Raw genomic sequence first — 221909 nt, forward strand, 5'->3', positions numbered from 1 at the left:
GCGTGGTGCCCTGGCAGCTGATGAAGCCGGCGCTCAACGGCAGCACCGTGGGCGTGATCGTCGGCCTGGTGCTGCTCACCTGGCTCAGCGGCGGCGCGGTGGAATGGCTGCGGGGCTTGCTGGGCGTGTCGATCCTGGCCTGCGCGGCGCTGCTGGTGCTGCAGGGGCGGCCATTGGCCGCGGTGTCGGGCCCCGCGAGCTTCGCCGTCATCGGCGGGTTGTCGGGCGTGCTGGGCGGGTTGTTCTCCAGCTCGGGGCCGCCCATCGTCTTTCACATGTACCGCCAGCCGCTGGAGCGCGAACTCGTGCGCCGCGCGCTGCTGCTGATGTTCGGGTTCAACTCGCTGGTGCGGCTCGTGATCGTGGTGCCGACGGGGCATTTCTCGGCGCATTCGGCGCTGCTCGCCGCGTGCGCGATGCCGGTCGTCTACGGCGCGACCCGGCTGCACCACCGGCTGCCGAACAAGTTGCGCCCGCACACGCTGAAGTGGCTGGTCGGCGGGTTGCTGGCAGCCGCGGGCACGACGCTGATCGCCACCGCCTGGGTTGCCATCGCGCACGCCTGACCTCCGCGCCTGCCGCAGGGCTTGGCCCGGGAATTGCAGCACCGCCCAAGGGTTTTTCCGTACGTGGCATACCGGCCCCCACATACGCTGTATGGGCGACCCCGTATGCACGACGCCGAACAAGCCGCTAACGTCCATGACTGACCCACGACGGGTCGCCCACGAGCCCCAAAAAAGCATGAGCACCGAGAGCAGCAGCCCCTCCCTTCCGCCGGTCCAGCCGATCCGCTTCTTCCATCGCGGAAAGATCGTCGACGTGTCCGGCGTCCACCCGACCCGTTCCGTGCTCGACTGGCTGCGCGACGACGCCCGCTGCACCGGCACCAAGGAAGGCTGCAACGAGGGCGACTGCGGCGCCTGCACCGTCGTCATCGGCGAGCTGGCCACCGACCCCGGCGCGCCGGGCGTGGTCGGCGGGCTGAACCTGCAGACGGTCAACGCCTGCATCCAGTTTCTTCCCACGCTGCACGGCAAGGCACTGTTCACGGTCGAAGACCTCAAGGGCCAGTTCAAGGCCAGCGCCGCCGGCAAGACCGACAAGGCCACCGAGAACGCCGCAGACAAGAAGCACCACGCCGTCCACACGCTGCACCCGGTGCAACAGGCCATGGTCGACTGCCACGGTTCGCAATGCGGCTTCTGCACCCCCGGTTTCGTGATGTCGCTGTGGTCCACCTACGAGCACCACCAGGCCGAAGGCACCCAGCCCACGCGCCAGCAGCTGGCCGACGACCTGTCGGGCAACCTGTGCCGCTGCACCGGCTACCGGCCCATCCTGGACGCCGGCCAGCGCATGTTCGACCTGCCTTCGGTGCGCCTGGACACGAAGCCCGTGGTCGCCGCGCTCGCCGCCCTGCAGAACGACGGCCTGGACTATGCCGCTCCCCTGGGCGCCCGCATCGACCACTTCCACGCCCCCAGGACCCTGGCCCAGCTCGCCGCGCTGCGCGAGCGCAAGCCCCGCGCCCAGCTGCTGGCCGGCTCCACCGACGTGGGCCTGTGGGTCAACAAGCAGTTCCGCGACCTGGGCGACATCATCTACGTGGGCGACGTGGCCGAAATGAAGACCATCGAAGACCGCGAGAACGATGCGGGCGGGGAGCTCTACATCGGGGCCGGCGCCTCGCTCGAATCGGCCTTCGCCACGCTGGTGGCGCGCGTGCCCAGCCTGGCCGACGTGTGGCTGCGCTTCGCCTCGCCGCCCATCCGCCATGCCGGCACCATGGGCGGCAACGTGGCCAACGGCTCGCCCATCGGCGATTCGCCGCCGGTGCTGATGTCGCTCGACGCGCAGATCGAACTGCGCCGCGGCGACGCGGTGCGCCGCATGCCGCTGAGCGAGTTCTACCTGGACTACATGAAGAACCAGCTGCAGCCGGGCGAGTTCGTCCAGGGGCTGGCGGTGCCGCATGCGGCACTGAAGCGCCAGGTACGCGCCTACAAGATCAGCAAGCGCTTCGACTGCGACATCTCGGCGCTGTGCGCGGGCTTCGCCATCGAGTTCGAAGCCGGCGGTGACACGGTCAAGGCCGTGCGGCTGGCCTTCGGCGGCATGGCCGCCACCGTGCGGCGCGCGGCCAACGCCGAGGCCGCCATCCTCGGCAAGCCCTGGACGCAGGCCAGCGTGGCCACCGCCAAGCTGGCGCTGGCACAGGACTTCAAGCCGCTGTCGGACATGCGCGCCTCGGCCGACTACCGGCTGCTGGTGGCGCAGAACCTCATCCAGCGCCTGTGGCTGGAAACCCGCGCCGACGACGCCCTGTCGCTGGAAGAAACCAGCGTCTGGAGCGTGATGCCCCATGCCCCGGCCAAAGCGGCTGCCGAAGGAGTCTGACCATGAACAAACCCATCGACGCCCGCCTGCTGCAGCCCGCCGAGGCCTTTGCCGACTACCTGACCAACACCGCCGCGCGCATCGACGTGGGCGCCGAGGCGCTGGCGCACGATCGCGGCATGCGCGTGGGCATCAGCCGCCCGCATGAATCGGCGCACCTGCACGTGGCCGGCGAGGCCACCTACATCGACGACATTCCCGAGCTGGCCGGCACGCTGCACTGCGCGCTGGGGCTGTCGCCGGCCGCCGCCGGCCGCGTCACGGCCCTGTCGCTGGACGCCATCCGCGCCATGCCGGGCGTGGTCGCGGTGCTCACGGCCGACGACATTCCGGGCACCAACGACTGCGGCTCGATCATTCACGACGACCCGATCCTGCTGCCCGTGAACGACGGCGGCCAGATCCGCTACCTCGGCCAGCCGGTGTTCGCCGTGATCGCCGAGACGCGCGACGCCGCCCGCCGCGCCGCCGCGAAGGCGAAGGACGCGCTGACCATCGAGGCGCAGCCGCCCGTCATCACGCCGCAGGACGCCCATGCGCGCGGCCAGTACGTGGTGCCGCCGATGCACATCGTGCGCAGCGGCGGCGCCGCCAACGAGGGTGACGAGGCGGCCGTGCGCGCCGCCATCGCCCAGGCGCCGCACCGCCACACCGCCACGCTGGACGTGGGCGGGCAGGAGCAGTTCTACCTGGAGGGCCAGATCAGCTACGCCATTCCCAAGGAAGGCGGCGCGCTGCACATCCACTGCTCCACGCAGCACCCGAGCGAAATGCAGCACCTGGTGGCGCATGCGCTGCACCTGCAGTCGAACGAGGTGCATGTGGAATGCAGGCGCATGGGCGGCGGCTTCGGCGGCAAGGAGTCGCAGTCGGCCATCTTCGCCTGCGTGGCGGCCGTGGCGGCGCGCCAGCTGCAGCGCCCGGTGAAGCTGCGGCTGGACCGGGACGACGACTTCATGATCACCGGCCGGCGCCACTGCTTCTGGTACGAATACGACGTGGGCTACGACGACGAGGGCCGCATCCTCGGCGCGGAGATCACCATGGTCTCGCGCGCCGGCCACTCGGCCGACCTGTCGGGACCGGTGATGACCCGCGCGCTGTGCCACTTCGACAACGCCTACTGGCTGCCCAACGTGGCCATGCACGGCTTCTCGGGCAAGACCAACACGCAGAGCAACACCGCGTTTCGCGGCTTCGGCGGTCCGCAGGGCGCCATCGCCATCGAGAACATCATGGACTCGGTGGCGCGCGAATTGAAGCGCGACCCGCTCGACGTGCGGCGCGTCAACTTCTACGGCAAGACGCAGAACAACGTCACGCCGTACCGCCAGACCGTGACCGACAACATCGTCCACGAACTCGTGGCCGAACTCGAAGCATCGAGCGACTACCGCGTGCGGCGCGAAGACATCGCGGCCTTCAACAGGAAGAGCGCCGTGCTCAAGCGCGGCCTGGCGCTGGCGCCGCTGAAGTTCGGCATCTCGTTCAATGTGAAGCACTTCAACCAGGCCGGCGCGCTGGTGCACGTGTACACCGACGGCTCTATCCTCGTGAACCACGGCGGCACCGAGATGGGCCAGGGCCTCAACACCAAGGTGGCGCAGGTGGTGGCGCACGAACTGGGCGTGAGCTTCGAGCGCGTGCGCGTCACCGCCACCGACACCACCAAGGTGGCCAACACCTCGGCCACCGCCGCATCGACCGGCGCCGACCTGAACGGTAAGGCCGCGCAGGACGCCGCCCGCCAGATCCGCGAGCGCCTGGCCGACTGCGCCGCCGAACGCCACGGCGGCACGGCGAGCGAGGTGCGCTTCGCGAACGACAAGGTCGAGGTCAACGGCCGCACGCTGGCCTTCAGCACCGTGGTGGGCGAGGCCTACCTGGACCGCAAGCAGCTGTGGTCCGACGGCTTCTACGCCACGCCGGGCCTGAGCTGGGACAAGGACAAGATGCAGGGCCGGCCGTTCTACTACTACGCCTACGGCGCGGCGGTGAGCGAGGTGATCGTGGACACGCTCACCGGCGAATGGAAGCTGCTGCGCGCCGACATCCTGCACGACGCGGGCAAGTCGCTGAACCCTGCCGTGGACATCGGCCAGGTGGAAGGCGCCTTCATCCAGGGCATGGGCTGGCTCACCACCGAAGAGCTGGTGTGGCACCCGCAAAGCGGCAAGCTCACCACGCACGCGCCCAGCACCTACAAGATTCCGACGGCCAACGACTGCCCGCCGGTGTTCAACGTGCGCCTGTTCGAGGGCCAGAACTTCGAGGACTCCATCCACCGCAGCAAGGCCGTGGGCGAGCCGCCGCTCTTGCTGCCGTTCTCGGTGTTCTTCGCGATCCGCGACGCGGTGTCCGCGGCCGGCGACCACAAGGTCGATCCGCCGCTGAAGGCGCCGGCCACGAGCGAGTCGATCCTGCGCGCCATCACGGCGGTGCAGGGCGCAACGGCCGAATGACAACGGGCCGTGCTCGCACGGTCCGAGCTTCCTTTTCACACCCGGTCTTGCCCAATGTCGCGCTGTATAACTGTTCGCACAGACAAGAAAGGTGTGAACAGCCATGAGAGACCAAGCGCTTTTCGACAAGATCGACCTGCATCTGATCCGCGTGTTGCACACCGTGCTGACCGACCGCAGCGTCTCGCGCGCCGCCATTCGCCTGGGGATGTACCAGCCGGCGGTGTCGGCCGCGCTCAAGCGGCTGCGCGAGCTGTCGGGCGACCCGCTGCTGGTGCGCTCTGGCTCGGGCATGGTGCCCACCGACGCGGGGCTGCGCATGGTCGAGCCAGCCGCGAGCATTCTTCGCGCGGCCGAGATGCTGTTCTCCGACGCACGCGGGTTCGATCCGCAGTCGGCGGCCACCACCTTCCGCATTGCCGCCAGCGACTACATGGACCCGCTGTTCCTGCCCATGCTGGTGGCGCAGGTCAAGCGCGACGCGCCGCTGTGCCAGATCGAGATCCACGCGCTCTCGCCCGACTCCGACTACCACGGGCACCTGGCGCTCGGCCAGGTCGACCTGGTGATCGGCAACTGGCTCAAGCCGCCGGAAGACCTGCACATGGCGCGGCTCTTCGGCGACGAGGTGGTGTCGCTGGTCAACAAGGACCATCCGGCGGTGCGCCGCGGCTGGGACCTGGAGACCTGGCTGGCGGCCGAGCACATCGCGCCCACGCCCATGCACCCGGGCGGGCGCGGCATCATCGACCAGATGCTCGACGAGCTGGGGCGGCAGCGCAACATCACGGCGCGCTGCGCGCACTTCGGCCTCATTCCGGACATGGTGGCCTCCAGCCTGCTGGTGCTGACCACCGGGCGCCAGTACTGCGAGCGCTTTGCCGCGCGGCTGCCGCTGAAGATCCTCGACTGCCCGGTGGCGCTGCCGCGCCTCATGTACTACCAGCTCTGGCACGAACGCACCCATTCGTCGAGCTCCGCGCGCTGGCTGCGCGAATGCATCAAGGACGTGGCGGCGTCGCTGCGTCCGCCGGTGTCGGCGCTGCCCGTGGCACCCGGCCGCCCGCCTGCCGATCCTGAGACTTCCGATCCCTGAGAGATCCCCGCTTGCGCCGGCGTCGTGAGCGGGGGCAACGATGAAGCAACCGCCACTACAACAGCTGGAGACAAGCGAAATGAGTACGTTGGAACAGGCGCCCAAAGGCGCCGAGCCCCGCATCCCGGGGCATGTCGAGTCCGCACGTCCGCGTGCGGCTGTGGGCGGCGCAAGCGGCTCGGGCCTGCTGGAGCGCGTGTTCAAGCTCAGCGAGCACAACACCACCGTGCGCATCGAGCTGGTGGCGGGCCTGACCACCTTTCTCACGATGGCCTACATCATCTTCGTGAACCCGAGCATCCTCGGCGACGCGGGCATGCCCAAGGGCGCAGTGTTCGTGGCCACCTGCATCATCGCGGCGCTGGGCACGCTGATCATGGGGCTGTACGCCAACTACCCGATCGCCATGGCGCCGGGCATGGGGCTGAACGCCTACTTCTCCTACGTGGTGGTGCTGGGCATGGGCTACACATGGCAGGTGGCGCTGGGCGCGGTGTTCATCTCAGGCTGCCTGTTCCTGGTGGTGACCGTGACGGGGCTGCGCAAGCTGATCATCGACGGCATACCGCATTCGCTGCGAACGGCGATCACCGTGGGCATCGGCATGTTCCTGGCGCTGGTGGCGCTCAAGAGCGCGGGCGTGGTGGCGGCCTCGCCGGCCACCTTCGTCACGCTGGGCGACCTGCACACGCCGCCGGTCATCCTGGCCACGCTGGGCTTCTTCGTCATCGTCGTCCTCGACCGGCTCAAGGTGCGCGGCGCCATCCTCATCGGCATCCTGGCGGTGACGGTGCTGTCGTTCTTCGTGGCCGACAACAAGTTCCATGGCGTGTTCGCGGCGCCGCCGTCGGTGGCGCCCACCTTCATGCAGCTGGACGTGATGGGCGCGCTCAAGGGCGGCATCCTGAACGTGGTGCTGGTGTTCTTCCTGGTCGAGATGTTCGACGCCACCGGCACGCTGATGGGCGTGGCCAAGCGCGCGGGCCTGCTGGTGCCCGGCAAGATGGAGCGCATGAACAAGGCGCTGCTGGCCGACAGCGGCGCGATCTTCGCGGGCTCGCTGCTCGGCACCTCGAGCACCACGGCCTATGTGGAGAGCGCGGCCGGCGTGCAGGCGGGCGGGCGCACCGGCCTCACGGCGGTGGTGGTGGCGCTGCTGTTCCTGGCCTGCCTGATGATCTCGCCGCTGGCGGGCTCGGTGCCGGCCTATGCCACGGCACCGGCGCTGTTCTTCGTGGGCTGCCTGATGCTGCGCGACCTGGTCGAGCTCGACTGGGACGACACCACCGAGGTGATTCCGGCCGCGCTCACCGCGCTGGCCATGCCGTTCACCTACTCGATTGCCACGGGGCTGGCCTTCGGTTTCATCTCGTACGCGGTGCTCAAGCTGTTCACCGGACGGGCACGGGAAGTGCATGTGTCGGTGTGGATCATCGCGGCGGTGTTCCTGTTCAAGTTCGCCTACGTCGGCGCCCACTGAGGCGCTTGTCACCGTGGCCGCCCCTGGGGCCACGGCCGGGGAAAACCGGGAAAGCCGGGGTGAGCGGGCGACGGTCACGCTATTAAACTTATAGCTGTACACCGCCTTGTCGATGTTGAACGAGACAACCCACGAAGAACCGGCATGACAACCCCCAGACTCCAGCTCGCGCACATCACCAAGCGGTATCCCGCGGTGGTGGCCAACAGCGACATCTCCCTGGCCGTGCAGCCCGGCGAAATCCACGCCGTGCTCGGCGAGAACGGGGCCGGCAAGTCGACCCTGATGAAGATCATCTACGGGTCGGTCAAGCCCGACGAAGGCACCGTCACGTTCGACGGGCAGGCCGTCAACCTGCGCAACCCGCAGCAGGCGAGGGCGCTGGGCATCAGCATGGTGTTCCAGCACTTCAGCCTGTTCGACACGCTCACCGTGGCCGAGAACGTGTGGCTGGGCCTGGACAAGTCGCTGCAGCTGGCCGAGGTGGCGCGCAGCATCACCGCCAAGGCCAGCGAGTACGGCCTGGACATCGACCCGGCGCGCCCGGTGCACACGCTGTCGGTGGGCGAGATGCAGCGCGTGGAGATCATTCGCGCGCTGCTCACCAACCCCAAGCTGCTGATCCTGGACGAACCGACCTCGGTGCTGACGCCCCAGGCCGTAGTCAAGCTGTTCAACGTGCTGAAGAAGCTGTCGTCCGAGGGCTGCAGCATTCTCTACATCAGCCACAAGCTGCACGAGATCCAGGAGCTGTGCAGCGCCTGCACCGTGCTGCGCGGCGGCAAGGTCACAGGCGTGTGCAACCCGCAGAACGAAAGCACCCAGTCGCTGTCGCGGCTGATGATCGGCAGCGAACCGCCGCCGCTGCAGCACCGGCCGGTGCACGCGGGTGCGGTGGCCCTGCGCGTGAAGGCACTCACGCTGGCGCGCGAAGACCAGTTCGGCGTGGACCTCGACGGCATTTCGTTCGACGTGCGCGCGGGCGAAATCGTCGGCATTGCCGGTGTCTCGGGCAACGGCCAGCGGGAGCTGCTGTACACGCTGTCGGGCGAGGACGTGCGCGCCGAGGCGTCGATGGTCCAGGTGTTCGACAAGCCGGCCGGCCGGCTGCGCCCGCGCTCGCGTCGCGCGCTGGGCCTGCACTTCGTGCCCGAGGAGCGGCTGGGCCGGGGGGCCGTGCCCACGCTGGGGCTCGCGCACAACCTGCTGCTCACGCGCAGCGACGCGGTGGGCCGGGGCGGGTGGATCCGCACCGGCGCGCTGGAGCGCCAGGCCCGGGGCATCATCGAGCGCTTCAAGGTGAAGGCGGGCGGACCCCGCGCAGCGGCGCGTTCGCTCTCGGGCGGCAACCTGCAGAAATTCATCGTCGGCCGCGAGATCGACGCCAACCCCAAGCTCTTCATCGTCTCGCAGCCGACCTGGGGCGTGGACGTGGGCGCCGCGGCGCTCATCCATGCCGAAATCCTGGCGCTGCGCGACGCCGGCTGCGCCGTGCTGGTCATCAGCGAGGAGCTCGACGAGCTGTTCAACATCTGCGACCGCCTGCACGTGATCGCCAAGGGCCGGCTGTCGCCGTCCATCGACCGCGCCGCGGCCACATTGCCGCAGATCGGCGAATGGATGAGCGGCCTGTGGGACACCACCGCCGCCAAGGAAGCTGCCCATGTTTAAGCTCGAACCCCGCCCGGAGCTCTCGCGCTTCTGGAGCTATGCCTCGCCGATCCTGGCGCTGCTGATCACCGTGCTCATCGGCGTGGCGCTGTTCGCCGCGCTCGGCAAGGACCCGGTGAAGGGCCTGCTGGTGTTCTTCTACGAGCCCATCAAGAACGGCTATGCCATCGGCGAGCTGATGGTCAAGGCCACGCCGCTGCTCATCATCGCGCTGGGGCTGGCCGTGTGCTTTCGCTCGAACGTGTGGAACATCGGCGCCGAAGGGCAGTTCGTGTTCGGCGCCATCGCAGCGGGCGGCGTGGCGTTGCTCGCCGACAAGACCACGGGGCAGTGGATCGTGGTGGTCATCCTGCTGGCCGGCACGCTGGGCGGCATGGTGTGGGCGGGCATCGTGGCGTTCCTGCGCGACAAGTGCAACGCCAACGAAATCCTGGTGAGCCTGATGCTGGTCTACGTGGCCACGCTGCTGCTGGGCTACATGGTCTTCGGGCCGTGGAAAGACCCGAACGGCTACAACTTTCCGCAGTCCAAGACCTTCGAGGCGGTCACGCAGATTCCCCGGCTCTTCAAGGGCTCGCGCGTGACCATCGGGCTGGTGATCGCGCTCGTCGGCGCGGGCGCGCTGTGGGTGTTCCTGTTCCGCACGCGGGCGGGCTTCGCACAGCAGGTCGGCGGCCTTGCGCCGGCGGCCTCGCGCTATGCGGGTTTCTCGGCGCGGCGCGCGGTGTGGATCGCGCTGCTGACCTCGGGCGGCGCGGCCGGCCTGGCCGGTGCGCTCGAAGTGGCCGGCCCGCTGGGCCAGCTCACGCCGTACGTGCCCGCGGGCTACGGCTTCGCGGCCATCATCGTGGCCTTCGTGGGGCGGCTGCACCCGGTGGGCATGATCTTCTCGGCCATCCTGATGAGCATGTTCTACATCGGTGGCGAACTCGCGCAGTCGCGCCTGGGCCTGCCGAAGTCGCTCACCGGCGTGTTCCAGGGCCTGCTGCTGTTCACGCTGCTGGCCTGCGACACCTTCATTGCCTACCGCATCCGGCGCAAGGCCTCGGCCAAGGCCGCCACGCTGACGACAAGCTCGCTGCAGGCCAGCACACCGCTGACGGCGCCGATCGCAGGCGCCACCGAAGGGAGCCATTGACATGGACAGCTACGCACTTCTGCTGGGTTCCACGCTGAGCGCGGGCACCGTGCTCGCCATCGCGGCGCTGGGCCTGCTCATCAACGAAAAGGCCGGCATCGTCAACCTCGGCGCCGAGGGCCTGATGCTGTGCGCCGCCATCGCCGGTTTCGCCACGGTGGTCACCACGCACAACCCCTGGCTCGGCTTCCTCGCCGGCATGGCCGCGGGCGCCTTGCTGGCGGCCTTCTTCGGCGTGCTGGTGATCTGGCTCAACACCAACCAGTACGCCACCGGGCTCGCGCTGAGCCTGTTCGGCGTGGGTTTCTCGGCCTTTGCCGGCATCAACTTCGTACAGGCCAAGCTGCCGGAAAGCGTGTCGTACGCCATTCCCGTGCTGGGCGACATTCCGCTCCTCGGCCCCGCGCTGTTCCGCCACCACCCGATGGTGTACTTCGCGGTGGTGCTGACCTTTGCGCTGATCTGGTTCCTGTACCGCACGCGCGCCGGCCTCGTGCTGCGCTCGGTCGGTGAATCGCCCGAGTCGGCGCACGCGCTGGGCTACCCCGTGCGGCGCATCCGCTTCATGGCGGTGATCGCGGGCGGCGCGCTGTGCGGGCTGGCGGGCGCCTACCTGTCGACCGTGTACACGCCGCTGTGGGTCGAAGGCATGGTGGCTGGCCGCGGCTGGATCGCGCTGGCGCTCACCACCTTCGCCACCTGGCGCCCGATGCGCGTGCTGCTGGGCGCCTACCTGTTCGGCGGCGTGTCGATGCTGGGCTTTCACCTGCAGAGCAGCGGTGTCGACGTGCCGGCGCAGTTTCTCAGCATGCTGCAGTACATCGCGCCCATCGTGGTGCTGGCGCTGATCTCGCGAAACCCGACTTTCATTCGGGTCAACATGCCGGCTTCCATCGGGAAACCGTTCTACCCCGGCTCATAATCGCGTTTTTCGTTTTCCCGCCAACCCGTCCTTTTCTGAGGATTTCCGACAATGAATGATCTGAACAAGCGCTCCCTGCTCAAGCTGGCTGCCCTCACGGCGGTTGCTTCGGCCGCCCTGATCGGCTGCGGCAAGAAAGAAGAAGCGGCAGCACCGGCAGCGGCCCCCGCGCCTGCACCGGCACCCGCCGCAGCCGCGCCGGCACCGGCGGCGCCACTGAACATCGCGTTCGCCTACATCGGCCCGGTCGGCGACGGCGGCTGGACCTTCGCGCACGACAACGCCCGCAAGGCGCTCGAGAAGGAATTCGGCGACAAGATCAAGACCACCTTCGTCGAAAGCGTGCCCGAAGGCGCCGACGCCGAGCGCGTGTTCCGCGACATGGTCGGCCAGGGCAACAAGCTCATTTTCGGCACCACCTTCGGCTACATGGAACCCATGCTCAAGGTTGCGGCCGACAGCAAGGACGTGAAGTTCGAGCATGCCACCGGCTACAAGACCTCGGACAACATGCGCACCTACGACAGCCGCACGTACGAAGGCGCGTACATGGCCGGCGTCATCGCCGGGGCCATGACCAAGAGCAACACGCTGGGCGTGGTCGGCTCGGTGCCGATTCCCGAAGTGCTGCGCAACATCAACAGCTTCACGCTGGGCGCGCAGTCGGTCAACCCGAAGATCACGACCAAGGTCGTGTGGGTGAACGAGTGGTTCAGCCCGCCCAAGGAAACCGAAGCCGCCACCGCCCTCATCAACGGCGGCGCCGACGTGCTGTTCCAGAACACCGACTCGCCAGCCGTGCTCAAGACCGCGCAGGAAAAAGGCAAGCGCGCCTTCGGCTGGGATTCGGACATGACCGCCTACGGTCCCAAGGCCCACCTGGCCTCGGCCACCATCAACTGGGCTCCGTACTACATCAAGGCCACCCAGGAAGCCCTGGACGGCAAGTGGACCACCGGCCAGGCGTGGTGGGGCGTGAAGGAAGGCGCCATCGACCTCGTGTCGATCGCCGACGACGTGCCGGCCGAAACCAAGGCCAAGGTCGAGGAAGTGAAGAAGGGCCTGAAGGACGGCAGCTTCGTGATCTGGAAGGGCCCGATCCTGGGCCAGGACGGCAAGGAAGTGGTCGCCAAGGACGCCGTGGCCGACGACAAGTTCCTGTCGGGTGTGAACTTCTACGTCAAGGGCGTCGAAGGCAAGGTGCCGGGCGGCGACAAGAAGTAAGGCTCGCCCCCCGGACCATCGAGGCCGCCGCAAGGCGGCCTTTTTCATTGGCGAACGGGCGCCGATGACCCGTGTCGTCACGGGGCAAGCCTGGCGGCATAACATGCGCCCGATGCTGCCCACCACCTGCCACGACACCCGCTTCGGCCAACGCCTGGCCAGGCAGTACGGGGTCGATGCGGTGCCCTCGCTGGTCACCACCTCGCGCTGGGGCTCGGAGCTCGGCATTGCGCGCATGCACTACGACCAGCCGCATCTGTTCGTGCTGCCCCCGTTGCCGAGCGAAGACGCCTTTCTGCTGCGCGTGGAAATCGCCTCGGGCGGCAGCCGGCGCATCTGCAAGGGCGGCACCACGCAGCAACTCGGCCTGCAGCAGGAGGGGGCCTTCCACATCACCGACCTGTCGGAGTGCGCCTCGGCCTATGTGTGCAGCCCCTTCAGTTCGATGCTGTTCCACATGCCGCGCGCCACCATCGACGCCTTCGCGCAAGAGATGGACGTGCCGCGCGTCGGCGCGCTGCGTTGCGAGGCCGGCACCGTCGACACGGTGGTGGCCAGCCTCGGTCGCGCCATGCTGCCGGCGCTGATGCAGCCCGAGGCGGCGAGCACCTTGTTCGTCGACCACCTCACGCTGGCGCTGAAGGCCCACGTGCTGCATGCCTACGGCGGGGCAGCGGGCGCGGTGAGTGCCGAGCCGCGCGGCCTCGCGCCGTGGCAGGAGCGCCGCGCCAAGGCGTTCCTGCTGGCGCATCTGGCCGGCGACGTGTCGCTGGCCGAGGTGGCGCGCGAGTGCGCGCTGTCGCGCAGCCATTTCAGCAAGGCCTTCAAGCAGAGCACCGGCCAGACGCCGCACGCCTGGCTGGTGGCGCAGCGCGTCGCGGCGGCGCGCCGCCTGCTGGGCCAGGCCGACCTGCCGATCGCGGAGATCGCCGCGGCCTGCGGCTTTTCGGACCAGAGCCACCTGACGCGGGTGTTCTCCGCGCAGGTGGGCACGTCGCCGGCGCGCTGGCGGCGGCTGAACGCGGGCTGATCAGTAGGCGATCTGGCCGGCCTGCGCGGACCTGCTCCGGTCCTGGAACCGCGCTGCCGCCGCTTCGGCGCCGCGCGCCAGTATCTGCAGGTCCATCGCCACCGCCACGAAGAGCGCGCCCAGGTCCAGGCATTCGCGTGCCCGCGCTTCGTCCAGCATCAGGATGCCGGGCGCCTTGCCCCTGGCGCGGATGCGGCGGATCGCGTCGTCGATGGCGCTGCGGACCTCGGGGTGCCCCGGGTCGCCCGGATGCCCCAGGCTCGCCGAGAGGTCGGCCGGGCCGATGAAGACGCCGTCCACGCCGTCCACCGCCAGGATCTCGTCGAGATGGTCGAGCGCCTCGCGCGTTTCCACCTGCACCAGCACGCAGAGTTCGTCTTGCGCGCTGCTCACGTAGTCGCGAATGCGCCCGAAGTTCGATGCCCGCATCGACCCGCCCATGCCGCGCAGGCCTTGCGGGGCATAGCGCGTGGCGCGCACCGCGGCCTGCGCCTCGGCCGCGCTCTGCACGAAGGGCAGCAGCAGGCTCTGCGCGCCGATGTCCAGGTAGCGCTTGATGAGCACCGTGTCGTTCCAGTCGGGCCGCACCACGGCCGACGTGCGCCGCGCCGTGTCGGCCGGCGCCGCGGCGCCCACCGCCTGCAGCTGGTGCAGCATGTGCGGCACGTCGGTCGGCGTGTGCTCGGTGTCCAGCAGCACCCAGTCGAAACCGGCGCCCGCGACGATCTCGGACACATACGGGTCGGGCAGCGTCGACCACAGGCCGATCTGCGGCACGCCGGCGGCGAGCGCACGCTTGAAATGGTTGGGTGGCACCGGCATGGCGTTCACCCGAAATGGCACGACACGGTGCCGAAGCTGCCGTAGTCGGCCACCACCGTGTCGCCCTTGGCGACCTCGATCGGCCGGATGAACGAGCCCGCCAGAATGACCTGACCGGCCTGCAGCGTCACGCCGAAGCGGTGCAGCCGGTTGGCCAGCCACGCCACGCCGTAGCCCGGGTGGTTGAGCACGCCGGCGGCCAGGCCGGTTTCCTCGACCTCGCCGTTGCGGCTCACGATGGCGCCGATGCGCCGCATGTCCGCATCGACCAGCGCCGGCTTGAAGGGCCGGCCGCCCAGCACCAGCGCGGCGTTGGCCGCGTTGTCGGAGATGGTGTCGAACACGTTGCGCGTGCGCCCGGTTTCCGGGTCGATGCGCTGGATGCGCGCATCGAGGATCTCGAGCGCAGGCGTCACGTAGGCCGTGGCGTCGAGCACGTCGAACAGCGTGCAGTCGGGTCCCGACAGCGGCCGGGCCAGCACGAATGCCAGCTCGGCCTCGATCTTCAGCTGCAGGAAGCGCTCGGTCGGAATCACCGCGCCGTCGCGGTGGAACATGTCGTCCAGCAGCGTGCCGTAGTCGGGCTCGGCGATGTTCACCGCGCGCTGCATCGCCTTGGACGTGAGGCCGATCTTGTGGCCCTTCACCGTGCGGCCGTTGCGCAGCTTGAGCTGCATCCAGGCATGCTGGATCGCGTAGGCGTCGTCGATGGTCATGTCCGGGTAGTCCAGCGAGAACTGGCGGCATGCCACGCGCGTGTGCTGCGCCTGTTCCAGCCGCTCGGCGGCCTGCGAGAGGGTGCTGGCGTCGAGGCTCATGCGGTGGCCTCTTCAGCGCGCACCACGTTGCGCAGCACGCCCACGCCGTCGACCTCGACCTCGACCACGTCGCCCGGCTGCAGGAACCGGGGCGGTTCGAAGCGGATGCCGGCGCCGGTCGGCGTGCCCGTGGCGATGATGTCGCCGGGCTCCAGCGTGGTGAAGGTCGACAGGTAGCCGATGAGGTACGCAAAGTCGAACATCAGGTGCGCGGTGGTGTCGTCCTGGCGCGGCTCGCCGTTGACGCGCGTGCGCACGCGCAGATTGCCGTAGCCCTGCGGGAACTCGTCGGCCGTGACGATCCACGGCCCGATGGCACCGGACGCATTGAAGTTCTTGCCCTGCGTCACGTTGAACTTGGCGTGATGCACCCAGTCGCGGATCGTGCCCTCGTTCATGCATGTGAGGCCGGCGATGCAGGCGAGCGCCTCGTCGCCCTTCACGCGGCGCGCGCGCCGGCCGATGACGATGGCGATCTCGCCTTCGTAGTCGAGCTGCGTCGATTCGAGCGGCTGCTGCAGCGGCTCGGCGTGCCCCACGAACGATTCGGCCACGCGCATGAAGATGCTCGGGTACTTGGGCAGGTCGCTGCCGTCCTTGTACTCGGCGTTGCGGTGCGCGTAGTTCACGCCGATGCAGAACACGCGGCGCGGCCGCGCGATGGGCAACTCGAAGCGAACGTCGGCCAGCGCATGGTCTGGCGCGGCGCCCTCGGCCGCTTGGCGGGCCTGGGCCAGCGCGGCCTCGCCGCCTTCCAGCAGCGCGGACACCGAGGCGAAGGCGGGCAGGCGCCGCCCCAGGTCGACGGCGCCGATGCCGTTGTCGGTGACGCAGCCCCAGTGCGAGGCCCCGCCGTGCAGGTAGCTGATGAGTTTCATGCGGTCTCGAATCCAAAGAAGCGGGCGGGGTTGTCGACAAGAATCTTCTGGCGCACGGCGGCGTCGGGCGCGAAGCGGTAGAGCAGCTCGAGCAGCGCGCCCTCGTTGGGCGGCTGCTTCACGGAGATGGGGTGCGGCCAGTCGCTGCCCCACACGCAGCGCTCGGGCGCGGCCGCGATCAGCCGCTGCGCCAGCGGCACCACGTCGTCCCACGGCGCGCCGGTCTTCGAGATTTTTTCGGACAGCGACAGCATCACCCAGAAGTTGCCGCGTTCGAACAGCGCGAGCATGCGCGCGAGGCTCGCGTCGGCGTCGCCGCGCGACGGGTCGGCGCGGCCCATGTGGTCCAGCAGCACCGGCACGTCGAGCGACTCGAAGGCCGCGAGCTGCTCGGCGATGCCTTGGGGTTCGGGCTGCACCTTCACGTACCAGCCCAGCTCCTTGACGCGCGCGAAGGCGCGCGCCTGTTCTGCCGCGCTCAGGCTGATGCCCAGGCCGCCGCGGGTGAAGCGCGCGCCGCGCACGCCGGCGTCGTGCAGCCTGTGCAGGTAGGCGTCGTCGCGCTCGGTGAGCACGGCGGCGTTGGCGCACGCCATGTAGCGGCGCGGGCCGCCGCCGGCGTTCAGGCCTTCCAGCGCGTCGAGCACCACCGTGTGGTCGGCGCCGTAGGTGGTGGCCTGCACGATCACGCCGCGCTGTATGCCCAGCGTGGCATGGAGCTTCTGCGCGACCTGCCAGGTGGCGCTGGGCATTTCATAGGCGGCGTTGGGCCGCACCGGGTATTGCTCGCGCGGGCCGAACACGTGGAACTGACTGTCGCACGACAGCGGCGGCGGCAGTGGCGCGGGCGCGCGCGGATGGGGGTCGAAGGGGAGGTAGTCGGGCATGGTGTCGGGGTGGTTGTGTGTGTGCGTTCGTGTGGGGCGCCGGTCAGGCGATCCAGGCGGTGAAGCTGCACTCGACGAGCTTTCCCATGTCGAGCTCGGGCGCGACGATCGCGTGGCGCGCGGGCCGCGAGGCGGCGTCGGGGAACATCTCCAGCCAGGGCACGTTGAGCGCGGGGCGCTGGCTGCGGTCCTTCATCCAGACGGTGAGCTTCACGATGTCCCGCGTGCCGCCGCCCGCCGCTTCCACGATGCGGCGCACGTTGTCGAGCATGAAGCGGCACTGCGCCTCGATGGTCTCTGCAGGCTTGCCCGTGGCCGGGTCGTTGCCCTGGATGCTGCCGCTCTCCAGCAGCGGGCCGATGCGGCAGGCCGCCGGAATGGGGTTCTTGTGGCCGAAGCCGTCGATGTAGACGCTGGTGCGCGCGGCGGGCGCGGCGCGCCCCAGCAGGGGGGTGGTCGGGGTGCTCATTCGGCGGAAATGTTGGCTTGCTTGATGACCGGCATCCACCGTGCGTCTTCTTTGGTCAGGAACTGGGTGAACTGCGCGGGGGTGCTGCCGCGGGCCTCGGAGCCCAGCGTCTGAAAGCGGGCCTGCACGGCCTTGTCGGCAAGGATCTTCTGCAGCGCCTCGGACAGGCGCGTGACGATTTCCTTGGGCGTGGCGCGAGGCGCGAGGATGCCGGTGAAGGTCTCGGTGCTGAAGTCCTTGAAGCCGGCCTCCTGCAGCGTCGGCACGTCGGGCAGCTGCGGCAGCCGCTTGGGCGAGGTGACCGCGAGCGCGCGCGTGCGGCCTTGCTGGATGAAGGGCCCGGCCACGGAGATCTGGTCGAAGTTGAACTGCACCTGGCCGCCCAGCAGGTCGGTGGTGGCGGGTGCGTTGCCCTTGTAGTGCACCGTGGTCCAGTGCGCGCCGCTTTCGCGCTGCAGGTACTCGCTGACCAGGTGGTTCTGCGTGCCCGCGCCGGGCGAGGCCATGGTCAGCGTGTTGCCGGGCTTCTTGCCTTCGGCCACGAGGTCGGCCACGGTCTTGTAGGGCGTGGACGGATGCACCTGCAGCACCAGCGGCGTGAACGACACCGAGCTGACCGGCGCGAAGTCCTTCTTCCAGTCGTAGGCGTTGCGCTTGAAGATGGTCGGCGAGAACAGGATCGGCCCGTTCGCGCCCATGAAGAAGGTGTAGCCGTCGGGCGCGGCCTTGGCCGCGTACTCCGCCGCGATCATGCCGCCGGCGCCGGGGCGGTTGTCCACGATGAAAGGCTGCTTGAACACCGCCTGCAGCTGCTCGCTGATGATGCGCGCGGCGCCGTCCACGTTGCCGCCCGGCGGGTAGGGCAGCACCAGCTTCACGGGTTTGTCGGGCCAATCGGCCTGCGCCATGGCGGGCAGTGCGGCCAGGGTCGTGCATGCGGCCACGGCGGCGGTGGCGATGAGTGTCTTCAAGTCATGTCTCCTGAATTCGGCGCCGGCACCGCAAGTTGGCTGCGGTTTGATCGGCGACCCGTCCACTCTAAGAATCCGGCGCCGGATGCTGCAATGCAATATCCTCCGGTTGTTCCATATCGTGGACGTTTTGGAAAAGTCGGCGCCCGGTGCCGCAGCAGCGCTGCCGACAATCGAGGCCCAGCCAACCCACAAGGCCCTCCCATGTTTCTCGATGCCGGCGATCTTTCGCCCGAAGCCACCTACCGCCTGATGAGCGGCATCGTCGTGCCGCGCCCGATCGCCTGGATCACCACCGTGTCGGAAGCCGGCGTGGTCAATCTCGCCCCGTTCTCCTGCTTCACCTTCGTGTCGAACAAGCCGCCGCTGCTGGGCGTGAACATCGGGCGCAAGGCGGGCCGGCGCAAGGACACGGGCGCCAACATCCATGCGCTGGGCGAGTTCGTCGTGAACATCGGCGACGCCTCGCAGATGGTCGCCATCCACGAGAGCAGCGCCGAGCACGCCCCCGACGTGAGCGAGACCGAACTGCTCGGCCTGGGCACCTTGCCCTGCAGCACGGTGCGGGTGCCGCGCCTGGCGGACGCGCCGGTGAGCATGGAGTGCAGGCTGGAGCGCGTGATCGCCTTCGGCGACACGGGCGCGGAGTTCTTCGTCGGCGAAGTCACGGCCTTCCACCTGCGCGACGGCCTGATGCGCGAGGGCAAGGTCGACACGCGCGCGCTCGACCCCGTGTGCCGCATCGGCGGGCCGAACTACGCGACGCTCGGCGAGATCGTCACGCTGCGCGGCATGCAGCAGACGCCCAAGGCGGTGATGGATGGCCGCGGCGGCGGATAAGGACACCTGCGCCGCCACCGCCGGCGCGCAGAGCGTGCGCCGCGCGCTCGCCGTGCTGCGCGTGCTGGCCACCGGCCAGGAGCGCGGCGTGCGCCTGACCGACGTGGTGAGCCACACCGGCCTGAACCGGCCCACGGTGCACCGGCTGCTGCGCGTGCTGGTGGAAGAAGGCGCGGTGGAGCAGGACGCGTCCACCCGACGCTACCTGGTCGGCGGCGAGGTCTCGCTGCTCGGCCTGGCGCGCGCGAGCCGCTTCCCCATCCAGGCCATTGCCGAGCCGCACCTGCGCCACCTGAGCGAGAGCCTGGGCGACACGGCCTTCCTCACCATCCGCAACGGCACCGACTCGGTGTGCATCGACCGGCGGCCCGGCAGCTTTCCGGTGAAGGTGCTGTCGATCGAGATCGGCGCGCGGCGCCCGCTGGGCGTGGGCGTGAGCGGCCTCGTGCTGCTGGCGTCGCTGCCGGCCGACGAGGCGGCGGATGTGGTGCGGCGCAACGCGCGGCGGCTCGCGGCCCTGCATGTGGACCCGGCCGACCTGCTGGCGCGCGCGGTGCGCACCCGCGCGCAGGGCTATGCCTACGCCCCGGTCGGCGTGGTGCCGGGTTCGCGCGCGGTCGCGGTGCCGGTCTGCCTGGCCGACGGCCGCACCGTCGCCGGACTGGCGATCGCCACCATCACCGAGCGGCTGCCCGATGCGCGGGTCGAGAGCGTCGTCGCACAGATGCGCGAGAGGGCCCGGCTGATCGGCGCGCAGGCGGCGGAACTGGCGCGCAGGAAGTCGGCGCGGCGCGAGTAAGAAATGATCTACCGCTCCAGCCAAGGATTGACGAGCATTGCGCCCGTTTTGACAAATCCACCGGTGTCTCGCGACACGATGGCCAGCCCGTGATGCAGGGCCGTAGCGGCAATGATGAGATCAGGCTGCGGAAAGGTGTGGCCGGATTTGCGTCCTTCCTCGACCAGCAGCCGCCACTTGAACATGATGTCTTCGCTGACCGGCAGAACGCGGTTTTCGAACATCGGACGCAGTTGCAGATTCAGCCAGTCTTTGAGGGACGCGCGTTTGTGCATGTCCTCGATCAGTTCGATGCCGAACCGGATTTCTGCAAAGGTGACCGCACTTACGAACAGGCTGTCGAGCGGCTGCGCGCTGATGAAGGCAACGACCTTCGGCTCCGGTCGAGCACGCCGCAGCTCGGACAGGATGTTGGTATCGAGCAGCCAGCCTTTCACAACTGCACGTCCCGAACCGGAGAGGTTTCGGACGGCGCGAGAACCAGATCGATGTCGCGATGCGGCGAGGCTTGCAGCGCATCCACCAAGGCTTTGCCTGTTTGCGCTCCTTGCAGGCGCCGAAACTCTTCGGCGGCGATGACGACGACTTCATCGCGACCGTGAACGGTCACGTGCTGCGGCCCCTCGCTGCGAACCAGCCGCACCAGCTCGCTGAAGCGTGCCTTGGCATCTTGGAGCAACCAGTATCCCGGCGGAGGCGCTGGCCGTTTGGGTGGTGGATTTCCCGGTTGATTAAATCTAGTCATAACGACCAGATTAGCAGGGCGGGTTGGTCGATGCAAGAAAATCCGGCATTCACACCGACCGCGGCAACAACGCCGGCACCAGCTGCCGGTTCAACTGCTTCACCCACCACTTCAGCGCCTGCCCCATGACGCCGGTCTTCCAGCCCAGCCAGAACGCCTCGGGCGCGCGGGGCTCCTCGGTCTGCAGCTCGACCAGCGTGCCGCGCGCCAGCTCGCCCGCGATGCAGGCGCGCGGCAGGAAGCCGTGCCCGAGGCCGGCCACCTGGCAGGCGATCTTCGCGGGCATGGAGGGCACCGCGATGCGCGGCTGGCCCGCGAGCAGGCCCACGGTGCGGTCCGACAGCGTGCGGGCGCTGTCGCTCACCACGATGGCGTTGTGCTCCAGCAGGTCGCCGCGCTGCAGCGGGTGCCTCGCGCGGGCCAGCGCATGCGTGGGCGCGACGCAGAAGGCGAAGTCGAGGCTGCCCACCATCACGGCCTGGTAGCCGCCGCCGGCGGGCCCTTCGCCCGCGGCGATGACCACGTCGGCGCGGCCCTCGCGCAGCGCCTCCCAGCTGCCGGTGAGCGCCTCGCAGCCGATGCGCAGCCGCGTGCCGCAGCGCAGGTCTTCGAAGGCGCGCACGTCGTCGATAAGCGCCTGTGTGGGAATGAGCGAGTCGTGCACCAGCCGCAGCTCCGACTCGAAGCCGGTGGCGATCTGCCGCATGCGCGATTCCAGGTCGCTCGCGGCGCTCAGCAGCCAGCGCCCCTCCTTGAGCATTTCGCTGCCGGCGGCGGTGAGCGTCACGCGCGGGCCGTTGCGCTCGAACAGCTGCATGCCCAGCTGTTCCTCGAGCTTGCCGACGGCATACGAGATGGTGGAGGGCACCTTGTTCAGGCGCGCGGCGGCGGCCGCGAACGAGCCGTGGCGGTCGATGGCGTCGACCACCTCGATGGCTTCCAGGCTGAGTTTGAGCACGTGTGGTTCCTTCGAAAAAGCCGGGCCGGATCAATGATCGAAAAATTCGATCATAGACGGCAAAAGGTTTCGCCAACAGGCCCAGCGTGAAGCCCGAAGATTCATCCCATGCCTCGGAAATACCTTCGACGCCAATTGTGAATTCAATCGAATTCAAACACTGCCAAGGAGTGAATCATGTTGGACATTCGCAGCGCCGCCGACCGTGGGATCGCAGACTTCGGCTGGCTCAAGTCGCGCCACACCTTCTCGTTCGGCCATTACCACGACCCGAAGCAGGAAGGCTTCTCCGACCTGCTGGTGATCAACGACGACCGCGTCGCGCCCGGCCGCGGTTTCGGCACCCACCCGCACCGCGACATGGAAATCTTCTCGTACGTGCTCGACGGCGCGCTCGAGCACAAGGACTCGATGGGCACGGGCTCGGTCATCCGCCCCGGCGACGTGCAGATGATGAGCGCCGGCACCGGCGTGCGCCACAGCGAGTTCAACTCGTCGGCCACCGAGCCGCTGCACTTCCTGCAGATCTGGATCGTGCCGGGCGCCAAGGGCGTGGCACCGCGCTACCAGCAGGTGCACTTCGCGCCTGAAGACAAGCGCGGCCGCCTGCGCCTGATCATTTCGCCGGACGGCACCGACGGCTCGCTCGCGGTGCACCAGGACGCCCGCGTGTACGCAGGCCTGTTCGACGGCAACGAGACCGCCTCGCTGGCCTTCGGCCCCGAACGCAACGCCTATGTGCACGTCGCGCGCGGCAGCGTCGAGGTCAACGGGCAGCGCATGTCCGAAGGCGACGGCGCACGGGTGCGCAACGCGCAGCAGATCGAACTGGCGCGCGGCGAAGGAGCCGAGGTGCTGGTGTTCGACCTGCGCCCGAACGAGCTGCCCGCGTTCTGAGCGGCGGCAAATGTCCAAACGGCCTCATTAATCGACAAGACATGCACCCTCGCTGAAACGAGGATGCACGCCAGAGGCCAGCAACGGTTTTCACGGGGCCACGCCCCACTTTTTTCTCGCTTTCACCTCAACCTCGTCACGGAGTCAGCTCATGTCCATCAAAGCCACCCCCACCGCCGGCGCCAAGCTCCTCACCCCCAAGGACCACACGCTGGTCATGATCGACTTCCAGTCGCAGATGGCCTTCGCCACGCACTCGATCGAAGCCATCACGCTGCGCAACAACGCCGCGCTCGTGGCCAACGCGGCCGCCGGCTTCGGCGTGCCGACCGTGCTCACCACCGTGGCCGAGAAGAGCTTCTCGGGCCCGATGTTCAGCGAGATCACCGACGCCTTTCCGGGCCAGAAGATGCTCGACCGCACCTCCATGAACACCTGGGAAGACGCGGCCGTCATCGCCCGCATCAACGAGATCGGCAAGCCGCGCATCGTGCTGTCGGGCCTGTGGACCGGCGTGTGCATCGTCGGCCCGGCGCTCTCGGCCATCGACCAGGGCTTCGAGGTGTTCGTGATCGCCGACGCCTGCGGCGACGTGTCGGCCGAGGCGCACAACCGCGCGATGGACCGCATGGTGCAGGCCGGCGCGCAGCCCATGACCTCGCTGCAGTACCTGCTCGAGCTGCAACGCGACTGGGCCCGCACCGACACCTACGAGATGACCACCGGCATCGCGAAGAAGTTCGGCGGCGCCTACGGCCTGGGCGTGACCTACGCCAAGACCATGTTCGGCGCGCACGAAGGCTGAACCCGGCGGTGACGAAGATGAAGCCCTATGTTCTGTCGCTCGCGCTCGGCCTGCTGGTCGGTGTGATCTACGCACTGTTCCAGGTGCGCTCGCCGGCCCCGCCGGTCATCGCCCTCGTGGGGCTTCTGGGCATCCTGCTCGGCGAGCAGTTGCCGCCGCTCATCAAGAGCGTGCTCAAGCCGCAGGCCACCGCGACCTCGTGGTTGCAGCACCAGGTCAAGCCCCACGTGTTCGGCGAGTTGCCGCAATGCACCGCCGCCACGGCGGCCAAGGAATCGAAGGAACCCCGCCATGGCTGATGCATCGCATCCCGACCTCATCCTGCACAACGGCCGCTTCACCACGCTGGACCGCGCCAACCCCACGGCCAGTGCCGTGGCCATCAAGGACGGCCGCTTCCTGCGCGTGGGCCGCGGCGAAGACGTGCTGCCGCTGGCCGGCAGCGCCACCCGCGTGGTCGACCTGCAGGGCAAGACCGTGCTGCCGGGTCTGATCGACAACCACCTGCACATCATTCGCGGCGGGCTGAACTACAACCTCGAGCTGCGCTGGGACGGCGTGCGCAGCCTGGCCGATGCCATGGGCATGCTCAAGCGCCAGGTCGCCATCACGCCCGCGCCGCAGTGGGTGCGCGTGGTGGGCGGTTTCACCGAGCACCAGTTCGTGGAAAAGCGCCTGCCGACCATCGAAGAGCTGAACGCCGTGGCGCCCGACACGCCGGTGTTCATCCTGCACCTGTACGACCGCGCGCTGCTCAACGGCGCCGCCCTGCGCGCCGTGGGCTACACCCGGGACACGCCCGCGCCGCCCGGCGGCGAGATCGTGCGCGACGGCGCCGGCAACCCCACCGGCCTGCTGCTGGCCAAGCCCAATGCGTCCATCCTCTACGCCACGCTGGCCAAGGGCCCGAAGCTGCCGCTGGACTACCAGGTCAACTCCACGCGCCACTTCATGCGCGACCTGAACCGCCTGGGCGTGACCGGCGCCATCGACGCGGGCGGCGGCTTCCAGAACTACCCCGAGGACTACCAGGTGATCCAGCAGCTGGCCGACGCCGGCCAGCTGACCATTCGCTTGGCCTACAACCTGTTCACGCAGAAGCCCAAGCAGGAAAAGCAGGACTTCCTGAACTGGACCGCCACCTCCAGATACAAGCAGGGCGACGACTACTTCCGCCACAACGGCGCGGGCGAAATGCTCGTGTTCTCGGCCGCCGACTTCGAAGACTTTCGCCAGCCGCGCCCCGACATGGCGCCCGAGATGGAAGGCGAGCTCGAAGAGGTGGTGCGCGTGCTGGCGCAGAACCGCTGGCCCTGGCGCCTGCATGCCACGTACGACGAGACCATCGAGCGCGCGCTCGACGTGTTCGAGAAGGTCAACCAGGACACGCCGCTGGCCGGCCTGAACTGGTTCTTCGACCATTGCGAAACCATTTCGGAGAAGTCGATCGACCGCATCGCGGCGCTGGGCGGCGGCATTGCCGTGCAGCACCGCATGGCCTACCAGGGCGAGTACTTCGTGGAGCGCTACGGCGCCGGTGCGGCCGAGGCCACGCCGCCTGTGAAGCGCATGCTGGAGAAGGGCGTGAACGTGTCCGCCGGCACCGACGCCACGCGCGTGGCCTCGTACAACCCGTGGGTGTCGCTGTCGTGGCTGGTCACGGGGCGCACCGTGGGCGGCATGCAGCTGTACCCGCAGCGCAACTGCGTGGACCGCGAGACCGCGCTGCGCATGTGGACTGAGAAGGTGACCTGGTTCTCCAACGAGGTCGGCAAGAAGGGCCGCATCGAGGCCGGCCAGCTGGCCGACCTGATGGTGCCCGACCGCGACTTCTTCGGCTGCGCCGAATCGGACATCGCCGACACCACCGCGCTGCTGACGATGGTCGGCGGCAAGGTGGTCTACGGCGCCGGCCCGTTCGCGCCGCTGGACGAAGGCACGCCGCCCGCGGCCATGCCCGACTGGTCGCCCGCGCGCACCTTCGGCGGCTACGGCGGCTGGGCCGACACGAAGGAAGGTGCGCCGCTGCAGAAGGTGTTGCGCAACGCGGCAGCGGCCTGCGCCTGCGCGAACGACTGCAACGTGCACGGCCACCAGCACGCTACGGCCTGGAGCAGCAAGCTGCCCATTGCGGACCTGAAGAGCTTCTGGGGCGCGCTGGGTTGCGCCTGCTGGGCGGTATGAACATGCGCTGGGTCCCCTCTTTCGTGACCGCTCCCGCGCTGCGCTGGATCGCCTTGCTGCTGCTGTGCGCCGCCTACCTGCAGGGCGGCCTGAACAAGGCGCTGGACTTCACCTCGGCCATCGCCGAGATGAACCACTTCGGCGTGTCGCCCGCGGCGCCCATGGCGGCGGCGGTGATCGTGCTGGAGCTGGGCGCCTCGGTGCTCATCCTCACGGGCTTCCACCGCTGGCTGGGCGCCCTGGCGCTGGGCGCGTTCACGCTGTTCGCCACCTTCGTGGCGCTGCGCTTCTGGCAGATGCCGGTGGGGCAGGAGCGCTTCATGGCCGCGAACTCGTTTTTCGAGCACCTCGGGCTGGTCGGCGGCTTCGTGCTGGTGGCCTGGCACGACCTGAAGGGGCGCGCGCATGGCTGAGGCCGCCACGACCGCAAAGACCAAAAAAGCCGAAAAGGCCGAAAAGGCCGAAAAGGCCGAAAAGGCCGGCGGCAGCTTCGCGCCGCTGCGCCAGCCGGTCTTCGCCGTGCTGTGGGCCGCCACCGTGCTGGGCAACATCGGCAGCTTCATGCGCGACGTGGCCAGCTCGTGGCTGGTGACCGACCTGTCGGCCAGCCCCACGGCCGTGGCGCTGATTCAGACGGCGGCCACGCTGCCGATCTTTCTGCTCGCCATTCCGGCGGGCGTGCTGTCGGACATCCTCGACCGCCGGCGCTTCCTGATCTTCGTGCAACTGGTGCTGGCCAGTGTCAGCGGCACGCTGCTCGTGCTGTCGCACACCGGCGCGCTCACCGTCGAATACCTGATCGGGCTGACCTTCGTCGGCGGCATCGGCGCGGCGCTGATGGGGCCGACCTGGCAGTCGATCGTGCCCGAGCTGGTGCCCAGGTCCGACCTGAAGAGCGCCGTGGCGCTGAACTCGCTGGGCATCAACATCGCGCGCTCCATCGGCCCGGCCGCGGGCGGGCTGATTCTGGCGAGCTTCGGCGCGGCCATGACCTATGGCGCCGACGTGCTGAGCTATGTGTTCGTCATCGCGGCGCTGCTGTGGTGGAAGCGCCCGGCCGCGGTGGACAGCGGCCTGTCGGAGAACTTCCTGGGCGCCTTCCGCGCCGGCCTGCGCTACACGCGCGCCAGCAAGGAGCTGCACCGCGTGATGCTGCGCGCGGCCGTGTTCTTCCTGTTCGCCAGTTCGGTGTGGGCGCTGCTGCCGTTGGTGGCGCGCCAGATGCTGGGCGGCACGGCCGGTTTCTACGGTGTGCTGCTGGGCGCGGTGGGCGCGGGCGCCATCGCCGGTGCGCTTGTCATGCCGCGGCTGCGCGCGCGGCTGGACGCCGACGGGCTGGTGCTGCTGGCCTCGGTGATCACCGCCGCCGTGATGGCCGCGCTGGTGTTCGCGCCGCCCAAGTGGCTGGCCGTGCTGCTGCTGTTGCTGCTGGGCCTGGGCTGGATCATTGCGCTGACCACGCTCAACGGCGTGGCGCAGGCCATCCTGCCGAACTGGGTGCGCGGGCGCGGGCTGGCGGTGTATCTCACCGTGTTCAACGGCGCCATGGCGGCCGGCAGCCTGGGCTGGGGCCTCGTTGCGCAGGAAATCGGCGTGCCCTCTACGCTGGTGGCCGGCGCCGTCGGCCTTGTCATCGTGGCGCTGCTGTTCCATCGCGCACGGTTGCCCACGGGCGAGTCGGACCTGCAGGCCTCCAACCACTGGCCCGAGCCGCTGGTGGCCGAACCCATCGCGCACGACCGCGGCCCGGTGATGGTGCAGGTCGAGTACCGCATCCGCAAGGAAGACCGCCCGGCGTTCCTCGACGCCATGAAGCGCCTGTCGCTGGAGCGCCGCCGCGACGGCGCCTACGCCTGGGGCGTGACCGAGCACACCGGCGACGCCGAGCGCGTGATGGAGTGGTTCCTCGTGGAGTCGTGGGCCGAGCACCTGCGCCAGCACCACCGCGTGTCGCATGCCGACGCCGACCTGCAGGGCGAGGCCGTGCGCTTCCACATCGGGCCGGGGAAGCCCGTGGTGCATCACTTTCTTTCTCTCTGAAACCCCAGGAACTCCAAGGAACAACCTCATGGCCACCTCCAAACCCGTCAAGACCGCCAGGTCCGTCAAGGCACTGGCCGGCAGCACCAAGGCACGCCGCACCGCGTCGCTGCACACGCCCAGCGACCTCGGCGCCGATGCCACGCGCGACATTTCCGCGGCGCTCAACGTGCTGCTGGCCGATGTGTTCGCGCTGTACTTCAAGACCAAGAACTTCCACTGGCACATGTCGGGCCCGTCGTTTCGCGACTACCACCTGCTGCTCGACGAACAGGCCGACCAGATCTTCGCCACGGTCGACCCCATTGCCGAGCGCGTGCGCAAGGTGGGCGGCACCACGCTGCGCTCCACCGGCCATGCCGCGCGGCTGCAGCGCCTGTCCGACAACGACGCCGACTTCGTGACCCCCATCGGCATGCTGGCCGAGCTGCGCGAGGACAACCAGCGCCTGGCCGGTTTCATGCGCGCCACGCACACGGTGTGCGACGAGTACGGCGACGTGGCCACCGCCAGCGTGCTGGAGAACTGGATCGACGAGGCCGAGCGGCGCACCTGGTTCCTGTTCGAGTCGGTGCGCCAGGGCTGAGAAGATCCGAGGCGGCCGTCTTCCCCGATGCACGCGACAGGCGCTTACGGCGACCTGCTGGGACGGTACTTCGAAGTGCCGTGCGCGCCCGCGCTCGTCATGTTGCCGACGGCATCCGCGGCGCCGTTCGTCGCCACGCGCATCACCTGCCTGCCCGACCAGCTGGGCATGAAGCAGGAGATTCCGCCCGAAGACGCTTTCGCGGTCACGCTGCACCTCGTCGGTGTGGCGCACCACGAACTCTGGGTGCGCGGGCGGCCTTCGGTGGTGCGCGGCTATGCGCCCGGCGCGATCAGCATCGTCGACCTGCGCGACGAGGTGGCGAGCTACCTGGGCACGCCGCTGGACGCGCTGCAGTTCTATGTGCCGCGCGCGCTGGTGCGCGGCGTGGCCGACGCGGCGGGCCTGGCGCGCGTGAGCGGCCTGGCCTGCGCGCCGGGCCTGGTCGATCCGGTGATGTGCAACCTGGGCGCGGCCGTGCTGGCCCTGTTCGAGCGGCGCGAGCCCGAAGGCTCGGCCGTGCAGCAACACCTGGCCCTGGCCATCTGCGCCCATCTGGTGCACCGGTTCGGAAACAATGCCGACACCGGAACCACAGCGCCTCAGGCCGCGCGGCAACTGCCGCATCTGCATTGAAGCGCCCCTATCGAGAACCCTTCATGACCACTTCTTCCACGCCCTCTTCGGTTCAGGACAACCCCGCGAAGCACCGCTTCGAATACGCGTCGCAGGGCGAACGCGCGGTTGCCATCTATTCGCTGGACGGCGACGTCATCACCTTCATCCACACGCTGGTGCCCGAGGCGCTGCAAGGGCAGGGCATTGCGAAGCAGCTGGTGCTCGCGGGCCTGGCCTCGGCGCGCGAGCGCGGGCTGCACGTGATTCCGCAGTGCCCGGTGTTCGCCGCCTACATGCGTGCGCACCCCGAGACGCACGACCTGTTGGCCGGCGAGGGCCGCACACTGCTCGGCCTTTGACAAGGAGCGCGCGCATGACCGCCGACGACCGCCACCCCGAGCTGCGCACCGCCACGCTGGACCAGATTGCCGGGCGCGCGCTGCCCGGCGCCGAAACCGTCACCGCCGTGATCCAGCAGACGGTCAGGCGCGAGGCCGTGGCCGCCTACGAGCAATGGCTGAAGAAGGTGGTGCCTATCGCCGCACGCTTTCCGGGGCACCGCGGCGTGAACGTCATTCACCCGGCGGCCGGCGGCCTGCAGTACACCATCACCATCCGCTTCGATTCGCTCGCGCATGCGCAGGACTGGTTCGCCTCCGGGGCGCGCCGGGAATTGGTCGAAGAGGTGGCTCCGTTGCTCGACGCCGACGAGAAGGTCGAAACGCGCACCGGCCTCGAGTTCTGGTTTCACCCGTCCGCCGGGCAACCGCCGGCCAAGCGCTACAAGCAGTTCCTGCTGACGCTGTCGGTGATCTACCCGTTGACCGTGGCGGTGCCGGCGGTGTTTCACCGGCTGCTGGCGCAAGTGCCGGTGGTGTCGAACTACTGGGTCGAACACCTGATTGCATCGGCGGCCATCGTCGGGCTGATGGTGTATGTCGTCATGCCGAGGTACACGCGCCTGATGGCGCGCTGGCTCTACAAGTGACCGGGTGAGGCCTTGAGTGCAGGCGCCGCCGGTGGCGCGGTGGGGTCGCCTTCATGCGTGCTGCGCTGGAGCACCACCGACAGCGCGGCCAGCACGGGCGGCACCGCAAAGCACCACATGTTCCATCGCGCGTAGATCAGCGCCGCCGCCGCGCAGCCGGCGGCGAACCAGGCCACGGCCAGCGCCATGCGTCGCATGCGCGTGCGTGCGGCGGCGGCTTCTTCGGGCGCCTGTACGCCCCGCAGCAGGTCGGCCAGGTCGACCATCACCTGCGTGGTGGTGCCGGTCATCAGGGTGGTCGGCGGCGCGCTGCCCAGGTGGATGCGGTGCACCGCGTTCTGGATGGCCATGGCCGACACCAGCACCAGGCCCGTGAGCATCGCGGTGGCGCTGTCGCCGTCGGCGAACGGGCCGTAGTGGATGGCGAGGATGCCGCCGGCCAGCAGCAGCGCGGCCTTCAGGATCAGCATCGTGCGCAGCACCGGCAGGCCGAACCCGGGCAGGCCGTAGCTCAGCCAGCGCGCGAGCATCACCACCACGCAGAACACCGGCAGCGCCAGCAGCTTGGTCAGCGCGCCCGAGGTGCCGTGCACCAGCGCCGCACCGATGGTCACGAAGTTGCCCGTCACGTGCGCGGTGAACAGGCCGTGCAGCGCCAGGAAGCCCGCGGTGTCGACGAAGCCGCCGTTGAGGCTCATGAGTTGGGGCAGGGTGGGTTTCATGGAAGACCTTCACGTGAGGGCGACGCGCAAGTTCGCAGCGCGCAGTGTGAATGGTGCGCCATGGCGCCGGTGCGGTCTTGTCGTGTTGGCTTGCGCTTTGCACATTTGCGGCGTCGCGCGCGCAAACGAAAGGGCTCGCTCTACCGCACATTCAGCTTGGTTCGCTCTCCGCTCGCAGCGTTGACCAGCTGAACGTCCTCCCCATCCTTCACGGTGTAGTAGCAGATACGACTCCAGCCGGGCACGTTGAACGTCGCGCACATGGTGTCGTCTCGCACCTCCCAGGAGCCCCATGCGGTCGACATGGCGTTCCTTGCAAAGATGCGGCCGGCTGAAAACGTCAACTCGACGGTGCCGAAGGTCGCTGGATCGCGCGGATGCCGATACGCCCAGGTCTTGCCGAGCAGCATCGGCATCTCCAGGTGCAACCTGGGTGAACCTGGCACGTCGGGACGCGCCGGGCCTTGCTGCACCACCGGGGGCGTGCTTGACGGCTTGTTGTACGCCGCCAAGGCGAGGCGGCCCCGCTCGGGCAGGTCGAAAATCCAATCGGCCGGTCGTGCGAAGTTGAGATTCTGAGCCGTGCCTGTGATGCCCGAGGTCGTGATTCCCACCAGTCGGCCTTGTTCATCGAACAAGCCGCCGCCGCTCGAGCCGGGCGAAATCGGTGCGGAGATCTGGATGTACTCGATGGCTCCGCTGCTGTTTCGCCGCAGGGAGGAGACCAGGCCGTCGCTCATGGTTTGCTCGAGCAGGCGCGGGGTGCCGATTGTGTAGATCTTCTGCCCCACTCTCAGCGTGGCCACGGACGCCGTCGTGACGGCAGGCGCCGTGAAATTGTCGACCTTGACCGAACACAGGTCGCGTTCCGTGTCGGGATATTCGAGTTGCGCCTGGAACGTCACGTTCTCGTGTTTCACCATGATCGCCCCGGCTTTCGCGAGTACGTGGCAGTTCGTGACAAGCCTTCCTCGTTCGATCACGACGCCGGTCCCAGTGCTGAGCGGCTTGCCTTGAGGATCGAGCGTGCTGATGACCCAGATCGATGGTGACGCGCGTTGGAACAGGTCCTCCGCCGACATGGCATGGGAGACCGCCGGCGCGCTGGCGAGGACGCCCACTCCAAGCATGGCCCAGGTCACGGTGCCGCAGGCAGCGGCCACGACGTTTTGCCTAAGGGATGCAGCGCGACGGTTGCGAGAGGCTGCCTTCTTCCCGGCACTGGGCAAACGACGACTCATGATCTTGATGGCGGTCCGCGAAAAGCACAAAAGGTGGCACTGCGACGCAGACGGCCGCACTCGAAATTAGTTTGCGGATGCTTACCGCATGCTGACCGGGCGATGGCCGCGCGCGAGATGCTGCTCGCATGGCTTGCCCTGCCTTGCTGAGAAGCGCCCCGGCCACGGCATTCAACCCGCGCGACTCTTCTTCAAGACGCGCCGGCCGCCCCGGGGTACACATCGCCACGGGCATCTGCCCCGAGCCACCGACCCAAGCCCATCCCATGCCCCCCGAAAGCAGCAGGCCGCCCACCCTGACCACCACCGGCGGCGCGCCCGTGGCGAACAGCCAACACTCGATCACCGCGGGTCCGCGCGGGCCGATCCTGCTGCAGGACTACCAGATGGCCGAGAAGCTCGCCTACCTGGCGCGCGAGCGCATTCCCGAGCGGGTGCTGCACGCCAAGGGCGCGGCCGCCTTCGGCACGCTGCGCATCACCGGGGACATTGCGCGCCACACCCGTGCGAGCGTGTTGCAGCCGGGCCAGCACACGCCGGTGCTGGTGCGCTTCTCGGGCCTCACGGGCGAGCGCGGCAGCGCGGATGCGGAGCGCGACATGCGCGGTTTTGCGTTGAAGGCCTACACGCAGGAAGGCAACTGGGACTTGGTCGGCAGCCACCTGCCGGTGGCCTGCATCCGCGACCCGCAGAAGTTTCCCGACCTGGTGCGCGCGCTGAAGCGCCACCCCGTCAGCCACCTGCGCTCGCCCACCGCCATCTGGGACTTCTGGTCGCTCTCCCCGGAAAGCATGCACCAGATCGTCATGCTGTTCTCCGACCGCGGCCTGCCGCTGAGCTACCGCCACATGCACGGCTACGGCGCGCACGCCTTCGGGCTGATCAGCGCGGCCAACGAGCGCACCTGGGTCAAGTTCCACCTGAAGACGCAGCAGGGCATTCGCCACCTGACCAACGCGCAGGCGCGCGAAGCCATCGCCGACGACCGCGAGAGCGCGCAGCGCGACCTGTTCGAGGCCATCGAGCGCGGCGAGCATCCGCGCTGGGCGCTGCACGTGCAGCTGATGAGCGAGGCGCAGGCGCAGAGCCTGCCCTTCAACCCCTTCGACCCCACCAAGGTGTGGCCGCAGGACGCGTTTCCGCTGGTCGAGCTCGGCCTGCTCACGCTGGACGCCAACCCCGACAACTACTTCGCGCAGGTGGAGCAGGCCACCTTCGACCCGGCGCACCTGGTGCCGGGCATCTGCATCTCGCCCGACAAGCTGCTGCAGGGACGTCTGCTGGCCTATGCCGACGCGCAGCGCTACCGCGTGGGCACGCACCACGCGGCGCTGCCGGTGAACCGGCCGAGGTCCGAGGTGCACACCTACCACGCCGACGGCGCCATGCGCATGGACGTGCCGGCGCGCACCGACGCCTACTACGAGCCAAACTCCTTCGGCGGCCCGCGCCCCGACCGCCGGCTGGCGGAGCCCGCGCTGTCGCTGAGCGGCGATGCCGCGCGCTTCGACGACCGGCAGGGGCTGGGCGACTACGCGCAGGCGGCCGCGCTGTACCGGCGCATGGACGACGGCGAGCGGCAGCGCCTGGCCGCCAACATCGCGGCGTCGATGGACGGCGTGCCCGAGAGCATCCAGCGGCGGCAGGTGGCGCACTTCCATCTGGTGGATGCGGCCTTGGGCGAGGACGTGGCGACGCACCTGCTGCGCTGAATGGCCGGCCTTCGGACGGCCTTCAGACGGCGTTCAGACGGCCTTCAAACGGCTGAGACGGCGGCCGTCGCCGTGCCAGCACCCTGGCAGATCGGCGGTGTCTTGACGATCGACGTCAGCGCAGGCTCGGCCGCGCGCAACGCCGACAGGTCGGGCCTTGGACGGCGCAACTGCGCATGCGCCGAGAAGGCCGCTTCCATGGCCCGCGCCGCGCCCAGCACCTGGTGGTCCGCCCTGAAGCCGCCCACCACCTGCAGCCCGAACGGCATGCCCGCATGGTCGAGCCCGCAGGGCAGCGAAATGGCGGGGTGCGTGGTCAGCGTGACCACATAGGTCAGCGCCAGCCAGCGGTAGTAGTTGGCCTGCGGCTCGCCGTTGATGTGGCTGGCGTACGGCTGCGTCCAGGGAAAGGGCGTGACCGGCGTGGTGGGCGACAGCACCAGGTCGTAGTCGGCGAAGGTGGCCTGGAAGCGCTTGAGCAGGCGCGTCTGCTCGGCCTGCGCCCAGGCGCTGTCGAGCAGGCTCATGCGCGCGCCCATCTCGTAGTTGGCGCGCGGGTTCGCGCCCAGGCTGTCGGGGTCGCGCTCGTAGGCCGCGTGCATGCCGGCCACGAAGGCCTCGGCGCGCAGCACGTCGAAGCAGCGGTGCGCCTCGCCCAGGTCGAACTCGACCTTGTCGCAGCGGCGGAACAGGTGCCGCATGGCCTCGATCTTCTGGCGGAAGGCGGCGCGGATGCCGTCGTCCACGGCGCAGGTGCCGAAGTCTTCGGTCCATGCCACGCGCAGGGTGGCCAGGTCGACGTGCGCCGGCGCCAGGAAGGACAGCGGGTCCAGCGGATAGGTGAGCGGGTCGCCGGCGTGCATGCCGGCGGACGCGGCCAGTTGCAGGCAGGCATCGTCCACGGTGCGGCCCATGGGGCCGACCACCGAGATGGGCGTCCAGCCCAGCGGCTTGCGCACGCTGGGCACGACCCCGGGCGAGGGCCGAAAGCCCACCACGCCGCACTTGGCCGCCGGAATGCGCAGCGACCCGCCGGTGTCCGAGCCGGTGCACACCGGCAGCATGTCGCACGCCAGCGCGGCCGCCGAGCCGCCGGACGACCCGCCAGCGTTGAGGTTCGGGTCGAAGGGGTTGCCGGTGGCGCCCCACACCTCGTTGCGCGAGTTGGCGCCGGCGCCCATCTCGGGCACGTTGGTCTTGCCCGCCACGATGGCGCCCGCGCGGCGCAGGCGTGCCACGAGCTCGATGTCTTCGGTCGGCACGTGGTCGCGGTAGATGGCCGAGCCCCAGGTCGTGAGCAGGCCCTCGGTGGGTTCCAGGTCCTTCACGCCCAGCGGCAGGCCGTGCAGCAGGCCGAGCGTGTCGCCGCGCATGACGGCGCTTTCCGCGGCAGCGGCTTCGGTGCGCGCACGCTCGAAGCAGGTGGCGGTGACCGCGTTGACGAAGGGGTTCACGCGCTCGATGCGCGCGATGCAGGCCTCCAGCAGTTCGACGGGCGAGACCTGCTTGGTGCCGATCAGGCGGCGCAACTCGACGGCGGATTTTTCGACGAGCTCGGTGCCCGCTGCGCCTGAGCCGTGCGATGTGTTCGTCGGGTTCATCAGTCGGCCGTGATGTTCGCGCGCGCCGCCACGGCGCGCATCACCGGCAGCTCGCGGTTGATGAGCTCGCTCGTCGCGGCGGCGTTGCTGTAGGCCGGCTCCAGGCCCTGGGCCAGCAGCTTGGCGCGCGTGTCGGGGTCGGCAATGGTCACGGCCAGCGCCTTCTCGAGCTTTGCCTTCACGTCGGCGGGCAGGCCCTTGGGGGCCACCAGCGCCAGCCAGGTGTCCATGTCGATGCCGGGGTAGCCGCTCTCGGCCATGGTGGGCACGTTGGGCAGCAGCGCGGAGCGCTTGGCGGTGGTGAGCGCAATGGCCTTGATCTTGCCGCTCTTGAGCTGCGGAATCGCCGCGCTCACGGTGTCGATGCTGAACGGAATCTGCCCGCCCATCAGGTCGGTCATGGCCGGGGCGCTGCCCTTGTAGGGCACATGCGTCATCTTCAGGCCGGCGGCATGCAGCACGCTTTCGCCGGCGAACTGCGCGGTGGTGCCGGTGCCGAAGGAGCCGTATGAGTACTTGCCGGGCGAGGCCTTCACGTAGTCGACGAACTGCTGCACGGTCTTGACCGGCACGTCGCTGTTGGCCAGCAGGATCAGGCCGGTGCGCCCGGCGATGCCGATCGGCTCGAAGCCCTTCACCGGGTCGTACGGCAGGTTGGGGCGGATGGCGGGGTTCACGGTGAAGGTGGTGCCCGAGCTGACCAGCAGCGTGTAGCCGTCGGGTGCCGCCTTCGACACGTAGCTCGCGCCGATCACGGTGCCCGCGCCGGCGCGGTTCTCGATGACCACGGGCTGGCCCAGCTCCTTGCCGAGCCGCTGCGCGATGACGCGGCCGTTGACGTCGGTCGCGCCCCCGGGCGGAAACGGAATGACCAGCGTGATCGGGCGCGTGGGAAAGGCCGTCTCGGCGGCGGCGGCGGTCAGCGGCAGGGCGCCGAGTTCAAGGCCGCACAACAGTGCCATGCCAGCCATGAGCGGGAGACGGTTCATCGTTTAACTCCTGGGAATCGAGGGAAGGGCAAGGCCATCCTAGGAGTCGCAGGCAGCTGCCACAAGCGCAATGTTTAGAATCTTGCGTTGCCGAATCGGCAATCGACACGGGTCGCTGCGGGCCCTGCACACAGGAGAGTTCATGTCGCTTCGCGCCTTGCAGGAAACCGCCGTGCGCTACTTTCTAGAGGTGGTGAAAACCGGCTCCGTGAAGGACGCCGCGCTCAGGCTCAATGTCGCGCCTTCGGCCGTGAGCCGGCAGGTGGCGCGGCTGGAGCGCGAGCTCGACACGCTGCTGTTCGACCGCCACGCGCGCGGCATGGTGCCCAATGCCGCGGGCGAGCTGCTGGCCGCGCATGCCAGGCGGGCGCAGCACGACATCGAGCGGGTCGCCAACGACATCGCCGGCCTGCGCGGCCTGCGCAGCGGGCATGTGCGCGTGGCGAGCACCGAGGGCTTCGCGTTCGACTTCATCCCCACGCTGATCGCGCGCTTCAGGTGCAAGCACGAGGGCATCCGCTTTCACCTGGAGGTGTGCTCTCCGGGTGACATTTCCAGGCGGGTGCGCGACGGCGAGTCCGACGTGGGCATCACCCTGAGTGCGGCGCCCGAGCCCGGCATCGAGATCGAGCTGCGGCACCCCAGCCCCATCCTGGCCGTGATGGCCAAGGACCATCCGCTGGCCGCGCAGCGGCAGCTGGCGCTGCGCCAGGTGGTGGCCTACCCGCTGGGGCTGCCGCAGGAAGACAGCTCGATACGGCGCCTGCTCGACGCCAGCTGCGCCCGGCAGGGGCTGCGCTATGCGCAGGCCATGTCCAGCAACCATGCGAATGCGCTGCTGAGCTTCGCGGCGGCCGGCGGCGGCAGCATCGCGTTCTATGGTGCGCTGTCGATGCGCACGCTGTTGCAGAGCAAGGCGCTGGTGGCCATTCCCCTGAAAGACCGCGAGATGAACGAGCGCCACCTGGAGATCGAGACCATGGCCGGCCGGCCGCTGCCCGATGCGGGCAAGGCCTTCGTGCGGTACCTGGTGGACGCGGTGAAGGCGACCTGAGCCGGCGGGCTACTTCAGCGCGCGTTCCACTGCGTCGCGCAGCTGCTGCAGCCCGAAGGACACGTCCGTGAAGGTGCCGTTCACATAGAAGGTGGGGGTGGCGCGCACGGTCAGCCGGCGCCCGATTTCCATCTGCTCCTGCACGCGCTGGCGGTACACGCTGTCTTTCAGCTCGTTGTCGAAGCGCGGCATGTCCAGGCCCAGCTGCTTCGCATAGGCGTCCAGGTGGCTGGCGTCCAGATGGCTCTGGTGGTTGAACAGCAGCTCGGCGTACGGCCAGAACTTGCCTTGCGCACCGGCCGCCTCGGAGGCTTCGGCGGCCAGCTCCGCGTGCGGATGCACCTCGCGCAGCGGAAAGTGCCTGAACACGAAGCGCACCTGGTGCGCGAAGTGCGACAGCAGCAGCTGCACGGCCGGGTGCGCCTGCCGGCACGAGGGGCATTCGAAGTCGCCGAACTCGATGACGGTGACCGGGGCCGAGTCGGGCCCGAGGATGTGCTCGGTGGCCCGGTCGGGCACGAGAAGGGGGTTCGCGTGGGGCAGTGCGCTCATCAAAGCCTCGCAGGGTGAGAGTGTGGGTGGGTGGGAAGAAAGGCCGTCTATCGCTCGACCCGCATCTTGCGCCTCCAAGTGCCCGGCGGCGTGCCCGTGTACTGCGAAAAGACGCGCGTGAAGTGGCTCTGGTCCGCGAAGCCGCAGGCCGCGGCCACGTCCGCCAGCGGGCGCTCGAAGTCCATCAGCAGCGCCTGCGCGCGCTCCAGCCGCTGCGCGATCAGCCACTGGTGCGGCGTCTGGCCGGTGGTTTCGCGGAAGGCGTGGATGAAGTAGCTGCGCGACAGGTTGCAGGCGTCCGCAATCTCGGCGATGGAGATGGTGCCGTCGATCTTGTCGCGCAGCATCTCCTTGGCGCGTGCCTCGTGCGAGCGCGAAAGCACCCGCTGGGTGCGGGGCTCGGCGGCCGGCGGCGCGTGGCCGTGCGCATCGACCAGGTGGCTGGTCATGGCGAGGCAGACCTGGTCGACGAACAGCAGGCTGGCCTGCGCGGGGTGTTCGAGCGCGGGCGCCAGCGCGAGCGCGAGATGGGCGAGCACCTCGTCCCGCACGGCCGTGACCGCCGCGAGGCCGCCTGCGCGCGGGCCCGGCTTGTCGTCGATGGCGCGCTCCAGCGCCGGGTGCGAGATCTCGAGCAGCACGAAGTCGAAGCCGCTGTGCATGTCCGCGCGGTAGCGGTCGCAGAAGTCGCGGATGTAGATGGTGCCCTTGGCAAAGTCGTGCACCGCGGCATGGTGCTCATGCAGGATGCGCCGGCGGTGGCCGTCGCGCAGCGAAATGCCCACCAGCACGCCGCGCCCGCTCGCGGCGGTTTCCACCTGCTGGCGCGCGGGGCTGTCCACCGTCTTGCGGTACACCCGCACGCCGTTGGCCGCGAGGTCCTGGTCCGCCTTCAGGCTGGTGGACATGCAGCCCAGCGTGTCCTTGGGCGGGGCGGTGGGAGTGAGCGGGCAGGCGGGCAACCCGGCTGGCTGGGCAAGCGGATGTCTTGCAGCGAGGGGGGTGCTTTCTACGTGCATGGAAAGACGGGAAACAGAGAGGGCGGGAGAAAACTGGACACTTGCCCGATTGGCGTCGCTGCGCCGGATTCTAGATAGAAGCTTTGCGCGCTTTCTTGAAGGTTCTCCCGCCGCCGCGCGGAACTTTGCGACCTGTCGCTCTCAGGCCAGCCGGTCCAGCAGGCTGTACCAGGCCACCCCGCCGGCCACGTAGAAGCGCTGCAGGCCGTGCAGCGGAATGGGCGCGATGGGCGTCACCGGGTACGGGAAATCCGCCTGCGCGCCGGCCAGCCGCGCCGCCACGTGCTTGCCCATGCTCGTGGCCAGCGCAATGCCGCGCCCGTTGTAGCCCAGCGCCACCGTCACGCCGGGCGCGGGGGTGTGCACATGCGGCATGAAGTCGCGCGTGACCGCGATGCGGCCGGCCCAGCGGTAGTCGTAGCGCAGCGGGCCGAGCTGCGGAAACAGCAGCTCGAGCGAGCGTTCGAGGTGTGCGAAATCTGCCGGCCCGCCGGGGTCGGCGAAGTGGCCGCGCCCGCCCATCAGCAGGCGGCCCTGCGCGTCCTTGCGGAAGTAGAGCAGCAGCCGCTGCGAGGTCGAGGCGGTCTCGCCGCCCGGCAGGATGGCGTCGGCCGCCGCGCCCTTCAGCGGCGCGGTCGCGACGATGAAGCTGTTGGCCGCCAGCACCGTGCGCGAGAGCTTGGGCCACAGCGCGCCGGTGTAGCCGTTGGTGGCAATCAGCACCTGGTCGGCCGTGACGCTGGCGCCGGTGGAGGTGCGGGCATGCCATTGCGTGCCGCGCCGCTCCAGCGCCGTGACCTCGGTGCCGCCGTGCACCGCCGCGCCCGCGGCCTGCGCGGCGCGCACCAGCCCGCGCGTGTAGGCCAGCGGCTGGATGCTGCCGGCCCGCCCGTCGAGCCAGCCGCCGGCAAAGGCCTCGGTGCCCAGCCGCGCGCTCACGGCGGCGCGGTCAAGCGGGCGCGCCGGCTCGCCCAGCCGGGCCCACTGCGCGGCGCGCGCGTGCAGGCCGGCCACGTCCTTCGGCGCGTAGGCCACCTGCAGCCAGCCGTTGCGCACCGGCTGGCAGTCGATGCGGTGGCGTTCGATCAGCTCGAACACCAGGTCGGCCGAGCGCGAGACCGCGTCGATCAGCCGCGCGCCGCGCTCCGCGCCGTGAATGCGCAACAGCTCGTCGGGGTCGTGCTTGAGCGAGGGGTTCACCTGCCCGCCGTTGCGCCCCGAGGCACCCCAGCCGGGCTCGTGCGCCTCGAGCACGCAGGCCTGCACACCGGCCTCGGCCAGGTGCAGCGCAGCCGACAGGCCGGTGAAACCGCCGCCGACGATCAGCACGTCGGCCTTGCGCGGCTCGGCCAGCGGGGGTGTCGGCGGTGCGGGGGGCGCGGTGTCGGCCCAGAGCGAGGGGGGCAATGTGCGACCGCTCACGTGCGCACCTCCGCGGACGCCGCGGCACCGGAGGGCTGCAGCACGCGGCGCAGGAAGTCTTGCGTGCGCGCCTGGCGCGGTGCGCCCAGCACCTGCGCGGAGGGACCTTCCTCCACGATGCTGCCGCTGTGCAGGAAGCACACGCGGTCGGCCACCTCGCGGGCAAAGCCCATCTCGTGCGTGACCACGATCATCGTCATGCCTTCGTCGGCCAGCGCGCGCATCACGCCGAGCACGTCGCCCACCAGCTCGGGGTCGAGCGCGGAGGTGGGCTCGTCGAACAGCATGGCCTCGGGCTTCATGGCGAGCGCGCGGGCAATGGCCACGCGCTGCTGCTGGCCGCCCGAGAGCTGCGCCGGCCAGGCCTGCGCCTTCTCGGCGAGGCCCACCTTGGCCAGCAGCGCCAGCGCCTCTTCGCGCGAGCGCGCCGGGTCCTGGCGCAGCACGTGCACCGGGCCTTCCATCACGTTCTCCAGCACGGTGCGGTGCGGGAACAGGTTGAAGCGCTGGAACACCATGCCCATGCGGCTGCGCAGCCGGTGGATGGCGGGCGAGTTGCGGTCCACCCGCTCGCCGAAGGCGCGCACTTCGCCGCCTTCGTAAGACTCCAGTCCGTTGATGCAGCGAAGCACGGTCGACTTGCCCGAGCCCGAGGGCCCGATCAGGCACACCACCTCGCCCTTGTTCACATGCAGGCTCACGCCTTGCAGCACGCGGTGCGTGCCGAAGCGTTTTTCCAGTCCCTCGACGTGGATCATGGTTGTTTTCTCCCGGCGGCAAAGCGCCGTTCGAGCCGGCGCAGGCCGTACACCAGCGGCAGGCTCATCAGCAGGTAGAGCAGGGCGACCAGCGTGTAGACCGTCATGTTCTGGAAGGTCGACGAGGCTATGAGCTGGCCCGCGCGCGTCATCTCGGCCACGGTGATGGTGGAGACCAGCGAGGAGTCTTTCAGCATCATCACCAGCGTGTTGCCGTAGGGCGGCAGCGCAATGCGAAAGGCCTGCGGCAGGATCACGCGGCGCATGATCAGCGCGGAGCGCATGCCCATGGCCTGCGCCGCCTCGCGCTGGCCCGGGTCGACCGCCTCGATGCCGGCGCGGAAGTTCTCCGCCTGGTAGGCCGAGTAGGCAATGCCCAGCCCGATCACCCCGGCCTGGAAGGCCGAGAGCTGCACGCCGAACTCGGGCAGCACGAAGTAGATGTAGAACAGCTGCACGATGATCGGCAGCCCGCGAATCACGTTGATGGCCACCGTGGCCGCCCACGAGAGCGCGCGCACCGGCGACAGCTTCATGAGCGCCAGCGCCAGGCCGAGCGCGCTGCTCAGCAGGAAGGCGAGCACCGTGACCTGCACGGTCACCACCGCGCCCTGCAGGAGGATCGGCAGGAAGTCCTGCGCGTTCTGGAGGAAAGTAGGGGCAGCCATGGTTCAGCGCGCGCTCAGATGCCCCACTTCTGGACGATCCTGGCGAGCGTGCCGTCGGCCTTCACCGCCGCAATGGCCTTGTTCAGGCGGGCCAGCGTCTCGGTGTCGCCCTTGCGCACCACCAGGCACACGTCGCCCACGTTCACCGGCTTGTAGCTGTCGACCAGCTTCACGCCGGGGAAGGTGTTCTGGCGGATCTGGTAGGCCATGATGGGTTGGTCGCCCAGGCCCGCCTTGATGCGGCCGAGCGAGAGGTCGCGCGTCATGTCGGCCACGGAGTCGTAGCTGCGCACCTCCTTGAAGATGCCCTTCTTGGTGAGCATGTCGAGGAACACGGTGCCCACCTGCGCACCCACGATCTCGCCCTTGAGTTCGTCCAGCGACACGTAGGCGCGGGTGTCGTCGCCCTTCACCAGCAGGCCTTCGCCGTACGAGTACACCGGGTCGCTGAAGTCGACCACCTCCTGGCGCGCGGGCGTCTTCAGCATGGCGGCCGAGACGATGTCGACCTTGCGCGCCGTGAGCGAGGGAATGAGCGCGGAGAACACCGTCTGCTGCACGTTCACGCTGAAGCCGCCCGCCTTGCCCACGGCGGTGACGGTGTCCACCATCATTCCCTGGATGCTGTTGGTCTTCACGTCCAGGAAGGTGAAGGGCACGCCCGTGGCCGTGGCGCCCACGTTGTAGCTCGCGGGGGCTGCGCCCTGGGCGCTGGCCAGTGCGACGGCACCGGCAAGGGCAACGCCGGCGGCAAGTCGGTGGAGGTGACGGACGACTCGGTTCATGAAGGCACTCCTGGGGATGAAAGGGTTGAAAAGCGGTCTGGGGGCCGATGCAACATGCGTGCCAATAGTCGATTCAATTGAATCTATATTCAATTAATGAAAACCACTAGTCGCCTTTATAGAATCGATATACGATTCAAAAGGGCGATGTCGCTATACTTCGACCCCATGGACGCCCCCTTCGAATCCGCCGCCCCGCAGGACGACAGCCCCAGCCTGCTGTTCAACCAGTCGCTGGAGAAGGGCCTGGCCGTGCTGCGCGCCTTCAGCGCCCGCCGCCGCACCATGACCCTGGCCGACGTGGCCGAGGCCACCGACATCACCAAGAGCTCGGCCCAGCGCATGGTCTTCACGCTGGAGAAGCTGGGCTACGTGCGCAAGCATCCCAAGACGCGGCGCTACCAGCTCACGCCGCGGGTGATGGAAATCGGCTTCAATTACCTGGCGGCCCACTCGCTGATCGACGTGGCCAACCCGTTCCTGTCGGAGCTGACCAAGGTGACGACCGAGACGTCTTGCCTCACCGAGCCCGATGGGCTCGACATGGTCTACGTGGCGCGCTTCGTCAGCGCACAGTTCGTGCCGGTGCACATGCCCATCGGCAGCCGCATCCCGATGTACTGCACGGCCTCGGGCCGCGCCTACCTGAGCGCGCTGCCCGAGCAAGAGGCGCGTGCGCTCATCGAGGCCTCCGACCGCGTGGCCCACACCATGCACACCTGCACCGACGTGGACGACATCCTCCAGGCGCTGCGCCAGGCGCGGCAGCAGGGCTTTGCCACCAATGCGGAAGAACTGTTCCTGGGCGACATGACCATCGCCGCGCCCGTGCTGGGCAGCCAGGGCCGCCCGGTGGCCTCGGTGCACGTGGTTGCGCCGACCAGCCGCTGGACGATGGACGAGGCCGTGCGCAAGCTGGCGCCCACCTTGCTGCTGTGCGCGCGCTCGCTGACGAGCTCGGCGCGCAGCATCGACTGACGGCCCATCGCGTCCATACGGTTTCGCGCATCGCGCGGGCGGCGGCAGCCTTTATGCTTTGCGGGATCACAACGCAGCAGCACCCGCCGCTCCCCACCATGACTGATTTCCGCCCCACCTACGACACGCGCTTCGACCGCATCACAGCCGAGCGCCTGCCTGAGTTGCTGTGCGCCATGCCCAAGGCCGAGCTGCACATGCACATCGAAGGCTCGCTCGAACCCGAGCTCATCTTCGCGCTCGCACAGCGCAACGGCGTGTCCATTCCCTACGCCAGCGTGGAAGAACTGCGCAAGGCCTACGCCTTCACCAACCTGCAGAGCTTCCTGGACATCTACTACGCCGGGGCCAGCGTGCTGCTGAAGGAGCAGGACTTCTACGACATGGCCTGGGCCTACCTGGAGCGCGCCGCGGCCGACCACGTGGTGCACACCGAGATGTTCTTCGACCCGCAGACGCACACCGCGCGCGGCGTGCCGATGGAAACGGTGGTCAACGGCCTGCATCGCGCCTGCGTCGATGCGCAGCCCAAGCTGGGTGTGAGCGCCTCGCTCATCCTGTGCTTCCTGCGCCACCTGAGCGAGGAAGAAGCCTTCGAGACGCTGGAACAGGCGCTGCCGTTTCGCGACAAGTTCATCGGCGTGGGGCTCGACTCCAGCGAAGTGGGCCACCCGCCCGAGAAGTTCGCGCGCGTGTTCGCGCGCTGCCGCGAGCTGGGCCTGCACCTCGTCGCGCATGCGGGCGAAGAGGGGCCGCCCGAATACGTGTGGAGCGCGCTCGACGTGCTCAAGGTCGAGCGCGTCGACCACGGCGTGCAGAGCGCGAAAGACCCGGCGCTGATGGCGCGGCTCGCGCAAGACCGCATTCCGCTCACCGTGTGCCCGCTGTCCAACCTCAAGCTCTGCGTGTTCCCCGACCTGTCGCAGCACAACCTGGGAACGCTGCTCGACGCGGGCCTGGTCGCCACCGTGAACTCGGACGACCCGGCCTACTTCGGCGGCTACATGAACCAGAATTTTCTCGAGACCTTCGCTGCCACCGGCCTGAGCGTGCGGCACGCCTGGCAGCTTGCGGCCAACAGCTTCGAAGGCAGCTTCATCGACGAGGCCGCCAAGCGGTCTTACGTCGACCGGCTGAACGCGGTCTTCGCGAGCTTCTGATCTGAAGAGACGTCCGTGGCAACGGGCCGCGGCACCAGCAGCGGCATCGCCACCAGCGCGCACGCGCTTGCCGCGAGCCACACCAGCGCCCAGCCCTGCAGCGCCAGCAGGTGGGGAATGGAAAAGGGCGTGACGAAGCACACCAGGAACACGCTGGTGTTGGCCATGCCCAGCGCGGTGCCCGCACGTGCCGCGCCGGCCAGCGTCGCGAGCTCGGTGTAGGCCACGCCGTGCCAGGCCGACACGCACACGCCGCTCAACCCCAGCAGCACGACCAGCGCGATGCGCAGCGCCTGTGAATCGGCGGCGCTGCTGTTCGCATGGCCCGCGGCCAGCACCAGCACCGCGAGCCCGGCGAACAGCAGCACGCTGAGTGCGCTGCACGCGCGCAGGTAGGCGGGGCGGTTGCGCCGGCGGTCGGTCCAGCGGCCGCTCCACACGCGCATCACCATCGCACCGACCTGCGTGAAGACCATGGTGGCGGTGATCGTCGCCAGCCCCGCATGGCCGAAGTCGTGCAGGAACACGGTGCCGAAGGACAGCACCGCGAACTGCGGCGCACAGAGAATGCCGATGCCCGCCACGATGCGCCACACGCGTGCGTCGCGCAGCGGGCCGCTCTTCGGTGCCGCGGCTTCCACGGTCTTGCCGGTGCGGGGCGCGACAGGCGGCTCGTGCACCCAGGCCCAGCTCATCGCCGCGCTCAGCACGCACAGCAGCGCCAGCAGGCCGTACAGCGCGGCGAAACCGAAGTGCAGTGCCACGAAGGGCAGCACCAGCGCGCCGATGCCGCCGCCCATCGGCACGGCCGTCTGGCGGATGCTCATTGCCAGGCCGCGCTCGCTGGCGTCGAACCACGTCATCACCGCCCGCCCGCTCGCACCGTTCACGCTGCCGCCCAGCAGGCCCACCAGCAGCAGCCCCGCGGCCAGCCAGCCCAGGCCCGGAATGTGCCCCGCCACCGGCGCGGCCCACAGCGCCATCGCCACCAGCGCCAGCGCCGTGCTGCCCAGCCCCATGAGCAGCACCGGCCGGTCGCCCCAGCGGTCGGTCAGCAGGCCCCAGGGCAGCTCGCTCACCGCGATGCCCAGGCCCATGAGGCCCAGCACCAGGCCGAGCGTGGCGTTGTCGAGCCGGTAGCCGGTGCGCATGAGCACGGCGGTCATCGGGATGCCGCTGAAGGCCACGGAAAACGCTGCGTTGGCGGCCACGCCGGCGGCCAGCACCTTCCAGCGGTGGCGCGGCGATGGCGATAAGGAAGAGGGCGAATTTGTCATGTTGCGGTGCAGTGTCCGCTGGCGCAAAGCTTTTGAAAATCAGAAAATAATGCGTCTATCGTCCTGAAAATCAGGACGATCAAACAGGCCCCTCCAAGCCCCTCCAAGGACACGACATGAGCCAGGTGATGTTCGATCTCGACGTGCTGCGCACCTTCTCCACCGGCATCGCGCTCGGCAGCTATGCGCGCGCCGCCGACCGGCTGGGCCGTTCGACCTCGGCCGTGAGCGCGCAGCTGAAGAAGCTGGAGGCGCAGGCCGGCACCGTGCTGTTCCGCAAGGAGGGGCGCGGCCTGGCGCTCACCGATGCCGGCGAAACGCTGCTGACCTATGCGCACCGCATGCTCGAACTCAACGAAGAGGCCGGCGCCGCCATGCGCGGCGCCGACCTGCAGGGCTGGGTGCGGCTGGGCCTGCAGGAAGACTTCGGCGAGACGCTGCTGCCGGCCGTGCTCGGCCGTTTTGCGCGCGCCCACCCCAAGGTGCGCATCGAGGCCTGCGTGGCGCGCAGCGGCGAGCTGCGCGAGCGGCTCGAGCTCGGCCAGCTCGACCTGGCGCTGGCGTGGGACGTGGGCGACCAGCCGCTGTCGCCGCATGCCGAGCGCGTGGCGCAGCTGCCGCTCCTGTGGATCGGCCCGACGGCGCCCGAGCGGGTCGACGCCCCCTGGTGGACGGAGCGCGAGCACCGCGGCCCCGGCGCGCGGCAGCCCAAGAGCAAGGAGCCCCTGCCGCTGGTCATGCTCGACGCCCCGTGCCCGCTGCGCGAGATCGTCATCACCGCGCTCGACCGCGCCGGCCTGCCCTGGCGCCGGGCCTTCGGCAGCGCCAGCCTGGCCGCGCTGTGGGCCGCCACCTCGGCCGGGCTGGGCCTGACCGTGCGCACGCCGTTCGGGCTGCCCTCGCATGTGCGCACGCTCGACCGCTCGGTGCTGTCATTGCCGGCGCTGCCGCAGATCTCGCTCGTGCTGTACCGCGCGCAGGCGCACGCCGAGGCGCCGGCCAGCCGGCTTGCCACATTGCTGCTGGAGGCGGTGCGCCAGCATGTGCAGCCCGTGGCGGTGCCGATGCGTGAGAATCCGCCGCTGGAGACAAAGACAAAAGCAACGACAGAAGCGAGACCGCATGGCAACGCACAACTTCCTGCATCTGTGGGATGACCGGTTCCTCTACATCACGCCGGCGATCCAGTCGGGCCTGACGGCCCGCTCGTCGGCCACCTTGCTGGCTTCGGTCAGCGGCCACCCGTTCACCCTGGAGGCGGTCGACGGCACGCGCGTGCGCTGCACCGCCGCGCTGGTGGCGCCGCACGTGTCGCGCCGGCTCGACGTCGACGGCTGCGGGCTGCTCTCGCTCAACCTCGACCCGGCCTCCGTCGCCTACCGCATGCTCGCCAGGCGCATGGGCGGCCACGGCATCCAGCCGCTGGACGCGCGGCGCTTCGGCCGCCTGCGCGACGACTTCGCGCAGGCGCAGTGCGGTGCCCTGGCCGACGAGCGCTTGCAGATGCTCAGCGCGAAGATGGTCGAGGCCATCACCGAAGGGCCCGAGTGCGAGGCGCCCGTCGACCCGCGCATCGAACGGGTGCTGCGGGCCATTCGCGCGCACGCGGGGCAGATCGCGCTGCGCGAGCTGGCGGCCGTGGCATGCCTGTCGCCCGACCGGCTGACGCACCTGTTCGCCCGGCAGGTGGGCGTGTCGGTCAAGCGCTATGCGCTGTGGACCAAGGTGCGCCGCACGGTGCAGCAGTTCACCGGGCAGCGCGCGCTGACCGACGTGGCGCTGGTCAGCGGCTTCACCGACGCGGCGCACATGAGCCGGACCTTTCAGCGCTACTTCGGCTTGGCGCCGTCCTTCCTGGCGAGCCAGGTGCGCGTGACGGCGGATGCGCAGGCTTCGCACGCCTGGGGACAGCACGCGTTGCACTGAGGCTTTGGGCGCCGGCTGCGGCGCTGTCGCCTGAACAAAAGCGCAGCCAGAACGTCAGCAGGCATGCGCGCCAAATTTTCGTGCGGCCTTCGGCCGCTTTCTCTCGTGTCCGTTGTCCTGGCCCTCGCGGCATGCGCGGCTATCGACGATCGTCCGGCGCCCGCGCCCCATGGCGCCTACAAGGCCGAGATTCGCCGCACCGCCATGGGCGTGCCGCACATCAAAGCCGACGACTGGGCCGGTGCAGGCTACGGCTATGGCTACGCGCAGGCGCACGACAACCTCTGCACCTTGGCCGACGCCTTCCTTAGCTACGGCGGGGAACGCTCGCGGTTCTTCGGCGCCGAGGCCCAGGTGCCGGCCAGGAGCACCATCGGCCAGCCGAAGAACATCGATGCAGATTTCTTCCACAGGCACGTGCTCGACGCCGAGCACGTCGATGCCATGGCCCGCGCGCAACCCGCCAGCATCCAGCGCCTGGTCGAAGGTTTTGCCGCCGGCTACAACCGCTATCTGCGCGACCTGAAAACCGATGCCCATGCGCACGACGCCTGCCGCAACGAGGCATGGGTGCGGCCCGTGACTGCCCGCGACATCTACCGCCGCATGTACGCCACCAACCTGGCGGCGGGCTACAGCAACTTCGTCGCCAACATCGCGACCGCGGTGCCGCCCGGCGCCCAGGTGTCGTCGCACGGCCTGAGCGGCACGGCACCGCGGCAGTTGGCGATGGAAGTCGGCGGCACCGCCGGCGTGGGCAGCAACATGATCGGCTTCGGCACCGCGGCCACCGGCGACGCGAGCCCGCTGCTGTTCGGCAACCCGCACTGGTACTGGCGCGGGCCCGACCGCTTCTACCAGGCGCAGATCACCATTCCGGGGCAGATCGACGTGAGCGGCACGTCTTTCCTGGGTGTGCCGGTGATCCTCATCGGCTTCAACGAGAACGTGGCGTGGAGCCACACGGTGTCGGCGGCGCGGCGCTTCGGCCTGTACCAGTTGCAGCTCACGCCCGGCGACGCCACCAGCTACCTGCGCGACGGCCGGCCGGTGAAGATGCAGGCCCGCGTCATCACGGTGCAGGTGAAGCAGCCCTCGGGCGCGGTCGAGCCCGTGACGCGCACGCTCTACACCTCGGCCTACGGCCCGCTGGTGAACCTGGGCGCGATCGACCCGGCGCTGGCCTGGAACGCGGCCACGGCATTCGCCATCCGCGACATCAACGCCGACAACTACCGCACCTTCCGCACCTGGCTGCGCTGGGGGCAGGCGAAGTCGCTCGACGAGCTGATTTCGGTGCAGCGCGAAGAAGCCGCCATTCCCTGGGTCAACACCGTGGCCGTGGGCCGCGGCAGCGCTCAGGCCTGGTACGCCGACATCGGCGCGGTGCCCAACGTGCCGGGCGCGCAGGTGAAGGACTGCACCCCGCCCGCCGGCCAGGCCCTCGGCGCCGCGATGCCGCGCGTGCCCGTGTTCGACGGCTCGCGCAGCGCCTGCGACTGGCAAAGCGATGCCGACTCGGTGCAGCAGGGCGCCGTCGGCCCTTCGCGCATGCCCGGCCTGCTGCGCGACGACTACGTCGCGAACATGAACGACAGCCACTGGCTCGCCAACCCGAAGGCGCCGCTCACGGGCTACCCGGACATCTTCGGGCCGGCCGGCAGCGATGCGCAGACCTTCCGCACGCGGCTGGGCCATCTGCTCGCGCAGGGGCTGGCGCTTGACGGCGCAACGGTCGACGGCGTGAAGCGGGCTGCGCTGAACAGCCGCGCCTACACCGCCGAGCTGTTCAAGGCCCGCGCGCTGGCCATGGTGTGCAACGTGCGCCGCATCGCGGTCAAGGCCGACCCGCAGACCGGCGAGGCGTTCTCGCCGCCGCGCAGCGTCGATACCGGCCCCGCCTGCGCGGTGCTGAAGGCGTGGAACGACACCGGCACGGCGTCGGCGCGCGGCGCCCACGTGTGGGACGAGTTCTGGGCGCGCGCCGAGCGGCTGCCCGCGGCCCGGCTCTACGCCGTCCCCTTCAGCGCGAGCGACCCGCTCGGCACGCCGCGCGGCCTTCAGGCATCGGCCGCCGAAGACCTGCGCCAGGCCTTCGGCGCGGCGGTGCTGCGCGTGCAGGCGAGCGGCTACGCGCTGGACGCCCCGCGCGGCGACACCCTGTTCGTGACGCGCAACGGCCGGAAGATTCCGCTGTCGGGCGGCTGCGACGACCAGGGCTACTTCACCATCGTGTGTTCGGAAAACCGCCTCGACCGGGGCGGCTACGGCATGGACGGCAACCCGAACGGCAACAGCTACATGCAGATCGTGCGGTTCCCGCAAGGCGGTGTGGAAGCCCACACCTTCCTGACTTTCTCGCTGTCGGACGACCCCGCCTCGGCGCACCACGCCGACTACACGCGCGCCTACAGCGCGGGGCAGTGGCTGCGCGTGCCGTTCTCGCAGGCGCAGATCGAGGCCGACGCGGCCTACCGCAGCGTGACGATCCGCGAGTAGCTGCGCGCGCCGCCCGCTGTCTCGCCATCTCGCCATCTCGCTATGGCTGACGCCGCTTGGCCAGCCAGTTCCACCCGGCGCCCGCGGCCATCAGCACGCAGGTGCCGAGGAACACGGCGCGCATGCCGATGTGCCCGCCCACGAAGCCGCCCAGCAGCGGCCCCGCGACCTGGCCGGTGTACTGCGCCGAGGTCGAGTAGCCCAGCATGTTGCCGGCCACGCGCTCGGGCACGTTGTGGCGGATCACGCTGGCAATGCACGGCAGCAGCCCGCCGAGCGACAGGCCCATCAGGAAGCGCAGCACCACCAGCTGCCAGCCCGCGGTGACGAAGGCCTGCGGCACCAGCAGCAGCGCCGACACCGCCAGGCAGCCGACGATCACGTTCCAGTGCCCCACGCGGTCGGCCAGCTTGCCCAGCCGCGAGGCCGAAAGAATGCTGCCGAGCGCGGCGGCCGACATCACCAGGCCCGCCATCATCGTCACGCGGTTCGGGTCGTCGACCAGCGTGGCCACGTACACGGTGATGATCGGCTCGATCGACATGTTGGCGAGCATCAGCAGCATGCCGGTGAACAGCATGGCGACGAGCGGGCGCTTGTCCGCAACGGCGGCCCAGCCGCTGTCGGTGGCGTGCGGCTGCTTCTTGCCGGCCGGCGTCTTCCTGTCTTCGCGAATGAGGAAGGCCGTCGCCAGGAAGGCCACGAAGATCATCGCGCCCGCCGCGAAGAAGGTCGCGCGAATGCCGATGAGCGGCGGCAGCACGCCGCCCACCAGCGGCCCCACCAGGTTGCCCGCCATGATGGCCGAGGACATGGTGCCCAGCGCCCAGCCGGTGCGCTCCTTGGGTGTTTGGGTAGCCACAAGCACCATCGAGCCCGAGGCGTAGCCGCCCAGCAGGCCGGCCAGCAGCCGCAGCCCCACGAGCTGCCACACGTTGCCTGCGAGGCCGATCAGCGCCATCGCCACCGACATGCCCAGGCTCGCGCGAATGAGCATGGGCTTGCGCCCGTAGCGGTCGGCCAGCCGGCCCCACAGCGGCGCCACCAGCGCGGCACTCAGAAAGGTCGCGCCATAGGCCGCGCCCGACCACTGCACGATGGCCGCATGGTCCTTCACGCCCAGCTGCTCGACGTACAGCGGCAGGAAGGGCAGCAGCAGCGTCATCGCGATGATGGTGGTGAAGGAGCCGAACATGCACACGGCGAGGTTGCGCTGCCAGTGGATGTGGGTGTGGATGTGAGGGGTGGTGGCCGCTGCGGCTTCAGCCGCGGGCGCGTTCGTTGGGGTCGGGTGCGTCATGGGGAGCGGCCATTGTGTGACGCGGCGGCCCGGTTGGCGCCTGCCGGATGGCGGCGGCACCCATCGCGGGGGGCGGGGGCCTCGGTCTGCAGCCCAGGGCGCAGATGCGAAGGCCGGAACATCCAGTTCAATTTCCGGTGGGTCTGCCGCCCTCCATGGACATGCCCGCCGCTTCAGCCGGCCGGCACATCACTGCATCTCCCCGCCGCAAGAGCCCGCCCCGCAGCACCCGCGCCGTCAGCCCGCCGTGCCCGCGCACCGCGTTGTAGCCGCCGGGCCCGAGCGCTTCTTCCATGCGCGAGCAGGGCTCGCACGGTCCGCTGATTTCCAGCAGCACCTCGGCGCCGATGCACAGCACCAGCGGCTGGTCGCGAAACAGCGAGCGCGCGGCGATCAGGTTCAGGCCCGACACCACCAGGTTGCGGCGCAGCACGTCCGCCCCGACCTCGGCCCGCGCGCACAGCGCTGCAATCACCGGCAGGTGCTCCGCCTGCAGCAGCGTGACCTGCCGGCGCCCGCCAGGCTGCGCCGCACCGCTGCTGCGGTCGCCCTGCAGGCCCCGGCCTTCGAGCGCGACCGCTTCATCCACCGATTGCACGGGCGCACGGCGTGCGGGCCGCAGCAGCACGGCGTCGAGCCGGCCGGGGCGGGGAAACTGGCGGGTCAATTCGCGGAGATCGGGCATGCGGCCATTGTGCGCAAGCCCGCTTCGCATGGCCCTGCCGCCGGCCCGGTCGGGCGGCAAGGCTTACCCTCTCGTCTCGAATGACAGACAACCCTCTTTTCAGGACATGGCCATGAAACGCATCGGCGTGCTCGTCTTCCCCGGTTTCCAGATCCTCGACCTTGCGGCCATCGCGGCGTTCGAGCTGGCCAACATGCATGCGGGCAAGACCCTCTACAAGGTCGAGTTGCTGTCGGAAGAGGGCGGCCTCGTGGCCAGCTCGTCGGGCGTGTCGACCGACAGCAAGCGCTTCACCGCGGCCCGGTTCGACACGCTGCTGATGACCGGCGCGCTCACCATCAAACCCACCTCCGAGAAGATGTGCCGCTTCCTGCGCGCGGGCCTGCGCCACGCGCGCCGCGTGGCCAGCATCTGCACGGGCGCCTTCGGGCTGGCCGACGCGGGGCTGCTCGACGGGCGCCGCGCCACCACGCACTGGGCCTTTGCGCAGGAGCTGCAGAAGCGCCATCCGGCGATCAAGGTGCAGCCCGACCGCATCTTCATCAACGACGGGCCGGTGTGGACCTCCGCCGGCATGACGGCGGGCATCGACCTGGTGCTGGCGCTGGTGGAGGAAGACCTGGGCGTGGAGGCGGCGCGGTTCATTGCGAAGAAGCTGGTCGTGTACCACCGCCGTGCGGGCGGGCAGTCGCAGTACTCGGCGCTGCTGGCGCTGGAACCCCGCTCCGACCGCATCCAGCAGACGCTGGTGCATGCGCGCGCCAACCTGCGCGACGCGCTGTCGGTGGAAGAACTGGCCGAGGTGGCGCACCTGAGCCCGCGCCAGTTCAGCCGCGCCTTCAAGGCCGAGACGGGGCAGTCGCCCGCGCACGCCGTGGAAAACCTGCGGGTGGAAGCTGCGCGTGCGCTGATCGACGAAGGCAGCCTCGCGCTGGGCGTGGTGGCGCTCGAGACCGGCTTCGGCGACCCCGAGCGCATGCGCCGCGCCTTCCTGCGCACGCTGGGCCAGCCGCCGCAGAGCGTGCGCCGCGTGGCGCGCCTGCAGGGGGCCGAGGCCTGAAACGCCCGATGTCCTGAAAGGTGGCTTATATGACATTTACGCCATCGCCTCGAAGGAAGAAACTTCCCCCACGGCCGCACCACCGTGTGGCGACAAAGGAAGTTTTCATGACTGCATCGACAAAGGGCACCGCCCTCATCACCGGCGCATCGTCGGGCATTGGCGCCGTGTACGCCGACCGCCTGGCACGCCGCGGCTACGACCTGGTCCTGGTGGCGCGCAACCGCGAACGCCTGGGCGCGCTGGCGGACCGGCTCGCGGGCGAGACCGGGCGCAAGGTCGAGGTTTTGCCCGCGGACCTCATGAGCAAGGGCGACATCGCGCGCGTCGAGGCCGTGCTGCGCACGCGCAGCGACATCACGCTGCTGGTGAACAACGCCGGCGTGGGCGCCACCGCACCGCTGCTCGCGTCCGATGTCGACAAGATGGAAGACATGATTGCGCTCAACGTGAACGTGCTCACGCGGCTCACGTATGCGGCGGTGCCGGGCTTCGTGGGGCGCGGCGCGGGCACGCTGGTGAACATCGCCTCCACCGTGGCCGTCTCGCCCGAAACGCTCAACGGCGTGTACGGCGGCAGCAAGGCCTTCGTGCTGGCACTGAGCCAGTCGCTGCAGCACGAGCTGGCCGGCAAGGGCGTGCGCGTGCAGGCGGTGCTGCCGGGCGCCACGGCCACCGAGTTCTGGGGCATCGCCGGCCTGCCGGTGCAGCACCTGCCGAACGAGATCGTGATGACGGCCGAGAACATGGTCGATGCGGCGCTCGCGGGGCTCGACCTGGGCGAGCAGGTCACGATTCCCGCGCTGCCGGACCAGGACGAGTGGAACGCCTTCGAGGCGGCGCGCCGCGCGATGTCGGCACGGCTGTCGCGCACCGCGCCCGCGGCGCGCTACGGCGTGCGTGCGAGCGCAGGCGTGGCCGTCCCAGGGTAAGCCTGTCCCCATCGCGGCAGACAGACGCCGCGTCGCCGCCTGCTTACGCTCCCGTCAGACATTTGCCCGGCAACGGGTCACCCCTGACTTGGGAGCGCGCGTTTGAGAGCAGCAACTGGCATCGGCAGCCTGGAAGACATCCGGCGGATCGAACACGCACCCTATGCGGACTTCATGCCGCATGCGGACGTGCTCGATGCGCTGGAGGACGCGGCGCGGCGGCACCCCGAGCGGCCCGCCATCACCTACATCCGCAGTGCCGACCCCTCGGTGCCGCCCGCGCGCTGGACGCATGCGGAACTGGTGGCGCAGGTGCGCCGCGCGGCCCGTGCGTTCACCGCGCTGTGCGGCGACGCCGAGCCTCGGGTCGCCTTCCTGCTGCCCGCCATTCCCGAGGCCTACTTCACCCTGTGGGGTGCCGAGGCGGCCGGCGTGGCCTGCCCCATCAATTACCTGCTGGGCGAGGAACACATCGCCGAGCTGATCGACGCCGCGCAGGTCAACGTGCTGGTCGCGCTGGGGCCGAACCCCGAACTGGACATCTGGCGCCGCGTGCCCGGCCTGCGCCGCCGCTGCAGGTCGCTGGCGCATGTGATCGCGGTCGGCGGCGCGGAAGGTGCGGAAGGTGCGGCAGGGGCGCAAGGAACGCTCGACTTCGATGCGCTGCTGGCCTCCCACCCGGACGCGCCGCTGCAGCGCACGCGCCAACCCGATGCCCACCGCATCGCCGCGCTGTTCCACACCGGCGGCACCACGGGCCGGCCCAAGCTCGCGCAGCACACGCACGGCAACCAGCTGCATGCGGCGTGGGGCGCGGCGCGCATGTACGGCACCACGGCAAACGACGTGGTGCTCAACGGTTTCCCGCTGTTCCATGTGGCGGGCTCCTTCGTTTACGGCCTGTCGACCCTGCTTTCAGGCGGCGAGGTGGTGCTGCCCACGCTGCTGGGCCTGCGCAACACGGCCTTCATGCAGGCCTACTGGCAGTTCGTGGCGCTGAACCGCGTCACGCTGCTGGCGGCGGTGCCGACCGTGATGTCCACGCTGCTGGGCGTGCCGCGCAACGGCGAAGACCTGTCGCGCGTGCGCTGCCTGCTCACGGGCGGCTCGCCGCTGCCGTCGGACCTGGCCGAGGCCTTCGAGCAGCGGCTCGGCATTGCGGTGCGCAACATCCTGGGCATGACCGAGTGCGGCGGCGTGATCGCCATCGAGCCGGTGGCCGCGCCGCGCGTGGCGGGCTCGGTCGGCTGGCCGCTGCCGTTCACCCGTGTGCGCGTGGCCGATGAAACCGGCGCGCCGCTGGCGACTGGCGAGGAAGGTGAAGAGGGCATCCTGCAGATACAAGGCCCGAACGTGGGGCCGGGCTACACCGATGCGGACAACAACGCCGGCGTGCTCGCCGAGGGTGGCTGGCTGGTGACCGGCGACGTCGGCCGCATCGATGCGCAGGGGCGGGTGTTCGTCACCGGGCGCTCGAAGGACCTGATCATCCGCAGCAGCCACAACATCGACCCCGTGGTGATCGAGGACGCGCTCATGGCCCACCCCGACGTGCTGCTGGCCGCGGCCGTCGGCGCGCCCGACGAGTACGCGGGCGAGGTGCCGGTGGCCTATGTGTCGCTGCGCCCGGGCCGCACGGTCGGCAGCGAGCAGCTGGCCGCGTTCGCGCAGGCGCGCATTCCCGAGCGGCCCGCGTTTCCGAAAGCCATCTTCATCCTCGACGCGCTGCCCGTCACCGCGATCGGCAAGCTCTACAAGCCCACGCTGCGCGCCATGGCGATCCGCTGGGTGGTGGAAGACCGGCTCGCGCGCAGCGCGCTGGCGTCGAAGGTGCAAGTCGACGTGCGCGCCGAGGGCAAGGGGCTGGTGGTGCATTGCACGCTCGCCGGCGACGACCCCGGCACCGCCGCGCAGGTGCGCAGACTGCTCGGCGTGTTCGCGCTGAACTGCCGTGTCGGCACCGCCGAAGGAGCCGAGGCATGAGCGCCGCGCCGGGCCGCCCCGAGCAAGCGCGCGGCGCGGAGGTCGTCGAATGAACGATGACATCCGCTATGAGAAGAACGGCCACGTTGCCACCATCACGCTCGACCGGCCGCAGGCGCGCAATGCGCTCACGCCGCGCATGCTGTGCCTGCTGGCCGACGCCTTCGTCGACTTTCGCGCCGACGCGGCCCTGCGCGTGGCCATCCTCACCGGCGCGGGCGAGCTGGCCTTCTGCGCGGGCGGCGACCTGGCGACCACGCTGCCGCTGATGACCGGCGACCGCGCGCCGGCCGATGCCTTCGAGCACCGCATGCTCGCCGACCCGCTGGTGCTGGCGGCCTCGTCGCTGCGCGACTTCGCGCTGCACAAGCCGGTGATCGCGGCCATCAACGGCGCCTGCATGGCCGCGGGCTTCGAGACCATGCTGGGCACCGACATCCGCATTGCCGCCGCGCATGCGAGCTTCGGGCTGCCCGAAGTGCAGCGCGCGTTGATTCCCTTCGCGGGCTCGATGGTGCGGCTGCCGCGGCAGATCGGGCATGCGCGGGCGATGGAATTCATGCTCACCGGTAGGCCCATGAACGCAGAGGTCGCCTTGCAGTGCGGGCTGGTCAACCACGTGGTTCCTGCGGACCGGCTCATGGCCAAGGCGAACGAGATCGCGCAGCAGATCGCCGCCAACGGGCCGCTCGCGGTGCAAGCCGTCAAGCAGACGGTGATGGAAGCCAACGGCGTGCCGCTGGATGTCGGCTACCGGCTCGAAGACCGCGCGAAGAAGGCGGTGTTCGCCAGCGCCGACGCACGCGAAGGACCGCGCGCCTTCATGGAAAAGCGCAGCCCCGACTACAAGGGCCGGTGAGCCGGGCCCTTCGAGCACATTCGATTCAAGAACCAACGGAGACAAACCGATGAACCCCAAGCAGATGTCCAGAAGAGCGTGCCTCACCGCGGGCGCCGCGGCGTCCCTGGCGCTGGCCTGCCCGCAGCTTGCCTTTGCCCAGAGCGCGCAAGCCTACCCGTCGCGTTCGGTGCGGCTCGCCGTCGGCTTTGCGCCCGGCACGGGCCCCGACGTGCTCACGCGCGTGCTCGGCCAGCGCCTGGGCGAGACCATCGGCCAGCCGATGGTCATCGAGAACCGTGCCGGCGCGGGCGGGCAGATTGCCGCGCAGTTCGTCGCCAAGAGCCCGGCCGACGGCTACACGCTGCTGATCGCCGACGTGAGCGCCATCAGCATCGCGCCGGCCGCGTTCTCCAAGCTGCCCTACGACCCGGCACGCGAACTGGTACCGGTGTCGGAGGTGGTGCGCACCGACTTCGTCCTGGTGGTGCCGAACTCGTCGCCCGCGAAAACGGTGGCCGACTTCGTGAATATGGCCAAGGCGGACAAGGACAAGGTCAACTTCGGCACCTTCGGCGCGGGCACGCCCGGCCATTTCGGCGCGGAGATGTTCGCGGAGCAGGGCGGCTTCAAGGTGGGAGCCGGTGCACTTTCGCGCGACCGGCGATGCGGTGACGGCCATCATCGCGGGCGACGTGCAGGCGGCCTTCGTGTCGACCGCGCTGGCCATGGCGCAGGTCAAGGGCGAGAAGATGCGCGCGCTGGCCACCACCGCGCCGCAGCGTTCGCCGCTGCTGCCGGCGGTGCCCACGTTCACCGAATCGGGTTTTCCCAAGGCCGATTTCTCGGCGTGGTTCGCGCTGTTCGTGCCCGTGGGCACACCGCAGGCGGTGATCGACAAGCTCAATGCGCAGGTGGTGGCGGCCGTGCAGTCGCCCGAGGTGCGCCGCCGGCTGGAGGAGGCCGGGTTCAGCATCGCGGGCACCAGCGCGGCGGACACGCGCCGCATGATCGCCACCGAGACGGTGCGCTGGCAGAAGGTGGTGGCGGCCACCGGCTTCAAGGGAGACTGAGCATGCGCACGCACCTTCTCGCGGCCGGTGTGCTGCTGTTGGCGGGTTGCTCGGGCATCGACACGGGCGGGTCCGCATCCACGGGCGCGTCGAACGCGCCGCTGGCCTGCGCACGGCTGGCCTCCGCAGTGCCCACAGGTACGCGCCTCACGCTCAGCGAGACGGTGCCCGCAGGCGACATCCAGCTCACCGGCGTGCAGCCCGGCGCGCCCGGTTCCACGGCGCCGGTGCCCGCGCATTGCCATGTGCAGGGCAAGATCAACGAGCGCACCGGCATCGACGGCAAGCCCTACGCCATTGGCTTCGACCTGCGGATGCCCGCGGCCTGGAACGGCCGCTTCTTCTTCCAGGGCGGCGGCGGCACCGACGGCACCTTGCGCGACGCGGTCGGCCAGCTCACCGGCGGGGGCAACACCAGCAACGCCTTGCTGCAGGGCTATGCGGTGGTGTTCACCGACACGGGCCACATCGACGAGCCCGGTCCCGACGGGCCGTACCGCTTCGGCCTCGATCCGCAGGCGCGGCTGGACAACGGCTACAACTCGATGGCGCAGACCGGCCTCGTGGCCAAGGCGCTGATTGCCGCGCACTACGCGAAGGCGCCCGAGCATTCCTATTTTGTGGGCTGCTCCAACGGCGGGCGGCAGGCCCTGATGATGGCGCAGCGCTACCCCGACATGTTCGACGGCGTGATCGCCTCCGCGCCGGCCTACCGCGTGCCGCTGGCCTCGGTGCAGGCGGTGTACGACACGCAGCTCTACGCCAGGGCCGCCGCTGAAAATGCGCCCCTGGTGAACGGCCGCCCGGTGCTCTCGGCCGCGTTCTCGCCGGCCGACATGAAGCTGGTGACGACCGAGGTGCTCAAGCAGTGCGACGCGCTCGACGGCCTGCGCGACGGCATCGTCGACAACTGGCCCGCCTGCAAGTTCAAGCCCGAGGCGCTGCGCTGCACCGGCGGCAAGACCGCGCAGTGCCTGAGCGGCACGCAGGTCGATGCGCTCGCGAAGTCCTTCGCGGGCCCGAAGGACGCGGACGGCCGCGCGATCTACAGCGACTGGACCTTCGACGCCGGCCTGCACTCGCAGGAGTGGACGCGCTGGAAGTTCGGCGACGCGCCCGGCGCCGTGCCGAACGCGCGCAACATCACGCTCATGACCGGCGCGCTGGCCATGGTCTTCAGCACGCCGCCCACGGTCACGGCCGATTTCTACGGCCATGCGCTGGGTTACGACGTGGCACGCGACAGCGCCAAGGTGCGTGCGTCGAACGCCACCTTCACGCAGTCGGCCATTCAGTGGGAGGTGCCCGATTCGCCGAACGTCGACGCCTATGCGCGGCACGGCGGAAAGATGCTCTTCTTCCACGGCGTGAGCGACCCGGTGTTCTCGGTGAAGGACACGGTGCGCTACCTGGGCCAGCTGCGCGAGCGCTACGGCGACAAGACCGACGCCATGGCCCGCCTGTTCACCGTGCCCAACATGGCGCACTGCGCGGGCGGCCCGGCCACCGACCAGTACGACGGCCTGGGCGCGTTGGTGAACTGGGTCGAGAACGGCCAGCCGCCCGAGCGCATCGTGGCGCGCGCCCGGCCCGAGAACCGCGATGTGACCACGCCGGGCCGCACGCGTCCGTTGTGCGCATGGCCGAAGCAGTCGCGCTACACGGGCAGCGGCAGCATCGAGGACGCGGCCAGCTTCAGCTGCCAATGAGGTCCACCGAAGCAGGCCGGAACAGGGTCAATCCCGATGGAAGAACGCGCGGCACGCGCTAGCTTGGCCCCATGGACCTGATACCCCTCAAGCATCGACCGGCGCCCGCGCCCCTCGCGACCGCGTCGGAGCGCGCGAGCCTGGCGCTGGCCGGCGTCATCGGCTGCACCGGCCAGCCCGATTTCAGCGCCAAGGCGCTGATCGAGCTCAACCGCATGCTGCCGATGTGCTGGATGTCGATCTACAAGCTGTTTCCCGATGCACCGCCCCAGAGCTACGGCGGCGGAGCCTTCGGCATCGCCGACGGCACGCGCGATTCATGGCGCGTGTACCGCCAGGGCCTCTACAGCCGCGACCGCACCTTTCTTGCGGCCCGCGAGGTCACCGAGGGCGGCGACGCCGTGGTCACGCGCTGGCATGCGCGCGAAATTCCGCTGGAGCACCGCAAGGCGATCTACATCCGCCACGGCCTGCGCGAGCGCGTGTCGCTGGTGGCGGGCGATGCGCTCGGCGGCGGCGGCGCAGGCGGCGTGCTGGCGGTGAACCTCTACCGCGGCATGGAACAGTCGTCGTTCCGCGACGACGAGGTCGACCTGCTGTGCAGCCTGGCACCGCCGCTGCTGGCCACGGTGCAACTGCACCTGCGGCTCACGGCGCCGCAGCACCTGGGAGAAATGCAGGCACCCCATGACGTCACGCTCAACCCCGAACCCGCCGCGCTGGCCGACCTGCCGCGCCGCGAGCGCGAGGTGTGCCAGCGGCTGCTGCGCGGCTGGACCTACGACGGCATCGCCGCCGACCTCGGCATTTCCGCGGGCACGGTGAAGACCTACCGCAACCGCGCCTTCGAACGCATGGGGCTGCACCACCGCAACGAACTGTTCGCCAGGGCGCTGGCCGAGGCGGCGGCCGCGCCGGCGGCCGTGTAGGACCGCGGCGCGGGTTGCGATCGCCGGGCGCTGCCCGGGGCGTGCGCGCCTATGATGGTTCGAGACCATGCGCAACTCACTCGACTTCAGTTCCTGGCAAGGCCTGCTGACCACGCTGCTCGGCCTTGTGGTCGTCTCCCTGGTGGCTGTGGGCATCCGCCTCGCCGTGATGCACAGCGTGCAGCAGCGGCGCGAACGCGCCAACCGCCAGATCAACGAGCGGCTCAAGACGCTCATCGCTGCCTACAAGGTGCTGGGCGGCTCTTTCACCGGGGACCTGTCGGTGGACCCCAGCCACCTGCGCGAGTTGCGCACGCGCGAGGGCTCCGAGGCGGCGGCCCTTGCCGCGTCGGACCGGCGCCGGCGCACCCGGGACACGGTCGAGGCGGCGCTGTCCGACGTGATCCTGCTGGGCACCGAGACGCAGGTGCGCCTTGCCGCAAGCGCGGCCAACGACATGGTGGCGGGACGGCCCGTGGAAACGGCTGAACTGGTGGTGTCGCTGCGCCTTTTCATTCGCGACGTGCTCGACCTCGACCCGATTCCGCCGGAACTCGGCATCCCAAAGCAGGGGCCGGTACGTGCCAAGGGAACGCCTGCGCGCGAAGGCGCGGGCGGGTCCAAGGGGGGGGCGCGGGAAGTGCGGGAAAAGGCGGCGACGGGGGCGGGGGTGGCCCCGGAATGGGCATGGGCGTGCACGGAGACGCCGCGCACGACCCGGCAGCTTCCTAGATCCGGCTAGACCCGGTTGGTGCGCCGCGCGTAGAACAGCGCCAGCGCAATCCCTGTCACCGCAGCACCGCCCCAGGCAGCGGCGGGGCTTCGAAGCGCGCGCATCAGGCGTGCGCGCTTGCCCAAGGGGCCATCGTCGGCATTCGCCGCGCTCTGCGCGGCCTGTTCCTTCAGGCTGAGCGGTCGCACGACGTTAGGGTTTTCCTCACCCTCCAGCACGGCTTGGGAGATGTCGAGCGGAGTCATCGATTCGTCGGCGATCGATGCAGGCATGGTGGTGGAAGCAGCGGTCATGGGCTGGCCTTTCTTTTTTCTCTGAGGGAATGATCTGGCCTGCAAGGCTGGCGCGGCACTGCGCCCGCCGCGTACAGCGAAGCGCCGACATTGAAGTAGGTCGATGCCCCGGTCTCGCCGCCCGGCCGCCGCAATGCAATCAAACGCCTGACTTTGTAAGCAATTTTGCAAATTCATGAAACAATTCGGGCCGCCTTACCCGGCGGGTGCGGCGTATCTCGCCACACTCAAGGCACTCAATCAGGCAGGCGTTGACAAATCAGATGATTTCCGACTCAGAGTTTCTTGCACAGGCGTTGATGGCGCACGGCGCATCCGCCGTGTGCAGCTACGACGCTTCGGAGCAGGTCACCTTCTGGAACGAGCGCTACCTGGCCTTCTTTCCGGAGGTGGTGCCCTTTCTGCGGGTCGGAACCACCTACCTCGAGACGCTGGAGCCCTTCCTGGCGGTGCAGCACCCCCACGCCTCCCCGCAGGAGCGCGCCGACGCCGTGCGCAACGCACTGCACCGGCACGCCCACGAGGAGGGCCCGCTCCAGTACCAGCGCGCCGACGGCCGCTGGCTGGAAATGCGCATGTTTCCCCGGCCCGGGGGCGGCCGCCTCAAGATGTGGACCGACGTGTCCGCGCAGAAGGCGCCCGGCACGGAGGGCAACCTGCTGCAGGGGCTGATGGCGGTCGTCAATGTGGGCCTGATCGTTCACGACGCGGCGGGGAGCCTGCGCTACGTCAACTCCCGGTTCTTCTCGGAGCATTTCCTCAGCCTCATCGAGCGGGTGCCGTCCATCGAGCGGCGCGATGCCGGGCAGGGTGCCTACTGGCAGAAGTTCGAGGACATCTTCGGCGGCGACGACGCCTTCGCCGAGCTGTGCCGCAGCACCGACGCCGGCCCGCTCCGGGCCCCGCTCACGATGCGCGCGCGTACCGGGCGCTTCTACCGGGTGCAGGAGCAAGCCTGGGACATGGGCGGCATCGCCTGCGTGTGGACCGACGTGACCGAGCTGGTCCAGCGCGAGGACGCCCTGCTCGCCGCGCACCGCGAACTCTCGCTGCTCAACCGGCGCCTGGTCGACCTGTCGGAGACGGATGCCCTGACCGGGCTGCCCAACCGTCGCCGTTTCAACGACGTGCTGCAGGCGGCGCAGGCGGCCGTGCAGGGCGGCTCGCAAGGGGCCGTGGCCATCGTCGACCTGGACTATTTCAAATCGGTCAACGACCGCTTCGGCCATGACGCGGGCGACGTTGCGCTGGTGGAGGTCGCCAGGCGGCTGAGCGCGCTGGTCCCGGGCACTGCCTCCATCGCGCGGCTGGGAGGGGAGGAGTTCGGCTTGGTCTTCGAGGCGATGCCGCTTGCGCAGGCGCATGCCTGCACCGAAGCCATCCGCGCGGCCTTCTCCGACCATTTGTTCTCCGTCGATTCGGAAACGATCCCGCTCACCTTGTCGATCGGCATCGCGCCATTGACGGCCACGCGCGACGCGAGCACGTCGCTCAAGGAGGCGGACATGGCGCTCCTGCGGGCCAAGGCAAGGGGCCGCGACTGCGTGGTGCTCGCGGGCCGCAACGCCGCCATTCCGCTGGACACCACGCCCGCCGAAACCCCGGCGCCGAGCGAAACGCTTGTTTTGCTGGACGCCTTCGCGGGCGACATCGACCTGAGCGCGGCCGACCTGGGCGACAAGTACGGCACCGCGAACGAGCACCCCGCCTTCGCCCGCGCCAGCTGGAAAAAGGCCATGGAGGACGGCGCGACCTTCGACCACTACTGGGGCTGGGTCGAGTACCAGATCTCCGCGAGCCTGCAGTCGCCGGAAACCGAATAGGCCGGCCATCGAGGGTCGAAACGGCCCGCTTAAAATCGTTCCCCCCGCAGCAGGGCGTCCCGGCCGGCTGCGGGTTTTTGCTTTTCCGGGGCCATGTAGAGGACCACCATGTACAAAAACCTCGCGGGCCGCGCCGTTCTGGCGTGGGTTGCCGCTTGCTGTTTGTCTCCCGCTTTTTCCCAGACGCCGCAGCCGCCGCCCAAGGTGGCGCTGACTGCGCCGCTGAAGATCGGCTTCGTCTACGTCACGCCCGTCACCGATGCGGGCTGGGTGCGCCAGCATGAAGAGGGCCGCCAGGCCGTCGCAACGGCGCTGGGCGACAGGGTGAAGACCACCTATGTCGAGAACGTGGCCGAGGGCGCCGATGCCGAGCGCGTCATTCGCGACCTCGCGCAGCAGGGCAACACCCTCATCTTCACGCCGAGCTTCGGCTACATGGAGCCGACGCTGAAAGTGGCGAAGGACTTTCCCGACGTGAAGTTCGAATCCGTCACCGGCTACAAGACCGCGCCCAATGTGGCGACCGCGAACGCGCGCTACTACGAAGGCCGCTACCTCGCGGGCATCGCGGCCGGCCGCATGACGAAGAGCAACGTGGCCGGCTACGTGGCGGGCTTCCCGATTCCCGAGGTGCTGCAGGGCATCAACGCGTTCACGCTCGGCATGCGTTCGGTGAACCCCGACGCCAAGGTGATCGTGGTGTGGCTCAACGAATGGTTCGATCCGCCGAAGGAGCGCGACGCGGCGATGGCGCTGTTCAACCAGAACGCCGACGTGGTCGCCTTCCACACCGGCTCCACGGCCGTGATGGCGGCCGCGCAGGAGCGCGGCAAGATGGCCATCGCCTACCACTCCGACATGCGAAAGATCGCGCCCGACGCGCAGCTCGTCGCCGTCACCCACCAATGGGGCGGCTACTACACGCAGCGCGCGAAGGCGGTGCTCGACGGCAGTTGGAAGAGCGGCAACGTCTGGGGTGGCGTGAAGGAAGGAATGATCCGCGTCGGCGACTTCGGCACCCGCGTGCCCAAGGCGGTGCAGGACGAGGTGCTCGCGCGGCAGCAGGACATCGCCGCCGGCAAGCTGCAGCCGTTCCGCGCAGTGAACAGCGATGTGCGCGACAACGAAGGCCGCGTCACGATCGCCAAGGGCACGCAGCTGGGCGACGAGCAGATCCTGAAGATGAACTGGCTCGTGCAAGGCGTGCAGGGGCGCGTGTCCGGCCCCAGGGCGCCTGCTCCCGTCAGGTAGTGCGCGCCTCTTCGCGCATCGACGCAGCGTTCCGCTGAACAGGCCCTACTTCAGCGCCGAGATCTCCCGGCTCTTGATCAATCGGGAGCGCAGCACGTTGCGGCTGATGCCCAGCAGCTTGGCCGCCTGCACCTGGTTGCGGTGGCAGAACTCGAAGGCCGTGCGCATCACGGTCTCCTCGATCTTCTCGAACAACTGCTCGTCGGGTTCGTTGAAGAGCTCGCGCAGCACGGTTTCCAGCGCCTGCTGCGGCGTGGCCCCGGCCGGCGCCTCGCCTTCGGCCGCGCGTCGCTGGACGTGGAGCGACGACAGGTGCAGGTGCTCCTCGCCGAGCACGTGGTGCTGGCAGATCAGCAGTGCATGGTGGATCACGTTCTCCAACTCGCGGATGTTGCCGGGCCAGCCGTGTTCGGTGAGCTTGCGCTCGGCGCCGGCGTCCAGCCGCACCGGGCCGTAGCCCAGGCGCTGGCGGTATTCCTCGATGAAGTGGCGTGCCAGCGGCAGGATGTCGCCGGGCCGCTCGCGCAGCGTGGGCAGCGCCAGGTGCACCACATGCAGCCGGTAGAACAGGTCTTCGCGAAAGTGGCCCGCGGCCACCGCGTCCTGCAGCCGCACGTTGGTGGCCGCCACCACGCGCACGTCGATGGGCACGCTCCTGCGCGAGCCCAGGCGCACCACCTCGCGCTCCTGCAGCACGCGCAGCAGCTTCACCTGGATGGACAGCGGCAGGTCGCCGATCTCGTCGAGAAACAGCGTGCCGCCGTTGGCCGCCTCGAACCAGCCGGTCTTGGACGAGAACGCACCGGTGAAGGCGCCTTTCTCGTGGCCGAACAGCTCGCTCTCGACCAGGCTCTCGGAGAAGGCGCCGCAGTTCACGGCCACGAAGGGCTTGCCGCTGCGCCGGCTCAGGTCGTGCACATGGCGCGCGATCAGCTCCTTGCCGGTGCCGGTCTCTCCGATGATGAGCACGTTGGCATCGCTGGGCGCGACCATGCGCACGCGTTCAAGCAGCGCCGCCGAGCGCGGGTCCTGGAACACCTGCGCGGTGGCGCGGATCGAGGTGGTCAGCTTGCGCGGGTTGGGCAGCGTGAGCAGCGTGGGCGCGTCCCACTCCGGCTCGCAGGCATCGGCTGGCGGCAGCACGCCGAGGGGCTGGGTGAAGGCGTTCATGAGTAGAAGGTCGGTACGGGGTATTGCTGCTTGAGGGCCCACTCGCCGAGCTCGCGCACCTTGTAGGCCACGGGGTCGTGCAGGGTCTGGGTGCGCAGGTTGCGCCAGTGACGGTCCAGGCGCAGGCCGCCGTGCGTGGCGCGCGCGCCGGCCACGTCGAACATGCGCGTACAGATGTCCAGCCCGGTGTGGGTGGCCGCGACCTTCGCGGTGGCCACGGCCACGGCGACTTCGCCACGTTCTTCCTCGGTCAGCGCCGGGCCGCGCCGCCAGGCCGCATCGAGCCGGTCGGCCGCGCGGTCGGCCAGCACGCGCACGCTTTCCAGGCCGACCCAGAACTCGCCGTACTGGCTCAGCACGTACGGGTCGTCCTGCATCTGCGCCACCTTGGCCGCATGCCAGGGGCGCGACTCGTGCAGCGTGTAGTGGCGGGCGTCGTTGAATGCCGCCTCGGCAATGCCGAGGTAGATGTTGGCCAGCACCAGCTGCGAGACCAGCGGGCGCAGGCAGGCGAACGGCGTGGACAGCGGGCCGGGGTCGGCCAGCACCTCGTGCTGCTCCACGCGCACCTTCTCGAAGGTGACGCTGCCGCTGTCGGTCTGGCGCTGGCCGATGTTGTTCCAGTCGGGGGCCACGAAGATGCCTGAACGGCCGGTGGGCACGGCCGCCACGATGAAGGCGCCGTTGCCTTCCTCGCGCGCCGAAGCGATCAGCATCTCGGAGTCGAGCGCGCCCGAGCAGAAGCTCTTCTGCCCGGTGAATTCGCGCCAGCCCGCGTGCACGCTGGACACGGTGCGGTCGTCCAGCGGGTTGAGCGCGTTGCCCCAGAACCAGCGGCGGCGCGCGGTCTGCTCGAACCACGGTTCCCACTGCGCGGGCTGCGCGAACAGGCGCACCGTTGCCAGCATCAGGTGATGAAAACCGAACACGTGCGCGATGGAGCTGTCGGCCTGCGCAAGCAGGCGCACCACGTCGAGCGTTTCGCGCCAGTCGGCGCCGCCGCCGCCGAACTCGGTGGGAATGCTGAGCGCCAGCAGTCCGCTCGCGCGCAGCGCGTCGCGCTCGGCCTTGGGCGTGCCGCCGCGCTCGTCGCGCTCCGCAGCCGTGGCGGCAAAGCGCCGCATGAGGCTGCGCGCAACGTCGTGCGGCGATTCGGAAACCGGAATGAAAGGCGCTGAAAGAACGGAACTCACAACGAAAAGCCTCGGTGGTGTGCAGGCAGCACGGTTGCTGCGCCAGCAGCATGTTGAGGGCAGCGGTGCACCGGGCCAACGACGCGATCCGTATATGCAATCTTGTTTTGCTTCCATGGCAGCAGCGCGGGCGCGGCGATGCGCCGCGTGCAGCAGATGTGGTGTTCGGCTGCTGCTGCAGCAGCAGAAATTGCATGCTTCACCGCGTTTGCGCAGGCAGGGCGACTGGCACGCTAACTGCTGAACCGCCCCATGCAAATCTTCTGGTTTCTCCCCACGCACGGCGACAGCCGCTACCTCGGCACATCGCACGGCGCCCGCACCGTGAGCCACCGCTACCTGCGCCAGGTGGCGCAGGCCGCCGACGAACTGGGCTACGAGGGCGTGCTCATTCCCACCGGCCGTTCGTGCGAAGACTCGTGGGTGGTCGCGTCGTCGCTCGCGGCGCAGACCGAGCGGCTCAAGTTCCTGGTGGCCATTCGCCCCGGCATCATCTCCCCGACCGTGTCTGCGCGGCAGGCCGCCACGCTCGACCGTTTCAGCGACGGGCGCCTGCTCATCAACGTGGTCACCGGCGGCGACCCCGACGAGCAGCACGGCGACGGCAGCTTCCTCACGCATGCAGAGCGCTACGAAGTGACCGACGAGTTCCTGCGCATCTGGCGCGGCGTGGCCGCCGGCGAAACGGTCAACTTCTCGGGCAAGCACCTGCGCGTGGAGAACGCGAAGACGCTGTATCCACCGGTGCAGCAGCCTTATCCGCCGTTGTGGTTCGGCGGCTCGTCGGAGGCCGCCATTGCGCTGGCCGGCGAGCAGGTCGACGTGTACCTCACCTGGGGCGAGCCGCCGGCCGACGTGGCCGACAAGATCGCGAAGGCGCGCGCCGCCGCCGCCCGACACGGGCGCACGTTGCGCTTCGGCATCCGTCTGCATGTGATCGTGCGCGAGACCAGCGAGGCGGCCTGGCGCGCAGCGGACGAGCTCATCTCCTATGTGACCGACGACACCATCGCGGCGGCGCAGAAGGCCTTCGCGCGCTTCGACTCGGTGGGCCAGCAGCGCATGGCCGCCTTGCACGGCGGGCGGCGCGACAGGCTGGAGGTGTCGCCCAACCTGTGGGCCGGCGTGGGGCTGGTGCGCGGCGGCGCGGGCACGGCACTGGTGGGCAGCCCCGAAGAAGTGGCGGCGCGCATCCAGGAGTACGCGGCACTGGGCGTGGAGACCTTCATCTTCTCGGGCTACCCGCATCTGGAAGAGGCGTACCGCGTGGCCGAACTGCTGTTTCCGTTGCTGCCGCTGGACCATGTGCGGCCCGCGGGGCAGGCCAACATCACGGGGCCGTTCGGCGAGGTGATTGCGAACGACATCGTGCCGCCTTCTTCACAGCCTGCGCAGCCGTCGTCGCGCACCAAGGTCGCCGCATGAAGAACTTTTCGGCCGAGGCCGGCGACGAGGCCGTGCCGTGGCACGCAGCCGCGCAGCGCGTCACGCAGGCGCTGGCGGCAACCGCCGTCGAACGCGACCTGCGCGGCGGCACGCCCAAGGCCGAGCGCGACCTGCTGCGCGACAGCGGGCTGCTGATGCTCAGCGTGCCGTCGGAGCTCGGCGGGCTGGGTGCGAACTGGCGGCAGACACTGGACGTGGTGCGCGGCCTGGCGCGCGTCGACAGCTCGGTGGCGCACCTGTTCGCCTTTCACCACCTGCTGCTGGCCACCACGCAGCTCTTTGCGCAGCCTGCGCAGTGGCAGCCGTGGATCGAGCAGACCCGCACGCAGCGCTGGTTCTGGGGCAATGCGCTGAACCCGCTCGACAAGTCCACGCGCGCGCAGGCTGTGGACGGGGGCCATGTGTTCTCCGGCCGCAAGAGCTTCTGCTCGGGCGCGAGCGACTCCGACATGCTGCTCGCCTCGGCGCTCGACGCGAACGACCGCCTGCTGATCGGGGTGGTGCCCACGCGGCGCGCCGGCATCACCGTGCTCGGCGACTGGGACAACATGGGGCAGCGCCAGACCGACAGCGGCAGCGTGCTGTTCGAGGGCGTGCGGGTCGACGCGAACGAACTGCTGCTCGACCCCGGTCCGCTGTCCACGCCGTTCGCGTGCCTGCGCCCGCTGCTCGCGCAACTGATCCTCGCGAACATCTACCTGGGCCTGGGCGAAGGCGCCCTCGCGGAGGCCAAGGCCTTCACGCTGCAGCAGGGCCGGCCATGGTTGTTCTCGACGGCATCGTCCGCGAACGAAGACCCGTACGTGCTCACGCACTACGGCGACTTCTGGCTGGCGTTGGAAGGCTCGCGCAGCCTGTTGGACAGTGCCGCCACCGCCTTCGACCAGGCCTGGCTGCGCGGCAGCGCGCTCGACGAACGAGAGCGCGGGCAGGTCGCCGTCGCGGTGGCCGCGGCCAAGGTCGCGAGCACGCGCGCCAGCCTCGAGGTGGCGCACCGCATGTTCGAGGTGACCGGCGCACGCGCGACCACGGCCGCGCTGCGCCTGGACCGCTACTGGCGCAACCTGCGCGTACACACGCTGCACGACCCGGTCGACTACAAGGTGCGCGAGCTGGGCGAATGGGCACTCAACGACCGGTTGCCGCCGCCCAGCTTCTATTCCTGACGGCCGGGTACGGCACCGATCGGCGAAGGGCCTGCGACGTGATGTCGCAGGCCCTTTTCCATTGCAGTGACAGCTGCGCGACCTGCTGCCTGAGAAGCACTTTTCGAGGCGGGTTGCTGCCTGGCGTTCATTCGGTGCGCGCATACCGATGTACCCCGAACGACTAAGCCCGGAAAGCTGCTGTTGCATCAGCAACCGAGCCGCAGCCTGCTGCCGGTTCAGCATGTGACGGAGAGGCGTTTTTTCGCTAACTCATTGATTCATAAAGAAAAAGAACATGGCACGCCAATCGCATATATCCAGCGTGCCGCGAATTGCTTGCGGCTTCTGAACTGAGGTCATATCAACATGAGTCGAAAACTGAAAGTCGTGGCCGTCTCCGGCAGCCTGCAACGTCCCTCGCGCACGCTGGTGCTGGTCGATCAACTGCTGGCCGCGCTCGGCGACGAGATCGCCATCGATGCGCGCGTGATCTCGCTCGGCGAGATCGGCCCGCATTTCGCCGGCGTGCTGTACCGCAACCAGCTGCCTGCCGTGGTGGAAGAAAGCATCGCGGCCATCGAGTCGGCCGACCTGCTGCTGGTGGCCAGCCCGGTGTACCGCGGTTCGTACACGGGCCTGTTCAAGCACCTGTTCGACTTCGTGCACCACGAGGCGCTGACCGACAAGCCGGTGCTGCTCGCCGCCACGGGCGGCAGCGACCGGCACGCGCTGGTCATCGACCACCAGCTGCGCCCGCTCTTCGCCTTCTTCCAGGCGCGCACGCTGCCCATCGGCGTGTACGCGGTCGAGAAGGACTTCGAGGGCTACGAAATTGCCAACCCCGCGCTGCGCGAGCGCATTGCGCTGGCCGTGGCGCGTGCCTTGCCGCAGCTGTCTGGTGCCGCGCCCGCCGCTGTCCCCGTTCCATCCGAGTCCCGCCAGCCCGCGCCCGTCGCGCTGGCGGCCTGAAACACAACCGATCCGACCGTTCACCGAGGAACCCTGCCATGAGCCAACCGTCTTCCACCTCCGCCCCCGTCAAGTTCGCCTACTGGGTGCCCAACGTCAGCGGCGGCCTGGTGGTCAGCACCATCGAGCAGCGCACCGACTGGAGCCTCGACTACAACCAGCGCCTCGCGCTCACGGCCGAGAAGGCCGGATTCGAATACGCGCTGACCCAGATCCGCTTCACCGCCGGCTACGGCGCGGAGTACCAGCACGAGTCGGTGTCCTTCAGCCAGGCGCTGCTGCATGCCACCACCAAGCTGAAGGTGCTGGCCGCGATCCTGCCCGGTCCGTGGAGCCCGGCGGTGGTGGCCAAGCAGATCGCCACCATCGACCACATCTCCAACGGCCGCATCGCCATCAACGTGGTGAGCGGCTGGTTCAAGGGCGAGTTCCAGGCCATCGGCGAGCCGTGGCTGGAGCATGACGAGCGCTACCGCCGTTCCAACGAATTCATCCGTGCGCTCAAGGGCATCTGGACGCAGGACAACTTCACCTTCAAGGGCGACTTCTACCGCTTCACCGACTACACGCTGAGCCCGAAGCCGGTGCAGAAGCCGCATCCGGAAATCTTCCAGGGCGGGAGCTCGCGCGCCGCACGCGACAACGCGGCCAGCGTGTCGGACTGGTACTTCACCAACGGCAACACGCCCGAAGGCCTGAAGGCGCAGATCGACGACATCCAGGCCAAGGCGGCGCACAACGGCCACACGGTGCGCATCGGCGTGAACGCCTTCGTCATCGCGCGGGACACCGAGGAAGAAGCCAAGGCGGTGCTCGCCGACATCATCAAGCACGCGCACGTCGAGGCGGTGAACGCCTTCGGCGATGCGGCGAAGCAGGCGGGCAAGGCCTCGCCCGAAGGCGAAGGCAACTGGGCCAAGTCGACCTTCGAAGACCTCGTGCAATACAACGACGGCTTTCGCACCAACCTCATCGGCACGCCGCAGCAGATTGCCGAGCGCATCGTGGCGCTCAGGGCCATCGGCGTCGACCTGGTGCTGGCGGGCTTCCTGCACTTCATCGAGGAGGTGGCGTACTTCGGCGAGAAGGTGCTGCCGCTGGTTCGCAAGCTCGAGGAAGAGCAGGCCGCCAGGGACGCCCGAGCGGCCACGCCGGCGCTGGAAACCGTCGCGTGAGCCTGGGCGTGCGCGACTTTCTCTTCGATGCGGGGCCGGTCTCGCTCGGCGTGGACCCGGTGTCCGCGGTGGCGGCCTTCGTGCCTGCCGAGCGCGCGGCGCCGCGGGCCGATAACGGCGAGGCCGTGCTGCGGCTGGAGGGCATCGACCTGTCCTTCGGCGGCGTCACCGCGCTGGCCGGTGTGGACCTGTCGATCGCCAGGGGCGAGATCCGCGCCGTCATCGGCCCGAACGGCGCCGGCAAGAGTTCACTGGTCAATGTGATCAGCGGCCTGTACCGGCCCGACCGCGGCCGCGTGTGGATCGGTGGGCGCGGCTTCGCGCAGGTGCCGACGGCGCGGCTGGCACGCCTGGGCGTGGCGCGCACCTTCCAGAACCTGGCGCTCTTCCAGGGCCTGAGCGTGCGCGACAACGTGGTGCTGGGCCGCGTCGATGCGGCACGCGCCACCTTCGTCGAGCAGCTCGTCGGGCTGGGCCGCGCACGCCGCGAGCGTGAAGACGCGCGTGCGCGCGCCGACGCGATCATCGGCTTCCTGGGCCTTGGCGCGGTGAGCGAGCGGCTGGCCGGCACGCTGGCCTACGGCCTGCAGAAGCGCGTGGAGCTGGCGCGCGCGCTGGTCGCCGCGCCCCAGTTGTTGTTGCTGGACGAGCCCATGGCCGGCATGACGGTGACCGAGAAGCGCGAGATGGCGCATTTCGTGCGCGCCGCGCGCGACGAGTTCGGCACCACCATCCTCTTGATCGAGCACGACATCGGCGTGGTGCTGGGCCTGTCCGACCGCGTGGCGGTGCTGGACTACGGCCGCAAGATCGCCGACGGCACGCCGGCCGAAGTACGCCGCGACCCGGCGGTGATCGACGCCTACCTGGGCGTTGCGCACGACGCGCATGCCGTGCACGGGGGGCCGGCCTGATGGACACCGGTGACCTGAGCTTCTTCGCCGAGGTGCTCATCGGCGGCCTGCTGTCGGGCGTGATGTATTCGCTCGTGGCCATCGGCTTCGTGCTGATCTACAAGACCTCGGGCGTGCTCAATTTCGCGCAGGGTGCGCAGCTGCTGTTCGCGGCGCTCACTTTCGTGAGCCTGGTCGAGCGCGGCGTGCCCTTTGCGCTGGCATTGCTGCTGACCTTCGCGCTGATGGTGCTGCTGGGGCTGACCATCGAGCGCACGGTGCTGCGCCCGCTGGTGAACCAGCCGCCCATCACGCTGTTCATGGCGACGCTCGGCCTGTCGTATGTGATCGAAGGCGTCGCCCAGTTGCTGTGGGGCACGCAGGTGCATGCGCTGGAGCTGGGCATTGCGGACGAGCCGCTGCAGTTCCTGGGCATCATGGTCTCGACCTTCGACCTGTTCGCCGCCGCCACCGCCGGAGTGATGGTGGCATTGCTGTCCGCCTTCTTTCGATACACCCGCGTGGGCCTGGCGTTCCGCGCGGTGGCCGACGACACCTACGCGGCCATCGCGGTGGGCCTGCGCCTGCCGCGCATCTGGGCGACGGTGTGGGCTGCGGCCGGGGTCATCGCGCTGGTGGCCGGGTTGTTGTGGGGTGCCAGGCTGGGCGTGCAGTTCTCGCTTTCTCTGGTGGTGCTGAAGGCGCTGCCGGTGCTGGTGCTCGGCGGCTTCGATTCCATCCTCGGTGCGATCGTCGGCGGCCTGGTGATCGGTGCGCTCGAAAAGCTGGCCGAGGTGTACATCGGGCCGCTGGTGGGCGGCGGCATAGAGAGCTGGTTCGCCTATGTGGCGGCACTGGCCTTCCTTCTGAGCCGGCCCAGCGGTCTGTTCGGGCAGAAGCTCGTGGAAAGGGCCTGAACCATGCGCGCAACATTCCTGCCCGATCGCTGGCCGGCATTCACCTGGCCGCTGGCCGTTCTGGTCGTCGCGTTCGGTGTGGTGCCCTTTGTCGCGTCGGGCTATGTGTTCGATGCGTTGCTCATCCCGTTCCTCGCACTGTCTTTGGCGGCGGTCGGGCTCAATCTGCTGACTGGCTATGCGGGCCAGCTGTCGCTGGGTACTGCGGCCTTCATGGCAGTCGGGGCTTTTGCGGCCTACAACTTCAGCCTGCGCGTGGAAGGCTTGCCGCTGCTTGCGAGCATCGGGCTCGCGGGGCTGACCGCGACGGCCGTCGGCCTGGTGTTCGGGCTGCCGAGCCTCAGGTTGCGCGGCTTCTACCTGGCGGTGTCGACGCTCGCCGCGCAGTTCTTCGTGCAATGGGCGCTCACCAAGTTCAGCTGGTTCAGCAACGACAACGCCTCCGGCGTGATCGATGCGCCCGCACTCGAAGTCGCGGGCATCGTGTTCGACACGCCGGTGGGCCGCTACCTGTTCTCGCTCATCGTCGTGACCGTGCTCACCGCGCTCGCCTGGCGGCTGGTGCGCACGCAAACAGGCCACCACTTCATTGCCGTGCGCGACAACGAACTGGCCGCGCGCGTCATCGGCGTGCCGGTGCTGCGTACCAAGCTGCTCGCGTTCGCGGTGTCGTCGTTCATCGTCGGCGTGGCGGGCGTGCTGTGGGGCTTCGTGTACCTGCGCACCGTGGAGCCGGCGGGCTTCAACCTCGACCGCTCGTTCCAGATCCTGTTCATCGTGATCATCGGCGGCCTCGCAACCATCCGCGGCGCCTTCTTCGGCGCGGCGCTGATCGTGGTGTTTCCGCTGCTGCTCTCGCGTGCCGGCGCCTTCCTGCTCGGCGCTCGCTTCGACTCGGGCGTGCTCGACATGAGCCAGCGCATCGTGCTGGGCGCCCTGATCATTTTCTTTCTTGCCGTGGAGCCGAAGGGGCTGGTCGCCCTCTGGGACCGGGCAAGGACGCGGCTTTTTTCCTGACCCCTTTTTTTCGCTTCCACAGAGTCATTTCGCACCATGTCCTTCATCAAGCACCTGAAAACCGCGGCCATCGCCGCGACCCTGGCCTCCGGGCTGAACATGATCGGCCTGCAGGCGGCGCACGCCGATGCCAACGAGCAGTTCTTCCCGCTGCAGAGCTACCGCGTCGGCCCGTACGCCGCGGGCGGCACCGGCTTCTTCGGCGGCTTCATCGACTACCTGAACCTCGTCAACACGCGCGACGGCGGCGTGGGCGGCGTCAAGCTGACCTGGGAGGAGGGCGAGACCCAGTACGAGGTGGAGCGCGGCGTGGAGGTGTACGAACGCCTCAAGCAACGTCCCGGCATCGCGGCCTGGAACCCGCTGTCGGTCGGCATTGCATACGCGCTGATCGACCGCGTCACGGCGGACAAGGTGCCGCTGCTCACCATCAACCACGGCCGCACCGACACCACCGACGGACGCGTGTTCAAGTACGTCTTTCCGCTGCTGCTCAACCCGTACAGCGAGACCTCGGGCATCGTGAACTACATCGCGGGCAAGGAGGGCGGCACCGACAAGCTCAAGGGCAAGAAGATCGTGGTGCTGTACCACGGCTCGCCGTACGGCAAGGAGACGATTCCGGTCTACGAACTGCTTGCGAAGAAGTACGGCTTCACGGTGCAGCAGATTGAGGTGCCGCACCCGGGCAACGAGCAGCAGTCGCAGTGGCTCACCATCCGGCGCGTGAAGCCCGACTACGTGGTGCTGCGCGGCTGGGGCGTGATGAACCCGGTGGCGCTCAAGACGGCGCAGAAGACGGGCTTTCCGGTCGACCACATCGTGGGCAACGTGTGGTCGAACTCCGAGGAAGACGTGATTCCCGCCGGCGACGCCGCCAAGGGCTACGTGGCCATCACCACCGTGGCCGCCGGCGCGCAGTACCCGGTGCTGCAGGACATCACAAAGATCGTCTATGGCGCAGGCAAGGGCAACCTGCAGGACCCGAAACGCATCGGCAGCGTCTATCACAACCTGGGCGTGCTCAACGGCATCCTGAACGTGGAGGCGATCCGTATCGCGCAGGCGAAGTTCGGCAAGCGCACGCTCACCGGCGACGAGATCCGCTGGGGCCTGGAGAACCTGAAGATCGACGAGGCGCGCGCCGCCGCGCTCGGCGCCAAGGGCCTGTTCCATTCGATCAACGTGACCTGGGACAACCACGAAGGCGACGGCCGGGTGGCATTCCAGCAATGGGACGGCAGCAAGTGGAACGTGGTGTCCGACTGGATCGCGCCCGACTGGAAGCTGCTGCGCCCGATCATCGAGAAGTCGTCGCTGGCCTATGCGAAAGAGAAGAACGTCAAGGTGCGCAAGAGCATCGACGACTGAGCCGCACGCACACATTCCTGAAAGGCAACCCCATGTCCGCTGTTCTTCAACCCTCCGCATCCGCACCGGCCGCAGCCAACGACCCGGTGCCCGGCCTGCCGCTGTCCGACACGCCCGCGCATGTGATCCGCGACGACGCCGAGGCAATTGCCGTGGCGCATGCGATCGCCGCAAAGCTGCTCGTCGGCGCCTCCGAGCGCGATCGCCTGCGCCGCTGGCCGGTCGAGGAGATCGACGTCTACTCGCAAAGCGGCCTGTGGGCCATCAACGTGCCCAGGGCCTTCGGCGGTGCGGAGGTGTCGTACGCGACGCTGGCCGAGGTGATTGCCATCATCTCGGCGGCCGACCCGTCGCTGGGCCAGATCACGCAGAACCACCTGGGCTTTGTCGCGGCGGTGCGCACGGTGTCCGACGCGGCGCAGAAGAAGCTGTTCTTCGCCGATTTCCTGCGCGGCGTGCGCTGGGGCAATGCGTTTTCCGAATCGGGCTCGAAGCGCGCGGCAGACTTCGAGACGCGCTTCACCGACGCGGGCGACCATGTGGTGGTCACGGGCAAGAAGTTCTATTCGACCGGCGCGCTGCTCGCGCACTACGTGCCCATCGTGGCCAACGACGAACAGGGCAACACCTGGTACGTGGTGGCCGAGCGCAATGCGCCGGGCCTCACGGTGATCGACGACTGGTCGGCCTTCGGCCAGCGCACCACGCTCAGCGGCACGGTGGTCATCGACCATGTGAAGGTGCCAAAGACGCACCTGATCCCGGCCTACAAGGGCTACGACACGCCTTCGGCCGACGGCGCGATCTTCCAGATCATCCAGGCGGCGGTCGACGTGGGCATTGCGCGCGGCACCATCGCGGAGACGGTCGACTTCATCCGCACCAAGACGCGTCCGTGGATCGACAGCCAGCGCGACCACGCGTGGGAAGACCCGTACTCGATCCAGGCCGTGGGCGACCTGCAGATCCGCCTGCACGCCAGCGAGGCCTTGCTGGAGCGCGCCGGCCGTGCCATCGACCGCGCGGTGGCCGCGCCCGACGCCGACAACGTGGCGGCGGCGCAGATCGCGACGGCCGAGGCGAAGGTGCTCTCCACCGAAATCGCGATCCTGGCCACCAACAAGCTGTTTGAACTGGCCGGCACGCGCTCCACGCTGGGCCAGTACAACCTCGACCGGCACTGGCGCAATGCGCGCACGCACACGCTGCACGACCCGGTGCGCTGGAAGTACGCCATCGTGGGGAACTACTTCCTCAACGGCGTGAAGCCGCCGTTTCATGCGTGGAGCTGAGGTGACGGCCCCCCTGCTGCGCATCGAGGCCGTCGAGGCCGCGTACCAGCGCTCGATCGTCGCGTTGCACGGCGTGAGCCTCGACGTCCACGCCGGTGAGATCCATGCGCTGCTCGGCGCCAACGGCGCGGGCAAGTCGACCACGCTCAAGGCCGTGTCGAACCTGCTGCCGGCCGAACGCGGGCAGGTCACGGCCGGGCGCATCGTGTTCGACGGGCACGACGTGGGGCGCACCTCCACGGCCGACCTCGTGCGGATGGGGCTGGTGCAGGTGCTCGAGGGGCGTCATTGCTTTCGCTCGCTCACGCTCGAAGAGAACCTGCTCACCGGCGCGCTCGGGCGCAGCGCGCGGCGCGCCGAAGCCGCCGAAGACCTCGCACGGGTCTACGAGATCTTTCCGCGCCTGAAGACCCAGCGCCGCGTGCTCGCGGGCCTGAGCTCGGGCGGCGAGCAACAGATGACGGCCATCGGCCGCGCGCTCATGTCGCGGCCCCGGCTGCTGGTGCTCGACGAACCGTCGATGGGACTGGCGCCGCTGGTGGTGCGCGGCATCTTCGAACAGCTGCGCAAGCTGAACCGCGAGCAGGGCCTGTCGATCCTCGTCGCGGAACAGAACTCGACCGTGGCCCTGCAGTACGCCGACCGCGCCACCGTGCTCGACGCCGGCATTGCCGTGCTCGGTGGGGACGCTCAGGCGCTGCGCCAGCGCGCCGACATCCAGTCTTTCTATTTCGGCGAGGGCGTGGCGGGCAACGACGCCGTGGCCGAAGCCGCTGCCTGAACCCTTTCATCGATTTTTCAACCGAGGAGTCCGCACCATGAGTCTCACGCTCGAGCAAGCGCTCAAGAACTCGCCCTGGCAGGGCAAGCCGCGTCCCGCCGACGCATCGCAATGGCTGGCCCGCGCGGGCGAAGTGGCGGCCATCCTCGCGCGCGACCAGGTGGCGCGCGACCGCCGCCAGGCCGTGCCCAAGGCCGAGGTGCAACTGCTGAAGAACGCGGGCCTCACCACGCTCCTGGGCCCCGTGGCGCATGGCGGCGCCGGGCAGTCCTGGGACACGGCCTACAAGGTCATTCGCGCCGTGGCCTCGGGCGACGGCTCCGTCGGGCAACTGCTGGGCTACCACTACCTGTGGGCCTGGGCGGTGCACCTGGTGGGCACGCCGGGGCAGATCGAGGCGGTGGAGGCGCTCTACACGGCCAACGACCTGTTCTTCGGCGGGGCGGTGAACCCGCGCGACGGCGACCTGGGCATCACCGAGGTCGACGGGCAGCTGGTCTACAACGGCCGCAAGTCGTTCTCGACCGGCTCCAAGGTGTCGGACCTCACGGTGCTCGAAGGGGTGCTGCAGGGCACCGACAAGCACATCTTCGCCATCGTGCCGTCAAAGCAGGAAGGCATCGTGTATCACGACGACTGGGACCACCTGGGCCAGCGCCTCAGCGAATCGGGCGGCGTGACGATCAAGGACGTGCGCATCGACTGGGCCAGTGCCGCCGGCTATGTCGACAAGGTCTACCAGAGCCGCACCTACGAGACGCTGAACCTGCCGGCCATCCAGCTGGTGTTCGCCAACTTCTACCTCGGCATCGCCGAAGGCGCGCTGAAGACCGCCGCGCGCTACACGCGCGAGACGACGCGCGCCTGGCCCTACGGCGGTGACAACAAGGATGCCGCCAGCGACGAGTGGTACATCCTGGAGGCCTACGGTACGCTGCAGTCGCGGCTGTGGGCCGCCGAGGAGCTGGCCAACTCGGCGGGCGCTGAAATATCGGCGCTGCTGCATGCCGAGCGCGATGCGCTCACGCCCGAGGCGCGCGGCCGCGTGGCGGTGCGCATTGCCGCGGCCAAGCAGGCGGCGGTGGACATCGGGCTGGAGATCAGCACCAAGGTATTCGAGGTGACGGGCGCGCGCGCCACGGCCAACGCGGTGGGGCTGGACATCTTCTGGCGCAACATCCGCACGCACTCGCTGCACGACCCCATCGCCTACAAGCGGCGCGAGGTGGGCGCCTATGCGTTGCGCGGGCAGATTCCGCAGCCGACCTGGTACACCTGAGCGCTCGCCGGGTGGGCGGGGCGCTTCAGGCAGCCGCACGACTGAAGGTACTAGCCGTCGGCGAAGGCCTCGCCGCCGATCATGGACTGCACCCTGGCGGCAAGCTGCGTGCGGTTTTCGACATGCAGCTTGCGAAACGCATTGCCCAGGTGGAAGCGCACCGTGGGCAGTCCCACGGCCATGCGCTTGGCGATGAGCTTGTCTGGGCATCCCGAGACCACCAGCGCCGCCGCCTCGGCCTCGCGCTGGCTCAAAGCGGACTTGCGCTGCAGCAGCTCGGTGACGCCTTCGTGCGCGCGCATCGACGAGGTCGGCCCCGCCTGCCATTTGAAGCGCGCCAGCGCGCCTGCGAAGGCGGGCTCGACCAGGCGCAGCGCCTCGATCTCGTTCGCGTCGAAGTTGCCGCGTTCGCGGTGGCGCCAGATGCGCATGTCGCCGGTGCATTCGCCGTCGGCGAAGACATAGACGTTCACGCCCCAGTGCATGCGGTCGCGTTTCAGGAAGTCGTTGAAGAACTCGGTGCGCGACAGGTCCTGCTGGCAGAGGATCTGCGTGGCCAGCGTGGGGTGGCGACGTTCCATCATCGGAAAGGTCAGCGGGTCGACGAAGCGGTAGTACTCGTCCCAGCTGCGCAGGTTCTCCACCGACATGTTCAGCGCCTTCACGCGCGCGAAGCACTGCGCGGCGGCGTCCCAGGTGAAGGACACGTAGGTGTCGGCGTGCAGCAGGTCGAGCATGGGCAAGGCCAGGTCGGCGCGCAGGGCGTCGGGGTCGCTCGCTTCGGCCAGCAGCCGCATGACGTCGCCCAGGGCGCGCGTCTGTGTCGTGGAGAGGTGCATGGCAGGGGTCAAGCAAAGACCGTGCGAACTTCAGTGCTGGCGATGCTAGCCCCGGCAATGGGCGCCGGTATCGGGGCCGACCCGTAGGCCCCCCTATCTATCGTGCTAGGTGTGAGCGGCTGCTGCGATTCCTAGCATCGGGCCATCGTTACGGGAACTCACATGAACCTCACACAACTGGGCGTCGCGCAACTGCGGCGCGAACTGCGGTCGGGCGCGGTGCGCAGCATCGACGTGGCCGACGCGCTCATCGCGCGCACCGAGGCGCACGCTGCGCTGAACGGCTACGTCGCCTTCGACCCCGAGGGCCTGCGTACCCAGGCCAGGGACGCCGATGCGCGCATGGCGGCAGGCGAAGACCTGCCGCTGCTGGGCGTGCCGGTGGCGCTGAAAGACAACATCGACGCGGTCGGGCTGCCCAGTTCGGCGGGCACGGGCGCGCTGCTCGGCCTGCACCCCCCGCAGGACGCCGAACTGGTGCAGCGGCTGCGCAAGGCCGGTGCGCTCATCGCCGGCAAGGCGAACATGCACGAGCTGGCGATGGGCATCACCACCAACAACAGCGTGACCGGCGCCGCACGCAACCCATGGGATGCATCGCGCATTCCGGGCGGCAGCAGCGGCGGCTCGGGCGTGGTGGTGGCGGCCGGCCTGGTGCCCGCGGCCATCGGCACGGACACCGGCGGTTCTGTGCGCGTGCCTGCCGCGCTGTGCGGCGTGGTCGGCCTGCGCCCGACGACCGGGCGGGTGCCGGGCCGGGGCATCGCGCCCATTTCGCTGACCCGCGATGCCGCCGGACCCCTTGCGCGCAGCGTCGAAGACTGCGCCTTGCTCGACGGCGTGCTCAGCGGCAATGCGCAAGCGCTGGTGCCCGTGTCGCTGCAAGGCGTGCGGCTGGGCCTGCCGGGGCCGGGCTTCTGGGAAGGGCTGGAGCCTGGCGTGCACAGCGTCGCGCATGAAGCCATCGAGCGCCTGCGCACGGCCGGCGCGCAGTTGGTCGAGGTGCCGCTGCCCGCGCTGGCGGGTTTCAACGAGGCGGCGGGTTTTCCGATTGCGCTGTACGAATTCGTCAGGGACATGGGCGACTACCTGCAGTACGCGCAGCGCGGCGTGAGCCTGCGGCAACTGGTCGACGCCATCGGCAGCCCCGACGTGGCGGCCATCGTGCAGCCGCTGCTGGGCGAAGGCGCGGTGCCCGAGGCCGTGTATGCGCAGGCACTGCAGGCGCGGCGCGGGCTGCAGGCCGTCTATGCCGAAGCCTTCGCCGCGCATGGCGTGCGGGCGCTGCTGTTCCCCACCACGCCGCTGACCGCCGCGCCGGTGGGCCACGACGTGACCGTGCAGCTGAACGGCGAAGCGCTGCCGACCTTTGCCGCCTTCATCCGCAACACCGACCCGGGCAGCAACGCCGGCATTCCCGGCGTGACGCTGCCCGCCGGCCTAGCGGGCGGGTTGCCGGTGGGGCTGGGCCTGGACGCTCCGGCGGGCAGCGACCGCGGCCTGCTGGCGCTGGCCGCCGCCGTCGAGGCGGTGCTGCCGCCCTTGCCATCCGCGCCCTGGATGCGCTGAGCGCGCCCCGCCCGATTCCGTCTTTCTTCATTGCAACCAGGAGTTCTCATGGACCGTCGTACCTTTCTCCACGGCATTGCAGCCGCAGCGGCCGCCAGTTCGGCGGGCGTGCGCGCGGCCTCACCGCTCAACGTGGCCGTGATGCTGCCGATGAGCGGGCCGGCCGGACTCTTCGGCCCCTCGGCCAAGGCCTGCGCCGAGCTGGCCGTGCAGACGATCAACGCGCGCGGCGGCGTGCTGGGCCGCACCATCAACCCGCTGTTCGGCGATGCCGGGCTGCCGCCCGCCGAGGCCTCGCAGACCGCGCTGAAGCTCTGGAAAGGGCAGGGCGCGCAGGCGGTCATCGGCATGCACGACAGCGCGGTGCGCGGCGCGCTGGTGGGGCTCTTCAAGGGGCAGGTACCGTACTTCTACACGCCGGTGTACGAAGGCGGCGAGTGTGCGCGCGGCACCTATGTGAACGGCGAAACGCCGGCGCAGCAGCTCGCACCGGTCATTCCCTGGCTCGCGGCGGAACGCAAGCCGAAGAAGTGGTACCTGATCGGCAACGACTACGTCTGGGGCCGCAACACCAACGCCGCGGCCAAGGGCTACATCGCCCAGACCGGCGCGCAGGTGGTGGGCGACGAGTACCTGCCTTTCACGGCCGACAACTTCGACTCCAGCCTCGCGCGCATCCGCGACAGCGGGGCCGATGCGGTGCTGGTGTCGCTGGTGGGCGGTGCCTCCGTCACCTTCAACAAGGCCTTTGCGAGCTTCGGCCTGGCCGACAAGGCGATCCGCCTGGGTTCGCTGCTCGAGGAGAACACGCTCGCCGGCATCGGCCTGGCCAATGCGCGCAACCTGTATTCGAGCGCGGGCTATTTCGCCAACATCGAGACGCCCGCGGCCAAGGCCTTTTCGGACGCGTACTTCAAGCGCTTCGGTGCGCAGGCGCCCGCGCTCAACGGCCTGGCCGAGTCGGTGTACGAAGGATTTCTGATGCTGGAGGCCATTGCCGCGCGCGCCAAGTCGCTCGACGTGGCGAAGATGGAGCCCGCCAGCGAAGGCGCGAGCTACAGCGGCCCGCGGGGCGCAGTGACCATGCACGCGCGCCACGTCGACCAGGACATCTACCTCGCCGACGTGGGTGAGAAGGGCTTTCGCGTGGTGAAGACCTTTCCGCACATCGCGTCCGGCCAGACCTGCAAGGTGTGACGCCGCCATGGACACCAGCTGGTTGCTGCACGCGCTGAACCTCGCCTACGCGCTGGCGACGCTGGGCCTCACCACGCTCGGGCTGGCGGTGGTGTTCGGCCTGCTCGGCGTGATGAACATGGCGCACGGCGAGTTCGTGATGCTGGGCGCCTATGCGGTCGTCACCGTGCAGTCGTGGGGCTGGCCCATCGCCACGGCCATGCCGCTGGCCATGCTGGTGTGCGGCGTGCTGGGCTATGCGGTGGAACGCTGGCTGATCCGCCCGCTGTATGCGCGGCCCTTCGACACGCTGCTGGCCACCTGGGGCCTGGCGATGGTCATGCGCAAGACGGTCGAGGCGGTGTACGGGCGCGGCTACCGCAACATCGAAAGCACGCTGGGCGCGCCGGTGTCTCTGGGCGGCGTGCAGTACCCGGGCTACCGGCTGGCGCTGATCGCGCTGGCGGTGGTGCTCATGATTGCGCTGGCGCTCTGGTACCGGCGCAGCACCATGGGGCTGCGGGTGCGGGCGATGACGGGCAACCCCGTGCTCGCGCAGGCGCTGGGCATCGACACGCGCCGGCTCGCGTCGCAGACCTTCGTCATCGGCGTGGTGCTGGCCGGAGCGGCGGGCGTGCTGCTGGCGCCGCTGGTGCGCATCGAGCCCGGCATCGGCGTCGACTACCTGCTCGATTCCTTCTTCGTGCTGGTGGTCGGCGGGCTGGGCACGCTCGGCGGCTTCGGCGGCGGCGTGGGCGTGATCGGCGGCACGCAGTCCGTCGTGAGCAGCCTCTCGGGCCAGACCAGCGGCTACGCGGTGGTGCTGGTGTTGTCGATCCTCTTTCTCTGGTTGAAACCGAATGGACTCTTTGGACGCCGTTGATTCTTCGCTGGCGGCGCGGACGCTCGTCGCGCCCGCGCGGCGCTGGCGCCTGCCGGTGCCCGGACCTGGACCCGGACCGTGGCTGCTGGGCGCAGGGCTGGTGGCGCTGCCGTTCGCGTCGAACGACTTCATCGCGTACCAGATCGCGCTGTTCCTCATCTACGGCATTGCGACGCAAGGCGTGGCGCTGTGCTGGGGGCGGCTGGGCTTCCTGCCGCTGGGGCATGCGCTGTTCTTCGGCTTGGGCGCCTACCTGGCCGGTGGCACGCTCAAGGCGGCGCAGCAGCAGCCGGCGTGGTTCGCGGCCCTGCCGCTGGCGTTGCTGCTGCCTGCGGCGCTGGCCTACCTGACGGCGCGGCTGGTGTTCGCGCGCAGCCACCGCAGCGGGCCGTTCTTCTCGCTCATCACGCTGGCGATGACGATGCTCGGCTTCCTGGCTGCGCAGCAGTGGAGCGCGGTCACGGGCGGCTTCAACGGCATGGCCGACATTCCCGAATTGCCCGGCACCGAGCGCTACAGCAGCTTCTACTGGGTGGTGGCCGCGTGCGCGCTGTGCACCACGCTGCTGCTGGCCGGCGTGTTGCGTCGGCCGCTGGGCCTGCTGTGGAGCGCGCTGGCGCAGAACGAAGAGCGCCTGCAGCTCTTCGGCTACGCCACCGACCGCATCAAGGCGGTGGCCTTCGCGTTCTCCGCGATGTTGGCGGCGCTGGCCGGTGCGCTGTTCGCGATGCACCAGGGCATCGTCACGCCGCTGACCATGGGCTTCGTGCTGTCGACGGAGTTCGTCATCTGGGCGGCGGTCGGCGGCAAGGCAAGCCCGCTGGGCGCGCTGCTGGGGGCGGTGTTCGTGGGCTATGCGTCTTCGGAGTTGCGCGACCTCTTCGCCTACTGGGAAGTGGCGGTCGGCGCGATCTTCATCGCGGTCGTGCGTTTCCTGCCCGATGGACTGGCGGGGCTTGCCGCGATGGGGCGCCGGTTTTCCGGGCGCAGCGACGATGCGCACGCGCTGCCCAGAACGCCGGCACCGCCGGTGCAGGCGCAGGCGCAGGCCGGCAACGTGAGCCTCGCGTTCGAGCAGGTCGCCTGCGCGCAGGGCGGCGTGCGCATCCTCGACGGCCTTGCGTTCGACCTGCAGGGCCCCGGCCTGCGCTGCGTGATCGGCCCCAACGGCGCGGGCAAGACGTCTGCCTTCAACGTGATGACCGGCCGCCTGCCGCTGCGCGCCGGGCGCATCCTGCTCGACGGCGTCGACATTTCGGGCGCCACCGCATGGCGCGTGGCGCGGCAGGGCGTGGGCCGCAAGCTGCAGATTCCGTCGGTATTCCCCGGCCTGAGCGTGAGCCAGAACCTCGACGTCGCGTTGTGGGCCGGACGCCTGCGGCCGGCCGCAACCCTGCAGCGCGGCCCACTCGCCTGGGACAGCGCCTTGCGCGGCGAGCTGCTCGACCTGTTTCCCTCGCTTGCCAGGCAACTGCATGCACCGGCGGGCAGCCTGTCGCAGGGCGAGCGCCAGGCGCTGGAGTTCGTGATGACCATGCTGCCGCAGCCGCGCCTCGTGCTGCTCGACGAGCCGTGCGCGGGCCTTTCTCCCGGCGAGACGCACCACATGATCGAGGCCATCAAGACAGCGACCGGGCGCCTGGGCGCGGCCGCGCTGGTCATCGAGCACGACATCAGCGCGGTGGCTTCCATCGGCGGCGAGGTGTATGTGCTGCACCAGGGCAAGCTGCTGGCGCGCGGACCGCTGGCGCAGATCCAGGCCGACCCGGCCGTGCGCGCGGTCTATGCGGGAGCACGCAAATGAGCGCGAACCTGCTCGACTTTTCCGACGTGGTCTGCGGCTACGGAGACACCATGGTGCTGCGTGGCCTGAGCGGCGCCGTCGGCCCTGGCCGCGTGCTGGGCGTGCTCGGGCGCAACGGGGTGGGCAAGACCACGCTGATGCGCGCGCTCACCGGCTTCCTGCCGCTGAAACAGGGCCGCGTCGCGCTCGCCGGGCGCGATCTGGCGCGCGTGGCGCCGCAGCAGCGCCTGGCCGCGGGCATGGCCTATGCGCCGCAGGAGGACGTGGTCTTCGGCGACCTCAGCGTCAGCGAGAACCTGTGGCTGCACCTGCGCGGGCGAGACCCGGCACGCTATGCCGATGGCCTTGCCGCATTTCCGCGGCTGGCCGAGCGCATGGGCCAGCGCGCCGGCTCGCTCAGCGGCGGCGAGCGCAAGCTGCTGTCGTTCACCCGAACCCTCGGGTTGCGCGCATCGCTCGCCATCCTCGACGAACCGACCGAGGGCGTGCAGCCCGAGAACATCGAGCGCATGGCCACACTGGTGCGTGCGCGCAAGGCCGAGGGCGCCGCGTTCGTCATCGTCGAGCAGAACCTCGAATTCCTGCTGCAGGTGGCCGACGACATCCTGGCCATCGACCACGGCGAATGCTCGCTCGCGGGCGCCGCCGCCGACCTGCCGCGCGAGACGCTGGAGCGGCACCTCGTGGTTTGACCTCTCGCAGGCGCGCGCAAGCGTCGAGCGTTCGGCGGCCTAGAAGCAAGGCATCGCGCCCAGCGCCTTGGCGGAGCGGGCCAGCCCTTCGAGGATCCTGCCGGACACCGCCGCCGGAAAGTGCGGCGGCAAGCGCGCGCCGACCCGGTCGATCACGCCCGGCGTTGCAGCGAGCACGCGCTGGATGAGGTTTTCTGCGTCCGGGCCGTAATGGCATTTTTTTGCCATGGCGTTGAAGTGGCGGCGCTGGACGGTCTTGAAGGGATAGTGCTTGTTCTTGCCGATCAAGGCCATGGCGAGCTTGGCCTCGTGCCTGGAAAACTGGTTGGGCCCGTTGCCTTCCACGGGCCAGATGGACATCACGTCGTAGATGGGCGTCAGCCTGTAGCGGCCCATCGGGAGCCACGCGATGCTGAAGTTCTTTGCGTGGCCGTCGGGCGCGCCGAGCATCCAGAAGAGCAACTGCACGGTGAGCAGCGTGGCCAGGTCTTTCTGTGCATCGACCGAGCTCCGAAGCACGTCCGCCAGGTCGATCAGGCCGGGCCCCCCGTCGGCCTCGTACTTCAGGTGCGACGGCTTGCCCAGGGCCTGGCAGAAGTCTTCCTGCGGCAGGCGCAGCCACCAGTTGCCGGACGAGTGCAGCCGGCGGTCGAAGCGCTCGACGGCCAGCACCTTTTGCGACCCGAAGCGCAGCATGGCCGTCAGCGGCACGGGAATGCCGTATTCCTGCAGGATGTTCAGGCAGAGCCACTCGTTCTCGACCGAGGTGCTGAAGTCGGCCTTGCGATGGCCGACCAGGCCCAGCGGCAACTTCAGGATGTGCGTGGTGGGGGTCGAGCCGTGCGGGCGCACCCACTGGCCCTGGTGCCACAGGAGCGCAGTCTTTTCCTGCGCACCGGCCAGGGAGATGCGCAGCTCGCCTTCGGGCGCGGATTGCCCTGCGAACCTGCCGGGGTCTACCGTTTGCTGAAGCAGCTTCTCGACGTCGGCCTCGGTCATCGGCTCGCCTTCGATGTGCTCTGCATGCGATGGGCCGTCGTCCTTGCCCAGCAACTGGATGGCGCCGACGCAATCGCGTCCGATGGCCTGCAAGAGGTCGAACGGCTGTGCGGTTCGCGTCCTGAATCGGCTTGCAATGCGCTCGCGAATGGGCTGGCTGTCGGGCAGCAGGTTGTCGAAGTAGTTCTGGACGACCGCACCCTTGTGGGTGAAGCCTCCAACCAGCGGCAACGACAGCGAGAGGGGGCGTCCTGCCTGCGAGCCGACCCAGGCTTCGTCGTAGAGCAACTCGTCCGCCCCGCGCTCGGGAATGCGCCAGATGCCGACGCGCTCGCCGTTGGCCCAGATGGAAAGCGCGGGGGTGTTCGATGTGCGCGCCACGCTCACCATTCCGAAGCAGGCGGAGGCTCGTTGGCGACATGCCTTGGGCCTGGATGGTCGGCGCCTGTCGCGTAGGTCGAGAGCCTTGCCGGGTTCTTCGAGCCGACCAGAATCTCGAGGCCCAGCACGCTGAAGAGGGCCAGCAGTTGCTCCAGGCTCACCGAGCCGGGGTTGAGCTCCATGTGGGACATGCGGCTTTGGCTGATGCCGAGGCGCTCGGCCAGCTTCACCTGGGAAATGCCCGACTCCTTGCGGGCGGCCTTGAGCAGTACGCCGAGCTGTGAGGGGACCGAAAGAACTTGCTGCATGGGGGTTACCGATGAGGTGGGTAACCAAGAGATTACCGATTTGATGGGTATTTGTCAAAATACCCATCAAATGGGTAATAAGAAGAATACCCATCAAATGGGTAAATTGACCTTCCCCGGCGCCTCACCCCAGCGCGACTTCGAACAACGCGCGAATCAACGGCCGGTCCTGGCGCACCGACAAGCAGCACAGCGAATAGCCGATCGACAACTCGTCGTCGTCGATCATCACCGCGGCGAGGCCCGGCAACGGAATGAACTCGACCTGCGTCACGAAGCCGATGCCCATGCCGTTGACCACCGCATGCAGGATGGCCTCGCGGCTGTTGATTTCCATGACGCAGTTCAGGCGCACGCTCTTCTCCTGGCACGCCCGCTCGACGCGATGGCGGGTCTTCGAGCCGGGCTCGCGCAGGATGACCATCTCGCCCTCGATGTCGTTGGTGGAGATCGAGGTGCGCCGGGTCCACGGATGGTTCTCGGGCACCACCGCCACGATGCGTTCGTCGCGGTAGGGCGCCACATGCAGCCCCTCGACGGCAGCCGGCTCGGCCAGGATGCCCACGTCGATGTCGAAGTCCTGCAGGCCGCGCAGCGTCGAGGCCTCGGAGCCGATGGACACCGTGAGCTCCAGCGACGGGTGCGCCTGCCGGAAGTGGCGCGCCAGCTCCAGCGCAATGGGCGGGGACACGGCGCCCACGCGCACCAGGCCGACCTTCAGCTTGTGCGCGCTCTGCAGGAACTGCATTGCTTCCTCTTCCTGTCCGAACAGGCCCTGGGTGATGGCATAGAGCCGTTCACCCGCCGAGGTAAGCCGCACGCTGCGGCCCGTGCGAAGAAAGAGCTCGACGCTGAAGCGCGTCTCCAACGCCTTGACCTGGTCGGTCACCGTGGGCTGGCCGATGTGCAGGTACTGCGCGGCCGCGGTGAAGCCGCCTGTCTTCGCCACGGCGTGGAAGCATCGGATCGATTTGTAGTACTGGTGAAACATGAGGGCCGCCCTCGTGGGGCGAGGTCTTCGGGGCCGGCCAAGGCTCTCACAGGCGCGCCCGTGTGTGCATGCGCGCTTTCCCCTGTAGCGATGCGCGGCGGTGGCGATCCATCGGTTTTTGACCATGCGGACACCGGAAATGCGATTGGACGCGATGGCATGCGACTTCGACACTGCCACCCAGGCACACACACAAACAGCAGGAGACAACCCCGATGCCCCACGCGTTCCACAACCCCGTTGCCGTTCACTGCGGCCGAGGCAGCCTCGCGCAGCTGCCCTCGATCCTCGCCGGCCGCCGCGTTGTCGTCGTCACCTTTCCCGAAGCCCGCGAGCTGGGCCTGATCGCCCGCCTGCGGGCGCTCCTGAAGGACTCGCTGCTCGGCGTGATCGACGACGTGCGGCCGAACCCCGACGTGGCGCACCTGGCCGCCCTGTACAACCGCTTCTGGCAGTCGGCCGATGCGTGCGACGCCATCGTCGCGGTAGGCGGCGGCAGCGCCATCGACACCGCCAAGGCGCTGATGGTGGGCACGGCCAGCGGGCAGTTCGACGAGCTTGTCGGCCTGCTCGCCTCCGGCAAGCCCTTCGTGCCGGCCAGCGCCAAGCCGCTGATCGCCGTGCCGACGACGGCCGGCACCGGCAGCGAGGTGACGCCGTGGGCCACGATCTGGGACGCAGCCAACCAGAAGAAGTACTCGCTGCACCTGGACGCCACCTGGCCCGAGGCGGCCATCGTCGACCCCGAGCTGATGCTCTCGGTGCCGGCGGGCACCACCGTCTCGACGGGGCTCGACGCGCTTTCGCACGCGCTGGAGTCTGTGTGGAACGTCAACGCGAACCCCATCTCCGACACCTTTGCGATCTCCGCGGTGCAGGACATCTTCGAATGCCTGCCGGCGCTGCGGGCCGACCTGGGCAACATCGAGCTGCGCGAGCGCATGGCGCTCGCCGCGCTCAAGGCCGGCCTGGCGTTCTCCAACACGAAGACCGCGCTGGCGCACTCGATCTCGTACGAGATGACGCTGCGCCACGGGCTGCCCCACGGCATCGCGTGCTCCTTCACCTTGCCGCTGGTGCTCGAAAAGGCCTGGGCCCGGTCGCCCGACCGCGACCGCACCCTGCAGCGCCTGTTCGGCGCGGACCTGTCGGTCGGTGCCGGGCGCTTGCGCGACTTTCTCCAGGGCCTGGGCGTGAAGACCGAGTTCGCGGACTACGGCGTGGCGGACGGCGAAGCCGCGGCCATGATCGCGCGCGCCATGGAAGGCGCGCGCGGCAAGAACTTCATCGGGGCGGTGTCCGCCGGGTGACCTGAAGCGTCAGAGCGTTGAAAGAAGATGCCGGTCATCGAGCCGGTCCCACGGACCCACGTCCGTCAAGAACAGGAGACAAACATGCAATTGGCAAACCAAGGCCTGCAGGCCGGCACCTATGCGCCGCCTCTCGAACAGACATTCAGGCGCGCGCAGTGGCGAATGCTGCTGGCCGCCATGTTCTGCTATTTCTTCTTCTACACCGGGCGGCAGACCTTCGGCTTCGCCATTCCGGGGTTGCAGAAGGAGTTCGGGCTGTCGAAGGAGGTGCTGGGCTGGGCATCGGCCAGCCTGCTGTGGTGCTACGCCATCGGGCAGGCCATCAACGGCAACCTGGCCGACAAGTTCGGCGGGCGCCGCGTGATGACGGCCGGCGCCATCCTGTCGTGCGCGGCCAACTGGGTGGTGAGCTTTGCGGTCGGCTTCAAGAGCCTGGCGATTCCCTGGGGCGTGAACGGCTACTTCCAGGCGCTCGGCTGGGCGCCGGGAAGCCGGCTGCTGTCGAACTGGTGGGGCGCGCAAGAGCGCGGCAAGGTGTTCGGTTGCTACACGTTTGCCGCCGGGTGTGCGTCGGTCCTGTCCTTCGTCACGTCGATCATCGTGGTCAACGTGCTGCACCTGGACTGGCGCTGGATCTTCCGGCTGCCCGTGCTGCTGATGCTCGTGGGCGGCATCGCGTTCTACCTGATTGCACGGGAACGCCCGGAAGACCTGGGCTTCAAGTCGCCCGACACCGGCATCGCCAATGCGCAAGACGCCGAGGCCGCGAAAGCCGCAGCCATGCAGCAGGCCGCCGACGAAAGCTCCTGGTCGCGCTACAAGGCGGTGCTCGGCAACCCCAAGCTGCTGATCGCGGCGCTGGCCATCGGCTTCCAGAATGCCGCGCGCTACGGCCTGATCGTGTGGGTGCCGGTGCACTTCCTGGGCAAGGACTGGAGCAAGATGGCCGACGGCATGATCGACCCGGCATGGATCTCGGTGGCGCTGCCGGTGGGCATGGCCTTCGGCGCGCTCACCAATGGTTGGATCTCCGACCGGGTCTTCGGCTCGAAGCGCTACAAGGCCATCGTGCTGTACATGCTGCTCGGCGCGCTCGCTTCCATGGGCATGTACCTGCTGCCCACCAGCATCGGCGGCCTGGCGCTGCTCTTCCTTGCGGGCTTCTTCGTGTACGGGCCCGCCTCCTCGTTCTGGGCCCTGTGCCCGGACCTCGTCGGCGCCAAGCGCTCGGGCACGGCCACCGGCGTCATGAACTTCTTCTCGTACCTGCTGGCAGGCCTGGGCGAGCCGCTCATCGGCCGGATGCTGGACCACTCGGGCAACACGTCGATCGTCTTTCCGATCGTCGCCGCCAGCTGCCTCATCAGCGCCAGCATCGCGGTCTTCATCCGCCGCTGAAGGACTTCACCAAGACCAGGACCTGTTCGCTGCGCTCGTGAGGCGTGGCGGACGGAGAACAAAAAAAGGGACGCGGCGCGTCCCTTTTCTGCTTGTCGCCGCTGTCGTGATACTTGCGACAGCGGCGCGGCAACGGCCCTGTCAGGCGGCCACCGTCGCGGCTCCTTGCCGGATGTCCATGGCCTTCAGCGTCTGCGCGATCGCCTCCACGGCACCGGGAATGCCTGCTTCGCCGAAGTGGCCCATGCAACCGACGCGGAAGGTCTCGACCTGGGTCAGCTTGCCCGGGTAGAGGATGTAGCCCCGCTTCTTGACCTCCTGGTAGAAAGTCTTGAAGTCGTAGTTCGCGTCGTCGGGGGCGTGGAAGGTGACGATGATCGGCGCCTGGATCGACGGGTCCAGAAAGCTGCGCAGGCCGAGAGCGGCCAGGCCGTCGACCAGCGCCTTGCAGTTGCGCGCATAGCGGCCGCCGCGCGCCGCGAGGCCGCCTTCCTCGACGTACTGCGCAATGGCTTCGTCGAGCGCGGCGACCACGTGGGTCGGCGGCGTGAAGCGCCATTGCGTGGTCTTCTCCATGTACACCCACTGGTCGTACAGGTCCATGCTCAGCGAGTGGCAGTTGCCTTCGCACTTTTCGAGCACGGCACGCCGCGCGACGACGAAGCCCATGCCCGGCACGCCTTCCAGGCACTTGCCGGAGGCCGCGATCACGGCATCGAACGGGGTCTTGCGCGCATCGATCTCGAGCGCGCCGAAGGAGCTCATGGCGTCCACGATCAGGCCGCGTCCGTGCCGGGCCACGACCTGCGCGATGTCGTGCAGCGGGTTCAGCACGCCGGCGCCGGTTTCGCAGTGCACCACCGCCACGTGCGTGATGCCCGGGTCGGCGGCGAGGGCGCGTTCCACGTCGGCGGGCTGCACCTGCTTGTCCTCGGTGTAGTCGATGGTGGTCACCTTGCGGCCCAGCACACGGCAGATCTTCGCAAGGCGCTGGCAGTAGGCACCGTTGCTCGGCACCAGCACATGTCCGTTGCGCGGCACGAGGGTGCCGATGGCGGCCTCCACCGAGAAGGTGCCGCTGCCCTGCATCGGCACGCATTCGTGCGTGCCTTTTCCGTGCACGATGTCGAGCACGCGCTCGCGGATGCGCGCGGTGATCTTGTTGAAGTCGCTGTCCCACGAGCCCCAGTCGCGCAGCATCGCCTGACGCGTGCGGTCCGAGGTGGTGAGCGGGCCTGGGGTGAGCAGGATGGGGCTGGGGGTCGAACTCATCGTGATGTCTCCGTACAAGTGAGAGGCCGGGGAAAGACTGCGGGATCGAAATCAGGTGCGCCCGAGCAGGCGCCAGGCCTGCGTGCGCGACAGCAGCACGCGCGTGAGCAGCGAATAGACGATGCACACGAGCGTGGAGGTGACGACGATCAGGCTGGCCAGCGCGGCGGCCGGGCCGATGTCGCCTGCGTCGTCCATGTGCATGATCGCGACCGAAGCCAGGATGGTGTCGGGCGTGTAGAGAAAGATGGCGCACGACAGGCTGGCCATCGACACCACGAAGAAGTAGCGGCCGATGTCCAGGATGGCAGGCAGGCACACCGGCACCGTCACGCGGAAGAAGGTCTTGATGAACGGCACCTTCAGCGAGGCGGAAACGGCCTCGAACTCGTTGTCGATCTGCTTGAGCGCCGTCACCGCGGTGAGGTGGCTGGAGGTGTAGTAGTGCACCACCATCGAGATGACCAGGATCGCCATCGTCTGGTACAGGAAGCCCAGCGGGTTGGCCGGATGGTTGAAGAACATCACGTAGCCCAGGCCGAGCACCAGGCCCGGCACGGCCATCGACAGCACCGCCATCATGTGCATCGTGCGGCGCATCATGCCCAGGTTGCGCGTCTTCTCGATCAGGTAGGCGCCCACGAAGACGATGAACGAGCCGGCCACGGCAGTGATGGCGGCCACCGTCAGGCTGTTGAAGTAGGCCGCGGCCATGTCGCTTTCGAGCAGCACGAAGTGGTAGTGCTTGAGCGTGAGCGACAGGTCGTAGGGCCACAGCGTGATCAGCGAGGTGTAGACCGCCATGCCGATGGTGGCCAGCAGCAGGCCGCACACGCCCGTGCAGAACAGCAGCAGCATGGTGTCGGCCACCTTGCGCGGCTTGGGGCTGTAGGGCACCGAGCGGGCCGTGAGCTGCGCCTTGAGCTTGCGGCGCACCACGTAGTCGATGGCGAAGGAAATGACCGAGGGCAGCAGCAGCAGCATGCCGACCACCGCACCGATGGAGAAGTTGTGCTGCCCCACCACCTGCTTGAACACGTCGACCGACAGCACGTTGAAGTTGCCGCCGATCACCTTGGGTGCACCGAAGTCGCTCACCACGTAAGTGAAGACCACGGTCGACGCACTGATGAGGCCGTACTTGCAGGACGGCAGCGTGATGGTCATGAACTGGCGCAGGGGCCGGGTGCGCAGCGCGGTGGCCGCCTCGTACAGCCGGCCGTCGGCCAGCGACAGCGCGGTGACCAGGATCATCAGCGCATGCGGAAAGGTGTTGTAGACCTCGGCCAGGATGATGCCGGGCGCGCCGTAGATCGACATGCCGCCCAACAGGAACTTGAGCGAGCCCTGGTTGCCGAACCACTGCACGAAGGAAATGGCCGACAGCAGCGAGGGCGCCAGCAGCGGAATGAGCGCAATCAGGCGGAACGTGGCCTTGAGCCAGGTCGGCATGCAGCTGCGCGTGAGGGCGTAGGCGAACACGAAGGCCGTGGGCACTGCGATGGCGACGACGGCGGCGGAGACCCACACCGAATTCCAGGCCGCGCGCAGCAGGCTCGGTGTCTGGAAGTAGGTGATGAAGTGCGCCAGGCCGACGAAGCGGCCGTCCTTGTCCTGCACTGCATGCGCCAGGATGGTCACCAGCGGCGCGACCAGGAACACGAACAGCATGGCCATCACCGCGAGCAGCACGGCGCGCGCGATGATCTCGTCACGGCTCCAACGCATGCCCTGGCGGCGGAAGACGGTACGGGGCGCCATGGTGGTGGGCGTGTGCGCCAGCGTGTTCATGCGACGGCCCGCGCGGCGGGTGCCGCAAAAGCGCGAATGCGGTTGGCCCGCAGCGCGATCTCGATGGTGTTGCCCTCGCGGATGTCGAGGTCGTGCAACTGGTTGAGCGAGAAGTGCAGGCCCAGCGTCTGGCCGTGCAGCGCCTGCGCCGTGACTTCGGCGATGCACAGCCCGCCCAGGAACTCGACCTTGCTCACGAGCACGTTCATGCGGTTGGCGGTGTCCTCGCGCAGGTTCTCGGCCATGCGGTCTTCGGGCCGCAGGTAGAGGTTGACGGCATCGCCCGGCGCGAAGGCGCCGTCGCAGGCGTCGCACTGCAGCTCCAGGTCTCCGACCTTGAAGCGCTGCTGGCCGAGCGCCACCGCGCGCAGCACGTTGACCTTGCCCACGAAGTCGGCCACGAAGGGCGTGGCCGGCTGCTCGTAGATGTCCAGCGGGGTGCCGACCTGCTCGATCACGCCGTGGTTCATGACCACGATGCGGTCGGCCATCGACAGCGCCTCTTCCTGGTCGTGCGTGACCATGATGGTGGTGATGCCCACCTGCTTCTGCAGCCGGCGGATCTCGCCGCGCAGGCGCACGCGCTCGATCGCGTCGAGTGCCGACAGCGGCTCGTCGAGCAGCAGCAGGCCCGGCCGGGTGGCGAGCGCGCGGGCGAGGGCCACGCGCTGCTGCTGGCCGCCGGAGAGCTGGCTCGGGTATTTGTGGCCCGAGGTCGGCAGCCCCACCAGCTTGAGCAACTCGTCGACGCGCGCCTTGATCTCGGCCTTGCGGGCGCGTGAGTTCACCAGGCCGTAGCCCACGTTGTCGGCGATGCTCAGGTTGGGAAACAGCGCGTACGACTGGAACACGATGCCGTAGTCGCGCCGGTCCGGCGGCAGCCAGGAAACATCTTTGCCGTTCTGCAGGATCTGCCCGGCGGTCTGCGTCTCCAGCCCCGCGATGATGCGCAGCAGCGTGGTCTTGCCGCAGCCCGAGGGGCCGAGAAAGCACAGCATTTCTCCGGCATTCACGCGCAGGTGAATGTCGCGCAGCGCGCTGAAGGTTTCGAAGTCCTTGCGGACGCCGACGATCTCCAGCGCGGCGGCGCGGGCCTGTTCGGCGATGTATTTGCCAGCGGTCATGTCCATGGTTCGCACTCGGTGAGACGAACGCCGCGGAGCGCGGCGTCGCAGGTTGGAGAAGCCTCTTCGCAGCTGGGGGCGAGCTTTTTACTTGGGTTCGGCCTTGCCTTCGTAGCGCTTGCTCCACTCCGCGAGGATTCGCTCGCGGTTCTTGGCGGCCCAGTTCAGGTCGTTCTTGGCCAGCAGCTTTTCGTAGTTGTCGGGAATGCCCTCGAGCTTCGACGCCACGCCGGGGTACGCCACCACGGCCCACCAGTTCGCCGTGATCTGGTTGGCCTCCTTGCTGGCCATCCAGTCGGAGAAGCGCTTGGCTTGTTCCATCTTCTTGCTCGTCTTCATGATGCTGGTGGCCTCGATGTCCCAGCCCAGGCCTTCCTTCGGAAAGATCAGGTCGACGGGCGCGCCCGACTTCTTGACCTGGTGCGCACGGAACTCGAAGGAAATGCCGATCGGGAACTCGCCCGCGCCCGCCTGCTTGCATGGCTTGGAGCCCGAATGCACGTACTGGGCTACGTTCTGGTGCAGTGCGTCCATGTACTTCCAGCCCTCGGTGTCGCCCATGTTCTGCAGCCAGGACGACACGTCCAGATAGCCCGTGCCGCTGGAAGCCGGGTGGGGCATGGTGATCGTTCCCTTGTAGACGGGCTTGGCCAGGTCCTGCCAGGTTTCAGGCTTGGGCAGGCCCAGCTTCTTGGCCTCGACGCGGTTGAAGCAGATGGTGGCGGCCCACACGTCCATGCCCACCCAGGCCGGCGGACGGGCGGCATCGGAGTAGGCCGGGTTCAGCTCCTTGAAGCCCTTGGGCTCGTAGGGCAGCAACATGCCTTCCTGCTGCAGCAGCGCCAGGCTGCTGGCGGCCAGGCCGGCCACCACGTCGGCCTGCGGGTTGGCCTTTTCGGCCAGCAGCTTGGCGGTGACGATGCCGGTCGAGTCGCGCACCCACTTCACCTCGATGTCGGGATTGGCCTTCTCGAAGCTGTCCTTGTAGAGCTTCATGGCGTCGGTCTCGAGCGCCGTGTAGACCAGCAGCGGCGTGCGCTGCTGCGCGAGGGCGAGGCCGCTCGCGGCAAGGCCCACGGCTGCGGTGACTGCGATGGAGAGGGCCGTCGTGAGGCGGCGCGCGCTTCGGATCATCGTCATCTTCAACTCCTGTTCAGCTGGCTGTCGAACCCCGTGCAGGGGTGGGTTGGCGGGCTCCCAAGCACGAAAGTCCGGGGTGCGGCCGTGTCGGGGTGAGGGCAATGTAGATTGTGAACTGAGGACTGTCAATAAAAAATTGTTGACAGTTTTCAATTCGAAGCCAAAATAGCGGACATGGCAACGCACAACTCCACCTCCGCCCTGGCCTTTCTTCAGTCGAGCTCGCTGCCGATGCTCATGCAGGAAGAAATCGAGCGACTCATCATGAACGGCGAGCTCGCCGTGGGCAGCCGCATCAACGAGAGCGAGTTGTCGCAGCGCTTCAACACCAGCCGCGGGCCGATCCGCGAGGCGCTGCGCGCGCTGGAGGAGGCGGGCCTCGTGCGCAACGAGAAGAACCGGGGCGTGTTCGTGCGAGAGATCTCGTTCGAGGAAGCCGACGAGATCTACGAGCTGCGCGAGGCGCTGGAAGAAATCATCGGCCGACGCGTGGCCGCGAGCATGCAGCCCGACGCGCTCGAACGCCTGGGCGCCATGATCGAGCCGATGCGCGAAGCCGCGCTGGCGCAGAACGTGGAGCAGTACGCGCAGCTGAACCTGCAGTTCCACGACATCCTGCTGGACACCGCCGGCAGCCGCAAGCTCACCGAGACCTACAAGCGCCTCGTGAAGGAGCTGCACCTCTTTCGCATGCGCGCACTCGACACCGGCGGCGGCCTGCGCGTGTCGGCCGACGAACACCGCGAGATCGTCGACGCCATCGCCAGCCGAGACCCCGAGGCCGCCGGCCAGGTGCTGCGCCGGCACGTCGCCGGCAGCCGCGCCCGCATGCACAAGGCGATGGGCCGCCCCGACAGCACGCCCGCTCCCCACCTGCAGAACACCCCGCAGAACAACCTGACCCGCAAGGAGACCTGAGATGACTGTGAAGACGCTGGAAGTGAACGCCCGAAGCTACCGCTGGATGAGCCGACCCGTCGTGGTCGTGTGCGTCGACGGCTGCGAGCCTGCCTACCTGGACGCGGCCATCGCGGCCGGCGTGGCCCCGTACATCGAACGCATGCGCAAGTCCGGCGCCGACCTGCTGGCCGACTGCGTGGTGCCCTCGTTCACCAACCCGAACAACCTGTCGATCGTGACCGGCGCGCCGCCCGCGGTGCACGGCATCTGCGGCAACTACTTCTTCGACCGCGAGCTCGGGCAGGAAGTGATGATGAACGACCCGAAGTACCTGCGCGCCGGTACCGTGCTTGCGGCCTTCGCCGATGCGGGCGCCAAGCTCGCGGTGGTCACCGCGAAGGACAAGCTGCGCAAGCTGCTGGGTCACCGCATGAAGGGCATCTGCTTTTCTTCGGAGAAGGCCGACCAGGCGAGCGTCGAAGAGAACGGGATCGATGGTGTCGTGGAGATGGTCGGCATGCCCGTTCCGTCGGTGTACAGCGCGGAGCTGTCGGAGTTCGTGTTCGCCGCGGGCGTGAAGCTGATGGAATCGCGCCGCCCCGACCTGATGTACCTGTCGACCACCGACTACGTGCAGCACAAGGCGGCCCCCGGCAGCCCGGCAGCCAATGCCTTCTACGCCATGATGGACGGCTACCTTGCGCAGCTCGACGCCCTCGGCGCCACCATCGTGCTCACGGCCGACCACGGCATGAACGACAAGCACAACGCCGACGGCTCGCCGCAGGTGATCTACCTGCAGGACGTGCTCGACGGCTGGTACGGCAAGGACGAGGCACGTGTCATCCTGCCGATCACCGACCCGTATGTGGTGCACCACGGCGCGCTCGGCTCGTTCGCCACGGTCTATGCGCCCGACGAAGCCCGCGTGCCCGGCTGGATCGACCGCATCAAGGGCGTGCCCGGCATGGAGCTGGTGCTCTCGCGCAAGGAAGCGGCCGAGCGCTTCGAGCTCCCGCCCGACCGCATCGGCGACATCGTGGTCGTGAGCGAGCAGAGCACCGTCATCGGCACCTCGGCCAGCCGGCACGACCTGTCGGCGCTCGAAGTGCCGCTGCGCTCGCACGGCGGCGTGTCCGAACAGCGCGTGCCGCTGATCTGCAATCGCCCCGTCACAGGCATTGCCGCCAACCGCCGCCTGCGCAACTTCGACGCGCTTGACCTCGCCCTGAACCACGCCCAGTAATCCCGGAGCACCCCATGAGCCAAGCCACGTTGAAGCCAGGCACCGTCCACAAGGAAGCGCTGCGCATCGCCGGAGAAAAAATCCATCGCGACCGCACCATCGAGGTCACCTACCCCTACACCGGCGAAGTGATCGCCACCGTGCCCAAGGCCACGCTGGAAGACGTGCGGCTGGCCTACCGCATCGCGCGCGACTACAAGCCCACCCTCACGCGCTACGAGCGCTACAAGATCCTGATGCGCGCGGGCGAGATCATCGCCTCGCGGCTGGACGAGATCTCGCGCGTCATCACGCTCGAATCGGGTCTCTCGCGCAAGGACTCGCTCTACGAAGTGGGCCGCGCGTCCGACGTGCTGCTGTTCGCGGCCAACCAGGCATTGGTCGATGACGGCCAGGTGTTCTCGTGCGACCTCACGCACCACGGCAAGAGCCGCAAGGTGTACACGCTGCGCGAGCCGCTGCAGGGTGTCATTACCGCCATCACGCCGTTCAACCACCCGTTGAACCAGGTGATCCACAAGGTGGCGCCGTCCATCGCCACCAACAACCGACTGGTGCTCAAGCCGAGCGAGAAGACGCCGCTCACGGCCTACATCCTGGCCGACATCCTGTACGAGGCGGGCCTGCCGCCGCCGATGCTGTCGGTCATTACCGGCGACCCGCGCGAGATTGCCGACGAGATGCTCACGCATGCCGACGTCGACCTCGTCACCTTCACGGGCGGCGTGCCCATCGGCAAGTACATCGCGGGCAAGGCGGTGTACAAGCGGCAGATCCTGGAGCTGGGCGGCAACGACCCGATCATCGTGATGGACGACGCCGACATCGAGGAGGCGGCCACGCTCGCGGCCAGCGGCTCGTACAAGAACTCGGGCCAGCGCTGCACGGCCATCAAGCGCATGCTGGTGCAGGAATCGGTGGCCGACCGCTTCGTGGAACTGCTGGTCGAGAAGACCCGGGCACTGAAGCACGGCGACCCGATGGACCCCGCCACCGATGTAGGCACCGTCATCGACGAAGCGGCCGCGAAGGAGTTCGAGGCGGTGGTCAACCAGGCCATTGCGGCCGGTGCCCGGCTGCTGCACGGCAACGTGCGCGACGGGGCGCTGTATTCGCCCACCGTGCTCGACCGCGTCGACCCCGAGATGACGGTGGCCAAGCACGAGACCTTCGGCCCCGTGTCGCCGGTGATCCGCTTCAAGACCATCGACGACGCGATCCGCATCTCCAACGGCACGGCCTACGGGCTCTCGTCGTCGATCTGCACCAACCGGCTCGACGACATCACGCGCTTCATCCGCGAGCTCAACGTGGGCAGCGTCAACGTGCGCGAGGTGCCGGGCTACCGGCTGGAGCTCACGCCCTTCGGCGGCATCAAGGACTCGGGCCTGGGCTACAAGGAAGGCGTGCTCGAGGCGATGAAGAGCTTCACCAACACCAAGACCTACTCGCTGCCGTGGTAGCCGCCGCACCGTTGGACGTGGCGGGCATCGTCGCCCTGTTCGAGGCCAAGGGCCACGCGCAGTACGACGGCGAGCCCGTCACGCAGCTCGAACACGCGCTGCAGTCCGCGCACCTGGCGGAGCAGGCCGGCGCGTCCAGCGAACTCATCACCGCCAGCCTGCTGCACGACCTGGGGCACCTGCTGCACGACATGGCGGGCACGCCCACGCAGCAGGGTATGGACGACCTGCACCAGTACCGCAGCCGCGCCTTCCTGAAGCACCTGTTCGGCCCGGCCACGCTGGACCCGATCCGGCTGCACGTGGACGCCAAGCGCTACCTGTGCGCGCGCGAGCCGGGCTACCTGCAAGCCCTGTCGGCCGACTCGCAGCGCAGCCTGGTGCTGCAGGGCGGCGTGTTCGACGACGCGCAGGCGCTGCAGTTCGAGGCGTTGCCGCATGCGCTCGACGCCGTGCGCCTGCGCCGCTGGGACGACAGCGCCAAGTGCGCCGATGCGAAGACGCCCGGCCTGGCGCACTACGCGCGGCACATGGTGCTCGCGTCCAGCCGGCCCGCGCGGCACATGACGCTCGCTTCCGGCCAGACCGCCTTGGAGCGGTCATGAGCGCGGTGCTGCCGCTCGCGCTGGCGCGCCGCCAGGCCACGCCGCAGGACATCGCATTCCTGCTCGCCCTTCGCCAGCAGACGATGAACGGCCACCTGGTCGCCTCAGGCGCCGAAGTCGACGATGCCCATCACATGGCGCGGCTGATGCACCGCTTCGAATGCGCCGAGGTGCTGCTGCACGAGGGCGCACCGGTCGGCCTGCTCAAGGTGTCGCGCGACGCGCTGGAGTGGGTGGTCATCCAGATCCAGCTGGTGCCCGCCTGGCAGGGCCGCGGCATCGGCGCGGCCCTGCTGGCCGAGGTCGCGGACCAGGCCACGCGGGCGGGCGCCGACCTCACGCTCAGCGTGCTGAAGGCCAACCCGGCGAGGGCGCTCTACGAGCGCCTGGGGTTCGTCACCGAGCGCGAGACCGGCTTTTCGTACGAGATGCGGCGCAAGCCCTGACAACCTGAGAGAGCAAGCAACATGCGCCCCTTCTGGATCGAACAGGCTCTCTTCAACGACGGTGACCTCGCGCCTGCGCTGCAAGGCGCGCAGCGCGCCGATGTGTGCATCGTGGGCGGCGGCTTCACCGGGCTGTGGACGGCCATCCAGGCGAAGCAGCGCAACCCGGCGCTCGACATCGCCATCCTGGAGAGCGACCTCTGCGGCAGCGGCGCTAGCGGTCGCAACGGCGGTTGCCTGCTGACCTGGTCGGCCAAGTTCTTCACGCTGCGCCGGTTGTTCGGCGAGGCCGAGGCCATCCGGCTCGTCAAGGCCTCGGAAGCGGCCGTGCAGCACATCGCGGACTTCTGCAACGCGAATGGCATCGATGCCGAGCTGCGGCAGGACGGCACGCTCTACACCGCCACCTCGCAAGCCCAGGTCGGCACGCTCGACCCGGTGATGAGGGGGCTGGAAGACTGCGGCATCCGGTCGTACAGCACGCTGCCGCCCGCAGAAGTGGCGCGCCGCTCGGGCTCGGCGCGCAACCTGGCGGGTGTGTATTCGCCCATTGCGGCCACCGTGCATCCGGGCAAGCTGGTGCGCGGCCTGCGGCGCGTGGCGCTGCGCATGGGCATCCGCATCTACGAGCGCAGCCCGATGCTCGACTTCACCGCAGGACACCCGGCCTCGGTTCGCACCCCGGGCGGCACGCTCGAGGCGCCCAAGCTGGTGCTGGCGATGAATGCCTGGATGGCCAGCGCCTTGCCGCAGTTCGAGCGCAGCATCGCCATCGTGTCCAGCGACATGGTGATCACCGAGAAGTGCCCCGAGCTGCTGCGCGCCACGGGCCTGACCGACGGCGTGTCGGTGCTCGACTCGCGCACCTTCGTCTACTACTACCGCACCACCGTGGACGGCCGCCTGATGCTGGGCAAGGGCGGCAACACCTTCGCCTGGGGCGGGCGCATCGCGCCGGTGTTCGACCAGCGCTCGCCGTACGAAGCCGACCTGAAACGCGCGCTGGACGATTTCTTTCCGTCGCTGCGCGAGGTGCCGGTGACCGCGAGCTGGAACGGCCCGTCGGACCGCTCGGTGACAGGCTTCCCGTTCTTCGGGAGGCTGAACGGCGCGCCGCATATCTACTACGGCTTCGGCTATTCGGGCAACGGTGTAGGCCCCACCTACATGGGTGGGCAGATCCTCTCGTCGCTGGTGCTCGACGAAGACAACGCGTGGACGCGCAGCCCGCTGCTGCAGGGACCGCTGGGGCTGTTTCCGCCCGAGCCGATCCGCTACATCGGCTCCATCGTCGTGCGCGACGCCATTCGCCGCAAGGAGGCGGCGGAAGACCGCGACACGCGCCCCTGGATGGTCGATCGCCTGTTGAGCAAGTTCGCCAACGCGGCGGGCAAGGCGGACAAGGGCTGAGCCGCGGTTCAGGCGTTGCGAGGCTCGAAGGCGAGGTCCAGGTCGAACGCCTCGCCCTCCGGGCACGTGAACGCGATGCCGCCCGTCACGGTGCGAATGTCCAATGCGTGTGCCGCTGCCAACTGCCCGCCGGTGCCTTGCGCAACGGTTTGCCCGTGCTGCGCCAGCGTCCATGCGCCACAGTTCGACAGCCGCCCGATCTCGATGTCGAAGCCGCCGCGGCTTGCGGTGCAACGGCGCACGGTGAAGTGCAGGTGGCGAGGGCCTTGTTCCGCTGTGTCCGCCGCTCGTTCCGCCACATGTGCCCGCAGCACGTCGACGCCATCGTCCACCCGCGTCAGCGCCGGATCGCGATGGTGTGACGCGGACCAGGGCTCGTTGTACAACCGCCAGAGCCCATCAGGCACGTTCAGGCTCGCGTAGCCCAGCAGCACGTTGCCGGTCATGGCCTCGACGAGCGTGCGGTAGCCGTCCTTGTCCGCCAGCACATCGTTGCGCGGGTAGTGAAAGCCGCCGTCGCGCCAGCTGGGCTGCATGAAGCGCTCCGCATGCTTCATGAGCCCGTCGAGCACGGCGGTGTCGCCCATCTCCGAAGCCCAGGTCGCGGCCCAGCCGAAGTCGGAGTCGTCGTTGACGATCTTCTGGCCCATCACCTCGGGCCGTTCGAAAGAGCGGACGGACATCATGCCGTCGGGCTCGTGGATGAGCCAGCCGGCGATCTGCGCGGGGTAGTGCGCATGCACGAACTCGCGGTTCCACATGTTCATGAGCGTGCCGCACCATGCGTCCACCCACGGCGAGGGGCCGGCGTTGTCGCGAATGGCGCGCGTGTCTTGCGACATCATGGTGTTGTAGTGGCCGTTGGCGCCCAACCGGCCGAACTGTTCCCACGCCTTCTGGTAGCCCTGCGTCACTTCCTCGGCCATCGATTCACCGGTGACCAGGTCGTGCATGCGAAAGCCGAGGATGGCGGGCTGGTTGCAGATCTGGAACACGCAGTTGGGCTCGCACGCCACGCCCACGTAGCCGCTCTCGACCATCTGCCAGTAGATGTGCTGGTTGAGGCTTGCCTGGTCGTATTCGAAGCGGCGCTCCTTGCCGCCCCAGAAGAACGACCAGTAGCTGAACGTCAGCGCGCCGGGGGCGGCGTAGCGGTCGTCGTCGAACAGGTAGTTGTACAGCAGCGCCATCGACTGCACGTAGGCGCTGTACATGATGTTGTCGCGCCCCACGGGGTTCCAGTCTTCGGTGTAGCCGTCGGACAGGTGCGCGTTGAGCACGCTGCCGCCGCGGCTCACGCGCGCCCAGTACATCCATACCTCTGGCAGCAGCATCTTCTGCATGAAGCGCTCGAACACCGGCTTGAAGACGCCCGGCGCGGCAGGCAGGCGGTGGCGGTGCGCCAACGCCAGGGCGTAGGCCATGTACGCCATCTGGAAGCGGTAGCCGCCGAAGTCGTCCTGCCCGGTGCCGCGGCCCTGCATGAACGACCAGTCGTTGACTGGCTGGCGCGACAGGTTGGCAAAGTGCCGCAGGTGGCCTGCCTGCCTGTCGTCGAGGCGGAGGGTGTCTGCTTGCGTTCCTGGTTCTGTTTGGGCGTCAGGCGGCGGCATCGGTGGTGCGCTCCAGGTGGGTGCGAATTCGCGCGGACACCGTGGCAGCGTCCAGCGTTTCGGCGAAGTGGGTGGCGTAGCGGCCGCCCGGCGCCATGAGGTAGGCGAGCGCGGTGTGGGGCACGACATAGCCGCCCGGCGCGTTGGCGTCGGGCACCGGCTCCGCGAACACGCGGAACGATTTCTTCGCGGCCTCGACCTGCTCGGGCGACCCCGTCAGTCCGAGGAAGCCGCCGGCATGGTGCGTGTATTGGGACAGGTAGCGCTGCAGCACGGCGGGCGTGTCGCGCGCCGGGTCGACGGAGATGTACAGAGGCTGCACCCGCTCGGCCAGGGGGCCCAGCATTTCCAAAGCGGCGCCCAGCTTGGCAAGCTCACGCGGGCACACCAACGCGCAGTGCGAGAAGCCGAAGAACACCAGCAGGTGCCTGGTGCCGAAGCTGTGTTCGTCCACGGCCTGGCCGAAGTGATCGACGAGTTCGAAGCGGCCGCTCACCGGTGCCGGCGGCGCGACCGGTTTCGGGGCGGCGGCTGCTGCGCAACAGCAGGACGGGGCGGCGCTGGCAAGTATTTCGGGCATGGCCGGATTTTATTTGAACGTGTTCAATAAGTATCGGGGTTTTCCCCGCCGCACCTATACTTTTGCGTTCTGTCACCCTGGTCGTACCGATGCCATTCCGCAAGCCGAGCAGCGAGGTTCTCAGCCGCGCCCGCACCCCCGAGGACAAGGAGCGGGTGAAGGCCGCGTTCATCGCCGCCGGCCGGCGCCTGGTCAGCCAGGAGGGCCTGGCCGCGGTGTCGTTGCGCCGCGTGGCCACGGAGGCCGGTTATGCGCCGGGTGCGATCTACCAGTACTTTCGCGATCAGCAGGACCTGTTCTTCCATGTCCGTGGCGAAGACATGCAGGCCGCCACCCAGAAGTTCAGGCGCGTGATCGCGCGCACGCCCGACCCGGTCGAGCGCGTGAAGAAGCTGTTCATCGGCACGGCCGACTATTGGCTGTCGCACATGGACGATTTCCTCCTCATCTTTCCGGCGCCCGGGGCCCGCTCCGCGTCCGACGGTTTTGCCCAGTCGCAGGCGGTGCACGACATCCTGGCGCTGTACTACGAGACGGTCGATGCGCTCTTCGAGACGATCGCCCGCCCCACGCTGTCGTCGCGCGCCGCCGCGGACTTGCTGCTGGCCGCCGTGCACGGCACGGTGCTGTTCCCGCACATGACGCCCGGCATGCCCTGGACGAAGACGCGAACGATGGTGCGGCAGTTGGTGACGACGATGGTCGATCAGTGGATGGCGCAGGGCGGGGAAAAAAAGCAGCCTCCGGCCACGAAGCGCAAGCCCGCCGCGCCCGCTTCAGCCCGCACGCCCGCCAAGCCGCAGGTCTAGCACCAGCGTCGCGGTCTTGGCGCCCGAGCAGCAGATCATCATGCGGTCGTTGGCGCGCTTCTTCTCGCTCGACAGCACCAGGTCGCGGTGGTCGGGCGTACCGCAGCCTCAAGCCCCGGCGTCCCCTATCCCCTTGCGCAGCTTCAGCGCCACGTCGAAGAAAGAAGCCAGCACGCGGCTCTCGCGCCGTATCTGCAGGCAGTACAGGTAGGTCTGCGTCACGGCGGGGTCGCCCTCGATGCGCACGGTGCGCAGGCGCTCGTCGGGAATGAACTCCGCCTCCGACACGGCCCCGATGCCGATGCCGCGCGCGGCGGCCTCGCGGATCGCCTCGCGGCTGCCGATTTCCATTGCCACCTTCGGCCGCACGCCCGCGCGCTCGAAGGCCTCGTCGAGTGCGCGCCGGGTGCTCGATCCGCTTTCGCGCTGCAGCATCGGTTGGCCGTGCAGTTCCTCCAGCCGGATCTCTCCGCGGTTCGCAAACGGGTGGTCCCGATGCACGAACAGGATCAGCGCGTGCCGCGCATAGGGCGTGGCGCTGAAGCCCGGCGCCTCGTGAAAGCGCGCCAGCACGCCGATGTCGACCGCGTAGGTCTCCAGGTCCTGGAACACCGAGGACGAATTGCCCATGCGAATGGACACGTCCAGCCGCGGGTAGCGCTGGCGGTAGGCGTCGACCATTTCGATGACGTGGAAGGGACCGACGGCACCCAGCCGGAGCTCGCCGGACTGCAGGTCGCCGCTGTCGTGCAGCAGGTTGTACGAATCGACCTCCAGTGCCGCGATCTGCCGGGCGATGGGCAGCAGCCGCTCGCCGACGCCGGTGAGTTCGATGCGGTGCCCCTGGCGATGGAACAGCACGACGTTGTGCAGGCGCTCCAGCGCCTGGACCTGGGTGGTGAGCGTGGGCTGGCTCAAGCCCACGGCGCGCGCCGCGGCGCTGAAGCTTCCGTGCTGGGCGACGGCGAGGAAGGCGCGGAGTTTGGCTGCTGACATCCATAGATTTTGTGAATGGAACTGTGACAAATCCGTGATCGATCTGATATGCGGGTGTCACATGGCGTTCTTAGCCTTGCGGTAGTTCTCCGAAGCTCACTCACCCCATCACCCAACGGAAACCGCCATGACTTCCTTCTTTCGCCTGCGCCGCAGCCTGCTTGCCCTCACCCTTTCCGCTGCCGCCGCCATGCCCGCGCTGGCCGCGCAACCCCTCACCATCGGCCTGATCCCCGCCGAGGACTCGCAGGCCATGATCGAAAGCAGCCGCCTGGTGCTCGACAGCCTGCAGCAGCAGCTGGGCATGCCGGTCAAGCCCTTCGTTGCCACGGACTACAACGGCGTCATCGAGGCCCTGCGCTCCAAGAAGCTCGACGTGGCCTACCTCGGCCCGTTCTCCTATGTGCTGGCCAACCAGGTCGCGGACGTGGAGGCCTTCGCGGTCGCCGTCACCAAGAAGACCGGCCAGAGCGCGTACAAGAGCGTGATCATTGCGCGCAAGGACAGCGGCCTGGCCAAGACCGCCGACCTGAAGGGCCACACCTTCGCCTTCGTCGACCCGACCTCGGCCTCGGGCCACCTGTTCCCCAAGGCGGGCCTGCTGCAGGCCGGCTACGACCCCGAGACCTTCTTCAGCCGCGTGATCTTCTCGGGCTCGCACGACGCCAGCATCCTGGCCGTGGCCAACAAGAAGGTCGATGCCGCCGCCGTGGCCGACCGCATTCTCGCGAGCGCCATCGCCAAGGGCCAGGTCAAGCCTGACGAGCTCGAAATCGTGTGGTCGTCGAACCCGATTCCCGAGTCGCCCATGGTCTGGCGCAAGGACCTCGACCCGGCGCTGAAAGCGAAGATCGCCAAGGCCCTGGCCAACGTCAAGGACCTGCCATGGGGCGACCAGGGCGTGCTGAACGGCTTTGCGCCGACCAACGACGCGGCCTACAACGTGGTGCGCGACACCGCCAAGGCGCTCAAGCTCGACCTGCGGAGCATGAAGTGATCCGCATCCGGCAACTCACCAAGCGCTACGGCGACAACGCCGTGCTGCGCGGCGTGGACATGGACGCGGCGGCGGGCGAGTTCGTGGTGGTGCTCGGCGAGTCGGGTGCCGGCAAGTCGACCCTGCTGCGTTGCGTGAACCGCCTGGCCGTGGCCGACGGCGGCGAGCTGAATGTCGGCGGCATGGACGCCGTGCGGTGCGCCGACACGCGCGCGCTGCGCCAGCGCGTGGCCATGATCTTCCAGCACCACAACGTGGTGCCGCGCCTGAGCGCGTTGAAGAACGTGCTGACCGGCCGCCTGGGCGCGGTGTCGACGCTGGCGTCGGTCATGCACTTCTTCAGCCGCGAAGACATCGCGCTGGCGCACGAATGCCTGGGCCGCGTGGGCCTGGCGCACAAAGCGCACGAGCGCACCGATTCGCTGTCGGGCGGCCAGATGCAGCGCGTGGGCATTGCGCGCGCGCTGGCGCAGCGGCCCCAGGTGATCCTTGCGGACGAGCCGGTGGCGAGCCTCGACCCGCAGACCTCGCGCAAGGTGCTGCAGTACCTGCACGACGCCTCGCGCGAGCTGGGCATCACCGTGCTGTGCAACCTGCACCAGGTCGACTACGCGCGCGAGTTCGCCGACCGCATCGTCGGGCTGGCGCAAGGCCGCGTGGTGTTCGACGGTGCGCCGCAGGCCATGGGCCCCGACGACATCGACCGCATCTACATGCCGCAGCCCGCGCCCGACAGGAGGGACGCGGCCGCCCCGGCTGCACGGCCGATGCCGCTGGTGGCGGGCACACAAGGTTGACCATGAAGAATCCGTCCAATCCCTCCATTCCCTCCAGCTCCTACGCCTGGACCGGCCCGCTGCCCGAGGGCCGCCGCAGCTGGTTCAACCTGCTGGTCGGGCTTTGCATCGTGGCCTGGGCCCTGCAATGGAGCGCCGAAGGCGCCCAACTCAGCTGGTCGGAGCTGGCTGGCGGCCTGCCGCAGATCCTCGATTTTCTCGGCCGCACGCTGCCGCCCGACACGCGCATCCTGGGGCGGCTGGTCGCTCCGGCGCTCGAGACGGTGCAGATTGCCGTGTGGGGCACGCTGCTGGCCGTGCTGCCGGCCATTCCGCTGTCGTTCCTGGCCGCGCGCAACCTGCAGAGCAACCGCTGGGTGTACCAGAGCACGCGGCAGGCATTGAACGTGGTGCGCAGCATCAACGAACTGATCCTGGCGCTGGTGTTCGTGTCGGCCGTCGGCCTGGGGCCGTTCCCCGGCGTGCTGGCGCTGGCACTGCACGGCGCGGGCATGCTGGGCAAGTTCTTCGCCGATGCCATCGAGGAGATTGACCAGGGCCCGCTCGAAGCCCTGCGCGCGACCGGTGCGCGGCCGCTGCAGGTGATCGTCTTCGGCGTGCTTCCGCAGGTCGTGACGGCGTGGATCGCGGTGGTGCTCTACCGCTTCGAGGTGAACCTGCGCTCCGCGACCGTGCTGGGCATGGTGGGCGCGGGCGGGCTCGGCTTCGAGCTGGTGAGCAGCCTGAAGCTGTTCCGCTATCCCGAGACGGCCACCTGCATCATCGTCATCACCGTGATGGTGATCGTGGCGGACACGCTGTCGAGCCAGCTGCGCCATCGCATCCAGCGCAACGGGCGGCATTGAACGAACAACCATGTGGACTTGCTACAACCCCGTCGACGTGCACGCCGGCTGCGGCTCGCTGCAGGCACTGCCCCGGCTGCTGGGCCAGCGCCGCGCGATCCTCGTTGCGTTTCCCGAGGCGATGGCGCTCGGGCTCGTCGACCGCATCCGCGGCTTGCTGGGCGAGCGGCTCGCCGCGGTCGAGACCGACGTGCGCCCCAACCCCGATGTCGCATGGCTCGGCCCGATGTACGAGCGCCTGTGGCGCGACCACGCGGACGTCGACTGCGTGATCGCGCTCGGCGGCGGCAGCGTGATCGACTGCGCCAAGGTCATGCTCACGCGCACGACCACCGGCCGCTTCGACGAACTGCTGGCGCTGATGGAGGGCGCCGAGCCCGCATCGGGCGGGCGGCATCGCCAACTGCTGGCCGTTCCGACCACGGCCGGCACCGGCAGCGAGGTGACGCCGTGGGCCACCGTGTGGGACCAGACGCGCGCACGCAAGCTGTCGCTCCACCTGCCATGGACCTGGCCGCAGGCGGCCATCGTCGATGCCGACCTGATGCTGAGCCTGCCGCGAGCGGCCACCCTGGCCAGCGGCCTCGATGCGCTGTCGCACGCGCTCGAATCGCTGTGGAACGTGCACCGCAATCCGGTGTCCGCCAGCCTGGCGGTCAGCGCGGCGCGCAGCATCATCGCGACGCTGCCGCAACTGCTGGCGCAACCGGATCGGGCCGAACTGCGCGAACGGCTTGCCACCGCGGCATTGCAGGCTGGCCTGGCCTTTTCCAACACACGCACTGCGCTCGCACATTCGCTGTCGTACGACATCACGCTGCAGCACGGCACGCCGCACGGCATTGCCTGCTCGTTCAGCCTGCCGCGAATCATGAAGCTCGCGGCGGGGCGCGACGCGGTGCTTGACGCGCTCCTGCTGTCGATCTTCGATGCAGGCCGCATCGACGAAGCCGTCGCTTCTCTTTCGGCGTTTCTTGAAGGCCTGGGCGTCAGCGTCGATCCCGTGAGCTACGGCATTGCCGAAGCGGACTGGAGCGATCGCATCGCGCAGGCCCTGGCGGGGGCGCGCGGTCGCAATTTCATTGCCGCGCCTTGAACATTCAACCTCCACACCCCTTGCACTGACACCATGAACACATCGTCGACCCACCCCCCTTTGCCATCGCACCGGCTCCAGGCCGTCATCTTCGACTGGGCCGGCACCCTGGTGGACTTCGGTTCGCTGGCCCCCACGCAGATCTTCGTGGAATCGTTCGCGAGCTTCGGCATCGAGATCAGCTTGGCCCAGGCGCGCGGGCCCATGGGGCTTTCCAAGCGGGACCACATCCGTACCCTGCTGGAAGAGCCCGCCATCAGCGCCCAGTGGCAGGCACGCTTCGGCGCGCTGCCCGGCGCGGGCGACATCGATGCGCTGTACGAGCGCTTCATGCCCATGCAGATCGAGAAGGTGGGCGCCTATTCGAAGCCCATTCCGGGCGCCATCGAGACGCTGGCCTGGCTGCGGGCGCAGGGCCTGAAGATCGGCTCGTGCTCGGGCTACCCGCGTCAGGTGCTCGATGTGCTGCTGCCGCTGGCCGCCAAGGCCGGCATCGCGCCCGACCATGTGGTGGCGGGCGACGAGCTTGCCGCCGGCGGCCGCCCCGGGCCCTACATGGCGCTGGCCAACGTGCTCGCCCTGCGGGTGAGCGACGTGCGTGCCTGCGTCAAGGTCGACGACACCACGCCCGGCATCGAGGAAGGCCGCAATGCGGGCATGTGGTGCGTGGGGCTGACGCTGTCGGGCAACGAAGTCGGCCTGACCGAGGACGCGCTCGGCCGGCTCGCGCCGACGGAAGTGGCCGAACGCCGCCAGGTGGCGGAGCACCGGTTGCGCGCCGCCGGTGCGCATTTCGTCATCGACAGCGTGGCCGACCTGCCGCGCGTGATGCACGAGATTGCCCGGCGCCATGACGGGGCGTGCCCGTCCGACATGCCTGCGGCCTGACGCCGGCTGCCCGTTCAGCCCAGGCGCTCGACGACGAAGTCCACGAAGGTGCGCAGCTTGGCGCTGGGTCGCGCCTCGGGCAATCGCGTGATGTACACCTGCCGCGTGGGCAGTTCCCATTCCGGCAACAGCTGCACCACCTGGCCCGATGCCAGCGCGGGTCCGAGCAGCGCATCGGCCTGCACGATCACGCCCACGCCGGCCGTGGCCGCGGCCAGCAGTGCCTGGCCGTTGTTGGTGGTGAACGGGCCGCGCACCGGCACATGCACGGTCTGGCCGTCGCGCGTGAAGCGCCATGCGTGGTTCGCTCCCCAGGCCGCGAAGCCCAGCAGCGGGAAGGCTTCCAGGTCGCTCGGGTGCGCCGGCAGGCCGTGGCGCGCGACCCATGCGGGGCTGGCCACGGCGAACATGCGCGCCAGCGCGAGCGGCCGGGCGACGAGGTTCGCATCGACCGCGGCGCCCGAGCGGATGCCGCAGTCGAAGCCTTCCTCTGCGAGATCGACGACGCGGTCGTTCAGGCTCAGGTCCACCTTCACCTGCGGATAGGCGGTGATGTACGCGCCGATCACCGGCGTGAGCCGGTGCGCGCCATAGGCCACCGGCGCCGTGACGCGCAACACACCCTGCGGCATGGCGCGCAGCGATTCGGCCACGCCGTCGGCCGTGTGCACGCTGGCGAGCACGTCGCGGCAGCGCTCCAGGTAGGCGGCACCGATCTCCGTGAGCGCGTGGCGGCGCGTGGTGCGCTCCAGCAGGCGCGCGCCCAGTTGTTCTTCGAGCGCGCGGATGTGCTTGCCCACCATCACGGCCGAGAGATCGAGCGCCTCGGCCGCAGCCGCGAAGCTGCCCGCGTCGACCGTGGCGACGAAGACTTCCATGGCGCGCAACTTGTCCATATTGAGAACCCAGAGTTTCGAATTGCCGAACCGGATGGCAATTTATCAAACTAATGATTCGCAAAACAATGGACCTTCCTTATTTCATCCAGCGGGGTTTTCCATGAAGGTTCTTGTTGTTGGCGCCACGGGCGCAGTGGGCAGCGCGGTGGCGCAGGCGCTGGCCGAACGCGGTCATGACGTGTTGCGCGCGGGCCGCACGCGCGGTGACCTGCAGGTCGACATCACGAGCGATGCGAGCGTCGAGGCGTTGTATGCGGCGGTGGGGCGCGTCGATGCGATCGTGTCTGCGGCCGGCGGTCTTTTCTTCGGGCCGGTTTCGACAATGCGGCCGGCCGACTTCAACATCGGCCTGCAGGACAAGTTGCTGGGCCAGGTGCGGCTCGCGTTGCTGGGCCAGCATGTGCTGGCCGATGGCGGCTCGATCACGCTGACCACGGGCGTAGCGGCCGAAGACCCGGTTCGCGGGGGCAGCAATGCGGCGGCGGTGAATGCGGCGGTCGAGGGCTTCGTGAAAGGCGCGGCGATCGAGTTGCCGCGCGGCCTGCGCATCAATGCGGTGAGTCCGACGCTGCTGACCGAATCGTTGGCCGCGTATGGCGCGCTCTTTCCGGGCGTCGAAACCGTACCGGCTGCGCGCGCGGCGCTGGCCTATGTGCGCAGCATCGAAGGCCCGCTGACGGGGCGAGTGTTTCGCGTATGGCAATGAGCAGGCGCACACGACTGGCCGGCGCGCTGCTCGCGCTTGCCGCGACGGCGGCCACTGCCGCACCCCCCGCCACACAGGCGCTGCCCGAGGACTGGTATCCGGAGAGCGTGGCCATCGGGGCGGACGGTTCGTTCTATGTCGGCAGCTGGCGCCAGGGCGCGGTCGCGCGGCTGAAGCCCGGCGTTGCGCCCAAGGCCGAAGTGCTCGTGAAGCCCGGCGCCAACGGCCTTGCGAACGGGCAGGGCGTGCTGGTCGATGCGAAGCATCAGGCCCTGTGGGTCTGCTCGGGCACCAGCGGCTTCACCACGGTGCCGCAGACGCCGAGCGCGCTCAAGCGCTACGACCTGGCCACGGGCGCGCCGCGCGCGAGCTATGCGATGCCCGACGAGGGCTACTGCAACGACATGGCGCAGGACGCGGCCGGCAACATCTACGTGACCGACTCCTACCACCCGCGCGTGCTGCGGCTCGCGCCGGGGGCCACCGCGCTCACGGTCTGGAAGGAAGACCCGGCGCTGGGCGGCCCCGGCCCCTACAAGGGACTGAACGGCATTGCCATCGATGGCGGGCGCAAGGTCTATGTGAGCCTGGTGGCCGCGGCGTCCTATCTGCTGCGCATCGATCTGGGCGCAGACGGGCAGGCCGGCGAGCTCACGCGCATCGAGGCGCCGCGCGTGATGAAGAACGTGGATGCCATCCGCGCCTGGAAGCCCGGCCGGCTCGTGCTGTTCGAAAGCAATGCCTTCGGCGACGGGCCTTACGGCGGGCAGGTCACGGTGGCGCGCGTCGGCGGCGCGAAGCTGGCCCTGCAGACCGTGGTGACGGGGCTCAACGATCCGTCATCGGGCGCCGTGCGGGGCGACCGCGTCTATTTCATCGAGTCGAAGTACGGGCTGCTGACCAAGCGCAAGGAGGGCGACGGTCCGGTGCCGACCGGCGTGCCCTTCGACATCCAGTCGCACGCGTTGCCGCGCGACTGAAGCCTCAACTTTTTTCAAAGGAGATCGCACCATGCTTTTGTTGATCGTCAGCTACATCAAGGCGCCCGCGCAGGTCGAGCCGCATATCAAGTCGCACGGCGAGTGGGTCGCGCACCATCTGGAGGAGGGGAACTTCCTCTTTGCAGGGCCGAAGAAGAGCGGGCTTGGCGGTGTGATCGGCGCGAAGAACATCGACAAGCCGGCGCTGCTGCAGATCCTCGCGGAGGACTCGTACGTGAAGGCCGACGTCGCGGAGTACCAGATCGTCGATGTCGATTTCAAGGCCGCGGCGGCCGGTTTCGAGGCGCTGAAGGGCGTGTAGCGAAGAGCCCGGGGCAGTGAGTGCGTTCGTATAGCACTCATATGCGCATGGAAATTGCGATGCGCCGGGGCTGCATTACCCTCCGCATCCACGATGAAAAAAGCCTACCGCGCCTCCCTCCTGCGATTCGACGCCGCCGGCCAGCCCGTTTTCGATGAAGACGGCCTGCTGGTGGTCGCCCCCGACAGCACTGGCCGCCAGCGGGTGCTCGATGCCGGCAGCCACGCCGCCGTCGCGCCGCGCCACACGGACGCCGAAACGACCCACCTGCCCGGGCGCATCCTCGCGCCGGGTTTCGTGGACATGCACATCCACTTTCCGCAGACCGACATCATCGGCTCGCCCTCGCCGGGGCTGCTGCCCTGGCTCGAGAACTACACCTTTCCCGCTGAAGCCAGGTTCGCCGACCCCGCGCATTCGAACGAAGTGGCCGATGTCTTCTTCGACGAGCTGCTGCGCAACGGCGTCACGACCTCTCTGACCTTTGCAACGTCGCACGTGGCTTCGGTCGACGCCTTCTTCGAGGGGGCGCAGCGCCGCGGCCTGCGCATGATCACTGGCAAGGTGCTGCAGGACCGCAACTCGCCCGACGGCGTGCGCGACCAGACCGAGCAGAGCCTGCTCGACACCGAGGCGCTGATCCGCAAGTGGCACAACGTCGACCGGCTGGGCTACGCCATCACGCCGCGCTTCGCGCCCGCGAGCACCGACGCGCAGATGCGCGGCGCGGGCGAGCTGGCCGCCAAGTACGCCGACACCTGGATCCAGTCGCACGTGGCGGAAAACCGCGACGAGGTGGCGTGGGTGCGCGAGCTGTACCCGCAGTCGCGCTCCTACCTGGACGTGTACGCCGGCTTCGGCCTGATGCGCGAGCGCGCGGTGTACGCCCATTGCATCTACCTGGACGACACCGACCGCGCCCTGCTGCGCGACACCGGGACGGCGGCGGCCGTCAGCCCGACCAGCAACCTGTTCCTGGGCAGCGGCTTCTTCGACTTCGGCGCGGCCGACCGCGTGGGCTACCCCTACGGGCTGGCCAGCGACGTGGGCGGCGGCACCAGCTTCAGCCCGTTCCACACCATGATGGCCGCCTACTACGTGGGCCGCGAAGGGCAGACCAAGGCCGGCCTGAGCATCGCGCCCTCCGAACTCTGGTGGCGCCACACCGGCGGCGCGGCGCGTGCGCTGGGGCTCGACGGCGTGGTCGGCAACCTGCAGCCGGGCTGCGAGGCCGACTTCCTGGTGCTGAACCCGGGCGCCACGCCGCTGCTGGCGCGCAAGACAAAGCTGGCGAACACGCTGGAGGAAATGCTCTTCGCCATGATCGTGCTGGGCGACGACCGGCTGGTAGAGCGCACGGTGATTTCGCAGGCGGCGTAGCCCGGGCGGGCTGGGGGAGAGGTGGCGGTGCGGCGGTGGCGCATGCCACAATTCGCGCCATTCTTCCCCCGTATCAGCAGCGACCGCATATGAGCATCAAGAGCGACAAATGGATCCGGCGCATGGCCGAGCAGACCGGCATGATCGAGCCCTTCGAGCCCGGCCAGGTCCGCGAGGCCGCCGGCCACAAGATCATCAGCTACGGCACCTCGAGCTACGGCTACGACATCCGGTGCGCGCCTGAATTCAAGGTGTTCACCAACATCCACAGCACGGTGGTCGACCCGAAGAACTTCGACGAGAAGAGCTTCGTCGACATGCACGGCGACTACTGCATCATCCCGCCCAACAGCTTCGCGCTGGCGCGCACCGTGGAGTACTTCCGCATTCCGCGCAACGTGCTGACCATCTGCCTGGGCAAGAGCACGTATGCGCGCTGCGGCATCATCGTCAACGTGACGCCCTTCGAGCCCGAATGGGAAGGCTACGTGACGCTGGAGTTCAGCAACACCACGCCGCTGCCCGCCAAGATCTACGCGGGCGAAGGCTGCGCGCAGGTGCTGTTCTTCGAGAGCGACGAGGTCTGCGAGACCAGCTACAAGGACCGCGGCGGCAAGTACCAGGGCCAGCGCGGCGTCACATTGCCGAAAACCTGACGCAACCCCGGGCCGGGCGCTGACGCCCGGTTACCCCGCGAGGCGCGGCGCCAAGTACCATCCTGCGAACGCCGGCAAATACTCCTGCAATAAGCCGGCAAGGAGCGCGCGATGAGATGGGAAGGCAATGATCAATCGGACAACGTCGAGGACCGTCGCGGCGAGGGCGGCGGCGGCGGCGGCGGCGGTGGCGGTGGCGGTGGCGGTGGCGGCAGCTTCTTCGGCGGTCGCAGCATCGGCATCGGCACCATCGCGGTCGCGCTGATCGCGGGCTGGGTCTTCGGCATCAACCCGCTCACGGTGCTGAGCCTGCTGAGCGGCGGCGGTGGCCCCGCCCAGGTGCAGCAACAACAGCAGGGTCCGGCGCCCAAGCCACCCTCCGGCGATCGCGAGGCGGCTTTCGTCTCGACGGTGCTCAAGAACACCGAAGTGGTGTGGACGGACATCTTCAAGAACAACGGCGGCACGTACCATGCGCCGCGCCTCGTGCTGTTCCGCAACGCCACGCCCACTGCCTGCGGCACAGGGCAATCGGCGATGGGACCGTTCTACTGCCCGGGCGACCAGAAGGTCTACATCGACCTGGCTTTCTACGACACGCTGAAGAACCAGCTCGGCGCGCCGGGCGAGTTCGCGCAGGCCTACGTCATTGCGCACGAGGTCGGCCATCACGTGCAGGACGAACTGGGTATCACCGCCAAGGTCGACGGCATGCGTAGCCGCCTGAGCCAGACGCAGAACAACGCGATGAGCGTGCGCGTGGAGCTGCAGGCCGACTGTTTCGCCGGCGTGTGGGCTCACCATTCGCAGGAATCGAAGAAGTGGCTGGACCCGGGCGACATCGAGGCCGCGATGAACGCCGCGCAGAAGATCGGCGACGACGCATTGCAGCGTTCCGCGGGTCGCGCGGTGGTGCCCGACAGCTTCACCCACGGCAGCAGCGCGCAGCGCCAACGGTGGTTCGGCGCGGGCTACCAGGGCGGCGACATCAAGGCCTGCGACACCTTCAATGCACGCAGCCTTTGAGTTGAATGCGCTTGAGACGCGCGTAAATGCTGATTTCGTCGCTATCAAATAAATAGCAATTCCGCTGACGCGGGCGTTGTCATGGCGCCGTCACTGCCGTTTTTTGCGGCAATGCGACAATAGAAGGCTTAATGACAAGCTCCTTCTCCAATCTAATGCTGGCGGAACCGCTGGCGCGCGCCGTGGCCGAAATGGGCTACGAGACCATGACACCCATCCAGGAGCAGGCCATTCCGGTCGTGCTTTCGGGCCAGGATGTGATGGGCGCCGCCCAGACCGGCACCGGCAAGACGGCCGCGTTCTCGCTCCCGTTGCTCCAGCGCATGCTCAAGCACGAAAACGCCTCGACCTCGCCCGCGCGGCATCCGGTCCGGGCCCTGGTGCTGTTGCCCACGCGTGAACTGGCCGACCAGGTTGCGCAGCAGGTCAAGCTGTACGCCAAGTACACCAACCTGCGCAGCGCGGTCGTGTTCGGCGGCATCGACATGAAACCGCAGACGCTGGAACTCAAGAAGGGCGTCGAAGTGCTGGTCGCCACGCCGGGCCGGCTGCTCGATCACATCGAAGCCAAGAACGCGGTGCTCAACCAGGTCGAGTACGTGGTGCTCGACGAGGCCGACCGCATGCTGGACATCGGCTTCCTGCCCGACCTGCAGCGCATCCTGAGCTTCCTGCCCAAGCAGCGCACCACGCTGCTGTTCTCGGCCACCTTCTCGCCCGAAATCAAGCGCCTGGCCGGCAGCTACCTGCAGAACCCCGTGACGATCGAAGTGGCGCGGCCGAACGAAACGGCCTCCACCGTCGAGCAGCGTTTCTTCAGCGTGAGCGACGACGACAAGCGCCGCGCGCTCACGCAGATCGTGAAGCAACGCGGCATCACGCAGGCCTTCGTGTTCGTCAACAGCAAGCTCGGTTGTGCGCGCCTGGCGCGTTCGCTCGAACGCGACGGCCACCGCACCACCGCGCTGCACGGCGACAAGAGCCAGGACGAACGCCTGAAGGCGCTCGCCTCGTTCAAGGCCGGTGAAGTCGACCTGCTGGTGTGCACCGACGTTGCGGCCCGCGGCCTCGACATCAAGGATGTGCCGGCCGTCTTCAACTTCGACATTCCGTTCAACGCCGAAGACTACGTGCACCGCATCGGCCGCACGGGCCGTGCCGGCGCCTCGGGCCTGGCCGTGAGCTTTGCCAGCGGCGGCAACGACGCGCGCCTGGTGGCCGACATCGAGAAGCTGATCAAGAAGAAGATCGAGCTCGAACCCGTCGAGTTCGAGGAAGACCGCCCGCGCGGCCGCATCAACGACGGACGCCGCCACTGGCGCGAAGAAGGCGAAGCCGGCGACGCACGCGACGTGCTCGACCAGCCGCGCGAACGCAGCCCCGCCCTGAGCGGCGGCGGTGACGCCCGACGCGGCGGCGGACGCCCGCACCGCGCGCCGTCCGCATCGCGCGATCCGTTCTTCGACAAGCCTTACGAGCCCGGTGCGCCTGACGCGACCCCGGCGTGGGAAGCCTCCGCAAAGACCGGCCCCGCACGAGGTGTGTCGAGCAACATCAAGAGCAAGCGCAAGGTGGCGGCGCTGTTCAAGAGCGCCGAGCCGAGCTGACCCGATTGAACTGCGGCGTTTGATGCGCCGCGGTTCAGTCGATCACCTCCACCCGCGGTGCCAGCCGTATTGCGGGTGATGCCAGCCCCAGCCATAGCGCGGGTGGTAGGCCCACACGAACCCGACGCCCGGTGACACATAGGTTGGCGCAACGTAAGCCACACCGGGCGGCGCTGCGTAGACGGGTTGAGCCGGTGCAACCACGCAACCGGTCAGGGCGACTGCCAGCGTGGCGGCAGACAAGGCAAGAACAGGGAATTTCATGGCGAAGGTCCTGGGAGTTGTTGTCGGTATGCACAACCAACGCCCCGCCGCTTCGCCGGATGACGGCCCCGTCCCCCTTTACCCGGGCGCAACAGTGTCACCGTCCTGTTGTCATCCTTTCAAGCCGCTTTCGCTCCTGTTGCCTGCCTGTCAGACGACGTTGAAGTGATGCGTGCCGTCGCGCCCGAGTTGCGCGACCAGGCCGTATTCCCAGTCCAGGTAAGCCTGCATCGCTTCAGCGGGCGCATCCGTGCCTTCGTAGGGGCGACGGTAGCGATCGGTGCGCGGCGTGCCGAGGCGCGTCTCACCGGTCTGCGCTTCGAGGCCTGCGGCAAACCATGCCGTGTTGCCGCCGGTGAGCACCAGCACCTGCGCATCGGCCTTGCCGCGCGCATCGAGCAAGGCCCGCAGGTCCGCGGCGGCGTAGCGCGCGAGCAGGCTGCTGCCGCAGGTCAGCACATAGCGCCGTGAGGGTGGGATGACCGCGTCGATCGCGCCCGCCAGTTGCGCGCGAATCGCATACCAGGCGCCCGGAATGTGCCGCTTCACGTAGTTGGCGCTGGTGGTCACGTCGATCACTGCCGTGCCGGGTTGATTCAGCAGCGCGGCAAGCTCCACGGGCGTGATGTCCGCGAACACCGGGGCGACCGGCGGATGCTCCGCAGCAGGCGCCGCCGTCTCGGTGAAATCGGCCACCGTCGGCACGGCGTCCGGCACATACACCTCCCACCCCATCTGCGCGAGCCACGACGCGCTCATCGACGCGCGCACGCCGTCGTCGTCCGCCAGCACGATGCGCGCGCCGCGCACCGGCACCTGGTGGTCGGTCTCCTGCACCAGCTGCCCGCCGGGCGCGCTGGCAAAGCCGGGCAGGTGGCCCGCCGCGTATTCCTCGGGCGTGCGCACGTCGAAGCGGTATACGGTGCGTCCGGGGGCTTCGAGCGTCTGCAGCGCATCGAGCGCGATGCGCCGCACGCCGGCCAGGTTTGCCACGCGGCGCGCATCGGCCTGCGCCTGCGCACGGTGCGCGTCGGACACTGCCGCCGGGGCTTGCCGATCGGCCCCGTGGTCCAGCGCCTGCCCCGCCAGCTTCCAGCCGATCGTGCCGTTGCGCAGCGCGGCCACCGGGTTCGGAATGCCCGCGTTCACCAGCGACTGCGTGCCGATGATGCTGCGCGTGCGGCCCGCGCAGTTGACGATCACCTGCGTCTTCGGGTCGGGCGCCAGCTCGCGCACCCGCAGCACCAGCTCCGCGCCGGGCACGCTGGTGGCCGAGGGAATGCTCATCGTCTGGTATTCGTCGAAGCGGCGCGCATCGAGCACCACCACGTCGGCCTTGGCGTCGACCAGGGCCTTCACCTCGGGCGCGGAGAGCGAAGGCGTGTGCCGCTCGTGCTCCACCAGTTCACCGAAGGACTTGCTCGGCACGTTCACGTCGCGGAACAGCTCGCCGCCCGCGTCGCGCCAGCCTTCGAGGCCGTCCTCGAGCAGGTGCACATGGGTGTAGCCCAGCGCGGCGAGCGTCTTCGCCGCCAGCGGTGCGAGATCGACACCGCCGTGCTCGCCATAGAGAACGATCAGCGTGTCGCGCCGCGGAATGCGCCGCCAGGCCTCGATCTCGATGCGCGACAGCGGCAGGTTCGCGGCCCACAGCGGGTGCTCCTGCGCGAACGGGTCTTCCTCGCGCACGTCGAGCAGGGCGGTTTCTTCGCGTGCGATGAGGCGGGCGCGAACCTCGGCGAACGAAAGAACGGGAAAGGTGGCGGTCGTCATGCGGATGTAGAAGCCCTGAGTTCGGCGCTGCGGTCCCACAGGTTGGGCAGCAGCGCGTTGGAGTAGCCGGAGACGAAGGGCTTGCGACCCCCCTGCGTCGGGTAAGTATGCCGCCGCACGGCGCCGATGTTCGCGCCGTACACGTGGATGCTGATCGACACGCGGTCGGCATGCGCGTTGTGCACGCGGTGCAGGTCGCCGACGGTGGGCGACACGGCCTCCACATCGCCCGCGTCGAGCCGCACCGCCTTGCCGTGCGGCTGCGCATGCCCGTTGCCGTCGAGGGCGAAACCCTGGCTGTATTCCGCACCGCGCAGCATGCCGATCAGCCCCCACACCGTGTGGTCGTGCACCGGCGTGGCCTGGCCGGGGCCCCAGACGAAGCTCACGACCGAGAAGCGCTCGGTGCTGTCCGCGTGCAGCAGGAACTGCTGGTAGCGCGCGGGGTCGGGTTGCGCGAAGGCTTCGGGCAGCCAGTTGTCGCGTGCCACCAGCGTGCGCAGCAGCGCGCCGCCTTCGGCCAGGATGCGGGGCTCGTCCGGTGCGCTGTCGAGCAGCCGCCCGAACGCGCCCACGAATTCGCGCAGCGGCGCGACCGACAACGGCCCGCTCACGCCGCGCGCTTCCACACGCTGGTGTCGGTGATCGCGCGCACGTCCACCCGCACCGGCAGGATGCCGTCGCGCGCCGAGCGATCGGCCACCGCCTGCAGCGCGACGATGTCCGCCTCGCTCACCGGCCGGCCCGCCACGGAAGCCCGCGCAGTGATGATGCGCGCCGACGCTATCGGCAGCCGCGTGAGCTGGCTGTAGGCCTGCGCATAGGCCTCGGGGTTGGCCAGCGCCCAGTCGCCCGCGCGGCCCAGCCGGTCGAGAAACTGCACGATGGCCGCGCGCTTGTCCGGGTCGGCCAGCGAAGGCTCGCTGGCAGTGATGAAGCCCAGCGCGGTGTTGATGCCGCGCCCGTCGCGCAGGATGCGCCCGCCCTGCTGCAGCGCGATCGTGTAATACGGGTCGAACACGGCCCACGCGTCGATCTGCTTCGACGTGAAGGCGGCCGCTGCATCGGTCGGAAGCACGAACTTCACCGTGACCTCGTCGCGCTTCACGCCGGCTTCTTCCAGCGCGCCGTACAGCTGGTACTGCGAGATGCTGCCGCGCGCCGACGAGACGATCACCGTCTTGCCGCGCAGGTCGGCCACGCTGCGCAGCGGCGAATCGGGCTGCACCACGATGCCCAGCGAATCGGCCTTGCCGACGCGCGTGGCGACGATCTTCAGCGGGGTCTTGCCCACGGCCGCGGCCAGCACGGGTAGGTCGCCCGCCACGGCGGTGTCCACGGCCGCGCTGCGTTGCGCCTCGAATAAGGGCGCCGCGCCCTGGAAGTTGGCCCAGCGGTAGGCGAAAGGCGCGCCTTCCAGCGTCCTGGAGGCCTCGAACAGAGAGCGCAGGCCGCCGGCCTGGTCACCGAGCACCAGCGTGGTCTGCGGCTGCGCGAAGGCGCGCAGCGAGGCGGTGGCGGCCAGCGAGAGCGCCGCCCCCTGTTTCAGCCAGGTGCGTCTAGAGGCTCGGGAGAACAGCAGATCGGTCATGCGGCAGCTCCCGAAGACAGCAGCGCGCGCTTGCCCGCCGCCACCAGGATCGCGTCGTTCTGCGGCGTGTGGATGCGGCTGCACAGCACGTCGCGGTAGTGCCGCTCCAGCGGGTTGCTCCGCGTCAGGCCGTGGTTGCCGCTGAGCTGCAGTGCCAGTTCGACCACGCGCACCGCATTGCCGGTGACGGTGTACTTGAGCAGCCCGCTGTCGGCGGCCGCTTGCGCTCGGCCGCTGTCGACTGCAGCGGTCGCATCGTCGATCAGCACGCGGTTGGTCCGCAGCAGCGCCTCGATCTCGCCCACATGCTCCTGCACGCGCGGCAGGCTCGCCAGCGGCGCGCCCAGGCTGCCGGGCGCGCGCTGGTTCAGGAAGCCCACCAGCCAGTCGCGCGCGGACGTGGCCACGGCGTCGTAGAGGCTGCAGAGCAGCACGGTCATCCATGCCTGCTGCGTGGCGTGGGCGTCGATGTCGGTCTGGCTGCCCGCGTCGGGCGCCCAGTCGGCCGGCGCGCGCAGGTCGACCGCATGGTCGAGGCCGATGGCGACGTTCTCGAACACCACCTCGTGGCTGCCCGAGGCGCGCAGGCCCAGGTGGTCCCAGCTGGCGATCACGCGCACGCCGGGGGCGTCGCGCGGCACCAGGAACACGCCAGTGCGCGGCACGGCTTCATCCGTGCGGGCCCATACCGACAGCCAGCTCAGGCCCTCGATGCCGGTGGTGTAGAGCTTGTGGCCATCGATCTTCCAGCCCTCGCCGTCGCGGCGTGCCACGGTGGCCGGCAGGCCGCCGCGCGCGGGCGAGCCCAGAGCGGGCTCCACGCGCAGCGCGTTGATCAGCGCACCGCGTTCCACGGCGTCGCGCGTCACGCGTTCGCGCAGGTGCGGCGGCCAGCGGCTGTCGGGGCGCGTCAGTGCGTGGTGCTGCAGGTAGGTCATCGTGAGGATCAGCGCCGTGGCGGGCTCGCCGCGTGCCACCGCCGCGATCACGCGCCGCGCCGTGGCCAGCGTGGCGCCGCCGCCGCCGTGCTCGGCGGGCGCCACCAGGCCGATGAGCCCGTGCGCCTGCAGCGCCGCGAAGTTCTCGCGGGGAAAGGCGCCGCTGCGGTCGTGGTCGGCCGCGGTGGCGGTGAACTGGGCCGCGAGGCGGGCCAGCACGGTGTCGTCCACTGTGGCGGAGGAGGAGGCTTCGGTCGTGGCCGGCGCGCGGCGCAAGGGGAGTGCACTCATGGTTCCCGCACGGTACCGGCCCCCCCGGCGCCGGAAAACGACGCATCCCGCATATGCAAACTCGTTTTTCTGAGTTCGCTTCCGGCCCCTGGCTCGGTACGGTTCGCTCCATGAATCCAGATGCCTCCTTGAACCGCCGCCGCCTGCTGCAAGCGGCGGCCGCACTCGCCGCTGCCGGCTCCGCCGGTTGGGCGCAAGCCGCGGCCCCGGCGCGTGACCTGTCCGGCGTCACGCTGCGCGTGGGCACCTACAAGGGCCTGTGGCGGCCGCTGCTCACGGCCTCGGGGCAGGCGAACACGCCCTACAAGATCGACTGGCGCGAACTCAACAACGGCGTGCTGCACATCGAGGCCATCAACGGCGACGCGCTCGACCTGGGCTCGGGCAGCGAGATTCCGCCGGTGTTCGCTGCGCGGCAGAAATCCAGCGTGAGGCTGGTGGCCGTGACGCACGAAGACCTGAACAACCAGGCCACGCTCGCGCGCAAGGACGCACCCATCCGCACCATCGCCGACTTCAAGGGCAAGCGCGTGGGCTACGTGCGCGCCACCACCTCGCATTACTACCTGGCCAAGCAGCTGGCCGAGGCGGGCCTGTCGTTCAGCGACATCCAGGCCGTGAGCCTCACGCCGTCGGACGGCCTCTCGGCCTTTGCGCGCGGCGACCTCGATGCCTGGGCCATCTACGGCTACAACGGCCAGCTGGCACGCACGCAGTACGGCGCGCGCACCATCAAGACCGGCGTGGGCTACCTGTCGGGCAACTTCCCCATCTACGCCAACCCGCGCGCGCTCGACGACGCATTGCGCCGCGCCGCACTGGGCGACCTGCTGCAGCGCCTGCAGCGCGCCTTCGCATGGATCAACGGCAACTTCCTGGCCTATGCGCGCGCGCAGTCGGCCGAAACCCGTGTGCCCATCGGCGACATCGTCGAGCTGTTCAACGGCCGCAGCGGCGACTACAGCCTGGGCCCCGTCAGCGACGCGGCGGTGCGCAGCCACCAGGACGTGGCCGACACCTTCCTGAAGATCGGCGTGCTCGACGGGCCCGCCGATGTCAAACCCCTGTGGGACCGCAGCTTCGAGAGCATGCTGCGTCTGCCCGCCGCCTGATCCCGCCTTCCACTCGAAAAGGAAAACACCATGAGCCAGCCACAACAAGACGGCGTCGAATTCATCGGCATGATCCAGGGCCAGAAGGTCTCGGAGATTCACGCGGCCAAGGGCCCGTCGCTCGACCGCGACTATGTGCGCGCCTTCGCGCAGGCCCACGAGCAGGCGGGCTTCGACCGCGTGCTGGTGCCCCACCATTCGACCAGCCCCGACGCCACGCTCACGGTGGCCTATGCCGCCTCGGTGACCGAGCGCATCCACTTCATGCTGGCGCACCGCCCCGGCTTCGTGGCGCCCACGCTCGCGGCGCGTCAGTTCGCCTCGCTCGACCAGTTCAGCGGCGGGCGGCTGGGCGTGCACTACATCTCGGGCGGTTCCGACGAAGAGCAGCGCCGGGACGGCGACTGGCTCGACCACGACCAGCGCTATGCCCGCACCGACGAATACCTCGAGGTGTTGCACAAGGTGTGGACGGCCGAGAAGCCGTTCGACCACGAAGGCGCGCACTACCGCTTCGAGAATGCGTTCTCCGAGGTGAAGCCGCTGCAGACGCGCAACGGCAAGCCGCATGTGCCGGTGTATTTCGGCGGTGCGTCGGAAGCCGCGATTCCGGTGGCGGGCAAGTACGCCGACGTGTACGCGCTGTGGGGCGAGTCGCTCGACCAGGCGCGCGAGCTGACCACGCGCGTGCGGGCCGAGGCTGCGAAGCATGGCCGCAGCGTGCGCTTCTCGGTGTCGTTCCGCCCCATCGTGGCGCAGACGGAGGAGGCCGCATGGGCGCGCGCCGAAAACATCCTGGCGGAGACCAAGCGCCTGCGCGTGGTGCAGGGCTACAACCGCGGCGGACCGCAGCAGAGCGAAGGCGCCAAGCGCCTGCTGGCCGCGGCCGACAAGGGCCCGCGGGTGGACAAGCGGCTGTGGACGGCGGTGGCGCAGGAAATCGGCGGGCGTTCGAACAGCACCGCGCTGGTCGGCACGCCCGAGCAGGTGGCCGATGCGCTGCTCGACTACTACGACCTGGGCGTGACGACCTTCCTGATCCGCGGCTTCGATCCGCTGGAGGACGCGCTGGACTATGGGCGCGAGCTGATTCCGCGCACGCGCGAATTGGTGGCGCAGCGCGCTGCGTCCATTCGCAAAGCGGCCTGACGACTTTCTTTCTCCCTCCCCCTCTGGGGGAGGGCAGGGGTGGGGGCAAGCGGCCTCGATCACCGTCACTGCGTTTGATGCCGCCGTGCCCCCATCCCCACCTTCCCCCAGAGGGGGAAGGTGCCAAAACCGAGTACCTAGGAAACCCCATGAGCGCTGTTCTTTCCATCGACCGCCACGCGTCGCTGAAACTCAACCCGAACCCGCAGCAGAAGTACTGGTTCGACCCCGTCCCCCCGCGCCCCACCGTGCAGGCCGAGCGCCGCCACCGGCAGGAGCGCCTGGCGGGCGCCTTTCGCCTGTTCGCGCGCTTCGGCTTCGCCCAGGGCCTGGCCGGCCACATCACCGCGCGCGACCCCGAGCTGACAGACCACTTCTGGGTCAACCCGCTGGGCATTCATTTCTCGCGCATCAAGGTCTCCGACCTGCTGCTCGTCAATTCGAAGGGCGAGACCGTCATCGGCGAGCGCCCGCTCAACAAGGCGGCCTTCGCCATCCACGCGGCCATTCACGAGCACAACCCGAAGATCATTGCCGCAGCCCACACGCACTCGACCTATGGCAAGGCCTGGTCCACGCTGGGCCGCAAGCTCGACACCCTCACGCAGGACAGCTGCGTGTTCCACGACGACGTGGCGCTGTTCGACGACTTCACCGGCATGGTGGTCGACACCAGCGAGGGCGACCGCATCGCGCAGGCGCTCGGCGACAAGAAGGGCGCCATCCTCAAGAACCACGGCATCCTGACGGCCGGCCCCACGGTGGAGGCCGCCGCCTGGTGGTACATCGCGCTGGACAACGCCTGCCACACGCAGTTGCTGGCCGAAGCCGCCGGCAAGCCGCAGCCCATCGACGAAGACACCGCGCGCCATACGCACGCGCAGATCGGCGGGCCCGAAGGCGCCATCCATTCCTTCGACAGCCTGTACGAAGGCCTGGTCGAGGCCGAACCGGAGTTGCTGCTGTGAAGATGAACGCAACCCTTTCCCGCCGCAGCGTGCTGCGCGCAGGCGGTGCCGCCGCCGTGGTCGCCTCGGGCGGGCTGATCGCCTCGCAGGCCTTCTCGCAGCAGGCGCGCAAGCTCACGTTCGCGTGGAACGCCGCCGCCTTCTGCCTGTCGCCCGTGGTGGTGGCGCAGGAGCGCGGCTACTTCGAGCGCAACGGCCTGCAGGTCGACCTCATCAACTACACCGGCTCCACCGACCAGCTGCTGGAGTCGCTCGCCACCGCCAAGGCCGACGCGGCCGTGGGCATGATCCACCGCTGGCTCAAGCCGCTGGAGTCGGGCTTCGACGTGAAGATCGTCGGCAGCTCGCACGGCGGCTGCGTGCGGCTCGTGGGCGCGAAGAGCGCGGGCGTGACAGACATCGCCAGCCTGAAGGGCAAGTCGATCGGCGTGTCGGACATCACCAGCCCGGGCAAGAATTTCTTTTCCATTCTGTTGACCAAGAACGGCATCGATGCGGACAAGGACGTCACCTGGCGCCAGTACCCGGCCGACCTGCTCGACATCGCGGTGAAGAAGGGCGAGATCCAGGCCATTGCCGACGGCGACCCCAACATCTACCTGATCGAGAAGCGCAACAAGGGCGCCTACGTCGAGGTGGCGAGCAACCTCACGGGCGAATACAAGGACAAGGTCTGCTGCATCGTCGGGGCGCGCGGCGAGCTGGTGCGCAAGGACAAGGCGAGCGTCGCCTCGCTGGTGCGCGCCATTGCCCAGGCCTCCGACTACGTGGCCGAGAACCCGAACGAGTCGGCCAGGCTTTTCGCCAAGTACTCGCCGAACGTGCCGGTGGAAGACCTGCGCGCGTTGCTCGGCACGCTCACGCACAACCACCACCCGCTGGGCCGCAAGCTGCGCGACGAGGTGGAGTTCTACGCACGCGACTTCCGCGGCGTGGGCGTGCTCAAGAAGAGCACGGACCCGGCGCGCTTTGCGGAGCACGTGTCTTTCGATCCCCTGGCATGAAGCACAGCAATTCCATGACTCACAGTTCACGCCGCCGGTTTCTCGTTCAGGGCGCCTCGGCCGCTGCCGCCGTGTCTTTGCCCGGCGCTGTTTTCGCACAGGGCCGCCCGGTGCTCAAGGCCGGCGACCAGAAGGGCGGGTTGCGCGCGCTGCTCGAAGCGGCAGGCGGCCTCGAAGGGCTGGGCTACGACATCCAGTGGTCCGAATTTCCGGCCGCCGCGCCGCTGGCCGAGGCACTGAACGCCGCCGCGGTCGATTCGGGCCCCATCGGCGACGCCCCGCTGATCTTCGCGCTGGCCGCCGGCACGCGCGTGAAGGCCATCGGCGCGAACCGCTCCGACTCGTACGGCACCGCAGTGCTGGTGCGGCCCGATTCGCCGCTGAAGACAGCCGCCGAGCTCAAGGGCAAGAGCATCGCAACCAACCGCGGCTCCATCGGCCACTACGTCACGCTGAAGGCCATCACCTCGGCCGGCCTCAAGCCCGAGGACGTCAACATCCGCTTCCTGGCACCGGCCGACGCCAAGCTCGCGCTCACGCAGGGCTCGGTCGATGCCTGGGCCACCTGGGAGCCCTACACCGCGCTGGCCGAGGTCAGCCACCATGCGCGCGTGCTGGTCAGCGGGCGCGGGCTGCTGCCGGGGCTGAGCTACCTTGCGGCGACTGACAGCGCCATCGCGGCCAAGCGGCCGGTGCTGCAAGACTTTCTGCAGCGCGTGGTGAAGGCGCAGATATGGTCGTACCGCAACGTCGATGCCTACTCGGCCGCGCTGGCGCGCATCATCGGCATTCCGCCCGAGGCGGCGAAGCTGCAGTTCGAGCGCCGGCAGCAGAAGTGGGTGGCCATCGATGCGCAGGTCATTGCCGATCAGCAAGGCACGGCGGACTTCTATCGGCAGGTGGGGCTCATCAAGCAGCCGTTGGATGTCAAAGGAACTTTCGATACCGGGTTTGGTGTGGCTGGTTGACCTTGCGTGTCTTGTCTTCGGGAGGCGCTCCCCTGCTCCCGGCCTTTCCCTCATCCGGCAACAGTGCCAGCAGCGCCTTGACCAACGGCGATTCATCCGATTTTCGCCAGACCACCAGCGTATCGACGTAGGTCTTCTCACCCTTCAACGATCGATAGACAACGCCTTCGCGGTGCAGCGCCTTCACGCAAGCCGGCACCAGCGCAATGCCGACGCCCCCCGACACCAGGCTCACGATGGTGTTCATCTGCCGCGCCGGAAACATCAGCGGGCTGAAGCCGCGCCGCATGCAGGTCGCGACGATGGCATCGAACATCTGCGGACCGATGTGGCGCTCGAAGCCTAGAAAGCGTTCGTTCGAGAACTTCTCCAGCGCCACGGGTCCCGTGCCCGCGAGCGGATGCGCCTCGGGCAGGGCGAGGATCAACGTGTCCTTCTGCACCAGCCGCGAGCCGAGCGTGGCCGGCATGTCGGACGGCTGCAGCACCATGCCCACATCGAGATGGCCTGCCTCGACGTCGGCCACTATCTGTTCGGTGATGCCTTCGCGCAGCGCCACGCTAGCCCGGGGGTGCGCCTCGTTGAAGCGCCGCAGCGTCGGCGGCAGGAACGAATAGGCGGGCAGGCTGATGAAGCCGACCGCGATGGAGCCCATGACGCCCGCCGCGCCGTCGTGCGCGCGGCGACGCATGGTTTCCAGGCCCGCAAGTACGGCGCGCGCGTCGTGCAACGCGTCTTCCCCCGCGCGCGTGATGGCGATGCGGCGCGATGTGCGCTCGAAAAGCGCCACGCCCAGTTCGTCTTCCAGTTCCTTGATCGCCAAGCTCACGGGCGGTTGCGACAGGTGCAGGCGTTGCGCGGCACGGCCGAAGTGAAGCTCTTCGGCGACCGCGACGAGGCAGCGGAGGTGGCGCAACTCCATTGATCTGAATCCTGTATTGATCTATCTGAATTGTAGATTTGTTGCTATGGATTTCCAATCCTAGACTTTGCTCGAAGGCGCCGGCGATACCCCTGCCGCGCACCATGGAGACAAAGAAATGATCGAAAAAACGACGGCCCTGCCACGAGCACGGACCGTGGTTCACCCTGGCCCTTACGGGCCTGTGCGGATCGCACATATGCACGCCGACAAGGGCCGGCACTTGCGCCTTTCGCTGCCGCCGGGGCGCACGCTGTACGACAGCCTCGTGCAGGTGCTGGCCACCGAGGACGTGGCCAGCGCGTCGATGACGCTCATCGACGGCGAATTCGAGCACCTGAGCTTCTGCATGGCGCTGCCCGACCCCAGCGGCCGCGTGCTCGCCACCTACGGCGCGCCCGAGGCGCTGCGCGGCGCGCGGCTGATCTTCGGCAACGCCACGCTGGGCCGCTCGGCCGGCGGCATCCCCGTCGTGCATTGCCACGGCGCGTTCTGCGAAATCGACGGGCGCGTGCGCGGCGGGCACATCCTGACCGACCGCACGGTGGTCGGTCGCATCCCCGTTACCGTGGTGGTGACCACGCTCGACAGCTTCGAGCTGCGCGTGTCCTACGACGAGGAAACGCGCATGCCGCTGATGCGCCCCGAAGCACGGGCGGTGGCCCATGTCTGAGGTGCGCCTGATCGAGCGCGGCCGCATGGGCCGCGTGGCCTACGCCCGCATCGGCCCCAACGAAGACCTGGTGCAGAGCGTCGAAAAGCTCTGCGTGGCGCAGGGCATGCGCCATGCCTTCGTGCGCGGCGCGCTCGGCAGCCTGATCGATGCCTGCCTGGAGCGGCCCGACGGCGCATGCCAGGTAATCCGCGGCCCCGCCGTGGAAATCGTGAGCCTGGCCGGCGAGGTGCGCCTGCAGACCGACGGCACGCTGCGCGCGGCCCTGACGGGCGTGGTCGCCGACACGAACGGACAGGTCTATGGCGGTCCGTTCGTGGCCGGCGCCAACGCTGTTTGCGTCACCTTCGAGATCACGCTCGAAGAGTGGCTTCCTTCCGACGATTCCTGATTTCGAAAACCCCAAGACAACCATGACAGACACTCCCTCTTCCCCCCGCGTCGCCGTCGTCACCGGAGGCGCGCGCGGCATCGGCCTGGCCATCGGACAGTGGTTCCTGGCGCACGGCTACCAAGTCGCGCTGCTCGACAACGACCACGCCACGCTCGACGACGCCGTCGCCGAACTCGCCCTGCCCGGGCGCGTGCTGGGCGTGCACTGCGACGTTTCCGACGCGGCGCAGGTAGCCGCTGCGGCCAAGGCCGTCATCGGTCGCTTCGGCCGCGTCGATGCGCTGGTCAACAACGCAGGCGTGGCGGTGTTCAAGCGCATCGCGGAAACCACCTTCGCCGACTGGCGGGCCGTGATGGGCACGAACCTCGACGGTGCCTTCCTCTGCACGCAGGCCTTCGGCCCGTTGATGATCGAAGCCGGCAAGGGCGCGGTGGTGAACGTGGCGTCGATCTCGGGCCTGCGCGCCAGCACGCTGCGCGTGGCCTACGGCACCAGCAAGGCGGCGCTGATCCACCTGACGAAGCAGTACGCGGTCGAGCTAGGCAACGCGGGCGTGCGTGTGAACGTGATCGCGCCCGGGCCGGTGGAGACCGAAATGGCCAAGCTGGTGCACAGCGTGGCAATTCGCTCTGACTACGTCGACGCCATTCCCCTGGCCCGCTACGGCAGCGTCGAGGAAATGGCCAACGCGGTGGGCTTCCTGTGCAGCGACGCGGCGAGCTTCATCAATGGCCAGGTGATTGCGGTGGACGGCGGCTTCGACGCCGCCGGCGTCGGCCTGCCGACGCTGCGCCGGGGCGTGCCCGCAGCCGCAGCCGACCACGCCTGAGGAACAAGCGACATGAGCGACAACAGCTACATCATCGGCTGGGGCCACACGGCCTTCGGCAAGCTCGACGCGGCCGACAGCGAGCAACTGATTCGCGACGCGGTCGAGCCCGCGCTGCAGACCGCCGGGCTCGAGGCCGCGGACATCGACGGCATCTTCGTCGGCCATTTCAACAGCGGCTTCCTGCCGCAGGACTTCAGCGCGTCGCTGGTCGCGATGGCCGTGCCCGGCCTGCGCCACGTGCCGGCCGTGCGGCTGGAGAACGCCTGCGCCACGGGTTCGGCCGCAATCTGGGCCGCGCTGGACGCGGTGAAGAGCGGCCGCGTGCGCCACGCGCTGGTGGTGGGCTTCGAGATCATGAATGCGGTGCCGGGCCCGGTCATCGCGCAGACGCTGCTGCGCTGCTCCTACGTGAAGGAGGAGGGCACGACGCCCGCAGGCTTCGCGGGCGTGTTCGGCCACATCGCGGGCGGCTACTTCGAGCGCTTCGGCGACCAGAGCGATGCGCTCGCGTCTATCGCGGCCAAGAACCATGCCAACGGTGTGCACAACCCTTATGCGCACATGCGGCGAGACCTGGGTTTCGACTTCTGCCGCAACCCGTCGGACAAGAACCCCTTCGTCGCAGGACCGCTCAAGCGCTCGGACTGTTCGCTGGTGTCCGACGGCGCGGCGGCGCTGGTCATTTCGGCGACGCCCGCCGGGTCGGCCACGGTGCCGGCCGTGCGCTGGCGCTCGCACACGCAGGTCAACGACTACCTGCCGCTGTCGCGGCGCGACCCGACGCGCTTCGAAGGTGCGGCGCTGGCGTGGCGCCGCGGCCTGGAATCGGCGCAGCTCACGCTCGACGACCTTGGCTTCGTGGAGACGCACGACTGCTTCACCATCGCCGAGCTGCTGGAGTACGAGGCCATGGGCCTGGCGCCGCACGGCCAGGGTGCCCGCGTGATCCTCGACGGCGTGACGCGCAAGGACGGCCGGCTGCCCGTGAACCCTTCGGGCGGCCTCAAGTCGCGCGGCCACCCCATCGGCGCAACGGGCGTTTCGCAGCATGTGATGGCCGCGATGCAACTGACCGGCACGGCCGGAGACATGCAGGTGGGCACGGGCAAGCCGGGCGCCGTGTTCAACATGGGCGGCGCCGCCGTCGCCAATTACCTCAGCGTGCTGGAGGCGGCGTGAGCCACGCGCGGGCCGCCAACATGTCGGTGTTGCTGTCGCAGACGGCAGCGCTGTTTCCCGAGCGCGCCGGCCTGATCCTCGAAGACCGCAGCTGGACCTGGCACGAGATCGACACGCGCGTCGATGCGCTCGTACAGGGGCTGCGTGCGCTAGGCATGCAGCCCGGCCACAAGTTGCTCGTGCAGTCGCGCAACAACCTCGCGCTCTTCGAAAGCTGCTGGGCCGCGTTTCGCATGGGTGCGGTATGGGTGCCGGTCAACTTCCGGCTCACGCCGCCCGAAGTGGCGTACCTGGGCAGTTCGAGCGAGGCGACGGTGATGCTGGCCGAAGACGGCTTTGCCGCGCATGTCGATGCAGTGCGCGTTGCCAGCGCGCATTTAAGGCACGTCGTCACCATCGGTGCGCCGCGCCAGGGCGAGCAGGGCTACGAGGCGCTGATCGCCGCCAATTCCGGCGCGGAAAAGTCCGTTGCCGATGTCGAGGCCGACACGCCGCTGTGGTACTTCTACACCTCGGGAACGACCGGCAAGCCGAAAGCGGCCGTCTTGACGCATGGCCAACTCGCCTTCGTCGTCACCAACCATCTCGCCGACCTGATTCCCGGCACGACCGAGAACGACTGCTCCATCGCGGTGGCGCCGCTGTCCCACGGCGCGGGCATTCATGCGTTGCTGAACGTCGCGCGCGGCGCGGCCACGGTGCTGCCGCTGTCGGACCGGCTGGAACCGCGCACCTTCTGGTCGCTGGTCGAGCGCCACAAGGTCAGCAACGTCTTCACAGTGCCGACCATCGTCAAGATGCTGGTCGAAGACCCGTCGGTCGACGAATTCGACCACCGCTCGCTGCGCTACGTGATCTACGCCGGCGCCCCGATGTACCGCACCGACCAGCAGCGGGCGTTGCAAAAGCTGGGGCCGGTGCTGGTGCAGTACTTTGGCCTTGGCGAGGTGACGGGTTGCATCACGGTGCTGCCGCCGTCGATGCACTCGGCCGATGACGCCGATGCCAACGCGCACATCGGCTCATGCGGCCGGCCGCGCACCGGCATGGAAGTCGCGATCCTCGACGAGCAGATGCAAAGGCTGCCGGCCGGCGCGGTCGGAGAAATCTGCTGCCGCGGCCCGGCCGTGTTCGCGGGGTATTTCAACAACCCGGAGGCCACGGCCAAGGCGCTGCGCGGTGGGTGGTTCCACACCGGCGACCTGGGGCGCATGGACGCGCAAGGCCTGCTCTACATCACGGGCCGCGAGTCCGACATGTACATCTCGGGCGGCTCCAACGTCTACCCGCGCGAGGTCGAGGAAATCCTGCTGACGCATCCCGCCGTGCGCGAAGCCGCCGTGCTGGGCCTGCCCGATGCCAAGTGGGGCGAAGTGGGCGTGGCCGTGCTCGTGTGCGACAGCGAAGGCGTGACGCCCGAAGACATCCTCGGCCACCTCGACGGCCGCTGCGCCAGGTACCGCTGGCCGCGGCACGTCTTCTTCTGGGAGTCGCTGCCCAAGTCAGGCTACGGCAAGGTCACCAAGAACGAAATACGCCGGCTCCTGTCGGAGCGCGGAGAGATCGTGGAGGCTGCCATCCACTGAGCCTGCCCTTTCTCCCCGGACGATCGAATTCAAGACAAACCAAAACATCGAGACAACAAATGAACATCAACCGCCGTACCGTGCTGCGTACCGTCGCCGCTGCTTCCAGCCTCGCACTGCCGCTGCGCCAAGCCGTCGCACAGAAGAACGTCTTCAACTACAAGTACGCCAACAACCTGCCCGTCTCGCACCCGATGAACATCCGGGCCAAGGAGATGGCCGACGCGCTCCGTGCCGAGACCAACGGCCAGGTCGACATCCAGATCTTCCCGAACAACCAGCTGGGCTCCGACACCGACGTCCTGAGCCAGTTGCGCGCGGGCGGCGTCGAGTTCTTCACGCTGTCGGGGCTCATCCTGTCGACGCTGGTGCCCTCTGCCTCCATCAGCGGCGTGGGCTTTGCATTCCCCGACTATGCGAGCGTATGGAAAGCCATGGACGGGGACCTGGGCAGCCATATCCGCACGCAGATCGCCAAGTCCAACATCGTGGCCATGGAGAAGATCTGGGACAACGGCTTCCGGCAGATCACATCGTCGAACAAGGCCATTGCAGCGCCGGCCGACTTGAAGGGTTTCAAGATCCGCGTGCCGGTGTCACCGCTATGGACCTCGATGTTCAAGGCACTGGACGCCGCCCCCACGTCGATCAATTTCGCCGAGGTGTATTCCGCGCTGCAGACCAAGATCGTCGACGGGCAGGAGAACCCGCTCGCCATCATCTCGACCGCCAAGCTCTACGAAGTGCAGAAGTTCTGCTCGATGAGCAACCACATGTGGGACGGCTTCTGGTTCCTGGCCAACAAGCGTGCATGGGACAAGCTGCCGCCCGACCTGCAGGCCATCGTCACGAAGCACATCAACGCTGCAGCCCTGAAGGAGCGCACCGACGTTGCCGAGCTCAACGGCAACCTGCAGAAAGAGCTCGCGGCCAAGGGCATGCAGGTCAACCAGCCGGACCCCGGCGCCTTCCGCGACCAGTTGCGCAAGGCCGGCTTCTACGCCGATTGGAAGGCCAAGTACGGCGACGAGGCATGGGCGCTGCTCGAGCGCAGCGCGGGCAAGCTCGCATGATCGCGCCGCGCCCGGCGGCGCGGCCGCCCGAGCATCGCGCAGGCCCCCCGAGCGTGGAAGACGCGGCCGGCGCGCACGGCCACGGCGATGCGGCCAACGAGGCCAACCCGAGCTCGTTGACCTCGCGCATCGAGCGGCTGCTCGGCGTGCTGGTGGACGGCGCGGCCGGCGCGCTGGTGCTGGCCGACGTGGCGGTGCTGCTGGCGGGCGTGGTCGCGCGCTTCGTGCTCCACAAGCCGCTGATCTGGTCGGACGAACTCGCGTCGATGCTCTTCATCTGGCTCGCCATGCTGGGCGCGGTGGTGGCGTTGCGGCGCGGCGAGCACATGCGCATGACCGCGGTGGTGTCGAAGCTGACGCCGCCGCGGCGCCGCTTTGCCGAGGCTGTGTCGCTCTACGCAGCCCTTGCCTTCCTGGCGATGGTGGCGTGGCCTGCGTGGGAATACGCGTCGGAAGAGCGCTTCATCACCACGCCTGCGCTGGACGTCTCCAACGCTTGGCGTGCCGCCGCGCTGCCGGTGGGCGTGGCGCTGATGGCCATGTTCGCGGCGCTGCGGCTGTTGCGCGACTTCGACTGGAAGACATCGGTCCAGGCCCTGGCGATCGTCGTCACGCTCATCGCGGCCTTCACGCTCGGTCGCGCGGTGTTCGAAGACCTGGGCCGGCTCAACCTGCTGGTTTTCTTCGTCGGGGTGGTGCTGGCCTGCGTGCTGTGCGGCATTCCGATCGCGTTCGCGTTCGGCCTCGGCACCTTCGGCTACCTCGCGCTGACCACCGACACCGCGCTGCCCGTGATCGTCGGGCGCATGGACGAAGGCATGTCGCACCTAATTCTGCTGGCGGTGCCGCTGTTCGTGTTCCTGGGCCTGCTCATCGAGATGACGGGCATGGCGAAGGCGATGGTCGCTTTCCTCGCGAGCCTGCTGGGGCATGTGAGAGGAGGGCTTTCCTACGTGCTGGTGGGCGCGATGTACCTCGTCTCGGGCATCTCGGGCTCGAAGGCGGCGGACATGGCCGCCATCGCGCCCGCGCTGTTCCCGGAAATGAAGAAGCGCGGCGCCGCCGAGGGCGAACTGGTGGCACTGCTCGCGGCCACCGGTGCGCAGACCGAGACGGTGCCGCCCAGCCTCGTGCTCATCACCATCGGCTCGGTCACGGGCGTATCGATCGCAGCGCTGTTCACGGGCGGGCTGCTGCCAGCCGTCGTCCTGGGCTTGATGCTGTGCGTGGTGGTGTACGTTCGCAATCGGCACGAAGACCTGAGCCTGGTCGCGCGGCCCGCGATGCGGCAGGTGTTGAAGCTGGCGCTGGTGGCGCTGCCCGCGCTGGCACTGCCTTTCGTGATCCGCGCGGCGGTCGTCGAAGGCGTGGCCACGGCGACCGAGGTGTCGACCATCGGCATCGTCTACGCCGTCGTTGCCGGGCTCGTGGTGTACCGCCAGTTCGACTGGCGGCGGCTCGGCCCGATGTTGGTGGCCACCGCCTCGCTGTCGGGCGCGATCCTGCTGATTATCGGTACGGCCACCGCCATGGCGTGGGGCCTGACGCAATCGGGCTTCTCGCGCTGGCTGGCCGAGGTCATGGGCAGCCTGCCCGGTGGTGCGCCGATGTTCCTGGCCGTATCGCTCGTCACCTTCGTGGTGCTGGGCTCCGTGCTCGAGGGCATACCGGCCATCGTGCTGTTCGGACCGCTGCTGTTTCCGATCGCACGGCAACTGGGCATCCACGAGGTGCACTACGCCATGGTCGTCGTGCTGTCGATGGGACTGGGCCTGTTCGCGCCGCCCCTGGGCGTGGGTTACTACGCGGCATGCGCCATCGGCCGCGTGCGGCCCGACGAAGGAATCGGGCCCATCGCCGGCTACATGCTGGCCCTGCTGGTCGGCACCATCGCCGTGGCGGCCATTCCGTGGCTGTCCATCGGCTTCCTCTGACATTCACAGCGTTCAGCACCCAAAGGAAAAAGCATGGAGACAAAGACAAGCATCGCCCGCAAGACCGTTGCCGTGGACGGCGACGTCAAGCTGAGCTACCTGGAGGCCGGCACCGGGCCCACCCTCGTACTCATACCGGGCTGGTCGCAAACGGCCGAGCAGTACAGGTACCAACTCGAAGGTCTGGCGGCCCGGCACCACGTGATCGCCTTCGACCTTCGCGGCCACGGCGACTCCGACAAGCCCGGGCGCGGCTACCGCATCGCGCGCCTCGCGACGGACCTGCAGAACGCGCTCGTCGCGCTTGACCTGACGGAGGTGACCATCGTCGGCCACTCCATGGGCTGCTCGGTGCTGTGGTGCCACTTCGACCTGTTCGGCGCGGGTCGCATCGCCCGCTACGTGTTCTGCGACCAGGCGACATGCCTCACGCGCAATCCCGAGTGGACTGAGCAGCAGGCCGCCGACTACGGCCCCATCTTCACGGCCGACAGCGTGGTCGAGACCGCCAATGCACTGCGAGGCCCGGGCGGCGTGGAGGCCACGGTCGGCTTCCTGCGTTCCATGGTCACGGCCGACATGCCCGCCGAGGACTTCCAGTGGATCGTCGACATGAACATGAAGATGCCGCGCGCCGCGGCGGCCGACCTGCTCTACAACCACTGCCACCAGGACTGGCGCGAAGTGTTGCCGCGCATCGACCGGCCGACGCTTTTCATCGGCGGAAAGGGCAGCCTGGTGCCGCACAGCTGCATGCGGTGGGAGGCGACCCAGGTGCCCGGCGCCAGGGTCGAGATCTTCGACGACGGGGAGGCAGGCTCGCACTTCATGTTCATCGAGAACGCGGCGAAGTTCAATGCGTTGCTCGCAGGATTTGCGGGTTGAGGCCGAAGGCGGGGACATTCGCGCAGGGGAAGTACCCGCCGGCCTGGGTACCCGCCCGGGACAAGTGAAGCGCAAATTCAAGACCGTAGCTGAGTCCAAGTCTCGCGTAGACGCGTCCCCTGGAAGAGGCGCAGCAATAGCTAGAGTCGTTGCATGACTTCAGCCACCGACACCCTCTACGCCATTTCCCCCGCGCCCGTCCACTCCCTGCCCATCCAGGGCGAACGCGCGCGCTTCCCGGTCAACCGCATCTTCTGCGTGGGCCGCAACTACTCCGAGCATGCCCGCGAGATGGGCCACAACCCCGACCGCGAGCCGCCGTTCTTCTTCATGAAGCCGGCCAGCGCCATCGTGGCCGACGGCGGCGAGTTTGCCTACCCCACGCTGTCGAACGACGTGCACCATGAGATCGAACTCGTGGTCGCGCTGAAGACCGGCGGCTCGAACATTGCCGCATCCGCCGCGCTCGAACACGTGTACGGCTACGCCGTGGGCCTGGACATGACCCGCCGCGACCTGCAGGGCGAGGCCAAGAAGATGGGCCGCCCCTGGGACACCGGCAAGGCGTTCGACGGCTCCGCGCCCTGCGGCGAGCTGGTGCCCGTGGCCAAGGCCGGGCACCCGGCGGCCGGAGAGATCCGCCTCGAGGTGAACGGCGCCCAGCGCCAGGTCGGCGACCTGGGCGACATGATCTGGAACGTGCCCGACACCATCGCCTACCTGTCGACCCTGTTCACGCTGCAGCCCGGCGACCTGATCTTCACGGGCACGCCTGCAGGCGTGGCGGCCGTGCAGCGCGGCGATCGCATGCGCGGCACGGTGGCGGGCGTCGGCGCGCTGGAGGTCGTGGTCGTCTGACCCCCATGAGGGTCCCGGCATCGGCCCTGCTGGGGCTGTCGGACCGCAAGTTGGCGTACCCTCGCGGGCTGCAGCCTGCCGGATCCAGTGACACGCCAACCCCGATGCGCCCCTCTCCCTCCACGTCCGTTCGCACCTACGGCATGCACGAGCGTGCCGACCATCTCGACTTCGACATTCGCTTCCAGGGTGCGCGCAACGAACTCACGCTGCCGCACCGGCATGCGTATTTCCAGATCCAGGTCGGCATCGAGGGCCGCTCGCAGCAGGCCATCGGCGGCGAGGTGCGCCCCTTCGGGCCGCGTCATCTGAGCTTCGTGCTGCCGTACCGGGTGCACGTGATCCCGCACCCGCCCGAGGCGCTGTACTGCATCGTCAATTTCGACCAGCGCTTTCTCTGGCCCGAGCTCGAGGTCGATGCGCTCGACCTCGACGACGTGTCGCTTGCGCGGCATCCCGACCTCGCACCCTTCCTGTTCCAGGAGTACGTCGACTTTGCTTTCGACGAGGCCGACTTCACGCGCATCCGTGGCTGGCTCGACGAGCTGCATGCGCTGAACACCGGCCGCAACTTCGGCGCCAAGATCGCGATGCGCGGCATCGTGCAGCAGATCATCGGCCTGGCCTGCATGCGCCAGGAGCAGGCGCTGATGCGGCTTTCGCTGCAGCACAACGGCAAGACCTCGCAGCGCGACGCGTTGCAGCGCGTGGTGCGCTATGTGCGCGACAACCTCGACAAGCCGCTGTCGCTGACCGATGCGGCCGCAGCCGCGTTCCTGTCACCCAACTACCTGGCCAACCTGCTGCGCAAGGAAACCGACCGCACCTTCACTGACCTGGTGACCGAGCGGCGCATCGAACGGGCGAAGGAGCTGCTGTCGTCCACCTCGCTGCTGGTGCGCGAGATTGCGCACCAGTGCGGGTTCACGGACGAGGCCTACTTCAACCGGCGCTTCCGGCAATGGGTGGGAAGCACGCCGCGCAATTTCCGGCGCGACCATGTGGCGAGCTCGCGCGGTTAGCGGTCAGCTTCGCCCCGACGCCCGCGCCAGCTGCGACAGGCGCTTCACCAGCGGCTCGAACAGCTCCGCAGACGTGTTGCCATAGCCCAGCACCAGCCCGTTGTCGGTGGCCAGCGGCTGCATCGCGAACCCCGACAGCGCAGAGGGCGCGATGCGATGGCGCAGCGCCTCGGCGGCGATCTTTCGGTCGTCGAACTGCGCGGGCAGCCGCACGGTCAGGTGCAGCCCGCAGTAGCCGCCTTCGATCTGGTGCGGCACCTTCAGGTGCTTTTGCAGCGCGAGCCGCAGCGCCTGCTGCCGGTCGCGGTACAGGCGCCGCATGCGGCCCAGGTGCCGGCTGAACTGCCCGCTCTCGATGAACTCGGCCATGGCCAGCTGCTCGTGGCGGTGCCCGCCGCGCAGCATCTCTTCGAGCGGCACGCGCACGCTGGGCACCAGCCGTTCGGGCAGCACCAGGAAGCCCAGCCGCAGCGACGGGAACATCGTCTTGCTGAAGGTGCCGACGTAGAGCACGGGCGCATCGGCCACCAGCCCCTGCATCGCGCCGATGGGCTCGCCTGTGTGGCGGAACTCGCTGTCGTAGTCGTCCTCGATGATCCACGCGTCGTGCGCGCGTGCCTGCGCGATCAGGTCGAGCCGGCGCGCGATGCTCAGCACCGAGCCGGCCGGGTACTGGTGCGAAGGCGTGGTGTACACGAGCCGGGGCGTGTGCCTGCGCCAGTCTTGCGCACTCGCGCACAGGCCTTCGGCGTCGACCCGCACCGGCACCACGCGCATGTCGCCCGCATGCATGGCGGCCTTCACGCCGCGGTAGCCCGGGTCTTCGACCCAGCCGGTGTCGCCGGGGTTCGACAGCAGCCGCACGCACAGCGTGATGGCCTCCTGCGCGCCTTCGGCAATGACGACCTGGTGCGGCTCGCAGCGCACGCCGCGTGCAACCGACAGATGCCGCGCAATGGCCGCGCGCAGCGCCGGCTCGCCCAGCGGGTCGCCGTAGCCCAGCGCGGCCGTGCCGGCGTTGCGCACGGCACGGTCGAGCGCGCGGCGCCAGGCGGCCAGGGGAAAGTGCGACAGCGCGGGCACGCCGGGGCGCAGCGCCGCCTCCATGTCGGCACGCGATGCGCTCGGCTGGAGCTTTGCGAGGCGCAGCGCCGTGGCAGGCACACCGGCCGGCATGCCTGCACGCTTGGGGACCGGCGACGAGAGCTCGGTCACGCGCGTGCCCTTGCGGTCGGGTTGTACATAGCCTTCGGCGGCCAGGTGCTCGTAGGTCGCTGTGACGGTGTTGCGCGAGATGGCGAGCGCTTCGGCCAGCGCGCGCGAGCCGGGCAGGCGGCTCCCGGGGGCCAGGCTGCCGTCGAGGATGGCGCGCTTGAGGCGCTCGTGCAGCTGGCGCTGCATCGAGCCGGCGTCGCGGCCCTTCAGCAGGGAGGATTCGAGCAGCGCTGTGGCAGAAGCAGAAGAGGAGGAAGGGGCAGGGCGTGGCACCATGAAATCAATCGTTCGTGGCGCTTTCGTTGGAGCCACGTTGCGGGTACTTTACGTGCTCCGACACAGCCGTTTCATTTTTTTCGAAAGACACCCGCATGCCAGCCCGCCACAACGAATTCGGCCAGTCCATCGGCCCCGACGTGCCCGATTGGACGCCGCGCGCACTGCCACCGCGCCAGAGCGTCGAGGGCCGCTTCTGCACGCTGGAGCCGCTCGACGCGGCCAGGCACGCCGACGACCTCTATGCCGCCTATGCGCAGGCGCCCGACGGCCGCGACTGGACGTACCTGGGCGTGGAGCGGCCCGCCGACCTGGAAAGCACCCGGGCCTACGCGCAGCGCGCCGCGCAGAGCACCGACCCCATGCACTTCGCCGTCGTCGACAAGCAGAGTGGCCGCGCCGTCGGCACGCTGGCGCTGATGCGCATCGACCCGACCCATGGGGTGATCGAAGTGGGCAGCGTCAATTTCTCGCCGCTCCTCAAGCAGACACCCGTGTCCACCGAGGCGCAATACCTGCTGATGAAGCTGTCGTTCGACGCGCTGGGCTACCGCCGCTACGAATGGAAGTGCGACGACTTCAATGAGCCCTCCAAGCGCGCGGCACTTCGCTTGGGCTTCCAGTACGAGGGCAGGTTTCGGCAGGCGGTGGTCTACAAGGGGCGCACGCGCGACACGGCCTGGTTCTCGATCGTCGCGAGCGAGTGGCCTGCACTGCGCACCGCCTTCGAGCGCTGGCTCGCGCCCGAGAACTTCGACGCGCAGGGCCGCCAGCGCATGTCGCTGGACAAGTTCCGCCTGCCGTCCTGAGCCGGCATGGTCAGGGTGCGGCCGGCGGCCCGAGCGCAAGATAGCTGTCGTCGCCATCCAGGCTGCAATCGAGCGCGCTGGGCGCCACGTCGCGCTCGAGCACTTCAAACATGCTGTCGACGAAATCCATCAGGCCATCCGATGCGGCGATGGCGGCATCGACGTCGCCGTTGGCCACCGCTTCGATCACCGCGATGTGCCCGTCGACGGTGCCTTGCAGGTCCACCTTCTCGGGCGCATGCATGTGATAGATCCAGCCGATGCGTCGGAAGATCGTGTGCAGTGGCCGCAGCGTGCCCTCCACGAAAGGCTCCTGCGCGGCCGCCAGAAAAAGCTGGTCGATCAGGCGGTCGGCCACGTTGAACTGCTCGATCGTCATGTGCGCGCCATGCTCGATGAGCTGCCGCTTGATGTGCTGCATGCGGTTGCGCTCTGATGCGCCCGAGCGCTCTGTGGCGAGCCGGATCACAAAGCGCTCCATGTCGCGGCGCAGCCGCAGCAGCCGGCGATCGCGCGTGAGGTCGATCGGCGCGATGCGGATGCCGTGCCGCGGCGTGATCTGCACCAGCGTGTCGGCGGACAGGCGATTGAGCGCCTGGTGCACGGGCGTGCGGCCGTAGCCGACCATGGTCTGCAGCTCGTGCGTGGCCAGGAAGCGGCCCGGCGCCAGCTTGCAGCAGATCAGCAGTTCTTCGATGCGTTCATAGGCCTGGTCCGACTGGTTGACAGGGCTCTTGAGCAAGGTGCCCGGCGCGGCGGTGTCGACGGAAACCAGCTTGGGCCTGGCAGGGGAACGGGTGGCCATGGAACTCCTTGTTTCAACGCAGCAGCATATCTGATATGCAAGTGTAAGCACAGCCTCGAACCCGGGTTCTCCTCTGAAGGCGAGCACAGGTATCCCCTCGAGGAGGGGCAGGGTATCTACGAATAAATATCGTGAAATATCACGATATTCTTGCGCAAATTTCGTCGTGAACCAGCGGCCCGGAGCCGCCTCCTGGAGACTTGCATGAAAAAACTCCCGAGCCTTCCCCGCTTGTGCGCCGGCGCTGTCGCACTGGGGGCAGCGACCGTGTTCGCATGGGCTTTGCCTGGCGCCGCGCGTGCGCAAACCAAGGAAACGCTGAGCTTCGCCGCTGCGACCTTTGCGGAATCGGGGCGCGGCGACAAGCTCAAGTTGTGGGTCGACAAGTTCAACAAGAGCCAGAGCGCTGTCGAAGTGCAGCCGCTCGCGCTGCCTTTCTCGACGCTGGCCAAGACCGTGTTCACGCAGATGGGCGGCGGGGCGGGCCCCGACCTCATCCGCTTCGACCTGATCGACTACTACGCCGCCGCGCAGGCGCAACGCATCGTGGCCATCGACGGCGACATCAAGCCCGGCGACTACCGGCTGACCGACCCCAACAAGTACCTCGTGATCGGCGGCAAACGCTACGGCGTGCCCTTCGAGATCAGCAACTACCAGCTGATCTACAACCCGCAGCTTCTGAAGGGCGGCAAGCCGCCGGCCACGTTCGACGAGTTCCTCGCCGCCGCCAAGGCCGCCACTGGCGACAACGTGTTCGGCTTCGCCTACCGCGCCACCATGGCCGAGAGCAGCGGCTTCTGGCAGGACCTGTGCAACTTCGTCTATGGCTTCGGCGGGCGCTGGAGCGACGACAAGGGCAACCTCACCATCAACAGCGCCAAGGTGGTGGAGGGGGTGGTCGCCTACAAGAAGATGTATGACCTGGGTGCCACGCCCAAGGGCGCCGACGCCGCCACCTACAGGCGCATGTTCTGGGAAAAGAAGCTGGCCATGGAGATCGACAACGGCGGCGTGGCCGGCATCTTCAACCAGCAGGCGCCTGACCTGCCGCTGGGTGCGGCGCCGTCGCCGTTCCCGACACGCGCGCAGGGCCTGATCCTCGCGCCGCTCGCCATCAACGCCAACACAAAGCACAAGGCTGCGGCCGTCACCTTCATGAAGTGGATGATGCAGCCCGAGAACCAGAAGGACCTGCAGGCCATCCTCGGCGCCGCCAGCGTCGCCACGGTGGTCGAGCGCACGCCCGAAGAGCTCAAGGCCAAGCCCTGGCTCAAGGTGTACGACGACCAGGCGCCGAACAGCGTGCCGCAGCTGGTGCAGGGCTTCGAGGCGCGCACGCCCGAGATCCAGCAGGTGATCCTGGAGCAGGTGCTGCGTGTGCTCCAGAGCGGTGCCGACCCGCAGAAGGCCATGGACGACGCCCAGCGCCTTGTCAGCGCCCGCGTCCTGCGCAAGTAAGCCGGGCCAGGGCACTTGCAATGACCGCCAACAAGCAAGCCGCCGCGGGCGGCGTGGGGTGGGCGCCGTACCTGTTCTGCGCGCCCGTCATGCTGTACCTGCTGGTCTTCCAGGCCTATCCGCTGCTGCAGGAGCTGTACCTGAGCTTCACGCAGACCTCGCTGCTGTCGCCGGGCCAGCACGACTGGGTGGGCCCGCGCAACTACGCCGACCTGTTCGGCCAGGCCGAGTTCAACCAGGTGCTGGTCATCACCGCGGTCTACACGATGGCCTGCGTGGTGTGTTCGATCGGCATCGGCCTGGGTACGGCGCTGCTGCTGAACATGCCCTTTCGCGGACGCGGCATCGCCCGCTCGCTCATCACCATTCCCTGGGCGGCGCCGCCGGTGGCGGTGGCGTTGATCTTCATCTGGATGTTCAACGGCCAGTACGGCGTGCTGCAGCATGTCTTCAACTTTCTAGGCCTGTCGTCGGGCATGGAAGGCTGGCTCGACAACCCCTCGCGAGCCTTGCCCGCAGTGCTGCTCACCACCGTGTGGCAGATCTTTCCTTTCACTTCGGTGGTGATCCTGTCGGCGCTTCAGGGCGTGTCCAGCGATCTTCGCGAGGCGGCGGTCATCGACGGTGCCGACAGGCTGAGCGTCTTCGGCGCGGTGGTGTGGCCGGCCATCCGTCCGACGGTGATGCTGCTGACGCTGTTTATCACGATCTGGTCGCTGCGCCGCTTCGACCTGATCTGGCTCATGACGCAGGGCGGCCCCATCGGCTCGACCAACACCCTGGTGATCGAGCTGTACCGCCGGGCCTTCACGTACCGTGAACTGGGCGAGGCCGCGGCGGTCGGCATGGTCGGCCTGTCGCTGGCGCTCGCCATCACGGTGGTCTATTTCCGCTTGACGGTGCGCGCCGAGCGCGCGGCGGGGCACTGATGAAAACAGCAACGCTCGACTGGCGCCAGGCACTGCTCATGATCGTGATCCTCGGCATGCTGGGCATCACGGCCTTTCCGATCTACTGGATGCTGGTCACATCGACCACGTCGTCGGCCGACCTTTTCGCGACGCCGCCGCACCTGCTGCCGGGCATGGCGCAGTGGCACGTGTTCCGCGACGTGTTCGCCAGCACCGATGTCGGCATCTGGCTGGTCAACAGCGCGATCGTCGCGGTCGGCACCACGGTGCTGAGCCTGGCGCTGGCGGTGCTGCCCGCGTATGCACTGTCGCGTTTCAGGTTTGCCGGCATCGCCATCGTCGGGCTCGCGCTCTTCGTCACGCAGATGCTGCCCGAGGCGATGCTGGTGGTGCCGCTGTACGCGATCTTCGGCCAGCTCTCGCTGCTGAACACGCTCACGGGCCTGATCCTGGTGAACACGGCCTTCACGGTGCCGGTGATCACCTGGATCCTGAAAGGCGCCATCGACGGCGTGCCGATGGACATCGAGGAGGCCGCCAGCATCGACGGCTGCTCGCGCCTGGGCACGGTGTTCATCGTCGTGATTCCGCTGATTGCGCCGACGCTGGCGGCCACTGCGGTGATCGCCTTCTTCCACGGCTGGAACGAGTACGTGTTCGCGCAGACGCTGGTCAGTGCGCCCGAGCTGCACACCGCGTCGGTGGGCCTGGCGGGCTTCGTCGGCGAGCTGAGCACGCCGCTGCATTCGGTGATGGCCATCGGGCTGATGTACACGCTGCCCGCCGTCTTCTTCTATCTGCTCGTGCAGCGCTACGTCGTTGCCGGCATGACCGCCGGCAGCGTCAAGGGCTGACGGGCCACGCAAGGATCGCATCGTGTCATCCATCTCCCTGAAAAACGTCACCAAGACCTTCGGTGCCAAGACGGTGCTGGGCAACATCAACGTCGAGGTGCCCGCCGGCGAGTTCCTGGTGCTGCTGGGCCCCTCGGGCTGTGGCAAGTCGACGCTGCTGCGCATGCTGGCAGGCCTCGAAACCGTGAGCGGCGGCGAGATCCACCTGGGCTCGCGCCGCGTCGACACGCTGCCGCCCAGCGCGCGCGACATGGCGTTCGTGTTCCAGTCGTATGCGCTCTATCCGCACATGACGGTGCGGCGCAACATCACCTTCCCGCTGATCATGCGCAAGTTCCGCTGGTGGTTTCACATTCCGCTGCTGGGGCATTTCGCCAAGCGACGGATCGAGGCCTCGCCCGAGGTTCGCGAGCTGGTCGACCGCACGGCGAAGATCCTGTCGCTGACCGAGATGATGGAGCGCCATCCGCGCACCCTCTCGGGCGGCCAACGCCAGCGCGTGGCATTGGGCCGTGCGATGGTGCGACAGCCCGAGGTGTTCCTGATGGACGAGCCGCTGTCGAACCTCGACGCCAAGCTGCGCTCGTCGATGCGCGCCGAAATCATCAAGCTGCACCGCGACCTGGGCGGCACCTTCGTCTACGTGACGCATGACCAGATCGAAGCGATGACGATGGGCACGCGCATCGTGCTGATGCATGCCGGCGAGGCGCAGCAGATCGGCACCCCGCGCGAGATCTACACCAACCCGGCCAACACCTTCGTGGCACGCTTCATCGGCACGCCGGCCATGAACCTGGTGCATGCCCGCATGGAGGGCTCGCAGCTGAGCATCGGCGAACTGCGGGTGCCGCTGCCGGCGCATCTGGGTGTTCGGGGCGCCGACAGCGGCGCGAACGTGCTGGTCGGCGTGCGGCCGACCGCGCTCACCCTCGGCGCCGATCCGGCACAGCCGGGCATCGCAGGCACCGTGGGACTGGTCGAGCACGTGGGTGCCGAATCGATAGTGACCGTTCGCCTGGACACGGCCCGCACCGCGCACGACCGCGACGGCGGCATGGCCGACGAAATCATGGTGACCGAGGCGGGCTACAGCACGCTGGGCGCAGGCAGCAAGGTCCGCATTTCGCTCGACCTGAACCAAGCCGTGCTGTTCGCTGCCGACTCGGGCAAGCGCATCTCGAACGACATTCCGCTTCCGGCCGACAACGCACGCCCGGTTTTGCAACTCCAACCCCAGCACTGACGCATCCGCACATGGCAACACTTATCTCCGACGTGAAGGTCATCCTCACGGCACCCGAGGGCATCAACCTCGTGGTCGTGAAGGTCGAGACCAACCAGCCCGGCCTGTACGGCCTTGGGTGCGCGACCTTCGCGTACCGCCACCTTGTCGTGCAATGCCTGGTCGAGCAATACCTCAAGCCGCTGCTTGTCGGCCGCGATGTGAGCGCGATCGAGGAGCTGTGGCAGCTCATGCACCAGAACGCCTACTGGCGTAACGGCCCGGCCGAGAACAACGCGATCTCCGGTGTCGACATGGCGCTGTGGGACATCAAGGGAAAGATGGCCGGCATGCCGGTCTACCAGCTGTTCGGCGGCAAGGTGCGCGAGGGCGTGCCCATCTACCGCCATGCCGACGGACGCGACCTGGCCGAGCTGTGCGACAACATCCAGGGCTACATGGCGCAGGGCATCACGCACATCCGCTGCCAGAGCGGCGGCTATGGCGGCGGCGGCTTCGGCAAGGCGCCTTCGACGGCGCCGCGCGGTGCACCCGATGGCGTCTACCTGGACAGCCGCAGCTACATGCGCGACACCCTCAAGCTCTTCGAGGGCATCCGCAGCAAGGTGGGTTTCGACGTGGCGCTGTGCCATGACGTGCACGAGCGCCTGAGCCCGATCGAGGCCATCCGGTTCGCCTGCGAGATGGAGCGCTTCGAGCTGTTCTTCCTGGAAGACGCGATTCCGCTGGAGGAGGGCAAGTGGCTGCGCCAGCTGCGCGAGAAAACGCGCATTCCTCTTGCCCAGGGCGAGCTCTTCAACAACCCCTATGAGTGGAAGACGCTCATCACCGAACAGCTCATCGACTTCATCCGCGTCCACCTTAGCCAGATCGGCGGCATCACGCCCGGGCGCAAGCTGCAGCTCTTTGCCGAGCAGTTCGGCGTGAAGACTGCGTGGCACGGGCCCGGCGACATGTCGCCGGTGGCGCACGCGGCCAACATCCACATCGACCTGGCCGCGCGCAATTTCGGCGTGCAGGAATGGTCGGGCGTGCAGCCGCCGAACTTCGTGATCCAGGACCTGAAGGGCCCGCCCGGTGCGCTGCTGGACGTGTTCCCCGGCTTGCCTGAATTCAAGGACGGCTACGTCTACGCCAACGACAAGCCGGGCCTGGGCGTCGACATCAATGAAGAAGAGGCGCGCAAGTACCCCTGCGAGAACGTCATCACCACCTGGACGCAGACGCGACTGGCCGACGGCACGCTGCAGACCCCCTGAGGAATCCATCATGTCCACCCAACTCTTCAGCCTCGCGGGCAAGACCGCGCTCGTCACCGGTTCGTCGCGCGGCCTTGGCTTTGCCATTGCCGACGGGCTGGCCGCCGCAGGTGCGCAGCTGGTGCTCAACGGTGTCGACGCGGCACGGCTCGAGGCTTCTGCCGCGACATTGCGCGGCAAGGGCTACGTCGTCGAGGCGTGCGCGTTCGACGTGTGCGACGAAGCCGCGGTCGTGGCCGCCTTCGAGCAGCTCGATGCGGCCGGCATTGCCGTCGACATCCTGGTCAACAACGCCGGCGTGCAGTACCGCAAGCCGATGGTCGAGCTGGCCACGGACGACTGGCGCCGCGTGATCGAGACCAATCTCACCAGCGCCTTCGTGGTCGGGCGCGAGGCGGCCAGGCGAATGATTCCGCGCGGGCGCGGCAAGGTGATCAACATCGGCTCGCTCACCAGCGAACTGGCGCGCGCCACGGTGGCACCGTACACGGTCGCCAAGGGCGGCATCAAGATGCTCACCCGCGCAATGACGGCCGAATGGGCGAGCCACAACATCCAGGCCAACGCCATCGGGCCGGGCTACATGCTCACCGACATGAACCAGGCGCTCATCGACAACCCGAGCTTCGATGCGTGGGTGAAGGGGCGCACGCCGGCGGGCCGCTGGGGCAAGCCGGAAGAACTGATCGGCACCGCCGTCTTTCTGGCATCCGAAGCATCCAACTACGTGAGCGGGCAAATCATCTATGTCGATGGCGGCATGGTGTCCGTGCTCTGACGGTCATTGAAGGAGACATCAACCATGAAGCGCTTTCGCCTTGCCTGTGCAGCCGCCGCGACTTTCGCCGGCGTGCTGCTGACCCCGTTTGCCGTGCATGCGGCCGACTACCCCACGCGGTCGATCGAAGTGATCGTGCCTTCGTCCGCCGGCGGCGGCACCGACGTGATGGCACGTATCTTTGCCGACGCCGTGAAGAAGAACGTGCCGCAGCCCTTGATCGTCGTCAACAAGCCCGGCGCGGGCGGCGGCATCGGCATGAGCGAGGTGCAGCGCGCGCCGGCCGACGGCTACAAGATCGGCGTGATCATCTCGGAGCTGGCGATCATTCCGCACCTCAACATGACCAAGGTGACGACCGCCGACTTCATCCCGATCGCGCGGCTCAACGGAGACCCCGGCGTGATCGCGGTGCGCGCCGAATCACCCTACAAGACCATCGACGACCTGCTGGCCGCGGCACGCATGCAGGAGGGCGTGGTGTCGATGGGCAATGCCGGCACCGGCACGATCTGGCACCTGGCGGCCGCGGCCGTCGAGCAGAAGACACAGGTGCGCTTCAACCACGTGCCGTTCCAGGGCGCGGCGCCCAGCGTGGGGGCGCTGGTCGGCGGGCATGTGGATGCGATCACCGTGAGCCCGGCCGAGATCGGCTCGCACGTGGCTGCCGGCAAGGTGCGCGTGCTGGTCGCAATGGCCGATCAGCGGCTGCCCGCGCCCTACGACAAGGTTCCGACATTCAAGGAGAAGGGCGTGGACCTCGTCGTGGGAACCTGGCGCGGGCTGGGCGTGCCGCTGAACACGCCGCCCGAAGTCGTCAAGTACCTGCGCGATGCGACACGCAAGACGGCCGAAGACCCGGCATTCCGGGATGCGCTGCTCAGGGCCAACCTGCAGCCGGCCTACATGGAAGGCGAGCAATTTCAGGTCTTCATGAACAGCCAGTCCGCCTACTTCAAGTCGCTGCTTGCCAGCGTCGATCTCAAGAAATAGCAGGCCATCACCATGGACGCACTTGTCATACACGCGCCCGGCGACCTGCGCGTGGAGGAATTCGAAACCGCCGCGTTGGGCGCGGGCCAGTTGCAGGTGCGCGTGCGCTGCGGCGGCATTTGCGGGTCAGACCTGCACTACTACCAGCATGGAGGCTTCGGCACCATCCGCATCAAGGAACCGATGGTGCTGGGCCACGAGGTGGCCGGCGTGATCGAGGCGGTCGGCGCAGGCGTCACGGACTTCAAGCCCGGCGAGCGCATCGCGATCAGCCCGAGCCGCCCGTGCGGCCTCTGCAAATACTGTCAGCAGGGCCTGCAGAACCACTGTCTGGACATGCGCTACTACGGCAGCGCGATGCGCACGCCGCATGTGCAGGGCGCGTTCCGCCAGCAGATCGTGGTCGAGACGCACCAGGCGCACCGGCTGGCCGATTCGCTCAGCGATGCCGAAGGCTCGATGGCCGAGCCCTTCGCAGTGGCGCTGCATGCGGTACGGCGTGCCGGCTCGTTGCTTGGCAAGCGCGTGCTGGTCACGGGCTGCGGCCCGATCGGCGCGCTGGCGATCATTGCAGCACGGCGTGCCGGCGCGGGCCACATCGTCGCAACCGACGTCGGCGCGCACACGCTGGGCAAGGCGCTCAAGGTCGGTGCGGACGAAGTCGTCAATGTTGCCGACACGCCGGACGGGCTGGCGCGGTTCACCGCCGACAAGGGGAGTTTCGACGTGCTGTTCGAGGCCAGCGGCAATGCCCGCGCGCTGGTTGGTGCGTTCGACGCGCTGCGCCCGCGCGGCATCGTCGTGCAACTGGGCCTGGGCGGCGACATGACACTGCCGATCAACACCATCGTGGCCAAGGAGTTCGATCTGCGCGGTGCGTTCCGCTTTCACGAAGAGTTCGCGGTGGCGGTCGAGTTGCTCAACAAGGGCCTGGTCGATGTGAAGCCGTTGATCTCGGCAACGCTGTCCTACCGCGATTCAGCGCGAGCCTTCGCGCTGGCGGCGGACCGGTCGCAGTCGATGAAGGTGATCCTGAACTTCGATTGATGTTGCTGCGTTTCCGTTTCGAGGTCCGCCTGCCGTCCTGAGCCGGCATGGTCACGGCGCGGCCGGCGGCGGCAGCGCCTTGCACAGGAATTCGAGAAAGGTGCGCACCACTTCCGGCAGGGTGCGCCCGGCCAGGGTCTGCAACTCCACCGAGCGCTCCCGCATGCCGCGTTCGCGGATCTGCGCCGCATGCAGTTCGCCGCGCTGCACGCGCTCGCGCACGGTGATCTCACCGGCAATCGCGAGGCCGCCGCCGTGCAGCACGAAGCTGGCCAGCGCCTCGAAACGGTTGCTCACCAGCGCGGGCTCGAACACCACGCCGCGGTTGCTGCAGGCCACGTCGAACAGCTGGCGCACCGTCGTGTCGGGGCCCGACAGCCCGATCGGAAACGGCAGCATCTGTGCCAGCGTCACGCTGCGATGCCTGGCCAGCGCATGGTCGGGCCGCATCAGCGCGAACACCGAGGCCCGCTCGCGGTGCGCCACATGGATGCCTTGCACCGCGGCGCGGCTGTAGGTGAGGCCGATGTCGGCATCGCCAAGCAGCACGGCTTCGGTGACCTCGCCAGGTTCGCAGGCCTTCAGCTCGAACTGGATGCCGGGGTGCATCGCACGGAACGTGACGATGGTGCGCGGCAGGAACTCGTTGGCGAAGCCCGACGAGCAGGCGATGCGCACATGCCCTCGCTGCAGGCCCTGCAGCCCCTGGATGTCCGACACCACGCGCTCGGCCTCCAGCGCGCCGCGTCGCGCGTGCGCTGCCAGCAACTCGCCGGCCGGGCTGGGCACCATGCCGCGCGGGCGGCGCTCGAACAGCGGCACGCCCAGCAAGGCCTCGAGCATGGCCACCTGCCGGCTGATGGCGGAGGCACTGACGTTCAGCCGCACAGCCGCTTCGGTCAGAGAGCCGCTGCGCACCACTTCGAGAAAGTAGCGCAGCGAGGTTTCCTGCAGGCGATGGGACGGCATGGCGGTGGGCGCAGGGCGTCTGCATTGCGAAAAACGCAACGATACCGCTGAAAATCGGCAATTGTTCAAAAGCTCGGCTTTGCCTAGACTGCCGCGAAACCGTCACAAAGTGGACCGAACACCCATGCCTTCACAGCCCCGAACCTCGCGCCGCCCGCTCGCACTGCTCACCCTGGCCCTGACAGTGGCGGCCTGCATGACCGGCACGGCCGGCGCGGGCGAACTCGCCGCGGCCGACGCCGAGCGCCACGCGCAGGCCACCTACCGCGAGTACTTCGAGCTGCTGTCCCTGCCCAACGACGCCGTCTCGCCGGAGGACATCCGCAAGAACGTCGAGTGGCTGGAGCAGGCCTTCCGCAAGCGCGGCTTCACCACGCAGCAATTGCCCAACGACGGCAAGCCGATGCTCTATGCCGAATACCCGGGCAGCGATCCCGCGCGCAAGACGGTGCTGTTCTACATGCACCTCGACGGCCAGCCGGTCATTCCCGCGCAGTGGGCGCAGAAGAGCCCGTGGACGCCGGTGCTCAAGCGTAAGGCGGCCAACGGCGGCTGGGAAGAAATCGATTCGGCGCCGCTCTTCAGCGGCCCGCTCGACCCTGAATGGCGCGTGTTCGGCCGCGCGTCCGCCGACGACAAGGGGCCGATCATGATGATGCTCGCCGCCATCGATGCCCTGAAGGCCGGGGGCGCCCAGCCGGCGGTCAACGTCAAGGTGATCCTCGACAGCGAGGAAGAGAAGGGCTCGCCCTCGATCGGCAAGGTGATGCAGGCGCACCGCGACCTGCTGCGCTGCGACGCCATCGTGATCCACGACGGCCCCATGCACGCCACCAACCGGCCCACGCTGGTGTTCGGCAACCGCGGCGCGGCCAAGGCCCAGCTCACCGTGTACGGCGCCAAGGTGCCGCTGCACAGCGGGCACTACGGCAACTACGCGCCCAACCCGGCCCAGCGCCTGGCCAACCTGCTGGCCTCGATGAAGAACGACGAGGGCCGCGTGACGGTGGCCGGCTACTACGACCACGTGAAGATCGCCGAGGCCGACCGCAGGATCATGGCTGCGGTGCCCGACGACGAGGCCGCGCTCAAGCGCCGCCTGGGCATTGCCCGCACCGACAAGGTCGGTGCGAACTACCAGGAAGCGATGCAGTACCCCTCGCTGAACGTGCGCGGCATGGCCGCGGCGTCGGTGGGCGACAAGGTGGCCAACATCGTGCCCGACAAGGCCGTGGCCGAGATGGACCTTCGCACCACGCCCGACTCCGATCCGGCCTACCTCGGCCAGCTGATCCAGAAACACATCGAGCGCCAGGGCTACCACCTCGTCAAAGGCGAGCCGACGGACGAAGACCGCGCGCGCTATGACAAGCTCGCGACCTTCTCCTACCAGAGCGAGGGCGGCGACGCGGCCGGCTCGCAGATCAACTCGCCCGTCGGGCAATGGGCCTACAAGGCGCTGAGCGAGACCTTCGGCGCCAAGCCCGAGCCGGTGCGCATCCGGATGATGGGCGGCACGGTGCCCACCGCCGAGATCGTGCGCGTGCTGCCGGTGCCCTTTGCGATCATTCCGCTGGTGAACGCCGACAACAACCAGCACGCGGCCAACGAGAACCTGCGCATGGGCAACTACGTGAGCGGCGTGCGCACCGTGTACGGGCTGATGACGCAGGCGTTCTGAGGCCTTTCAGCCGGTCTTGCCCGGCTTCTGCGCCTGCTCGCACTCGACCTGGATCAGCTCGCGCTCGTCCAGCGTCGCGCCGATGCGCACCGCGCTCAGGCAGCCGCCCCACACGCAGCCCGTGTCGGTCGAGAGCAGGTCGGGCCGCGAGAGCCAGCCCAGTGTCGACCAGTGGCCGAAGGCGACCGTGGCCTTGCGCGTCTTGCGCCCTGGCACGTCGAACCAGGGCATGTAGCCCTCGGGCGCCGTGGCGGCGCTGTCCTTGGCCTCGAACTCCATCACGCCGTCGGCCGTGCAGAAGCGCAGCCGCGTCAGCGCATTGACGATGGCGCGCAGCCGGGCGCTGCCCGTGAGGCTGTCTTGCCACTGCGCGGGTTCGTTGCCGTACATCGTCATCAGGAATTCGCCCAGCGCCGGGCCGCGCAGCACCGATTCGACTTCGGCGGCCAGCACCAGCGTGTCGCTCACCGTCCACTGGGGCAGCACGCCCGCATGCACCATCAGCAGGTCGCCGGTGCCGATGCGCATGTGCAGCGCCATGTGCTGCTGGCGTACCCAGTCGAGCAGCGCTTCGCTGTCGGGCGCGGCCAGCAGTTCGCCCAGCGTGTCCTTGCGCCCGGTCTTGCGCGCGCCGTGCGCCACGCCCAGCAGGTGCAGGTCGTGGTTGCCCAGCAGGCTCAGCGCGGAGGCGCCGTAGCCCTGCACGCGGCGCAGCACCGCGAGCGAATCGGGGCCCCGGTTCACCAGGTCGCCCAGCAGCACGAAGGTGTCCCGGCTGGGGGAGAAATCGATCTTTTGCAGCAGCCGCCCGAGGGGGGCGTCGCAGCCCTGCAGGTCGCCAATCAAGTAAAGTGACATTCCTTCATTCTCTCCCTCAGTTCATGGATGTTCTCCTCCTGGCCTTGTTGACCACGCTCAACGCGTTGTTCGCAATGTCCGAAATGGCCCTTTCCACCAGCCGGCGCGCACGTCTCGCGGCCTTGGCCGAAACGGGAGACACCGGCGCGGTGGCCGCGCTGAAGCTGATGGAGTCGCCCACGCAATTCCTCTCGACGGTGCAGATCGGCATTACCTCCATCGGCATGCTGAGCGGCATCGTCGGCGAGGCCGCCTTCGCCGCGCCGCTGGCCGTGTGGATGGAAAGCGTGGGCATGGGCGCCGGCACCGCCAGCGTGGTGTCCACCGCGTGCGTGGTCACCTGCATCACCTTCTTCACCATCATCTTCGGCGAGCTGGTGCCCAAGCGCATCGGCCAGCTCTATCCCGAGCCGGTGGCGCGCTGGGTGTCGCGCCCCATGCGCGGGCTGGCCAAGGCCGCCAAGCCCTTCGTGTGGCTGCTCGCGGGCGCCACGGCCACCATGCTGAAGCTGCTGCGCATCGACGCCAACGCGGCGCGCCACGTCACGGAAGAAGAGATCTCGGCCAGCCTGGAGGAAGGCGTGGACGCCGGCGTCATCGAGCATCACGAGCACCAGATGGTGCGCAACGTGTTTCACCTGGATGACAGGCGCCTGTCTTCGCTGATGATCCCGCGCGCCGACATCGAATGGCTCGACGCCTCGTTCACCGTGCCGCAGGCGCTGCAGAAGGTGGCCGACGCGGCCGCGCTCAACCTCGTGCATTCCTGGTACCCGGTGTGCCGCAACTCGCTCGACGACGTGGTCGGCGTCATCAGCGTGGCCCACCTGCTGCGCCTGGGGTCCGCGCACCCCGGCGCGCTGGGCCCGGAGGCCTTGCCCGCGGTGTTCGTGCCCGAAACCCTCACCGGCATGGAACTGCTGGAGCAGTTCCGCGAGCGCGCCGGCCGGCTGGTGTTCGTGGTCGACGAATACGGCGTGGTGCAGGGCCTGATGACCCCGCGCGACCTGCTCGAAGCCATCACCGGCGAGCTGCAGCCCGGCATGCAGACCGACGCCTGGGCCCGCGAGCGGCCCGACGGCGTGTGGGAGCTCGACGGCCTCATGCCCGTGTCGGAGTTGCGCGCGCGCCTGGGCATTCGCGAGCTGCCCGAGGAAGAGCGCGGGCGCTACAACACCGTGGCCGGCCTGCTGATGTCCGTGTCGGGCCATCTGCCGGAAGTGGGCGAGCTGATCGACTGCGCCGGCTGGTGCTTCGAGATCGTCGAGCTCGAAGGCCGCCGCATCGACCGTGTGCGGGCATCGCCCGACCCGGCGGTGCCCAGGGACGCGTAGGGCGCGGCCAGATGCTGTCGCTGCTCGCACTCAGCTGCCCCCAATGCTCCGCGCCGCTGCCGCGTGCCGCACGTTGGCGCACGGTCGACTGCAGCTACTGCGGCGCCACCATCGTGCGCGGCACGGAAACCGTCGAACGCGAGAGCTTCCGCGCCGCGCTGCGGCGGGCCAACGCCGACGTGCCGGGCGGACGCATCCTCACCTGGCGCGGTGCGCGCTACCGCGTGCTGGCGCCGCTGGCCACCGGCGAGCACAGCGAGGTGCTGCTGGCTGAACGGCTTGGCGCGCTGCCCGAGCGCGTCACGCTGAAATTGGCCCGTGACTCCGCCGCCAACCACGTGCTGCTGCGCGAGGCCGCCGTGCTGCAGGCCCTGCAAGACCTGTCGATGGCAGGCGCGGCCTACTTCACACGCCGCTTGCCGCAGCCGCTGGGCACGGGCCTCGCCGAAGGCCTGGGCGATGGCGCCCGCCAGGCGCTGGTGCTGCGCCACCCGACCGGTTTCTGGGGCAGCCTGCAGGACGTACAGCAGGCCAATCCCCAAGGCATCGACCCGCGCCACGCCGTGTGGCTCTGGCGCCGCATGCTTGAGGTGCTGGCCTTCGTGCACGGCGCCGGCTGGACGCACCGCGACCTGTCGCCCGCGCATGCGCTCGTGCATCCGCGCGACCACGGCGTGCTGCTCATCGGCTGGTCGCGCGCGCAGCACGCCACCGGGCCGGCCCACACCACCGCCGTCGCGCGCGACCTGATGCAGGCCGCCTGGACCGTGCGCGCAGTGCTGCATGGCCTGCTTGAGGCCGGGTCCGGCGAGCCCGGCTTCGGCGCCCACACCCCGGCACCGCTCGCGGCCTTGCTGCGCCAATGCAGCGAAGACGCCGCCACCTGCGAACGCCTGGGCGCGCAGGGCATCGAGCAAGCGCTTTCGGCCGCGTCACGCGAAGCCTTCGGTCCGTCGAGGTTCGTGCCTTTCGATCCCGCGCCGTGCGCCGGCACCTGAACAACAGTCACCAAGGAGGTCATTCATGGGCTACGGAAACTACTCGCACGCCGCACACACGGCGCTGATTGCCGACCGCGCCGCCAAGCCCGGCGCCGAAGTCTTCACGCAGCGCTCGACGCACCCGCTGATGAACCCGCACGGGCTCAAGGTGCGCGAGTCGCGCGACAACGCCGACCACCCCAATTCGCTGGGCATCGTGTTCGCGCTCGACGTCACCGGCTCCATGGGCGACATTCCGCAGACCCTGGCGCGCCGCGAGCTGCCCAACTTCATGAAGCTGCTGACCGACTGCGGCGTGCCCGACCCGCAGCTCATGTTCATGGCCGTCGGCGACGCCACCTCCGACGGCGCGCCGCTGCAGGTCGGCCAGTTCGAGTCGACCGCCAACCTCATGGACCAGTGGCTCACCTGGAGCTACCTCGAAGGCGGCGGTGGCGGCAGCGGCGAAGAAAGCTACGAGCTGGCCTTCTACGTCATGGCGCAGCACACCGACATGGACTGCTGGGTGAAGCGCAAGAAGCGCGGCTACCTGTTCGTGACCGGCGACGAGCTGCCGTACCCCGCCGTCTCGCGCCACCAGATCGAAGGCCTGATCGGCGAGAAGCTCGACGAGGACATTCCCATCGAAGAGGTCATCGCTGCCGCGGCCGAGACCACGAACCTGTTCTTCCTGATTCCCGACGCCCAGCGCCGCCGCCGCTGCGAAGGGCGCTGGCGCGAGCTGCTGGGCGATCACGTCATCTGCATGGACTCGCCCGACGATGCCTGCGCCGTGGCCGCCGGCATCGTCGCCCTCACCGAGAAGGCCGTGCCCAGCCTCGAGGCGCTGGCCGGCGTGATGAGCGGCACCGGCATGGCCAAGGAACGCGTGGGCGGCGTGCTGCACGCGCTGGACGCCTACGCGGCGCTGCTCGACCCCGGCGCATCGCGCCGCGCGCCGCCGGCCGTGGCCACGGCGGCCGCGAACCCGCGCTCGTCGTGGTGGAAGCGCCTGTTCGGCTAAGGGTCGGGTGACTGCCGCCGCCGCAGGGGCCACGCACTACGTCTCGCTGCTGGGCCTGGGCTTCGGGGACTGCGGCAAGGGGCGCTTCACCGACCACCTGTGCGGCGCATTGCAGGCCCACACCGTGGTGCGCTTCAACGGCGGCGCGCAGGCCGGGCACAACGTGGTGCTGGCCGACGGTCGGCACCACACCTTCTCGCAGTTCGGCGCCGGCAGTTTTCATGCGGGCTTGGGCACGGTGCTGGCGAGTCCGGTGGTGGTGCACCCCACGGCGCTGCGCGTCGAGGAGGACGCATTGCGCAGGGTGGGTGTGCAAGACGCCTTCTCGCGGCTGCTGGTCGACGCTCGCTGCCGCGTGACCACGCCGTTCCACCAGGCCGCGGGCCGGTTGCGTGAATGGACGCGGGGGGAGGGTGCGCACGGCAGCTGCGGCGTGGGCGTCGGCGAGACGGTGCGGCACGCGCTCGCGTCGCCGGATGAAGCGCTGCATTACGGCGATCTGCTTCACCCCGCTCGCGCGCTCGAAAAACTGGAGGCCTCGCGCACCGCGTTGCTGCGCGAGTTTGCGGCTGCAGCCTCTTTGCATGGGGATGCCGCGCAAGAACTCGCCATGCTGCGGGACGACTCGCTCGCACAGCGCTGGCTCGACGCCGTGGCGCCTTGCCTGGCGCAGTCGCCGCCCGCCGGCGCGGACCGCATCGCCGAACGCCTCGCGCGTCCGGGCACCGTGGTGTTCGAAGGCGCGCAGGGTGTGCTGCTCGACGAGTGGCGCGGTTTTCATCCGCACACGACGTGGAGCACGGTGTCGACTGGCGCTGTCGAGGCGGTGCTGCGCGATGTGGGCATCGGCGCGCGCGTGCAGCACCTGGGCGTGCTGCGCAGCTACCTCACTCGGCATGGTGCCGGCCCGCTGCCCACGCATGACCACGCGCTGGACGCTCTCCTGGCCGAGCCGCACAACGCGGACGAAGGCTGGCAGGGCGTGTTCCGGCGCGGGCATCCCGATGCGGTGCTGCTGCGCTATGCGCTGGAGGCCGTGGGGAAACTCGATGGGCTGGTGGTGAGCCATCTCGATGCTGTCGAAGGCACGGGTCTGCGATGGTGCGCGGGTTATCGCGGTGCGGACGGTGTGCGCGTGAACGCGTTGCATTGCAGCGAGGTGCCTGACCTCGTACACCAGCAAGCCCTGACGCAACGGCTGTACGCCGCGCAGCCCCTGTACGAGCCGGGCAACGTCGGCACGCCGCAGGAATGGATCGAACGTGTCGAAGCCCTCAGCGGCCTTGGCGTGCGCTACGGCGCCTTCGGGCCGACGCGCGACACGGTGCAAGTGCTGCGGCCGCTCGCGTGTTTTTGAAAGATTCTTTGTGTCCTACAACATTCCCTTGATCGCCGGGGCCGCGCTCAGTGCCATTGCGGCGCTGCTGCACATCTGCATCATCTTTGGCGGGCCTGCCTGGTACCGGTTCTTCGGGGCTGGGGAACGCATGGCTGCAGGCGCGGCCGCGGGGCATCTGTATCCGCCGATCGTCACGCTGCTGATCGCGTGCGTGCTCGGCGTCTGGTCGGCGTATGCGCTTTCAGGGGCCGGGGTGCTGCAGCCGCTGCCATTGCTGGCGCTCGTGCTGCCTGCGATCACGGCGGTGTATCTGCTGCGGGGACTCGTGGCGCTGGCGTTGTTCGTCTTCGACCGGCGGCGGCTTACTGCTTTCTGGGTTTGGAGTTCGGTGGTTTGCCTGGCATTAGGCGTCGTCCACCTGGTGGGGCTGATTCAGGTGTGGGATGCACTTTGAGTGCCTGAGCCATCCTGAGAATCGAATCCGGCCATGATCGTTGGGTGGCCATGTCCGTCGTGACGAGCCTGTTGCCGCATCCCCGGTCGCTGCTGCCCGCTCAGGTCTTGCGCAGGAACGCGTCTGCATCTCCAGCCTCGCATTTCCAATCTGCGAAGACACCGACCAGCTCGCAGCTTGTGCACCTGCAGCCGATGTAGTACCAACGAACGTCGTTGCTGTCCGCGTACAAGGCGACACCCGACAAGAGTTCGAACGCCTCCGCATCGCAGATGCACGAATGCCTTTCGAACTCCGCTTCGCTTGCGTATTCGTCGCTGTCTCCCATGAGATGAACGGCGCCGCAGCGAACACAGGTTCGCCTGGCCGCGCCTGCGTCCTCATCGGTTTCGAGTTGGAACGAACGGTTTCCGCATGCGCATGCGGACTGGGAGAACTTGACGGCCACGTACCTGTTGCGCGTGCTGTAGGCGACGAGTTGAGCCTCGATGTCCTCGGGCGTGGTGCCGTACCAGTACTTGCCCTTCTTCTGCAATGTCATGGATGAAGGCCCTTGCGTGGCGCAGGGCGTGAAGCTGTGGAATTCATTCGATTTCTCCGGTGCCGGCCTCAACCCCTTCGAAACATCACCTGCACTTCGGCCGCCCGCGCCCTCAGCTGGCCGCAGCCGCCATCGACGTCCTGCCCCGCCGAATTGCGCAGCTTCGTGAGGATGCCCCGCTCGTGCAGCGTGCGCGCCATCTGTTCGCAGCGCTCCCACGACGGGCGGCTGAACGCCACGCCGTCCACCGCGTTGAAGGGAATCAGGTTCAGCACGCCGTACTTGCCCGACAGCAGCCGGACGATGCCTTCGATCTCCTGCGGCCCGTCGTTCACGCCTTCCAGCAGCGTCCACTGGTATTGAATCGGGTAACCGGTGGCGCGCGCATAGCGCTCGCCCGCGTCGACCAGCTCTTCGGGCGTCATGTTCGGCGCGCGGGGCAGGAGGTCCTTGCGCAGGTCGGCCTTCGTCGTGTGCAGCGAGAGTGCCAGCGCGGGCCGCACGCGCTCCTGCAGCAGCCTGTCGAACACCCGCGGGTCGCCCACGGTGGAGAACACCAGGTTCTTGTGGCCGATGTTGCCCACCGTGCCGAGCAGGTCGATCGCCTCGATCACGTTGTCCAGGTTGTGGGCCGGCTCGCCCATGCCCATGAAGACCACCTTGCGCACCGGACGGCGCATGCGCGCGAGCGCGACCTGGGCGATGATTTCGGCGCTGCCCACCTGGCGCAGCAGGCCCTCCCGGCCCGTCATGCAGAACCGGCATCCGACGGCGCAGCCCACCTGCGACGACACGCACAGGCCGTCCCGCGGCAGCAGCACGCTTTCCACGGTCTGGCCGTCCGCCAGCGCGACGAGCAGCCGCTCGGAACCGTCGGCGCCGGGGTGCACGGCGTGAATGCGCGCCAACCCCGCAAGCTCGGCTTCGATGGCGGGCAGCGCGTCCATCAGCGACGACGGGAAAAAGCTCGCCGGCAGGCGCCGGCCGCTGTCGCGGGGCAGCGCATGGGACCACAGCCGCAAGATCCGCTGTTCGTGGCTGGGGCCTGCGCCGGCTTCCCGCAGGCGTCGTTTCAGTTCGTGGATTCGCATGGCGTCAGGGTCGAGATGCCGCAGATTGTGCACGCCGGCCTGCAAGACAGGGCGTCACCAGGCCACCCCGACCCCTTCCAACGCCCGCTTCGCCAGCAGGAACGTCGCCGCATTCCAGCTTTGCCCCGCCATCCCCATCGGCGCCAGCGTGCGCCCATGGAACCACTCCGTGAAGCGCCAGCCGTCCAGCGCATTGGCCTGCGCCAGCCGCTCGAGTTCGGTCCATGCCTGTTCGTGCAGCCCCAGCCGTGCCAGCGCCATCACCCAGAACCCGCCGACGAACGGCCAGATTCCGCCGTTGTGGTACTGGTGCACGATGTTCTGCTGGTGGCGCCCCATGTAGGCGCGCCACAGTTCGTGCTGCTGCGACAGCGGGTGCAGCACCACGCGCACCGGATAGGGTTCGCACGCACGCGCCGCGTTGACGGTCTGCACGATGCGGTGCGCCATCTCCGTGTCGGCCAGGCCGCTCTGTATGGCCAGAACGTTGCCGAACACATCGCCTTCGTCGCCGACGACCGCGAGGTTGACGAAGCTCAGGTACAGCCCGGGGTCGCGCCGGCCGCGCCGCGCGTAATGCCGCAGCAGCCGCGCCCGGTGGTACTCGGGCAGGTCGCGCTGGAACGGGTTGAACAGGTGGTTGAAGTGGTGCTGCGTCTCGTCTGCGTGGCTGAGCGCGAAGCGGCGCTTCACGTCGTACCAGAGCGCGTTGCTGTACAGCACGTAGCCCGAGCGCGGCATGATGTCGGCCCAGTCGCTGGCCTCGTTCTGCTGCAGCAGCCGGAAGTGCTGGTGCTCCTGCGCCTGCAGCCATTGGATGGCGCGCGCGACCTCTTCTTGCCAGTGCGAGGCGCCGACGCTGCCGTGCCGGCGCACATGGTCCACCGCAATCAGCCACCACAAGGTGGCGTCGATGCAGCCCAGGTACCAGAAGTCGGCGTCCTGTCCTTCGGGGTCGACGTACTTGGGAATCTGCCCGTTGGCCGCCTGCTGCGCCGCGAGCGCGTCGAGGCTGGCCACCGCGCCTTGCTCCAGCGCAGGCACGCCGCTGCCGCACATGGCCATCACGCAGATGGCGGCGTCGCGCCCGAAGATGCGCGTGTAGCGCCGCGCGACGGCCGCCTCGGTGCGGCTGGCGGCCAGGATGCCGTGCGGTGTCAGGTTGCTTTCCAGCAGGGCGAGCGAGGCCTGGGTGCAGGTGTCGATGAGTGCGGGCGTGGAGGGGGCGGAGTTCGTCATGGGTCGTCTATCGTCGCGCACCGGCGTGCCGGCATGGAAAATTCCCTGCGGTGCATCGGGTATCCGATTGTCGGACCCTGAACCCGCACGGTATGCACCCGGTGGGCTCCGAACGCGTCCCCAACGTACCCCGAACGCAACGGTTGACGCGGCCGCCAGGCGCCGTCAGGCTCGCGTCATGCGCGCGGCCCGATCATCCCCTCGCGGGTGGGCGCGCCAACCGGGACGGGAGCAGGAAAAAATGACGACAGCTTGCTGGGCCGATGCATCGCGCCGCGATCGGCAGGGCGCTTTTCGTGCCCACGTGTGGGGCCGCCCGCTGCTTGCGGCGTGGATGCTGGTTCTTTCGATGTTGATGACTGCATGCGCCAGCCTGCCGCCGCAGGTGCCGACGCAGCCCGTCGGCGCCATCACCGATTTCTCGGCCACCCCGTTGGGCACCCTCACGCAGAAGGTGCTTCCGCCCGACAGCCGCTCTGGCTTTCGCCTGCTGCCTTACGGCCCCACGTCTTTCGCCACCCGCATGGAGCTGACCCGGCTCGCCACGCGCAGCCTCGACGTGCAGTACTACCTGCTGGCCGGCGACAACACCGGCCGCGCCTTGATGGGCGCGCTGCGCGACGCGGCGCTGCGCGGCGTGCGCGTGCGCCTGCTGGTCGACGACCTCTACACCACCGGCGAGGACGACCTGCTGCTCGCGCTCGCCAGCTATCCGAACGTGCAGGTGCGCCTGTTCAACCCGTTCCCGGCGGGGCGAGGCAGCGACGTCACGCGCTTCGTCAGCTCGGGCTTCGACTTCGCCCGCGTCAACCGGCGCATGCACAACAAGCTCTTCGTGGCCGACAACGCAGCCGCCGTGGCGGGAGGGCGCAACATGGCCGACGAGTACGTGATGAATGCGGCGGGCAGCAACTTCGTCGACATGGACGTGTTCGCGGCCGGACCGGTGGTGCGCGACCTGTCGAGCGAGTTCGACCACTACTGGAACAGCGAGGTCGTCTACCCCGTGGGGCGCATCGCCAGCACCTCGCTCACGCAGGCGCAGCTGCGGCAGAAGTTCGACACGCGGGTCGCCGACGCCAGACCGCCGCAGGCGCCGCGCATTCCGGCGGACGGCAGGATCCACGACCCGCAGCCCGACGAACCCGTCGCGCTGCCGCTGGACCTCGTGCCCATGATGAACCTGCCCTTCGAGCTGGCCGACCGTGCGCTCAGCCCGCTGCTGTGGGCCGACGCACGGGTGCTGTTCGATCCGCTCAGCAAGACGCTGGGCCTGAACGAGCGCGAGAACTCGCTCAAGGGCACCGTCACGGAAGGCGTGATCCGCTGGTTCCGCACGGCGCGCAGCAGCATCAAGATGGTGTCGCCGTACTTCGTGCCGTCCGACGCCTCGGTGGCCAGCCTGGCCGGCGCGCAGGCCGAGGGCGTGAGCGTCACGCTGCTCACCAATTCCCTGGCATCCACCGACGAGCCCTGGGTGTACGTGGGCTACTGGCCGCACATCCATGAGCTGCTCAAGGCCGGCGTGGGCATCTACGAGCTGAGTCCCACCTTGAGCGTGAAGCGCGGCAAGCTCGGCATCTTCGGCCATCGCACGGGCGCGCTGCACATGAAGAACGGCATCGTCGACCGCAAGCAGGTGTTCCTCGGCTCGATGAATCTCGACCCCCGCTCGGCGCGGCTGAACACCGAGCTGGGCCTGATCATCGACAGTGCCGAGATGGCCCGGCAGCTGGACGGCTTCGCGGACGCGGGCAGCTCCTACCGCCTGCGGCTGGACGCCAGCGGCAAGAACGTCGAATGGATCGAGCAGGACAACGACGGCAAGGAAACGGCCTACGACGTGCCGCCCGAGACCACGGCATGGCAGCGCTTCAAGCTGCGGCTGGTGGCGCCGTTCATTCCGTTGAACGAGCTGTAGGTGCAGCGCCGCCGGGCCGCGCGTTCACACGTTGCTGGTCGCGCGCACTTCCTCGATGCTGGTGTGCCCGGCCAGCACTTTTTCGATGCCGTCCTGGCGCAAGGTGCGCATGCCTTCCTGCAGCGCGGCCAGCTGCAGCTCTTCCGCGCGTGCGCCGGTCTGCACCAGGCGGCGCAGCGTGCTGGACATCACCATCAGCTCGTGGATGCCCACACGTCCCTTGAAGCCCGTGTTGCCGCAGTGCTTGCAGCCGGTGCTGGCGTGGCTGTGCAGCTTGCCGTCGTGGCCGTAGCGGTGCCGCCAGTCGTCGTGAACGGCCTGGCGGTGGGCCGGCGTCTTTTCCTGCGGGCCGAAGGCGTGCATGTAGTCGTCCAGCAGTTCCTCGACGGCCTCCGCGCTCGCGGGCGAAGGAGTGGTGCAGCGCGTGCACAGGCGGCGCACCAGCCGCTGGGCCAGCACCGCGAGCAGGGAGTCTGCGAAGTTGAACGGGTCCATGCCCATGTCCAGCAGCCGGGTCACGGTTTCCGGGGCGCTGTTGGTGTGCAGCGTCGACAGCACGAGGTGGCCGGTGAGCGAGGCCTCGATGGCGGTCTTGGCGGTTTCCTCGTCGCGGATCTCGCCGACCATGATCACGTCGGGGTCCGCGCGCACGAAGGCCCGCAGCGCCTTGGCAAAGGTCCAGTCGATGCGCGGGTTGATCTGCACCTGCCGCAGGCCGGCCTGGGTGATTTCGACCGGGTCTTCCGCCGTCCAGATCTTTCGTTCGGGCGTGTTGATCTGCATCAGCGCCGAGTGCAGCGTGGTGGTCTTGCCCGAGCCCGTGGGACCCACGCACAGCACCATGCCGTAGGGGCGCCCGACGGCTTTGGTCAGTTGCGCCAGGTTGTTCGGCGACAGGCCCAGCTGGCCCATGGGAATGGGCTTGGCCGATGCCAGGATGCGCATCACCACGTCTTCGAGGCCGTTGTTGGTGGGAATGGTCGCCACGCGCAGCTCGATGCGGTGCTGCGGCGAGTACTTCGCAAAGTTGATCTTGCCGTCCTGCGGCATGCGCTTTTCGCTGATGTCCAGGTCGCACATGATCTTGATGCGCGCGACGATGGCGGCGCGGTAGCTCGGTGGCAGCTCCAGGTAGGTGTAGAGCAGGCCGTCGCGGCGAAAGCGGATGCGGGTCTTTTCCTGGCCCGGGTAGCTTTCGATGTGGATGTCGGAGGCGCCCTCGCGGTGCGCCTCCAGGATCATGCTGTTGATCATGCGCACCAGCGAGTTGTCCGACTGCTCGATGGGCGCATCCGTGGGGGCGGCCGTGGGGCCTTCGCGCTCCAGGGTCTGCAGCAGTTCGGTGGTGCCGGCCAGGTCGAACTCCAGCGGCCGCATGGGGTCGAGGTTGGACGCAAAGGCGCCCGCAATGCCCACGGCGGGCTCGCCGATCTTCTCGTAGGCCGTGTGCAGCACGGTGTCGAGGTCCAGGCATTGGCCGATGACGGGAATCACCTTCGCCTGCGCGATGAACTCGATCTCGTCGAGCGCCGAGTGCCGGCTGATCGGATCGTCGATGGCCACGATGATGCGGCCCTCGTGCAGCATCAGCGGCATGACCTGCAGGCGCCGCGCGACGCTGTGGCCGACCTTGCGAAGGGCGTCGGCCGCGGGCGGGAACAGCTGCAGGTTCACCAGCGGGTAGCCCATCTTGCGCACCAGCGCGGTCTGCAACTGGCCCTGGGTGACGATGCCCATGCGCACCAGCGTCTCGCCCAGCGGCACGTTGGGTGCGCGTTGCTGCTGTTTCAGGCCTTCGCGCAGCTGGTCCTGGCTGACCATGCCCAGCGATGTCAGCGCTTCGCCGATCCGGGCAATCGGCATGCGGCTCTGGGCCGCGATGGCGATCAAAAGCTGTTCGGGCAGGACGACTTCGAGGGGGGACATGGGTTCTTTTCCTGTCTTGAGTGCGTGAGCGTGGCGCACCAAACTGCGGCGCGCCGATGCTGCATCCTAGGGCGAGGCAAGAGAACCTGCCATCCGTGCGACGCTTGAGTACGCAAGTTCTCAGCGAACAGGCAGGCCGTTGACATCAAGGCTTGCAGCGCAGCGCGTCGACGACCACCGCCATGGCATGCGAAGACGCAATGATCTAGGTCGCGGAAGGCGCTGCGGGCCGCAGCCGGCGCAGCCGCACGGTCAGCTCCTTGACCAGCTGCAGTTCACCGCGCCGCTGCGCCACCTCCAGGCCTTTGGCGAAGGCCGCCTCGGCCTGTGCGGCATCGCCGAGTTCCAGTGCAATCAAGCCCTGCAGGCGGTGGGCCGCGGTGAAGTCCGCATCGAAGGCCAATGCCTTCCCGACGTGCATCAGTGCAGTGTGCGGATCGTCGCGCCGGTGATACGCCAGCGCCAGGCTCATGCGCAGCAGCGCGCCGTCGCGGCCGGCGGCCAGCATGCGTTCGAGTGCGTCGGGCGAGGGGCCGGGTGGCGGGGGCTGCGTGCTCATCGTTGTGTCCTTGCTTGTTTGTCAAAGCATAGCCTTTGACATTTCAAGTTGCAGTTCGCGGCCCGAATCTCCTTGTGTCCTACGCGGATCGCGCCGCCGATGGCAAAGCATCGAGACGATGCGTAAATTGATACTTGTGACAACACTGGGGTTGAGTGCGTCTTGCGCACTCGTGCAGGCCGAGCCGATCAAGGTGCCGGTCGACAACGACGACAAGGGCACCGTCTATGTGGCGCCCAACGTGAACCCGACCGAGCAGGCCGCCACCGTCAATGGCGCGACCGTCGGCGTGCAGCGGCCGGACGGCAGCGGCACCTACATCGGTACCGACACCTCGACGCCCCGGCCGACCTATTCGCTGGGCGCCAGCACGGGCGGCAACGTGTCGCTCAACGGCGGTGTGTCGTCCGACGGCAAGGCCAACAACGGCGTGAAGGCCGGGGTGACCATCAAGTACTAAAGGGCTCAGACCAAGGTGCCGTACACGATGAACCCGTCGTGTGTGGCCACCTTGTCGTAGAGCGTGCGCCCCGCCGTGTTGGTCACATGCGTCTGCCAGTACACCCGGTGCCCGCCCGCGCGCTTCACCCGGTCGTACACGCCCTGGATCAACTGCCGTCCCACGCCCCGTCCGCGCTCCGAGGGCAAGGTGAACAGGTCCTGCAGATAGCAGGTCGGCTCCATGCGCGTGGTGCTGCGGTGGAACAGGTAGTGGGTCAGGCCGACCAACTGCCCGTCACGCTCTGCGACCAGCGCATGCACCGGTTCGTAGGCATCGAAGAACCGTTGCCAGGTGACCTGCGTGATCTCGTCGGGCAGGGCGGTCGGGCCCTCGCGACCGTAGAAGGCGTTGTAGCCGTCCCAGAGCGGCTTCCACGCCGCGTAGTCGTCCGGCACCGGAGGGCGAATCGAGAGGGAAGAGGTCGTCATGCGTGTGCTGCCTGCGCGTTGAAAGAGTGAAAGTGAACGTGCGATTGCAACATGACTCGGTCCCGGGCAATTGCGCAATGACATCGCGCCTTGGTGCCATCGATCAGCGAGGGTCCGCTCGAGTTTCCCCTGTCGACGCCGGCGCATGCCAGCGGCGCAGCCATTGCAGCAGATCGTCCACGTAGGTGAACACCACGGGAACCACCAGAAGGCTCAGCACCGTCGAGGTGATCAGGCCGCCGATGACCACGATCGCCATGGGTTGCCGGAAGCTGGGCTCGGCGCCCAGACCGAGGGCGTTGGGCAGCATGCCGGCGGCCATGGCGATGGTCGTCATGACGATGGGACGCGCGCGCTTGTGGCAAGCGTCGATCACCGCATCAAGCCTTGGCATTCCGCGCTCGCGCCTCGCGACGATGGCGTACTCGACGAGCAGAATCGAGTTCTTGGTGACGATGCCCATCAGCATCAGTACGCCGATGACCACCGGCATCGAGAAGGATTGGTTCGTGAGCCAGAGCGCGCCGAACGCACCGCCGAACGCAAGCGGCAGCGCGCACAGAATGGTGGCGGGTTGCATGAAGTCATGGAACAGCAGCACGAGCACGGCATAGATGCAGAACACCCCGATCGCCATCGCGGTTCCGAAGCTCGTGAACAGCTCCGACATTCGCTGCAGCTCGCCTTGCTCCACGATGCGCACGCCTGCGGGCAGCGACTCGAACGCCGGCAGGCTCATGGCCTCTTTCTGCACTTCGCCAAGCGCCCGGCCGTTGAGTTCCACGCTCAAGGTCACATTGCGGGAGCGATCCAGGCGGTCGATCTGCGAGGGGCCGCTGCCCATGGACACATCCGCCACCGAGCCGAGGCTGACCGACCCGTTGGAACCCTTGACGCGCAACTGGGCGATCGCGTCTATGTCGTGGCGCACGGAGGCGCCCATGCGCACGCGAATCGCGATCTGACGCTCCGGCAGATTGAGCTTCGGCAGCGCCGTTGCGTAGTCGCCGTAGGTTGCGAGCCGCACGGCGTCGGCAAGTGCCTCGGACGTGACGCCCAATGCGGCAGCACGCGCATAGTCGGGGCGCAACTGCACTTCCGGGCGCTGCAATGCCGCGCTCGACGTCACGTTGCCGACGTTCCTCAGTGACCGGAGTTGTTGCTCTGCATTGTTCGCGGCCTTGTTCAGGGTGTCGGGGTCGTCGCCGGCAAGCGTGATCTCCAGCGTCGAGCCGGTGCTGCTGCCTGCGACCGTCACACGAACGCCGGGAATGGTCCTCAGTTGATCGCGGATCTCCGATTCGACCTGCGACTGCTTGAGCTTGCGTTCACCGCGGTCCACCAGGTCCACCGTGAGCGTGGAACTGGTGACGTCCGTGGTCGAGCTGGAACTCATGCCGCTCCCGGTGCTGGCCGTGCCGGCAGCAATGAAGACGGACTGCACCTCGGGAATCTTGCTCAGCAGCTGCTGTGCCCGCAGGCCGACGGCGGTGGTCTGCTCCAGCGTGGCGTCGGGCCCGAGCTTGAGCGTGACCGTGGCCTGGGCCTTGTCCTGCTCCGGCATGAAGGCAGTGGGAATCGTCAGCGCCAGGGCAATGGAAAGTGCCAGGAAGACCAGTGCGGCCAGCACCGTGGTTCTGCGGTGTTGAAGCACGCCGCGTGCCCAGGCCAGGTAGCGCGTCATCGTGGGGCCGTCCGTCGATGCGCCATGCAGGTGCGCGGCCTTCGGCTTGAGCAGGTACGCGGCCATCATGGGTGTGAGCAGCCGCGCCACCAGCAAGGACGCGAGCACGGCGATCGAGGCGGTCACACCGAATTGACGGAAGAACTTGCCCGGAATACCGCCCATGAAGGCCGTGGGCAGGAAGACCGCCACCAGCGTGAACGTCGTGGCGATCACCGCCATGCCGATCTCGTCCGCGGCTTCCATGGCAGCCTGGTACGGTGTCTTTCCCATCAGCAGATGTCGCTCGATGTTCTCGATCTCCACGATCGCATCGTCCACCAGGACACCGATGACCAATGACAGCGACAGCAGCGTGATGGTGTTGAGCGAATAGCCTGCCAGTGCCATGAAGGCGAAGGCCGGTGCGATGGACAGCGGAAGCGCGGCCGCGGCGATGAGCGTGGCGCGCATGTCGCGCAGGAACCACCCCACCACGAGCACCGCAAGTACCGCACCTTCGAGCAGGAGCTCCATGGAGCCTTGGTAGTTCTCCTCGATCGGCGCGACCGTGTTGCTGGCCTCGACGATGTCTGCGTCGGGATGTGCGGCGGCAAACTTCTTCAGTGCCGCGCGGACATCGTTCGCGACGCCCACGTCGGAGAATCCCTGAGAGCGGGAGATCTGGAACCCGATGACTTTCTTGCCGTCGCGAAACGCCATGGTCGTGCGCTCGGCGTTCGAGTCGGTGATGCGCGCGATCTGGTCGAGCCGTACATAGCGGCCGTCGCCCAACGACAGCGTGATCGCCGCCACCTCCGCGGCCGAGCCCACCGTGGCCAAGGTGCGGCTTGACTGCTTCTGGCCGCCGATGTAGGTCTCGCCGCCCGACGCCTCTTTCTGCATTGCCTTGAGTTGCGTGGACACGTCGGACGTCGTCACGCCGAGGCCCGCCATCAGGACCGGGTCGAGGTCGATGTGGACTTCGCGGCTGATGCCGCCCACCCGCGACACGGAGCCGACGCCCTTGACGGCCAGCAGGCTCTTGGTGACCTGGTTGTCGACAAACCAGGACAGGTCCTTTTCGTCCATCGTCTTCGAGTCGATGGTGTAGGTGAGCAGCGCGCTGCTGGCCGTGGTCAGCTTGGAGACCGTCGGCGACGCCATGCTGGCCGGGAGGTCGGCCTTGGCACTGTCGACCGCGTTGCGGACTTCGTTGAGCGCCTCCTCCGAGTTCTTGTCGATCTCGAAGCTGACGCTGATGCTCACCAGGCCGTCGGTGATGGTCGTGGTGACGTGGTCCAGCCGGCTCAGCGACGCGAGCTTGTCCTCGATCTTGCGCGCGACCTCGGTCTCGAGCTGCGCCGGCGCCGCGCCTTCGAGCGAAGCGGACACCTGCACGGTCGGCAGGTCGGTGTCGGGGAAGTCCTGGATCTGCAGCGTCCTGAAGCCGATCAGCCCCAGGACCGTGAGCAGGATGAACGTGAGAACGGCGGGAACCGGATTGCGGATGGACCAGGACGAGACATTCATCGCTGGGTCTCCGGTTGCTTCACCGTCACCTGCACGCCGTCGGACAGGAACGCGCCGCCGCTGGCAACGACCCGCGCGTCGCTGGGCAGCTTGGACAGCAGCTCGACCCGGTCGTCCTGGCGGCGGCCCGTGGTCACGGCCTGGGCGGAAACCTTGCTGTTCGCATCCACGAGGTAGACATAGGCGCGCCCGTCGCGCATCACGATCGCCGACTGCGCAAGCGTGACAGCCGGCGCGCTGCCCAGGCTGATCAGGCCACCGGCAAACATGCCCGCACGCGCAGTGCTGCCGCCGTTCAGGCTGACATACACCGTCGCGCGCCCGGTGGTCGTCGACAAGGTGGGCGCCGCCATGCGCACCGTGCCCTCGACGCGCTCTGCGTTGAGCAGCGTCAGCTCCGCCTTCTGGCCGGCTTTCACCGCAGCGAGTTCGCGTGCATCGAATTCGGGCCTCCATTCGAGCCGGCCTTGCCGCACGAGGCGGAAGAGTTCGGTGCCCGCACTCACCACGTTGCCGACGACGCCGGTCTTTGACGACACCACGCCGTCATCGGCAGCCAGGACGCGAGTCTGTGCGAGCTTGAGCTTCACGCTGTCGAGGTCTGCCTGGGACGATTGAAGGGTCGCGCGTGCCGAGTCCTCGGTGATGCGGTACTCCTCGATCTGCTGCGCGGACAGAGACCCCGTCGCGCCGACGACCTTCGCCCGCCGCACATTCGCGCTGGCCTGTTCAAGACTGCTGCGCGACTGCGCGACCACCGCTTCCTGCTTGCGCAGGTCGACCCGCAGGCCATCGTCTGCAAGGCGCGCGAGCACCTGGCCGCGCCGGACCGTGGCACCGACGTCCACCAGCAATTCGGCGATGCGGTAGCCGCCTGTCTCGGGACTGACGATGATCTCCTGCCATGCCGTCACCGGCCCGCTGCCCTGCAAGGTGCGGGGCCAGTCGCGGGTGTCGGGCTGCACGACCTCGACCGTCATCGCGCTGGCCGGAGCGCTCGCCGCAAGCGCCCTGGTGGGCGGCCGCAGAAGCAGCGTCGCCGCACCGACCGCCAGGAGAAGGGCCACCGCGATGGCGGCGCCGCGGCGGAACTTGGGTTTCGATGTGATGCTCATGGCGTTCTCGTCTTTTCATCGGCCAGCGTATCGGGCGACATGGCCGGCGTGCCGGGCTGCCATCCGCCGCCGACGGCCTTGTAGAGTGCGATCCAGTACTGGACCCGGTTCTGCTGCAGGGTGATCTCGGTGATCTGCGCCGACAGCGCCGAGCGCCGTGCCTCCTCCAGGGTGAGAAGGCTGGCGCGGCCCGCGCGCCAGTTGGTCTCGGTGGACAGGAAGTAGCTGCGGTATTCGCGCGCGGCGTTCTCCGCCTGCTCCGCCCGCAGGCCGGCGCCGTTGAGGTTCGTGAGGGCTTCTTCCACGTCCCGCACCACGGTGCGCACACCCTGCCGATAGGCGGCCAGCGCCGACGTGTAGCTGGCGCGCGCCGTGTCGACCGCGGCGTTGAGCTTGCCGCCGTCGAACAGCGGGATCGAGAGCGACGGCCCGAATGACCAGAGCGTGGCCGGCGAGGCCAGGCTGCTCGCCGATACGCTGACCGACCCGCTGAGCGACAGGCTCGGATACAGATCCGCCTGGGCCGCGCCGATCTCCGCGCCGGCGGCTGCCACTTCGCGCTCTAGCGACGCCAGGTCGGGGCGCTGCCGCAGCACTTGCGCCGGCACCGCCTGCACCTGCAGCGCGGCCGGCCGCGGCATGCGGTCCTCGCCGGTCGTCATCAGCCGCCGGAGCGCGGGTTCGTCGCTGCCGGTGAGGTAGACCAGCGACTTGATGAGGATGTCGCACTGCGTGTTCTGTTGCAGCAGGCTCGACTGCGCGCTTGCGAGGCTCGCACGCGCCAGGGCGCCGTCCGACGGTGCGGTGAAGCCGGCCTGCACGGCGGTCGCCGTTGCCTTCTCGGTGGCGGCCGTCGAGGCTGCCTCGCTTTGGTACGCGTCTGCGAGCAAGGTGCAGGCGCGGTACTGCACATAGGTGTCGGCGACTTCCGCCGCGAGGGAGACGCGCGCATCGTGCCAGTCGGCGGCGCGCGCCTCGATGCGGGCCTCGGATGCTTCCGTGTTGCGGCGGACCTTGCCGAACAGGTCCAGCTCCCATGAGGCATCGAAGCCGGCGCTGCGCGACGTGCCGGTGGCCAGGGACTCGCCCGACTGCAGCTGGTTGCTGCGCGAGGCCGAAGCGCTGCCAGTCACGCTGGGCCGGGCCTGCGCCCGCGTGCTGCGCAGCGTGGCGCGTGCCTTCTCCATGCTGGCCCAGGCCTTGGTGAGCGAGGGACTGTCTCGCTCGGCCATCTCGACCAGGCGGGCGACCCGGGCGTCGTCGAACTGCTGCCACCATTGCTGCAGATCGCCTGCGCGCCCGCCGTGCGGCAATTCGGACTGCCACGACGGCAGCGCCTGCGGCTGCGGCGGGCCCTCGATGCGGCCGGTGGCGCAGGCCGCCAGGCCCCAGGCCAGGCAGACGGCCAGGGGGGTGATAAACAAGGAGCGGAGCGGTACGGTCATCAGATCTTCTTCCTCCGGCAAGGTTAGAAGCGTCTGCGGTTGGCCGCGGTTAAGCAGCGTTAAGCTGGGTAAATGTCGGCCGCCGCTCGGCCGCCGGCGCCCGGATCGGCGCCATACTCCCCCGATGCACAGGGTTCTGCTTGTCGACGACGACGTCGACCTCACATCGATGCTGTCGCTCTACATCTCCCGCGAGGGCTTCGATGTGCGTGTTGCGAACGACGGCGAGACCGGCGTCAGCGAGGCACTGCGCGGCGGCTACGCATTGGTCGTGCTCGACATCATGATGCCGCGCCTGTCCGGCATCGAAGCGTTGCGCCGCATCCGCTCCACGAGCAATGTGCCGGTGCTCATGCTCACGGCGCGCGGGGACAACGTGGACAGGATCGTCGGCCTCAACATGGGTGCGGACGACTACGTCCCGAAGCCGTGCACGCCCGGCGAACTGGTGGCGCGCATCCAGGCGATCCTGCGCCGCACCGAGAGCCGCGACCAGCCGGAGGGCACGAACGCGGCGCTGACGCTGGCGGCCGGCCAGCTCACGCTCTGGCCGGGGGCGCGCCAGGCCACCTGGCGCGGTGCGCCGCTGGAGCTGACGGGCACCGAATTCAACCTGCTGGAAGTTCTCGTGCGCCATGCGGGGCAGTTGACCAGCAAGCAGGAGATCTCCCAGGCTGCCTTCGGCCGGCCGCTCACGCGCTTTGACCGCCGCATCGACGTGCACATCAGCAGCATTCGCCAGAAGATGGGCATGCGCGAGGACGGCCGCTCGTGGATCCAGAGCGTGCGCGGCCTCGGCTACCAATTGCTCAAGGACTGAGCGGCCATGGTCAGACCCACGCGCCTCTTTCGCAAGCTGCTGCTCGTGTTGTCGAGCTGCATGATTTCCAGCATCGGATTCACGGCCCTCTATCTATGGCTCATAGGGGTCACGCCGCCGCCGGGCGACCCGGTGCCCAAGGTGAGCGGGCTTCCTGTCGTTCCGGTCATGATCGCCGTGGTGGCCAGCCTGGTCTTCGGCGGCTTTCTGGCCTGGTATCTCTCCCGGCCGCTCCAGCACCTGCGCTGGGGGCTCCAACGCATGGCCGAAGGGCACCTGGATACGCGCGTCGAACCGCTGATGAAGGGGCGCCGCGACGAGATCACCGATCTGGCGCACGACATCGACGGCATGGCGGGGCAGCTGCAGACGCTGATCGCCGCACGGGACCGCCTGCTGCACGACATCTCCCACGAGCTGCGTTCGCCGCTGTCGCGCATCCAGGCGGCGATCGGGCTGCTCGAACAGGATTCGTCGCAAGTGGGTGCCATGGTCGAACGCGTCGAGCGCGAGACCCGGCGGCTGGACGCGCTGATCGACGAAATGCTCACGCTGCACCGGCTGACGGCATCGGCGCCCGTCTCGCGCAGCGCGGTCGATGTGATCGAACTGCTGCACGACATCGTCGCCGACGCAGACTTCGAAGGGCGCGCGATGAACCGCTCGGTGAGCATCGAGACGCCCGAGCGCTTTGTCGCCCAGGTGGACGGCGAGCTGATCTATCGCGCCTTCGAGAACGTGATTCGCAATGCCGTGAAGCACACGTCGCAGGGAAGCACTGTGGAGGTGCGTGCGCGCCTGCGCGAGGAAGACAGGCGGCTCGAGGTGGTGATCAGCGACCACGGACCCGGCGTACCGCCTCACATGCTCGAAGCGATCTTCGTGCCGTTCGTGCGGATCGACCGGCGCGAGGTCGATCGTGGTGTCGGGCTGGGCCTGGCGATTGCGCGCAGCGCAGTGCTGGCCCATGACGGCACGATCGGCGCATCGCTCGCCGACAACGGCGGCCTGCAGATCAGGATCGAACTGCCTCGTTGACGTCCACGCGCATCCGTCGTCACGCGCACTCGGGGGCCAGGGTGTCCAGCACTTTGATCAGGCGCTCGACGAGTCGAGTGGAATAGACCTGGGACGGATGAAGAATGTCCGCCATCTCGCCGCGGCGCATCGGCACGCTGCCCCAGTCGGCGAACGGCACCGCCAGATCCCCCGCCACACGTCGCACCGTCGCGTCGCCTCGTGCGCGCACGTCGGCGCCGACGAGTATTTGCGACAAGCCCGTCAAGACCACGTGGCGGCCCTCTGCCCTGGTTTGCGTGACCATGGCGCGCAAGGCCGGCTCCAGCGGCAAGTTCTGCATGGCGTCATTGAGTCCGTACTGGATGACGACGATGCGGCTCGAACGTGGTTCACTCGCGAACGCCGCCGACCGCACGCTGGCGGTTTCTCCGTTCACGGAGTGATCGATCACCCGGTATCTGGGGCGCATCCGCCGAAGCGCGGCCGCCGGGCTTTCCTCGAGGCGCCGGTCGCCCAGGTAGCCGCCATGAAGGATGGAGTCGCCGTAGAGCTCGACGCTGCAGGCACCCTTCGGCGTCGCGGCAGCGCCCACGGAATCGACCGCGAGGCCCGGATCGGCTTTCCCGGAGCGGCTCAAAATAGGAGCTGCAGTGCCTTTGGCGTGGTCTTCCAGCGGCGCAACCGAGGTCGGTGAGCAACCGGTGGCCAGTGCCATGCCCAGGGCGCCGGCGATCGTTCTGAACAGAGGGGATCGCCAAGGTCGAACGCGAATGGAATCAAGCATTCCCTCAGGCTAAAAGGCAATGAAGGAGGAAAAATGGAGACTGTGTGCCCGCCTCGCGGAACGCAGGACGGCTGGCGGCGTGCACGCCGACAATCAGCAAGACCCAGATGAAGATGGCGGCGCCGCCGCCCAGCGAAAGAAAAGGAAAAGCCCATGTCCAGCCTCACCCTGCAGCAAGCCCAGACCATCATCGATGCCGCCCTGAAGAAATCCAGCGAGGCCGGCTATCAGCCCATGGGCATTGCCGTGCTCGATGCCGCCGGCAACCTCAAGGCCTTCGCCAGTGAAGACGGGGCCACCATGTTCCGTTTCGACATTGCCCGCGCCAAGGCCTGGGGTGCCGTGGGCATGGGCGTGGCCAGCCGCAAGCTGGCCGAGCGCGCCAAGGACAACCCCAACTTCTTCGTCGCGCTGGCCGCCACGGCCGACGGCAAGTTCCTGCCGCAGGCCGGCGCAGTGGTGATCCGCGATGCGGCCGGCCGGATGCTGGGCGCGGTGGGCGCCAGCGGCGGCACCGGCGACGAGGACGAAGCCATCTGCATCGCCGGCGTGCAGGCGGCGGGGCTCGTGGCCGGTTGAAACGCCTTCAGCCGGCGGCCTGCCAATCGGGCAGGCGGGCATTGGCGTCGCGCCGGTTCACTTCGTAGAACAGGCCGCGCAGCCAGCGGTTCGACGCATCGTTCTGCATGCGGCGGTGCCAGTACTGCTGCACCTGGAGCTGCGGCGGCTTGAAGGGCAACTCGATGGTCTTCACCGCAATGTGCCGCTGCACCACGGTGGCGATGTCGTCGGGCACGGTCGCCACCAGGTCGCTGCCGGGCAGCAGCGACAGCAGGCTCATGAAATGCGACAGCTCCAGCGTCACGTGCCGGTGCCAGCCCTTGTCTTCCAGGAAGCGGTCCAGCATGTGCTCGCGCCCGTCCGGCCGCACCACGATGTGCCGCGCCGCCAGGTACTGCCGTGCCGTCATGCGCGCGGGCGCTGCCGGGTTGTGCGCGCAGGCGATGCAGGTGTAGGACGTCCTGAACAGCGCCTGGCGGAAGTAGCCCGCCTTCTGCAGATCGGGAAAGAAGCCCACGGCCAGGTCGGCCTGGCCGGCCTCCAGCGCCTGGGCGGCGGCCGTGCGCGGCATCGAGAGCGCATGCAGCCGCACCAGCGGCGCCTCCTGCCGCAAGCGGCGCAGCACGCCGGGGAGAAAGGCGACCTCGCCGATGTCGGGCGTGAGCAGCGTGAAGCTGCGCTCCGCGTTCGCCGGATCGAAGCCCGCGGGCTGGAGGATCTCCGACTGGATCGCCTGCACCACGCGCTGCACCGCGGGGCCCAGCGCCTGCGCGCGCGGCGTGGGCTCCATCTGCGCACCGGCGCGCACGAACAGGTCGTCGTCGAAGGTGGCGCGCAGCCGCGCCAGGGCCGCGCTGGTGGCCGGCTGGCTGAGTCCGACGGCTTCGGCCGCGCGGCTGACGCTGCGCAGCCTGGTCATGGCATCGAAGAGCACCAGCAGATTGAGATCGACCGAGCGAATATCCATGAAATGGATTTTATGTATCCATGTCATCGACTGTTCAGATGATCAAAGGCTTCCTAGCATGCAGGCTCAAATAAAAAAGGAGACTTCATGCAACGCAGAGATTTCGCCCGAGCGGCGATGCTGTTTCCATTGGCCGGCAGCGGCCTGCTTCGCGCCCAGCCCGACTGGCCGCAGCGCCCCATCAAGTTCATTCTTTCGCAGCCGGCGGGCTCGGGCCCCGACGTGCTGGCGCGCGTTGTCGCCGACCGGCTGACGCGCAGCTGGGGCCAGCCCATCGTGGTCGAGAACAAGCCCGGCGGACAGAACGTGATCGGCGCACTGTCGGCAGCGCGTTCGCCGGCTGACGGCTACACCTTCTACTACGCCACCACCGCGGCGATGGTGACCAATGCCTTCACCTTCAAGGCCTTGCCCTACGACCCGGCGAAGGACTTCGCGCCGGTGCGGCTGGTGGGCCGCAGCCCGTTCGTGATCGCCTGCGCGGCGAACTTCCCGGCCCGGAACCTGAAGGACGCGCTGGCGTTGGCCAAGGCGAAGCCGGGCGACATCACCATTGCAACGGAAGGCCCGAAGACCTTCTCCGGCATGCTGGCCGACAGCGTGGCCGGCATGGCCGGCGTGCGCTTCAACCATGTCCCGTACACCAAGGCCACCGATGCACTGCAGGACGTGATCGGCGGGCGCGTGCAACTTGTCTGCCTGCCCGATGCGGCCCTCACGGCCTACCTCAAGGCGGGGCAGGTGCGTGCACTGGCCGTGAGCACCGCCCAAAGACAGCCGGGCATGCCGGACGTGCCATCGCTCTCCGAGACCTTTGCCGGCTTCGACTACGCGGGCTGGAACGGCCTCTTTGCGCCGGCCGGTAGCCCGCCGGACGTGATCGCGCGCGTCAACCGCGACCTGGAGGCCATCCTGCAGCAGCCCGAGGTGGTGGAGCGCCTGCGGACCCTGGGCTCGGAACCGGAGCTTCACATGTCGGTGGCGCAGTTCGAGTCCTTCATGCGCAGCGAGCGCGAGCGCTGGGTCAAGCTGGTCAAGCAGCTCGGCATCCAGCCTGAATGAGCCGGAGTTCGAGGCGTGCACAAGCTCGACTGCACCTGCGGCATCGACGTGCATGCGCACGTGGTGCCCGAACACTTTCCGAACTACATCGGCTCCAGGCTGCCTGCCGAATGGCCCTCGATGGCACCGGCCCATGCCTGCCACCGCCACGTGATGATCTCGGGCAAGGTGTACCGCACGGTCTCCGACAAATGCTGGGACACCGCGCGCCGGCTCGAGGACCTGCCGGGCATGGGTCTCGCACTGCAGGTGGTCTCGCCGATGCCGGAGCTCCTGTCGTACTGGATGGCTGCGGACGATGCCCGTCAGCTGCTGCGCTACACCAACGACTGCATGGCGCAGATGGTGGCGCAGGGCGACGGCCGCATCGCGGCACTGGGCGCCGTGCCGCTGCAGGACATCGATATGGCGATTTCCGAACTCGAATACGTGATGAAGACCCTGGGCTTTGCCGGGGTGGAGATCGGCAGCAACATCAACGGCGTGCCGGTGGGCGCCCCGCAGTTCGATCCCTTCTTCGAAGCTTGCGAGGCCCTGGGTGCGGCGGTGTTCGTGCATGCCCTGCGCCCGGCGGGCATGGACCGGCTCGTGGGCCCGGCGCCGTTGCAGCAGGTGCTGGCCTATCCGGGCGACGTGGGCCTGGCGGCCGCCTCGGTCATCACGACCAACCTGCTGGTGCGGCGGCCGCGCCTGCGCATCGCTTTCAGCCACGGCGGCGGCACGCTGGCCGCGTTGCTGCCACGCCTGCAGCAGGGCTGGGACGTGTTCCCGGCGCTCAAGGAAAGCATCGCCATGTCTCCTGCCGAGCAGGCACGACGGTTGTTCTACGACACCCTCGTGTTCGACACGCCCTTGCTGCGCCACCTGGTGGAGCGGTTCGGGGCCACCCAGCTGCTGCTGGGCACCGACTACCCCTTCAACTTCCACGACCGCACGCCGGTGCAGCGCGTCGAGGCCGCGGGCTTCGACGAAGACACGGCGGCGGCGCTGGTGCACCGCAACGCCGAGCGATTCCTCGGCCTCCACATGAAAGAAACGACCCCATGAGTTCCCCCTGGATCCAGGGCCTGCGCAGCGTGGCGCTGTTCGTGCCCGACCTCGTGCAGGCCGAAGACTTCTACACCCGCACGTGGCAGCTCGAAGTGGCGCATCGGGCGCAAGGCGTGCTCTACCTGCGCGGCACGGGCAACGACGCCTACCTGCTGGCGCTGCACCAGGGCGGGGAGCTGCCGCAGATCCGCCAGGTGACTCTGCGCGCACGCAGCCGCGAGGCGCTCGATGCGGTTGCGGCCCAGGTGGTGGCCGCCGGCGGCACCCTGCTGGCGCAGGTGCACGAACTCAGCCGCGACCCGGCCGGCGGCGTGGGCCTGAAGTTCAAGGACCCGCATGGCCGCATCTTCCAGGTGGTGCACGGCGACACGCAGCGGCCCGAAGGCGCCGCAGTGAAGGACCGGCCCATCCGCCTGACCCACGTGGTCCTGAACAGCCACGCGGTGGACGAGACGCAAGCCTTCCTGCAGCAGGCGCTGGGTTTTCGCCTGGCCGACCGCACCGGGATCATGGCCTTCATGAATTGCGACCGCGACCACCACGCCATCGCCATCGGCATCTCGGACAACGATGCGCTCAACCACATCGCCTTCCTGATGCCGGACTTCGAGTCGGTGATGCGTGGGGGTGGCCGCATGAAAGATGCGGGCTTTCCCATCCAGTGGGGCCCCGGCCGGCATGGCCCTGGCAACAACCTCTTCAACTACTTCCTCGATCCCTTCGGCGTCGTCATCGAGTACACGGCCGACGTGGAGCAGATCGACGACAGCTACGAGGCGCACGGCCCCGAGCATTGGAAGTGGCCGCCCGGCCGCGTGGACCAGTGGGGCATCTCGCCCGCGCCCGGCGCCGCGCTGAAAGAAGCGCAAAGGCGCATCTTCTTTGCACCGAATCCCTGATTTCCCAACCGAGTGACGTCCCGATGAAATTCACCACCTACCTGCGCCAAGGCGCACCCCGCCTGGCCCTGGTCGAAGGCCAGGACCTGATCGACCTGAACGACGCCGACACGCAGCTGCCCACCGACCTGCGCGCCGCGCTGCGGACCGGCGTCGACCTGCAGGCCGCGGCACGCCAGGCGCTCGCGTCCGGCAAGCGGCAGCCTCTGGAGGCCGCGAAGCTGGCGCCGCTGGTGCCCGAGCCCGGCAAGATCATCTGCCTGGGCCTGAACTACTACGACCATGCCAAGGAAGGCGGACGCGAGAAGCCGGACTACCCCTGGTTCTTCTTCCGCGCGCCCTCGTCGCTGGTGGCCCATGGCGAGGCGGGCTGGCTGCCCAAGGTCTCGACCCGCTTCGACTACGAGGCCGAGCTGGCGGTGGTGATCGGCCGCACGGTGCCCCGGCACACGGAAGAGGCCGATGCGCTGCAGTACGTCTTTGGCTACAGCTGCTTCAACGACATGAGCGTGCGCGACTACCAGAAGCGCACGCCCCAGTGGACCATCGGCAAGAACTTCGACCGCACCGGAGGCTTCGGGCCGGTGCTGGTCACTGCCGACGAGCTGGCGCCGGGGGCCGCGGGCCTGCGCATCCAGAGCCGCCTCAATGGCCAGGTGATGCAGGACGCCAACACCGACGACATGATCTTCAGCGTTGCCGAGACCGTCGCGCTGCTGGCGGAGGTGCTGACCCTGGAGCCGGGCGACGTGATCGTGATGGGCACGCCCGCGGGCGTGGGCCAGGCACGCAACCCGCCGGTGTGGATGAAGGCCGGGGACACCATCGAGATCGAGATCGACCGCGTCGGTCTTCTTTCCAACCCCATCGCGGACGAGGCGGCGTGAGCACGGGCGACATCTACGACGTCGCCATCGTCGGCTACGGGCCGGCGGGGCAGGTGGCGGCCGGACTGCTGGGGCAGCGCGGACTCAAGGTGTATGTGTGCGAGCGCCTGCCTGATGTCTACGAGATTCCGCGCGCCATTTCGCTGGACCACGAAATCATGCGTGTGTTCCAGCAACTGGGCGTGGTGGAGGCCATCGAGCCCTACACCGAGCCGTTCACCAACTCCGAGTATTTCGGTGTCGACGGCCAATTGATCCGCCGCATGACGATGGTGGCGCCGCCCTATCCGCAGGGGTACACGCCTTCCATCGTGTTCACGCAGCCGCCCGTGGAGCGTGCGCTGCGTGCGCGGGTGGCGCAACTGCCCAACGTGAAGGTGGACCTGGGCGTCGGCATGAGCGCGCTCGCGCAGGACGACGAGGGCGTCACGCTGCAGATCGATGCCGAAGGCCAACGGCGCACGGTGCGTGCCCGCTATGCCATTGCCTGCGACGGCGGCAGCAGCGGCGTGCGCACGCAGCTGGACATCGAGATGCAGGACCTGGACTTCGACGAGCCCTGGCTGGTGGTCGATGTCCTCGTCAACGAACAAGGCCTGGCCAAGCTGCCGAAGGTGAGCGTGCAGTACTGCGAACCGCAGCGCCCCTGCACCCTGGTGGTCGGCCCGAAGAACCATCGCCGCTGGGAGATTTCGATCCTGCCGGGCGAAGACCCCAAGGAGGTTGCCACGCCGGAGCACACCTGGAAGCTGCTCTCGCGCTGGCTCGCGCCGGAGGATGGCGAGTTGTGGCGGCAGGCGAGCTACCGCTTCCATGCGCTGGTGGCCAAGGAATGGCGCCGCGGCCGCGTCTTCCTGGCCGGCGACGCGGCGCACATGCAGCCGCCCTTTCTCGGGCAGGGCATGTGCCAGGCCGTGCGCGACGTGGCCAACCTGAGCTGGAAACTCGCGGCGGTGCTCCAGGGCGAGGTGCGCGGCGCGGCGGGCGAGGCGCTGCTCGACAGCTATGGTGCCGAGCGCCAGGCCCATGTGCGCGAGCTCACCAGCCGCATCAAGGGGGTGGGTGCAGTCATCTGCGAGCGCGACCCGGCCAAGGCAAGGGCACGCGATGCACGCCTGCTGGAGGAGTGCGGCGGCAAGGTGCAGGACACGCCGCGACAGGACATCCTGCCGCGCCTGGCGTGCGGTCTTCTCTCGGCGGCGCACGGTGCGGCACGCGGCAGCCTGTTTCCCCAGCCTTGGCTCGGTGGCGCGGCGGGGCAGGGCCGGCGCATGGACGAAGTGGCAGGCCATGGCTGGCGGCTGGTGCTTGCGCCGGGCCTCGCGCTGGTAAAGGCCGATCCGATGCCGGGCTTCGTCACGCTGGCACTTGGCGGGGATGACGACGCGGAAGGTGTCGCGACAGGCTGGTTCCGGCAGCATGAATGTGTCGCAGCGCTCGTGCGGCCCGACAACTACGTCTACGGCACGGCTCGCAGCGCCGCCGAGGCCCTCTTCTTGTGCGAAGAGGCCGGCGCGGCGCTCGGTTTGTCGGCCTGCGTCGCCTGAGCCTGCGGGGCTTGCTGATCCAACGCCGCATGCGACTCGCGGAACTCGAGCGGCGTGCGGCCCACCATCCGCTTGAAGAACTTGAGGAAGTTGGTCGGCTCGGTGAAACCGAGCCGGTGTCCGATCTGCGCGGCTGTCGCCTCGCTGTGCACCAGCAGGCGCTTCGCTTCCAGGGCCACCCGGGTGTCGATCTCCTGCTTCGCGGTGCGGCCGACAGCGGCAATGCATGCGCGGGAGACGGTGCTCTCGGAGAAGCCTATGCGCCGTGCATAGTCCAGCACGCTCATGCGCCCGGCGTAGTTCGATTCGAGCTCCCGGGCGAACAGCGCGTGGATCTGCGCCTCGCGGGCCGCGCCCGGAGCCGGAAGCGTGCCCCGCAGTTCGCGCGCGAGCCTCAGCAGCAGGGTCAGGAGCTCGTGCCTGATGATGGCCGCCTCCAGGTCCGTTCCCACGAAGCGCTCGACGTCCGCGGAAAGCCGGCTGATGTCGGCCAGCGCCTCCATGAAGAGGCCCTGGCTCGGCATGGAGACGGCCGGCCAGTCGCGCAGGGCGAGAAGCCGCATGTCCGTTTCCGAGCGTCCGGCGGAAGGCGCCAGTGCCTCGTTCGAAATGAGGGCCAGCTGACCATGGAGGCCTTGGTGCATGTGCCACTGCTGCACCTGCCGAGGTCTTACCAGCAGCACCGAACCAGGTTGGAGCTCGTGCTCCACGAAATCCACCATGTGTCTGGTGCTGCCTTCCTGTACGAGCAGCAGGTGGTGGAAGTCCACGCGCTGCGGAGCAGACATTTGCCGGGGCGTCGTGCGCTGCCGGAGATCTTCGAGCGTGAATGCATCCACGCCCACCTTCGCGAGCCTGGGGTTGTGGAAGCGGACTTCTTCGAGCTGGGCCTGGGCGCGTTTCATGGGTGAAAGTCTAGCGGCGATCACCGCCGAAATTCCCAGTTTCAACCATCGAATGACGTGAACAGACCTTTTCCCGTGAGTCTCAAGAATCCAGAATTCCCTCATGAGATTGACACAGAACACAGCTGCAATCTGGTTGGTTTGAGCGTCGTCCATGAAAGAAATGACCATAAAGTTCTCACGCCCTTTCCGCTTCGCGGTCCTCGCACTGGCCACAGCAGGCCTGACTGCGTGCGCCAGCGCCCCTTCCACCAACGCATCCAAGGAGAAAGCCCCCATGACACAGAAAAAGCAGCAAGTCGTCGCCTTGCTCAAGGCCATCGAAACCGGTGAGGCCGCACCCGTTGCCGTCATCAATCCGGACAAGTACATCCAGCACAACCTCGGCGCGGGCGACGGCCTGGCCGGCTTCGGCGCGCTGCTGCAGCAACTGCCCAAGGGTTCCGCGAAGGTCAACACCGTTCGCGTCTTCCAGGACGGCGACTACGTGTTCACCCACACCGACTACGACTTCTTCGGTCCGAAGATCGGCTTCGACATCTTCCGTTTCGAAGCCGGCAAGATCGTCGAGCACTGGGACAACCTGCAGGAGACGGCGAAGTCGCCGAACCCGAGCGGCCGCACGATGACCGACGGCCCGACGGAGGCTGTGGACCTCGACAAGACCGAGGCCAACAAGAAGCTGGTTGCCTCATTCGTCGACGACATCCTGGTCAACGGCCGCATGGACAAGCTGGCCGGCTACTACGACGGCGACAACTACGCACAGCACAACCCGCAGATTGCAGACGGACTCTCGGGACTGGGCAAGGCACTGGAGGCCATGGCCAAGGCCGGTCTCACCATGAAGTACGACCAGGTGCACAAGGTGCTGGGCGAGGGCAACTTCGTGCTCACCGCGAGCGAGGGTCAGTTCGCCGGCAAGCATGTGGCCTTCTACGACCTGTTCCGCGTACAGAACGGCAAAATCGCCGAGCACTGGGACACGATCGAGGCCATTCCGACGCGCGCGGAGTGGAAGAACCCCAACGGCAAGTTCTGAGCGAAGGAAGACGCCCATGAAAGCGATATCCAGACTGTTGCTGGCCGCCGTATCGGCCGGTGTCCTGGCGATGCAGGCGAGCGGAGCCGCAGCGGCGGGGGCCCCGGCCAAGGTGATCGAGGTGGTCACCTTCAAGCTGAAGCCAGGAGTCACCGCGGCCGAATTCCAGGTCGTGGACAAGGAAGTGGAAAAGCAGCACGTCTCCAGGCAACCGGGCTTCATGTCGCGCGAGAGCGCGGCGGGCGAGGGCGGGGAATGGCTCGTGATCGTGCATTGGCGCTCGAAGAAGGACGCCGACGCGTCGATGGCAAGTTTCGAGAAGGCCCCGGCGGCGGGGACCTTCATGTCGAAGATCGATGCCTCGACCATGTCGATGAAGCGCTACGAGCATTGAAGGGCAGGGGTCGCTGGGGCGGGGCGATGCACTCGGTGCCGGATGACATTTCATGGTCTTTCGAAAGCGCCATGTGCCATAAACGTCACGCGGAATGCGTCCTTCACCCTGTACAAGCCGGGCCACGAATCGTTTCGACTTATCGATCCGCGCGAGCGATTCGTGCGCATGCATCGGCATGCATGTTGCAGTCCGGTAGTTGACTCAACTACACCGTTCTGCAATGCATTCGGACAACGAAAACAAAACTACTCTGGATCGACGATTTTTTTGCGTCAGCGCAATTGGCCTCATCACGCTGGGCACAACAGCGTGCGGAGGTGGAGGCGGCAGCTCCTTCGGAGGGAGCGCCGCTGCAGGGACCGCGGCGACGGATGCAGCACCCCTTGCGGCAGTCGATCCCTCCAGCGAAGCCGTTGTCGCGCCTGCGGTGGATCCGGCTCCCCAGGCACGCGAGTTCGTGCATCCCGGCCTTCTTCACACCGAAAGCGACTTCGAGCGCATGCGCCAGAAGGTCAATGACAAGGCGCAACCCTGGCTCGACGGCTGGAACGCATTGACAAGCAACGGCCGCGCGCAGCTCGGTGCGCAACCGCGCCCGCTGGCCACCGTGATCCGCGGCGGCGACGGCGAAAACTTCGCGCAGATGTACATCGACATCGCGCGCGCCTACCAGCTCGCACTGCGCTGGAAGGTATCGCAGGACACGCGCTATGCCGATCTGGCCGTGGTCTTCCTGAACGCCTGGTCTTCCACCCTGACGTCCATCCAGGGCAATGCCGACCGCTTCCTCGCCGCGGGCATCTACGGCTACCAGTTCGCGAATGCGGCGGAGATCATGCGCTCCTACCCGGGTTGGGCAGCGAGTGACTTTGCGCGCTTCCAGAACATGATGCTGACCGTGTTCTATCCGCTCAATCACAGCTTTCTTACAGCGCACAACGGCGCGGAAATCACCAACTACTGGGCCAACTGGGACCAATGCACGATGGCGTCGGTGCTGGCCATCGGCGTGCTGTGCGACCGGCTGGACATCTACGACGAAGCCATCGCCTACTATAAGACCGGCCAGGGCAACGGCGCCGGCCTGCAGGCGGTCTATCACGTGCATCCGGGCTACCTGGGCCAATGGCAGGAGAGCGGGCGCGACCAGGGGCACAGCACGCTGGGCATCGGGCTTGCGGGCACGTTCTGCGAAATGGCGTGGAACCAGGGCGACGACATCTACGGCTACGAGAACAGCCGCTTCCTGGCCGGCGCCGAGTACGTGGCGAAGTCCAATCTTCTCGACGGCTCCGGCGCCTTCTATACGGTGCCCTTCTTCACCAACGTCAACAAGCAGGGCACGCAGTCCGTTCTGTCGACGGGAAGCCAGGGTAGCCGCCGGCCCGTCTGGGAGAGCGTGCACAACCACTACGCCAACCGTCTGGGCGTTGCCACGCCTTACACCGAACTGCAGGTCGCGCAGATGCATCCCGAGTCGGATGGCGGCAACGGCGATCAACTGGGTTTCGGCACGCTGACCTTCACGCGCGACCCGCTCCCTGCATCTGCGCAGCCGAGCGGCCTGACCGCAAGGCTGCGCGGCGCCCAGGTGGTGCTGTCGTGGTGGGGTTGCACCGGCGCGGCCAGCTACTCGGTGCGGCGCGCCGAGCAGGCAGGCGGCCCCTACAACACGATCGCCTCGGGCATCACGGACGTGCTCACCTTCACCGATACCGCCTTGAGCGCCACGGGCGTGTACTACTACGTGATCGTTGCCGCCATCGCCTCGGGCGACAGCGCTGCGTCCAACGAAGAGCGGGTGGCCATGCAGCCCGAACTGCTGCTGCAGTGGAAGCCCGACGGCGGCGCGAGCGCTCCCGTCAGTCTTGCAACCGGCCTGGCGAAGAACGCCGCCGACTTCACGGTGTCGATCCGCGTGCTGCTGGACAGCGCCGCGACATGGTCGCGCCTCTTCGACTTCGGCTCCGGTGAGCGCCGCTACATGATGCTCACGCCGCGCAGCGATGCCGGTGCGGTCCGCTATGCGATCTCCACCGTCCATGGCTACAACGAACAGGTGATCGATGGCACCGCAGCACTTGCCACCGGCCGCTGGGTGCATGTTGCCGTGACCTTGTCGGACACGATCGGCACGCTGTACGTGGACGGCGTCGTTGCCGGCACCAATGCCCAGATGACGCTCGCGCCCTTTCACCTCGGGGAGACGACGCAGAACTGGCTCGGCCGTTCGCAGTTTTCCAATGATCCCGACCTGCAGGGGCGCGTGGACGATTTCCGCCTCTACAGCGGCGCACTCGGCGCGACGGAGATCGCCGCGCTGGCGACGGGTTGAGGCGGTGGTTCGGGGACGACCTTGGTGCCGAGCTGGCAGCGCTCTAGTTCTTGGGAAGATTGCTTTGCCTGACCAACTGCTCGTACTGCGCGTGGCTTTGAGCGACAAAGGCGCCGAATGCTTGCGGGGTCGCGGGCTCGGAAATCTTGACCCCGTAGTCCGCGAACCGTGACTTCACCTTCTGCTCTTTCAACACTTCGGCGAGGGCCACGTTGAGCTTGTTGACGATGGGCGCCGGGGTGCCCTTGGGTGCAAAGAAACCTGTCCAGAAGTAGAAGTCCATGCCTTTGAGCTGCGGCGTTTCGGCGGCGGAGGGAAGCTCCTTGTTGCCGAGATCGCGGTCTTTGCTCAGGACGCCAACGCCGGTCACCTTGTTGGCCTTGATGGGCTCCAGAAGCGCCGGCAGCCCGGAAACGGCGACGTCGACATGTCCCCCCATGACGTCGATCACGATCTTGGAGGCACTCGCGTAGGGGATGAAGTTCATCTCGACCTTTGCTCTGCGCTTGAGGTCTTCCATCGCCAAAGCGGGTAGCGAGCCTGCGCCGGTGGCGCCATAGCTCAACTTCCCGGGATTCTTCCTTGCGTAAGCGATGAGTTCGGAAAGGTTGTTGATCTTCATGGCAGGATTGGCAACGACACCCAGTCCGCTCGTTCCAAGCGGGCCGATGGGCTCCAGATCCTTGTAGGTGTAACTGGCGCTGCCTTCCGTCAGCGGGGCAAGGACGACGTCAGAGACGATGCCCATCAGCAATGTGTAGCCATCGTTCGGTGAACGGGCTGCTTTCGCCACCCCGATCATTCCCCCTGCGCCTTGGATGTTCTCGACGATGACCGGTTTTCCGATCTTCGCCTCGAGGCCTTGAACAATGAGGCGTGCAAAGACGTCGACGGTGCCGCCCGGCGCATACGGGACGATCAGCTTCACAGGGCGGTCGGGGTATTCGGCTTGGGACGCCAGCGGCGTCCCTGCCATGACGCCGAACAATGCTGCGATGCTGGCGAAACGCGCCAGAACTTTCATAAATGTCTCTTTCTCTGGTTTTGGGGGAGGACTCAACGCGCAAGCCAGGCGGCAACGTGACGGAAGACCTCGTCGCTGTTGCTATCCATCATTGGAAAATGAGAGTTCCCTAGAACCCCCTGTGCGGGCAGGTCGAGGACGGTGACGTCCGAGGTCTGCGACACCGCCGAAAAATAGCTGTCGGCCTGCTTGCGGTAACCCATCCAATGGCTGCCGGATGGCTCGATGTGGTCGCCCCACACGACGAGGTGCGGGGGAAGGGCCCTGGAAGGCAACTGTGCAGGCATACCACCGGGCTCGACCGCCACAACACGTTTCACCAGTTCGGGCTTGCGCCGTGCCACTTCGACTGCAAAACCCGCACCCTGACTGTGTGCGACGACGATGCACGCACCAACGCGTTCCACCAGGGCCTCGTAGGCATCGAGGATCATTTCCTCATGTGCGGGCCACCGGGGGACCCATTGCTTGACGAAGTCGTCGAAGGCGTCGACCGGGAACAACTGCCCGGGAAACACGTGGCGGTCCACCTTGTCGATGGAATAGGCCAAGCCCAGCCTGAAGGTCTTCCAGCCTTCTTCTGCGGTCCGGAACACAGGTGGCTCGCGATAGATCTGCGGAGACATGGCGAAGGACGAGCGCCCGCGCTCCACTGCATCGCAACACAACACGTCGTAGCCCGCTTCGAGAAAGCGCCAGAGCCACCCGGGACGACCGTCAGGCGTTGTTTCCCAGGTTGCTCCCGTCATGCCGCCGCCGTGCCAGAGCAGCACCGGAAGCGCATGCTTCGGGGAGGCGAGCTGGAAGTGCTGGGCATACATCTGGCCGTACACGTGATGCCCGTTGGGATTGACCTCCCGGGGCGCGCCGTTGAGAACCATGCTTCTGTGTTCGACCGGAAGGTTGGACAGCGCGATGGTCCTGCCGCCGACAAAGATATTGCCAATTGATCTGAGGTTGAGCGTCTGGGTGGTCATGGGGAATCGGTTTGTCTCTTCGAGGTTAAAAGTGCCCCCTGATACAGTCAAACGCATAAAAAGCACTGATTGTTGAAAAATGCGCATCCAATACAGCGTTGACGATCTTCGCGGCTTCTGCAGCCTCGTCCGACTGGGTCAATACACCGACGCGGCCAACCAGCTCTGCATCACCCCGTCGGCGCTCAGCCGGCGGATACAGAACCTTGAGCGCGCCATAGGCGGGCGGGTGTTCGATCGCACCACCAGGAAGGTCTTGCTCACGCCTGCAGGGGCCGCGCTTTATGAGCGAGTTGTTCCGCTGCTCAGCGACCTGGACAATGGCTTGACCGAAGCCGCGCGCGTCGCAAGGGGAGAAGAAGGTGCGTTGCTCATCGCGACCGTGGCCACGGTTGCCTATTCGAGACTGCCGCAGGTCCTGCCGCATTTCTCCAAGCGCTATCCAAAGGTGTTCCTCTCGATTCGCGACGGCATCGCCGCCTCGATAGCAACCCTCGTCGAGGAGCGCGTCGCCGAGTTCGGCATCTCGACCCATATGTCTTTCGGACCGGCGCTCGAGGCCACGTCCATTGCCCACTACGGCTTCAACCTGATCGCCCGCACCGCGCACCCCGCACTGAAACGGCGCAGGTCGGTGGCCTGGACCGACCTGCCGGCGCTTCGAGTCGTCAGCCTGAACCGGCTCAGCTCCACGCGACTGCAAATCGACGACGAGTTGGCCGGGCATTCCTTGCCGACGCCGTGGCATATGGAGGTCGATCAGCTGTCGACGCTGCTCGGTCTCGTCCAGAACTGGGGCTTCACCGCCGTGCTCCCGTCGATCTTCGATGCGTCCGCAATCGGTTTGCGGGCCATCCCGATCACGGGGCCGGAGATCCGACGGGAGCTTTTCCTTGTGAAGCGACGAGATGTATCGCTGTCTCCACATGGCGCCTACATGTCAGATCTCCTGGCAACGGCCTTGCGCGCCGCCGGCGAGTAGTTGCTCAACGCCATGTGTCGGGATCGGCCCACAGGCTCTATCGACCTTGGCGCTGGAGACACCCGCTGCGCAGGGTCACATGCCCAGATACACGCGACGTACTTCGGGGTTGTCGCGCACCTCGGCTGCCTTGCCCGACAGCATCAGCCGGCCTGTCTGCAGCACGTAGGCACGCTCCGCGATCTCCAGGCTTTCAGCCAGACGCTGCTCGACCAGAAGCACAGTCACGCCGGCCTTGCGAATCGTCAGGACGGCCTCGAAGATTTCGTCGACCAGCTTGGGCATGATTCCTTGCGAGGGTTCGTCCAGCATCAGAAGACGCGGCCGCGTCATCAAGGCGCGGCCGATGGCCAGCATCTGCTGCTCGCCGCCCGACAGCGTCTCCGCCCGTTGCTTCAGGCGCTCCTTCAGGCGCGGAAACAGCGTGAACACCTGGGCCAGCGGCGCATCGCGGTCTGCCTTCTTGCGGTGCAGGTAGCTGCCCAGGCGCAGGTTGTCTTCCACCGACAGGCGCGGAAACAGCCGCCGGCTTTCGGGAACGAACGCCAGCCCGCGCGCGGCGATCTGGTGAGCGGGCAGGGCATCGATGGCCTCGCCGGCGAAGCGGACCTGGCCCGACTGCGTCTTGACCAGTCCGGCAATCGACTGGAGCAGGGTCGACTTGCCCGCACCGTTGGCACCGGCGACGACGACGATCTCGCCCTCGTTCACGGACACCGAGATATCGGCGATGGCGACCATGCCGGCATAGGCTGTGGTCAGGCCGCTGACTTCAAGCAGCATGGCGTGTTCCAAGGTAGGCGGAGATCACCGCCGGGTCGCGCACGACGTCGGCGGGGCTGCCGCTGGCGAGGACGGTGCCCAGGTTGAGGACGATGGCGCGGTCGACCAGCGGCATCACGACCTGCATCACGTGCTCGACCATGACCACGGTGACGCCCGCGTCGCGCACGCGCCGGATCAGCTCGACGCCCAGTTGCGCCTCGCTCGGCGTGAGGCCCGTGAGCACTTCGTCGAGCAGCAGCAGCTTGGGTTCGGTGGCCAGCGCGCGCGCAACCTCCAGGCGGCGCTTCTCGGGGGGCGTGAGTTCACCGGTGAGGGTGCCGGCCGTGCGCGAGAGGCCGGTGAAGTCGAGCACCTGCAGCGCCGCCAGGCGAGCCGCCCTCGACGAGGCGTGGCGCACGAAGCCGCCGACCATCACGTTCTCGAGCACCGTCATGGAATCGAAGGAGCGCGGGACCTGGTAGGTGCGCGCAATGCCGAGCGCACAGCGGCGCGTGGCCGGCAGTTCGGTGATGTCGCGGCCGTCGAAGCGGATGCTGCCCGAGGTCGGCAGATAGGCGCCGGCGATCAGGTTGAACAGGGTCGACTTGCCCGCGCCGTTGGGCCCGATCAGCCCGAGGATTTCGCCCCGGTGCACGCGGATGCTCACGTCCCGGTTCGCGACGAGGCCGCCGAAGCGGCGCGTGACGTCGATCGTCTCCAGAAGAATGTCGATGCTCATCGTGCTGCCTCCCGGATCCGGGTCTTCCTGGCGAACAGCTTGATCAACCCTTCGGGCTTGAGCAGCGCCACCGCCATGACGAGGCCGCCGTACAGCATGAGGTCGAGGCCGGCGCCGGAGCCGCCGACGTAGCTGCGCGTGAACTCCGACAGCGGCACGAGAATCGCAGCGCCGAGGATCGGGCCCCACAGCGTGCCGATGCCGCCGAGCACCACGGGCAGCACCATCAGCAGCGAGAACCGGAAGTGCATCACGCTGTCGGGATCGACATAGGACACGAAGGCCGCATAGAAGCCGCCGCCAATCGCGGTGAAGAAGGCCGACAGCGCCGCGGCCGCCATCTTGGACCGGAACACGGTCACGCCGAGGCTTTCGGCGGCTTCGGGATGGTCCTTCACGGCGCGCCACCAGTAGCCCCATTTCGAGCCTTCGATGAAGAAGGTCAGCAGCCAGGTCACGACGAGCAGCCCGAGCGCGAAGAAGATGTAGGGCGTCTTGTCGCGCGCAAACTGCAGCGTGGCCCAGCTGTCAGGGCCGAAGGGCCACTGGATGCCCGTGGCGCCGCCGAGCCAGTCCCAGTTGTGGACGATCAGCAGCCCCATCTCGGCGATCACCAGGGTCGCGATCGAGAAGTAGTGGCCCTTCAGCCGAAAAGTGCCGTAGCCGAGCGCCAGGGCCAGCAACACCGCCAGTCCGCCCCCGGCGAGCATGCCGAACCAGGGCAGCACGCCGTAGCTCACATAGAGCTTGCTGACCGCATACGCGCCGACGCCGAAGTACAGCGCGTGGCCCAGCGAGATCTGGCCGCAGTAGCCGCCGAGGATGTTCCAGCTCTGGGCGAGGGCGGCGTACATCAGCGTCAGCACGATCACGTTGCGCAGGTAGGCGTTCTTCACCAGCAGGGGAAGCAGCGCGATGAGTGCGAACACCACCACCGCCTCGATGAGCTGGCGGCGCCGATGCCGGGTAACGCCGGCCAGCAAAGAAGGAGACGAAGAAGACGACGAAGGCGAAGAAGACGGCACAGCCGCAGGGGAAGATGGGATGGACATCAAAGCTTCCCGAACAGCCCCTGCGGGCGAAGAAAGATGACGACCAGGTAGAGCGCGTAGATGCCCATCGATTTCATGGCCGGCGGCAGGATGTTGGCGGTGAGGGCCTCGACCAGCCCGACGACGATGCCCGCGACGAGCGCGCCGAACACGCTGCCGAAGCCGCCGAGCGCGACGGTGATGTAGGCGATGGTCGCAAAGCCGGCGCCCACCTGGGGATGAATGGCGTACGAGGTTGCAAGCACCGCGCCTGCCACGCCGACCAGCGCCGCGCCCAGGCCCCAGCCGAGCGCGAACACGCGGTTGCTGTCGATGCCGACCAGCGCGACCGCGCCCTTGTCCTCGCGCGTGGCCTCCAGCGCCCGGCCGAAGTCGGTGCGCGTCATCATCAGGTACAGGCCACCGAAGGCGACCAGCGAGATGAGGCCGCCGAAGATCTGCGGCCAGGGCAGGAAGATGCCGCCAAGCTCGAGCGTCTTCGCGCTGAGCCAGGTGTGGTCGACATTGCGGAAGTCCGGCGTGAAGAAGAACTGCGCACCGCCCTGGATCAGCGTCGCCAGGCCGAAGGTGGAAAAGATCTGGACCATGCCCGTGTTGACCTTGGAGCGCATCGCATGCCGCACCACGCCCGCATAGACGCTCGCGCCGACGATGAACATGACGGCCGCCACCAGCGGCAGCGAGAGCACCGGGTCGAGGTGCGCGAACACCGCGAAGCCGAAGGTGGCGTACATGGCCAGCATGAGGAACTCGCCGTGGGCGAAGTTCACCACGTCCATCAGCCCGAAGATGAGCGAGAGCCCGGCGGCGATGAGGGCGTAGATCAGCCCCATCAGCAAGCCGGTGGCCAGGATCTGCGGCAGGGCGGAGGCGGTCATGGGTTCATCGGCCAGACCGGCGTCGCGGTTGCGACTTCGAACGGAAACACCGTCGAGAACTTGCCTGCCTTGAACTGGATCAGCACGGGGCTGGCAAATGTGTTCTGGCCCGTGGCGTCGAACTTCACGCGCTTCCACGGCATGATGGTCTTCTCGCCGGGAATGTCGGTGGCAACCAGCGCCTCGCGGATCTTCTTCGGCTCGACCGATTTGGCGCGGTCTATGGCCTCCGCCAGCACCATCAACGCGGTGAACACCCGCGAGGTCTGGTCGTTGAGGTCGCGTCCGGCGCGCGCCTTGAACATCTCGTTCACGGCCTTGGCCGACGGCCGCTTGTCGCCCATGTCAGCGGAGAAGCTGGCGCGCGAGATCATGCCCTGGAGCTTGTCGCCCACCGATTCGAGCGTGGGCTTCTCGATATAGCCGGCTGCCTGCGTCACGAGGTTCTTCGGCTTGTAGCCGATCGACGCCATCGCATTGGTCAGCAGGATGGCGTCGCTGGTGTAGCTGGAGGGCAGCAGGACGTCGGGGTTGGCCGTCTTGATCTGCTGCGCCTCGGCGCTCAGCGAGGGCGAGTTGGCGCGGTACTTGATGTCGCAGGCGATCTTGTAGCCCCGCTCGCTGGCCAGCTTGCGCTGCACGGCGGAAGAGTCGGTGCCGAAGATGGTGTCTTCGTAGAAGATGCCGACGCTGCCGATCGGCTTGCCCTTGCCCTTCATCGCGTCCATGAAGTCGAACATGGCCTCGCTGAACATCTCGTCATGTGCCGAGGTGCGAAAGAAATACTTCAGGCCGCGCCGGCTCAGGCTAGGGGAAGACGAGTCGGCGCAGAGATAGGGCACCTCGTAGCGCTCGCAGGTGGCGCTCACCGTGGCGGAGACGGCCGAGTGGAATGCACCCACGATGGTGCAGACGTTTTCCTGCGTGATCAGGCGTTCTGCCTCGGAGCGGCCCTTTTGCGGGTCGCCCTGGTGGTCGGCGTAGACCACACGCACCTTTGCGTTCCCCAGGCCTGCAAGGCCGGCGTTCTTCGCGCCCGGCAGGTCGAGCGTGCTGGCGGTGTTGATGATTTCAAGTGCGGTGTCGATGGCGTGCTTGCTGTCCACGCCGACCTGCGCGCTGGACCCCGTCAACGGGTAGATCACGCCGATGACGACCTCGCCTTTCTGGGCCATGGCCTGGGTGAAGGCACCGTTCAATGCCACGGTGCCGGCGATGCCGATAAGGGCCTGTCTGCGTTTCATGAATGAATCTCCGGTACTTCAGGGGTGGATCGGGAAGCGTGAAAGCGATGAAGGGTCAGAAAACCGCGAGCTGGCTGTTGCGGATGTCCGAGACCAGCATCTGCCCAGGTTTGTGGGTGATTGCAAGTTTCGGGCGCGCTGTGCGAATTGCGCGTTGCGGCGTCACGCCGCAGGCCCAGAACACCGGCAGTTCGCCGGGTCGGATCTCGGAGCGCTCGCCGTAGTCGGGCTGCTCGATGTCCCGGATGCCGATGGCCGCCGGGTCGCCGAAATGCACCGGCGCGCCGTGCACGCCAGGGAAGCGCGACGTGATCTGGATCGCCCGGATGGCCTGCTGCGGCGTCATCGGCCGCATGCTCACGACCATCGTGCCGCCGAAGCGGCCGCTGGGGACGTTGGCGATGTGGGTGTCGTACATCGGCACGGTGGTGGCCTGCTCGATGTGGCGTATCGGCAGTCCGGCCTCCAGCAAGGCTTCTTCGAAGGACATCGAGCATCCGATGACGAAGCCGACCATGTCGTCGGTCCACAGTTCGCGCAGGTCGAGCACTTCGCCGGCCGGCTCGCCGTCGCGGAACACGCAGTACGCCGGCGCATCGGTGCGCAGGTCTACCTCGCCAAGCTCGGGCACGCGCCAGTCGCCGGGCTCGCTGACGCCGATCACCGGGCAGGCCTTCGGATTGAGGCGGCAAAAGCGCAGGAACTCTTCGGCGAATTCACGCGGCAGGATCGCCAGATTGCCCTGTGTGTAGCCGGGGCTGTGGCCTGCGGTCGGGCCCCTGAAGCGGCCTTCCCGGATCTCGCGGCGCAGATCGGCAGGATGCATCCAGATCGTGGAGTTCATCGGGTTGTCGAGAAAAGTGAGCAAGGAATTTGCTTACTGTAGGAATCGCTGTGCACCGCGTCCATCGAGGAATTTGCGCGGGCACTGTTCAGAGAAATTGAACAGCGCACGCCCCACGCCGGGGAATGAAGCTGCAACGTAGTGCGCTCGCGCACTGGATCAGGAGCAAGTGAACACCAAATTCATCGAGACCTTCGTGATGCTGGCCCGCATCTGCAGCGTGCGCCGCGTGGCGGAGCAGCTCAATGCCACGCCCGGGACCATCTCGATGCGTGTGCGCAGTCTCGAGGAGGAACTGGGCGTCACGCTGTTCGACTACGACCACAAGACCATGCGCATCACACCGGATGGCGCACGCCTGCTGCGCCATGCCGAATGTGTGCTCGAGGCAACGCGCGCCATACAGGCTGCTGCGGCAAGCGGCGGTGTGCTCGGCGGGCGCATCCGCGTCGGCGTGCTCGAGACGGCCGTGCATACCTGGTTGCCCGACTTCATGAAAGCGATGCGCACCCAACTGCCCCAGGTGGAAGTCGATCTCACGGTCGACCTCACGGTCGACCTTGCCGAACAGTTGATGCGGGGCACCCTGGACTTCATCCTGCGGGTGAGCAACGAGGTCGGCAGCAGCTATTCGGTCATGGAAGACCTGATGTCGCTGCCGATCCACTGGGTCGCCAGGCGCGGGCTCATCCCCAAGCGCGACGCACTGCGCAAGACACTCTCGCACCAGTTGCTGACGCAGGTGCGCGGCACGACACCGCACGTCGCCGCAGTCAATCTCGCGCAGCAGCTCGCGGCGCGCCAGGGCATGGCGCAAGGCGAGCTGCGCATCTCCGGTTCACCGTCGCTGGCGGCGCTGGTGTCGCTGGTGCGAGAAGGCGTCGGGGTGGGCATCATCCCCGGCCTGCTGGTCAGGGAACACATCGAACGCGGCGAGCTCGTGGTGCTGCCGTTGCCCGCGCCACCCTCTCTTGGCGTGGCGCTCTCGCATCAGCCCAATGCGACACCCATCGTGCTGCGCACGGCCGACATCGCGCGGCAAGCGTGCAAAGCGTATTGCAGGCGTTGCGGCACCGAGTGGGTGCAGCACCTCGGCTGACTGGCATACCGAACTTGAAAATACCTTCAACCCACATGCAAGATGCGATGCCAATGAATCCTCCCGGTAGTGCCAGCGGCCTTGCGCACCGTCTCACGGGCTGGCAAATCGAACCGGTGGGCGATCGATGCCTCCTGGTGCGCCTGGGCGATCAGGTGGGCGCCGAGACCAGTCGCACCGTGCAGAACGTCGCTGCGTACCTGTCATCGGCGAACTTGCCCGGCGTGTTCGACGTGGTGCCCGCATTCACGACCGTGGCCTTGCACTATCAGCCGCTCGCATTCGCGCGACGCCAGGGGGCGGCGTCCCTGCAGCTGGCACGGCGCATCGAGCGGCTGCTGGGCCGTGACATTCCCACGCTGCCGGTGAACGACCAGGTGATCGACATCCCCGCCTGCTACGGCGGCGAATACGGCCCCGACCTGGAGGAAGTGGCCCGGCGCTGCGGCCTGACGGCCGACGAAGTCGTCGGTCTGCATTGCGCGACGCCGATGTCGCTCTACGTCTACTTCTTCTCTCCGGGCAACCCGTTCTTCGGTCCGGTCGATCCCCGGCTGAAGGTCCCGCGCCGCGCGACGCCGCGCCTGCGCGTGGAGGCGGGGTCGGTCGCCATCGCCAACGGCATCACGTCCATCTACCAGACGGCGCTGCCCGGCGGCTGGAACGTGATCGCCCGTACCCCGTGGAGCATGTTCGACGTGACGAAGACCCCGCCGACGCGGATGCAGCCCGGCGCCCGGGTGCGCTTTCATCCGATCTCGCCTTCGCAATTCGCGCAGATGCGGGAGCCCCGGTCATGAGCAGGAACTCGTTTGCGCACATGCAGGTTCTGCAGCCGGGCATGTTCTCAGTGGTGCAGGACCTGGGGCGCCTGGGCCACCAGCACCATGGCGTTCCAGTGAACGGTGCCATGGACGAGTGGTCGCACCGGGTTGCCAACATGCTGGTCGGCAATGCCGACGATGCGGCCGTGCTCGAATGCACGCTGACCGGCCCGGCCGTTCAATTCACCCGGGACACGCTGCTGGCTGTCTGCGGCGGGCAGGTCCGCATCACGGCGGGGGACCGGCCCGTTCCCATGGGTTGCGCCGTGCTGCTGCGCCGCGGCGTGAGGCTGGCTTTCGGCGAGCGCAGCAGCGGCGCCCGGATGTACCTGGCGGTGCGCGGCGGCTTCGCGACGACGCCCGTGCTCGGCAGTCGCAGCACGTACCTGCCCGGAAACTTCGGAGGTCACGAGGGGAGGGCGCTGCGCAAGAACGACAGGGTGCCTCTCGCCCCATCGGACCCGGATGCGCCCACGCTGGCGCTCGAGCGCATCCTGGTGCAAAGCGGCTTGCCGTTCGTGGCCGCGGCGCGCATCGGCACCGAACTGCCGGACGGATCGCCCGAAGGCGTTCGCTTCATACCGGGTCCGCAGTGGAGTGCCTTTTCCGCCGAGGCGAGAGAGTGTTTTGTCAGCCAGCCCTTCGCGATCTCGTCGCGATCCAACCGCATGGGCTACCGGCTCGAAGGCCCCGACCTGCAACTCACGCAGCCACTGGAGATGATTTCGGAGGCCACGAGTTTCGGCACGGTGCAGGTGCCGCCCGACGGCCAGCCGATCGTGCTGATGGCCGACCGCCAAAGCGCCGGCGGCTATCCCAAGATCGCCTATGTCGCGAGCACCGATCTGCCGCGCCTGGCCCAGGCGCTTCCGGGCGCGTCCATCCGCTTCACGCCGGTGACCCAGCAGGCGGTCGAGCGGGCGTGGCTGGATCTCGAAGACCGGCTGGCGCTGGTGCGCGAGATGGCCGCGCATGCGCTCGCCTGAGCCCGCATCGAACCGCAGGTCCCCATTCACAAGGAACAAGGAACAAGGAAGCACAGCCATGCCATCGATCGACATCAACTGCGACATGGGCGAGAGCTTCGGCCCCTGGGTCATGGGGCAGGACCTCGAGATCCTCCCGCACGTGACCTCCGCGAACATCGCCTGCGGTTTTCATGCGAGCGACCCCGACACCATGCTGAAGACCGTGCGGGCGGCCCTTGCCAATGGCGTGGCGCTGGGCGCCCATCCCGGCCTGCCGGACCGCCAGGGTTTCGGACGACGCGCGATGGACATGTCCCCCGCCGAGGTCTACGCGCTGGTGATCTACCAGGTCGGCGCGCTGCAGGGCTTTGCGCGGTCCCAGGGCGCATCGCTGCACCACGTCAAGACCCACGGCGCTCTCTACAACATGACGGTGCGGCAGCCTGCGCTCGCCGAGGCGGTGGCGCAGGCGGTGTTCGATGTCGATCCGACGCTGCAGTTGTTCGTGGCGAACAGGAACATGGCCCAGGCCGCGCGCGACAAGGGCCTGGCGGTGCGTTCCGAGGTCTTCGCAGACCGCAGCTACCAGGACGACGGCACGCTGACACCGCGCTCGCAGCCGGGCGCGATGATCGAGGACGTCGAGCAGGCCATCGCACAGGTACGGCGCATGGTGCTCGAAGGTGTGGTTCGCTCCGTCAACGGTGTGGACGTGCCGGTGACCGCCGACACCCTTTGCCTTCACGGCGACCAGCCCGGCGCCGTCGTGTTCGCCCGGCGAATTCGTGCGGCGTTGCTGGCCGACGGCATTGCCATCGCGCGAACCTGACCCGCTTGTCGCGACCGAGCCTGCCGGCTTCGGCGACACCGTGTTTTCCGTCGCCCTCTTCAATCTCGCTCGATGTGCACCCTAGCCCAAAGTGCCGTCCCGTGATGCACTTGCAGCGTGCGGAATAGGTGAGCAATGTCGGCGCCCGGGTCGACTCAGCCCGCTTCGCCATGGCTCAAAGCCCGAGGAACATCCGGCGGATCTCGGGGTGTGCCAGGACGTCGGAGGCCCGGTCGAACAGCTTGTTACGGCCCAGCTCCATTACCACGCCCCAATCGCAACACTCGAGTGCCTGGCGCGCGTTCTGCTCGACCATGAGCACCGACAGGCCTGAAGTCGTTAGCTCTCGGATGGTGTCAAAAACCATGCCCATGGCCTGCGGCGACAGGCCGAGCGAGGGTTCGTCCAGCAGCAGCAGGCGCGGCTTTGCCAACAGCACCATCGCCATCTCCATGACTTGCTGTTCGCCGCCGCTCATGTTGCCGGCCAGCGTGTGCCAGCGCTCTTTCAGACGCGGAAAGCGCAGCGTGATTTCTTCGAGTTCGACGTCGAGCTGCGCCTTTGTGATCCGGCGCGTGAACGCACCCAGCTTCAGGTTCTCCGCCACCGACAGCAGCGGGAAATTGCAGCGCCCTTGTGGCACCAGTCCGATGCCGCTTTTCAGGCGTGCCAGCGAATCGAGCGCGGTCACCTCGCGCCCTTCGAAATGCACCGCACCTGTTCGGCAGCGCACGATGCCGGCGATGGTCTTCAGCAAGGTCGACTTGCCGGCGCCGTTCGCGCCGATGATGGTGGTCCACGACGCGGCGGGAACGCTCAGGTCGACGCCATGGAGGATCGTCACGTCGCCGTAGCCGCCGGTGACCTGATCGATACGGATGACGGGTTCAGTCAAGGTGTGCTCCCTGGTTGCCCGTCACCGGGTCGCGGCGGCCAAGGTAGGCCTCGATCACGCGCTCGTCGCGCGCCACCTCGTCGGGCGCGCCGTGCACCAGCACTCGCCCCTGCTCCAGCACGTAGATGCTTTGCGAAATTTCGAACACGAGCTTCAGGTTGTGTTCCACGATGAGCAGAGCGATGCCGCGGCGGTTCACGCGCAGCAGCTCTTCCTTCAGGCCCTCGACCAGCGTGGGGTTCACGCCGGCCATGGGTTCGTCGAGCAGCAGCAGCTTGGGTTCGTTCATCAGCGCCATGCCGAGTTCGAGCAGCTTTTTCTGCCCGTACGACAGGCTGCCCGCGAGCGTGCCGGACAGCCGCGTGAGCTGGATCTCTTCGAGCATCTGGTCCGCGCGATCCATCATGCGGCGCTCGTGAGCCCGCACGGCTGGCGTGCGCAGCAGTTCGCTCGCGAACGAGAAGCCGGGTGCGGCCTGCGCGGCGGTCAGCAGGTTCTGGCGAAGCGTGAGTTCGGGAAACACGCGCAGTTGCTGGAACGTGCGGCGAAGCCCGAGGCGAGCGATGCGCTGCGGTGGCAGGCCCTGGAGGTCTTGCCCATCGAGCACCACGGTGCCCGCGTCGCGGGCCTGGAAGCCGCAGATGCAGTCGAACAGCGTCGATTTGCCGGAGCCGTTGGGTCCGATGAGACCGGTGATGCTGCCTGCCGGCAGATCGATGGACACGCCGTCGAGCGCCACGATGCCGCGATAGGCCTTGCGGATGCCGTGCGCGGACAGCACTGGCATGGCATTCGAAGCGACGTTCATTTGCCGGCTCCCGCGCCGCCTGTCACCGGACGTCCGAACCAACGCGCCATGCCCCGCGGCATGAACAGCACGATGAGCAAGAGCAGGGTGCCGTACAGCAGCGATTTGAGCTCAGGCGCCATGCGCAGCACCTCGGGCAATGCGGTGAAGACAATGGCGCCGACCACGGGCCCCCACAGCGTGCCGGAGCCGCCGAGGATGACCATGACCAGCAGCGATTCCGAGATGGAGAAGCCGAAGATGCCCGGGTCGATGAAGCTCAGGTAGTGTGCATAGCAGGCGCCAGCAAGCCCGGCGAATGCACCGGAGCATGCGAACGCGAAGAGCCGCATCTTCAGCACGTCGATGCCTGCCGCCACGGCCAGCGGTTCGTTGTCGCGCACTGCGATCATGGCCCGGCCCAGCCGCGACGAAACGATCGACCAGGTCGCCGCGATGGCCAGCGCCGACAGCACGACCATCAGGCCCAGCCATGCGCCCTTGGTGACCAACGGCACGCCGAACAGGCGCACCGAAGGAATGTCGGCGATGCCGAGCGAGCCGCGCGTGAGATCGATCCAGTTGCTGGCCACCAGCTGCAGCAGCAGCGTGGCCGACAACGTGACGATCACGAACGAGTGCCGCGACAGCCGCAGCGACGGCACGCCGAGCGCGACGCCGCTGAGCGCGCCCATGAGCGTTGCGCAGGTGAAGGTGAGTGTGGAATCCCAGCCCATCTTCATTGACAGCAGGGTGGAGGTGTAGGCGCCGATACCGAACAGCGCAGGCGTCGCGAGCGACAGCAGTCCTGAATAGCCCAGCATGATGTTGAGCGACTGGACCAGCAACACGAAGATGCCGGCCATGATGCCGATGTGGAGCAGGTAGGGAGACATAGCGTGGATGAGGGCCCGTCAAACCCGGACCGATTTGCCGAAGATGCCCTGCGGGCGCAGCAGCAGCATGAGGATCATCAGGACGAAGCCGATGCCGTCGCGGTACGCCGCGCCGAGCACGCCGCCGGCCAGGCTTTCCGCCACGCCCAACATCAGGCCTGCCAGCACTGCGCCCGCGACGTTGCCCATGCCGCCGATGATCACGACCGCGAAGCTCTTGAACACCACGTCCGTGCCCATGTTGGGATAGAGATCGAACATTGGAGCCATTGCGCCTGCGGCGAGTGCGCACAGCGCCGCGCTGGCCGCCGCCGTGATACGAGTGATGCGCCGGATGTCGATGCCCACCATCAGGCAGGCATCCTTGCTTTGCGCCATGGCGCGCATCGCGCGGCCCGTTTCGGTCCGCTTGAGAAAGGTCGTCAGACCCAGCAGCGCCAGCACCGCGACTGCGGCGACGAACATGCGCTGGCCGAACAGCAGCACGCCGCCCACGTCGAAGGTCACATCCTCCAGCGGCGACACGATGTGCTGCGGCGTGGCGCCGAACACCAGCCGCACCAGGTTCTGCAGAATGATCGACACCGCGAAGGTGGCGAGGATCACCGACTCGAACGGCCGGTGCAGCGTGGGCAGGAACACGACCTCGGCCATGAGCAGCCCGAAGGCCGCCATGACCAGCACCATGAGCGGATAGGCGAGCCAGTACGGCAGTCCCGCGCTCTGAGCGAAAAACCATAGTGCGAACGCACCCACCATGTAGACCTCGCCGTGGGCGAAGTTGACCTGTTCGAGAATGCCGAACACCAGGGCCAGCCCGACGGCGGCCAGCCCATAACCCAGGCCGACGCTCACGCCGTTGGCGAGCAGTTGGGACAGCAAGGAGAAATCCACGACGCGGACCCTTTCCTGGAGCCGCTGTCAGCGGCCCGACACCAGGTCCTTGACGCTGAGCTTGCCTTGCTCGACCGTCATGAACATCAGGTTGTTGTGTGCCTGGTTGTGATCGTCGAAGGCGATCGGGCCGAGGATGCCCTTGTAGTTCGTCTTTGTCAGCGCCTCGCGCACGGCGCCCGACTCGGTGGAGCCCGCGCGCTGGATGGCGTCTGCGGCCACGAGGATGCTTTCGTAGATGCCGTACGCCACGTAGTGCGGTGCCTGCTTGTTCTTCTCGACGAATGGCTTGGCGAAGGCGTCGTTGGCCGGCGAAGCAAGCTGGTCGTAGTAGGGGTAGACGGTCCACGAGCCGTTGAATTTGCCGGTGGCCAGCAGGTCCTTCACCAACGTTGCGACGAGGGGAGGGCGCGCGACCAGGGGCATCGTCAGTCCGAACTGCGTGTACTGCTTCATGAAGTTGAAGCCCTGCTGGTCGAGCATGAAGATCGCGAGCGCTTCGGGCTTGCTCGAACGGAACTTGGTAAGTAGCGGCAGGAAGTCGGTCTCGGTGTTCTTCACGTAGTCTTCCGACGCCACCTTGGTGTCGGCGCCCAGACGCTCCTTCACCAGCTTGACCGCGCTTCGGCCATAGTCGGTGTCTTCCGCGAGGAATGAAATCGTCTTGTTCTTCGCGAGCTGCGCACCGATCACGCCGGCCAGCATGCGGTCTTCGGGCACGGTGCGAAACACCCACTTGTTGCCGCCGACACCGGCCTTGTCGGTGATCTCGGGCAGCGTGGAGATCGAGACGATCATCGGCTTGCCCGCCTTCTCCGCCAGCGGCATGACCGCCATCGTGGCGCCCGAACAGAGGTCGCCCAGCAACAGGTCGACCTTGTCCTGCGAGATCAGCTTTTCCGTCGCCGCGACGGCATCGGCCGGGCGGCACTGGCTGTCCTGCATGATGAACGCGACCTTGCGTCCCAGCACGCCGCCGCGCTTGTTGATCTCTTCTACCGCCTGTTCGGCACCCCACTTCATCTGTTGCCCGAGGAACGAAGCCGGTCCGCTGATCGGTCCTGGGAAGCCGATACGGATGTCCTGGGCAAAGGTCGACGCGGCCGCCCCGACGAGCAAGGTGGTGGCGGCAAACGCACGAAGCAGGGCGATCTTTCGCATGGCAGTGGCTTTCGGGAGAGGGTGTTGAAAGGAAGGAGGGAGGACAGAACAGGTTCAGTTGGCGAGGTATCCGCCGTCGACAGGCAGCGTCACGCCGGTGATGTAGCTCGCGAGATCGGAGGCCAGGAACTGCACCGCATTGACCACGTCGGTGACCTCACCCACGCGCGCCAGCGGAACGCGCTCCAGGAATTTCGATGTGCTGGCGACGTCGGCGCGCGTGACGGCCGTCATTGCGGTGGCGATGCTGCCGGGCGCCACCGCATTGACGCGGATGCCCATCGGCGCCAGCTCGAGCGCCAGCGCCTGCGTCAGTTGCTTGAGGCCGCCTTTGGAGGCTGTGTACGCAGCGGAGTTTTCCACTGCCACGCACGAATGGATCGACGCCACGTTGACGATGCAGCCGCCCCCGGCCTGCAGCAGTGGCAGGAAGGCGCGGCTGGCGTAGAAGGCGCCCGACAGGTTCACGTCGAGCGTGCGTCGCCACTGCGCCGGAGCGTCGGCGCCGGCAAAGCTGCCGCGCAACAGCACGCCTGCGTTGTTCACGAGCACGTCGCAGTGGCCGAACACGCGACGCACCTCGGCGGCCACGTCCAGCATCGCCTGCTCGTCGGCCACGCTGGCGTCGAATGCGAGCGCCGTGCCCCCCTGCGCGTGGATGTCGGCCGTGGTCACGGCCAGTGCGTCTTCGTCGACGTCGATCAACGCGACGCGCGCGCCGCGTGCCGAGAAACTCAACGCCGTGGCCCGTCCGATGCCGGAGGCGGCACCGGTGATGACCGCGACCGCGCCGTCGAACACGGGAATCTGGGGGGGGATGGACATCGTCGCTTCGGGGCTGCGCGCGGGCTGGCCGCTCAAGCTGTGTGATGCGCCATGAAGGCGAGCGAGCGTTGCTCCGCCAGCGCGGCGGCCGCTGCCACGAAGCTGTCGCCGTCCTGGCGCGCAAAGGCGTGGTCGCAGCCCTCGTAGACCTTGGCCTCGAACTGCGGCAAGGCGGCCACGCACTCCAGGATCTGCGCGCGCACCGGCGGCGGCACGAAATGGTCGAGGGCTGCAATGTGCAGCAGCGAAGGCGGCGTGGCGGGTGAGGCCGACGGCAGCACCTCTTCGAGGCCCACGCCGTAGTAGCTCACAGCACCACGGAAGGGGTGCGCCATTGCCGCCTGTACCGACAGCCGCCCACCCAGGCAATAGCCGAGCACCACGATGCGGTCATGCCCCAGCTTGCTCTTCAGCCAGTCGAGCGTGGCGCCGATGTCGGCCAGCGCCAGCGGCGCGTCCATGCCCTGCATCAACGCGAAGGCCTGTTCGAAATGGCCCGGCGTCTGCGGTTCCAGCACGACGTTGGGTTGCTGGCGCCAGAACAGGTCGGGGCACACCACATGGTAGCCATGGGCGGACCACTGGCGCGTGGCTTCCTTCATCGCATGGTTGATGCCGAAAATTTCCTGCACCAGCACGATGGCGGGTGCGCTGCGCTCTGCGGCCTCAGCGTACAGGGCGTCGAACTGCTGGCCGTCGGCGGAAGGGATCTGGATGACGTGGCTCATGGATTTTCTTTCTTGAGGGGGTGGCGAAAGGGTTCAGGCGCTGCTCTGCGCCGTGAACTCCATCGAAAAGAGGGCGGGGTTGTGGATGGACCGGACGAACTCGACGAGCTGTCCGTCCTGGCTATGGAGCCATGCCTGCACTTCGAGCACGGGCGTGCCTTCGGGCAGGTTGAGCACGCTCGCGGCATAAGCCGGCAGCGCGATCGCGGTGACCTTCTGGCGCAGGCGCGAAATACGCAGTCCGTAGCCCTGTTCGATGAGCTGGTAGATCGAGTCCACCTCGCCAAGCAGCAACGGCCGGATGCCCGACAGGGGGCCGCTCACGTACACGCGCGTCCAGGTGGACACCTCGGGATGCCCGGGCAGATGGCGCGCGCCTGTGATCTGAAGCCAGAACCCTGTGGCGCTGGTTTCCCCGGCAAGACCGGGCTCCTCGGGCTCCGCGACGTCGAGAAGCTCATCGATGCGCATGACCGTGTCGCCCGCGAAGCCCAGCGTGTCGCCGAGGCCGTTCATGCGCTGCACATAGCCCGTCACGGGCAGCTTGCGGATGACCGTGGTTCCAATCTTGCGTGCTCGTTCGACCATGCCCCATTCAGAGAGCAGTTGCAGTGCATCGCGCACCGAACCGCGGCTGACCTGGAGCTTTTCAGCCAGTTCGATCTCGGTGGGCAACACTGAGCCGACCGGGTATGCGCCTTGCTGGATGTGGAGGGCCAGTTCGTCCGCGAGCCGTCTGTACAGCGGCGGCTTCGCCGCGCCGCCACTCCTCTCGTCGTTGGAGGCAGACTGAAGAATTGGACTGGACTTGTCTTTCATGTTCGAACTTAAAAATCAAGTTCGAATCTTATTGGCATTTTTCTTCTTGCGCAACAGGTGTCCTGCTGCACCGTGCTTGACGACCGAGACTGGGCGCCTGACCCGCGCACAAATCATCGGCGCGTGATCAGCGCGCTCGTGCGGGTTACCTTGCGCGTAAACACTTCATCGGGACCATTGCGAGAATCCGATCCGCCCATGGGCGCTCGGAACAAAAGCAAGGCGGTTTGCAGGCAGTGAGCTGGCCGGTCAGCGCGCCGCGCTCGTCATGAGCCTCGTGCAGTCAGCAAAGATCGACGGTCACGACCCGCACGCGTGCCTTGACGACGTGCCAACCAGACTGCTCACGCATCTGAACAGCCGCATTGACCGGTTGAACCCGCCGCCCCATGGCCGCCTTTCGTCGCACGCGCAGCGAACTCATTGCTCTCCGACGCGGCAGGGTGCTGCGGCCAACATTCGTGCTGCGCGCAGGAACGCCACCGGGCCGACCCAGCTGACGTTCCAGTCGCCCGCGACCGGCACCTGGCGCTTGTGCGCGATCACCATCTGCCGTTTCGGCACCACGAGGATGTACTGGCCATGCACGCCCCAGGCCATGTACGCGCCGCTCAGCGGCGAGTCCTGCGGCTCTTCGAGCAGCCACCACAAGTAGCCGTATCCGAAGCCGCGCCGCGCCGTGTGCGGCGGATGCATCTGTGCTGCGGGCGTGGTCTGCCGCGTCATTTGTTCGACCCACTCGGGCGGCACGAGCTGCCGGCCTTGCCAATTGCCCTGGCGCAGCATCAGGTAACCCAGCCGCGCCATGTCGCGTGTGGACAGGTAGAAGGGGTAGGCCAGGTGCTGGGAGCGCCGCGCGTCGCCGCTGCGTGCGTGGCGGGCCAGGTCGAAATCCTCGAGCCGCAGAGGTGTGGCCAGATCTTCCGCGAAAGCCTGGTAGATGCTCCTGCCGGTCAGGCGTTCGAAGGCGGTCCCCGCGGCGTTGAAGTCCCAGTTGTTGTAAAGGAAATAGCTGCCGGGAACATGCGACCCTCGTGGGGGCGCGGCCGCCGCGTCGTCTCCGCCGTTGGCGGCCGCGTGATAGACGCCCGAACGCGCGGCGAGCAGGTCGCGCAGCCTGGCCTGCCGCTCGATGGGCAGCAAGCCGCCCACGTCGTCGATGCCCAGGTCGGCCAGCGTGCGGTCGAGGTCGATGGTGCCGTTGGCCACGTACTTGCCGTACATCATCGAGAGCACGCTCTTGCGCACAGAGAACACGATGCTGACGCTCTGGACCGGCCCCTCGCTGAACAACACGCGGCCGTCCTGCACCGCCATGAGAGCGGTCGTGTCCAGCGTGCGCAGGTAGCTGCGGGTGGCATCAAGTTCGCGGCGGCAGGCGCTGCCCGGTGCAGACTCAGGCGCCGTCGCCCACGATGCTTCCGGGAAGACCACTGGCGCAGCAGGCGTTGCAGTGGTGCATCCACCGGCGAGCAGCAGCGCGAAGACATACGCGAAGCACAGCAGCCATTCCTGCTTGGTGCGTCCTCGCTTTGCGCATTCCTTTTCTACGAGCTGGCGTGAATTTCCGGCGAGAGCGTGTTCCAGAATCAGATGAGGCATGGGACTCGCCATTCTCGCGAATCAGAGGGGCACATTGCTTCGGTGGCCGTTAGCGTGCCGAATGCGACGAACAACGTCCTGCCAAATGCCGCGAGTGAACATCTCAGCGGGTGTGTGGAAGCCGAGCGTCTTCTTCTTGCCCGGCGCGAGCATCGCCGCCGGGGTCTCGTCAGCTCTCCAGTTCGAACGACGTCTCCCTTCATCGCTCATAAGGCCACCGTGCTTCGGAGTCCAGACGCCATGGGCGATAGCGGCAGCTCATGAAGACGCAGCTACTCCTGCGCGCAGTCTCTGAAGGACTCGCACAGATGTCTCCGCGATTTTTTCGGCGGGCGGTGACCCGAAGCCCCGCACCGGCGTTCGGGCACTTACTTTTCGGGTGCTTTGCCCACGACCCGAGGCGCGCGGAGGAAGTCGAAGTCGACCCCCTTGTCGGCCTGGGTGACGGTCTGCAAGAAAAGCTTTCGGTAGCCGCGCTCCGCCGTAGGCTCCACGATCGTGGTCTGCGATGCACGGTGCGCCAGTTCGTCCTCAGAGACGAGCAGAGAGATCTCTCGATTCCGAACGCTCAGCCGGATTCGGTCCCCATTTCGCACATATGCCAGCGGACCGCCGATGGCGGCTTCGGGTGTGACATGCAGCACGATGGTTCCGAACGCAGTTCCACTCATGCGGCCATCGGAAATGCGGACGATGTCTTTGACGCCAGCACGCGCGAGCTTGCGCGGAATGGGGATGTAGCCCGCTTCCGGCATGCCGGGCGCGCCCTTCGGCCCGATGTTCTTGAGCACCAGGATGTCGTCCGCCTTGACGTCCAGGTCGTCGCTGTCCACCCGCGACGCAAGGTCCTCGCTGTTCTCGAATACGACGGCGCGTCCCTCGTGCTCCATCAATTCCGGGTGCGCGGCAGATTGCTTGATGATGGCGCCTCCGGGGGCCAGGTTGCCGCGAAGTACCGCGATGCCACCTTGCGGATAGATCGGGTTGTCGAAGGGCCGTACGACATCCTGGGCAAATCCATTGCCCGCCAATTCGATTTCCTCCCCCAGCGTCCGGCCGGTGATGGTCAAGGCTTCCAGCCTCAGCAGCGGTTTGAGTTCGCGCAGCAAGGTCGCCATACCGCCTGCTTTGTGGAAGTCTTCCATGTAGTGCTGGCCGGACGGCTTGAGATCTACGAGCACAGGTGTCTCGGTGCCCATGCGATCGAGCCCATCCAGGTCAATGTCGATGCCCAGACGGCCGGCGATTGCGGTCAGGTGCACGATGCCGTTGGTCGAGCCGCCGATGGCAAGAAGAACGCGAAGCGCGTTTTCGAAAGCTGCCGGCGTCAGGATCTTGTCGATGGTCAGGCCCTTGCGGGCCAGCTCGACCGCCTGGGCGCCGGTTTGTTCAGCAATGCGAATGCGGTCCGCGGTCACTGCAGGCGGCGAGGCCCCGCCAGGCACGGTCATGCCGAGCGCCTCGGCCACGCACGCCATGGTGCTGGCGGTGCCCATGACCGAGCAGGTGCCGACACTTGCGACCAGCTGGTTGTTGACGTCGGAAATCTCTTCGGCGTCGATCTCCTCCGCGCGGAACTTGCCCCAGTACCGACGGCAGTCCGTGCAAGCGCCGACGCGTTCGCCGCGGTGGCTGCCTGTCAGCATCGACCCGGTGATCAGCTGGATGGCGGGAATGCCTGCTGACGCGGCGCCCATCAATTGCGCGGGCACCGTCTTGTCGCAGCCGCCGATGAGGACCACGGCATCCATGGGCTGCGCCCGTACGAGTTCCTCGGTGTCCATCGACATGAGGTTGCGCAGGTACATGCTTGTCGGCGCCGAGAAGCTCTCGTGAACCGAGATCGTGGGGAAGTCCATCGGCAGCCCACCAGCCAGCATGACGCCGCGCTTCACGGCTTCGATGAGCTGGGGCATGTTTCCGTGGCAGGGGTTGTAGCCGCTTCCGGTGTTGGTGATGCCGATGACCGGGCGGTTCAGCGCATCGTCGGTGTAGCCCGCGCCCTTGATGAACGCCTTGCGCAGGAACATCGAGAAGCCTTGGTCGCCGTAGTTTGTCAGGCCCTTCTTGAGGCCTTTGGGTTCTTCGCTCATGTTGTTTACTCGTCCAGTTTGATGTTTGCTTCGTCGATGACTTTGGCCCACTTCGCCACTTCGGCCTTCAACCTGTCCTGAGCCGCCTCAGGGGTCAGGGCGGCTTGTGGGGCGACACCTTGCAGGGCAAGTTGCGCGCGGACACTCGGCTTTTGAAGGGCCTTGTAAATCTCTACGTTCAGCTTCTGCACGATGTCCTTGGGCGTTGCGGCCGGGACGAGGACACCGAAGGTGGAGCTGACCAGGAGATTCGGAAACCCTGCTTCTGCGGTAGTGGGCACCTCCGGCAGGTTGGGGTCGCGATTGGCAGCGGCCACGGCGAGGGGCGTGAGCTTTCCGCCTTTGATGAACTGCTGGACTGCGGGCACGGTTTCCGCCATGAACTGCAGTTGTCCGCCCACCAGGTCCGTGATCGCCGGTCCGCTGCCACGGTAGGGAATGTGTTCCGTCGCCAGCTTGTACTGCGTCTTGAGCATTTCCGATGCCATTCGTTGAGGAGCGCCAGCGCCGGAAGAGCCGAACGAGACCTTGCCAGGGTTGGCCTTGATGTAGGCAACGAGTTCCTGCATGGACTTCACCGGGAGCGAAGGGGTCGCGACGAACACCAGCGGCACGCTGCCGACCACCGCGACCGTGGAGAAATCCCTGACCAGGTTATAGCGGACCCTGTCCTTTTCCAACGTGGCGATGGTGGCGTGGGAGGTCAGGGCGCCCATCAAGAGGGTGTAGCCATCGGCAGGCGCCTTGGCAACCCCCTGAGCGCCGATGTTGCCTCCGGCGCCGCCACGGTTGTCGATGATCACTTGCTTGCCAAGCGCGGTGGAAAGTTCGGCGGCGATGACCCGGCCGATGATGTCGGTTGCGCCTCCTGGCGGAAACGGGACCACCATCGTGATGGGCTTGTCGGGATACGTGGCAGCGGCAGCTCGCATCGGCAGTGCCGCAGCGAGTGCTGGTGCGAGAACTGCGAGCACGACGTTCCGGCGACCCTGATGGAAGATTTTCCTGACCATTGCGATGTCTCCTTTTTGGATGTGTAGGAGCAATGGTCGATCACATGAAAGCCGGAAACAATTTGCTTGTGCTTGGTTCAGACTAAAATATTTACTCGCTTTCGCGGTTCCATGCCGGCCCCTCGAAAGCACCGCAAAGTGCCACAGCAGACCCCGAGAGACCCATCGATTTACCTTTGCCATGGACTTGCGCTATCTCCAAAGCTTTGTCACAACGGTCGAGTGCGGATCGATTGCCGAAGCCGCGCGTCGCCTCGACATGACGGCTGCCGCTGTGGCGGCCAGGCTGAAGGCGCTCGAGGAAGAACTGGGCACGGACCTTGTACGGCGTTCGGGGCGTGTCGTGAAGCCCACTGCTGCGGGCCTGAACATCTTCGACAGCGCCCGCAACATGCTTCGCGAGGAACGGGACATCCGGGCGCTTGCCAATGAGAAGGTGCAGTTGGGGGAGCTGAGGTTGGGCAGCTTCGTCTCGGCGCTCACAACGGTTCTACCTCCTGTGCTGCGCAGGCTGTATGCAAGCAACCCCAACCTCTCGGTCTCCGTCGTGTCGAATGCTTCCACCGAGCTTTGCCGGATGGTGGCGACTGGCGACCTGGATGCAGCTGTCGTGGTCGAGCCGCAGTTCGCCATTCCGAAGACCTGTGAGTGGCGCGTCCTGATGGAGGAACCGCTCGTCGTCGTTGTCCCTCGCGAACTGGCCCATCGAGAGGCCCACGACCTCCTGCGGACAGAGCCATTCATTCAGTACGACCGCTCGGTGGTTGGGGGACAGATGGCCGACCGATATCTGCGCCAGCATGCGCTGTCCCCGCATACGCGACTGGAAATCAACGGCCTGATGTCGATCGCGGCAATGGTCGACCAAGGGCTCGGCATATCGCTGTTGCCCGACTGGTCTGCACTTTGGTCGAGTGGCCTGTCGATCCAGCGTGTCCCGTTGCCGGGAGTCGCACCTGTCCGCAAGAGCGGACTCATATGGGGCTCGCAGAGTCCTCGCGTTCCGATCGCCCGCATGTTCCTGGAGCAGGCTGAGAGCTTGTTTGCTGGTTCCAGGCCGAGCAAGCGGCGCTCCAGCTCTCCGTAGTTTTTTCTTCGGTCATCCGCTTCGCAGCTTGTCAGAGTCAGGCACCGTGGTCTCGATCGCTCGAAAGGCCTTGAACAACATGTCCCACAACGCCTGTGCAGGCAGGGACAGATGCGCATCCGTCCGTCGAACGAGGCCGATGCGGCGCACGATGTCCGGTTGAACCAGGGGGCGCGTCTGCAACTCTGCGCCTCCCGCGTCCAGCGCCAGCCGCGGCAGAACGGCAATGGATATGCCACTGTGCAGAAGACCCAGCATGGAGGAAAGATGCTCCACCTCGTCGAACCACGGCAGCGCGATGCCGGCGGCCATCAGGGCTTCGTCGATTTGCTGGCGATTGGCACTTGTGGACCGCAGTGAGACTGGACGCCATTGCGCAAGGGCCGACCATTCGACCTCGCGCATGCAAGACAGTGGGTGGCCAGTTCGAAAAGCGATCACATAGGGATCGTTGGCCACGTGCTCCACATACAGATCCGCGGCAGGGGCGCCCAGCACGCTGATGCCGAACTCCGCCTCATGTTGCAAGACCGATGCGGTGACACGCTGGCCCGTGTCGTCACGCAGTTGCAGCCTCACCTGCGGATAGCGCTTGTGGAATTCGACCAGGACGGTTGGCAGCAATGCATAGGCCACCGTCGTCAGGCAGGCCACGACGATGCGACCGGCCTCGCCACGCGCGCGACGACCGGCTTCTTCCACAGCTTCGTCCAGGCCGTTCAGAAGAGGGGCGGCCTCGCGCACGAGATCCAGTCCGAGCGGCGACAGCGTCACCCGTCGCGTCGAGCGTTCGACCAGTGAGCCGCCCACCGCCGCTTCGAGCTGCGCAATACGCCGGCTGAACGCCGATTGAGTGATGTGAAGCAACTCGGCCGCGCGCACGAAGCTGTGCGTCGTGCTCAGCGCCAGCAAGGCCCGCAGATCGTCGGTACGGTAATTGATGCGCGCCATGCATTGATTGTGGAGAAAAGAGAATTTTGCCGAATAACAAGCCCTCCGCACAATCGAATTCACACCATGCCCATCATCAAAATATTCGTCGCCCAACGACCTTCGCCTGCAGCGTGCGCTGCCATGGCCGAGGAGATCGAAGCTCTCTGCGTCAACTGCATGGATGCGCGCAGCGATGCAGTCCAACTGACCCTGCTTGGCGATTCGCTGATGCTGCGGGGTGCCCCCGTGCTCGTCGAGGTGCACTACCGCGCGAGGCATGATCGCAGTGCCCCCGTCATGGACGTCTTCATGGACGCGCTTGACCGGATGTGCAGGCGTTTGCTGGGCGCGACGCCGCGCATTCGCTGCTTCGCAATTGATCAGGCGACGCTGTTTGCTCGCAATTGAGATCAGGCGCGATGTCATACGATCAAGACCACACGCTGCGCCTTCGAAGCATCCGTAGCTTCCATGTAGGGGGAAGCGTGTGCAACCTGCGCGGTTTGCCTGTGGAGATGCGCCGCTTCGCCCAGAACGGGGCAGCACGCGCCGTCGATCCGAATGGCGACCACGTGACCGGCCAGATGTACGTTCAGGCGTATCTGCAGGCGGAGCCGCGACATCGTTGGCCAGTGCTGCTGTGGCATGGCGGCGGCATGACAGGTGCCAACTGGGAGAGTACGCCGGATGGCCGCCACGGCTGGCTCACTGATTTCCTTCGCGCGGGCTTCGACGTGTATGTCTGCGATGCTGTCGAACGGGGCCGTTCTTCATGGTCGCGCTGGCCGGAGATCTATGCCGAGGCGCCACTTTTTCGCACATTGAACGAGGGATGGGACATGTTCCGCATGGGCCCCCCAGGAAGCTACGGCAGCTACGACAGCGAGGGAAAACGACGAACGACGTACGCGCACCAACAGTTTCCAGTCGAAGCGTTCGACGCGTTTGCGTCGCAGTGGGTGCCGCGTTGGGCAGGGCATGAAGACATCACATTGCGCGCCTACGATGCGCTGCTTGCCCATGTCGGAACCTGCGTCGTCGTGGGCCACAGCCAAGGTGGCGGGTTCGCGCTGGAGGCCGCGCGCCGACATCCGGAGAGCGTCGCCGCCGTGGTCGCGCTCGAGCCGTCTGGCGCGCCCCGCGTCTCGCTCTCTCAGGCTTTGCAGTCGGCACAGGTCGGGCCGACGCCTCACCTGATCCTGTGGGGAGATCACATCACCGACCATCCGGTCTGGACGCGCTACCGCGAAACGGTGGACGACTATGCAGCGACCCTCACCCGGGCAGGCGTGCCGGTCTGCATCGACGATCTGCCACGCGCCGGCATCCTCGGCAATTCCCATTTCCCGATGATGGACCGCAATTCAGGGTTGATTGCCGAGCGTGTCATCGACTGGCTTTCCAACAACACAAGAGACATGGACCGATCATGAACAGGCGCCACTCGATATCCCTTGCACTGGGCCTCGCGGCCCTTGCGCTCAATGGCCACGCCCCGGCGCAAACGACCGCCTGGCCGTCGCGCCCCGTGCGCATCGTCGTGCCCTTCGGCGCGGGCAGCGGCAACGACATCGTCGCCCGACTGATGGCGGACCGGCTGTCGCGCAAGCTTGGACAGACCTTCATCGTCGACAACCGCGTCGGCGCCAATGGCGCCATCGGCGCAGATGTTGTCGCCCATTCCACGCCTGACGGCTATACGCTGTTCATCACGACCAACACGACACAGGCCGCAAACCCGAGCCTGATGAAGCGGCTCAACTACGACCCGATCAAGGATTTCACGCCGATCTCCCGCCTTGCCAACACACCCGCGTTGCTGGTGGTCCATCCCTCTGTTGCCGCCAAAACACTCCCAGAGCTCATCGCCCTGGCGAAATCGAAACCAGGCAAGCTGAGCTACGCCTCCGGCAGCGCGGGGACGCTCGTGCCAGGAGCCATGCTGGTGCACGCTGCGCACATCGACATGCTGAGCGTGCCCTACAAGACCATTCCCCAGGCCTTGAACGATGTGATCGCGGGGCAGGTTGAAATGATGTTCACCGACATGGCCACGGGCCTGCCGCAGGTCAGAGCGGGAAAGGTCCGGGCCATTGGCATCAGCAGCGTGCAGCCCGCTGCGTTGCTGCCCGATGTGCCGCCGATCGCGAAGACGCTGCCCGGCTTCGAGTTGCTCGCCTGGTATGCGCTTTATGCGCCGCGTGGCACGCCGGCAAATGTCATTGACAAATTGAACGCCGAAACGCGCGCCATCTTGGCGGATCGGGACGTGCAGGAGCGCTTTTCAGCTCTCGGGCTTGAGCCGATGAGCAGCAGCCCGCAAGAGTTGGCAGTGTTTGGCCGCAGCGAGCTGGAGAAATGGGGACAACTCATCAAGGCTGCCGGGATCGAGGCGGAGTAGCGAAACCCGATTGGATTCGCTCAGGGCAACGCGCCCAGCACTGGCTTCAAGTCCGGATCCGCCTTGCCCATTGCGCGTCGGTACGCCGGGCGCGCCCCAATCCGCTGCAGATAGGCCAGGATATGAGGCCACGGCGAGAGGTCGTAGGGCTTGAACAGGCGCATCGTGGTCAGCGAGAAGACGGCCATCACGTCGGCCGCGGTCAAGGTCGCACCAGCGAGGAACGGTGACGCGCTCAGCCGCTGATCGAGCGTCGACAACAGCAGCCCGAAGCGATCCTGCAGACGCTGCAGCGCGACGTTTTCCTTGGACGGATCGCTGCGCTCAAGAAACCACACCTGGAGGATCAGCGGCTGCAGGCTGGCGTTCGCGAAGTGGAACCAGTAGAGGTAGTCAGCGAACCCGGCCTGCTCGGGCCGCACGGCCAATCGGCCCTGGCCGCGGTTCGCGATCAGGTAGTCGATGATCGCGCCCGATTCGGCCAGCACCAACGCGCCGTCGGTGATCACCGGCGCCGAGCCAGCAGGGTGCAATGCCTTGTACTCCGGCGGCGCCATCCGGTTGTCCTGTCGGCGCTCATAGCGTCGCAAGGCGTAGTCGAGGTCGAGTTCCTCGCAAAGCCAGACAATGCGCTCCGATTGGGAGCGTCCGAGGTGGTGAACGATAAGAGATGTGGTCATGCAGTGACTGTATGGAATCACCCCCTCGCGCGCTTGTCGATAGCTCCGCGATCCTTGCTCGATCCTCCTCGCCCGCAGAGGAAAACGCATGGGCGGTGCTACGCTGCGTGCATGAACCTCACGGACCTCGCCGCGCTGGCGGCGCGCCAGCTTCCGCGCCCGGAAGGCGCCAGCAGCGATTACGTGCGACCGCTGAAGAATCTGGCCATTTACCGGCAGACCCGACCCAGCACGTTCGAAGCTGCGATCTACGAGCCCGTCGTAACCCTGGTCCTCCACGGACGCAAGGAGTTGATGCTGGGCATGCAGAGGTTCCGGATGAGCTCCGGCGAATGCCTCGTGGTCAGTCATGATCTGCCCGTGCAGGGTCGAGTAGTCGCCACGCCCTACCTCGCGTTGCTTTTCGACATCGAGCTGGACATGCTGCGCGACCTCATTGCTGCGACGGCCGACACGCCGCTTCCCTCGGCGCCGGCATGCTCACTGGCGGTGCATGCCTGCGACGACCGGCTCGTCGACGCGCTTTATCGTTATCTTGAGCTCGCGCAATCGCCGGCTGATGCCGCGGTGCTGGGCCCGCTGGTCACGCGCGAGATCCACTATCGGCTCGCAGTCGTTCCATTCGGTCGCATGCTGCGCGACCTGATCCGCCATGACAGCCACGCCAGCGCGATCGCGCGGGCGATCGCCCGTCTGCGGCGCGAGTTTCGCTCGCCGATCGAGATACCCGAACTCGCGCGCAGCGTCGGCATGAGCGCATCGGCGTTCCACAAGCACTTCAAGGCCATCACCGCGGCATCTCCGCTGCAATTCCGCAAGGGCCTGCAATTGCTGGAGGCGCGCCGCCTGCTGCACGCTGGCACGCTGTCTGTGACCAGCGCCGCGTTCGAAGTCGGCTACGAGAGCCCAGCGCAGTTCAGTCGGGACTACGCGCGCCGCTTCGGCAACTCACCTACGCACGATCGTCCCGGCAATCAACGGTCCGCCAATCCGCGTCATGCCTAGGGCACAGCTGACCAAGTCCACGGTCGAGGCTGCACGACAGGACGCCGAGCAGGCAGTTCAGCATCGGTGCTCACCGACCATGCCGGGGCTCGCCAGACGCGCCGTTTCCATCAGTCCCAGCGCGACCAGATTTCCACTGCACGCTGGGCCTCCGAGGGTGCCGATCCTTGAATTTTCGAAGGCGTGCGTGAAAAGCGCGGCGCCGGCGCAGGGTGCGTCACACCGTCCACATCGACGAACGCGCCGCGCGCGACCTGGTGCGGGTGTTCACGCGCCTCGCCAAGGGCCAGCACCGGCGCGAAGCAGGCGTCGCTGCCTTCGAGCAGTGCCGTCCATTCGTCGCGCGTGCGCGTGCGGAAGATGCGCGCCAGCTCGGCACGCAGCGCCGGCCACCGGGCCCGGTCGTTCTGCGCGTCGCGCAGCCCGGGGTCCACGTCCAGGCGCTCGCACAGGTCTGCGAAGAACTGTGGCTCGATAGGGCCGATGCACACGTACCGGGCGTCGGCGGTCTCGTAGGTGCCGTAGTACGGCGCCCCGCCGTCCAGCGCGTTGCGCCCGCGCTGCTCAACGAAGCTGCCGCGCAAGGCGCTGGTGGTGAACAGGCTCATGAGCGAGTTCACGCCGTCGGTGATGGCCGCGTCGACCACCTGTCCGCGTCCGGAGCGCTTCGCCTCGTGCAGCGCGGCCAGGATGCCCACGACCAGGTAGAGGCTGCCGCCCCCGTAGTCCCCCACCAGGTTGAGCGGCGGCACCGGCGCGCCGTCGGCGGGGCCGATGGCGTGCAGGGCGCCGGTCAGCGCGATGTAGTTGATGTCGTGGCCGGCCGACTGCGCCAGCGGGCCGTGCTGGCCCCAGCCGGTCATGCGGCCGTAGACCAGGCGCGGGTTGCGCGCCGCAACTGCGTCGGGACCCAGGCCCAGGCGTTCCATCACGCCGGGGCGGAAGCCTTCGACCAGCACGTCCGCGTGGTCGAGAAGACGCAGCACCTCCGCCCGTGCCTCGGCGCTTTTCAGGTCGGCCAGCACCACGCTGCGGCCCCGCCCGGTGATGTCGGTGCGGTCGCCGAGCTTGCGGCCCGGCCGGTCGATGGTGACCACGTCCGCACCCATGTCGCTCAGCAGCATGCACGCGAAAGGGCCGGGGCCGAGCCCTGCGAACTCGACGACCTTCAGGCCCGCGAGAGGTCCGCTCATGACGCACTCCTCAGCCGCCATTGCAGCAGCGAGAACGCAGGTCGCGCCTCGGTGTGATGCTCGTACACCCCTTCGACCTCGGCGCCGATGTGCACGGTTTGCATCGGGTCGCCCAGCAGGTTGCCGACCATTCGCACATGGCCCGCGTCGGGCAACTCGACGAGCACCACCAGGTAGGCGCCGTGCCCTTTCAGCGACGCATGCGCCGGATGCCACACGCGCTCCCAACTGAAGATGCGCCCGCGCGGCGCCACCTCTTCCCAGGCCGGGTCGAACGCGTGGCAGCGGTGGCACAGCCACTCGGGGCCGAACTGCCAGGTGCCGCATGCGGCGCAATGCTGCACGCGCAGCCGGCCCTCGCGCAGGCCAGACCAGTAGGGCGCCGAGAGGCCGTCGGGTTCCGCCACCGGAACCGGCAAGCCGGGCGGCAGGTAATGCGTGGTCGTCGTGTCGTTCACAGCACGTTCTCCGATGCCAGCAGCAGGTCGCTCACCGGCGTGACCATCGGCCCGCCGATCACCAGGGCCACATCGCTGCGCCGGGCCTGGCTGGTCGAGGTGCCGCGCACCTGGCGCACGGCCTCCAGCACCAGCTCGAAGCCGTGCATGTAGCACTCCGCCAGGTTGCCGCCGCTGGTGTTCAGCGGCAGCCGGCCTGAGGGCGCGAGCAGGTTGTCGAGCGTGAGGAATTCGTTCGCTTCTTCAGGGCGGAAGAAGCCGTGTTCGGCCAGCGCCATCGCCACGCCGCCGGTGAAGTTCTCGTAGCTCTGCACCACGCCGACATCGGCGGGTGTGATGCCGGCCATGGCGTACAGCTCGGGGGCCACGGTGGTGAAGCTTGCGCTCGCGTAGTCCGGCGCGTTGTGGGGAATGGCCCCGGCGCGGTAGCCCGAGCCGGTCGCCGCACCGAGCAGGTAGGCGGGCTTGCGTGCGAAGTCTTTCGCGCGCTCGGCGGCTACCAGCACGATGGCCGCGGCGCCGTCGTTTTCCATGCAGCAGTCGTACAGGTGGAAGGGCTCGGCGATCCAGCGGGAGGCCTCGTAGGTGGCCGCGTCCAGCGGCTTGCCGTGCATCACGGCGCGCGGGTTGGCTTGCGCATGGTGGTAGGAGGCCATGGCAATGGCGCGCATCGCCTCCTGCCGCACACCGTGCTCGTGCATGAAGCGCCGCACGCGCATGGCGAAGCGTTGCGGCGGCGAGAGCACGCCGTACGGCATCAGGTAGGCCTTCTCACCGGAGACGGTGTCCACGCCCCGCACCTGGCCGAAGCGGCCGTTCTGCCCCTGGGCCAACGCGCGGAACACCACCACGCAGTCGGCGAGCCCGGCCGCGATGGCCGCCGCGCCATTGGCCACGGCCGCGCAGCACCCGCCGCCGCCACCGCCCCATTGCATGGTTGCGCTGCGCAGGCGGTGCGTGCCCAGCGC

General features: G+C 68.0%; 211 protein-coding genes and 3 pseudogenes (2 of these 214 cut by a window edge). 131 read left to right on the top strand and 83 right to left on the bottom strand.

The features are described 5' to 3' along the window. The 10 genes from ACSFBM_RS17660 to ACSFBM_RS17705 all read left to right on the top strand — a co-directional run. A protein-coding gene (locus tag ACSFBM_RS17660) for a TSUP family transporter (RefSeq protein WP_435485494.1) crosses the window boundary here: on the top strand, positions 1-566 show its 3' portion. It extends 214 nt beyond the left edge of the window; the window shows 566 of its 780 coding nt (coding positions 215-780); its start codon lies beyond the left edge, outside the window; the stop codon is at positions 564-566. 178 nt (positions 567-744) lie between these two features. Then, positions 745-2400 carry a xanthine dehydrogenase small subunit gene (gene xdhA, locus ACSFBM_RS17665; RefSeq protein WP_435485495.1) on the top strand — a complete coding sequence of 552 codons (1656 nt, stop codon included), beginning with the start codon at positions 745-747 and terminating at the stop codon, positions 2398-2400. A gap of 2 nt (positions 2401-2402) precedes the next feature. Then, positions 2403-4862, top strand: a complete 2460-nt coding sequence (gene xdhB, locus ACSFBM_RS17670) for a xanthine dehydrogenase molybdopterin binding subunit (protein ID WP_435485496.1) — start codon at positions 2403-2405, stop codon at positions 4860-4862. A gap of 103 nt (positions 4863-4965) precedes the next feature. Then, positions 4966-5958 carry a LysR family transcriptional regulator gene (locus tag ACSFBM_RS17675; protein ID WP_435485497.1) on the top strand — a complete coding sequence of 331 codons (993 nt, stop codon included), beginning with the start codon at positions 4966-4968 and terminating at the stop codon, positions 5956-5958. Positions 5959-6037: 79 nt separating this feature from the next. Continuing rightward, entirely contained in the window at positions 6038-7438 is a 1401-nt protein-coding gene (locus ACSFBM_RS17680; protein ID WP_435485498.1) for an NCS2 family permease, read from the top strand. A gap of 144 nt (positions 7439-7582) precedes the next feature. Further along, positions 7583-9109 carry an ABC transporter ATP-binding protein gene (locus ACSFBM_RS17685; RefSeq protein ID WP_435439517.1) on the top strand — a complete coding sequence of 509 codons (1527 nt, stop codon included), beginning with the start codon at positions 7583-7585 and terminating at the stop codon, positions 9107-9109. Further along, positions 9102-10247, top strand: coding sequence for an ABC transporter permease (locus ACSFBM_RS17690; protein WP_435485499.1), 1146 nt, complete (start codon positions 9102-9104; stop codon positions 10245-10247). The genes ACSFBM_RS17685 and ACSFBM_RS17690 overlap by 8 nt, the downstream gene beginning before the upstream one ends. Position 10248: 1 nt before the next feature. Next, positions 10249-11169 (top strand): ABC transporter permease, encoded by a 921-nt coding sequence (locus tag ACSFBM_RS17695; protein WP_435485500.1) that lies wholly within the window; start codon positions 10249-10251, stop codon positions 11167-11169. Positions 11170-11220: 51 nt separating this feature from the next. Further along, positions 11221-12393, top strand: a complete 1173-nt coding sequence (locus tag ACSFBM_RS17700; RefSeq protein WP_435439520.1) for a BMP family ABC transporter substrate-binding protein — start codon at positions 11221-11223, stop codon at positions 12391-12393. A 112-nt stretch (positions 12394-12505) separates the two neighbouring features. Next, positions 12506-13423: an AraC family transcriptional regulator gene (locus tag ACSFBM_RS17705; protein WP_435485501.1), complete on the top strand. Its 918-nt coding sequence runs from the start codon at positions 12506-12508 to the stop codon at positions 13421-13423. Here the strand turns inward: ACSFBM_RS17705 and ACSFBM_RS17710 are convergent, their stop codons facing one another. The 6 genes from ACSFBM_RS17710 to ACSFBM_RS17735 are packed head-to-tail and all read right to left on the bottom strand — an operon-like array spanning position 13424 to position 18205. Then, on the bottom strand, positions 13424-14245 hold the full coding sequence (locus ACSFBM_RS17710; protein WP_435485502.1) for an aldolase/citrate lyase family protein: 822 nt from the start codon (positions 14243-14245) through the stop codon (positions 13424-13426). A 5-nt stretch (positions 14246-14250) separates the two neighbouring features. Next, a complete protein-coding gene (hpaH, locus tag ACSFBM_RS17715; RefSeq protein ID WP_435485503.1) occupies positions 14251-15063 on the bottom strand; it encodes a 2-oxo-hept-4-ene-1,7-dioate hydratase in 813 nt (270 codons plus the stop codon). Beyond that, complete coding sequence (locus ACSFBM_RS17720; RefSeq protein ID WP_435485504.1) at positions 15060-15941, bottom strand: fumarylacetoacetate hydrolase family protein; 882 nt, start codon at positions 15939-15941, stop codon at positions 15060-15062. The genes hpaH and ACSFBM_RS17720 overlap by 4 nt, the downstream gene beginning before the upstream one ends. Beyond that, a complete protein-coding gene (locus tag ACSFBM_RS17725) occupies positions 15938-16828 on the bottom strand; it encodes an amidohydrolase family protein (RefSeq protein ID WP_435485505.1) in 891 nt (296 codons plus the stop codon). Before ACSFBM_RS17725 ends, ACSFBM_RS17720 begins: the two co-directional genes overlap by 4 nt. A 43-nt stretch (positions 16829-16871) precedes the next feature. Next, positions 16872-17297, bottom strand: a complete 426-nt coding sequence (locus ACSFBM_RS17730) for a RidA family protein (RefSeq protein ID WP_435485506.1) — start codon at positions 17295-17297, stop codon at positions 16872-16874. Beyond that, positions 17294-18205 (bottom strand): Bug family tripartite tricarboxylate transporter substrate binding protein, encoded by a 912-nt coding sequence (locus ACSFBM_RS17735; RefSeq protein WP_435439726.1) that lies wholly within the window; start codon positions 18203-18205, stop codon positions 17294-17296. Before ACSFBM_RS17735 ends, ACSFBM_RS17730 begins: the two co-directional genes overlap by 4 nt. A gap of 267 nt (positions 18206-18472) precedes the next feature. Between ACSFBM_RS17735 and ACSFBM_RS17740 the strand changes: the two genes are divergently transcribed. Together ACSFBM_RS17740 and ACSFBM_RS17745 are read left to right on the top strand one after the other, a co-directional pair. Then, complete coding sequence (locus ACSFBM_RS17740; protein WP_435485507.1) at positions 18473-19108, top strand: flavin reductase family protein; 636 nt, start codon at positions 18473-18475, stop codon at positions 19106-19108. Further along, complete coding sequence (locus ACSFBM_RS17745; RefSeq protein ID WP_435439528.1) at positions 19089-19907, top strand: IclR family transcriptional regulator; 819 nt, start codon at positions 19089-19091, stop codon at positions 19905-19907. Before ACSFBM_RS17740 ends, ACSFBM_RS17745 begins: the two co-directional genes overlap by 20 nt. Before the next feature lie 8 nt (positions 19908-19915). Here the strand turns inward: ACSFBM_RS17745 and ACSFBM_RS17750 are convergent, their stop codons facing one another. The 3 genes from ACSFBM_RS17750 to ACSFBM_RS17760 form a co-directional block, all read right to left on the bottom strand. Beyond that, positions 19916-20344, bottom strand: coding sequence for a type II toxin-antitoxin system VapC family toxin (locus ACSFBM_RS17750; protein WP_435485508.1), 429 nt, complete (start codon positions 20342-20344; stop codon positions 19916-19918). After that, positions 20341-20586: a type II toxin-antitoxin system Phd/YefM family antitoxin gene (locus ACSFBM_RS17755; protein WP_435439530.1), complete on the bottom strand. Its 246-nt coding sequence runs from the start codon at positions 20584-20586 to the stop codon at positions 20341-20343. The genes ACSFBM_RS17750 and ACSFBM_RS17755 overlap by 4 nt, the downstream gene beginning before the upstream one ends. 115 nt (positions 20587-20701) lie before the next feature. Continuing rightward, complete coding sequence (locus ACSFBM_RS17760) at positions 20702-21610, bottom strand: LysR family transcriptional regulator (RefSeq protein ID WP_435485509.1); 909 nt, start codon at positions 21608-21610, stop codon at positions 20702-20704. 177 nt (positions 21611-21787) lie between these two features. Between ACSFBM_RS17760 and ACSFBM_RS17765 the strand changes: the two genes are divergently transcribed. From ACSFBM_RS17765 to ACSFBM_RS17810, 10 genes are all read left to right on the top strand, one after another. Next, on the top strand, positions 21788-22507 hold the full coding sequence (locus ACSFBM_RS17765; RefSeq protein ID WP_435485510.1) for a pirin family protein: 720 nt from the start codon (positions 21788-21790) through the stop codon (positions 22505-22507). 151 nt (positions 22508-22658) lie between these two features. Further along, positions 22659-23312, top strand: a complete 654-nt coding sequence (locus ACSFBM_RS17770) for a hydrolase (RefSeq protein ID WP_435485511.1) — start codon at positions 22659-22661, stop codon at positions 23310-23312. 17 nt (positions 23313-23329) lie between these two features. After that, a complete protein-coding gene (locus tag ACSFBM_RS17775) occupies positions 23330-23611 on the top strand; it encodes a DUF1427 family protein (RefSeq protein ID WP_435439534.1) in 282 nt (93 codons plus the stop codon). Next, positions 23604-25496: an amidohydrolase gene (locus tag ACSFBM_RS17780; protein WP_435485512.1), complete on the top strand. Its 1893-nt coding sequence runs from the start codon at positions 23604-23606 to the stop codon at positions 25494-25496. Before ACSFBM_RS17775 ends, ACSFBM_RS17780 begins: the two co-directional genes overlap by 8 nt. 2 nt (positions 25497-25498) lie before the next feature. After that, positions 25499-25909, top strand: coding sequence for a DoxX family protein (locus tag ACSFBM_RS17785; RefSeq protein WP_435485513.1), 411 nt, complete (start codon positions 25499-25501; stop codon positions 25907-25909). Beyond that, on the top strand, positions 25902-27536 hold the full coding sequence (locus tag ACSFBM_RS17790) for an MFS transporter (RefSeq protein WP_435485514.1): 1635 nt from the start codon (positions 25902-25904) through the stop codon (positions 27534-27536). The genes ACSFBM_RS17785 and ACSFBM_RS17790 overlap by 8 nt, the downstream gene beginning before the upstream one ends. 28 nt (positions 27537-27564) lie before the next feature. Further along, entirely contained in the window at positions 27565-28122 is a 558-nt protein-coding gene (locus ACSFBM_RS17795; RefSeq protein ID WP_435485515.1) for a Dps family protein, read from the top strand. A 27-nt stretch (positions 28123-28149) separates the two neighbouring features. Further along, positions 28150-28758, top strand: coding sequence for an AraC family transcriptional regulator (locus ACSFBM_RS17800; protein ID WP_435485516.1), 609 nt, complete (start codon positions 28150-28152; stop codon positions 28756-28758). A gap of 23 nt (positions 28759-28781) precedes the next feature. After that, on the top strand, positions 28782-29099 hold the full coding sequence (locus ACSFBM_RS17805; protein WP_435485517.1) for a GNAT family N-acetyltransferase: 318 nt from the start codon (positions 28782-28784) through the stop codon (positions 29097-29099). A 14-nt stretch (positions 29100-29113) separates the two neighbouring features. Further along, positions 29114-29728 carry an antibiotic biosynthesis monooxygenase gene (locus tag ACSFBM_RS17810; protein ID WP_435485518.1) on the top strand — a complete coding sequence of 205 codons (615 nt, stop codon included), beginning with the start codon at positions 29114-29116 and terminating at the stop codon, positions 29726-29728. On the opposite strand, the gene ACSFBM_RS17815 is transcribed toward ACSFBM_RS17810, so the two are convergent. Then, positions 29719-30450: a DUF1275 family protein gene (locus tag ACSFBM_RS17815; protein ID WP_435485519.1), complete on the bottom strand. Its 732-nt coding sequence runs from the start codon at positions 30448-30450 to the stop codon at positions 29719-29721. The genes ACSFBM_RS17810 and ACSFBM_RS17815 overlap by 10 nt on opposite strands. 140 nt (positions 30451-30590) lie before the next feature. Beyond that, the gene (locus ACSFBM_RS17820; protein WP_435485520.1) at positions 30591-31613 is read right to left on the bottom strand and encodes a S1C family serine protease; all 1023 of its coding nucleotides are present in this window, start codon (positions 31611-31613) and stop codon (positions 30591-30593) included. 344 nt (positions 31614-31957) lie between these two features. Between ACSFBM_RS17820 and ACSFBM_RS17825 the strand changes: the two genes are divergently transcribed. Then, positions 31958-33403 (top strand): catalase, encoded by a 1446-nt coding sequence (locus tag ACSFBM_RS17825; protein ID WP_435485521.1) that lies wholly within the window; start codon positions 31958-31960, stop codon positions 33401-33403. 44 nt (positions 33404-33447) lie between these two features. Here the strand turns inward: ACSFBM_RS17825 and ACSFBM_RS17830 are convergent, their stop codons facing one another. Both ACSFBM_RS17830 and ACSFBM_RS17835 read right to left on the bottom strand, forming a co-directional pair. Next, positions 33448-35004 (bottom strand): amidase, encoded by a 1557-nt coding sequence (locus tag ACSFBM_RS17830; protein WP_435485522.1) that lies wholly within the window; start codon positions 35002-35004, stop codon positions 33448-33450. Further along, a complete protein-coding gene (locus tag ACSFBM_RS17835) occupies positions 35004-35993 on the bottom strand; it encodes a Bug family tripartite tricarboxylate transporter substrate binding protein (protein ID WP_435485523.1) in 990 nt (329 codons plus the stop codon). The genes ACSFBM_RS17830 and ACSFBM_RS17835 overlap by 1 nt, the downstream gene beginning before the upstream one ends. 142 nt (positions 35994-36135) lie before the next feature. On the opposite strand from ACSFBM_RS17835, the gene ACSFBM_RS17840 reads away from it, so the two are divergent. Beyond that, positions 36136-37047: a LysR family transcriptional regulator gene (locus ACSFBM_RS17840; RefSeq protein WP_435485524.1), complete on the top strand. Its 912-nt coding sequence runs from the start codon at positions 36136-36138 to the stop codon at positions 37045-37047. Between the two features lie 9 nt (positions 37048-37056). On the opposite strand, the gene ACSFBM_RS17845 is transcribed toward ACSFBM_RS17840, so the two are convergent. The 6 genes from ACSFBM_RS17845 to ACSFBM_RS17870 all read right to left on the bottom strand — a co-directional run bounded on the left by ACSFBM_RS17845 (position 37057) and on the right by ACSFBM_RS17870 (position 42251). Then, positions 37057-37599, bottom strand: coding sequence for a DsbA family protein (locus tag ACSFBM_RS17845; protein ID WP_435485525.1), 543 nt, complete (start codon positions 37597-37599; stop codon positions 37057-37059). Between the two features lie 47 nt (positions 37600-37646). Then, positions 37647-38507, bottom strand: coding sequence for a helix-turn-helix domain-containing protein (locus ACSFBM_RS17850; protein ID WP_435485526.1), 861 nt, complete (start codon positions 38505-38507; stop codon positions 37647-37649). Between the two features lie 252 nt (positions 38508-38759). Further along, on the bottom strand, positions 38760-40040 hold the full coding sequence (locus ACSFBM_RS17855; protein WP_435485527.1) for an NAD(P)/FAD-dependent oxidoreductase: 1281 nt from the start codon (positions 40038-40040) through the stop codon (positions 38760-38762). After that, positions 40037-40798 carry an amino acid ABC transporter ATP-binding protein gene (locus ACSFBM_RS17860; RefSeq protein WP_435485528.1) on the bottom strand — a complete coding sequence of 254 codons (762 nt, stop codon included), beginning with the start codon at positions 40796-40798 and terminating at the stop codon, positions 40037-40039. The genes ACSFBM_RS17855 and ACSFBM_RS17860 overlap by 4 nt, the downstream gene beginning before the upstream one ends. Next, positions 40795-41466, bottom strand: a complete 672-nt coding sequence (gene ehuD / locus ACSFBM_RS17865) for an ectoine/hydroxyectoine ABC transporter permease subunit EhuD (RefSeq protein WP_435485529.1) — start codon at positions 41464-41466, stop codon at positions 40795-40797. The genes ACSFBM_RS17860 and ehuD overlap by 4 nt, the downstream gene beginning before the upstream one ends. Before the next feature lie 14 nt (positions 41467-41480). Next, positions 41481-42251, bottom strand: coding sequence for an ABC transporter substrate-binding protein (locus tag ACSFBM_RS17870; protein ID WP_435485530.1), 771 nt, complete (start codon positions 42249-42251; stop codon positions 41481-41483). Between the two features lie 168 nt (positions 42252-42419). Between ACSFBM_RS17870 and ACSFBM_RS17875 the strand changes: the two genes are divergently transcribed. After that, positions 42420-43229, top strand: a complete 810-nt coding sequence (locus tag ACSFBM_RS17875) for an IclR family transcriptional regulator (RefSeq protein WP_435485531.1) — start codon at positions 42420-42422, stop codon at positions 43227-43229. Between the two features lie 98 nt (positions 43230-43327). Then, positions 43328-44389 (top strand): adenosine deaminase, encoded by a 1062-nt coding sequence (locus ACSFBM_RS17880; protein ID WP_435485532.1) that lies wholly within the window; start codon positions 43328-43330, stop codon positions 44387-44389. Here ACSFBM_RS17880 and ACSFBM_RS17885 read toward each other — a convergent pair. Then, entirely contained in the window at positions 44350-45666 is a 1317-nt protein-coding gene (locus tag ACSFBM_RS17885) for an MFS transporter (RefSeq protein ID WP_435485533.1), read from the bottom strand. The two genes, ACSFBM_RS17880 and ACSFBM_RS17885, sit on opposite strands and share 40 nt — an antisense overlap. A 116-nt stretch (positions 45667-45782) precedes the next feature. On the opposite strand from ACSFBM_RS17885, the gene ACSFBM_RS17890 reads away from it, so the two are divergent. From ACSFBM_RS17890 to ACSFBM_RS17900, 3 genes are all read left to right on the top strand, one after another. Then, positions 45783-46823, top strand: a complete 1041-nt coding sequence (locus tag ACSFBM_RS17890; RefSeq protein ID WP_435485534.1) for a LysR substrate-binding domain-containing protein — start codon at positions 45783-45785, stop codon at positions 46821-46823. Then, entirely contained in the window at positions 46789-47592 is an 804-nt protein-coding gene (locus ACSFBM_RS17895; protein WP_435485535.1) for a helix-turn-helix domain-containing protein, read from the top strand. Before ACSFBM_RS17890 ends, ACSFBM_RS17895 begins: the two co-directional genes overlap by 35 nt. A 63-nt stretch (positions 47593-47655) precedes the next feature. Further along, entirely contained in the window at positions 47656-50091 is a 2436-nt protein-coding gene (locus ACSFBM_RS17900; RefSeq protein WP_435485536.1) for a penicillin acylase family protein, read from the top strand. Between the two features lie 40 nt (positions 50092-50131). Here the strand turns inward: ACSFBM_RS17900 and ACSFBM_RS17905 are convergent, their stop codons facing one another. Together ACSFBM_RS17905 and ACSFBM_RS17910 are read right to left on the bottom strand one after the other, a co-directional pair. Further along, entirely contained in the window at positions 50132-51391 is a 1260-nt protein-coding gene (locus ACSFBM_RS17905; RefSeq protein WP_475544912.1) for an MFS transporter, read from the bottom strand. Positions 51392-51518: 127 nt separating this feature from the next. Beyond that, positions 51519-52076, bottom strand: coding sequence for an MOSC domain-containing protein (locus ACSFBM_RS17910; protein ID WP_435485537.1), 558 nt, complete (start codon positions 52074-52076; stop codon positions 51519-51521). Positions 52077-52188: 112 nt separating this feature from the next. On the opposite strand from ACSFBM_RS17910, the gene ACSFBM_RS17915 reads away from it, so the two are divergent. From ACSFBM_RS17915 to ACSFBM_RS17955, 9 genes and pseudogenes are all read left to right on the top strand, one after another. Further along, a complete protein-coding gene (locus ACSFBM_RS17915) occupies positions 52189-53136 on the top strand; it encodes a GlxA family transcriptional regulator (RefSeq protein WP_435485538.1) in 948 nt (315 codons plus the stop codon). Positions 53137-53243: 107 nt separating this feature from the next. Next, positions 53244-54068 carry an SDR family NAD(P)-dependent oxidoreductase gene (locus tag ACSFBM_RS17920; RefSeq protein ID WP_435485539.1) on the top strand — a complete coding sequence of 275 codons (825 nt, stop codon included), beginning with the start codon at positions 53244-53246 and terminating at the stop codon, positions 54066-54068. Positions 54069-54170: 102 nt separating this feature from the next. Then, positions 54171-56051, top strand: a complete 1881-nt coding sequence (locus ACSFBM_RS17925) for an acyl-CoA synthetase (RefSeq protein WP_435485540.1) — start codon at positions 54171-54173, stop codon at positions 56049-56051. 49 nt (positions 56052-56100) lie between these two features. After that, positions 56101-56910: an enoyl-CoA hydratase-related protein gene (locus ACSFBM_RS17930; protein WP_435485541.1), complete on the top strand. Its 810-nt coding sequence runs from the start codon at positions 56101-56103 to the stop codon at positions 56908-56910. Positions 56911-57172: 262 nt separating this feature from the next. Further along, positions 57173-57463 (top strand): annotated as a pseudogene (locus ACSFBM_RS17935) (Bug family tripartite tricarboxylate transporter substrate binding protein); the annotation flags it as partial. A gap of 97 nt (positions 57464-57560) precedes the next feature. After that, a complete protein-coding gene (locus ACSFBM_RS17940; RefSeq protein ID WP_435485739.1) occupies positions 57561-57962 on the top strand; it encodes a tripartite tricarboxylate transporter substrate-binding protein in 402 nt (133 codons plus the stop codon). Between the two features lie 2 nt (positions 57963-57964). Further along, positions 57965-59671: a tannase/feruloyl esterase family alpha/beta hydrolase gene (locus ACSFBM_RS17945; protein WP_435485740.1), complete on the top strand. Its 1707-nt coding sequence runs from the start codon at positions 57965-57967 to the stop codon at positions 59669-59671. A 71-nt stretch (positions 59672-59742) separates the two neighbouring features. Beyond that, positions 59743-60600 carry a helix-turn-helix transcriptional regulator gene (locus ACSFBM_RS17950; protein WP_435485542.1) on the top strand — a complete coding sequence of 286 codons (858 nt, stop codon included), beginning with the start codon at positions 59743-59745 and terminating at the stop codon, positions 60598-60600. 67 nt (positions 60601-60667) lie between these two features. Beyond that, a pseudogene (locus ACSFBM_RS17955) lies at positions 60668-61332 on the top strand (hypothetical protein). A 6-nt stretch (positions 61333-61338) separates the two neighbouring features. On the opposite strand, the gene ACSFBM_RS17960 reads toward ACSFBM_RS17955, so the two are convergent. Further along, on the bottom strand, positions 61339-61626 hold the full coding sequence (locus tag ACSFBM_RS17960; protein WP_435485543.1) for a hypothetical protein: 288 nt from the start codon (positions 61624-61626) through the stop codon (positions 61339-61341). 263 nt (positions 61627-61889) lie between these two features. Between ACSFBM_RS17960 and ACSFBM_RS17965 the strand changes: the two genes are divergently transcribed. Together ACSFBM_RS17965 and ACSFBM_RS17970 are read left to right on the top strand one after the other, a co-directional pair. After that, a complete protein-coding gene (locus ACSFBM_RS17965) occupies positions 61890-63449 on the top strand; it encodes a sensor domain-containing diguanylate cyclase (protein ID WP_435485544.1) in 1560 nt (519 codons plus the stop codon). A 108-nt stretch (positions 63450-63557) separates the two neighbouring features. After that, entirely contained in the window at positions 63558-64700 is a 1143-nt protein-coding gene (locus tag ACSFBM_RS17970; protein ID WP_435485545.1) for a BMP family ABC transporter substrate-binding protein, read from the top strand. Between the two features lie 45 nt (positions 64701-64745). Here ACSFBM_RS17970 and ACSFBM_RS17975 read toward each other — a convergent pair whose 3' ends face one another. Together ACSFBM_RS17975 and ACSFBM_RS17980 are read right to left on the bottom strand one after the other, a co-directional pair. Next, positions 64746-65870: a sigma-54 interaction domain-containing protein gene (locus tag ACSFBM_RS17975; RefSeq protein ID WP_435485546.1), complete on the bottom strand. Its 1125-nt coding sequence runs from the start codon at positions 65868-65870 to the stop codon at positions 64746-64748. Next, positions 65867-66994, bottom strand: a complete 1128-nt coding sequence (locus ACSFBM_RS17980; protein ID WP_435485741.1) for an acyl-CoA dehydrogenase family protein — start codon at positions 66992-66994, stop codon at positions 65867-65869. Before ACSFBM_RS17980 ends, ACSFBM_RS17975 begins: the two co-directional genes overlap by 4 nt. Positions 66995-67315: 321 nt before the next feature. Here ACSFBM_RS17980 and ssuD point away from each other — a divergent pair, with 321 nt between their 5' ends. The 11 genes from ssuD (at position 67316) to ACSFBM_RS18035 (ending at position 79351) form a co-directional block, all read left to right on the top strand. Further along, positions 67316-68488, top strand: a complete 1173-nt coding sequence (ssuD, locus tag ACSFBM_RS17985; protein WP_435485547.1) for an FMNH2-dependent alkanesulfonate monooxygenase — start codon at positions 67316-67318, stop codon at positions 68486-68488. After that, entirely contained in the window at positions 68485-69675 is a 1191-nt protein-coding gene (locus tag ACSFBM_RS17990; RefSeq protein ID WP_435485548.1) for an acyl-CoA dehydrogenase family protein, read from the top strand. Before ssuD ends, ACSFBM_RS17990 begins: the two co-directional genes overlap by 4 nt. A gap of 348 nt (positions 69676-70023) precedes the next feature. Then, complete coding sequence (gene msuE, locus ACSFBM_RS17995) at positions 70024-70626, top strand: FMN reductase (RefSeq protein ID WP_435439575.1); 603 nt, start codon at positions 70024-70026, stop codon at positions 70624-70626. A 38-nt stretch (positions 70627-70664) separates the two neighbouring features. Further along, positions 70665-71801: a dimethylsulfone monooxygenase SfnG gene (gene sfnG, locus ACSFBM_RS18000; protein WP_435485549.1), complete on the top strand. Its 1137-nt coding sequence runs from the start codon at positions 70665-70667 to the stop codon at positions 71799-71801. Positions 71802-71869: 68 nt separating this feature from the next. After that, a complete protein-coding gene (locus ACSFBM_RS18005) occupies positions 71870-72715 on the top strand; it encodes an ABC transporter ATP-binding protein (protein ID WP_435485742.1) in 846 nt (281 codons plus the stop codon). Between the two features lie 14 nt (positions 72716-72729). Continuing rightward, a complete protein-coding gene (locus tag ACSFBM_RS18010) occupies positions 72730-73611 on the top strand; it encodes a branched-chain amino acid ABC transporter permease (protein WP_435485743.1) in 882 nt (293 codons plus the stop codon). Positions 73612-73614: 3 nt separating this feature from the next. After that, complete coding sequence (locus tag ACSFBM_RS18015) at positions 73615-74628, top strand: branched-chain amino acid ABC transporter permease (RefSeq protein ID WP_435485550.1); 1014 nt, start codon at positions 73615-73617, stop codon at positions 74626-74628. A 36-nt stretch (positions 74629-74664) separates the two neighbouring features. Further along, complete coding sequence (locus tag ACSFBM_RS18020; RefSeq protein ID WP_435439578.1) at positions 74665-75999, top strand: ABC transporter substrate-binding protein; 1335 nt, start codon at positions 74665-74667, stop codon at positions 75997-75999. A 32-nt stretch (positions 76000-76031) separates the two neighbouring features. After that, positions 76032-77291, top strand: a complete 1260-nt coding sequence (locus tag ACSFBM_RS18025) for an SfnB family sulfur acquisition oxidoreductase (protein WP_435485551.1) — start codon at positions 76032-76034, stop codon at positions 77289-77291. 1 nt (position 77292) lies between these two features. Next, complete coding sequence (locus tag ACSFBM_RS18030; RefSeq protein WP_435485552.1) at positions 77293-78072, top strand: ABC transporter ATP-binding protein; 780 nt, start codon at positions 77293-77295, stop codon at positions 78070-78072. A 37-nt stretch (positions 78073-78109) separates the two neighbouring features. Further along, positions 78110-79351, top strand: coding sequence for an acyl-CoA dehydrogenase family protein (locus tag ACSFBM_RS18035; RefSeq protein WP_435485553.1), 1242 nt, complete (start codon positions 78110-78112; stop codon positions 79349-79351). 50 nt (positions 79352-79401) lie between these two features. On the opposite strand, the gene ACSFBM_RS18040 is transcribed toward ACSFBM_RS18035, so the two are convergent. Next, positions 79402-80190: a helix-turn-helix transcriptional regulator gene (locus tag ACSFBM_RS18040; RefSeq protein WP_435485554.1), complete on the bottom strand. Its 789-nt coding sequence runs from the start codon at positions 80188-80190 to the stop codon at positions 79402-79404. 162 nt (positions 80191-80352) lie between these two features. On the opposite strand from ACSFBM_RS18040, the gene iaaH reads away from it, so the two are divergent. Genes iaaH through ACSFBM_RS18065 form a run of 5 tightly spaced genes read left to right on the top strand, consistent with a single transcriptional unit; the run spans position 80353 to position 86314 of the window. Next, positions 80353-81759, top strand: coding sequence for an indoleacetamide hydrolase (gene iaaH, locus ACSFBM_RS18045; protein ID WP_435485555.1), 1407 nt, complete (start codon positions 80353-80355; stop codon positions 81757-81759). A 48-nt stretch (positions 81760-81807) separates the two neighbouring features. Further along, entirely contained in the window at positions 81808-82956 is a 1149-nt protein-coding gene (locus tag ACSFBM_RS18050; protein ID WP_435439584.1) for a substrate-binding domain-containing protein, read from the top strand. 7 nt (positions 82957-82963) lie between these two features. Beyond that, entirely contained in the window at positions 82964-83818 is an 855-nt protein-coding gene (locus ACSFBM_RS18055) for a branched-chain amino acid ABC transporter permease (protein ID WP_435439585.1), read from the top strand. Further along, positions 83796-85622, top strand: coding sequence for a branched-chain amino acid ABC transporter ATP-binding protein/permease (locus tag ACSFBM_RS18060; protein ID WP_435485556.1), 1827 nt, complete (start codon positions 83796-83798; stop codon positions 85620-85622). The genes ACSFBM_RS18055 and ACSFBM_RS18060 overlap by 23 nt, the downstream gene beginning before the upstream one ends. Next, on the top strand, positions 85619-86314 hold the full coding sequence (locus tag ACSFBM_RS18065) for an ABC transporter ATP-binding protein (protein ID WP_435485557.1): 696 nt from the start codon (positions 85619-85621) through the stop codon (positions 86312-86314). Before ACSFBM_RS18060 ends, ACSFBM_RS18065 begins: the two co-directional genes overlap by 4 nt. Before the next feature lie 39 nt (positions 86315-86353). Here ACSFBM_RS18065 and ACSFBM_RS18070 read toward each other — a convergent pair whose 3' ends face one another. The 3 genes from ACSFBM_RS18070 to ACSFBM_RS18080 form a co-directional block, all read right to left on the bottom strand. Beyond that, positions 86354-87694 carry a type II toxin-antitoxin system HipA family toxin gene (locus ACSFBM_RS18070; RefSeq protein WP_435485558.1) on the bottom strand — a complete coding sequence of 447 codons (1341 nt, stop codon included), beginning with the start codon at positions 87692-87694 and terminating at the stop codon, positions 86354-86356. 2 nt (positions 87695-87696) lie between these two features. Continuing rightward, positions 87697-88002, bottom strand: a complete 306-nt coding sequence (locus tag ACSFBM_RS18075; protein WP_435485559.1) for a helix-turn-helix domain-containing protein — start codon at positions 88000-88002, stop codon at positions 87697-87699. 124 nt (positions 88003-88126) lie between these two features. Then, positions 88127-88993, bottom strand: a complete 867-nt coding sequence (locus ACSFBM_RS18080; protein WP_435485560.1) for a LysR substrate-binding domain-containing protein — start codon at positions 88991-88993, stop codon at positions 88127-88129. Between the two features lie 215 nt (positions 88994-89208). On the opposite strand from ACSFBM_RS18080, the gene psrA (ACSFBM_RS18085) reads away from it, so the two are divergent. Beyond that, positions 89209-90303 (top strand): iron-containing alcohol dehydrogenase PsrA, encoded by a 1095-nt coding sequence (gene psrA, locus ACSFBM_RS18085; RefSeq protein ID WP_435485561.1) that lies wholly within the window; start codon positions 89209-89211, stop codon positions 90301-90303. 84 nt (positions 90304-90387) lie between these two features. Further along, positions 90388-91704: an MFS transporter gene (locus tag ACSFBM_RS18090; RefSeq protein WP_435485562.1), complete on the top strand. Its 1317-nt coding sequence runs from the start codon at positions 90388-90390 to the stop codon at positions 91702-91704. Between the two features lie 141 nt (positions 91705-91845). Here ACSFBM_RS18090 and ACSFBM_RS18095 read toward each other — a convergent pair whose 3' ends face one another. From ACSFBM_RS18095 to ACSFBM_RS18110, 4 genes are all read right to left on the bottom strand, one after another. Next, positions 91846-92976: a 2-aminoethylphosphonate--pyruvate transaminase gene (locus tag ACSFBM_RS18095; RefSeq protein WP_435485563.1), complete on the bottom strand. Its 1131-nt coding sequence runs from the start codon at positions 92974-92976 to the stop codon at positions 91846-91848. 51 nt (positions 92977-93027) lie between these two features. Continuing rightward, positions 93028-94767 (bottom strand): putative 2-aminoethylphosphonate ABC transporter permease subunit, encoded by a 1740-nt coding sequence (locus tag ACSFBM_RS18100; protein WP_435485564.1) that lies wholly within the window; start codon positions 94765-94767, stop codon positions 93028-93030. Continuing rightward, positions 94764-95897, bottom strand: coding sequence for a putative 2-aminoethylphosphonate ABC transporter ATP-binding protein (locus ACSFBM_RS18105; protein WP_435485565.1), 1134 nt, complete (start codon positions 95895-95897; stop codon positions 94764-94766). The genes ACSFBM_RS18100 and ACSFBM_RS18105 overlap by 4 nt, the downstream gene beginning before the upstream one ends. Before the next feature lie 81 nt (positions 95898-95978). Then, positions 95979-97031: a putative 2-aminoethylphosphonate ABC transporter substrate-binding protein gene (locus ACSFBM_RS18110; RefSeq protein ID WP_435439596.1), complete on the bottom strand. Its 1053-nt coding sequence runs from the start codon at positions 97029-97031 to the stop codon at positions 95979-95981. Positions 97032-97205: 174 nt separating this feature from the next. On the opposite strand from ACSFBM_RS18110, the gene ACSFBM_RS18115 reads away from it, so the two are divergent. The 6 genes from ACSFBM_RS18115 to ACSFBM_RS18140 are packed head-to-tail and all read left to right on the top strand — an operon-like array spanning position 97206 to position 103101. Continuing rightward, entirely contained in the window at positions 97206-97949 is a 744-nt protein-coding gene (locus ACSFBM_RS18115) for a phosphonate utilization associated transcriptional regulator (protein WP_435485566.1), read from the top strand. 1 nt (position 97950) lies between these two features. After that, the gene (gene phnA / locus ACSFBM_RS18120; RefSeq protein WP_435485567.1) at positions 97951-99177 is read left to right on the top strand and encodes a phosphonoacetate hydrolase; all 1227 of its coding nucleotides are present in this window, start codon (positions 97951-97953) and stop codon (positions 99175-99177) included. Positions 99178-99191: 14 nt separating this feature from the next. Continuing rightward, positions 99192-100640 carry a phosphonoacetaldehyde dehydrogenase gene (phnY, locus tag ACSFBM_RS18125; protein ID WP_435485568.1) on the top strand — a complete coding sequence of 483 codons (1449 nt, stop codon included), beginning with the start codon at positions 99192-99194 and terminating at the stop codon, positions 100638-100640. Next, on the top strand, positions 100634-101245 hold the full coding sequence (locus tag ACSFBM_RS18130) for a phosphonate degradation HD-domain oxygenase (protein ID WP_435485569.1): 612 nt from the start codon (positions 100634-100636) through the stop codon (positions 101243-101245). The genes phnY and ACSFBM_RS18130 overlap by 7 nt, the downstream gene beginning before the upstream one ends. Next, positions 101242-101691 carry a GNAT family N-acetyltransferase gene (locus ACSFBM_RS18135; RefSeq protein WP_435485570.1) on the top strand — a complete coding sequence of 150 codons (450 nt, stop codon included), beginning with the start codon at positions 101242-101244 and terminating at the stop codon, positions 101689-101691. The genes ACSFBM_RS18130 and ACSFBM_RS18135 overlap by 4 nt, the downstream gene beginning before the upstream one ends. 21 nt (positions 101692-101712) lie before the next feature. After that, positions 101713-103101 carry an FAD-dependent oxidoreductase gene (locus ACSFBM_RS18140; RefSeq protein ID WP_435485571.1) on the top strand — a complete coding sequence of 463 codons (1389 nt, stop codon included), beginning with the start codon at positions 101713-101715 and terminating at the stop codon, positions 103099-103101. An 8-nt stretch (positions 103102-103109) separates the two neighbouring features. Here the strand turns inward: ACSFBM_RS18140 and ACSFBM_RS18145 are convergent, their stop codons facing one another. After that, positions 103110-104714, bottom strand: a complete 1605-nt coding sequence (locus tag ACSFBM_RS18145) for a linalool dehydratase/isomerase domain-containing protein (protein ID WP_435485572.1) — start codon at positions 104712-104714, stop codon at positions 103110-103112. Beyond that, positions 104701-105294, bottom strand: coding sequence for an SCO family protein (locus ACSFBM_RS18150; protein WP_435485573.1), 594 nt, complete (start codon positions 105292-105294; stop codon positions 104701-104703). Before ACSFBM_RS18150 ends, ACSFBM_RS18145 begins: the two co-directional genes overlap by 14 nt. 89 nt (positions 105295-105383) lie before the next feature. On the opposite strand from ACSFBM_RS18150, the gene ACSFBM_RS18155 reads away from it, so the two are divergent. Beyond that, positions 105384-106103, top strand: coding sequence for a TetR/AcrR family transcriptional regulator (locus ACSFBM_RS18155; RefSeq protein WP_435485574.1), 720 nt, complete (start codon positions 105384-105386; stop codon positions 106101-106103). Between the two features lie 108 nt (positions 106104-106211). On the opposite strand, the gene ACSFBM_RS18160 is transcribed toward ACSFBM_RS18155, so the two are convergent. After that, the gene (locus ACSFBM_RS18160; protein ID WP_435485575.1) at positions 106212-107099 is read right to left on the bottom strand and encodes a LysR substrate-binding domain-containing protein; all 888 of its coding nucleotides are present in this window, start codon (positions 107097-107099) and stop codon (positions 106212-106214) included. 127 nt (positions 107100-107226) lie between these two features. Here ACSFBM_RS18160 and phnD point away from each other — a divergent pair, with 127 nt between their 5' ends. From phnD to phnX, 5 genes are read left to right on the top strand one after another with little or no spacing between them, the layout of a single operon-like run. After that, positions 107227-108096: a phosphonate ABC transporter substrate-binding protein gene (gene phnD / locus ACSFBM_RS18165; RefSeq protein ID WP_435485576.1), complete on the top strand. Its 870-nt coding sequence runs from the start codon at positions 107227-107229 to the stop codon at positions 108094-108096. Beyond that, complete coding sequence (gene phnC, locus ACSFBM_RS18170) at positions 108093-108893, top strand: phosphonate ABC transporter ATP-binding protein (protein WP_435485577.1); 801 nt, start codon at positions 108093-108095, stop codon at positions 108891-108893. The genes phnD and phnC overlap by 4 nt, the downstream gene beginning before the upstream one ends. A gap of 2 nt (positions 108894-108895) precedes the next feature. Beyond that, positions 108896-109738, top strand: coding sequence for a phosphonate ABC transporter, permease protein PhnE (phnE, locus tag ACSFBM_RS18175; RefSeq protein ID WP_435485578.1), 843 nt, complete (start codon positions 108896-108898; stop codon positions 109736-109738). A gap of 10 nt (positions 109739-109748) precedes the next feature. Continuing rightward, positions 109749-110834: an iron-containing alcohol dehydrogenase PsrA gene (gene psrA / locus ACSFBM_RS18180; protein ID WP_435485579.1), complete on the top strand. Its 1086-nt coding sequence runs from the start codon at positions 109749-109751 to the stop codon at positions 110832-110834. Positions 110835-110867: 33 nt separating this feature from the next. Further along, positions 110868-111722 (top strand): phosphonoacetaldehyde hydrolase, encoded by an 855-nt coding sequence (gene phnX, locus ACSFBM_RS18185; RefSeq protein WP_435485580.1) that lies wholly within the window; start codon positions 110868-110870, stop codon positions 111720-111722. A 14-nt stretch (positions 111723-111736) separates the two neighbouring features. Here phnX and ACSFBM_RS18190 read toward each other — a convergent pair whose 3' ends face one another. Next, entirely contained in the window at positions 111737-112600 is an 864-nt protein-coding gene (locus ACSFBM_RS18190; RefSeq protein WP_435485581.1) for a LysR family transcriptional regulator, read from the bottom strand. A gap of 121 nt (positions 112601-112721) precedes the next feature. Here ACSFBM_RS18190 and ACSFBM_RS18195 point away from each other — a divergent pair, with 121 nt between their 5' ends. From ACSFBM_RS18195 to ACSFBM_RS18225, 7 genes are all read left to right on the top strand, one after another. Then, a complete protein-coding gene (locus ACSFBM_RS18195; RefSeq protein WP_435485744.1) occupies positions 112722-113327 on the top strand; it encodes a short chain dehydrogenase in 606 nt (201 codons plus the stop codon). Beyond that, complete coding sequence (locus tag ACSFBM_RS18200; RefSeq protein ID WP_435485582.1) at positions 113324-114307, top strand: SMP-30/gluconolactonase/LRE family protein; 984 nt, start codon at positions 113324-113326, stop codon at positions 114305-114307. The genes ACSFBM_RS18195 and ACSFBM_RS18200 overlap by 4 nt, the downstream gene beginning before the upstream one ends. A gap of 31 nt (positions 114308-114338) precedes the next feature. After that, entirely contained in the window at positions 114339-114629 is a 291-nt protein-coding gene (locus ACSFBM_RS18205; RefSeq protein ID WP_435485583.1) for a YciI family protein, read from the top strand. A gap of 93 nt (positions 114630-114722) precedes the next feature. Then, entirely contained in the window at positions 114723-116009 is a 1287-nt protein-coding gene (guaD, locus tag ACSFBM_RS18210; RefSeq protein WP_435485584.1) for a guanine deaminase, read from the top strand. An 89-nt stretch (positions 116010-116098) separates the two neighbouring features. Then, positions 116099-116665: a dCTP deaminase gene (gene dcd, locus ACSFBM_RS18215; RefSeq protein WP_018905384.1), complete on the top strand. Its 567-nt coding sequence runs from the start codon at positions 116099-116101 to the stop codon at positions 116663-116665. Positions 116666-116776: 111 nt separating this feature from the next. Beyond that, positions 116777-117691, top strand: coding sequence for a KPN_02809 family neutral zinc metallopeptidase (gene ypfJ / locus ACSFBM_RS18220; RefSeq protein ID WP_435485585.1), 915 nt, complete (start codon positions 116777-116779; stop codon positions 117689-117691). 131 nt (positions 117692-117822) lie between these two features. Then, on the top strand, positions 117823-119298 hold the full coding sequence (locus ACSFBM_RS18225; protein ID WP_435485586.1) for a DEAD/DEAH box helicase: 1476 nt from the start codon (positions 117823-117825) through the stop codon (positions 119296-119298). A 42-nt stretch (positions 119299-119340) separates the two neighbouring features. Here ACSFBM_RS18225 and ACSFBM_RS18230 read toward each other — a convergent pair whose 3' ends face one another. The 5 genes from ACSFBM_RS18230 to ACSFBM_RS18250 form a co-directional block, all read right to left on the bottom strand. Beyond that, positions 119341-119562 (bottom strand): hypothetical protein, encoded by a 222-nt coding sequence (locus tag ACSFBM_RS18230; protein ID WP_435485587.1) that lies wholly within the window; start codon positions 119560-119562, stop codon positions 119341-119343. 150 nt (positions 119563-119712) lie between these two features. Next, positions 119713-121335 (bottom strand): rhodanese-related sulfurtransferase, encoded by a 1623-nt coding sequence (locus tag ACSFBM_RS18235; RefSeq protein WP_435485588.1) that lies wholly within the window; start codon positions 121333-121335, stop codon positions 119713-119715. Further along, positions 121332-121949: a cysteine dioxygenase family protein gene (locus ACSFBM_RS18240; RefSeq protein ID WP_435485589.1), complete on the bottom strand. Its 618-nt coding sequence runs from the start codon at positions 121947-121949 to the stop codon at positions 121332-121334. The genes ACSFBM_RS18235 and ACSFBM_RS18240 overlap by 4 nt, the downstream gene beginning before the upstream one ends. After that, a complete protein-coding gene (locus tag ACSFBM_RS18245; RefSeq protein WP_435485590.1) occupies positions 121946-122926 on the bottom strand; it encodes an ABC transporter substrate-binding protein in 981 nt (326 codons plus the stop codon). Before ACSFBM_RS18245 ends, ACSFBM_RS18240 begins: the two co-directional genes overlap by 4 nt. After that, a complete protein-coding gene (locus ACSFBM_RS18250; RefSeq protein ID WP_435485591.1) occupies positions 122923-124155 on the bottom strand; it encodes an acyl-CoA dehydrogenase family protein in 1233 nt (410 codons plus the stop codon). Before ACSFBM_RS18250 ends, ACSFBM_RS18245 begins: the two co-directional genes overlap by 4 nt. Before the next feature lie 110 nt (positions 124156-124265). Here ACSFBM_RS18250 and ACSFBM_RS18255 point away from each other — a divergent pair, with 110 nt between their 5' ends. The 5 genes from ACSFBM_RS18255 (at position 124266) to ACSFBM_RS18275 (ending at position 129356) form a co-directional block, all read left to right on the top strand. Next, positions 124266-125267: an ABC transporter substrate-binding protein gene (locus ACSFBM_RS18255; RefSeq protein WP_435485592.1), complete on the top strand. Its 1002-nt coding sequence runs from the start codon at positions 124266-124268 to the stop codon at positions 125265-125267. Positions 125268-125297: 30 nt separating this feature from the next. Next, positions 125298-126416: an LLM class flavin-dependent oxidoreductase gene (locus ACSFBM_RS18260; RefSeq protein WP_435485593.1), complete on the top strand. Its 1119-nt coding sequence runs from the start codon at positions 125298-125300 to the stop codon at positions 126414-126416. 149 nt (positions 126417-126565) lie between these two features. Further along, positions 126566-127384: a class II aldolase/adducin family protein gene (locus ACSFBM_RS18265; protein WP_435485594.1), complete on the top strand. Its 819-nt coding sequence runs from the start codon at positions 126566-126568 to the stop codon at positions 127382-127384. A 2-nt stretch (positions 127385-127386) separates the two neighbouring features. Continuing rightward, on the top strand, positions 127387-128388 hold the full coding sequence (locus ACSFBM_RS18270; protein WP_435485595.1) for an ABC transporter substrate-binding protein: 1002 nt from the start codon (positions 127387-127389) through the stop codon (positions 128386-128388). Between the two features lie 14 nt (positions 128389-128402). Next, on the top strand, positions 128403-129356 hold the full coding sequence (locus ACSFBM_RS18275; RefSeq protein ID WP_435485596.1) for an ABC transporter substrate-binding protein: 954 nt from the start codon (positions 128403-128405) through the stop codon (positions 129354-129356). Here ACSFBM_RS18275 and ACSFBM_RS18280 read toward each other — a convergent pair. Then, a complete protein-coding gene (locus tag ACSFBM_RS18280) occupies positions 129316-130278 on the bottom strand; it encodes a LysR family transcriptional regulator (protein ID WP_435485597.1) in 963 nt (320 codons plus the stop codon). The genes ACSFBM_RS18275 and ACSFBM_RS18280 overlap by 41 nt on opposite strands. Before the next feature lie 199 nt (positions 130279-130477). On the opposite strand from ACSFBM_RS18280, the gene ACSFBM_RS18285 reads away from it, so the two are divergent. The 10 genes from ACSFBM_RS18285 to ACSFBM_RS18330 all read left to right on the top strand — a co-directional run bounded on the left by ACSFBM_RS18285 (position 130478) and on the right by ACSFBM_RS18330 (position 140714). Further along, a complete protein-coding gene (locus tag ACSFBM_RS18285) occupies positions 130478-130951 on the top strand; it encodes a PCC domain-containing protein (RefSeq protein WP_435485598.1) in 474 nt (157 codons plus the stop codon). Next, complete coding sequence (locus ACSFBM_RS18290; protein ID WP_435485599.1) at positions 130944-131342, top strand: PPC domain-containing DNA-binding protein; 399 nt, start codon at positions 130944-130946, stop codon at positions 131340-131342. The genes ACSFBM_RS18285 and ACSFBM_RS18290 overlap by 8 nt, the downstream gene beginning before the upstream one ends. 22 nt (positions 131343-131364) lie before the next feature. Next, a complete protein-coding gene (locus ACSFBM_RS18295) occupies positions 131365-132174 on the top strand; it encodes an SDR family NAD(P)-dependent oxidoreductase (RefSeq protein WP_435485600.1) in 810 nt (269 codons plus the stop codon). Positions 132175-132186: 12 nt separating this feature from the next. Beyond that, on the top strand, positions 132187-133356 hold the full coding sequence (locus tag ACSFBM_RS18300; RefSeq protein ID WP_435485601.1) for an acetyl-CoA acetyltransferase: 1170 nt from the start codon (positions 132187-132189) through the stop codon (positions 133354-133356). A 20-nt stretch (positions 133357-133376) separates the two neighbouring features. After that, on the top strand, positions 133377-134942 hold the full coding sequence (locus ACSFBM_RS18305; protein ID WP_435485745.1) for an acyl-CoA synthetase: 1566 nt from the start codon (positions 133377-133379) through the stop codon (positions 134940-134942). Between the two features lie 59 nt (positions 134943-135001). Next, positions 135002-136015 (top strand): TRAP transporter substrate-binding protein, encoded by a 1014-nt coding sequence (locus ACSFBM_RS18310; RefSeq protein ID WP_435485602.1) that lies wholly within the window; start codon positions 135002-135004, stop codon positions 136013-136015. After that, a complete protein-coding gene (locus tag ACSFBM_RS18315; RefSeq protein WP_435485603.1) occupies positions 136012-137949 on the top strand; it encodes a TRAP transporter large permease in 1938 nt (645 codons plus the stop codon). The genes ACSFBM_RS18310 and ACSFBM_RS18315 overlap by 4 nt, the downstream gene beginning before the upstream one ends. Before the next feature lie 33 nt (positions 137950-137982). Then, on the top strand, positions 137983-138834 hold the full coding sequence (locus ACSFBM_RS18320; RefSeq protein ID WP_435485604.1) for an alpha/beta fold hydrolase: 852 nt from the start codon (positions 137983-137985) through the stop codon (positions 138832-138834). Positions 138835-138987: 153 nt separating this feature from the next. Further along, complete coding sequence (locus ACSFBM_RS18325) at positions 138988-139692, top strand: fumarylacetoacetate hydrolase family protein (protein ID WP_435485605.1); 705 nt, start codon at positions 138988-138990, stop codon at positions 139690-139692. Between the two features lie 104 nt (positions 139693-139796). After that, positions 139797-140714: a helix-turn-helix transcriptional regulator gene (locus ACSFBM_RS18330; protein ID WP_435485606.1), complete on the top strand. Its 918-nt coding sequence runs from the start codon at positions 139797-139799 to the stop codon at positions 140712-140714. A 3-nt stretch (positions 140715-140717) separates the two neighbouring features. On the opposite strand, the gene pdxR is transcribed toward ACSFBM_RS18330, so the two are convergent. Further along, entirely contained in the window at positions 140718-142205 is a 1488-nt protein-coding gene (pdxR, locus tag ACSFBM_RS18335) for a MocR-like pyridoxine biosynthesis transcription factor PdxR (protein WP_435485607.1), read from the bottom strand. A gap of 95 nt (positions 142206-142300) precedes the next feature. On the opposite strand from pdxR, the gene ACSFBM_RS18340 reads away from it, so the two are divergent. Then, complete coding sequence (locus tag ACSFBM_RS18340) at positions 142301-143014, top strand: GNAT family N-acetyltransferase (RefSeq protein ID WP_435485608.1); 714 nt, start codon at positions 142301-142303, stop codon at positions 143012-143014. 10 nt (positions 143015-143024) lie between these two features. On the opposite strand, the gene ACSFBM_RS18345 is transcribed toward ACSFBM_RS18340, so the two are convergent. Next, positions 143025-143819 (bottom strand): GntR family transcriptional regulator, encoded by a 795-nt coding sequence (locus ACSFBM_RS18345; protein ID WP_435485609.1) that lies wholly within the window; start codon positions 143817-143819, stop codon positions 143025-143027. A gap of 204 nt (positions 143820-144023) precedes the next feature. On the opposite strand from ACSFBM_RS18345, the gene ACSFBM_RS18350 reads away from it, so the two are divergent. The 8 genes from ACSFBM_RS18350 to ACSFBM_RS18385 are packed head-to-tail and all read left to right on the top strand — an operon-like array spanning position 144024 to position 152368. Next, a complete protein-coding gene (locus ACSFBM_RS18350; RefSeq protein ID WP_435485610.1) occupies positions 144024-145280 on the top strand; it encodes an ABC transporter substrate-binding protein in 1257 nt (418 codons plus the stop codon). 20 nt (positions 145281-145300) lie between these two features. Further along, positions 145301-146209: a carbohydrate ABC transporter permease gene (locus tag ACSFBM_RS18355; protein ID WP_435485611.1), complete on the top strand. Its 909-nt coding sequence runs from the start codon at positions 145301-145303 to the stop codon at positions 146207-146209. Further along, on the top strand, positions 146209-147045 hold the full coding sequence (locus tag ACSFBM_RS18360) for a carbohydrate ABC transporter permease (protein WP_435485612.1): 837 nt from the start codon (positions 146209-146211) through the stop codon (positions 147043-147045). Before ACSFBM_RS18355 ends, ACSFBM_RS18360 begins: the two co-directional genes overlap by 1 nt. Positions 147046-147067: 22 nt before the next feature. Further along, positions 147068-148291, top strand: coding sequence for an ABC transporter ATP-binding protein (locus ACSFBM_RS18365; RefSeq protein WP_435485613.1), 1224 nt, complete (start codon positions 147068-147070; stop codon positions 148289-148291). An 11-nt stretch (positions 148292-148302) separates the two neighbouring features. After that, positions 148303-149550 carry an enolase C-terminal domain-like protein gene (locus ACSFBM_RS18370; RefSeq protein WP_435485614.1) on the top strand — a complete coding sequence of 416 codons (1248 nt, stop codon included), beginning with the start codon at positions 148303-148305 and terminating at the stop codon, positions 149548-149550. Between the two features lie 10 nt (positions 149551-149560). Further along, entirely contained in the window at positions 149561-150328 is a 768-nt protein-coding gene (locus tag ACSFBM_RS18375) for an SDR family oxidoreductase (protein WP_435485615.1), read from the top strand. A 24-nt stretch (positions 150329-150352) separates the two neighbouring features. Next, entirely contained in the window at positions 150353-151321 is a 969-nt protein-coding gene (locus ACSFBM_RS18380; RefSeq protein ID WP_435485616.1) for a tripartite tricarboxylate transporter substrate binding protein, read from the top strand. Positions 151322-151333: 12 nt separating this feature from the next. Further along, a complete protein-coding gene (locus ACSFBM_RS18385; protein WP_435485617.1) occupies positions 151334-152368 on the top strand; it encodes an L-idonate 5-dehydrogenase in 1035 nt (344 codons plus the stop codon). Positions 152369-152419: 51 nt separating this feature from the next. Here ACSFBM_RS18385 and ACSFBM_RS18390 read toward each other — a convergent pair whose 3' ends face one another. Beyond that, complete coding sequence (locus ACSFBM_RS18390) at positions 152420-153337, bottom strand: LysR family transcriptional regulator (protein ID WP_435485618.1); 918 nt, start codon at positions 153335-153337, stop codon at positions 152420-152422. A gap of 124 nt (positions 153338-153461) precedes the next feature. On the opposite strand from ACSFBM_RS18390, the gene ACSFBM_RS18395 reads away from it, so the two are divergent. Beyond that, positions 153462-155018 (top strand): M20/M25/M40 family metallo-hydrolase, encoded by a 1557-nt coding sequence (locus ACSFBM_RS18395; protein ID WP_435485619.1) that lies wholly within the window; start codon positions 153462-153464, stop codon positions 155016-155018. Between the two features lie 6 nt (positions 155019-155024). Here the strand turns inward: ACSFBM_RS18395 and ACSFBM_RS18400 are convergent, their stop codons facing one another. Then, positions 155025-155876, bottom strand: a complete 852-nt coding sequence (locus ACSFBM_RS18400) for a symmetrical bis(5'-nucleosyl)-tetraphosphatase (RefSeq protein ID WP_435485620.1) — start codon at positions 155874-155876, stop codon at positions 155025-155027. A gap of 23 nt (positions 155877-155899) precedes the next feature. On the opposite strand from ACSFBM_RS18400, the gene ACSFBM_RS18405 reads away from it, so the two are divergent. From ACSFBM_RS18405 to ACSFBM_RS18425, 5 genes are read left to right on the top strand one after another with little or no spacing between them, the layout of a single operon-like run. Further along, positions 155900-157210: a hemolysin family protein gene (locus tag ACSFBM_RS18405; protein WP_435439639.1), complete on the top strand. Its 1311-nt coding sequence runs from the start codon at positions 155900-155902 to the stop codon at positions 157208-157210. Between the two features lie 11 nt (positions 157211-157221). Continuing rightward, entirely contained in the window at positions 157222-158208 is a 987-nt protein-coding gene (locus tag ACSFBM_RS18410; protein ID WP_435485621.1) for a lipopolysaccharide kinase InaA family protein, read from the top strand. A 25-nt stretch (positions 158209-158233) separates the two neighbouring features. After that, positions 158234-159214 (top strand): VWA domain-containing protein, encoded by a 981-nt coding sequence (locus ACSFBM_RS18415; RefSeq protein ID WP_435485622.1) that lies wholly within the window; start codon positions 158234-158236, stop codon positions 159212-159214. A 7-nt stretch (positions 159215-159221) separates the two neighbouring features. Then, positions 159222-160571 (top strand): adenylosuccinate synthetase, encoded by a 1350-nt coding sequence (locus ACSFBM_RS18420; protein ID WP_435485623.1) that lies wholly within the window; start codon positions 159222-159224, stop codon positions 160569-160571. Positions 160572-160581: 10 nt separating this feature from the next. Next, a complete protein-coding gene (locus ACSFBM_RS18425) occupies positions 160582-161007 on the top strand; it encodes a hypothetical protein (protein WP_435485624.1) in 426 nt (141 codons plus the stop codon). A 100-nt stretch (positions 161008-161107) separates the two neighbouring features. Here the strand turns inward: ACSFBM_RS18425 and ACSFBM_RS18430 are convergent, their stop codons facing one another. The 3 genes from ACSFBM_RS18430 to ACSFBM_RS18440 form a co-directional block, all read right to left on the bottom strand. Next, positions 161108-161548 carry a hypothetical protein gene (locus tag ACSFBM_RS18430; protein WP_435485625.1) on the bottom strand — a complete coding sequence of 147 codons (441 nt, stop codon included), beginning with the start codon at positions 161546-161548 and terminating at the stop codon, positions 161108-161110. Positions 161549-161616: 68 nt separating this feature from the next. Continuing rightward, the gene (locus ACSFBM_RS18435) at positions 161617-162639 is read right to left on the bottom strand and encodes an RNA methyltransferase (RefSeq protein ID WP_435485626.1); all 1023 of its coding nucleotides are present in this window, start codon (positions 162637-162639) and stop codon (positions 161617-161619) included. A gap of 54 nt (positions 162640-162693) precedes the next feature. Further along, positions 162694-163878 carry an amylo-alpha-1,6-glucosidase gene (locus ACSFBM_RS18440; RefSeq protein ID WP_435485627.1) on the bottom strand — a complete coding sequence of 395 codons (1185 nt, stop codon included), beginning with the start codon at positions 163876-163878 and terminating at the stop codon, positions 162694-162696. A gap of 241 nt (positions 163879-164119) precedes the next feature. On the opposite strand from ACSFBM_RS18440, the gene ACSFBM_RS18445 reads away from it, so the two are divergent. Then, the gene (locus tag ACSFBM_RS18445) at positions 164120-165799 is read left to right on the top strand and encodes a phospholipase D family protein (RefSeq protein WP_435485628.1); all 1680 of its coding nucleotides are present in this window, start codon (positions 164120-164122) and stop codon (positions 165797-165799) included. Positions 165800-165823: 24 nt separating this feature from the next. Here the strand turns inward: ACSFBM_RS18445 and ACSFBM_RS18450 are convergent, their stop codons facing one another. Together ACSFBM_RS18450 and ACSFBM_RS18455 are read right to left on the bottom strand one after the other, a co-directional pair. Then, the gene (locus tag ACSFBM_RS18450; RefSeq protein ID WP_435485629.1) at positions 165824-167725 is read right to left on the bottom strand and encodes a GspE/PulE family protein; all 1902 of its coding nucleotides are present in this window, start codon (positions 167723-167725) and stop codon (positions 165824-165826) included. Between the two features lie 205 nt (positions 167726-167930). Continuing rightward, entirely contained in the window at positions 167931-168284 is a 354-nt protein-coding gene (locus ACSFBM_RS18455) for a tetratricopeptide repeat protein (protein ID WP_435485630.1), read from the bottom strand. Positions 168285-168435: 151 nt separating this feature from the next. Between ACSFBM_RS18455 and ACSFBM_RS18460 the strand changes: the two genes are divergently transcribed. After that, positions 168436-168744 carry a hypothetical protein gene (locus ACSFBM_RS18460; RefSeq protein ID WP_435485631.1) on the top strand — a complete coding sequence of 103 codons (309 nt, stop codon included), beginning with the start codon at positions 168436-168438 and terminating at the stop codon, positions 168742-168744. Between the two features lie 5 nt (positions 168745-168749). Here the strand turns inward: ACSFBM_RS18460 and ACSFBM_RS18465 are convergent, their stop codons facing one another. From ACSFBM_RS18465 to ACSFBM_RS18480, 4 genes are all read right to left on the bottom strand, one after another. After that, complete coding sequence (locus ACSFBM_RS18465; protein ID WP_435485632.1) at positions 168750-169214, bottom strand: GNAT family N-acetyltransferase; 465 nt, start codon at positions 169212-169214, stop codon at positions 168750-168752. 103 nt (positions 169215-169317) lie between these two features. Beyond that, the gene (locus tag ACSFBM_RS18470; protein WP_435485633.1) at positions 169318-172410 is read right to left on the bottom strand and encodes an efflux RND transporter permease subunit; all 3093 of its coding nucleotides are present in this window, start codon (positions 172408-172410) and stop codon (positions 169318-169320) included. Further along, entirely contained in the window at positions 172407-173525 is a 1119-nt protein-coding gene (locus ACSFBM_RS18475) for an efflux RND transporter periplasmic adaptor subunit (RefSeq protein ID WP_435485634.1), read from the bottom strand. Before ACSFBM_RS18475 ends, ACSFBM_RS18470 begins: the two co-directional genes overlap by 4 nt. Then, complete coding sequence (locus tag ACSFBM_RS18480) at positions 173522-174949, bottom strand: efflux transporter outer membrane subunit (RefSeq protein WP_435485635.1); 1428 nt, start codon at positions 174947-174949, stop codon at positions 173522-173524. The genes ACSFBM_RS18475 and ACSFBM_RS18480 overlap by 4 nt, the downstream gene beginning before the upstream one ends. Positions 174950-175094: 145 nt before the next feature. On the opposite strand from ACSFBM_RS18480, the gene ACSFBM_RS18485 reads away from it, so the two are divergent. Then, positions 175095-175790: a response regulator gene (locus ACSFBM_RS18485; RefSeq protein ID WP_435485636.1), complete on the top strand. Its 696-nt coding sequence runs from the start codon at positions 175095-175097 to the stop codon at positions 175788-175790. Positions 175791-175796: 6 nt separating this feature from the next. Continuing rightward, positions 175797-176828 carry a HAMP domain-containing sensor histidine kinase gene (locus ACSFBM_RS18490; RefSeq protein WP_435485637.1) on the top strand — a complete coding sequence of 344 codons (1032 nt, stop codon included), beginning with the start codon at positions 175797-175799 and terminating at the stop codon, positions 176826-176828. Positions 176829-176847: 19 nt separating this feature from the next. Here the strand turns inward: ACSFBM_RS18490 and ACSFBM_RS18495 are convergent, their stop codons facing one another. Continuing rightward, complete coding sequence (locus ACSFBM_RS18495) at positions 176848-177525, bottom strand: SGNH/GDSL hydrolase family protein (RefSeq protein ID WP_435485638.1); 678 nt, start codon at positions 177523-177525, stop codon at positions 176848-176850. A 222-nt stretch (positions 177526-177747) separates the two neighbouring features. Here ACSFBM_RS18495 and ACSFBM_RS18500 point away from each other — a divergent pair, with 222 nt between their 5' ends. Beyond that, the gene (locus ACSFBM_RS18500; protein WP_435485639.1) at positions 177748-178173 is read left to right on the top strand and encodes a GlcG/HbpS family heme-binding protein; all 426 of its coding nucleotides are present in this window, start codon (positions 177748-177750) and stop codon (positions 178171-178173) included. A gap of 7 nt (positions 178174-178180) precedes the next feature. Here ACSFBM_RS18500 and ACSFBM_RS18505 read toward each other — a convergent pair whose 3' ends face one another. After that, entirely contained in the window at positions 178181-179122 is a 942-nt protein-coding gene (locus ACSFBM_RS18505; protein ID WP_435485640.1) for a LysR family transcriptional regulator, read from the bottom strand. 87 nt (positions 179123-179209) lie between these two features. Between ACSFBM_RS18505 and ACSFBM_RS18510 the strand changes: the two genes are divergently transcribed. The 5 genes from ACSFBM_RS18510 to ACSFBM_RS18530 are packed head-to-tail and all read left to right on the top strand — an operon-like array spanning position 179210 to position 184567. Then, positions 179210-180184, top strand: a complete 975-nt coding sequence (locus tag ACSFBM_RS18510) for a Bug family tripartite tricarboxylate transporter substrate binding protein (RefSeq protein ID WP_435485641.1) — start codon at positions 179210-179212, stop codon at positions 180182-180184. A 15-nt stretch (positions 180185-180199) separates the two neighbouring features. Next, positions 180200-181231, top strand: a complete 1032-nt coding sequence (locus tag ACSFBM_RS18515; protein WP_435485642.1) for an amidohydrolase family protein — start codon at positions 180200-180202, stop codon at positions 181229-181231. Beyond that, positions 181228-182133 carry a VOC family protein gene (locus ACSFBM_RS18520; protein WP_435485643.1) on the top strand — a complete coding sequence of 302 codons (906 nt, stop codon included), beginning with the start codon at positions 181228-181230 and terminating at the stop codon, positions 182131-182133. The genes ACSFBM_RS18515 and ACSFBM_RS18520 overlap by 4 nt, the downstream gene beginning before the upstream one ends. Positions 182134-182156: 23 nt before the next feature. Beyond that, on the top strand, positions 182157-183020 hold the full coding sequence (locus ACSFBM_RS18525) for a fumarylacetoacetate hydrolase family protein (protein WP_435485644.1): 864 nt from the start codon (positions 182157-182159) through the stop codon (positions 183018-183020). Further along, the gene (locus ACSFBM_RS18530) at positions 183017-184567 is read left to right on the top strand and encodes a bifunctional 3-(3-hydroxy-phenyl)propionate/3-hydroxycinnamic acid hydroxylase (protein WP_435485645.1); all 1551 of its coding nucleotides are present in this window, start codon (positions 183017-183019) and stop codon (positions 184565-184567) included. Before ACSFBM_RS18525 ends, ACSFBM_RS18530 begins: the two co-directional genes overlap by 4 nt. On the opposite strand, the gene ACSFBM_RS18535 is transcribed toward ACSFBM_RS18530, so the two are convergent. Beyond that, positions 184480-185472: a helix-turn-helix domain-containing protein gene (locus ACSFBM_RS18535; RefSeq protein ID WP_435485646.1), complete on the bottom strand. Its 993-nt coding sequence runs from the start codon at positions 185470-185472 to the stop codon at positions 184480-184482. The two genes, ACSFBM_RS18530 and ACSFBM_RS18535, sit on opposite strands and share 88 nt — an antisense overlap. Before the next feature lie 277 nt (positions 185473-185749). Between ACSFBM_RS18535 and ACSFBM_RS18540 the strand changes: the two genes are divergently transcribed. The 3 genes from ACSFBM_RS18540 (at position 185750) to ACSFBM_RS18550 (ending at position 189246) form a co-directional block, all read left to right on the top strand. Then, entirely contained in the window at positions 185750-186514 is a 765-nt protein-coding gene (locus tag ACSFBM_RS18540; RefSeq protein ID WP_435485647.1) for a nuclear transport factor 2 family protein, read from the top strand. A 16-nt stretch (positions 186515-186530) separates the two neighbouring features. Continuing rightward, positions 186531-186908, top strand: coding sequence for an antibiotic biosynthesis monooxygenase family protein (locus ACSFBM_RS18545; protein WP_435485648.1), 378 nt, complete (start codon positions 186531-186533; stop codon positions 186906-186908). 223 nt (positions 186909-187131) lie between these two features. Further along, positions 187132-189246 carry a LamG-like jellyroll fold domain-containing protein gene (locus ACSFBM_RS18550; protein ID WP_435485649.1) on the top strand — a complete coding sequence of 705 codons (2115 nt, stop codon included), beginning with the start codon at positions 187132-187134 and terminating at the stop codon, positions 189244-189246. Positions 189247-189289: 43 nt separating this feature from the next. Here ACSFBM_RS18550 and ACSFBM_RS18555 read toward each other — a convergent pair whose 3' ends face one another. Together ACSFBM_RS18555 and ACSFBM_RS18560 are read right to left on the bottom strand one after the other, a co-directional pair. Next, positions 189290-190270: a Bug family tripartite tricarboxylate transporter substrate binding protein gene (locus tag ACSFBM_RS18555; RefSeq protein WP_435485650.1), complete on the bottom strand. Its 981-nt coding sequence runs from the start codon at positions 190268-190270 to the stop codon at positions 189290-189292. A gap of 32 nt (positions 190271-190302) precedes the next feature. Further along, positions 190303-191247: an alpha/beta hydrolase gene (locus ACSFBM_RS18560; protein ID WP_435485651.1), complete on the bottom strand. Its 945-nt coding sequence runs from the start codon at positions 191245-191247 to the stop codon at positions 190303-190305. Positions 191248-191326: 79 nt separating this feature from the next. On the opposite strand from ACSFBM_RS18560, the gene ACSFBM_RS18565 reads away from it, so the two are divergent. Next, the gene (locus tag ACSFBM_RS18565) at positions 191327-192229 is read left to right on the top strand and encodes a LysR family transcriptional regulator (RefSeq protein WP_435485652.1); all 903 of its coding nucleotides are present in this window, start codon (positions 191327-191329) and stop codon (positions 192227-192229) included. 75 nt (positions 192230-192304) lie between these two features. Here the strand turns inward: ACSFBM_RS18565 and ACSFBM_RS18570 are convergent, their stop codons facing one another. The 6 genes from ACSFBM_RS18570 to ACSFBM_RS18595 are packed head-to-tail and all read right to left on the bottom strand — an operon-like array spanning position 192305 to position 197751. Next, on the bottom strand, positions 192305-193012 hold the full coding sequence (locus ACSFBM_RS18570) for an ABC transporter ATP-binding protein (protein ID WP_435439671.1): 708 nt from the start codon (positions 193010-193012) through the stop codon (positions 192305-192307). Beyond that, positions 193002-193733, bottom strand: coding sequence for an ABC transporter ATP-binding protein (locus tag ACSFBM_RS18575; RefSeq protein WP_435439672.1), 732 nt, complete (start codon positions 193731-193733; stop codon positions 193002-193004). The genes ACSFBM_RS18570 and ACSFBM_RS18575 overlap by 11 nt, the downstream gene beginning before the upstream one ends. Beyond that, positions 193730-194785 (bottom strand): branched-chain amino acid ABC transporter permease, encoded by a 1056-nt coding sequence (locus tag ACSFBM_RS18580; RefSeq protein WP_435485653.1) that lies wholly within the window; start codon positions 194783-194785, stop codon positions 193730-193732. Before ACSFBM_RS18580 ends, ACSFBM_RS18575 begins: the two co-directional genes overlap by 4 nt. After that, entirely contained in the window at positions 194785-195663 is an 879-nt protein-coding gene (locus tag ACSFBM_RS18585; RefSeq protein WP_435485654.1) for a branched-chain amino acid ABC transporter permease, read from the bottom strand. Before ACSFBM_RS18585 ends, ACSFBM_RS18580 begins: the two co-directional genes overlap by 1 nt. Beyond that, positions 195660-196907, bottom strand: coding sequence for an ABC transporter substrate-binding protein (locus ACSFBM_RS18590; protein ID WP_435485655.1), 1248 nt, complete (start codon positions 196905-196907; stop codon positions 195660-195662). Before ACSFBM_RS18590 ends, ACSFBM_RS18585 begins: the two co-directional genes overlap by 4 nt. 55 nt (positions 196908-196962) lie before the next feature. Beyond that, entirely contained in the window at positions 196963-197751 is a 789-nt protein-coding gene (locus ACSFBM_RS18595) for a putative hydro-lyase (protein WP_435485656.1), read from the bottom strand. A gap of 169 nt (positions 197752-197920) precedes the next feature. On the opposite strand from ACSFBM_RS18595, the gene ACSFBM_RS18600 reads away from it, so the two are divergent. From ACSFBM_RS18600 to ACSFBM_RS18615, 4 genes are read left to right on the top strand one after another with little or no spacing between them, the layout of a single operon-like run. Continuing rightward, entirely contained in the window at positions 197921-198850 is a 930-nt protein-coding gene (locus ACSFBM_RS18600) for a LysR family transcriptional regulator (RefSeq protein WP_435485657.1), read from the top strand. A gap of 53 nt (positions 198851-198903) precedes the next feature. After that, a complete protein-coding gene (gene pxpB, locus ACSFBM_RS18605; RefSeq protein ID WP_435485658.1) occupies positions 198904-199650 on the top strand; it encodes a 5-oxoprolinase subunit PxpB in 747 nt (248 codons plus the stop codon). Further along, positions 199647-200660: a 5-oxoprolinase subunit C family protein gene (locus ACSFBM_RS18610; RefSeq protein WP_435485659.1), complete on the top strand. Its 1014-nt coding sequence runs from the start codon at positions 199647-199649 to the stop codon at positions 200658-200660. Before pxpB ends, ACSFBM_RS18610 begins: the two co-directional genes overlap by 4 nt. A 58-nt stretch (positions 200661-200718) precedes the next feature. After that, positions 200719-201471, top strand: coding sequence for a LamB/YcsF family protein (locus ACSFBM_RS18615; RefSeq protein WP_435439680.1), 753 nt, complete (start codon positions 200719-200721; stop codon positions 201469-201471). Between the two features lie 175 nt (positions 201472-201646). Here the strand turns inward: ACSFBM_RS18615 and ACSFBM_RS18620 are convergent, their stop codons facing one another. Genes ACSFBM_RS18620 through ACSFBM_RS18655 form a run of 8 tightly spaced genes read right to left on the bottom strand, consistent with a single transcriptional unit; the run spans position 201647 to position 208476 of the window. Beyond that, the gene (locus ACSFBM_RS18620; RefSeq protein ID WP_435485660.1) at positions 201647-202366 is read right to left on the bottom strand and encodes an ABC transporter ATP-binding protein; all 720 of its coding nucleotides are present in this window, start codon (positions 202364-202366) and stop codon (positions 201647-201649) included. Then, entirely contained in the window at positions 202359-203174 is an 816-nt protein-coding gene (locus tag ACSFBM_RS18625) for an ABC transporter ATP-binding protein (RefSeq protein WP_435485661.1), read from the bottom strand. The genes ACSFBM_RS18620 and ACSFBM_RS18625 overlap by 8 nt, the downstream gene beginning before the upstream one ends. Beyond that, positions 203171-204049: a branched-chain amino acid ABC transporter permease gene (locus ACSFBM_RS18630; protein ID WP_435485662.1), complete on the bottom strand. Its 879-nt coding sequence runs from the start codon at positions 204047-204049 to the stop codon at positions 203171-203173. The genes ACSFBM_RS18625 and ACSFBM_RS18630 overlap by 4 nt, the downstream gene beginning before the upstream one ends. Positions 204050-204067: 18 nt before the next feature. Further along, complete coding sequence (locus ACSFBM_RS18635) at positions 204068-204943, bottom strand: branched-chain amino acid ABC transporter permease (RefSeq protein ID WP_435485663.1); 876 nt, start codon at positions 204941-204943, stop codon at positions 204068-204070. Between the two features lie 27 nt (positions 204944-204970). Continuing rightward, a complete protein-coding gene (locus ACSFBM_RS18640; protein ID WP_435485664.1) occupies positions 204971-206104 on the bottom strand; it encodes an ABC transporter substrate-binding protein in 1134 nt (377 codons plus the stop codon). Positions 206105-206158: 54 nt separating this feature from the next. Then, positions 206159-206929: an SDR family NAD(P)-dependent oxidoreductase gene (locus tag ACSFBM_RS18645; RefSeq protein WP_435485665.1), complete on the bottom strand. Its 771-nt coding sequence runs from the start codon at positions 206927-206929 to the stop codon at positions 206159-206161. Positions 206930-206961: 32 nt separating this feature from the next. Further along, positions 206962-207657 carry a dienelactone hydrolase family protein gene (locus ACSFBM_RS18650; RefSeq protein WP_435485666.1) on the bottom strand — a complete coding sequence of 232 codons (696 nt, stop codon included), beginning with the start codon at positions 207655-207657 and terminating at the stop codon, positions 206962-206964. 33 nt (positions 207658-207690) lie between these two features. Further along, on the bottom strand, positions 207691-208476 hold the full coding sequence (locus ACSFBM_RS18655) for a GntR family transcriptional regulator (RefSeq protein WP_435485667.1): 786 nt from the start codon (positions 208474-208476) through the stop codon (positions 207691-207693). 181 nt (positions 208477-208657) lie between these two features. Between ACSFBM_RS18655 and ACSFBM_RS18660 the strand changes: the two are divergent. After that, positions 208658-208858 (top strand): annotated as a pseudogene (locus tag ACSFBM_RS18660) (transposase domain-containing protein); the annotation flags it as partial. Between the two features lie 38 nt (positions 208859-208896). On the opposite strand, the gene ACSFBM_RS18665 reads toward ACSFBM_RS18660, so the two are convergent. The 3 genes from ACSFBM_RS18665 to ACSFBM_RS18675 all read right to left on the bottom strand — a co-directional run bounded on the left by ACSFBM_RS18665 (position 208897) and on the right by ACSFBM_RS18675 (position 213184). Next, positions 208897-210078: a serine hydrolase domain-containing protein gene (locus ACSFBM_RS18665; protein ID WP_435485668.1), complete on the bottom strand. Its 1182-nt coding sequence runs from the start codon at positions 210076-210078 to the stop codon at positions 208897-208899. Between the two features lie 368 nt (positions 210079-210446). Further along, complete coding sequence (locus tag ACSFBM_RS18670; protein WP_435485669.1) at positions 210447-212171, bottom strand: IlvD/Edd family dehydratase; 1725 nt, start codon at positions 212169-212171, stop codon at positions 210447-210449. Positions 212172-212176: 5 nt separating this feature from the next. Further along, positions 212177-213184, bottom strand: coding sequence for a Bug family tripartite tricarboxylate transporter substrate binding protein (locus ACSFBM_RS18675; protein WP_435485670.1), 1008 nt, complete (start codon positions 213182-213184; stop codon positions 212177-212179). A gap of 181 nt (positions 213185-213365) precedes the next feature. On the opposite strand from ACSFBM_RS18675, the gene ACSFBM_RS18680 reads away from it, so the two are divergent. Further along, positions 213366-214271 carry a LysR family transcriptional regulator gene (locus ACSFBM_RS18680; RefSeq protein ID WP_435485671.1) on the top strand — a complete coding sequence of 302 codons (906 nt, stop codon included), beginning with the start codon at positions 213366-213368 and terminating at the stop codon, positions 214269-214271. Between the two features lie 12 nt (positions 214272-214283). Here the strand turns inward: ACSFBM_RS18680 and ACSFBM_RS18685 are convergent, their stop codons facing one another. Continuing rightward, positions 214284-215222, bottom strand: coding sequence for a LysR family transcriptional regulator (locus ACSFBM_RS18685; protein ID WP_435485672.1), 939 nt, complete (start codon positions 215220-215222; stop codon positions 214284-214286). Between the two features lie 66 nt (positions 215223-215288). Here ACSFBM_RS18685 and ACSFBM_RS18690 point away from each other — a divergent pair, with 66 nt between their 5' ends. From ACSFBM_RS18690 to ACSFBM_RS18700, 3 genes are read left to right on the top strand one after another with little or no spacing between them, the layout of a single operon-like run. After that, positions 215289-215612 carry a hypothetical protein gene (locus ACSFBM_RS18690; protein ID WP_435485673.1) on the top strand — a complete coding sequence of 108 codons (324 nt, stop codon included), beginning with the start codon at positions 215289-215291 and terminating at the stop codon, positions 215610-215612. A gap of 11 nt (positions 215613-215623) precedes the next feature. After that, the gene (locus ACSFBM_RS18695; protein WP_435485674.1) at positions 215624-216637 is read left to right on the top strand and encodes an alpha/beta hydrolase; all 1014 of its coding nucleotides are present in this window, start codon (positions 215624-215626) and stop codon (positions 216635-216637) included. Continuing rightward, entirely contained in the window at positions 216634-217605 is a 972-nt protein-coding gene (locus tag ACSFBM_RS18700; protein ID WP_435485675.1) for a Bug family tripartite tricarboxylate transporter substrate binding protein, read from the top strand. The genes ACSFBM_RS18695 and ACSFBM_RS18700 overlap by 4 nt, the downstream gene beginning before the upstream one ends. A gap of 20 nt (positions 217606-217625) precedes the next feature. Here the strand turns inward: ACSFBM_RS18700 and ACSFBM_RS18705 are convergent, their stop codons facing one another. Next, positions 217626-218285: a glutathione S-transferase family protein gene (locus tag ACSFBM_RS18705; RefSeq protein WP_435485676.1), complete on the bottom strand. Its 660-nt coding sequence runs from the start codon at positions 218283-218285 to the stop codon at positions 217626-217628. 111 nt (positions 218286-218396) lie between these two features. Here ACSFBM_RS18705 and ACSFBM_RS18710 point away from each other — a divergent pair, with 111 nt between their 5' ends. Next, positions 218397-219290, top strand: coding sequence for an AraC family transcriptional regulator (locus tag ACSFBM_RS18710; protein ID WP_435485677.1), 894 nt, complete (start codon positions 218397-218399; stop codon positions 219288-219290). 110 nt (positions 219291-219400) lie between these two features. On the opposite strand, the gene ACSFBM_RS18715 is transcribed toward ACSFBM_RS18710, so the two are convergent. The 3 genes in view from ACSFBM_RS18715 to ACSFBM_RS18725 are tightly spaced (each overlapping or abutting the next) and all read right to left on the bottom strand, a layout consistent with a single transcriptional unit that may run on beyond the window. After that, on the bottom strand, positions 219401-220483 hold the full coding sequence (locus tag ACSFBM_RS18715; RefSeq protein ID WP_435485678.1) for a CaiB/BaiF CoA transferase family protein: 1083 nt from the start codon (positions 220481-220483) through the stop codon (positions 219401-219403). After that, a complete protein-coding gene (locus tag ACSFBM_RS18720; RefSeq protein ID WP_435485679.1) occupies positions 220480-220941 on the bottom strand; it encodes a Zn-ribbon domain-containing OB-fold protein in 462 nt (153 codons plus the stop codon). The genes ACSFBM_RS18715 and ACSFBM_RS18720 overlap by 4 nt, the downstream gene beginning before the upstream one ends. Then, positions 220938-221909, bottom strand: the 3' portion of a protein-coding gene (locus tag ACSFBM_RS18725; protein ID WP_435485680.1) for a thiolase C-terminal domain-containing protein. 210 nt of this gene lie beyond the right edge of the window; only the last 972 of its 1182 coding nucleotides appear in the window; its start codon lies off the right edge, out of view; the stop codon is at positions 220938-220940. The genes ACSFBM_RS18720 and ACSFBM_RS18725 overlap by 4 nt, the downstream gene beginning before the upstream one ends.

This window comes from Variovorax pasteuri, from assembly GCF_051216435.1.
In the GTDB taxonomy this organism is placed as follows: domain Bacteria; phylum Pseudomonadota; class Gammaproteobacteria; order Burkholderiales; family Burkholderiaceae_C; genus Variovorax.

Bases quoted from the DNA above. Each gene is read 5' to 3' on its own strand.
- ACSFBM_RS17675 (WP_435485497.1), top strand. From the start codon at position 4,966: ATGAGAGACCAAGCGCTTTTCGACAAGATCGACCTGCATCTGATCCGC.
- ACSFBM_RS17765 (WP_435485510.1), top strand. From the start codon at position 21,788: ATGTTGGACATTCGCAGCGCCGCCGACCGTGGGATCGCAGACTTCGGC.
- phnA (WP_435485567.1), top strand. From the start codon at position 97,951: ATGACTGTGAAGACGCTGGAAGTGAACGCCCGAAGCTACCGCTGGATG.
- phnX (WP_435485580.1), top strand. From the start codon at position 110,868: ATGAACACATCGTCGACCCACCCCCCTTTGCCATCGCACCGGCTCCAG.
- ACSFBM_RS18470 (WP_435485633.1), bottom strand. From the start codon at position 172,410: ATGAATGTCTCGTCCTGGTCCATCCGCAATCCGGTTCCCGCCGTTCTC.
- ACSFBM_RS18585 (WP_435485654.1), bottom strand. From the start codon at position 195,663: ATGACCGCCTCCGCCCTGCCGCAGATCCTGGCCACCGGCTTGCTGATG.
- ACSFBM_RS18145 (WP_435485572.1), bottom strand. From the start codon at position 104,714: ATGCCGCCGCCTGACGCCCAAACAGAACCAGGAACGCAAGCAGACACC.
- ACSFBM_RS17685 (WP_435439517.1), top strand. From the start codon at position 7,583: ATGACAACCCCCAGACTCCAGCTCGCGCACATCACCAAGCGGTATCCC.
- ACSFBM_RS18225 (WP_435485586.1), top strand. From the start codon at position 117,823: ATGACAAGCTCCTTCTCCAATCTAATGCTGGCGGAACCGCTGGCGCGC.
- ACSFBM_RS17895 (WP_435485535.1), top strand. From the start codon at position 46,789: ATGGCAACGCACAACTTCCTGCATCTGTGGGATGACCGGTTCCTCTAC.
- psrA (WP_435485579.1), top strand. From the start codon at position 109,749: ATGTGGACTTGCTACAACCCCGTCGACGTGCACGCCGGCTGCGGCTCG.
- ACSFBM_RS18105 (WP_435485565.1), bottom strand. From the start codon at position 95,897: ATGGACATGACCGCTGGCAAATACATCGCCGAACAGGCCCGCGCCGCC.
- xdhB (WP_435485496.1), top strand. From the start codon at position 2,403: ATGAACAAACCCATCGACGCCCGCCTGCTGCAGCCCGCCGAGGCCTTT.
- ACSFBM_RS18395 (WP_435485619.1), top strand. From the start codon at position 153,462: ATGCCTTCACAGCCCCGAACCTCGCGCCGCCCGCTCGCACTGCTCACC.
- ACSFBM_RS18110 (WP_435439596.1), bottom strand. From the start codon at position 97,031: ATGACGATGATCCGAAGCGCGCGCCGCCTCACGACGGCCCTCTCCATC.
- ACSFBM_RS18380 (WP_435485616.1), top strand. From the start codon at position 150,353: ATGAAGCGCTTTCGCCTTGCCTGTGCAGCCGCCGCGACTTTCGCCGGC.
- ACSFBM_RS18075 (WP_435485559.1), bottom strand. From the start codon at position 88,002: ATGCAGCAAGTTCTTTCGGTCCCCTCACAGCTCGGCGTACTGCTCAAG.
- ACSFBM_RS17905 (WP_475544912.1), bottom strand. From the start codon at position 51,391: ATGACGCACCCGACCCCAACGAACGCGCCCGCGGCTGAAGCCGCAGCG.
- ACSFBM_RS17770 (WP_435485511.1), top strand. From the start codon at position 22,659: ATGTCCATCAAAGCCACCCCCACCGCCGGCGCCAAGCTCCTCACCCCC.
- ACSFBM_RS18245 (WP_435485590.1), bottom strand. From the start codon at position 122,926: ATGACCGATCTGCTGTTCTCCCGAGCCTCTAGACGCACCTGGCTGAAA.
- ACSFBM_RS18590 (WP_435485655.1), bottom strand. From the start codon at position 196,907: ATGAAACGCAGACAGGCCCTTATCGGCATCGCCGGCACCGTGGCATTG.
- ACSFBM_RS17880 (WP_435485532.1), top strand. From the start codon at position 43,328: ATGACTGATTTCCGCCCCACCTACGACACGCGCTTCGACCGCATCACA.
- ACSFBM_RS18535 (WP_435485646.1), bottom strand. From the start codon at position 185,472: ATGAAACGCGCCCAGGCCCAGCTCGAAGAAGTCCGCTTCCACAACCCC.
- ACSFBM_RS18510 (WP_435485641.1), top strand. From the start codon at position 179,210: ATGCAACGCAGAGATTTCGCCCGAGCGGCGATGCTGTTTCCATTGGCC.
- ACSFBM_RS17815 (WP_435485519.1), bottom strand. From the start codon at position 30,450: ATGAAACCCACCCTGCCCCAACTCATGAGCCTCAACGGCGGCTTCGTC.
- ACSFBM_RS18150 (WP_435485573.1), bottom strand. From the start codon at position 105,294: ATGCCCGAAATACTTGCCAGCGCCGCCCCGTCCTGCTGTTGCGCAGCA.
- ACSFBM_RS18355 (WP_435485611.1), top strand. From the start codon at position 145,301: ATGACCGCCAACAAGCAAGCCGCCGCGGGCGGCGTGGGGTGGGCGCCG.
- ACSFBM_RS18595 (WP_435485656.1), bottom strand. From the start codon at position 197,751: ATGAACTCCACGATCTGGATGCATCCTGCCGATCTGCGCCGCGAGATC.
- ACSFBM_RS17945 (WP_435485740.1), top strand. From the start codon at position 57,965: ATGCGCACGCACCTTCTCGCGGCCGGTGTGCTGCTGTTGGCGGGTTGC.
- ACSFBM_RS18295 (WP_435485600.1), top strand. From the start codon at position 131,365: ATGACAGACACTCCCTCTTCCCCCCGCGTCGCCGTCGTCACCGGAGGC.
- ACSFBM_RS18560 (WP_435485651.1), bottom strand. From the start codon at position 191,247: ATGACCACCCAGACGCTCAACCTCAGATCAATTGGCAATATCTTTGTC.
- ACSFBM_RS17840 (WP_435485524.1), top strand. From the start codon at position 36,136: ATGTCGCTTCGCGCCTTGCAGGAAACCGCCGTGCGCTACTTTCTAGAG.
- ACSFBM_RS18095 (WP_435485563.1), bottom strand. From the start codon at position 92,976: ATGAGTTCGACCCCCAGCCCCATCCTGCTCACCCCAGGCCCGCTCACC.
- ACSFBM_RS18050 (WP_435439584.1), top strand. From the start codon at position 81,808: ATGGACCGTCGTACCTTTCTCCACGGCATTGCAGCCGCAGCGGCCGCC.
- ACSFBM_RS18690 (WP_435485673.1), top strand. From the start codon at position 215,289: ATGCCCATCATCAAAATATTCGTCGCCCAACGACCTTCGCCTGCAGCG.
- sfnG (WP_435485549.1), top strand. From the start codon at position 70,665: ATGAGCCAACCGTCTTCCACCTCCGCCCCCGTCAAGTTCGCCTACTGG.
- ACSFBM_RS17800 (WP_435485516.1), top strand. From the start codon at position 28,150: ATGCACGCGACAGGCGCTTACGGCGACCTGCTGGGACGGTACTTCGAA.
- ACSFBM_RS18440 (WP_435485627.1), bottom strand. From the start codon at position 163,878: ATGACGAACTCCGCCCCCTCCACGCCCGCACTCATCGACACCTGCACC.
- ACSFBM_RS17850 (WP_435485526.1), bottom strand. From the start codon at position 38,507: ATGTCCACCAGCCTGAAGGCGGACCAGGACCTCGCGGCCAACGGCGTG.
- ACSFBM_RS18445 (WP_435485628.1), top strand. From the start codon at position 164,120: ATGACGACAGCTTGCTGGGCCGATGCATCGCGCCGCGATCGGCAGGGC.
- ACSFBM_RS18015 (WP_435485550.1), top strand. From the start codon at position 73,615: ATGCGCGCAACATTCCTGCCCGATCGCTGGCCGGCATTCACCTGGCCG.
- ACSFBM_RS18340 (WP_435485608.1), top strand. From the start codon at position 142,301: ATGCCAGCCCGCCACAACGAATTCGGCCAGTCCATCGGCCCCGACGTG.
- ACSFBM_RS17980 (WP_435485741.1), bottom strand. From the start codon at position 66,994: ATGCGGCGCTTTGCCGCCACGGCTGCGGAGCGCGACGAGCGCGGCGGC.
- ACSFBM_RS18525 (WP_435485644.1), top strand. From the start codon at position 182,157: ATGAAATTCACCACCTACCTGCGCCAAGGCGCACCCCGCCTGGCCCTG.
- ACSFBM_RS17690 (WP_435485499.1), top strand. From the start codon at position 9,102: ATGTTTAAGCTCGAACCCCGCCCGGAGCTCTCGCGCTTCTGGAGCTAT.
- ACSFBM_RS18615 (WP_435439680.1), top strand. From the start codon at position 200,719: ATGCCATCGATCGACATCAACTGCGACATGGGCGAGAGCTTCGGCCCC.
- ACSFBM_RS18490 (WP_435485637.1), top strand. From the start codon at position 175,797: ATGGTCAGACCCACGCGCCTCTTTCGCAAGCTGCTGCTCGTGTTGTCG.
- ACSFBM_RS17780 (WP_435485512.1), top strand. From the start codon at position 23,604: ATGGCTGATGCATCGCATCCCGACCTCATCCTGCACAACGGCCGCTTC.
- ACSFBM_RS18315 (WP_435485603.1), top strand. From the start codon at position 136,012: ATGATCGCGCCGCGCCCGGCGGCGCGGCCGCCCGAGCATCGCGCAGGC.
- ACSFBM_RS18055 (WP_435439585.1), top strand. From the start codon at position 82,964: ATGGACACCAGCTGGTTGCTGCACGCGCTGAACCTCGCCTACGCGCTG.
- ACSFBM_RS18285 (WP_435485598.1), top strand. From the start codon at position 130,478: ATGCACGCCGACAAGGGCCGGCACTTGCGCCTTTCGCTGCCGCCGGGG.
- ACSFBM_RS18475 (WP_435485634.1), bottom strand. From the start codon at position 173,525: ATGAGCATCACATCGAAACCCAAGTTCCGCCGCGGCGCCGCCATCGCG.
- ACSFBM_RS18275 (WP_435485596.1), top strand. From the start codon at position 128,403: ATGACTCACAGTTCACGCCGCCGGTTTCTCGTTCAGGGCGCCTCGGCC.
- ACSFBM_RS17725 (WP_435485505.1), bottom strand. From the start codon at position 16,828: ATGCCCGACTACCTCCCCTTCGACCCCCATCCGCGCGCGCCCGCGCCA.
- ACSFBM_RS18200 (WP_435485582.1), top strand. From the start codon at position 113,324: ATGAGCAGGCGCACACGACTGGCCGGCGCGCTGCTCGCGCTTGCCGCG.
- ACSFBM_RS17825 (WP_435485521.1), top strand. From the start codon at position 31,958: ATGCCCCCCGAAAGCAGCAGGCCGCCCACCCTGACCACCACCGGCGGC.
- iaaH (WP_435485555.1), top strand. From the start codon at position 80,353: ATGAACCTCACACAACTGGGCGTCGCGCAACTGCGGCGCGAACTGCGG.
- ACSFBM_RS18375 (WP_435485615.1), top strand. From the start codon at position 149,561: ATGTCCACCCAACTCTTCAGCCTCGCGGGCAAGACCGCGCTCGTCACC.
- ACSFBM_RS18025 (WP_435485551.1), top strand. From the start codon at position 76,032: ATGTCCGCTGTTCTTCAACCCTCCGCATCCGCACCGGCCGCAGCCAAC.
- ACSFBM_RS18065 (WP_435485557.1), top strand. From the start codon at position 85,619: ATGAGCGCGAACCTGCTCGACTTTTCCGACGTGGTCTGCGGCTACGGA.
- ACSFBM_RS18625 (WP_435485661.1), bottom strand. From the start codon at position 203,174: ATGAACGTCGCTTCGAATGCCATGCCAGTGCTGTCCGCGCACGGCATC.
- ACSFBM_RS17970 (WP_435485545.1), top strand. From the start codon at position 63,558: ATGTACAAAAACCTCGCGGGCCGCGCCGTTCTGGCGTGGGTTGCCGCT.
- phnD (WP_435485576.1), top strand. From the start codon at position 107,227: ATGACTTCCTTCTTTCGCCTGCGCCGCAGCCTGCTTGCCCTCACCCTT.
- ACSFBM_RS18695 (WP_435485674.1), top strand. From the start codon at position 215,624: ATGTCATACGATCAAGACCACACGCTGCGCCTTCGAAGCATCCGTAGC.
- ACSFBM_RS17930 (WP_435485541.1), top strand. From the start codon at position 56,101: ATGAACGATGACATCCGCTATGAGAAGAACGGCCACGTTGCCACCATC.
- ACSFBM_RS18360 (WP_435485612.1), top strand. From the start codon at position 146,209: ATGAAAACAGCAACGCTCGACTGGCGCCAGGCACTGCTCATGATCGTG.
- ACSFBM_RS18435 (WP_435485626.1), bottom strand. From the start codon at position 162,639: ATGCGAATCCACGAACTGAAACGACGCCTGCGGGAAGCCGGCGCAGGC.
- ACSFBM_RS17700 (WP_435439520.1), top strand. From the start codon at position 11,221: ATGAATGATCTGAACAAGCGCTCCCTGCTCAAGCTGGCTGCCCTCACG.
- ACSFBM_RS18230 (WP_435485587.1), bottom strand. From the start codon at position 119,562: ATGAAATTCCCTGTTCTTGCCTTGTCTGCCGCCACGCTGGCAGTCGCC.
- ACSFBM_RS18640 (WP_435485664.1), bottom strand. From the start codon at position 206,104: ATGCGAAAGATCGCCCTGCTTCGTGCGTTTGCCGCCACCACCTTGCTC.
- ACSFBM_RS18100 (WP_435485564.1), bottom strand. From the start codon at position 94,767: ATGAACACGCTGGCGCACACGCCCACCACCATGGCGCCCCGTACCGTC.
- ACSFBM_RS17805 (WP_435485517.1), top strand. From the start codon at position 28,782: ATGACCACTTCTTCCACGCCCTCTTCGGTTCAGGACAACCCCGCGAAG.
- ACSFBM_RS18390 (WP_435485618.1), bottom strand. From the start codon at position 153,337: ATGCCGTCCCATCGCCTGCAGGAAACCTCGCTGCGCTACTTTCTCGAA.
- ACSFBM_RS18090 (WP_435485562.1), top strand. From the start codon at position 90,388: ATGCAATTGGCAAACCAAGGCCTGCAGGCCGGCACCTATGCGCCGCCT.
- ACSFBM_RS17730 (WP_435485506.1), bottom strand. From the start codon at position 17,297: ATGAGCACCCCGACCACCCCCCTGCTGGGGCGCGCCGCGCCCGCCGCG.
- ACSFBM_RS18350 (WP_435485610.1), top strand. From the start codon at position 144,024: ATGAAAAAACTCCCGAGCCTTCCCCGCTTGTGCGCCGGCGCTGTCGCA.
- ACSFBM_RS18290 (WP_435485599.1), top strand. From the start codon at position 130,944: ATGTCTGAGGTGCGCCTGATCGAGCGCGGCCGCATGGGCCGCGTGGCC.
- ACSFBM_RS18670 (WP_435485669.1), bottom strand. From the start codon at position 212,171: ATGAGCGAAGAACCCAAAGGCCTCAAGAAGGGCCTGACAAACTACGGC.
- ssuD (WP_435485547.1), top strand. From the start codon at position 67,316: ATGCAAATCTTCTGGTTTCTCCCCACGCACGGCGACAGCCGCTACCTC.
- ACSFBM_RS18155 (WP_435485574.1), top strand. From the start codon at position 105,384: ATGCCATTCCGCAAGCCGAGCAGCGAGGTTCTCAGCCGCGCCCGCACC.
- ACSFBM_RS18570 (WP_435439671.1), bottom strand. From the start codon at position 193,012: ATGCTGCTTGAAGTCAGCGGCCTGACCACAGCCTATGCCGGCATGGTC.
- guaD (WP_435485584.1), top strand. From the start codon at position 114,723: ATGAAAAAAGCCTACCGCGCCTCCCTCCTGCGATTCGACGCCGCCGGC.
- ACSFBM_RS18160 (WP_435485575.1), bottom strand. From the start codon at position 107,099: ATGTCAGCAGCCAAACTCCGCGCCTTCCTCGCCGTCGCCCAGCACGGA.
- ACSFBM_RS18665 (WP_435485668.1), bottom strand. From the start codon at position 210,078: ATGCCTCATCTGATTCTGGAACACGCTCTCGCCGGAAATTCACGCCAG.
- ACSFBM_RS18415 (WP_435485622.1), top strand. From the start codon at position 158,234: ATGGGCTACGGAAACTACTCGCACGCCGCACACACGGCGCTGATTGCC.
- ACSFBM_RS18140 (WP_435485571.1), top strand. From the start codon at position 101,713: ATGCGCCCCTTCTGGATCGAACAGGCTCTCTTCAACGACGGTGACCTC.
- ACSFBM_RS18455 (WP_435485630.1), bottom strand. From the start codon at position 168,284: ATGAGCACGCAGCCCCCGCCACCCGGCCCCTCGCCCGACGCACTCGAA.
- ACSFBM_RS18310 (WP_435485602.1), top strand. From the start codon at position 135,002: ATGAACATCAACCGCCGTACCGTGCTGCGTACCGTCGCCGCTGCTTCC.
- ACSFBM_RS17950 (WP_435485542.1), top strand. From the start codon at position 59,743: ATGGACCTGATACCCCTCAAGCATCGACCGGCGCCCGCGCCCCTCGCG.
- ACSFBM_RS18320 (WP_435485604.1), top strand. From the start codon at position 137,983: ATGGAGACAAAGACAAGCATCGCCCGCAAGACCGTTGCCGTGGACGGC.
- ACSFBM_RS17720 (WP_435485504.1), bottom strand. From the start codon at position 15,941: ATGAAACTCATCAGCTACCTGCACGGCGGGGCCTCGCACTGGGGCTGC.
- pdxR (WP_435485607.1), bottom strand. From the start codon at position 142,205: ATGGTGCCACGCCCTGCCCCTTCCTCCTCTTCTGCTTCTGCCACAGCG.
- ypfJ (WP_435485585.1), top strand. From the start codon at position 116,777: ATGAGATGGGAAGGCAATGATCAATCGGACAACGTCGAGGACCGTCGC.
- ACSFBM_RS18450 (WP_435485629.1), bottom strand. From the start codon at position 167,725: ATGTCCCCCCTCGAAGTCGTCCTGCCCGAACAGCTTTTGATCGCCATC.
- ACSFBM_RS18280 (WP_435485597.1), bottom strand. From the start codon at position 130,278: ATGGAGTTGCGCCACCTCCGCTGCCTCGTCGCGGTCGCCGAAGAGCTT.
- ACSFBM_RS17845 (WP_435485525.1), bottom strand. From the start codon at position 37,599: ATGAGCGCACTGCCCCACGCGAACCCCCTTCTCGTGCCCGACCGGGCC.
- ACSFBM_RS18680 (WP_435485671.1), top strand. From the start codon at position 213,366: ATGGACTTGCGCTATCTCCAAAGCTTTGTCACAACGGTCGAGTGCGGA.
- ACSFBM_RS18685 (WP_435485672.1), bottom strand. From the start codon at position 215,222: ATGGCGCGCATCAATTACCGTACCGACGATCTGCGGGCCTTGCTGGCG.
- ACSFBM_RS18705 (WP_435485676.1), bottom strand. From the start codon at position 218,285: ATGACCACATCTCTTATCGTTCACCACCTCGGACGCTCCCAATCGGAG.
- ACSFBM_RS17745 (WP_435439528.1), top strand. From the start codon at position 19,089: ATGGCCGCGGCGGCGGATAAGGACACCTGCGCCGCCACCGCCGGCGCG.
- ACSFBM_RS17870 (WP_435485530.1), bottom strand. From the start codon at position 42,251: ATGAACCGAGTCGTCCGTCACCTCCACCGACTTGCCGCCGGCGTTGCC.
- ACSFBM_RS18555 (WP_435485650.1), bottom strand. From the start codon at position 190,270: ATGAAAGTTCTGGCGCGTTTCGCCAGCATCGCAGCATTGTTCGGCGTC.
- ACSFBM_RS17910 (WP_435485537.1), bottom strand. From the start codon at position 52,076: ATGCCCGATCTCCGCGAATTGACCCGCCAGTTTCCCCGCCCCGGCCGG.
- ACSFBM_RS17885 (WP_435485533.1), bottom strand. From the start codon at position 45,666: ATGACAAATTCGCCCTCTTCCTTATCGCCATCGCCGCGCCACCGCTGG.
- ACSFBM_RS18305 (WP_435485745.1), top strand. From the start codon at position 133,377: ATGTCGGTGTTGCTGTCGCAGACGGCAGCGCTGTTTCCCGAGCGCGCC.
- ACSFBM_RS17785 (WP_435485513.1), top strand. From the start codon at position 25,499: ATGCGCTGGGTCCCCTCTTTCGTGACCGCTCCCGCGCTGCGCTGGATC.
- ACSFBM_RS18465 (WP_435485632.1), bottom strand. From the start codon at position 169,214: ATGACGACCTCTTCCCTCTCGATTCGCCCTCCGGTGCCGGACGACTAC.
- ACSFBM_RS18330 (WP_435485606.1), top strand. From the start codon at position 139,797: ATGCGCCCCTCTCCCTCCACGTCCGTTCGCACCTACGGCATGCACGAG.
- ACSFBM_RS17705 (WP_435485501.1), top strand. From the start codon at position 12,506: ATGCTGCCCACCACCTGCCACGACACCCGCTTCGGCCAACGCCTGGCC.
- ACSFBM_RS18115 (WP_435485566.1), top strand. From the start codon at position 97,206: ATGGCAACGCACAACTCCACCTCCGCCCTGGCCTTTCTTCAGTCGAGC.
- ACSFBM_RS18485 (WP_435485636.1), top strand. From the start codon at position 175,095: ATGCACAGGGTTCTGCTTGTCGACGACGACGTCGACCTCACATCGATG.
- ACSFBM_RS18385 (WP_435485617.1), top strand. From the start codon at position 151,334: ATGGACGCACTTGTCATACACGCGCCCGGCGACCTGCGCGTGGAGGAA.
- ACSFBM_RS17890 (WP_435485534.1), top strand. From the start codon at position 45,783: ATGAGCCAGGTGATGTTCGATCTCGACGTGCTGCGCACCTTCTCCACC.
- ACSFBM_RS18400 (WP_435485620.1), bottom strand. From the start codon at position 155,876: ATGTCACTTTACTTGATTGGCGACCTGCAGGGCTGCGACGCCCCCCTC.
- ACSFBM_RS18265 (WP_435485594.1), top strand. From the start codon at position 126,566: ATGAGCGCTGTTCTTTCCATCGACCGCCACGCGTCGCTGAAACTCAAC.
- ACSFBM_RS17860 (WP_435485528.1), bottom strand. From the start codon at position 40,798: ATGATCCACGTCGAGGGACTGGAAAAACGCTTCGGCACGCACCGCGTG.
- ACSFBM_RS17975 (WP_435485546.1), bottom strand. From the start codon at position 65,870: ATGAACGCCTTCACCCAGCCCCTCGGCGTGCTGCCGCCAGCCGATGCC.
- pxpB (WP_435485658.1), top strand. From the start codon at position 198,904: ATGAATCCTCCCGGTAGTGCCAGCGGCCTTGCGCACCGTCTCACGGGC.
- msuE (WP_435439575.1), top strand. From the start codon at position 70,024: ATGAGTCGAAAACTGAAAGTCGTGGCCGTCTCCGGCAGCCTGCAACGT.
- ACSFBM_RS18650 (WP_435485666.1), bottom strand. From the start codon at position 207,657: ATGAGCCACGTCATCCAGATCCCTTCCGCCGACGGCCAGCAGTTCGAC.
- ACSFBM_RS18325 (WP_435485605.1), top strand. From the start codon at position 138,988: ATGACTTCAGCCACCGACACCCTCTACGCCATTTCCCCCGCGCCCGTC.
- ACSFBM_RS17710 (WP_435485502.1), bottom strand. From the start codon at position 14,245: ATGCCGGTGCCACCCAACCATTTCAAGCGTGCGCTCGCCGCCGGCGTG.
- ACSFBM_RS18035 (WP_435485553.1), top strand. From the start codon at position 78,110: ATGAGTCTCACGCTCGAGCAAGCGCTCAAGAACTCGCCCTGGCAGGGC.
- hpaH (WP_435485503.1), bottom strand. From the start codon at position 15,063: ATGAGCCTCGACGCCAGCACCCTCTCGCAGGCCGCCGAGCGGCTGGAA.
- ACSFBM_RS18545 (WP_435485648.1), top strand. From the start codon at position 186,531: ATGAAAGCGATATCCAGACTGTTGCTGGCCGCCGTATCGGCCGGTGTC.
- ACSFBM_RS18250 (WP_435485591.1), bottom strand. From the start codon at position 124,155: ATGAGTGCACTCCCCTTGCGCCGCGCGCCGGCCACGACCGAAGCCTCC.
- ACSFBM_RS18205 (WP_435485583.1), top strand. From the start codon at position 114,339: ATGCTTTTGTTGATCGTCAGCTACATCAAGGCGCCCGCGCAGGTCGAG.
- ACSFBM_RS18495 (WP_435485638.1), bottom strand. From the start codon at position 177,525: ATGGCACTGGCCACCGGTTGCTCACCGACCTCGGTTGCGCCGCTGGAA.
- phnE (WP_435485578.1), top strand. From the start codon at position 108,896: ATGAAGAATCCGTCCAATCCCTCCATTCCCTCCAGCTCCTACGCCTGG.
- ACSFBM_RS18255 (WP_435485592.1), top strand. From the start codon at position 124,266: ATGAATCCAGATGCCTCCTTGAACCGCCGCCGCCTGCTGCAAGCGGCG.
- ACSFBM_RS18630 (WP_435485662.1), bottom strand. From the start codon at position 204,049: ATGTCTCCCTACCTGCTCCACATCGGCATCATGGCCGGCATCTTCGTG.
- ACSFBM_RS18410 (WP_435485621.1), top strand. From the start codon at position 157,222: ATGCTGTCGCTGCTCGCACTCAGCTGCCCCCAATGCTCCGCGCCGCTG.
- ACSFBM_RS18235 (WP_435485588.1), bottom strand. From the start codon at position 121,335: ATGACGACCGCCACCTTTCCCGTTCTTTCGTTCGCCGAGGTTCGCGCC.
- ACSFBM_RS18405 (WP_435439639.1), top strand. From the start codon at position 155,900: ATGGATGTTCTCCTCCTGGCCTTGTTGACCACGCTCAACGCGTTGTTC.
- ACSFBM_RS18270 (WP_435485595.1), top strand. From the start codon at position 127,387: ATGAACGCAACCCTTTCCCGCCGCAGCGTGCTGCGCGCAGGCGGTGCC.
- ACSFBM_RS18500 (WP_435485639.1), top strand. From the start codon at position 177,748: ATGTCCAGCCTCACCCTGCAGCAAGCCCAGACCATCATCGATGCCGCC.
- ACSFBM_RS18370 (WP_435485614.1), top strand. From the start codon at position 148,303: ATGGCAACACTTATCTCCGACGTGAAGGTCATCCTCACGGCACCCGAG.
- ACSFBM_RS18715 (WP_435485678.1), bottom strand. From the start codon at position 220,483: ATGAGCGGACCTCTCGCGGGCCTGAAGGTCGTCGAGTTCGCAGGGCTC.
- ACSFBM_RS18675 (WP_435485670.1), bottom strand. From the start codon at position 213,184: ATGGTCAGGAAAATCTTCCATCAGGGTCGCCGGAACGTCGTGCTCGCA.
- ACSFBM_RS18550 (WP_435485649.1), top strand. From the start codon at position 187,132: ATGCATTCGGACAACGAAAACAAAACTACTCTGGATCGACGATTTTTT.
- ACSFBM_RS17775 (WP_435439534.1), top strand. From the start codon at position 23,330: ATGAAGCCCTATGTTCTGTCGCTCGCGCTCGGCCTGCTGGTCGGTGTG.
- ACSFBM_RS18565 (WP_435485652.1), top strand. From the start codon at position 191,327: ATGCGCATCCAATACAGCGTTGACGATCTTCGCGGCTTCTGCAGCCTC.
- ACSFBM_RS17695 (WP_435485500.1), top strand. From the start codon at position 10,249: ATGGACAGCTACGCACTTCTGCTGGGTTCCACGCTGAGCGCGGGCACC.
- ACSFBM_RS18700 (WP_435485675.1), top strand. From the start codon at position 216,634: ATGAACAGGCGCCACTCGATATCCCTTGCACTGGGCCTCGCGGCCCTT.
- ACSFBM_RS18080 (WP_435485560.1), bottom strand. From the start codon at position 88,993: ATGTTTCACCAGTACTACAAATCGATCCGATGCTTCCACGCCGTGGCG.
- ACSFBM_RS18575 (WP_435439672.1), bottom strand. From the start codon at position 193,733: ATGAGCATCGACATTCTTCTGGAGACGATCGACGTCACGCGCCGCTTC.
- ACSFBM_RS17835 (WP_435485523.1), bottom strand. From the start codon at position 35,993: ATGAACCGTCTCCCGCTCATGGCTGGCATGGCACTGTTGTGCGGCCTT.
- ACSFBM_RS18430 (WP_435485625.1), bottom strand. From the start codon at position 161,548: ATGACATTGCAGAAGAAGGGCAAGTACTGGTACGGCACCACGCCCGAG.
- ACSFBM_RS17875 (WP_435485531.1), top strand. From the start codon at position 42,420: ATGGACGCCCCCTTCGAATCCGCCGCCCCGCAGGACGACAGCCCCAGC.
- ACSFBM_RS17680 (WP_435485498.1), top strand. From the start codon at position 6,038: ATGAGTACGTTGGAACAGGCGCCCAAAGGCGCCGAGCCCCGCATCCCG.
- psrA (WP_435485561.1), top strand. From the start codon at position 89,209: ATGCCCCACGCGTTCCACAACCCCGTTGCCGTTCACTGCGGCCGAGGC.
- ACSFBM_RS17915 (WP_435485538.1), top strand. From the start codon at position 52,189: ATGAAACGCATCGGCGTGCTCGTCTTCCCCGGTTTCCAGATCCTCGAC.
- ACSFBM_RS17920 (WP_435485539.1), top strand. From the start codon at position 53,244: ATGACTGCATCGACAAAGGGCACCGCCCTCATCACCGGCGCATCGTCG.
- ACSFBM_RS18345 (WP_435485609.1), bottom strand. From the start codon at position 143,819: ATGGCCACCCGTTCCCCTGCCAGGCCCAAGCTGGTTTCCGTCGACACC.
- ACSFBM_RS18645 (WP_435485665.1), bottom strand. From the start codon at position 206,929: ATGTCCATCCCCCCCCAGATTCCCGTGTTCGACGGCGCGGTCGCGGTC.
- ACSFBM_RS18020 (WP_435439578.1), top strand. From the start codon at position 74,665: ATGTCCTTCATCAAGCACCTGAAAACCGCGGCCATCGCCGCGACCCTG.
- ACSFBM_RS18195 (WP_435485744.1), top strand. From the start codon at position 112,722: ATGAAGGTTCTTGTTGTTGGCGCCACGGGCGCAGTGGGCAGCGCGGTG.
- ACSFBM_RS17830 (WP_435485522.1), bottom strand. From the start codon at position 35,004: ATGAACCCGACGAACACATCGCACGGCTCAGGCGCAGCGGGCACCGAG.
- ehuD (WP_435485529.1), bottom strand. From the start codon at position 41,466: ATGGCTGCCCCTACTTTCCTCCAGAACGCGCAGGACTTCCTGCCGATC.
- ACSFBM_RS17790 (WP_435485514.1), top strand. From the start codon at position 25,902: ATGGCTGAGGCCGCCACGACCGCAAAGACCAAAAAAGCCGAAAAGGCC.
- ACSFBM_RS18190 (WP_435485581.1), bottom strand. From the start codon at position 112,600: ATGGAAGTCTTCGTCGCCACGGTCGACGCGGGCAGCTTCGCGGCTGCG.
- ACSFBM_RS17810 (WP_435485518.1), top strand. From the start codon at position 29,114: ATGACCGCCGACGACCGCCACCCCGAGCTGCGCACCGCCACGCTGGAC.
- ACSFBM_RS17960 (WP_435485543.1), bottom strand. From the start codon at position 61,626: ATGACCGCTGCTTCCACCACCATGCCTGCATCGATCGCCGACGAATCG.
- xdhA (WP_435485495.1), top strand. From the start codon at position 745: ATGAGCACCGAGAGCAGCAGCCCCTCCCTTCCGCCGGTCCAGCCGATC.
- ACSFBM_RS18135 (WP_435485570.1), top strand. From the start codon at position 101,242: ATGAGCGCGGTGCTGCCGCTCGCGCTGGCGCGCCGCCAGGCCACGCCG.
- ACSFBM_RS17740 (WP_435485507.1), top strand. From the start codon at position 18,473: ATGTTTCTCGATGCCGGCGATCTTTCGCCCGAAGCCACCTACCGCCTG.
- ACSFBM_RS18300 (WP_435485601.1), top strand. From the start codon at position 132,187: ATGAGCGACAACAGCTACATCATCGGCTGGGGCCACACGGCCTTCGGC.
- ACSFBM_RS18610 (WP_435485659.1), top strand. From the start codon at position 199,647: ATGAGCAGGAACTCGTTTGCGCACATGCAGGTTCTGCAGCCGGGCATG.
- phnY (WP_435485568.1), top strand. From the start codon at position 99,192: ATGAGCCAAGCCACGTTGAAGCCAGGCACCGTCCACAAGGAAGCGCTG.
- ACSFBM_RS18260 (WP_435485593.1), top strand. From the start codon at position 125,298: ATGAGCCAGCCACAACAAGACGGCGTCGAATTCATCGGCATGATCCAG.
- dcd (WP_018905384.1), top strand. From the start codon at position 116,099: ATGAGCATCAAGAGCGACAAATGGATCCGGCGCATGGCCGAGCAGACC.
- ACSFBM_RS18040 (WP_435485554.1), bottom strand. From the start codon at position 80,190: ATGCACCTCTCCACGACACAGACGCGCGCCCTGGGCGACGTCATGCGG.
- ACSFBM_RS18520 (WP_435485643.1), top strand. From the start codon at position 181,228: ATGAGTTCCCCCTGGATCCAGGGCCTGCGCAGCGTGGCGCTGTTCGTG.
- ACSFBM_RS18060 (WP_435485556.1), top strand. From the start codon at position 83,796: ATGGACTCTTTGGACGCCGTTGATTCTTCGCTGGCGGCGCGGACGCTC.
- ACSFBM_RS18505 (WP_435485640.1), bottom strand. From the start codon at position 179,122: ATGGATATTCGCTCGGTCGATCTCAATCTGCTGGTGCTCTTCGATGCC.
- ACSFBM_RS17900 (WP_435485536.1), top strand. From the start codon at position 47,656: ATGCGCGCCAAATTTTCGTGCGGCCTTCGGCCGCTTTCTCTCGTGTCC.
- ACSFBM_RS17990 (WP_435485548.1), top strand. From the start codon at position 68,485: ATGAAGAACTTTTCGGCCGAGGCCGGCGACGAGGCCGTGCCGTGGCAC.
- ACSFBM_RS17735 (WP_435439726.1), bottom strand. From the start codon at position 18,205: ATGGCGCAGGCCGATTGGCCCGACAAACCCGTGAAGCTGGTGCTGCCC.
- ACSFBM_RS17965 (WP_435485544.1), top strand. From the start codon at position 61,890: ATGATTTCCGACTCAGAGTTTCTTGCACAGGCGTTGATGGCGCACGGC.
- ACSFBM_RS18655 (WP_435485667.1), bottom strand. From the start codon at position 208,476: ATGAAAGACAAGTCCAGTCCAATTCTTCAGTCTGCCTCCAACGACGAG.
- ACSFBM_RS17795 (WP_435485515.1), top strand. From the start codon at position 27,565: ATGGCCACCTCCAAACCCGTCAAGACCGCCAGGTCCGTCAAGGCACTG.
- ACSFBM_RS18580 (WP_435485653.1), bottom strand. From the start codon at position 194,785: ATGTCCATCCCATCTTCCCCTGCGGCTGTGCCGTCTTCTTCGCCTTCG.
- ACSFBM_RS18710 (WP_435485677.1), top strand. From the start codon at position 218,397: ATGAACCTCACGGACCTCGCCGCGCTGGCGGCGCGCCAGCTTCCGCGC.
- ACSFBM_RS18540 (WP_435485647.1), top strand. From the start codon at position 185,750: ATGACACAGAAAAAGCAGCAAGTCGTCGCCTTGCTCAAGGCCATCGAA.